205 protein-coding genes, 1 tRNA gene and 25 pseudogenes (1 of these 231 cut by a window edge) are annotated in these 230686 nt (G+C 58.5%); 96 read left to right on the top strand and 135 right to left on the bottom strand.

Going from position 1 to position 230686, the window contains the following annotated elements; genetic code table 11:
* Together CCGE525_RS27075 and CCGE525_RS27070 are read left to right on the top strand one after the other, a co-directional pair.
* Window positions 1–221 carry the end of an NUDIX hydrolase gene (locus tag CCGE525_RS27075; RefSeq protein ID WP_162950256.1) on the top strand. Its footprint begins 301 nt before the window's first position, so 221 of the gene's 522 nt are visible here — the last part of the coding sequence; its start codon lies beyond the left edge, outside the window; its stop codon occupies window positions 219–221.
* 157 nt (window positions 222–378) lie between these two features.
* Complete coding sequence (locus tag CCGE525_RS27070; protein WP_120707357.1) at window positions 379–1491, top strand: Fic family protein; 1113 nt, start codon at window positions 379–381, stop codon at window positions 1489–1491.
* Window positions 1492–1662: 171 nt separating this feature from the next.
* Here the strand turns inward: CCGE525_RS27070 and CCGE525_RS27065 are convergent, their stop codons facing one another.
* Window positions 1663–1911, bottom strand: a complete 249-nt coding sequence (locus tag CCGE525_RS27065; RefSeq protein WP_120707356.1) for a hypothetical protein — start codon at window positions 1909–1911, stop codon at window positions 1663–1665.
* Between the two features lie 9 nt (window positions 1912–1920).
* Entirely contained in the window at window positions 1921–2538 is a 618-nt protein-coding gene (locus tag CCGE525_RS27060) for a hemagglutinin repeat-containing protein (RefSeq protein WP_120707355.1), read from the bottom strand.
* A 41-nt stretch (window positions 2539–2579) separates the two neighbouring features.
* On the opposite strand from CCGE525_RS27060, the pseudogene CCGE525_RS27055 reads away from it, so the two are divergent.
* Window positions 2580–3320, top strand: a pseudogene (locus CCGE525_RS27055) (IS3 family transposase); the annotation flags it as partial.
* A gap of 12 nt (window positions 3321–3332) precedes the next feature.
* Window positions 3333–3533 (top strand): annotated as a pseudogene (locus tag CCGE525_RS27050) (tyrosine-type recombinase/integrase); the annotation flags it as partial.
* Between the two features lie 229 nt (window positions 3534–3762).
* Here the strand turns inward: CCGE525_RS27050 and CCGE525_RS27045 are convergent.
* From CCGE525_RS27045 to CCGE525_RS27020, 6 genes are all read right to left on the bottom strand, one after another.
* Complete coding sequence (locus CCGE525_RS27045) at window positions 3763–4275, bottom strand: hypothetical protein (RefSeq protein ID WP_162950322.1); 513 nt, start codon at window positions 4273–4275, stop codon at window positions 3763–3765.
* Window positions 4272–17177, bottom strand: a complete 12906-nt coding sequence (locus CCGE525_RS27040; protein ID WP_120707353.1) for a hemagglutinin repeat-containing protein — start codon at window positions 17175–17177, stop codon at window positions 4272–4274. The genes CCGE525_RS27045 and CCGE525_RS27040 overlap by 4 nt, the downstream gene beginning before the upstream one ends.
* A gap of 706 nt (window positions 17178–17883) precedes the next feature.
* Entirely contained in the window at window positions 17884–18441 is a 558-nt protein-coding gene (locus tag CCGE525_RS27035; RefSeq protein ID WP_120708648.1) for a hypothetical protein, read from the bottom strand.
* 59 nt (window positions 18442–18500) lie between these two features.
* Entirely contained in the window at window positions 18501–18965 is a 465-nt protein-coding gene (locus CCGE525_RS27030; protein WP_120707352.1) for a hypothetical protein, read from the bottom strand.
* A 20-nt stretch (window positions 18966–18985) separates the two neighbouring features.
* A complete protein-coding gene (locus CCGE525_RS27025) occupies window positions 18986–20761 on the bottom strand; it encodes a ShlB/FhaC/HecB family hemolysin secretion/activation protein (RefSeq protein WP_120707351.1) in 1776 nt (591 codons plus the stop codon).
* A 19-nt stretch (window positions 20762–20780) separates the two neighbouring features.
* On the bottom strand, window positions 20781–21467 hold the full coding sequence (locus CCGE525_RS27020; RefSeq protein ID WP_120707350.1) for an invasion associated locus B family protein: 687 nt from the start codon (window positions 21465–21467) through the stop codon (window positions 20781–20783).
* A gap of 177 nt (window positions 21468–21644) precedes the next feature.
* Between CCGE525_RS27020 and CCGE525_RS27015 the strand changes: the two genes are divergently transcribed.
* Together CCGE525_RS27015 and CCGE525_RS27010 are read left to right on the top strand one after the other, a co-directional pair.
* A complete protein-coding gene (locus CCGE525_RS27015; protein WP_120707349.1) occupies window positions 21645–21836 on the top strand; it encodes a hypothetical protein in 192 nt (63 codons plus the stop codon).
* Window positions 21837–22197: 361 nt separating this feature from the next.
* Window positions 22198–22485 (top strand): hypothetical protein, encoded by a 288-nt coding sequence (locus tag CCGE525_RS27010; protein ID WP_120707348.1) that lies wholly within the window; start codon window positions 22198–22200, stop codon window positions 22483–22485.
* 293 nt (window positions 22486–22778) lie between these two features.
* On the opposite strand, the gene CCGE525_RS27005 is transcribed toward CCGE525_RS27010, so the two are convergent.
* Window positions 22779–22854, bottom strand: a tRNA-Val gene (locus CCGE525_RS27005).
* 317 nt (window positions 22855–23171) lie between these two features.
* Window positions 23172–25301 (bottom strand): site-specific integrase, encoded by a 2130-nt coding sequence (locus CCGE525_RS27000; RefSeq protein ID WP_120707347.1) that lies wholly within the window; start codon window positions 25299–25301, stop codon window positions 23172–23174.
* Window positions 25302–25757: 456 nt separating this feature from the next.
* Between CCGE525_RS27000 and CCGE525_RS26995 the strand changes: the two genes are divergently transcribed.
* Window positions 25758–26657, top strand: a complete 900-nt coding sequence (locus CCGE525_RS26995; RefSeq protein ID WP_120707346.1) for a nucleotidyltransferase and HEPN domain-containing protein — start codon at window positions 25758–25760, stop codon at window positions 26655–26657.
* Between the two features lie 201 nt (window positions 26658–26858).
* Here the strand turns inward: CCGE525_RS26995 and CCGE525_RS38505 are convergent, their stop codons facing one another.
* The gene (locus tag CCGE525_RS38505; RefSeq protein ID WP_162950321.1) at window positions 26859–27014 is read right to left on the bottom strand and encodes a hypothetical protein; all 156 of its coding nucleotides are present in this window, start codon (window positions 27012–27014) and stop codon (window positions 26859–26861) included.
* Window positions 27015–27317: 303 nt separating this feature from the next.
* Between CCGE525_RS38505 and CCGE525_RS26985 the strand changes: the two genes are divergently transcribed.
* A complete protein-coding gene (locus tag CCGE525_RS26985; RefSeq protein ID WP_120707344.1) occupies window positions 27318–28124 on the top strand; it encodes an ABC transporter permease in 807 nt (268 codons plus the stop codon).
* Window positions 28125–28157: 33 nt separating this feature from the next.
* Window positions 28158–28904, top strand: a complete 747-nt coding sequence (locus CCGE525_RS26980) for an ABC transporter ATP-binding protein (RefSeq protein ID WP_120707343.1) — start codon at window positions 28158–28160, stop codon at window positions 28902–28904.
* A gap of 153 nt (window positions 28905–29057) precedes the next feature.
* On the opposite strand, the gene CCGE525_RS26975 is transcribed toward CCGE525_RS26980, so the two are convergent.
* The 5 genes from CCGE525_RS26975 to CCGE525_RS26955 all read right to left on the bottom strand — a co-directional run bounded on the left by CCGE525_RS26975 (window position 29058) and on the right by CCGE525_RS26955 (window position 35871).
* Complete coding sequence (locus CCGE525_RS26975; protein WP_120707342.1) at window positions 29058–30302, bottom strand: class I SAM-dependent methyltransferase; 1245 nt, start codon at window positions 30300–30302, stop codon at window positions 29058–29060.
* A gap of 70 nt (window positions 30303–30372) precedes the next feature.
* A complete protein-coding gene (locus CCGE525_RS26970; RefSeq protein WP_245472313.1) occupies window positions 30373–31071 on the bottom strand; it encodes an FkbM family methyltransferase in 699 nt (232 codons plus the stop codon).
* A gap of 71 nt (window positions 31072–31142) precedes the next feature.
* Window positions 31143–32135, bottom strand: a complete 993-nt coding sequence (locus CCGE525_RS26965) for an FkbM family methyltransferase (protein WP_120707340.1) — start codon at window positions 32133–32135, stop codon at window positions 31143–31145.
* Complete coding sequence (locus tag CCGE525_RS26960) at window positions 32132–33400, bottom strand: class I SAM-dependent methyltransferase (protein ID WP_120707339.1); 1269 nt, start codon at window positions 33398–33400, stop codon at window positions 32132–32134. Before CCGE525_RS26960 ends, CCGE525_RS26965 begins: the two co-directional genes overlap by 4 nt.
* A 2-nt stretch (window positions 33401–33402) precedes the next feature.
* On the bottom strand, window positions 33403–35871 hold the full coding sequence (locus CCGE525_RS26955) for a glycosyltransferase (protein WP_120707338.1): 2469 nt from the start codon (window positions 35869–35871) through the stop codon (window positions 33403–33405).
* Between the two features lie 391 nt (window positions 35872–36262).
* Here CCGE525_RS26955 and CCGE525_RS26950 point away from each other — a divergent pair, with 391 nt between their 5' ends.
* The 6 genes from CCGE525_RS26950 (at window position 36263) to CCGE525_RS26925 (ending at window position 45805) form a co-directional block, all read left to right on the top strand.
* Window positions 36263–37462, top strand: coding sequence for an IS256 family transposase (locus CCGE525_RS26950; protein WP_120707337.1), 1200 nt, complete (start codon window positions 36263–36265; stop codon window positions 37460–37462).
* A gap of 859 nt (window positions 37463–38321) precedes the next feature.
* The gene (gene gmd / locus CCGE525_RS26945) at window positions 38322–39296 is read left to right on the top strand and encodes a GDP-mannose 4,6-dehydratase (RefSeq protein WP_120707336.1); all 975 of its coding nucleotides are present in this window, start codon (window positions 38322–38324) and stop codon (window positions 39294–39296) included.
* Between the two features lie 29 nt (window positions 39297–39325).
* Window positions 39326–40294, top strand: a complete 969-nt coding sequence (locus CCGE525_RS26940) for a GDP-mannose 4,6-dehydratase (protein ID WP_120707335.1) — start codon at window positions 39326–39328, stop codon at window positions 40292–40294.
* Between the two features lie 198 nt (window positions 40295–40492).
* On the top strand, window positions 40493–41707 hold the full coding sequence (locus CCGE525_RS26935; RefSeq protein ID WP_120707334.1) for an FkbM family methyltransferase: 1215 nt from the start codon (window positions 40493–40495) through the stop codon (window positions 41705–41707).
* Window positions 41708–41713: 6 nt separating this feature from the next.
* A complete protein-coding gene (locus CCGE525_RS26930; protein WP_120707333.1) occupies window positions 41714–44632 on the top strand; it encodes a glycosyltransferase family 4 protein in 2919 nt (972 codons plus the stop codon).
* A gap of 42 nt (window positions 44633–44674) precedes the next feature.
* Window positions 44675–45805, top strand: a complete 1131-nt coding sequence (locus CCGE525_RS26925) for a glycosyltransferase family 4 protein (RefSeq protein ID WP_120708647.1) — start codon at window positions 44675–44677, stop codon at window positions 45803–45805.
* A gap of 311 nt (window positions 45806–46116) precedes the next feature.
* On the opposite strand, the gene CCGE525_RS26920 is transcribed toward CCGE525_RS26925, so the two are convergent.
* Window positions 46117–47211: an acyltransferase family protein gene (locus CCGE525_RS26920; RefSeq protein ID WP_120707332.1), complete on the bottom strand. Its 1095-nt coding sequence runs from the start codon at window positions 47209–47211 to the stop codon at window positions 46117–46119.
* A gap of 147 nt (window positions 47212–47358) precedes the next feature.
* Window positions 47359–48801, bottom strand: a complete 1443-nt coding sequence (locus CCGE525_RS26915) for a hypothetical protein (RefSeq protein WP_162950320.1) — start codon at window positions 48799–48801, stop codon at window positions 47359–47361.
* A gap of 1434 nt (window positions 48802–50235) precedes the next feature.
* On the opposite strand from CCGE525_RS26915, the gene CCGE525_RS26910 reads away from it, so the two are divergent.
* From CCGE525_RS26910 to CCGE525_RS26845, 12 genes and pseudogenes are all read left to right on the top strand, one after another.
* Window positions 50236–51183 carry a glycosyltransferase family 2 protein gene (locus tag CCGE525_RS26910; protein ID WP_120707330.1) on the top strand — a complete coding sequence of 316 codons (948 nt, stop codon included), beginning with the start codon at window positions 50236–50238 and terminating at the stop codon, window positions 51181–51183.
* Between the two features lie 292 nt (window positions 51184–51475).
* Window positions 51476–51877, top strand: coding sequence for a GtrA family protein (locus CCGE525_RS39920; protein WP_120707328.1), 402 nt, complete (start codon window positions 51476–51478; stop codon window positions 51875–51877).
* Between the two features lie 2 nt (window positions 51878–51879).
* Window positions 51880–52842, top strand: a complete 963-nt coding sequence (locus CCGE525_RS26895; RefSeq protein WP_120707327.1) for an NAD-dependent epimerase/dehydratase family protein — start codon at window positions 51880–51882, stop codon at window positions 52840–52842.
* A 1-nt stretch (window position 52843) separates the two neighbouring features.
* A complete protein-coding gene (locus CCGE525_RS26890) occupies window positions 52844–54151 on the top strand; it encodes a nucleotide sugar dehydrogenase (RefSeq protein WP_120707326.1) in 1308 nt (435 codons plus the stop codon).
* Window positions 54151–55029 carry an SDR family NAD(P)-dependent oxidoreductase gene (locus CCGE525_RS26885; RefSeq protein ID WP_120707325.1) on the top strand — a complete coding sequence of 293 codons (879 nt, stop codon included), beginning with the start codon at window positions 54151–54153 and terminating at the stop codon, window positions 55027–55029. Before CCGE525_RS26890 ends, CCGE525_RS26885 begins: the two co-directional genes overlap by 1 nt.
* A 214-nt stretch (window positions 55030–55243) precedes the next feature.
* Complete coding sequence (locus CCGE525_RS26875) at window positions 55244–56248, top strand: Gfo/Idh/MocA family protein (RefSeq protein WP_120707323.1); 1005 nt, start codon at window positions 55244–55246, stop codon at window positions 56246–56248.
* Window positions 56232–57215: a GHMP family kinase ATP-binding protein gene (locus CCGE525_RS26870; RefSeq protein ID WP_120707322.1), complete on the top strand. Its 984-nt coding sequence runs from the start codon at window positions 56232–56234 to the stop codon at window positions 57213–57215. The genes CCGE525_RS26875 and CCGE525_RS26870 overlap by 17 nt, the downstream gene beginning before the upstream one ends.
* A complete protein-coding gene (locus CCGE525_RS26865) occupies window positions 57215–57919 on the top strand; it encodes a nucleotidyltransferase family protein (protein WP_120707321.1) in 705 nt (234 codons plus the stop codon). The genes CCGE525_RS26870 and CCGE525_RS26865 overlap by 1 nt, the downstream gene beginning before the upstream one ends.
* Window positions 57916–58515: an SIS domain-containing protein gene (locus tag CCGE525_RS26860; protein ID WP_120707320.1), complete on the top strand. Its 600-nt coding sequence runs from the start codon at window positions 57916–57918 to the stop codon at window positions 58513–58515. The genes CCGE525_RS26865 and CCGE525_RS26860 overlap by 4 nt, the downstream gene beginning before the upstream one ends.
* Entirely contained in the window at window positions 58516–59046 is a 531-nt protein-coding gene (locus CCGE525_RS26855; RefSeq protein ID WP_120707319.1) for a D-glycero-alpha-D-manno-heptose-1,7-bisphosphate 7-phosphatase, read from the top strand.
* Window positions 59043–59759, top strand: coding sequence for a transaldolase (locus tag CCGE525_RS26850; protein ID WP_120707318.1), 717 nt, complete (start codon window positions 59043–59045; stop codon window positions 59757–59759). Before CCGE525_RS26855 ends, CCGE525_RS26850 begins: the two co-directional genes overlap by 4 nt.
* Window positions 59760–60137: 378 nt before the next feature.
* Window positions 60138–60550: pseudogene (locus CCGE525_RS26845) on the top strand (transposase); the annotation flags it as partial.
* Between the two features lie 98 nt (window positions 60551–60648).
* Here CCGE525_RS26845 and tnpC (CCGE525_RS26840) read toward each other — a convergent pair.
* The 3 genes from tnpC (CCGE525_RS26840) to tnpA (CCGE525_RS26830) form a co-directional block, all read right to left on the bottom strand.
* On the bottom strand, window positions 60649–62301 hold the full coding sequence (gene tnpC / locus CCGE525_RS26840) for an IS66 family transposase (RefSeq protein WP_120702553.1): 1653 nt from the start codon (window positions 62299–62301) through the stop codon (window positions 60649–60651).
* 62 nt (window positions 62302–62363) lie between these two features.
* Window positions 62364–62717: an IS66 family insertion sequence element accessory protein TnpB gene (gene tnpB / locus CCGE525_RS26835; RefSeq protein WP_028005268.1), complete on the bottom strand. Its 354-nt coding sequence runs from the start codon at window positions 62715–62717 to the stop codon at window positions 62364–62366.
* Window positions 62714–63157, bottom strand: a complete 444-nt coding sequence (gene tnpA, locus CCGE525_RS26830) for an IS66-like element accessory protein TnpA (protein WP_120702554.1) — start codon at window positions 63155–63157, stop codon at window positions 62714–62716. Before tnpA (CCGE525_RS26830) ends, tnpB (CCGE525_RS26835) begins: the two co-directional genes overlap by 4 nt.
* Before the next feature lie 84 nt (window positions 63158–63241).
* Between tnpA (CCGE525_RS26830) and CCGE525_RS38800 the strand changes: the two are divergent.
* Window positions 63242–63412, top strand: a pseudogene (locus CCGE525_RS38800) (IS3 family transposase); the annotation flags it as partial.
* A 126-nt stretch (window positions 63413–63538) separates the two neighbouring features.
* Here the strand turns inward: CCGE525_RS38800 and istB are convergent.
* Both istB and istA read right to left on the bottom strand, forming a co-directional pair.
* Window positions 63539–64276, bottom strand: coding sequence for an IS21-like element helper ATPase IstB (gene istB / locus CCGE525_RS26820; protein ID WP_120702904.1), 738 nt, complete (start codon window positions 64274–64276; stop codon window positions 63539–63541).
* A gap of 12 nt (window positions 64277–64288) precedes the next feature.
* The gene (istA, locus tag CCGE525_RS26815; protein ID WP_120703235.1) at window positions 64289–65818 is read right to left on the bottom strand and encodes an IS21 family transposase; all 1530 of its coding nucleotides are present in this window, start codon (window positions 65816–65818) and stop codon (window positions 64289–64291) included.
* A gap of 190 nt (window positions 65819–66008) precedes the next feature.
* On the opposite strand from istA, the pseudogene CCGE525_RS26810 reads away from it, so the two are divergent.
* Window positions 66009–66356, top strand: a pseudogene (locus CCGE525_RS26810) (DDE-type integrase/transposase/recombinase); the annotation flags it as partial.
* 29 nt (window positions 66357–66385) lie between these two features.
* On the opposite strand, the gene CCGE525_RS26805 reads toward CCGE525_RS26810, so the two are convergent.
* From CCGE525_RS26805 to tnpA (CCGE525_RS26790), 4 genes are read right to left on the bottom strand one after another with little or no spacing between them, the layout of a single operon-like run.
* Entirely contained in the window at window positions 66386–66949 is a 564-nt protein-coding gene (locus CCGE525_RS26805) for a UPF0149 family protein (RefSeq protein ID WP_120702909.1), read from the bottom strand.
* Window positions 66946–68520: an IS66 family transposase gene (gene tnpC / locus CCGE525_RS26800; RefSeq protein ID WP_120702910.1), complete on the bottom strand. Its 1575-nt coding sequence runs from the start codon at window positions 68518–68520 to the stop codon at window positions 66946–66948. Before tnpC (CCGE525_RS26800) ends, CCGE525_RS26805 begins: the two co-directional genes overlap by 4 nt.
* 48 nt (window positions 68521–68568) lie before the next feature.
* Window positions 68569–68925, bottom strand: coding sequence for an IS66 family insertion sequence element accessory protein TnpB (gene tnpB, locus CCGE525_RS26795; protein ID WP_120702911.1), 357 nt, complete (start codon window positions 68923–68925; stop codon window positions 68569–68571).
* Window positions 68922–69392: an IS66-like element accessory protein TnpA gene (gene tnpA, locus CCGE525_RS26790; RefSeq protein ID WP_120702912.1), complete on the bottom strand. Its 471-nt coding sequence runs from the start codon at window positions 69390–69392 to the stop codon at window positions 68922–68924. Before tnpA (CCGE525_RS26790) ends, tnpB (CCGE525_RS26795) begins: the two co-directional genes overlap by 4 nt.
* Before the next feature lie 82 nt (window positions 69393–69474).
* On the opposite strand from tnpA (CCGE525_RS26790), the pseudogene CCGE525_RS26785 reads away from it, so the two are divergent.
* A pseudogene (locus CCGE525_RS26785) lies at window positions 69475–69792 on the top strand (integrase core domain-containing protein); the annotation flags it as partial.
* Window positions 69793–69811: 19 nt separating this feature from the next.
* Here CCGE525_RS26785 and CCGE525_RS26780 read toward each other — a convergent pair.
* From CCGE525_RS26780 to CCGE525_RS26745, 9 genes and pseudogenes are all read right to left on the bottom strand, one after another.
* A pseudogene (locus CCGE525_RS26780) lies at window positions 69812–70114 on the bottom strand (HipA domain-containing protein); the annotation flags it as partial.
* Between the two features lie 110 nt (window positions 70115–70224).
* Window positions 70225–71700, bottom strand: coding sequence for a group II intron reverse transcriptase/maturase (gene ltrA, locus CCGE525_RS26775; RefSeq protein WP_120705659.1), 1476 nt, complete (start codon window positions 71698–71700; stop codon window positions 70225–70227).
* Between the two features lie 6 nt (window positions 71701–71706).
* On the bottom strand, window positions 71707–72042 hold the full coding sequence (locus CCGE525_RS38495) for a hypothetical protein (RefSeq protein ID WP_245472043.1): 336 nt from the start codon (window positions 72040–72042) through the stop codon (window positions 71707–71709).
* Between the two features lie 101 nt (window positions 72043–72143).
* Window positions 72144–72626 carry a MarR family winged helix-turn-helix transcriptional regulator gene (locus tag CCGE525_RS26770; protein WP_120707315.1) on the bottom strand — a complete coding sequence of 161 codons (483 nt, stop codon included), beginning with the start codon at window positions 72624–72626 and terminating at the stop codon, window positions 72144–72146.
* A gap of 138 nt (window positions 72627–72764) precedes the next feature.
* Window positions 72765–73795 (bottom strand): annotated as a pseudogene (locus tag CCGE525_RS26765) (2,5-dihydroxypyridine 5,6-dioxygenase NicX family protein).
* Window positions 73796–73837: 42 nt separating this feature from the next.
* Window positions 73838–74479 (bottom strand): N-carbamoylsarcosine amidohydrolase, encoded by a 642-nt coding sequence (locus CCGE525_RS26760; protein ID WP_120707314.1) that lies wholly within the window; start codon window positions 74477–74479, stop codon window positions 73838–73840.
* 11 nt (window positions 74480–74490) lie between these two features.
* Entirely contained in the window at window positions 74491–75243 is a 753-nt protein-coding gene (locus CCGE525_RS26755) for a maleate cis-trans isomerase family protein (protein ID WP_120708646.1), read from the bottom strand.
* Between the two features lie 71 nt (window positions 75244–75314).
* A complete protein-coding gene (locus tag CCGE525_RS26750) occupies window positions 75315–76115 on the bottom strand; it encodes an alpha/beta fold hydrolase (RefSeq protein WP_120707313.1) in 801 nt (266 codons plus the stop codon).
* The gene (locus CCGE525_RS26745) at window positions 76112–77248 is read right to left on the bottom strand and encodes an FAD-dependent monooxygenase (RefSeq protein WP_120707312.1); all 1137 of its coding nucleotides are present in this window, start codon (window positions 77246–77248) and stop codon (window positions 76112–76114) included. Before CCGE525_RS26745 ends, CCGE525_RS26750 begins: the two co-directional genes overlap by 4 nt.
* 356 nt (window positions 77249–77604) lie before the next feature.
* Here CCGE525_RS26745 and CCGE525_RS26740 point away from each other — a divergent pair, with 356 nt between their 5' ends.
* The 11 genes from CCGE525_RS26740 to CCGE525_RS26690 all read left to right on the top strand — a co-directional run bounded on the left by CCGE525_RS26740 (window position 77605) and on the right by CCGE525_RS26690 (window position 94342).
* Complete coding sequence (locus CCGE525_RS26740) at window positions 77605–78129, top strand: (2Fe-2S)-binding protein (protein ID WP_120707311.1); 525 nt, start codon at window positions 77605–77607, stop codon at window positions 78127–78129.
* On the top strand, window positions 78126–81674 hold the full coding sequence (locus CCGE525_RS26735) for a molybdopterin cofactor-binding domain-containing protein (protein ID WP_120707310.1): 3549 nt from the start codon (window positions 78126–78128) through the stop codon (window positions 81672–81674). Before CCGE525_RS26740 ends, CCGE525_RS26735 begins: the two co-directional genes overlap by 4 nt.
* Before the next feature lie 10 nt (window positions 81675–81684).
* Window positions 81685–84375 (top strand): carbohydrate-binding protein, encoded by a 2691-nt coding sequence (locus CCGE525_RS26730; protein ID WP_414131389.1) that lies wholly within the window; start codon window positions 81685–81687, stop codon window positions 84373–84375.
* A gap of 5 nt (window positions 84376–84380) precedes the next feature.
* A complete protein-coding gene (locus tag CCGE525_RS26725; RefSeq protein ID WP_120707308.1) occupies window positions 84381–86609 on the top strand; it encodes an MGH1-like glycoside hydrolase domain-containing protein in 2229 nt (742 codons plus the stop codon).
* Window positions 86610–86985: 376 nt separating this feature from the next.
* The gene (locus CCGE525_RS26720) at window positions 86986–88062 is read left to right on the top strand and encodes an ABC transporter substrate-binding protein (RefSeq protein WP_120707307.1); all 1077 of its coding nucleotides are present in this window, start codon (window positions 86986–86988) and stop codon (window positions 88060–88062) included.
* Window positions 88052–88966 (top strand): ABC transporter permease, encoded by a 915-nt coding sequence (locus tag CCGE525_RS26715; protein WP_120707306.1) that lies wholly within the window; start codon window positions 88052–88054, stop codon window positions 88964–88966. Before CCGE525_RS26720 ends, CCGE525_RS26715 begins: the two co-directional genes overlap by 11 nt.
* A 15-nt stretch (window positions 88967–88981) precedes the next feature.
* Complete coding sequence (locus tag CCGE525_RS26710) at window positions 88982–89761, top strand: ABC transporter permease (RefSeq protein ID WP_120707305.1); 780 nt, start codon at window positions 88982–88984, stop codon at window positions 89759–89761.
* Window positions 89748–90797 (top strand): ABC transporter ATP-binding protein, encoded by a 1050-nt coding sequence (locus tag CCGE525_RS26705; RefSeq protein WP_120707304.1) that lies wholly within the window; start codon window positions 89748–89750, stop codon window positions 90795–90797. The genes CCGE525_RS26710 and CCGE525_RS26705 overlap by 14 nt, the downstream gene beginning before the upstream one ends.
* Window positions 90797–91396 carry a cysteine hydrolase family protein gene (locus CCGE525_RS26700; RefSeq protein ID WP_120707303.1) on the top strand — a complete coding sequence of 200 codons (600 nt, stop codon included), beginning with the start codon at window positions 90797–90799 and terminating at the stop codon, window positions 91394–91396. The genes CCGE525_RS26705 and CCGE525_RS26700 overlap by 1 nt, the downstream gene beginning before the upstream one ends.
* Before the next feature lie 54 nt (window positions 91397–91450).
* Window positions 91451–91930, top strand: coding sequence for a MarR family winged helix-turn-helix transcriptional regulator (locus CCGE525_RS26695; protein ID WP_120707302.1), 480 nt, complete (start codon window positions 91451–91453; stop codon window positions 91928–91930).
* A 51-nt stretch (window positions 91931–91981) separates the two neighbouring features.
* Window positions 91982–94342 (top strand): beta-glucosidase family protein, encoded by a 2361-nt coding sequence (locus CCGE525_RS26690; protein WP_120707301.1) that lies wholly within the window; start codon window positions 91982–91984, stop codon window positions 94340–94342.
* A 402-nt stretch (window positions 94343–94744) separates the two neighbouring features.
* On the opposite strand, the gene CCGE525_RS26685 is transcribed toward CCGE525_RS26690, so the two are convergent.
* The 4 genes and pseudogenes from CCGE525_RS26685 to CCGE525_RS26670 all read right to left on the bottom strand — a co-directional run.
* Window positions 94745–95917, bottom strand: coding sequence for a Fic family protein (locus CCGE525_RS26685; RefSeq protein WP_120707300.1), 1173 nt, complete (start codon window positions 95915–95917; stop codon window positions 94745–94747).
* 233 nt (window positions 95918–96150) lie between these two features.
* A pseudogene (locus CCGE525_RS26680) lies at window positions 96151–96342 on the bottom strand (IS110 family transposase); the annotation flags it as partial.
* 137 nt (window positions 96343–96479) lie between these two features.
* Complete coding sequence (locus tag CCGE525_RS26675) at window positions 96480–96830, bottom strand: DUF3088 domain-containing protein (RefSeq protein WP_120707299.1); 351 nt, start codon at window positions 96828–96830, stop codon at window positions 96480–96482.
* A 1-nt stretch (window position 96831) separates the two neighbouring features.
* A pseudogene (locus CCGE525_RS26670) lies at window positions 96832–97011 on the bottom strand (recombinase family protein); the annotation flags it as partial.
* 37 nt (window positions 97012–97048) lie between these two features.
* Between CCGE525_RS26670 and CCGE525_RS39915 the strand changes: the two are divergent.
* The gene (locus CCGE525_RS39915) at window positions 97049–97294 is read left to right on the top strand and encodes a hypothetical protein (protein WP_162950255.1); all 246 of its coding nucleotides are present in this window, start codon (window positions 97049–97051) and stop codon (window positions 97292–97294) included.
* Window positions 97295–97371: 77 nt separating this feature from the next.
* On the opposite strand, the gene CCGE525_RS26660 is transcribed toward CCGE525_RS39915, so the two are convergent.
* The 15 genes and pseudogenes from CCGE525_RS26660 to CCGE525_RS26580 form a co-directional block, all read right to left on the bottom strand.
* Window positions 97372–97701 (bottom strand): type II toxin-antitoxin system RelE/ParE family toxin, encoded by a 330-nt coding sequence (locus CCGE525_RS26660; RefSeq protein ID WP_120707298.1) that lies wholly within the window; start codon window positions 97699–97701, stop codon window positions 97372–97374.
* Complete coding sequence (locus CCGE525_RS26655) at window positions 97698–97937, bottom strand: ribbon-helix-helix domain-containing protein (protein ID WP_162950395.1); 240 nt, start codon at window positions 97935–97937, stop codon at window positions 97698–97700. Before CCGE525_RS26655 ends, CCGE525_RS26660 begins: the two co-directional genes overlap by 4 nt.
* Window positions 97938–98369: 432 nt before the next feature.
* Window positions 98370–98921, bottom strand: a pseudogene (locus CCGE525_RS26650) (HipA domain-containing protein); the annotation flags it as partial.
* Between the two features lie 424 nt (window positions 98922–99345).
* The gene (gene virB11, locus CCGE525_RS26640; RefSeq protein WP_120707296.1) at window positions 99346–100380 is read right to left on the bottom strand and encodes a P-type DNA transfer ATPase VirB11; all 1035 of its coding nucleotides are present in this window, start codon (window positions 100378–100380) and stop codon (window positions 99346–99348) included.
* Window positions 100381–100395: 15 nt separating this feature from the next.
* Complete coding sequence (gene virB10 / locus CCGE525_RS26635) at window positions 100396–101565, bottom strand: type IV secretion system protein VirB10 (RefSeq protein ID WP_120707295.1); 1170 nt, start codon at window positions 101563–101565, stop codon at window positions 100396–100398.
* Window positions 101566–101574: 9 nt separating this feature from the next.
* Window positions 101575–102420, bottom strand: coding sequence for a P-type conjugative transfer protein VirB9 (gene virB9, locus CCGE525_RS26630; RefSeq protein ID WP_120707294.1), 846 nt, complete (start codon window positions 102418–102420; stop codon window positions 101575–101577).
* A gap of 14 nt (window positions 102421–102434) precedes the next feature.
* Window positions 102435–103106: a VirB8 family type IV secretion system protein gene (locus CCGE525_RS26625; protein WP_120707293.1), complete on the bottom strand. Its 672-nt coding sequence runs from the start codon at window positions 103104–103106 to the stop codon at window positions 102435–102437.
* 326 nt (window positions 103107–103432) lie between these two features.
* On the bottom strand, window positions 103433–104362 hold the full coding sequence (locus CCGE525_RS26615; protein WP_120707291.1) for a TrbL/VirB6 family protein: 930 nt from the start codon (window positions 104360–104362) through the stop codon (window positions 103433–103435).
* 3 nt (window positions 104363–104365) lie between these two features.
* The gene (locus CCGE525_RS26610; RefSeq protein WP_120707290.1) at window positions 104366–104599 is read right to left on the bottom strand and encodes an EexN family lipoprotein; all 234 of its coding nucleotides are present in this window, start codon (window positions 104597–104599) and stop codon (window positions 104366–104368) included.
* Window positions 104596–105276, bottom strand: coding sequence for a P-type DNA transfer protein VirB5 (gene virB5 / locus CCGE525_RS26605; protein WP_205587518.1), 681 nt, complete (start codon window positions 105274–105276; stop codon window positions 104596–104598). Before virB5 ends, CCGE525_RS26610 begins: the two co-directional genes overlap by 4 nt.
* Window positions 105277–105290: 14 nt before the next feature.
* Complete coding sequence (locus CCGE525_RS26600; protein ID WP_120707288.1) at window positions 105291–107657, bottom strand: VirB4 family type IV secretion/conjugal transfer ATPase; 2367 nt, start codon at window positions 107655–107657, stop codon at window positions 105291–105293.
* On the bottom strand, window positions 107650–107988 hold the full coding sequence (locus tag CCGE525_RS26595; protein WP_120707287.1) for a VirB3 family type IV secretion system protein: 339 nt from the start codon (window positions 107986–107988) through the stop codon (window positions 107650–107652). The genes CCGE525_RS26600 and CCGE525_RS26595 overlap by 8 nt, the downstream gene beginning before the upstream one ends.
* Window positions 107989–107993: 5 nt before the next feature.
* Complete coding sequence (locus CCGE525_RS26590) at window positions 107994–108296, bottom strand: TrbC/VirB2 family protein (RefSeq protein ID WP_120707286.1); 303 nt, start codon at window positions 108294–108296, stop codon at window positions 107994–107996.
* Window positions 108293–108964 (bottom strand): lysozyme family protein, encoded by a 672-nt coding sequence (locus tag CCGE525_RS26585; RefSeq protein ID WP_120707285.1) that lies wholly within the window; start codon window positions 108962–108964, stop codon window positions 108293–108295. The genes CCGE525_RS26590 and CCGE525_RS26585 overlap by 4 nt, the downstream gene beginning before the upstream one ends.
* Window positions 108965–108967: 3 nt before the next feature.
* Window positions 108968–109507 carry a hypothetical protein gene (locus CCGE525_RS26580; protein ID WP_120707284.1) on the bottom strand — a complete coding sequence of 180 codons (540 nt, stop codon included), beginning with the start codon at window positions 109505–109507 and terminating at the stop codon, window positions 108968–108970.
* 99 nt (window positions 109508–109606) lie between these two features.
* Between CCGE525_RS26580 and CCGE525_RS26575 the strand changes: the two genes are divergently transcribed.
* From CCGE525_RS26575 to CCGE525_RS26560, 4 genes and pseudogenes are all read left to right on the top strand, one after another.
* Window positions 109607–109960 carry a MarR family transcriptional regulator gene (locus tag CCGE525_RS26575; RefSeq protein WP_120708644.1) on the top strand — a complete coding sequence of 118 codons (354 nt, stop codon included), beginning with the start codon at window positions 109607–109609 and terminating at the stop codon, window positions 109958–109960.
* A gap of 377 nt (window positions 109961–110337) precedes the next feature.
* Window positions 110338–110439: pseudogene (locus CCGE525_RS26570) on the top strand (IS6 family transposase); the annotation flags it as partial.
* A 181-nt stretch (window positions 110440–110620) separates the two neighbouring features.
* Window positions 110621–110923: a BrnT family toxin gene (locus tag CCGE525_RS26565; RefSeq protein WP_120707283.1), complete on the top strand. Its 303-nt coding sequence runs from the start codon at window positions 110621–110623 to the stop codon at window positions 110921–110923.
* Window positions 110907–111185 carry a BrnA antitoxin family protein gene (locus tag CCGE525_RS26560; protein ID WP_120707282.1) on the top strand — a complete coding sequence of 93 codons (279 nt, stop codon included), beginning with the start codon at window positions 110907–110909 and terminating at the stop codon, window positions 111183–111185. Before CCGE525_RS26565 ends, CCGE525_RS26560 begins: the two co-directional genes overlap by 17 nt.
* 144 nt (window positions 111186–111329) lie before the next feature.
* Here CCGE525_RS26560 and CCGE525_RS26550 read toward each other — a convergent pair whose 3' ends face one another.
* The 5 genes from CCGE525_RS26550 to CCGE525_RS26530 form a co-directional block, all read right to left on the bottom strand.
* A complete protein-coding gene (locus CCGE525_RS26550) occupies window positions 111330–112073 on the bottom strand; it encodes a winged helix-turn-helix transcriptional regulator (RefSeq protein WP_120707281.1) in 744 nt (247 codons plus the stop codon).
* A gap of 45 nt (window positions 112074–112118) precedes the next feature.
* A complete protein-coding gene (locus CCGE525_RS26545) occupies window positions 112119–112892 on the bottom strand; it encodes an SDR family oxidoreductase (protein ID WP_414131375.1) in 774 nt (257 codons plus the stop codon).
* Complete coding sequence (locus tag CCGE525_RS26540; RefSeq protein WP_120707280.1) at window positions 112889–114601, bottom strand: acetolactate synthase catalytic subunit; 1713 nt, start codon at window positions 114599–114601, stop codon at window positions 112889–112891. Before CCGE525_RS26540 ends, CCGE525_RS26545 begins: the two co-directional genes overlap by 4 nt.
* Window positions 114598–115959: an aspartate aminotransferase family protein gene (locus CCGE525_RS26535; protein WP_120707279.1), complete on the bottom strand. Its 1362-nt coding sequence runs from the start codon at window positions 115957–115959 to the stop codon at window positions 114598–114600. Before CCGE525_RS26535 ends, CCGE525_RS26540 begins: the two co-directional genes overlap by 4 nt.
* A 98-nt stretch (window positions 115960–116057) precedes the next feature.
* Window positions 116058–116702 carry a GntR family transcriptional regulator gene (locus tag CCGE525_RS26530; RefSeq protein ID WP_120708642.1) on the bottom strand — a complete coding sequence of 215 codons (645 nt, stop codon included), beginning with the start codon at window positions 116700–116702 and terminating at the stop codon, window positions 116058–116060.
* Between the two features lie 294 nt (window positions 116703–116996).
* On the opposite strand from CCGE525_RS26530, the gene CCGE525_RS26525 reads away from it, so the two are divergent.
* The 4 genes from CCGE525_RS26525 (at window position 116997) to CCGE525_RS26510 (ending at window position 120979) form a co-directional block, all read left to right on the top strand.
* On the top strand, window positions 116997–118103 hold the full coding sequence (locus CCGE525_RS26525; RefSeq protein ID WP_245472309.1) for an ABC transporter ATP-binding protein: 1107 nt from the start codon (window positions 116997–116999) through the stop codon (window positions 118101–118103).
* A gap of 2 nt (window positions 118104–118105) precedes the next feature.
* Window positions 118106–119005 (top strand): ABC transporter permease, encoded by a 900-nt coding sequence (locus CCGE525_RS26520; RefSeq protein WP_120707277.1) that lies wholly within the window; start codon window positions 118106–118108, stop codon window positions 119003–119005.
* Window positions 119006–119078: 73 nt separating this feature from the next.
* Window positions 119079–119855 (top strand): ABC transporter permease, encoded by a 777-nt coding sequence (locus tag CCGE525_RS26515; protein WP_120708641.1) that lies wholly within the window; start codon window positions 119079–119081, stop codon window positions 119853–119855.
* An 89-nt stretch (window positions 119856–119944) separates the two neighbouring features.
* Window positions 119945–120979, top strand: coding sequence for an extracellular solute-binding protein (locus CCGE525_RS26510; protein WP_245472369.1), 1035 nt, complete (start codon window positions 119945–119947; stop codon window positions 120977–120979).
* 448 nt (window positions 120980–121427) lie between these two features.
* Here CCGE525_RS26510 and CCGE525_RS26505 read toward each other — a convergent pair whose 3' ends face one another.
* A complete protein-coding gene (locus CCGE525_RS26505; RefSeq protein ID WP_120707275.1) occupies window positions 121428–122174 on the bottom strand; it encodes an SDR family oxidoreductase in 747 nt (248 codons plus the stop codon).
* A 112-nt stretch (window positions 122175–122286) separates the two neighbouring features.
* Here CCGE525_RS26505 and CCGE525_RS26500 point away from each other — a divergent pair, with 112 nt between their 5' ends.
* From CCGE525_RS26500 to CCGE525_RS26490, 3 genes are all read left to right on the top strand, one after another.
* Entirely contained in the window at window positions 122287–123219 is a 933-nt protein-coding gene (locus tag CCGE525_RS26500; RefSeq protein WP_120707274.1) for a LysR family transcriptional regulator, read from the top strand.
* Window positions 123220–123362: 143 nt separating this feature from the next.
* Entirely contained in the window at window positions 123363–123635 is a 273-nt protein-coding gene (locus CCGE525_RS26495; protein ID WP_120707273.1) for an antitoxin, read from the top strand.
* Window positions 123632–124036, top strand: a complete 405-nt coding sequence (locus CCGE525_RS26490; RefSeq protein ID WP_120707272.1) for a type II toxin-antitoxin system VapC family toxin — start codon at window positions 123632–123634, stop codon at window positions 124034–124036. Before CCGE525_RS26495 ends, CCGE525_RS26490 begins: the two co-directional genes overlap by 4 nt.
* Window positions 124037–124108: 72 nt before the next feature.
* Here CCGE525_RS26490 and CCGE525_RS26485 read toward each other — a convergent pair whose 3' ends face one another.
* Window positions 124109–124324 carry a type II toxin-antitoxin system ParD family antitoxin gene (locus CCGE525_RS26485; RefSeq protein ID WP_120707271.1) on the bottom strand — a complete coding sequence of 72 codons (216 nt, stop codon included), beginning with the start codon at window positions 124322–124324 and terminating at the stop codon, window positions 124109–124111.
* Window positions 124325–124757: 433 nt separating this feature from the next.
* Between CCGE525_RS26485 and CCGE525_RS26480 the strand changes: the two genes are divergently transcribed.
* From CCGE525_RS26480 to CCGE525_RS26455, 6 genes and pseudogenes are all read left to right on the top strand, one after another.
* Entirely contained in the window at window positions 124758–124967 is a 210-nt protein-coding gene (locus tag CCGE525_RS26480; protein ID WP_075852595.1) for a cold-shock protein, read from the top strand.
* Window positions 124968–125081: 114 nt separating this feature from the next.
* Complete coding sequence (locus tag CCGE525_RS26475) at window positions 125082–125363, top strand: cold-shock protein (protein ID WP_120707270.1); 282 nt, start codon at window positions 125082–125084, stop codon at window positions 125361–125363.
* A 28-nt stretch (window positions 125364–125391) separates the two neighbouring features.
* Entirely contained in the window at window positions 125392–125634 is a 243-nt protein-coding gene (gene rpsU / locus CCGE525_RS26470; protein ID WP_120707269.1) for a 30S ribosomal protein S21, read from the top strand.
* A gap of 39 nt (window positions 125635–125673) precedes the next feature.
* Complete coding sequence (locus tag CCGE525_RS26465; RefSeq protein ID WP_120707268.1) at window positions 125674–125877, top strand: hypothetical protein; 204 nt, start codon at window positions 125674–125676, stop codon at window positions 125875–125877.
* 25 nt (window positions 125878–125902) lie between these two features.
* Window positions 125903–126160, top strand: a pseudogene (locus tag CCGE525_RS26460) (IS66 family transposase); the annotation flags it as partial.
* 197 nt (window positions 126161–126357) lie between these two features.
* Window positions 126358–127905 carry a Fic family protein gene (locus CCGE525_RS26455; RefSeq protein WP_120707267.1) on the top strand — a complete coding sequence of 516 codons (1548 nt, stop codon included), beginning with the start codon at window positions 126358–126360 and terminating at the stop codon, window positions 127903–127905.
* A gap of 153 nt (window positions 127906–128058) precedes the next feature.
* Here the strand turns inward: CCGE525_RS26455 and CCGE525_RS39740 are convergent, their stop codons facing one another.
* The 5 genes from CCGE525_RS39740 to CCGE525_RS26425 all read right to left on the bottom strand — a co-directional run bounded on the left by CCGE525_RS39740 (window position 128059) and on the right by CCGE525_RS26425 (window position 132231).
* Window positions 128059–128745, bottom strand: a complete 687-nt coding sequence (locus CCGE525_RS39740) for a DUF302 domain-containing protein (RefSeq protein ID WP_342637456.1) — start codon at window positions 128743–128745, stop codon at window positions 128059–128061.
* A 13-nt stretch (window positions 128746–128758) separates the two neighbouring features.
* On the bottom strand, window positions 128759–129388 hold the full coding sequence (locus CCGE525_RS26445; protein WP_120707266.1) for a cytochrome c: 630 nt from the start codon (window positions 129386–129388) through the stop codon (window positions 128759–128761).
* 224 nt (window positions 129389–129612) lie between these two features.
* Window positions 129613–130653 (bottom strand): aldo/keto reductase, encoded by a 1041-nt coding sequence (locus CCGE525_RS26440; protein WP_120707265.1) that lies wholly within the window; start codon window positions 130651–130653, stop codon window positions 129613–129615.
* Window positions 130654–131036: 383 nt separating this feature from the next.
* The gene (locus CCGE525_RS26435) at window positions 131037–131303 is read right to left on the bottom strand and encodes a DUF2277 domain-containing protein (protein ID WP_120707264.1); all 267 of its coding nucleotides are present in this window, start codon (window positions 131301–131303) and stop codon (window positions 131037–131039) included.
* A gap of 445 nt (window positions 131304–131748) precedes the next feature.
* Window positions 131749–132231, bottom strand: coding sequence for an Lrp/AsnC family transcriptional regulator (locus tag CCGE525_RS26425; RefSeq protein ID WP_120707262.1), 483 nt, complete (start codon window positions 132229–132231; stop codon window positions 131749–131751).
* Window positions 132232–132327: 96 nt separating this feature from the next.
* On the opposite strand from CCGE525_RS26425, the gene CCGE525_RS26420 reads away from it, so the two are divergent.
* The 3 genes from CCGE525_RS26420 (at window position 132328) to CCGE525_RS26410 (ending at window position 135258) form a co-directional block, all read left to right on the top strand.
* A complete protein-coding gene (locus CCGE525_RS26420) occupies window positions 132328–133827 on the top strand; it encodes an aminotransferase class V-fold PLP-dependent enzyme (RefSeq protein ID WP_120707261.1) in 1500 nt (499 codons plus the stop codon).
* 754 nt (window positions 133828–134581) lie between these two features.
* The gene (locus CCGE525_RS26415; RefSeq protein ID WP_120707260.1) at window positions 134582–134839 is read left to right on the top strand and encodes a FitA-like ribbon-helix-helix domain-containing protein; all 258 of its coding nucleotides are present in this window, start codon (window positions 134582–134584) and stop codon (window positions 134837–134839) included.
* Window positions 134836–135258: a type II toxin-antitoxin system VapC family toxin gene (locus CCGE525_RS26410; protein ID WP_120707259.1), complete on the top strand. Its 423-nt coding sequence runs from the start codon at window positions 134836–134838 to the stop codon at window positions 135256–135258. Before CCGE525_RS26415 ends, CCGE525_RS26410 begins: the two co-directional genes overlap by 4 nt.
* Window positions 135259–135637: 379 nt before the next feature.
* Here the strand turns inward: CCGE525_RS26410 and CCGE525_RS26405 are convergent, their stop codons facing one another.
* The 4 genes from CCGE525_RS26405 to CCGE525_RS26390 form a co-directional block, all read right to left on the bottom strand.
* Entirely contained in the window at window positions 135638–136414 is a 777-nt protein-coding gene (locus CCGE525_RS26405; RefSeq protein ID WP_120707258.1) for an amino acid ABC transporter ATP-binding protein, read from the bottom strand.
* Window position 136415: 1 nt separating this feature from the next.
* A complete protein-coding gene (locus CCGE525_RS26400; protein WP_120707257.1) occupies window positions 136416–137078 on the bottom strand; it encodes an amino acid ABC transporter permease in 663 nt (220 codons plus the stop codon).
* On the bottom strand, window positions 137078–137725 hold the full coding sequence (locus CCGE525_RS26395) for an amino acid ABC transporter permease (protein ID WP_120707256.1): 648 nt from the start codon (window positions 137723–137725) through the stop codon (window positions 137078–137080). The genes CCGE525_RS26400 and CCGE525_RS26395 overlap by 1 nt, the downstream gene beginning before the upstream one ends.
* 115 nt (window positions 137726–137840) lie before the next feature.
* On the bottom strand, window positions 137841–138659 hold the full coding sequence (locus tag CCGE525_RS26390) for a transporter substrate-binding domain-containing protein (protein WP_120707255.1): 819 nt from the start codon (window positions 138657–138659) through the stop codon (window positions 137841–137843).
* Between the two features lie 212 nt (window positions 138660–138871).
* Between CCGE525_RS26390 and CCGE525_RS39170 the strand changes: the two are divergent.
* From CCGE525_RS39170 to CCGE525_RS26375, 3 pseudogenes are all read left to right on the top strand, one after another.
* Window positions 138872–139000: pseudogene (locus CCGE525_RS39170) on the top strand (integrase); the annotation flags it as partial.
* Window positions 139001–139036: 36 nt separating this feature from the next.
* Window positions 139037–139281 (top strand): annotated as a pseudogene (locus CCGE525_RS39165) (recombinase family protein); the annotation flags it as partial.
* A 408-nt stretch (window positions 139282–139689) separates the two neighbouring features.
* A pseudogene (locus CCGE525_RS26375) lies at window positions 139690–140030 on the top strand (Tn3 family transposase); the annotation flags it as partial.
* Window positions 140031–140129: 99 nt separating this feature from the next.
* Here CCGE525_RS26375 and CCGE525_RS26370 read toward each other — a convergent pair.
* The 7 genes from CCGE525_RS26370 to CCGE525_RS26340 all read right to left on the bottom strand — a co-directional run bounded on the left by CCGE525_RS26370 (window position 140130) and on the right by CCGE525_RS26340 (window position 148779).
* On the bottom strand, window positions 140130–140654 hold the full coding sequence (locus CCGE525_RS26370) for an invasion associated locus B family protein (protein ID WP_425375930.1): 525 nt from the start codon (window positions 140652–140654) through the stop codon (window positions 140130–140132).
* A gap of 182 nt (window positions 140655–140836) precedes the next feature.
* Window positions 140837–141310 (bottom strand): DUF4189 domain-containing protein, encoded by a 474-nt coding sequence (locus CCGE525_RS26365; protein ID WP_120707252.1) that lies wholly within the window; start codon window positions 141308–141310, stop codon window positions 140837–140839.
* Entirely contained in the window at window positions 141307–142002 is a 696-nt protein-coding gene (locus tag CCGE525_RS26360; protein WP_120708639.1) for a hypothetical protein, read from the bottom strand. The genes CCGE525_RS26365 and CCGE525_RS26360 overlap by 4 nt, the downstream gene beginning before the upstream one ends.
* 14 nt (window positions 142003–142016) lie before the next feature.
* On the bottom strand, window positions 142017–142592 hold the full coding sequence (locus CCGE525_RS26355) for an invasion associated locus B family protein (protein WP_120707251.1): 576 nt from the start codon (window positions 142590–142592) through the stop codon (window positions 142017–142019).
* A gap of 8 nt (window positions 142593–142600) precedes the next feature.
* The gene (locus CCGE525_RS26350; protein ID WP_425375918.1) at window positions 142601–147169 is read right to left on the bottom strand and encodes a YadA-like family protein; all 4569 of its coding nucleotides are present in this window, start codon (window positions 147167–147169) and stop codon (window positions 142601–142603) included.
* Between the two features lie 59 nt (window positions 147170–147228).
* The gene (locus CCGE525_RS26345) at window positions 147229–147648 is read right to left on the bottom strand and encodes a hypothetical protein (protein ID WP_120708638.1); all 420 of its coding nucleotides are present in this window, start codon (window positions 147646–147648) and stop codon (window positions 147229–147231) included.
* A 246-nt stretch (window positions 147649–147894) separates the two neighbouring features.
* Window positions 147895–148779 (bottom strand): helix-turn-helix domain-containing protein, encoded by an 885-nt coding sequence (locus tag CCGE525_RS26340; RefSeq protein ID WP_120707249.1) that lies wholly within the window; start codon window positions 148777–148779, stop codon window positions 147895–147897.
* 1230 nt (window positions 148780–150009) lie between these two features.
* Here CCGE525_RS26340 and CCGE525_RS26330 point away from each other — a divergent pair.
* Window positions 150010–150243 carry a DUF6429 family protein gene (locus tag CCGE525_RS26330; RefSeq protein ID WP_120707247.1) on the top strand — a complete coding sequence of 78 codons (234 nt, stop codon included), beginning with the start codon at window positions 150010–150012 and terminating at the stop codon, window positions 150241–150243.
* Here CCGE525_RS26330 and CCGE525_RS26325 read toward each other — a convergent pair.
* Window positions 150224–150397, bottom strand: a pseudogene (locus tag CCGE525_RS26325) (transposase domain-containing protein); the annotation flags it as partial. The gene CCGE525_RS26330 and the pseudogene CCGE525_RS26325 overlap by 20 nt on opposite strands.
* 30 nt (window positions 150398–150427) lie before the next feature.
* On the opposite strand from CCGE525_RS26325, the pseudogene CCGE525_RS26320 reads away from it, so the two are divergent.
* Window positions 150428–150613: pseudogene (locus CCGE525_RS26320) on the top strand (nucleotidyl transferase AbiEii/AbiGii toxin family protein); the annotation flags it as partial.
* Between the two features lie 88 nt (window positions 150614–150701).
* On the opposite strand, the gene CCGE525_RS26315 reads toward CCGE525_RS26320, so the two are convergent.
* Both CCGE525_RS26315 and CCGE525_RS26310 read right to left on the bottom strand, forming a co-directional pair.
* A complete protein-coding gene (locus CCGE525_RS26315; protein ID WP_205587517.1) occupies window positions 150702–151052 on the bottom strand; it encodes a type II toxin-antitoxin system RelE/ParE family toxin in 351 nt (116 codons plus the stop codon).
* On the bottom strand, window positions 151033–151308 hold the full coding sequence (locus tag CCGE525_RS26310; RefSeq protein ID WP_120707244.1) for a type II toxin-antitoxin system ParD family antitoxin: 276 nt from the start codon (window positions 151306–151308) through the stop codon (window positions 151033–151035). Before CCGE525_RS26310 ends, CCGE525_RS26315 begins: the two co-directional genes overlap by 20 nt.
* 129 nt (window positions 151309–151437) lie before the next feature.
* On the opposite strand from CCGE525_RS26310, the pseudogene CCGE525_RS26305 reads away from it, so the two are divergent.
* Both CCGE525_RS26305 and CCGE525_RS26300 read left to right on the top strand, forming a co-directional pair.
* A pseudogene (locus CCGE525_RS26305) lies at window positions 151438–151806 on the top strand (IS66 family transposase); the annotation flags it as partial.
* Window positions 151769–152200: pseudogene (locus CCGE525_RS26300) on the top strand (substrate-binding domain-containing protein); the annotation flags it as partial. The pseudogenes CCGE525_RS26305 and CCGE525_RS26300, both read left to right, overlap by 38 nt.
* A 162-nt stretch (window positions 152201–152362) precedes the next feature.
* Here the strand turns inward: CCGE525_RS26300 and CCGE525_RS26295 are convergent.
* On the bottom strand, window positions 152363–153172 hold the full coding sequence (locus CCGE525_RS26295) for an oxidoreductase (protein ID WP_120707243.1): 810 nt from the start codon (window positions 153170–153172) through the stop codon (window positions 152363–152365).
* 395 nt (window positions 153173–153567) lie between these two features.
* On the opposite strand from CCGE525_RS26295, the gene CCGE525_RS26290 reads away from it, so the two are divergent.
* Window positions 153568–154014 carry a PaaI family thioesterase gene (locus tag CCGE525_RS26290; RefSeq protein ID WP_245472307.1) on the top strand — a complete coding sequence of 149 codons (447 nt, stop codon included), beginning with the start codon at window positions 153568–153570 and terminating at the stop codon, window positions 154012–154014.
* Window positions 154015–154129: 115 nt separating this feature from the next.
* Here the strand turns inward: CCGE525_RS26290 and CCGE525_RS26285 are convergent, their stop codons facing one another.
* From CCGE525_RS26285 to CCGE525_RS26275, 3 genes are read right to left on the bottom strand one after another with little or no spacing between them, the layout of a single operon-like run.
* Window positions 154130–154888 (bottom strand): TetR/AcrR family transcriptional regulator, encoded by a 759-nt coding sequence (locus CCGE525_RS26285; RefSeq protein WP_245472306.1) that lies wholly within the window; start codon window positions 154886–154888, stop codon window positions 154130–154132.
* Window positions 154889–154913: 25 nt separating this feature from the next.
* Complete coding sequence (locus CCGE525_RS26280) at window positions 154914–158024, bottom strand: efflux RND transporter permease subunit (RefSeq protein WP_120707240.1); 3111 nt, start codon at window positions 158022–158024, stop codon at window positions 154914–154916.
* Complete coding sequence (locus CCGE525_RS26275; RefSeq protein WP_120707239.1) at window positions 158021–159142, bottom strand: efflux RND transporter periplasmic adaptor subunit; 1122 nt, start codon at window positions 159140–159142, stop codon at window positions 158021–158023. Before CCGE525_RS26275 ends, CCGE525_RS26280 begins: the two co-directional genes overlap by 4 nt.
* 99 nt (window positions 159143–159241) lie before the next feature.
* Between CCGE525_RS26275 and CCGE525_RS26270 the strand changes: the two genes are divergently transcribed.
* The 3 genes from CCGE525_RS26270 (at window position 159242) to ftsZ (ending at window position 162381) form a co-directional block, all read left to right on the top strand.
* Window positions 159242–159829: a TetR/AcrR family transcriptional regulator gene (locus CCGE525_RS26270; protein WP_120708637.1), complete on the top strand. Its 588-nt coding sequence runs from the start codon at window positions 159242–159244 to the stop codon at window positions 159827–159829.
* Window positions 159830–160015: 186 nt separating this feature from the next.
* Window positions 160016–161314, top strand: a complete 1299-nt coding sequence (fabF, locus tag CCGE525_RS26265) for a beta-ketoacyl-ACP synthase II (RefSeq protein ID WP_120707238.1) — start codon at window positions 160016–160018, stop codon at window positions 161312–161314.
* A 62-nt stretch (window positions 161315–161376) separates the two neighbouring features.
* On the top strand, window positions 161377–162381 hold the full coding sequence (gene ftsZ, locus CCGE525_RS26260; RefSeq protein WP_120707237.1) for a cell division protein FtsZ: 1005 nt from the start codon (window positions 161377–161379) through the stop codon (window positions 162379–162381).
* Window positions 162382–162744: 363 nt separating this feature from the next.
* Here ftsZ and CCGE525_RS26255 read toward each other — a convergent pair.
* Window positions 162745–163242, bottom strand: a pseudogene (locus tag CCGE525_RS26255) (NAD(P)-dependent oxidoreductase).
* A gap of 162 nt (window positions 163243–163404) precedes the next feature.
* Between CCGE525_RS26255 and CCGE525_RS26250 the strand changes: the two are divergent.
* On the top strand, window positions 163405–163956 hold the full coding sequence (locus tag CCGE525_RS26250) for an SAM-dependent methyltransferase (RefSeq protein WP_120707236.1): 552 nt from the start codon (window positions 163405–163407) through the stop codon (window positions 163954–163956).
* 88 nt (window positions 163957–164044) lie between these two features.
* Here CCGE525_RS26250 and CCGE525_RS26245 read toward each other — a convergent pair whose 3' ends face one another.
* The 8 genes and pseudogenes from CCGE525_RS26245 to CCGE525_RS39910 form a co-directional block, all read right to left on the bottom strand.
* Window positions 164045–164896: an SDR family NAD(P)-dependent oxidoreductase gene (locus CCGE525_RS26245; protein ID WP_120707235.1), complete on the bottom strand. Its 852-nt coding sequence runs from the start codon at window positions 164894–164896 to the stop codon at window positions 164045–164047.
* A gap of 189 nt (window positions 164897–165085) precedes the next feature.
* Entirely contained in the window at window positions 165086–166120 is a 1035-nt protein-coding gene (locus CCGE525_RS26240; RefSeq protein WP_120707234.1) for an AraC family transcriptional regulator, read from the bottom strand.
* Between the two features lie 56 nt (window positions 166121–166176).
* On the bottom strand, window positions 166177–167007 hold the full coding sequence (locus CCGE525_RS26235) for an oxidoreductase (protein ID WP_120707233.1): 831 nt from the start codon (window positions 167005–167007) through the stop codon (window positions 166177–166179).
* Window positions 167008–167343: 336 nt separating this feature from the next.
* The gene (locus CCGE525_RS26230; RefSeq protein ID WP_120707232.1) at window positions 167344–167817 is read right to left on the bottom strand and encodes a DUF2147 domain-containing protein; all 474 of its coding nucleotides are present in this window, start codon (window positions 167815–167817) and stop codon (window positions 167344–167346) included.
* A gap of 227 nt (window positions 167818–168044) precedes the next feature.
* Window positions 168045–168617 carry a class I SAM-dependent methyltransferase gene (locus tag CCGE525_RS26225; protein WP_120707231.1) on the bottom strand — a complete coding sequence of 191 codons (573 nt, stop codon included), beginning with the start codon at window positions 168615–168617 and terminating at the stop codon, window positions 168045–168047.
* A gap of 678 nt (window positions 168618–169295) precedes the next feature.
* Window positions 169296–170435, bottom strand: coding sequence for an alginate lyase family protein (locus tag CCGE525_RS26220; protein ID WP_120707230.1), 1140 nt, complete (start codon window positions 170433–170435; stop codon window positions 169296–169298).
* Window positions 170436–170606: 171 nt separating this feature from the next.
* Window positions 170607–172093: pseudogene (locus CCGE525_RS26215) on the bottom strand (ISKra4 family transposase).
* A gap of 13 nt (window positions 172094–172106) precedes the next feature.
* Complete coding sequence (locus tag CCGE525_RS39910) at window positions 172107–172280, bottom strand: transcriptional regulator domain-containing protein (RefSeq protein ID WP_425375917.1); 174 nt, start codon at window positions 172278–172280, stop codon at window positions 172107–172109.
* A 148-nt stretch (window positions 172281–172428) separates the two neighbouring features.
* Here CCGE525_RS39910 and CCGE525_RS38485 point away from each other — a divergent pair, with 148 nt between their 5' ends.
* Both CCGE525_RS38485 and CCGE525_RS26210 read left to right on the top strand, forming a co-directional pair.
* Entirely contained in the window at window positions 172429–172695 is a 267-nt protein-coding gene (locus CCGE525_RS38485) for a hypothetical protein (RefSeq protein WP_162950318.1), read from the top strand.
* Window positions 172696–172893: 198 nt separating this feature from the next.
* Window positions 172894–174657 (top strand): adenylate/guanylate cyclase domain-containing protein, encoded by a 1764-nt coding sequence (locus CCGE525_RS26210; protein ID WP_120707229.1) that lies wholly within the window; start codon window positions 172894–172896, stop codon window positions 174655–174657.
* A 234-nt stretch (window positions 174658–174891) separates the two neighbouring features.
* Here CCGE525_RS26210 and CCGE525_RS26205 read toward each other — a convergent pair whose 3' ends face one another.
* The 11 genes from CCGE525_RS26205 to CCGE525_RS26155 all read right to left on the bottom strand — a co-directional run bounded on the left by CCGE525_RS26205 (window position 174892) and on the right by CCGE525_RS26155 (window position 185867).
* A complete protein-coding gene (locus CCGE525_RS26205) occupies window positions 174892–176118 on the bottom strand; it encodes a dihydrolipoamide acetyltransferase family protein (protein WP_120707228.1) in 1227 nt (408 codons plus the stop codon).
* 3 nt (window positions 176119–176121) lie between these two features.
* Window positions 176122–177135 (bottom strand): alpha-ketoacid dehydrogenase subunit beta, encoded by a 1014-nt coding sequence (locus CCGE525_RS26200; RefSeq protein WP_120707227.1) that lies wholly within the window; start codon window positions 177133–177135, stop codon window positions 176122–176124.
* A gap of 2 nt (window positions 177136–177137) precedes the next feature.
* Entirely contained in the window at window positions 177138–178370 is a 1233-nt protein-coding gene (locus CCGE525_RS26195) for a thiamine pyrophosphate-dependent enzyme (protein ID WP_120707226.1), read from the bottom strand.
* A gap of 64 nt (window positions 178371–178434) precedes the next feature.
* Window positions 178435–179562 carry an acyl-CoA dehydrogenase family protein gene (locus CCGE525_RS26190; protein WP_120707225.1) on the bottom strand — a complete coding sequence of 376 codons (1128 nt, stop codon included), beginning with the start codon at window positions 179560–179562 and terminating at the stop codon, window positions 178435–178437.
* Between the two features lie 274 nt (window positions 179563–179836).
* A complete protein-coding gene (locus CCGE525_RS26185; protein WP_120707224.1) occupies window positions 179837–180202 on the bottom strand; it encodes a type II toxin-antitoxin system VapC family toxin in 366 nt (121 codons plus the stop codon).
* Window positions 180196–180411 carry a ribbon-helix-helix domain-containing protein gene (locus tag CCGE525_RS26180; protein WP_120708636.1) on the bottom strand — a complete coding sequence of 72 codons (216 nt, stop codon included), beginning with the start codon at window positions 180409–180411 and terminating at the stop codon, window positions 180196–180198. Before CCGE525_RS26180 ends, CCGE525_RS26185 begins: the two co-directional genes overlap by 7 nt.
* Before the next feature lie 289 nt (window positions 180412–180700).
* Window positions 180701–181924, bottom strand: coding sequence for an ATP-binding protein (locus tag CCGE525_RS26175; RefSeq protein WP_120708635.1), 1224 nt, complete (start codon window positions 181922–181924; stop codon window positions 180701–180703).
* A gap of 562 nt (window positions 181925–182486) precedes the next feature.
* Entirely contained in the window at window positions 182487–183632 is a 1146-nt protein-coding gene (locus CCGE525_RS26170) for an aldo/keto reductase (protein WP_120707223.1), read from the bottom strand.
* Window positions 183633–183674: 42 nt separating this feature from the next.
* On the bottom strand, window positions 183675–184361 hold the full coding sequence (locus tag CCGE525_RS26165; RefSeq protein WP_120707222.1) for a DUF4405 domain-containing protein: 687 nt from the start codon (window positions 184359–184361) through the stop codon (window positions 183675–183677).
* Between the two features lie 9 nt (window positions 184362–184370).
* Window positions 184371–184838 (bottom strand): cytochrome P460 family protein, encoded by a 468-nt coding sequence (locus tag CCGE525_RS26160; protein WP_120708634.1) that lies wholly within the window; start codon window positions 184836–184838, stop codon window positions 184371–184373.
* Between the two features lie 135 nt (window positions 184839–184973).
* A complete protein-coding gene (locus tag CCGE525_RS26155) occupies window positions 184974–185867 on the bottom strand; it encodes a LysR family transcriptional regulator (protein ID WP_120707221.1) in 894 nt (297 codons plus the stop codon).
* A gap of 224 nt (window positions 185868–186091) precedes the next feature.
* Between CCGE525_RS26155 and CCGE525_RS26150 the strand changes: the two genes are divergently transcribed.
* A complete protein-coding gene (locus tag CCGE525_RS26150) occupies window positions 186092–187081 on the top strand; it encodes an aldo/keto reductase (protein WP_120707220.1) in 990 nt (329 codons plus the stop codon).
* A gap of 1 nt (window position 187082) precedes the next feature.
* Window positions 187083–187697, top strand: coding sequence for a flavodoxin (locus CCGE525_RS26145; RefSeq protein WP_245472305.1), 615 nt, complete (start codon window positions 187083–187085; stop codon window positions 187695–187697).
* 51 nt (window positions 187698–187748) lie between these two features.
* Here the strand turns inward: CCGE525_RS26145 and CCGE525_RS26140 are convergent, their stop codons facing one another.
* A complete protein-coding gene (locus tag CCGE525_RS26140; protein ID WP_120707219.1) occupies window positions 187749–188648 on the bottom strand; it encodes a LysR family transcriptional regulator in 900 nt (299 codons plus the stop codon).
* A gap of 126 nt (window positions 188649–188774) precedes the next feature.
* Here CCGE525_RS26140 and CCGE525_RS26135 point away from each other — a divergent pair, with 126 nt between their 5' ends.
* The 5 genes from CCGE525_RS26135 (at window position 188775) to CCGE525_RS26115 (ending at window position 192401) form a co-directional block, all read left to right on the top strand.
* Window positions 188775–189170 (top strand): (R)-mandelonitrile lyase, encoded by a 396-nt coding sequence (locus tag CCGE525_RS26135; protein WP_120707218.1) that lies wholly within the window; start codon window positions 188775–188777, stop codon window positions 189168–189170.
* Between the two features lie 32 nt (window positions 189171–189202).
* Complete coding sequence (locus tag CCGE525_RS26130) at window positions 189203–189946, top strand: SDR family oxidoreductase (protein WP_120707217.1); 744 nt, start codon at window positions 189203–189205, stop codon at window positions 189944–189946.
* Window positions 189947–189958: 12 nt separating this feature from the next.
* Window positions 189959–190195, top strand: coding sequence for a tautomerase family protein (locus tag CCGE525_RS26125; RefSeq protein ID WP_120707216.1), 237 nt, complete (start codon window positions 189959–189961; stop codon window positions 190193–190195).
* Window positions 190196–190198: 3 nt separating this feature from the next.
* Window positions 190199–191368 carry an arabinose transporter gene (locus CCGE525_RS26120; protein WP_120707215.1) on the top strand — a complete coding sequence of 390 codons (1170 nt, stop codon included), beginning with the start codon at window positions 190199–190201 and terminating at the stop codon, window positions 191366–191368.
* Window positions 191369–191684: 316 nt separating this feature from the next.
* Window positions 191685–192401, top strand: a complete 717-nt coding sequence (locus tag CCGE525_RS26115) for an IS6 family transposase (RefSeq protein WP_120707214.1) — start codon at window positions 191685–191687, stop codon at window positions 192399–192401.
* Between the two features lie 105 nt (window positions 192402–192506).
* On the opposite strand, the gene CCGE525_RS26110 is transcribed toward CCGE525_RS26115, so the two are convergent.
* From CCGE525_RS26110 to CCGE525_RS26100, 3 genes are all read right to left on the bottom strand, one after another.
* A complete protein-coding gene (locus CCGE525_RS26110; RefSeq protein ID WP_120707213.1) occupies window positions 192507–193016 on the bottom strand; it encodes a GNAT family N-acetyltransferase in 510 nt (169 codons plus the stop codon).
* A 3-nt stretch (window positions 193017–193019) separates the two neighbouring features.
* Complete coding sequence (locus tag CCGE525_RS26105) at window positions 193020–193319, bottom strand: type II toxin-antitoxin system TacA family antitoxin (RefSeq protein WP_120707212.1); 300 nt, start codon at window positions 193317–193319, stop codon at window positions 193020–193022.
* A gap of 148 nt (window positions 193320–193467) precedes the next feature.
* Entirely contained in the window at window positions 193468–193962 is a 495-nt protein-coding gene (locus CCGE525_RS26100; protein ID WP_120707211.1) for a DUF3788 domain-containing protein, read from the bottom strand.
* A gap of 187 nt (window positions 193963–194149) precedes the next feature.
* Between CCGE525_RS26100 and CCGE525_RS38480 the strand changes: the two genes are divergently transcribed.
* From CCGE525_RS38480 to CCGE525_RS39730, 4 genes are all read left to right on the top strand, one after another.
* Window positions 194150–194440, top strand: a complete 291-nt coding sequence (locus CCGE525_RS38480; RefSeq protein ID WP_162950317.1) for a hypothetical protein — start codon at window positions 194150–194152, stop codon at window positions 194438–194440.
* 361 nt (window positions 194441–194801) lie between these two features.
* Window positions 194802–195215: a cupin domain-containing protein gene (locus CCGE525_RS26090; protein ID WP_120707209.1), complete on the top strand. Its 414-nt coding sequence runs from the start codon at window positions 194802–194804 to the stop codon at window positions 195213–195215.
* Between the two features lie 639 nt (window positions 195216–195854).
* A complete protein-coding gene (locus CCGE525_RS39735; RefSeq protein ID WP_342637455.1) occupies window positions 195855–196094 on the top strand; it encodes an antibiotic biosynthesis monooxygenase family protein in 240 nt (79 codons plus the stop codon).
* A 177-nt stretch (window positions 196095–196271) separates the two neighbouring features.
* The gene (locus CCGE525_RS39730; protein ID WP_342637454.1) at window positions 196272–196472 is read left to right on the top strand and encodes a hypothetical protein; all 201 of its coding nucleotides are present in this window, start codon (window positions 196272–196274) and stop codon (window positions 196470–196472) included.
* 360 nt (window positions 196473–196832) lie between these two features.
* Here the strand turns inward: CCGE525_RS39730 and osmF are convergent, their stop codons facing one another.
* From osmF to CCGE525_RS26010, 14 genes and pseudogenes are all read right to left on the bottom strand, one after another.
* A complete protein-coding gene (gene osmF, locus CCGE525_RS26080) occupies window positions 196833–197744 on the bottom strand; it encodes a glycine betaine ABC transporter substrate-binding protein OsmF (RefSeq protein WP_205587513.1) in 912 nt (303 codons plus the stop codon).
* A gap of 788 nt (window positions 197745–198532) precedes the next feature.
* Window positions 198533–198684, bottom strand: a pseudogene (locus CCGE525_RS39725) (peptide-methionine (S)-S-oxide reductase MsrA); the annotation flags it as partial.
* A gap of 93 nt (window positions 198685–198777) precedes the next feature.
* Window positions 198778–200238, bottom strand: a complete 1461-nt coding sequence (locus CCGE525_RS26070) for an MFS transporter (protein ID WP_245472304.1) — start codon at window positions 200236–200238, stop codon at window positions 198778–198780.
* Between the two features lie 178 nt (window positions 200239–200416).
* On the bottom strand, window positions 200417–201196 hold the full coding sequence (locus CCGE525_RS26060) for an SDR family NAD(P)-dependent oxidoreductase (protein ID WP_120707205.1): 780 nt from the start codon (window positions 201194–201196) through the stop codon (window positions 200417–200419).
* A gap of 163 nt (window positions 201197–201359) precedes the next feature.
* Complete coding sequence (locus CCGE525_RS26055; protein ID WP_120707204.1) at window positions 201360–202970, bottom strand: GMC family oxidoreductase; 1611 nt, start codon at window positions 202968–202970, stop codon at window positions 201360–201362.
* Between the two features lie 284 nt (window positions 202971–203254).
* Window positions 203255–204172: pseudogene (locus CCGE525_RS26050) on the bottom strand (NADP-dependent oxidoreductase).
* 487 nt (window positions 204173–204659) lie between these two features.
* On the bottom strand, window positions 204660–205205 hold the full coding sequence (locus tag CCGE525_RS26045) for a carboxymuconolactone decarboxylase family protein (protein WP_120707200.1): 546 nt from the start codon (window positions 205203–205205) through the stop codon (window positions 204660–204662).
* A gap of 34 nt (window positions 205206–205239) precedes the next feature.
* Entirely contained in the window at window positions 205240–205875 is a 636-nt protein-coding gene (locus tag CCGE525_RS26040) for a nitroreductase family protein (RefSeq protein ID WP_245472303.1), read from the bottom strand.
* A gap of 184 nt (window positions 205876–206059) precedes the next feature.
* Window positions 206060–207015 (bottom strand): annotated as a pseudogene (locus tag CCGE525_RS26035) (AraC family transcriptional regulator).
* Window positions 207016–207284: 269 nt separating this feature from the next.
* The gene (locus CCGE525_RS26030) at window positions 207285–207734 is read right to left on the bottom strand and encodes a GNAT family N-acetyltransferase (RefSeq protein WP_120707203.1); all 450 of its coding nucleotides are present in this window, start codon (window positions 207732–207734) and stop codon (window positions 207285–207287) included.
* 223 nt (window positions 207735–207957) lie between these two features.
* A complete protein-coding gene (locus CCGE525_RS26025; protein ID WP_120707202.1) occupies window positions 207958–208653 on the bottom strand; it encodes a glutathione S-transferase N-terminal domain-containing protein in 696 nt (231 codons plus the stop codon).
* Between the two features lie 28 nt (window positions 208654–208681).
* Complete coding sequence (locus CCGE525_RS26020) at window positions 208682–209392, bottom strand: SDR family NAD(P)-dependent oxidoreductase (protein ID WP_120707201.1); 711 nt, start codon at window positions 209390–209392, stop codon at window positions 208682–208684.
* Window positions 209393–209556: 164 nt separating this feature from the next.
* Entirely contained in the window at window positions 209557–210102 is a 546-nt protein-coding gene (locus CCGE525_RS26015; RefSeq protein ID WP_120707200.1) for a carboxymuconolactone decarboxylase family protein, read from the bottom strand.
* Between the two features lie 34 nt (window positions 210103–210136).
* Window positions 210137–210772: a nitroreductase family protein gene (locus tag CCGE525_RS26010; protein ID WP_245472303.1), complete on the bottom strand. Its 636-nt coding sequence runs from the start codon at window positions 210770–210772 to the stop codon at window positions 210137–210139.
* 306 nt (window positions 210773–211078) lie between these two features.
* Between CCGE525_RS26010 and CCGE525_RS38475 the strand changes: the two genes are divergently transcribed.
* The gene (locus tag CCGE525_RS38475; protein WP_162950316.1) at window positions 211079–211249 is read left to right on the top strand and encodes a hypothetical protein; all 171 of its coding nucleotides are present in this window, start codon (window positions 211079–211081) and stop codon (window positions 211247–211249) included.
* Window positions 211250–211533: 284 nt separating this feature from the next.
* Here the strand turns inward: CCGE525_RS38475 and CCGE525_RS26005 are convergent, their stop codons facing one another.
* From CCGE525_RS26005 to CCGE525_RS25965, 9 genes are all read right to left on the bottom strand, one after another.
* The gene (locus tag CCGE525_RS26005) at window positions 211534–212226 is read right to left on the bottom strand and encodes an SDR family NAD(P)-dependent oxidoreductase (RefSeq protein ID WP_120707199.1); all 693 of its coding nucleotides are present in this window, start codon (window positions 212224–212226) and stop codon (window positions 211534–211536) included.
* A 46-nt stretch (window positions 212227–212272) separates the two neighbouring features.
* Window positions 212273–212962 (bottom strand): peroxiredoxin-like family protein, encoded by a 690-nt coding sequence (locus CCGE525_RS26000; protein ID WP_245472302.1) that lies wholly within the window; start codon window positions 212960–212962, stop codon window positions 212273–212275.
* Between the two features lie 39 nt (window positions 212963–213001).
* A complete protein-coding gene (locus CCGE525_RS25995) occupies window positions 213002–213961 on the bottom strand; it encodes a LysR family transcriptional regulator (protein WP_120707197.1) in 960 nt (319 codons plus the stop codon).
* 186 nt (window positions 213962–214147) lie between these two features.
* Window positions 214148–214810, bottom strand: coding sequence for a peroxiredoxin-like family protein (locus tag CCGE525_RS25990; RefSeq protein WP_120707196.1), 663 nt, complete (start codon window positions 214808–214810; stop codon window positions 214148–214150).
* A gap of 159 nt (window positions 214811–214969) precedes the next feature.
* Window positions 214970–215890: a LysR family transcriptional regulator gene (locus CCGE525_RS25985; protein ID WP_120707195.1), complete on the bottom strand. Its 921-nt coding sequence runs from the start codon at window positions 215888–215890 to the stop codon at window positions 214970–214972.
* Window positions 215891–216099: 209 nt separating this feature from the next.
* Window positions 216100–216609 carry an OsmC family protein gene (locus tag CCGE525_RS25980; RefSeq protein WP_120707194.1) on the bottom strand — a complete coding sequence of 170 codons (510 nt, stop codon included), beginning with the start codon at window positions 216607–216609 and terminating at the stop codon, window positions 216100–216102.
* Between the two features lie 53 nt (window positions 216610–216662).
* Window positions 216663–217409 carry a ferredoxin reductase gene (locus CCGE525_RS25975; RefSeq protein WP_120707193.1) on the bottom strand — a complete coding sequence of 249 codons (747 nt, stop codon included), beginning with the start codon at window positions 217407–217409 and terminating at the stop codon, window positions 216663–216665.
* A complete protein-coding gene (locus CCGE525_RS25970) occupies window positions 217402–218007 on the bottom strand; it encodes a sulfite oxidase-like oxidoreductase (RefSeq protein ID WP_120707192.1) in 606 nt (201 codons plus the stop codon). The genes CCGE525_RS25975 and CCGE525_RS25970 overlap by 8 nt, the downstream gene beginning before the upstream one ends.
* A 235-nt stretch (window positions 218008–218242) precedes the next feature.
* Entirely contained in the window at window positions 218243–219124 is an 882-nt protein-coding gene (locus CCGE525_RS25965) for a LysR family transcriptional regulator (protein WP_120707191.1), read from the bottom strand.
* Window positions 219125–219678: 554 nt separating this feature from the next.
* Here CCGE525_RS25965 and CCGE525_RS25960 point away from each other — a divergent pair.
* From CCGE525_RS25960 to CCGE525_RS25945, 4 genes are all read left to right on the top strand, one after another.
* Window positions 219679–220464: an AraC family transcriptional regulator gene (locus CCGE525_RS25960; RefSeq protein WP_120707190.1), complete on the top strand. Its 786-nt coding sequence runs from the start codon at window positions 219679–219681 to the stop codon at window positions 220462–220464.
* Window positions 220465–220764: 300 nt separating this feature from the next.
* Window positions 220765–221280, top strand: a complete 516-nt coding sequence (locus CCGE525_RS25955) for a Dps family protein (protein WP_120707189.1) — start codon at window positions 220765–220767, stop codon at window positions 221278–221280.
* Window positions 221281–221625: 345 nt separating this feature from the next.
* On the top strand, window positions 221626–222237 hold the full coding sequence (locus CCGE525_RS25950; protein ID WP_120707188.1) for a peroxiredoxin-like family protein: 612 nt from the start codon (window positions 221626–221628) through the stop codon (window positions 222235–222237).
* Between the two features lie 202 nt (window positions 222238–222439).
* Window positions 222440–223702, top strand: coding sequence for a DUF3095 domain-containing protein (locus CCGE525_RS25945; protein ID WP_120707187.1), 1263 nt, complete (start codon window positions 222440–222442; stop codon window positions 223700–223702).
* Window positions 223703–224283: 581 nt separating this feature from the next.
* On the opposite strand, the gene CCGE525_RS25940 is transcribed toward CCGE525_RS25945, so the two are convergent.
* Both CCGE525_RS25940 and CCGE525_RS39150 read right to left on the bottom strand, forming a co-directional pair.
* Window positions 224284–225726 (bottom strand): MFS transporter, encoded by a 1443-nt coding sequence (locus CCGE525_RS25940; protein ID WP_245472301.1) that lies wholly within the window; start codon window positions 225724–225726, stop codon window positions 224284–224286.
* 50 nt (window positions 225727–225776) lie between these two features.
* Window positions 225777–225965 (bottom strand): hypothetical protein, encoded by a 189-nt coding sequence (locus tag CCGE525_RS39150; RefSeq protein ID WP_245472300.1) that lies wholly within the window; start codon window positions 225963–225965, stop codon window positions 225777–225779.
* A 110-nt stretch (window positions 225966–226075) separates the two neighbouring features.
* On the opposite strand from CCGE525_RS39150, the gene CCGE525_RS25935 reads away from it, so the two are divergent.
* Window positions 226076–226987, top strand: coding sequence for a LysR family transcriptional regulator (locus CCGE525_RS25935; protein ID WP_120707185.1), 912 nt, complete (start codon window positions 226076–226078; stop codon window positions 226985–226987).
* 49 nt (window positions 226988–227036) lie between these two features.
* Here CCGE525_RS25935 and CCGE525_RS25930 read toward each other — a convergent pair whose 3' ends face one another.
* The gene (locus CCGE525_RS25930) at window positions 227037–227960 is read right to left on the bottom strand and encodes a LysR family transcriptional regulator (RefSeq protein WP_162950315.1); all 924 of its coding nucleotides are present in this window, start codon (window positions 227958–227960) and stop codon (window positions 227037–227039) included.
* A 160-nt stretch (window positions 227961–228120) separates the two neighbouring features.
* On the opposite strand from CCGE525_RS25930, the gene CCGE525_RS25925 reads away from it, so the two are divergent.
* The 3 genes from CCGE525_RS25925 (at window position 228121) to CCGE525_RS25915 (ending at window position 230630) form a co-directional block, all read left to right on the top strand.
* Window positions 228121–229638, top strand: coding sequence for an MFS transporter (locus CCGE525_RS25925; RefSeq protein WP_120708630.1), 1518 nt, complete (start codon window positions 228121–228123; stop codon window positions 229636–229638).
* A gap of 97 nt (window positions 229639–229735) precedes the next feature.
* Window positions 229736–230191, top strand: a complete 456-nt coding sequence (locus CCGE525_RS39905; protein ID WP_120707183.1) for a LysR family transcriptional regulator — start codon at window positions 229736–229738, stop codon at window positions 230189–230191.
* Window positions 230181–230630, top strand: coding sequence for a hypothetical protein (locus CCGE525_RS25915; RefSeq protein WP_120707182.1), 450 nt, complete (start codon window positions 230181–230183; stop codon window positions 230628–230630). Before CCGE525_RS39905 ends, CCGE525_RS25915 begins: the two co-directional genes overlap by 11 nt.
* Window positions 230631–230686 lie beyond the last annotated feature (56 nt).

Raw genomic sequence — 230686 nt, 5'->3', positions numbered from 1 at the left:
CTGAGGTTTATGACGATCAGGAGCGGGTTGTCGGTGTCCGCCCGCTGGATGGAAGCGTGGAGTTCGGAGAGCGCTCCGACGCGGCTTTGCAACGTGAGTTCAAGGAGGAGCTTGACGTTGAGGTAAAGGTCCTGGCGGGGCCGCTGGTCATCGAGAACCTATACCTTCACGAAGGCGAAAGCGGGCATGTAGTGGTCTTCGTTTTCTCCTCACACAGATAGCCTGATTGATCCCTGGCCTTTTCGGCCTATTGTGCTTTGCGGCCTATCGTGGTGAAACGCCACAAGATAGGTCCCGTAGGTGCCATGAGCGATAGAATATGTTGCTATCACTCACGAATGCCGGCAAAATGAGTTATAGAAGAGGTGCCTATAGCTCATGAAATGGAATTGGACGCAGGAAGGCTGGCCGCAATTCACCTATAACGCGGCTGCGCTTGAGCAGCTAGAACGCCGATTTCTTCTATCATCAGGGGAAGTGATCGGCGCTGTCCGTCATGTCAGCGACGAGGAGCGCAATCTGTTGCGTGTCGAGCTTTTGAGTGACGAGGCGGTGAAAACATCGGAGATCGAGGGCGAAATGCTTGATCGACTGAGCGTGCAATCCTCGTTGCGCCGGCAGTTCGGTCTCGATACGGACAATCGGCCGATAAAGCCGCAAGAAAGCGGAATCGCGGAAATGATGGTCGATCTCTATGAGTCCTGGTCGGCCCCTCTCCATAACGAAACTCTGTTTCGCTGGCACGGCATGCTGATGACCGGAAACCGCCGTCTCGAAATGATCGGAGGATATCGAACCCATGACGATGCCATGCAGATCGTGTCCGGTCGTCTCGATAATCCAACCGTCCACTATGAAGCCCCGCCCTCAAGGCAGGTGCCAGCGGAAATGGCTGCCTATATGGTATGGTTCAACAGATCTGCGCCGAACGGAGAGATTCCCCTGCCCGCTCTGACGCGAGCCGGTTTAGGACATCTGTATTTCGAAAGCATCCATCCATTTGAAGATGGCAATGGCAGGATTGGCCGAGCGCTTGCGGAAAAATCGCTTGCACAGAATGTCGGGCAACCGAGCCTGATAGCGCTTGCCTACACAATCGAGCAGAACCGAAAAGCCTACTACGACCAGCTCGAACGCCACCAACGCACGCTCGATATTACCGATTGGCTGGTTTATTTTGCCGAAACCGTTCTTGAGGCGCAACAAACGACCTTGAAACGTGTGGCTTTCTATATCGGCAAAGCGCAATTCTACGACCGGTTTCGTGGCCAATTCAACGAACGCCAAGAGAAGGTCATCGCTCGTATGTTCCGTGAAGGCCCAGCGGGTTTTAAGGGTGGGCTGAGCGCTGAGAATTATATTTCAATTACTCGAACGTCGCGAGCGACGGCCACACGCGATCTTCACGAGTTGGTCGAAAGAGGTGCGCTTACGCGCGCCGGTGAGCGACGGCACACGCGTTATGCACTAAACCTGTCGGGGAATAAATAGCCACGGCATCGTCAACTTGACGCGTTGTCGAGGATGACTGCGTACGACGGGGACGGAACTGAAGCGACTATATGCTTACAAAATGTGCAACCACCGCGTTCTCATTTATAGTGAGACTGCCTGCAAATAAACAGCATCCTTCTCCAGCTTAAAGCCTATTGCCGCCGGCGATCAGCGACGAGCCTTGCTGCGTCTGGCTGGTGGTCGTGGTGATGGTGGACTGTTCTGATTGGGATTCGCCTTCAGAACCTGTTGGAGGATGCCGTTAGCAAGTTCCTCCACGGCGGCTGCGGCAGCAGCCTGGCCCGGATTGCCGCCGGCGAGTTGGGCGACGATAGCGGCGGCAGCCGCATGCAGGGCAACTTTCTCCGGGCTGCCTTCTTCCCAATGCATCTGACTGGCAAGCGCACCGATTGCCATGTTGGCGAGTTACGACAAGGCTGCCGCACTTTGTTGCTGAGCCCGCAGTTTGTCGATGTTGAACGGATCGACCTGAGCGTTAGCCTTGGATGCATCGGTGTTAAGTCCAGACAGATCCTGCTGCTGGTTCGTCAAGTTCCAGTTGCCGGGCGTGATCGTCGCCAGAGTTGTGCCGCTGTCACTTTGCTTGGCCGGTTGGGCCACGACTGGAATGGGAATCCCGGGGCCAATCAGGCTGACGCCGTAGCTCGTCGAGGATGCCGACATCGAATTGTCGATGTTGGAATAGAGAATTTGGCTGGCTGTCAGATCGTTGTTGGCGGGATCGGCGGTGGACCCGATGAAACCGCCGACAAGCTCGATGGTACCATCGGTGGTAACCTGATAGCCGCCGGAGCCGGCGAAGATGCCGCTCTGTTGGCTGACATTGGCATAATCGCCGGTGATTGTGCCCTGATTGTAGCCACCGGAGACGACGCTGCCTTTCGCACCCGGACCGACGCTCAGCGAAGCGCTCTGCGTCTTCTCGTCGTAACTTGCGATGTCCTGGCGGCTCTCGATGACGATGCCCTTGGCGGCATCGACTTTCACCGTACCACCGGAAAGGACGGCGCCGGCGAGCGTCAACGTGTCGCCGCTGACGACAGTGACATTGTTGGTGCCGCTGACACCGACGGCTGTTCGTCCTGCTCAGGCGGGATGGAGAGCCATCCGGCGTCAACCGCATCTATCGGCTGTATCGCGAAGAAGGGCTTTCGGTTCGCAAGCGGAAGGCTCGACGAAGGGCCGTCGGCACACGTGCGCCGATCCTGGTCGAGGCAAAGGCAAATGCCCGTTGGTCTCTCGATTTCGTGCACGACCAGTTTGCATGCGGGAGACGGTTCCGGGTCCTCAATATCGTCGATGATGTGACACGCGAATGCTTGGCGGCGATCCCGGACACCTCAATCTCCGGCCGTCGTGTTGCTCGCGAGCTGACGACGCTGATCGAACGGCGCGGCAAGCCCGGAATGATTGTCTCCGACAACGGCACCGAACTTACCTCGAATGCCATCCTTGCCTGGTCGAAGGATCACAAGGTCGAGTGGCACTACATCGCGCCGGGAAGACCCATGCAGAACGGTTATGTCGAGTCCTTCAATGGTCGGATGCGCGACGAGCTGCTCAACGAGAGCCTGTTCTTCGGTCTCGACCACGCCCGAAGCGCCATCGCCGAATGGGCGGACGATTATAACCATTTCCGGCCGCACTCATCGCTCGGATATCAGACCCCGGCAGGCTACGCCGGGATCATCGCCGCAACCGGCTCCAACGCTGCGCAAGATCAAAGCTTCGCGTTTCCGCCGGTTGCTCACACCGCGCCACTTGGCGTATTCAAAACCGCCGAGGCTCTAATCGCCGCCGGATGAAAATTCAGTGGCAGGTCAGTGGCAGCCGGGATCAGCACCGCGGTGTGCAATCACACGTTCCGGGCGACCGGTATCACCGCCTACCTGAAGAACGGCGGTACTCTGGAGAAGGCGGCCAATATCGCCAACCATTCTTCGACGCGGACGACGCAGCTCTACGATCGCCGCAGCGATGATGTGAACCTGGACGAAATCGAGCGGATTTTAGTCTGAGGAATGGGCTCTGGAGTGAACTATGGACGAAAATGTAAACGCTATGGGGCGGGCGCGCGATCAGATTGGAACGCTGCGCGCAATCAATTTGGAATGCCTGCGCGCCATCGTTGGAATCCGCAGTCGCTACGTCTGAATTCGGGGGGATGGGTCCGAGTGCCCGTCCATTGGCCAGTTTGCGCGACTAGGCCGCCGGCCATGATTTCGCTCTCTGCGGCGTTCAGCGCATCTAAAAAATTCTAATGGAAGTAATTATTTGAGAAGGATTGGTTATCAAATCGCATGCATTTGATCCTCCCAATTCCAATCCTTTAAGACCATTTGAATAGAAAAGCTCTTCGGCATCATCATATTCGAGGGGAGCAAATTCCAGCATTTCCGACACTTGTGATCCAAGGCCAACCTTCCCAAATATTTTGCCTTGATACCTGTACGCCTCGTCACCTTTGCTAAATCGCACGATCATAAGCTTTAGTATCCCATGATCGAAGATCAAACGCACGAGGATATTTTGCCAATCGTAGACGACGTTATCCATGTCGGCAGCACGAAGAAGTATGCTCCCTTCTTTGTCAGAATCGACGATCAATCGAGGCGAGTTCAAAAACCTGGTTGCCCGACGCTCTGATGTACTATCGAATTCGAAAAGGGCCTGTACGTTCGCAAACGTCATGCCAAGCTGCAAACCTAGCATTGAGCTTCCAGGTTCAATCGGGGCGGACCAATCAAGGTTATAAGTCAATGCGCGCTCCAAGTTTTGCTGGCAGCATCATAAGATATTTTATTTCCAGCTTGGTTATAAAACGTTGTGTTGGTTTCCGGCCACCCAGTCACCTGATATGTAGCTGGGTCAATAACCTTAACGGTTGCTCCGTCAGAATAGCTAAACTTATAGTATTGTCCGGTATGCTCGGATTCCGAGCTTGCTGGGCTGTATTGAACCTGCTTGACCACTGGACCGCCGCCTTGCGGCGCATCTACGGTGAAAATTTGTGAGTTCCCCGATGAACTTGCCCGCGGCGCCTTATCCGTGACAGTCCAACCGTCCATTTCGTAGGACGCTTTTAGATCATCCAGGCTACTGCCCCAAACGGTTTCTATGGAACGCGGTATGCCGGCTTGGCGGGCCAGATCTTCGCGCAAAAGCGCTCCCGTAGCAGCATTTGCCCTCCCGCCTGAAGTAAGAGGTCCTGTCTCTGCCGCCTTTACGAGCGCCTGATCGACAGCTTCCTTATCGAGCGCGCTGATGCCAGCGAGGCCGACGCCAGTGCCGCCGAGTTCAGGAATAGAGGCGACGATCTCTTGGAAAATCACGTTAGCCTGTGCCGCACAGGCTTGCGCTCCCAGGCTGCACATGGCGGCAAGCTCTTGCGCCGCCGGCAGCGCCGCGCCGCCCCCGACCGCGATCATATATTCGACCTGGATGAGCTTACCCGCCGATTGCGCGAAGGCCGCATTCGCCATCAGGCCATCGACGAGTGCGGCGTTTTGAATTGCAAACTGCCGGAGCGCGGACCCGTTGGTGCCCGCCGTCGTCGAGATGGCGTTGGTGAGGCTTTGGAGAAGTTGGAGATAGGTCTGTTCCGAGCCCGTCAGCGCATTTTCGAGACCGGTCGCGTTCCCTTGGCCCTGGTCGACCACACCGATGGCGTCTTTGATCCCGTTCAGAACCGCTGATGCCTGGGTTGGCGTGGCGTTCTTGAGATCGGCGGTGTCGTTTGCCGCTGAGACCAGCGCTGCGACATAGGCTGTGTAGTATCTACTTTCACCTGGTTTGCCAAAGGTGTCGTAGAGATCTTTGTTTTGCGACAGGTACTCGACGTTCAAGACATGGTTGGTGAACTGCTCCGGCGTAGCCGAGAACAGGCTTTGTCCGGCCGGTGCACTGTTTTCCCGTGCAAGCTCATCCAGGAACGCTCCAGCCGTTTGCGACGCGTTGATGTCAGCAAATGCGCTGTCGACCCGGCGCAGGGCCTCCATTGTCAGCTCGCCCTGTGCTCTTGCGATAGCATCGGCGGAGCAACTGTCCGCGCTCTGACAATAGCCTCGCTGGACCGCGTAGCGCGCGGCATTCGCGTTGATGAGGTCGCCTTCCTTGACATGAAGCTGACGGTTGAACTTTTCCGCATCGAGCGCGGTTGCCGCGCCTTGCATTCCGCCGGCCATTGCGCCGACCAAGGTCGCGGCCCATTGGCCAAGGGCGTTGCGCTGCTCCTGGGTAAGGTTCGGATTATCCATCAGCGCCTTGTCAACGATGGCGCCGATCAATTCCTGTGCTGCGCCGGAAAGTGCGCCAGCTGAGACATTGCCGCCGGCGACCAGTGCCGTCAGCGCACCCGCCGCCGCGTGCAGAGCGGTCTTCTCAATACCACCGTCGGGAAGATTGAACCGCGTGGCGATGTCGCCGATTGCGATGTTGGCAAGCTGAGAGAGTGCGGCCGCACTCTGTTGCTGAGCCTTGAGCTTGTCGATGTCGAACGGCTTGACTGTGTCGTTAGCCTTGGAAAGATCGGTGTTGAGGCTGGCGAGATCCTGGGTCTGATCGGAGAGCGTGAGCTTGCCCGGCGTCAGCGTGGCGAGGGCTGCGCCCGTGTCGCTCTGCCTGGCGGGCTGGCCAACGTTCGGAACGGGGATGCCGCCAGGCGTCAGGCTGAAGCCATAGCTGGAGGTCGAGGCCTTCGAGGTGTTTTCGAGGTTGGAGAAGGTGAGCGAATTGGCCGTCAGCTCGTTGTTGACCGGCGCGGCGGTCGAGGCGATGACGCCGCCAATGAGACCGACATTGCCACCTGCCGTAACGTGATAGCCGCCGTCACCTGCGACGATGCCCGACTGTTCGGCGACATTGGCGTAAGTGCCCTTTGTCTTGCCGACCTGCACGCCGCCCGAGAAACCGGTGAGATTGGAGAAACCAAGGCTGGCACCGAGCGTCTTCTCGTCATAGGTGGCCGTATCCTGACGGCTGACGATGTCGAGGTCGCCGCCCGCGATCGTCGAAACGCTGTTGCCGGAGACGACGGCGCCCGCAAGCGTGGTGTCGCCACCGGACACGGTGGTGACGTTGCCGGTCCCAAGCACATGGCCGTTGACCTGAGTGACGCCAGTGGCCTTCTCGCCGCCCTTGGCATAGCTGCCGCCGGCGGTCAGGCCGCCGGCATCGATGCCGACAAAGGCACCGGCCGACTGGCTGCTGGCCGAGGTGTTTGAGAAGGCCTGCGCACTCTCGAGATCGATGTTGCGACCGGCCCACAGCAGCACATTGCCGCCGGTAACGTCACCGGCCGAACCTGCGGTGATTTGAGCGCCGCGACCGGTGATATCGCCCCCTTGGGCCACGATGGTGGCATTCCGGCCGGCATCGATCGTCGTCACCACCGGCGTGCCAACTGTCGTCGATTGCTCGGTTTTTGACGACGTGAAGCCGACCGTCAGCGAGGTGGATGCGAGCGGCTGCGACGCAGCGCCGCCCAGGAGCCCCATTTTGTCCAGCGTATTATATGTCTGGTATCCAGCAAGGGCCGTTGGAGCCAACGCATATTGGCTGTTCGGGCCGCCAAGATTGCCGGCGGCCGAGGCGATGCTCTGACCGGCGCTGATCAGCCCGGACGAGACGTTGAGGCTGATGCCGGCAAAAAGCCGCTGGTGCATCTCGGCATAGTTGGTCTGATCCTCGGCCGAGAGCAGATTGACGTCGTTCGCAGCAAAGAGGTTGGCATCGCGGCCGCCGTCGACCTTTGCTGCCTGGAGATTGACGTCGTTGCCGGCGTTGATGTTGACATCGCGGCCGGCGGCAAGCGTCGAGGCGGCATTCGTCGCCGATGCCTTTGATGTCTTGTCAGTGGACGAGCCATAGCCGAGGCCGATCGAGGCGGAGCCCTGACCAAGGGATAACTGGATGCCGAAGCCTGAGCGCTTGTCCTGCTCGGATTTCGAGATACTTTCCGCGCCCGGCGTGACGTTGACGTCACGGGCGGCCGAGAGGTTGATGTCCTGGCCGGCACTAACCGACGAGCCGATGATGTTGAGATCGCCCTTGGTGGCATTGAGCGTGATATTGCCGTTGGCCGCCGAAAGCGCAGAGCCGACATTGTCGGTAGAGCTCTCTGTGATCGACTTGCTGTGGCTGCCGTAGATCGAGATGAAGCCACCGCCAGAGCCAACGCCGATACCGGATTTCTTGACCTGCTTGTCGCTCTCGTGCTGTTCCTCAGCGCCCATAACAGTGACGGTCGAGCCGGAGAGGGAGAGATTGTTGCCGGCAGCGATGCTGGAGCCGGAAACGACGGTCTCACCGTCGGCAGCTACGTTAACGTTGCCTGAGGCGGAAACGGAGGAACCAACGGTATCTTCGTCGTAGGTATGCGTGTGGGTTTTCGATGACGAGAGGAAGCCGCTCTTCTTGCTGTCGGAGGTGGTCTCGTCGGTGTCCTTGCCGGAGGCGATGACGACGTTGCCGGTCGCCTGAATATTGGCGTTCGCCGTATGGGTCGCATCGCCGGCGGTGACGCCGGAAGCCGAGATGGTGACGTTGCCGCCGGTGGAGGCGATATTGACGCCGGTGTGACCGGAGATCGACGAGCCCTGGGCCGTCGTCGTCGCCCCGCTCGCCTTCTTCGAGCCGGACTGGCTGGAGGAGGAGGCGCTATCGGTTGCTTCACCAATGGTGACGTCGCCCTTGGCGACGAGGTTGGCAGTACCGCCCTTAGCATCAACATCGGAGCCAAGGACGCTGATGTTGCCGTTGTCGGCCTCGACGGTGACGCTGCCGTTGCCAGAGGTGATCGAAGAGCCGTTGCTGGTGAGCGAGGTCGAAGACGAGCTGCCGCCCTGGTAGCCGGTGGCAGCACCGGCGATCGTCTTCGACTGGCTGGTTGTCTGATCCTCAGAGGCGGTGATCGCGATGTTGCCGTTCGTCGAAGCGATGTTGAGATTGCCCGTGGCATCGAGCGACGAGCCAGCGATCAAAACACCCTGGTTGCCCGACACCAGCATAGTGCCACCGGCGATCAGCGACGAGCCCTGCTGCGTCTGGCTGGTGGTCGTGGTGATGGTGCCGCCCTGGGCAAGGCTGAGCCGGTCCTGGTTGAGGACGGTGTTCTCGACGCCGGCGGAGATGATGTTGACCGAACCGTTCGAGGAGAGGACGGAGAGGTCGCCGCCGACCTTAGCGGAACTTGCGATGATGTTGACGCCGCTGGTGCCAGCGATGCTGAGATTGCCGCCGGTCGTCACCGTGGTGCCAATGAGGGCCTGGGTGCCGCCATTGTCCTGTTTGACGGCGCCGACCGTCACGGTCTGGCCGGAAAGCTGCGCCGAGCCGCCGACCGCCACCTTGGTGCCGGACAGCGTCAGGCTGCCGGCGCCAGCATCGACCTTCAGATTGCCGCCCGCGGTGATGCCGCCATTGGATGCGACGACGGTCTGGCCGCCGATGTTCATCGTCTGGGCGGCGAGCGTGATGCCGTTGGTGGCATTGAGGTTCATATTGCCGCCGGCGAGGAAGACGCCACCATTGGCCTTGATGTCGGTGGCATTGATGGTCATGCCGTCGGCCGCGGCGATGGCGCCGGAATTATCGACGGAGCCGGCATCGATGCTGACGGTGTTGCCGGCGATGACGGCGGCCGAACTGTTGACCTTGGCGCGGTCGGCGGCCGAGAGATAGACGACCGGCACCAGCACCTGCGCGCCGTCGACGACCTCGGCCTGGTAGATCACGATCGACTGGGTGAGTGAGGCCGCCTGCTGTGGCGTCAGCCCCTGGCCGAGGGCAAGGCCGTTCGCCTCGGCATAGGCCACACCATTGTCGAGCAGCGTCTTCATCTGGTCGGTGGCGTTGTTGCCGGGAATGAAGGAGCCGGCGCCGAGACCATCGCCGACCAGTTGCCGCATCTGCTCGTCGACGAGCTGATTGTCGAAATAGGCATCGCCAAGGAAGGGGACCTTCGTCTCGGGCGTATAGCCGATCCGGTTTATGAAATAACCCGAACCGTAGAAGGTCGAGACGTCGAGGAAAGCTGCCCGCGTCTCGAACAGGAAGACCTGACCCGGAACCGTGCCTCCGACGCCGCCGGACTGCGGCTTGGCAACCGAGGCGAGCTGAGCGCCGTTCACCTGCAGGATCTGGGCCAGATTGCCGCTATTGCCGATGGCAGCGGTGAGCTTGCCCATCAGACTGTTCGGACTGATCGCAGCGCCGCCGGTCGTCAGGCTGTTGCCGTTGATTGAGGCGCTGCCGGTGGCCATCACGCCATTGCCGCTGATTGAGGCGCTGCCTGCCGTCAGATTGTTGCCGCCGATTGCCGGACCGCCGCCGACCGTCGTGCCGGTGCTTGCCAGCGACGGTCCGCTGCCGACATTCGCGCCTCCATTGGTGGCGACGCTTGCCAGAGCGGCGTTGACGTTAAACAGCGCGCCCCCGGCGGTCATGCTGTTCAAGGCGCCCAGCGGATTGCTCGCAGTCGCCGGAGCATCGATGGCAACGCCGCCGTTGATCGAGCCATTGGCGGCGACGTTGTTGACCGCGCCGCCGCCGTTGATGACCAGTGCACCCCGCGACTGGATGACGCCCGAGATGGCGCCGATCGCCTGCACGCTCACCGTGGTGCCGGCCGCAAGATCCTTCGAGGCGTCGCGATTGCCGTTGGGGTTGCTCGAATAGGTCAGCGAGGGATCGTTGCTGCCAATGCAAGGACGATTGGGGCCACTGCAGTCGGGACCGCCAGCGGTGGTGTCGGAGGAGACCACATCCGGGTAATATTGGCAGGGTGTGGAGCTGTCGCAGACTGTTTGTGTCGTACGGTTCAGCGTGGCACCGTCATTGGTCAGCGTGCCAGCGACGGTGAGCAGCATGTTGCCGTCGGACTTGATCGAGCTGTAGGCGTTGATCAGATTGATCGCATTGATGGTCAGGTCGCTGCCCGCGCGGATCTTGGCCGAAGCGCCGGCACCACTGATCAGTTGATCCTCAGTGACGATCTGGTTGACCAGATGATCGACGGTCTGCGTCCAGCCGTAAGTCTCTTCGTGGTCGCCTGAACCAGAGCTGCAACGTGTTTCACAGCCGTAGGTCCTGGTGATGAGATCGTAGGCGCTGAGGACGGCGTTGGAGATCTGCACATCGCGCTGGATCGTCGGTCCCGAGGTCGTGGTGTTGGTCAACCCGTTGGTCAGGATCGACATGCCGCCGCCGGACTGAATGAGGCCGGCGGAGTTGACGACGGCACCATTGCGCCCGCCACCGCCCGGACCTGCGATGGCAAGACCGTTGCCGGAAAGGATGGCGCCTTGGTCGTTGGTCAGTACGCCACCGATGAAGAGGTTGGCGTTGTTGCCGGTAAAGACGAGGCCGGAGGGGCTGTTGTAGAAGTCGCCGGCGATGTTGAAGGTGAGATTGTTGCCTGCGGCAAGCTGACCGGTGTTAGCAAGCGACGGCAGGCTGAGTGTCAGGTTATGTGCGGCAAGCAGCGAGGTGCCGGCCGTTGTCGTAAGGCCGGCGGCGGAGATGGCGATATCGCCGGAGCCGCCGGCATTGGTAACGGTGCTTACGTCGGCGTTGGAGAGGTCGGCGTTGCCGGAGATGTTGAGCGCCAGGCCGCCGAAGACGAGATTGCTGCCGGAAAGATTGGCGGAAGAGGCGTTGACGACCAGCGTACCGCCGCCGGCGATCTGGCTGCCCCTGCCGCCGGAGAGATCGAGAACCCCGGTGGTGAGCGTGAGATTGCCGCCGACGCGGGTAGTGCTGGTGTAGGCGATGGAACCTGGTGCGGTGAGCGTCGCATTGCCGAGGCTCTGCAGGCTGGCGTAGCCGATGTTCTGCGTTGCCGAGGCGGCCAGATTGCCGCCAGAGAGCAGGACGTTGGCGTTGATGCTGCCGCTGGAGGCGGCAAGCGTCATCGTGCCGGTGCGCTGCAGCATCAGGCTGCCGCCAGCCGCGGCATGGGTGGCGGCAAAATCGACGCCCGAGACCAGCGAATCTGCTGTGATCGACCGGGCGGACAGAGTGACGTTGCGCGCTGCAAGCGACTGGCCGGTGAGTGTGATCGCATTGCCGGCGGTCATTGTCAGGTCGCCATGGGCAACGGCATTGGCACTGACATTGTTTGCCGCATTGGCGGTGATGCTGCCGGCGGCCATCAGGCTGTTGACGGCTATATTGCCGGAGGTGGCCTTCAGCGTCAGATCACCCGCATTGCCGAGGACGATATTGCCGCTTGCCGACTGGCCGGTCGTGGCAAAATCGACGCCTGCGACGATGACGTTGCCGCTGATGCTGGAGCCGGTGATCGAGACATCGCTTCCGCCAAGAAGCTGGCCGTTGATCGCAACCGCGGCGGGACTGCTGGACGAACCTATCGAGACGGTGCCGTGGCTGGTGATGTTGCCACCGGTAAAGGCACTTGCCGCCACATCGAGGGTACCTGCGACGATCAGCGTGCCGGCTGTCGCACTTCCTGCGGTGATGTCGAGATCGCCACTGGATCCGAGAGCGATGGCGCCGTTGGATGATTGCGCGGTGGTGGCAAAATCGACGCCGGTGACAGCCTGGCCCACCTGAACGGTCTGGCCGGAAAGCGAGGCGGCGTCGGCCGCCAGGAGCTGGCCGGTGACATTGACGCTGTTGTTGCCGGCAAGGGTGGCGTCGCCATGCGCGGTGACGGCACCGGCAGTGATGGTCGCGGCCGTGGCGTCGATATCACCAGCCGAGAGCATGGTCGACGTCGCAATATCGGCTGCGGCGGTAAGCTGCATGTCACCGGACGATCCCAGCACGATGCCGCCGCCGGCGGCGTTGGTTCCGGCAAAGTCGATGCCGGAGATCAGGGTGGGCGCCCTGATGTGACCGCCATTGAGGGTCAGATTGCCCGCGGCAATGATCTGGTTCGCCACGTCGACGTTGCCGATGACATCGACATTGCCGTGGCTGGTGATGCTGTCGGCTGTAAGATCGGCGGCGTGTGCGGCAAAGTCGCCGGCCGACATGATGGTTTGCGAGACGATATCGCCTGTTGCGGAGAGGTTCATGGCGCCGGACTGCGCCAGCACGATATTGCCGCCGGCCGCCGTGGTGGCGGTAAAATCGATGCCGGAGATCAGCACAGGCGCGCTGATGCTGCCGCCATTCAGCGTCAGATCACCGGCGGCGAGAATTTGGCTGGTGACATCGACGTTGCCGTTGATCCCGACCTTGCCATGGCCGGTGATGCTGCCGGCCTGCAGATCGGCCGCTGTCGCCGTCAAACCGCCGGCGGACAGGATTGTGCTGGCTACGGCATTGCCGGAGACGGCGAGGTCCGTCGAGCCGGCCCCTCCAAGGACGATATTGCCGCCGGCGGCCGAGGTCGCCGTAAAATCGACGCCAGAGACGAGAAGACCGGCATTGAGGCTGGCGCCATCGATCGAAAGATTGCCGGCCGACAGCACCTGGCCGCTGACATCGACGCGGCCGGTTCCGGTCGTCGTGCCGCTGGCCTTCAAATCGACATCGCCATGGCTGGTGATGCTGCTTGCCGTCAGGTCAATCGCCTGCGCGGTGAGATCGCCCGCCGATAGAAGCGTGCCGATAGTGAGATTGCCCGTCGAGGCAAGCTGCACGTTGCCACTTGCCGTCTGGACGATATTGCCGTTGGCAGCCGCCGTCGCGGCGAAGTCGACGCCTGAAATGATGGCGCCGGCGGCGATGCTGGAGCCGGAGATGCCGATGTCGCCACCACCAAGGATCTGGCCGCTGACATCGCTCGCACCGGAAAGGGTGATGTCCTTGTGGCCGGTGACGGCGTCAGCAGTAATGGTAGCGCCGCCAATGTCGATCGCGCCCGCAGCCTGCATCGTTGATGCCGCCGCCGCACCGCTGACCGAGACCGTGAGATCGCCGTTCTGGCCAAGAACGATATTGCCGCCAGCGGCATTGGTAGCGTCGAAGTCGATGCCGGAGACTATGGTCTGGGCGGACAGGCTTTGGCCGGTGATCGATACATTGCCGGAACCGAGGATCTGGCCGCTGACGGTGATCGCGCCACCGAGCATCACATCGCCATGCGCCGTGACCGTATTGGCAGCGACGGTGACGCCGCTGGCACCGAGATCGCCGGCCGACAGCAGCGTACCGCCATTGATGTTGCCGGTCGAGGCTAGCGTCAGATCGCCGCCGCTGGCGAGCACAATACCGCCACCAGAGGCAGCCGTCGCGGCGAAGTCGACGCCAGAAACGATGGTACCTGCCTTGATGCTGGAACCGGAGATGTTGATGTCGCTTCCACCAAGGATCTGCCCGTTGACGGTGGTGGCTCCGGAAAGGCTGATATCCTGATGTCCGGCGATCGCATCGGCGGTAATGCTCGCAGCACTTACGTCCATCGCTCCAGCGGCCTGGGTTGTCGATGCCGCTGCCGCGCCGCTGACCGAGACCAACAGGTCGCCGCTTTGGCCAAGGACGATATTGCCGCCGGCGGTGTTGGTGGCGTCGAAATCGATACCGGAGACAAGGGTTTGCGCGGACAGGCTTTGGCCGGTGATCGATACGTTGCCGGAACCGAGGATCTGATCCGTAACGCTGATCGCGCCGCCGAGCATTATGTCGCCATGGGCGGTGACGTTGTCCGCCGTGACGACCGAACCGGCAGCACTGAGATCGCCGGCCGATAGCAGCGTGCCGGCATCGATATCGCCGGTCGAGGCAAGCGTCAGATCGCCACTGCTGGTGAGCGCGATATTGCCGCCACCGGCGGCCGTCGCGGCGAAGTCGACGCCGGAAACCACGGTGCCGGCCGTGATGCTGGAGCCGGAGATGTTGACGTCATTGCCGCCGAGAACCTGGCCGCTAACATCAGTCGCACCAGAAAGCGTGATGTCCTTGTGACCGGTGATCGCGTCAGCGGTAATGCTCGCCGCATCGACTCCTATCGCACCGGCGGCCTGTATGGTCGACGCTGTGGAGGCGCCGTTGGTTGAGACCGATAGATCACCCGCCTGGCCAAGCACGATATTGCCGCCGGCGGCATTGGTGGCGTCGAAGTTGATGCCGGCAACGAGAGTCTGCGCACTCAAGTTTTGACCAGTGATCGATATGTTACCAGCACCAAGGATCTGGTTGGTAACGCTGATCGCACCGCCGAGCGTCATGTCGCCATGGGCGGAGATATCATCGGCCGTGATGGTCGCGGCGCTGGCATTGAGATCGCCTGACGACAACAGCGTTCCGGCGCTGAGCGCGCCTGAGGCCGTCAATGTCAGATTGCCGGTCCCGGCTGCCGCCCTGCCAAGCGCGATCCTGCCGCCGGCCGCATCGGTGGCGGCGATATCGACCCCGGAGACGATGGCGCCGGCCGCGATGCTCGAGCCGGTGATGTCTACATTGCCGGCCCCGAGGACCTGGTCGGTGATGTCAACACGACCGCTGCCGGTCGTGCTGCTGGCGCCGGCCAGCGTAATGTCCTTGTGGCCAGTGATGGTATCGGCGGTGATCGTCTGGCCGACGGCATCGATCGCGCCGGCCGCCAGGATCGTCCCCGCCTGGATGGTGCCGGCGCCCTCATTGATTGTCAGATCGCCGGCCTGTGTCAGCACGATATTACCGCCGGCCGCCTTGGTCGCGGCAAAGTCGACGCCGGAGGCGAGAAGATCGGCGCTGACGCCATTGGCGTTGCCGTTGATGGTAATAGTGCCGGCCCCGAGCAGTTGGCTGGCGACATCGACGCCGCCATCAATGCCGACACTGCCATGGCTGGTGAGATTGCTGGACTGCAGCAGCGCGGCCTGGGCCGTGAGATCGCCGGCTGACAGCAGCGTGCCGACAGCGATGGTACCGGCGCCAGCTGTCAGATCGAGCGTGCCGGACGAACCAAGAGCAATATTGCCGCCCGCCGCATCGGTGGCGGCGAAGTCGACGCCGGAGGCGATCGTCGTTGCCTGAATGCCCTGGCCATTGATCGAGACAGCGCCGGAGGCAAGGAGTTGGCCCGAAACGTCCACGCGACCGCTTGCGGTCGTCGTGCCAGCGGCATTGATGCCGACGGCACCATGCGCCGTGATAGTCTGGGCTGCCAGCGAGGTCGCATCGACCGCGATATTGCCGGAGGAAAGCAGGCTTGCGGCACTGACCGAACCGCTTGTTGCCGTCAGTTGCAGGTCGGCAGCGCTCGCCAGCACCGTGTTGCCGTTTGCCTGGGTGGCAGCAATGTCGAGGCCGGAGACGGTGGCGCCGGTCGATATCGACCGGCCTGTTACGGCAATGCTGCCCTGAGCAAACACCGTGCCGGAAATGGCAATATCCAGACCGGCATTGAGGCCGATATTGTTGTAGCTCAGAAGCGAGGCGGCCGAGATCGAACCGGAGGTCGCGGTGATCGACAGCGCACCCGTGCTGTTGGCCGCCCCCGTTAGGCCGATATTGCCGGCAGAGGTCGACAGCGTTGCCGTTCCACCCGCGGTCACGTTGGCAGCAGAGATGCCAGCCGCCGACGTCATCACAAGATTGGCGGCGCTGTTGCTGTCACCCGTCACGCTCAATAAGCCGCTGCCGCTCGACAGGGCGATATCGTCGTCGGCAGCGACCGATTGCAGAGTAATGCCCTGATCGGCCTGAATGGCGACCTTCGCCTTCGAGCTCAGTTTTGCAGCCGTCACCCTGTTCTTCGAGGTGATGCTGACGCCCTGGCTGCCCGAGGCATTGCCGATCGAGATCTTGCCGTCTGCCGACAGTGACAGTTCGCCGGCATTAGCGGCCATGTCGCCGCTCATATTGACGCCGGCACCTTTCTCGGTGACGACGATCTTGATGCGGTCGGCCTGCATGGCGCCAAGCGCTGTGCCGTCGATGGCGTATTCCGGCGTACCGGAGGTGGCAGTCAGCGCCGTCGCCTCACCCGTCGCATAGTCGTACTTATTGGCCCCGGCCGTCAGCCGTAGCGTCTTGCCGTAAACCGGCGCATTCACATGGATCGTGCGAGACACCACGTCGAACAGGTCGACGGAACCAGGAGCAGCGGCAAAATTGCCGCCGGCCCCCTCGAAGGTCACGTCGCCGCCATTGACGGTAAAACCCGTCAGGCTTCCGTCGGCGCCGATCGTGGGCACGCCGGTCGTCAGCGTCGCATGTGGCGTGTTGATGAAGCCGCAGCCGGCGCATGTGATTCCGTTAGGATTGGCTATGATGACGTCGGCGCGACCACCAAAGACTTCCGTCGGGCCATTGAGCGCCGAGCGGTTGCCGCTGGTCACCTCGTTCAGGATGACGGAGGCCGGGTTCGAGGCATTGAGGTTCGGATTGCCCGGCGTCACACCGCCGAGGTTCGACGTGCCTTGCTCGCCCTTGAAGTTGTTGAGGATTAGACCCTGGGTACCGACATTGAAATTGTCGTATTTGTTGTGTGAAAGGCCGGCGGCGTTCGGCGTGACAATATCGACGAGCGGCACACCGTTCGGGGCAGCACCGACGCTCGGCTGGTTGGCGACAGGCGCCGTGGTGCTGGCCGATACTGACTGCGCATTGGCAATCGCCGGCTGCAGAAATAGAAGCGCGCTGAGGGTGACCGCGAGCGATTGGCGTCCGAGGCGCGCGAGCCGGTGAATGGCATTGCTCGCCCTCGACCGCAAGACGGTCCGCTCATTGAACGATTTGCTGGAATCCAGCCCTGGATGCTTGCCCACGATACGCCTTCGCCCTTCTGAGGCTAGGCCACGTCGGCAGATCTCGCCGGAAAATGTCGCCTATGTCTTGCCTCGCCCGGACCGCGTCATGCGGCACCACAGTGATGATTTTTCTTGATGGACTTGGAGGCGAACGTCAATTCAATACACGGATATGGAGAGCAAACTTTAGAGAGTTCGCGCAAATTTGGTAAAGCCAGTGTGAATTTTACACCAACGACTACAGGCAATAGCGAGGATTACACACGTTACGGCTGTTTTTTTCGTTGGTGCTTCAGGTTTCGCGACGCGGCGATCCGGAAGCTGTCGGCAAACACTAATATTGTGCATTTGAATTACACTCTTATTCTGCCTTGGACCCAAACCATGTTCTCGCTCGGCAAAGACTTGTCCAGCCAGGCCGGACGATCTCATCGCTATTGCTGACCACCGATGCGAGATAGATCGATCCTGGTAGTGTTGCACTTTAAATTGGGAAGACGTGGTTGCGTCGGCAGCAGGCCTATCGGATACCGTCAGGGCCTACCAGCACTTGGTTATTGCGGCGGCTGAATATTGCCGCGGTTGTGGTGGCATGCGGAGCCAGACCATCGATACGGGATGGGAGCCGAAGTCGGCATGTGGCTGAGGTGAAAGAATTTAAAACAAAAGACGTGCCATTTGCTGCTTAGGCGCCCCGCCTGCCGGCGGGGCAACCTGGTTCGGCTCACTTCTTCGTCTGCAGCCACAGCTTGACTTGGTGGGTGAAAGCATTTGAGAGGCGTTGCGCCAGGATATCTTCAGGTCCGGCTGCCTCCGCCGCGTTGACGGCCATGGCCACGAATATTCCGAGCCCCTCGCCCCTCATTGCAGGATTTCGGCCGTACACATTCGGGTTTTCGGCAATCAGCTGGCCGGTCTTGGCGTCTTCCAGCCTGACCGTTCCAACGATGTCGCTATTGCTTTCGATGAGGATGCGTCCAGCCTTGGTGCTCAAATTGACGACATGCAAGGTGACGACCAGTCGCCCGCGATTGGGACCGCCCGGGAGGCCAATCAACTCCTTCTCCATCGTGTTCTTTAACGTGCGAACGACGACGGAGAGCTGCGGATCGGGTTTGCCTTCCGTGAAAAGACCCGTCATCTTCACATCAGGTGCCGTCTCCACGCGGATCTCACGGACTGATGTTCTCTGAAGGGCCGCGATCAGCCGGGGATCAGCGGTAACGCACGAGGCAAGCATGGTCACGAAAAGCAAGGCCATTGCGCAGGACGCGCGCCGCATCAACCGCGCTCTGAAGTCGCTCATATCGGATATCAAATGCATGTACATCTCACGCCACCTCAACCGTCTCTCTTGGCCGGCGCCGTCTTCACATCGCCGTCGAGCTTCTTGTAGACGTCACCCAATTGCGACTTGGGCACCGGGCACTTTCGCGAACGGGCGAGGTCGGTCAGCACCTGGTTGCGATTGCGCAACGCGTCGATTTCGACCTTCTCTGGTGATTTGGGATCCATGAAGAATAATGCCGGCCAGAAGAGAAGAACGCCGGTGGCGCCTAGAATGACGTTCTTGCCTTGAGCTTGCGAGCGCTCTTTAACGGTTGCGAGGATCTGACGTTCGTTGGCTGCGAATTCGCGCGAGATCCCGCTGCAATCCATCCCGCTGTCGCCGACGTTAGTCGGTGCGATCGGATGGGCTTCTCGGCCGCCGCAGCTCGAAAGCGCGATGGCACAACAAAGAAGCGCAGCCACAGGAGGCGATGCCGAGGAGGCCGTATTGTTGTCTTTTCGAATGAATAAACCCATGATTTTCCTCTAAATTTTTGTTACCACCGCACAGAGGAGCTGACGAAAAGCAGCCCCCCATCCTTTTTATCGACAGTGCCGGCCAGCACGTCGGAATAGCCGATGTCGAGATTGAGATTGCCGCCCGCAAGCTTGGCACCAACCGTCCAGCCGAGCATGTCGCCACCCTCGATCTGATAGCGCGTCTGAGAAGCGATCCGGCCGTAGTCGAGCCCGACATAGGGACGGAACTCGCCGAACATTTTCGAAAGGGCTGCATTGTCGGCAAAGGGCTGGGTACGCCAGACCAGGTCGTTGCGCATGAAAAAGCCGTTGTTGCCGTAAAGCATGCTCTCGCGCGTGCCGCGCACAGTGGAATAGCTGCCGAGCGAGATCTGTTCGGCTCCAAACAGATTGTCCGGCGAATATTGTCCAGTCAGGATAGAATTGACCTCGAAGTGCTGTTCGCCGAGCTGAAACGGCCGTGTCATCGTGATCGTGCCGTTAAACTTCGAGAACCGCGGATCGGCGTTGCCCGCGCCGGCATCGCCGGGGTCGACGGCGTCGAACAGGTTGAGACCCTGGCCGTAGGAAAGATCGAAGACCCAGAGGCCTCCAAACATGCGCCGCGAGTGCGAGATGCCAAGGTCGCCCACCGTATATTTGCGGCTACCGACCTCGATCTTGCTGCCAAGCAGGAAATTATTGGTTTCCTTGTAGGTCAAACCGCTGTTGACCGTCGTGATTGAATCCTTGTCGCGGAAAATGACGCGGTCGGCACTGACGCCGAGCTGCTTGGAATTGCCCGACGTCTGCAAAGTCCCGAAATTGCCGGGAACCGAGCTGTCATAGCCGTACCAGGCACCGTTTGCCGAGAGCGTCCAGTAGCCATAGGGAACGCTGACATTGCCGGTATAGCTATCGCTCCTGCCCTGACCGTCGTCGTGCCAGGGATAGTTCGGCCCCGTATGCTCGTAGCCGAAGCTCCACTGGTCATTCACGCCGAAGAGATTGTCATAGCCGATCGAGGCCGAGCTCTTGGAATAACCCGTCTGTGCCTGACCGAGATTGCTGTTTCCGACCGAGAGGTGCCAGGGGTGACTGGGCTTGTTCTCGATATTGAGGATCGACGTGCCGCTGGTCTTACCGGGCAGCATTGCCGTCTTGGCATTGTTGGAATTCAGCCGGTTGATCTGGTCGAGGCCCTGCTCAATGTCGCGCAGATTGACGATATGGTCCTTCAGGCCGGGAAAGGCGGTGGCAAGGACGCCGGAGCCCGGGGCCGGCTTGCCGTTGACATAGATGTCGGACAAGGTCCCCTCGACGGCGACCAGACGCAATGTCTTCGTCTTGGCAATATCTTGAGCCGGCACGTAGAGGCGCGAGGTTACGAAGCCCTTGTCGAGATAGAGCTGGGTCAGGTCACGCAACAGCGTGTTGATGTCTCCGGCACCGACACAGCGGTTGCGGTAGGATGCGGTGACCCTGTCGATATCATCGGCTGCTAATCGCTTGCCCCCCTCCACCTCGACATTCGTGATTGGGAAACACGGCCCGCCTTTTTTAGCTCCCGCTTCCTGCCGTTGCTCAGCCGGCGCTTCCGACGGCTTCGGTGTGCTCTGGCGCAGCGCGTCGAGGCGCTGTTGTTCATTCTGCAGCGCGTGCCGGCGCGCAAAATCATCATTTGGCGATTGCTGTGCAGCAGCCATCGCCGCCGGCAATGCCGTCGCGAGCAATACAATGGCGCGCACGATGAAAGAGGACGCCGTGGAGGCAAGGTTGCGTCGGGCAACCTTCGGTCGCCGGGCCGATGTCATGGTCGTTCGCGTTGCGCAGTCAGTTGGAAGCGGGTTTCTGCAGCGCATCCAATGCCGCTGCCAATCCCTTCAACGAGAATTTGATGTTGACCTTTTGGCCATTCATCATCTGCACGTGACCGACGCCATCCGCCGCCTTGGAAAGTGCCGCGACCATCTTTGCATCCAGCTTCTGCTGCGACCAACAACCGGCCTGGTTGCAATTGCGGTAGGCAAGCTGGACAACAGGCTTGTCGCCCGCGTCGATGCTAAGCCCCGCCGGCAGATACATGTTGAGTGGCACAAGCGTTGTCAGCACGAGATCGCTCTGCGCCGCCTTGCTTCCCTTCTGCGGCGAAGCCGGAGTAGACGCCGGCGCTTTGGCGATCGCCAAGGTCAGGATGTTGACGTCCTGCTCACCCTGCTTCACCGTCGCGATCTCAGCCACTTCGCAACTTGTCGTCGCCGAACCATCGGCTGCCTTGCCATCGACGCAGCGATAATACCAGTCATCGAACTTCTGCACGCGGGCTTGCGGCGCCGGCTGTTGTTGATCGGCAGATGTACTAGCAGAATTCTGTTGAGCGCTTGCACTAGTCGGCGCGGCTGCACCTGCCGTCGGCTGCTCCTGAGCCATGCCCGACGACGCACACAGAACAGATGAGATCAGCATTAGAGATGCGAGTTTCTTGACGGAAAACATGTCATTCAAAACGGCAAACGTCATGTAAACTTTCCTAAGGTCAAAACTATCCGATTGAGCAAGACGGCACTTGCTCATCGACAAATCATCGTTTCAGGGGGGAACGGCACCTGGGAGGGGTGCGGCCAATCATCGGCTTGATCTGCTCCATAGCAGACCTCTTCGACACACGGATAGTTAGAATTATCGAAGCGATGATTCGTGCTCGCTTTTGGTGAACCGCGTGTATTTTTTGCAACAGAAGCGCTTGTTGATGACATTGAGCTAGGCGGTAAAGCGTGGCTCATCAAGCTGCCAAACACCCATCAATTGCGCCGCCTGACTTTCGGCAAGACCGCGCAAATATTTGATATTGTAAGATGCTGGGCCGCAATTGCTCAGTACAAGGAGTAGGTATTGAATATTCGTGCATAGGTGGCAGCAGGCGGCCGATCCCAATCCGGCTGGAGCGGCCGAAAAGCGGCCGCGCGCTGAACGAACGATTCTTAACCACGCCGATCCCGGCGAATATCTTTCCGGGAGGTCGCAGTTTAGTCGAACTTGGTGATGTCGGGCTTGTCGCCCAGGAGAAGGTTTAAGGCTTGACGCCGCTTCGTTCATTAGGAACGCGCTCGACGGTTGCCACGCCGGCGCCTGTGGCGGTCGCAATGTCAACGAAGCGGGCTTTTTTCATTCCGTGTCTCCCCTGATCAAAAGTGATCATAATCGAGCTGGAATGTGCAGCCGTATTTCGCGACCGACGAGCTTTGCACCTATGAGAACATTCACCTGGCAGACGGACCTTTCATGGACGTCATCATCGAATGTCGAAAGCACGATAGACGCTTCAGTTACAAACCGGCGCGGCTGGGGGCGCGCCGACTTCATCGATCTGAGAACCTTATCCGGTCAAGCTGGAAAGCGATCGTATCATGATCGGAATCGGAGCGCAGGCGACGACATTGGCGTCATCACCGTCTATGCGGGTGAATGCGGCCCACGCGCCATTCTGGGCCAGCAAGCGAGCGGCTACCCCATCACCTTCGTCGGCGGCGAGATCTGACTTCGCCTTTTCATCCTTTGATGCGATGTCGAGAGCGAGAGCGGTAGCGGCTCGATGAGTGGCATCGCTAACAACGACAAATGCGCCCTCTTCAGCCTTGGGCAGATTGCGTGTCGACTGACAAATTGGGTCCGCAGCGTAGCGACAAAGTTAAGAGAAAGATTATATTGCTGACACACAGCTTTTCTGAATCAATGCAGCGTCAATCGCCGTCTTCCTGATATAGCCGTGTCATTCCCATTGACGGAAACCGCTGAAAAATTTAATATTTTTGATACTGCAGCTGGGAAGAATGGTGGGCGATGAGAGACTCGAACTCCCGACATCCTCGGTGTAAACGAGGCGCTCTACCAACTGAGCTAATCGCCCTTCTCGCGGGCGGAGCGTGATCGCCCCTCGCGTTCGGTGAGTGTCATCTACCTGTGCCATTCTCAAAATACAAGAGCGATTTGCATTTTTTTTGCGACCCTATAGCTCTTGAACGCACCCGAGTTCCGACGCTCGTCGGAAGCGATTTCTTCAAGCGCGCCCCGAAATAGAACTGTTCTGTGCCAGCGACCACAAATGGACGAATCTTGCCAATCAACACTCGTATTCGACCAAGCTTCGAGCGCGCAAAAGGCTAAGGTCGGAGGGATGACAGCCAACGAATTGCGTGTTCGGCAGGTGAAATCATCGCCCCCTTCTCATATCTCGAAGGGCCTGATCTGATCCATTGCCGCCGCCAATCCGGGCAGCATGATATCTGAGCGTCCGTAGAGCTCTCTGCTCGCGCCGACGCTACGTCCGAGGATATAGGCCCGCGCATCCTCGTTCATCAGATCGCGACGGCACAAGTCCTCAAACAGATGCCGCCATCCATGGTTCGGCAGAAGATTCGGGCGGTGCAAATAGGGAATCAGTAATCGAACCCACGAAGCCAGCGAGGGCCGGATCCTATACGCATTGCTGCGTCTCTTGTAGAATAATGGCCCCTTCTTGACCGAGAAAACAAAATCCATAAATCCTTCTGCGGTCAGCGCTGGATGAACGGGTATACGCCGCTCACTGGATGCGGTCTTAAGCGAACGGCCCCTCAGGTTTGAAATCTGCCAATACCATCGATCGAGGTGCTGAAAAAAATCCTCCCTTTCGAGGAAAGCGGCCTCCCCGATCCTCATGCCGGAGTAGGCGCACAAGAACGGTATCCACCGAAAAATGGGTTCGCTTTCAAGGCGCGCCGCACGCAAGATTATCTTCGCCTCGTCAAGTGTGTAGGTTTTGAGATAGGAAGGCTGGCGAATTGACCGCGGGGGCCTGACCCCCGCCAACGGATTGCCGTGCGGGAAAACGACACCGGGCTCATGATAGCGAGCCCAATTAAGTATCGTCTTGATATTCTGGATCTTCTGCTTCACCGTTGAATTGGCTAGCGACTTTGTCGATAATAACTGATGACGCCACAGAATCGCTTCCTTGGCAGTTACGGTGAGGGCATTCTCCGAGTTGCGGAATATTGCGAATTCCTGTGCATGAAAGCGATATTTGTCCACCGTATAGGTAGCCAGGGGACGAGGATCGCGCCCCATGCGGCTATATTTGATTTCGGCGTCTATAATCTGGTCAAAGGTCAAGGTTCTCGTCGGTGCCCTTCCTGTTCTGAGGACCCTGGCAATACCTTTCTTCAAGAGGGGATGATCCGGTTTTCCGTCGAAATTATTCCGATTGCGCTCGTCCTGCCGCGCCATGACCTCATAACTCGAAATACAAAGGCCTCGCGCGAGATTTCGCCATTCGAGCGAACCAAATTCGCAGACATGCCAACCTTGACGCCTGGCAATTTCGATCCGATTGCCAACTAGGCGCTGTAGTACCTCATCGTTTAGATGGCCCACATAGCCGCGCAACCAAAGTTCTTTGTCGAGAGCGGCAGCGCCATCCGACTGCAGGATTGCACCACCCCGCAATTCAAGATCCGCTTTGATCTGCACCAAATAGTCGGCAGCGACGATGGAAGCCAAAGACTTGGGGTGGCGAGCGCCGCCTGGTCCCAACGCCCCGTCTCCACCGTGCCGAACCAGATCAATCTTTCCGCGCAGCTCTTCGAGGACTGATGGCAGAAGCCTAATTGCGCGTTTTCGGTCGCCGCCCAGAGGCAGTCTGAGCTCGCATGCCCCACCAAAATGATCGTCCCGCAAATACAACGGTATCTTGATCCTTGCGTAAAAGCGTCCCTTCTGCTGGAGCAAATTAGGGATCTTTTCAGTGCCGTCGTCAAAAGCCGCATCGTCCCATTCCGACAGTGTATGGGTGCGCGATTCCTCATCCGCCTGGAGATGGGCCAGATAGTCGCGTGCGATAATCTGGGCAATGGGTTTCGGATTGTGAACGCCCGGAGGTGGCGGACATTCGGCGAGGCGCTGCCGCGCCAGTTTGATTTCTATTCGCCATTCATCGAGAACAGCGGGAAGGCGCCTTATCGCCTCGTCCCTGTCCGCACCCAGAGCTCGCCGCAGTTCGGTTGCTCCAGCAAAATGTTGATAGCGCAAAGACTTCGGTATCTTCACCCTTGCAAAGAAGCGCCCCTCTCGATTGAGCAAGTAGGGAACTTTTCCCAGTCCGTCTTCTGTGGCGTCACTCTGCCGCGCCAATCGGATTTTTTCGCGCATTTCGTCGAGAACGGCGGGCAAACGTTTTATCGCCTCATCTCGATCACCGCCCAAAGCCCGCTTCAACTCGGCAGCGCCGGCAAAGTGGCGGTAGCGCAATCGCCTCGGTATCTTCACCCTTGCAAAGAAACGCCCGTTTCGACTGGTCAAATACGGAACTTTTTCCATTTTGCTTTCCAAAGCGGCGATGTTTTCGGTATTGCGAGGTGTTGTACCTAAACAACGGTCCAAGCCCTTCGACCGACATCAGCGTAATCCGACACGTAACCGAGCGGGCGCACGGTGCGGATGAATTCGGAGCCGAATATCTTCGACGCGCAGCGAATATTTGCGGTCTTTCCCTTCGCTGCGGCATCTCATGCAAGAACCTGCACGAGCCCGAGCGTACCATAAGTCCGGCACATCATCAGGCTTAGCGACCCACCCGAAAATGACTCATGATGGATCATCAAACAGCGATTAAAACGCGACAATCGCGAGCGGACAAATCTTCATCCTCAACGCCAGCAAAATGTCGCCGAAGCATCTGCGTTTAGACGAAAATTGATAGTCTTGTTGCGCGGGACTGGCTTTTTGCAACCGTTTCGTGTCTAAACAGGTGCTTCAGAAAGGTTTCAGCTTTCCATGAAATCCAGCCTCGACCATCTGCCGGAACGCAAGCAACGCGAACTGTCGCGTATCGTCGAAATCGTGCATGAGGAGTTCGAGGATGCGCTGAAGGAAGGCACGGCCGACTTCAAGAAGAAGGGGCGCATCCTCAAGATCATCCTGTTCGGCTCCTATGCCCGTGGCGACTGGGTCGAGGACCTGACCGGCAAGGGCTATCGCTCCGATTACGATCTGCTGATCATTGTCAACAATCGCAAGCTTACCGACTTTGCGCTTTACTGGCACAAGGCGGCGACGCGTTTTCCCCATGACCGCACTATCAAGACGCCGGTCAGCCTGATCGTGCATTCGCGCCGCGAGGTCAACACGGCACTGAAGGAGGGCAATTATTTCTTCCGGGACATCCGACGTGATGGCATCGTGCTCTACGAACTCGACGACGAAGAGCTGGTCGAACCCAAACCGCTTTCAGCCATGGATGAATACCGCGTTGCCTACGAACATTTTGAAAGATTTCAGAGAACTCAAAAATTTCTAAAAGGCGCTCAATTTTACACAAAAGAAGGCGATCCGGACGAGGCAGCCTTCTTGCTTCATCAGGCCATTGAGCAAGCCTATTCGACGCTGCTGCTGACCCTGACCAGCTACAGCCCTGCCTCACACAACCTCAATCATCTGAGGACGTTGGCAGAAGGCCGCGACCAGCGGCTCGTGGAAATCTGGCCAAAGGAGCGACAACGGTACATCGCCTGGTTCAACACCATCAACGAAGCCTATGTGAAAGCCCGCTATTCTCCGCATTTCGAGATCAGCGACGAAGCGCTGCTCTGGCTCGGCAAGCGCACCTCCGAGCTGCAGCAACTGGTGAAGACCATTTGCGAAGAATATCTCGATAACCTTCGAAAGAGACTTTAAGCCTTTGGCAAAGCGAGAAGTCTCCGTCCGGCAGACTTCTGAGCAAGGCCAGTACTTCATTCACCGACGGATTGTTGATGAGCATTGAGATACCTATTTCGATGCATAACGAATTCTCCAGATAACCAACCAAGTGACCACCGACAGAACGGTTGATGGCACTCGTCATTGGGAAAGAGCCGACGACTTCCATGCGTCGCTTTATCGTAAGCGGTTACCCTTGATCCATGAGCGGTGGACTTCGGCACCTTTGACGTTGCGCCATAGCTGGCTCGCGCCTTGCGGCATGTCCTGGGCAAAGGCCGTGGCGACGAAGGCGAGGACAACACGCCAACCGGTCCTGCCCGCATGCTCCATCACGTTCCTCACGAAGTGAACAACAGCGGCTTTAAGGCCTTCGCGAGCTTCGCAAATAATGAACTTAATAACTCCAGGGCATCGGCGTGCCCGGCGCAAAAACTCCAACCACATCGGTTCGGCTTCAGTGGCGCCAACCTTGACGCTCGCGCCGACCGTCGGTGTTGATGCGGCTTCGGCCGAGACGATGCCGCCGCCGCAACGATCGATCCAATGCGCTGTGCGTTGAACCCGGGAGAGAATGAGTCTATAGCCACAGGCAATTCAGATCATGATAAGTCCACACGAAAGATAAAATTACAAATGGCCTCATCGAATGCGCAGCGAATAACCGCTTGGAAGGATGTTATCCGATCAGTCATCAACTTCCGATTGGCCGCGCTCCTAGGTTGGCAAGATGTAGCACAACGCTACCGGCGTTCGAATATTGGTGCATTCTGGTTGACCATCAACATGGGCGTTTTGATCGGCGCCCTCGGATTGATCTTCGGAACGATTTTTCGAACTCCCATGTCGGAATTCCTGCCATTTATATGCGTGGGGATTGTAGTGTGGGGATACTATTCTTCGCTTATAAACGAGGGCTGCACCAGTTTTATCTCCAACTCCGAAACAATGCTGCAGCTCCCGCTGCCTTTCTTCACATATATATTACGCACCTGGTGGAGAAATTCTATAATATTATTCCATAATATGGTCATTTTTCCTATCGTGTTACTAACCTTTGGAAAATTTGTTAACTTCGAGGCGCTTCTCGTTATTCCGGCTTTTGTTTTGGTTTCGGTCAATCTGCTGTGGATGATGATCATCCTTTCTGTAATCTGCACGCGATATCGTGATTTGACGCAAATTATTCAAAACATCATGCAAGTAGGACTATATGTAACACCTATAATGTGGCAACCACATCAATTGCCGTCCGATAGGTCGGCTTTGATGCTGGATTTCAATCCGTTCTATCACTTGATAAGTGTGATACGAGAGCCCCTCCTCGGGGGTACCGGAACGCTTCTCAACTGGGGTGTCGTAATAGGCATGGCAATCGTTGGTTGGGCGGCAGCATTGTTGTTTCTCGACCGCTATCGTTCCCGCGTCACCTACTGGCTCTAGTTTCGATTTTTGAATACGTTCTCGAAGGTTAACATGTCGTCACTGATACTCGAAAATGTCACCGTAGATTTCCCGATTTACAATGCGAAAAGTAGATCGCTGAAGAGCCAAGTCATGTCCTTGGCAACTGGCGGGACGATAGGTTCGAACTCTGATGGCGTTGTCGTTATTCGGGGCTTGGATAATATTAACGTCAACCTCAACGAAGGCGAGCGTCTTGGCCTTTTGGGTCATAACGGCTCCGGCAAGACCACGCTTTTAAGAGTTATGAGTGGCGTTTACCATCCCACGGTCGGTCGCATAGCGATTAACGGCAAATGCACGTCGCTAATCAACATTTCGCTTGGAATAGATCCCGAAGCTACTGGGCGAGAAAACATTCGCATTCGCGGAGCACTGTTGGGGTTTTCAGCAAAAGAGATGGCCGCGAAACAAGCCGAGATTGAGGAGTTCTCCGAATTGGGCAATTTCCTAAGCATGCCTGTAAGAACCTATTCTACTGGCATGCAGCTTCGACTAGCGTTTTCTATCTCGACGGTAATTGAACCCGAAATACTGATTATGGATGAATGGTTGGCGGCTGGGGACGAGGGTTTCCAAACTAAGGCAAACGAACGCCTTCATCAACTTGTCAACCAAACCAAGATACTGATTATTGCGAGCCATTCGAAAGAGTTACTGGTTAAGAACTGCTCTCGCATACTCTGGCTTGAACACGGAAAAGTCAAAATGGACGGTGACGCCGAAACTGTCGCCAACGCTTATTTCGGGCATTTATGAATTTCGGAGACGGCTCGGTCAGTCGGTGGTTGAAGTCGTCAAGCATTACCGACAAGCTACTATACAAAGGGTTTCACCGTTCTGCCGCGCCCGCTGGGTCACTGAATGGTGGCAAGGGACGTCGCTCCTCGTGACCGACGTCCCGGCCCCAAATCAGATTATTTCGATCTCTGGGAAGGGGAATATGAACTTGCCGCCGCCTGCTAAGTATTCTCTTTCGCGACGGATAATCCCATCCTTAAAATGCCAGGGGAGTACTAAAAAGTAATCTGGGCGCATTGCTCGGGCTTCGGCCTCCGAAATTATCGGAATATGTGTGCCGGGTGTGAATCGGCCGAATTTGTCCACGTTTACTTCGGCAATCGCAGGTATCTCGGCGGTCGACAGACCACAAAATTGAAGGAGAACATTTCCTTTGGTTGAGGCGCCATATCCTAGCACTTTTTTGCCGTCGGCGACGAGGCGCTGAAGCAGATTTGACAAATCTGTTTTGTGTCTGAATACACGCTCTTCGAAATCTCGAAACGGCTTAGGCGTTCCAAGCCCCATAGAATCTTCCTGAGCTAAAAGCCAATCGATAACAGGCGAATTGATGTTCAGACTATTGTTGCTCTTGTGAGTCGCAGTAACCGCAAAACTTCCGCCGTTAATATTATTCATGATGACGTCTACTAGCTTGAGACCGGCAGCATCGAGGATTTTCTTCATTACCCCAAGGGAATAATATTCGATGTGCTCATGACATATTGTGTCGTAGGAATTTGTCCGAAGCATTGATGGCATGTAGCTCTGCTCAAAATGCCAAATACCTTCGGGCGCGAGAACCTCTGCAACTTGACGCGCAAATTCAATCGGATCTTCTAGATCGTAGAACATGGCAATCGAAGTTACTATTTTAGCAGACTTACGACTTACCGACCTAAATGCATCAGCAGAGAAAAAGTCGGGAACAAGCTTAATGTCCGCAGGGTAGTAGCTAGAGAATTTCGTTCCCGTGGGATCGATGCCGATTCTAGCCAATCCCGGCGTGCCATAGGCTTTCAATGTTGTGCAATCGTTGCTACCGATATCGAGAACAACATCTCCACTCTTGGGTGCGACCATTCTTTCAAGATAACGAACCTTGTTTGTTAAGTGATCGACCATTGATTGGTTGAGGCCCGACCTATATCCATAGTTATCTCCGTACATTTCTGTCGGATCATAAGAATGCTTCAGCTGCAACAAACCACTCGAAGGTGACCAAACGAGCTCTAAAGGCCCCATCGTCACTTCTTCGTCCGGAGATCCTGGAAATACACCTGTTAGTGCTTGGACGCCCAGATTCAGAACTGAAACGAGATCCTCTTTGCCGCCAACTCTGCATTTACTAATCGCGTTGTAACGTGCCTGGACCAAAATTGGCTTCCTTTCTTGACAGTGTAGAGATGTGCGTTGTCAGCCTAACCAGCTTTTCAAAGCCATCCAACTACGCTTGGTTATTTGATTCGACGATATCCGATCGCACATAAATCTCGTTTGGCTCTATTGTCTTCCATAAGACGTAGCCACGTGATGCGATATTTGTTTGGTAGCGATCTTCGCCAAACAGATTTTCGATGATCAATATCCGCGGTCCGATCTTCTGATCACTCAATCCAGAAAGGACTTCGAGTTCCCATCCTTCCACATCGATGCAAAGGATATCAACCGCGCTTTGATCGATGCCGCGTTCTGCAAAGATCGTGTCTAGGCGACGCACTTGCACTTTAATTTCAGTCGTTGTTGCAGATACGGTACCCATAAGATCTGCAAAACGCCCTCTGATACCTAGCGAGGAGAAACTTTCATTGGTCACGTTCTCGCCAAGATAGGTGCTAGAGGACTCGACTACAAAAAACGGAACGTCATCTTGGTCCGTTTCCCCACAAGCAAGCTCAAGGACCTCTGAGCCCTGTTGTCGATGGAGTTCACAGAATTTTGGATTTGGTTCAATCGCCAAGCTTTGCCAGCCTGCGCGCCGAAAGCTTGCGCTTATCGAGAGATAATCTGGCTTTGCGCCTCCAACCTCGACCACAATCCCTCGATAGTCGGGATCAGCGAAAAAACTATCGCGGACGACTAAATCGACGTCACCCTCAACCGGTAAGCGAACGCTCGGTGCGTTATGCTCTGAGACGTCACTCAATCGCTTCCCGAAGAACCGCTTGTATACTCTTCGCAACATAGTGCCGCCTCCCATGATAGGACCAAGTAGACCTACTGATATTTGGACCGCCACCAGCGTAAAGGCGCGGTGACCTTCCAGGAGTTGCTGTCGAGTATCGCTGCCAACCGCTGCTCCGCGACCATGGCCCGAGCTCCTTCGGCGAGCATTTCTGCTCTTAGGCTCTCGCACGTCTGAGAGACATGCTCAAGTTGGGCTTCTGCGGCGAGCATTTCCGCTCTCAGCTTTTCGTGTAATTGTTCAGAGTCGTATAGCCGCCTTTGAGCGGCCTCCCACATCTGAGACACACGCCCAAGCTGCGCCTCCGCTGCATCGGCTCTGCCCGCTTGCGCCAAATAGTTAGACATCACAAAATTATCGAAGAAGTTTGGTGGCAGGAGAAATGAGTCTTTCAGAGCTTGATCATGTTCTACGGCGATGTACCACTCATTTAGCCCGTCAAACCAGCGAAGCTTGTAACCGCTGTCTATCACCAATTTCTGAAAGTGGCTGGAGTTTCGTTCTCCAGAGAAGGGAAGCGTTGCCTCTACGATAACTATCCACGGGCGGTGCACCTTTAGATTAGCTCCCAAAACCACTTCTCGTTCGGCGCCCTCAACATCAATTTTCAAAAAGTGAACGGTATCTAAGTCGTGCTGGCGCCATATGGCGTCGATTGTCGTGACATCTATCTCTACTGCCTCCGACTTCGGATAGCCGGCTCCCTGATGTTTTGACGCTGTTTCTTCATAGAAAGTGGATAGGCCTGTACCAGCAATTCGGTGAAAGATTGCTTTCCCTTCGCGCTCTCCAACCGCTACTTCCAGATTGATGTCCCGCGGGCGACTTGCTCTTAGCGAACTTGCGTAATCTGGTTCAGGTTCAATATTTATGCCGTGCCAACCGCGATCATAAAAGGCCTTGGTCACAGAACCTTCGTCGGGATCGGCCGCGCCAACATCGATATAAAAACCAGTATCTACGTGCTTTAAAGCGCGCCAAAGCATAATGTCTTCAAAGTTCTGCGCAAATGAGATAAACGTCATGAAGTACCACCTGAGCGGTATTTGTCACCCGAAACCAGACCTCTAATCGCTCTGTAACCCCTTAAACCCAATCGGGCTGTTGCCACGACGATCGGGACGCGACGGGCAATTGTGGTCGCGTATCTTAGCGGTTTCGTAAAGCGGAAAGAGCGAGAGCCGCGAATAGCAGCCAATTCAATCTCGTATCGGTTCGCCTGCGCGGCCAATTCAATCTTGTATCGGTTCGCATGTTCGGCCAAGGCGGCATGTGCGCTATGCTCGTTGATAGCCAGGCTGCTACTACTGCTATCTCGTTTCGAGTAGGCTTGCGTCCACTCGGAGATTTGCCTCGTCAAAATGGCACCGGCTCGCGCTGCTTCTTCGTTCACTAGGTTCTCGAACACTACTGAGCGTGTGTTCTGGCGCGAGACTGCACTGATGGGCTTCCTAAGTGCCAGATGAACCGAGCAAAAAAGATAGCCGTCGTGATAAAGCACCAGATTCGGATATGCATTTTTTTTGTCTGACAGTGACGTCATCGATTTGGCTTTTTGAAGAAATTCAATAAGAACAACGCGACTGTCATACGTGTCTTGAGAAGTCGTGTATACGGGGGTGCCGATCACCTCCAAGCCGGACGATTCAATGATGTGCTCTTGGAGGAGGGCGGGAGTAAACAAGATACAGTCATCGCTAAACCATTGTTTGTCAACGGGACCGTCCAGTCTAAACTCCGTGCTTAGAACCGCGATGCCTCCAGGCTTTAGTATTCTACCTATTTCTTCCGCCGCGGCAGCCACCGCTTCAATCGAGCCGAAATGTTCAATCGAACCGGCTGAATAAACTCCATCGAAAAAATTCGACGGAAGAGACAGCACTCGCGCGTCGGAATGCACTGGGATAATAGAACCGCGCGGACAATCAAATTGCGAAAACTGATTGGGCCTGACCATCATGCCAGCGGGCGCCACATCCGACCAAGGTGTAGTTTCAAGATAGCGGTCAGTTGGGAAGACCACACAACCTTTCGCGGCAATAGCAAAGGTCGTTTCTTCTGTTCCTGCACCGACTCCAGCAAGCACCGCGCCTGGCCGTAGCACACCATGATCACTCAGTGTGCGCAGCATCATGGCGCATTCCCACTGCTTTGAGTCGGGAACAATCTCGGGCTTGTCCAGCCCAAAACGAAGCATTTCCCCTCGCGCAATATCCTCCAAATGCGGCAACAGAAGTGGATTGCTAAAATCCGCGATGTCTATGATTTTCGTGTACGGTAAGTGGACCATTTTTAACTTTCGCGAAGGATTTTCTTTAGACTTGCGTCACCGCGATGATGTGATTCATAGTGCTGTCTGGCGGACTTACGCATGTCGGCCAATTGCCCTGGATCGGCTAGGCGATCCAATGCAGCAAAAATACCATTTGTAACATCATCTTCTCGAATGGTGGTGCGTGGATCATAACCGTAACCGCTGCGTTCGTTAACAAGTACGGGGGTGCCCAACGATAACGCTCGCACAAACACATGCGAAAGCTGACCACGGGTCTGCGTTCTAAAACATGCAACGGCGTCACACGCGGCGATCTCGGCGTCGAAGTCGTCTTCATACGCGGGATTGCTATGAATTAGCCTACCTCCGAGGCCTACGCCTGCAAATGCTAGTTGAATCCGTTCAAACAGTTCTGTGTCGATGACCTTCCCGACAAGGAAGAAGAAAATTCGTCGGTTGTCCGCGGCCAACTTTTCTCGTTGTGATGCAGCCGCGACTATCGCGCTTGCCACATCCCAGAGCCGCTTAAGGTCATTCAATATTAGGCCGTGGTGGCCAACGACGATATCGTCCATCTGCACACCGCGTTGCACACGCAGTAGCCGAGATGCCCTGTCAACTGCCGGATTTCGACGATCATCAATTCCGAGCGGGACAAACTCAAACGTTTCTTCGATTGCTTGCAAGTCGTTGATGACTGACCCTGGCATGACAGTTTCTTGCAAACGCATTTGTTCTACTACAGCAGGGGAAAGGTGTGAAACCGCCCGGATAGGCAGTTCGCTCAGCCAACCAGAAGATATTGGGGCCCCCAGCTTTGCAATTTGATTTCGGCTATTGAACTCTGGGCGGAAAACGCAATCGATCGCCAGTTTTGTGCGATTCTCATCGGGCTCGTTGCCGGTGATATCTAGAAGCAAGCTCTCTACTTGGCCCGTTGCAAGCTGCATCGCGCGCAACCCATCAAAATAACGGCGCTCGTGAATTAGCAAAACATCCCCAGATTGTGAAGAGGTTCGCATTAATTCAATGCCAGGATTTAGCGCGGATGAAAATGCGAAGTTGAATAAACCTTTTAGCTTTGCGTGTTTTGATCGAGTGAAACGCTTGAAATCGAGGTAAGTAAAAACGCGAACATTCCTAAGGTGCGAGATATTCTGTTGCTGACCTTCAGAATAGAAAAACGCTATGTTTCCGGTGGCACTTCTAGTGTACGCGACGGAGTAGTCTGCAACGCCGCACGACGAGCCGGGAATAGAAGAAAATATCTTGGCTTGGGCTTTTTCCCACCAGGTTTTAAAGGCTACTGCAGCCTTGCCTAATGCATCTGCCGCTATGTCCGATGATGCAGCCCAGTGAGTAATGAATGCATTTCGTATTGATTCATGAAATTGCGGATCGACTGGCATCTCCAGGAACTGCAAGAAAGCCTGTATATTCAGCACTTGATTGCGAGGAGGGAGCCAGAATACAGCGCTGTCTCGTCCCTCAGTACCCGCTTTCAGCAACTCCCGATTAATAGGCGTGTCTAAAGCGAGAATCTTTTTTCCAAGGAATGCAGCCTCCAATAGGGGAATTCCGAAACCTTCCTCCAGTGACAAATGCCCGATTACTTTGGCCCCAGATTGCTGCTCAAATTTCTCTTCGTCGGTCACGGAGACGGTAAACTGTGCGCCGGCGGGAACTTTTTGATTTTGGAACAGTGCGTCAAATTGATCCTGCTTTGGCGCATTCAATCGAACGTCGATAACGCGAGAACGCAAAAGCTGCCCATATATTTCCACGGAACCTTTGGGGTTTTTGGATTTGTGCGACCCAAGAATTGCGAAGAGATACCCTTGGCCAACGGATGGAGCGTATGCGGCGATCGGCGAAAAGTAACGCTCTTCTAACGAGGGACACACAACGCTGATGCTTTCGCTGTGGATCCCAAGATAGCGAATCGCTTCGTCGCGAACCGTTTCAGAGATGCAAACTATATGGTCAGCTTTCGATAATCGAGCCAAGCCATTGTAGTACTCAGTTTTCACTAACTCATGGTTCAAATAAGAGTCAGGATACCTCAATGGAATAAAATCATAGCAAACTGCTGTGACAGGGCATGAGAAAATATCGAGTCGAGCCGGTCCGAGAAACGGAGTTGCATCTACGTAAGAGTCGAACCCCTCTGCCTCAAGAAGCGCCGACAGATACGCGGTAAACTCATGCATTCGCTTGGACCGGTTTGCCAAGTCCTGGTTTGAATCTTCTGGCGAGTAATTGGCAAAGCGAACGCCGTAGCGCGAAAAAAGTGGGGAGTCAGGCGTTAGATAACAATCTCGGTAGAGAAGAATAGTGACCTGGTAGCCTGCTTTCTCAATTTGCTCAATGAGGTGAGTGACATACCGTCCCATTCCACGGTCGAAGGCACCTGATGAATAAACTCGACCGTCGACAAGAACGCGTTTGGATGCAGACTGATTGGGACTAGATGCCATGGATACCATGAACTCGACTTTTCAGAGGATCAATCGGACCTAACAGAGACCTTCTCGGCGTAAAACTCGCAATTGCATAGACAACGCGCCGACAGAAGTCCAGAGTTAGGGCCCGTTAATTTCAGCCAGAAAATGACGAAGGTTGCGATGCAGATTGGCGAGAAGAAGGTGTGGGAGCATCCCATCTGACGAGCTTATCCGCAACCTACCCTTCCCCTTTGATGCAAGGTGCTTGGATGCCCATCACGTTGTTGGCACTGCAGGAGATGAGTAGCTCGAAGTAATATCGTTTACCGGCCTCGATGACGTCCCGCGAGGTGGTGTAGCAGGATAGCGGTGGTCATCGGCTTTTTCCGGTAGGGTTGGGTTGTTCAAGCACAACCTGATGGAAAGACCACCGATGACCAATGACATGATGGACCTCCGCTCGCTTGTTGAGAAGAGCGCTGATGCGGATTTGCTGCGCGAGATGATTGGCTTTGCCGCCGAGAAGTTGATGGAGTTGGAGGTTGGCGCGAAGACCGGTGCGGCCTACGGCGAGAAGAATGACTTTCGACTTGCTCAGCGTAACGGCTATCGCGATCGTGACTGGGAGACCCGAGCTGGCACCGTCGAACTGCGGATTCCAAAGCTTCGCACCGGCAGTTACTTTCCGAGCTTTCTGGAGCCGCGCCGCATGGCCGAGAAGGCTCTGACCGCCGTGATCCAGGAGGCTTACATCCAGGGCGTCTCGACCCGCTCGGTGGACGATCTGGTCAAGGCGATGGGCATGAGTGGCATCTCCAAGAGCCAGGTCTCGCGGCTTTGTGAGGAGATCGATGATAAGGTCAAAGCCTTCCTTGAGCGTCCGATTGAAGGCGACTGGCCCTATCTTTGGATCGATGCGACCTACCTCAAAGTCCGACGTGGCGGACGCATCGTCTCGGTCGCTGTCATCATCGCCGTCGGTGTCAACACCGATGGTCGTCGCGAGGTACTTGGTATGGAAATCGGCACCTCTGAGGCCGAGCCAATCTGGACGGAGTTCCTGCGCAAGCTCACTCGGCGCGGTCTGCGCGGCGTCAAGCTCGCCGTCTCCGATGCGCATGAAGGCATCAAGGCGGCCGTCTCCAAAGTCCTTTCCGCCACCTGGCAAAGATGTCGAGTTCACTTCATGCGCAATGCCCTGGCTCATGCCGGCAAGAGTGGCCGACGCGTGGTCTCAGCCTTCATTGCGACGGCCTTTGCCCAAGACACCCCGGAAGCGGCCAGCCAACAGTGGCGCAACGTCGCCGACCAGATCAGGCCGAAAGTGCCGAAACTTGCTGGTCTCATGGACAGTACCGAGGAAGATGTCCTCGCCTACATGACCTTTCCCAAGCAGCACTGGACCAAGCTTCACAGCACGAACCCGATTGAGCGATTGAATGGAGAAATCAAGCGAAGGACCGAGGTCGTCGGCATCTTTCCAAACGACGATGCCATCGTCAAGCTCGTGGGCGCTTTGCTTCTGGAGCAGAACGACGAGTGGGCTGTGCAGCGTTCGCGCTACGTGACACTTGAGACCATCGCGACAATGAGCGATGATCCGCTCATCAACTTGCCTGCTGCGGCAAGCTGACCCGTTCCCGGCCCTGTCCGGAAGGCACGGCGATCGCCCGAGCTACACCACTCCCTGGGACATCATCCCGGCCTCTCGCAGGACAATACGTGAACCTCTCGATTCACACCGCTCGGAGTCTATGAAACCGAGGTCTATTGGCCGTCAAAATTCAATGGCGAGATCCCGAAACTATTCGCGACCTCGGTCTCGCCGTTGTAGTAAATGCGAGCAACGCTGAAACCGCCACTTCGAACTCATAGGTTGCCCGAAGAATTGTTCGCGCCCTTTGCTGCCAACGCCGGTTTGGAATCCTGTAAACGTCAATGTCCTGCATGGATCGGATGCGAAGCAACGCCAGGTCCGAAACGATCTTCTTCCATCGCGTGCACGTCCCGCTGCTTCAGGTTCTCTGGCGCGGGCATGCCAACGTACTTTTTCTTCCAATTAAAGTATCCCAATACACCGCCCGGCTGATCCCTACCTTCTGGCAGCTACAAGATTGCAGCAAACATTCGCAAATGGCTCGACGACAATTGGCTGGGATCTTGGCGGCGTAAAAATGCAGTGAAGCCTGGTCGTCATCAACGACAACCAAAGGTCGACCACCGACGCGAGCCGACGTAGTGTCAGTTACCGGGTTTGCGGCTTGCGACCTGCCAAAACTTCTCGTGATGCCTAGGCACCTCTTCTCAATTGCACACTTCTCCACCTCGGAGGATGCCTGATCTTGAAGAAATTACTGCTAGTCGTTGTCATCAGAATTCAAACGGGCTAAATGGCGCTTGAAAATTGGCAGCCGACCGCAGCGACGCCGGGCAGCATTGTGCTTGTTTGACTCAATGCAGGTTGTAGCCGTGGCAACAACGGAGACAGTAAAGTGGCGAAGAGAGCGTTGATAACGGGTGTAACAGGTCAAGATGGCGCCTACCTCGCGGAGTTGTTGTTGAAAAATGGCTACGAGGTTCACGGCCTCGCTCGCCGGTCCAGCACTTCCGACGTCAATCTTAGCCGCCTGCAATGGCTGGGTATCGAACGTGACGTTCAAATTGTCGACGGAGATCTCCAGGATCTTTCCGGCCTCATTCGAACCATGCGGGACGTCAAGCCGGACGAGGTCTACAACCTTGCTGCCCAGTCATTTGTGAGATCCTCCTGGCAGCAGCCTTTTTTGACGGGACAAGTTACTGGTCTCGGTGTGACGAATGTCCTTGAAGCCGTTCGTTTGGAAAGCCCCAGCGCCCGTTTCTATCAGGCGTCTTCTTCCGAAATGTATGGTCTTATTCAGGAGCCAATGCAATCGGAGACGACTCCTTTCTACCCGCGCTCGCCCTATGCAGTTGCGAAACTCTATGGCCATTGGCTAACGGTCAACTATCGTGAAAGTTTTGGCCTGCATGCCTCGAGCGGTATTTTGTTCAATCACGAATCTCCATTGCGTGGCATTGAGTTCGTGACCAGAAAGGTCACCGACGGCGTCGCTCGGATCAAGCTCGGCCTCGCGACGGAACTGCGCCTCGGAAATATCGATGCGAAGCGGGATTGGGGCCATTCCAAGGATTATGTCCGCGCCATGTGGCTGATGCTGCAGCAGGATGTCGCCGACGATTACGTCATTGCGACGGGACGGACAACGACAGTACGCGATATGTGTGCGATTGCCTTCAAACATGCTGGCCTCGATATGGATAAGCATCTCATCATCGACCCCACGCTCTTCCGCCCCGCGGAAGTAGACATCCTCCTCGGCGACTCAACCAAGGCTCGGCAGAAATTTGGCTGGGAGGCCAAGATCCCGCTCGAAGAGATGATTGTCGAGATGGTTGAAGCCGATCTGAAGCGGCTCAAGAAATAGTACTTAGTTCCAGCTCTTAGGTCGTACCCATGCCTCGCGAACATCGCATTCTCATAACTGGCGCCAGCGGCTTCGTTGGTGCTTGGTTGGTGCGCGAGCTTGAGAGTCGCCGACTTCTGGGCGATATCGATCTGACGGTGTTGACCGCAGGTCACGGCGAGGCGTCGGCTTTGACTGCAGATATCTCCGATAAGGGCCAGACTATGGCGCTTATCGGAGCCTCGCGCCCCTCGGCGGTCATTCATCTTGCAGCAATTGCCGCCCCCGCTGATGCTCGCAATGCTCCCGATCGTGCATGGGACGTAAACTTTCGTGGAACGATGAATCTCGCCTACGCGACAATGGAACTCGCACCGAATGCGCGTTTCATTTTTGCGGGTAGCTCCGAGTCATACGGTGCCTCTTTCATTGAAAGGGCCGGGGTGCCGGTCGACGAGGATACTGCGCTCAAGCCTATGGGCGTTTATGGAGCAACGAAAGCCGCTGCAGACATCCTGCTCGGCCAGCTCGCCTATGAAGGACTGAAAACAATCCGCTTTCGGCCCTTCAATCATACCGGTCCGGGCCAAACCGACGCCTATGTCGTACCCGCATTTGCGAAGCAGATTGCTGAGATTGTAGCAGGCCTTCGCGCTCCCACTCTTAGCGTCGGGAATCTTTCGGGATTTCGAGATTTTCTTGATGTGCGCGATGTCGTGCGGGTTTATGCCGACGCCGCGCTCAGCAGTCTCAGGCCAAACGTCGTTGGCAAAGCATTCAATCTGTCGTCAGGCCGACCGACACAAATTCGCGAGATACTCGATATCCTCATAGAGCTGTCAAAATTACAGGTCGATATTGAAATCGACCCCCAACGCTTGAGGAGCTCTGAAGTTCCGATTGCATCGGGTCGGAACGAGGCTGCACTGGAGGCTTTTGGATGGAAGCCGCAAATCGAGTTGCGCGACACACTCAATGACGTCTTGGCAGAGTGGCATCTGCGGGTGAAGTCTCGATAATGCCGGGATGCGCCACGCATCATGTTGCCTAAGGGCCGGAGATAGAGATTTGCTGAAATGCATCTGGAATTGCCGACATTTCATCATCGCCTCAATCGAGGGAGAGTTGCGGGGACACTTTGCACGATTCCGCCTTGGGGCACTGTGGTCTATCCTAGACCAGCAGTCGAGACGAGTAGGAGAGTTTCCAGAACCATAATGTTTATCTCCCAAGCACAAAATTTCGAAGACGTCATTCTCTGGCGAGCACTGAAGAATATCGAAAATGGCTTCTACATAGATATTGGTGCTCAGGACCCCGTCATCGATTCGGTCAGCCGCTGCTTCTATGAAAACGGCTGGCGCGGTATTCACGCCGAGGCAACGATGCATTATGCCGAAAAGATGCGGCAGGACCGACCGGACGAGATTGTTATCCAAGCCGCAATTGGAATCGGCAATGGCTCCATCCGTTTTTTTGAGGTTCCAGAAACCGGCCTAAGCACCAGCGATCGCGATAGCGCGATGAAGCATAAAGCTGCCGGCCGCAGCGTGGTCGAAACCGATGTTCCGCTCATGCCTCTATCAGCCGTTTTCGCGCAGGGTGGAGACCGGGAAATCCATTGGCTTAAGGTCGACGTGGAAGGCATGGAAGCATCGGTCATTGACAGCTGGGCACCATCTCCTGCACGACCTTGGATCGTCGTCATGGAAAGTACGCTGCCGAATTCGCAGGAAACGAACTACGAAAAATGGGAACCAAAATTGCTCGGCATGGGTTACCAATTTGTCTATTTCGACGGTCTGAGCCGCTTCTACGTGAGCGATCAACATCAGGAACTTCTGCGTTTCTTCGGCCCCGGTCCGAATGTCTTCGATGATTTTGTGCTCGCGGAGCATACAACCTACGCGGCTGTGTTGCAGTCGCGGTTGGCTGAGCGCGATCAGATGCGCGCGGAGCAGGCCCGAATCGTTCTGCAAGTTAAGGGAGACATCCTAGAAGGCGATCGACGGATCCACATATTTGAAGAAGAACTTTCCGCATCGCGTGGCCGCGAGGCGATCATAGGCGCGCAGCTGTATGAGGCCCACCACAGCCTTTCATGGCGACTGACGCGCCCTCTGCGCAAAATCAACGCTCTGAATGCCCGGTTGCTCGGACTGCCCCGGCGAGGTGTAAGGATCCTGCTTGAACAGATCATTCGCTGGCTTTCCCGCCATCCCGAATGGAAGGACAGATGCCTTCGGCTGCTTTATCGCTTTCCAAAATTTAGGGGCCTGCTGGAAGCATTTGCGAGATCGCGCGGATATGGTGTAACGCCGCACGGTTTGGATGTCGGTCGCGAGGCAGAATGGTATATCGACGCGCCCAAAGGCACTTCAGGCCAGTGGAAGCAACTGCTCGAAGATATTCCAACAAAAAGTGAAAGATAACAGCCTATGCGGCTATGGATTGATGGTCAGTGTTTCCAAACGGCAAGCAGATTGCGAGGGATCGGGCGGTACGTACAGGAGCTGCTACTTGGAATTGTAGACAATCATCCCGACGTTGAACTTCTTGTTTCGCTCAATGCTGCTATGCCGTTGGAAGCCCTGGCAGCGCGCGATCATCTGCAGAAATGGATCAAGCCCGGCAACATCCACATGTGGCATGGCGTTGCGGAAGGAGGCGAAGCGGTCAACGGCTATACGGAAAAACGGCGGTTAAGCGAGGTTGCACTTGCCTATCATGTCGCCTGTTTGAAGCCCGATATAGCGCTCTCCTCAAGCCCCTTCGAAGGTGTCGGAGAAAAGGCTGTCCCTCTTGTTCCGAATGACATCTCGGGAATACCAATTGCTTCCATCTTCTACGACGCAATCCCCTATCGCTATCCGCAGCAATATCTCACCTCTTCTGCGATGCGAGCATATTACGATCGACGCCTCGCGCTCTATTCGCGATATGACCTGAACCTTTGTATCTCGGAATATTCTCGCAACGAATGTGTTGAAATCTCAAAGAACGATCGCTCCATTAACATACTCGCCGGCGTCTCGAAGGATTTCATCGACGCGATCGAACATCACGATGCTAAGATGCCGAAGTCGATCGAGAAGCCTTTCATCCTCTACGTAGGCGCGCTGGACTGGCGGAAGAATGTCAAGTCCGCCATCCAAGCCTTCGCGCAGCTCCCATCAGATGTGCGCGACCGCTATAGTTTCGTCCTGGCCGGAGATCATCCCCGAGCGCTCCTAAAGGACGAGGAGGACCGTTGGAAGAAGCTTGGCCTTCCAGAAAAGGACCTTGTAGCTCTCGGCCATGTCACCGACAGCCAGCTCGTTTCACTTTATAAGGCGACAGGTCTGGCAATTCAGCCGTCCTTGCTTGAAGGTTTCGGTCTGACTGCCCTGGAAGCTATGACCTGTGGCGCCGCCATCATCGCTTCGAACACCGGCGCTTTACCGGAGGTCATCGGCGACGCAGAACTCCTGTTCGATCCAGCCGATGTGAATGACATCGCTCGGGTCATGGAACATGCCCTTACCCATCCGGAGGCGACAAAGGCGGTCGCCGAAAGGCAGCGTTGCCATGCTCAAGAATTCAGTTGGGCAAAATCTGCAGCCATTGCGGTCGAGGCTTTGAGAAAAGCTGCAGTTGCCGGCACCGTGAGACCTGCCAGCGCCGAAGCCTCTCCGTCGGCGATCCAAAAGGCTGTGCTCAGAAACCTCGAACGTACAGCCGTTCCGGCCGATGCAATCGCCGAAACCCTGGCTCGCTCCGAAAAAGCAATCTCCACCGGCACACGCCTCATCGTCGATGCGACAGCCACGTATCGCATCGACCACAAAACTGGCATCCAACGTGTGGTCAAAAACATCTGCGCCAATCTCGGAGCTCAGGACGAAAGTAAGAGCGATGGGATCGAAAAGGTAATTGCATATAGCGATTCATCCGATGGCTGGTTCAGCATTCCCAGTACTCTGGAGAAGTCAGCCCGCCCGCGCGCCTTCACGGAAGATAATCGGCTGGACTTCTCCTCCGACGACCTGATTTTGATGCTAGATAGTTCCTGGGAGTTTTACAGACACCACTATATGACGTTGCGCTCTGCCCGCTTGCGAGGAGCCCACGTAATCTCGTGCCTCTACGATACTATTCCGCTTCGGTTTCCGGCATTTTGCAACCCGACGATGCCGCCAATTTTTTCCACTTGGTTCCAGACAGCCTTGTCCTATTCGACGGCCTTCATCTGCATCTCGAAGGCCGTCGCCGACGAGCTCACTGCCTTTCTCGAAGCAATCCAGTTTCCGAGAGAAATGAAGATAGGTTATTGGCATCTGGGAGCAGATTTCGCCGAAAAAGGCGGTGCCACCGAGATTGATCCCGTGCGGCAAGACGAACGTCCGAGCTTTCTCATGGTCGGGACGCTCGAGCCGCGCAAGGGGTATGCGCTTGCTTTGGATGCTTTCGACCTGCTGTGGAGCGAAGAACTGGATGTCAAGCTGACGATTGTCGGAAAGCCCGGTTGGGGGGTAGAACATCTCCTTCGCCGCGTTGAAAGTCATCCCGAGTATGGAAAGCGCTTATTCTGGTTTAATGGCGTTTCCGATGAGAAACTGCAGAAAGCGTATGCCGATAGCGATGCCCTCATCGCAGCCTCATACGCCGAAGGTTTTGGGCTTCCCATCGTTGAGGCCGGTCACTTCGGCAAATCGGTTATCGCTAGCGATATCCCCGTTTTTCGCGAGGTTGCCGCGCGCGGCCAGAATTGCCGTTTCTTCACAGTGGGTTCACCAGCCGCTCTCGCAGAGACTATCCGAGAGTTCTTGACATCACACCGTGATCCGCCCAACGCGGGAGCAGACGACAACTGGTTGAGCTGGAAGGAGAGTGCCGACGAATTGCAGCGGATTGTACTTGGCGATGACTGGTATCGGACATACAGGCCCGCCTCAAACAGAACCTACGTGCCGATAAGTGACATCGGCAACACCAGAATGCAAGAGGTACTGCGCTCGGGCGACACCCAGCACAAACTCGAACTGATAGAAGGACCGATTGCCAGCGGCGACCGCCGCCTGCTGAAATATACGGTCCGGATCAGCAATCTATCGGCAAAGCTATGGACGAGCGCCGGCGCTGAGAATGGCTCGTTTGCAGTGACGGCGAGGTATCGCGTTTTCGCAAAGGACGGAAGCATGATCTCCGCCGATAGTTCCCGAACTTCGATTCCTTTCGTACTTGTGCCAGGTGACAGCCTGTATGTTTGCGTCGAGATTCCCCAGGATCTCAAAATGAAGGGCGGCGCTTTTGCCGAAATAGGTCTTGTTCAGGAGGCCGCGCATTGGTGGAGCGATCCATTGCGAGTGGTACTGTGACCTGGTCATGATGCATAACAGAGCATGGGTGGTATTAGGCGGATGAAAATTGGCATCGACGCACGCAATTTTGTAACCAGCATGACCGGCATCGGGCGGTATCTCCTGGAAATGAGCCGTCATCTTGCGCTGCTCGGTCACGACTTGCATTTTTACTTGCCCGAAGCTCCGCACTCCAATCTGAAGGTGCTACCAACGGGGAAGCTGTGCGTATCGCACTTTCCCGGAGGAATCAGGCGCATGATCTGGGCACAAACCGAACTCCCTCGCCTTGCCGCGAAGGATAAGATCGACGTTTTTTGGGGGCCGGCACATCGTCTGCCTTTCGTTCTCAACCGCCGGATTGCGCGCGTGATTACAATTCACGATCTCGTTTGGCGGGACATGGCCAAAACCATGCAATGGCAGACCTGGATGGCCGATCGCTGGCTGATGAGACCGGGGGTCACCGTTGCCGATGAGATTGTTGCCGTTTCCGCCGCGACGGCAGATGTGTTGAAAGATCAGTTTCCCGGATGTGACAAAAGACTGAACATCATTTATCCCGGATTAACCGCGATTGGCGGCGAGAAAGAGCCGACAGACCTCTCGCGGTTTGGTATTGATCGCCCTTACATTCTTTTTGTAGGCACGCTTGAGCCCCGCAAAAACCTCCATAGGCTGCTGCAAGCCTACGCTTCACTTCCTGAATCCACAAAAGATGGATTTCTTATTGTGCTTGCTGGTGGCCAAGGCTGGCGGCTAGGTGATCTAAAACAGCTTATTGCAGAACTGGGAATTGAAGCGCTTGTCCGACTTACGGGTTATGTGTCAGACGCCGATCTGACGGAACTTTATGGCCATGCGAGGTTTCTTGCGATGCCATCCCTATATGAGGGTTTTGGATTTCCTATAATAGAGGCCAACTCGTGGGGAGTTCCCGTGTTGACCTCAAACACGTCGTCGATGCCAGAAGTCGCGGGCGACGCGGCGATCCTGGTGGATCCCGACAACGTTCAATCGATACGGGACGGCCTGCAGAGACTCGCGACTGACGATCTCCTGCATGCTAGGTTAGCTGAAAATTCCCGACCGAATGCAACTCGATTCAATTGGCGAACGAGTGCGCTCCAGCTTGAAGCGATATTCAAAAAGGCTATAGTCGAGCGAGAAGCTCGGCTGCGGCAATATTAGTTAAAGTGCGCCTTACACCTGAAACTCCGGCATAATATTGGATCGAAAAAGTCTTTTACTAAGTCTAGAGCACATCCCCTTTTACTCCGGGTCAAACTGCGGCTGCGAAGTAAATGCCTTGAGTTTCGAGAATGCGTTTCGATGGGTAAGACCGTATATCCTTCTTCAGCAGTGTAGGGCGAGCCACCTCACTCCTGAAGAAGGATATACGGTCATACGGTGGAGCGCACCGAGGCAAAAATTTGCTTGATCCATGGTTTTTCCTTAAAACGAAAAGGCGCCTTGTGGATGATCTGATTTGCCTTTATCGGCTAGGTCTCGATGCGCTGGGCTATTCTGCGCCCCACCTTGCGCAAAGGCCGCTCCAGCAGCCTGTAGTTAAACTCTGCGGCGCATCCTGCCAGGGCGGAGGCAATGACGAGCGGCAACAGCGAAAGCGCGTCGTAGGGCTCTGCGCCGGCTAATGGATTCGTCATGATCCAATGTGTCAGGCCGATCGCCGGGAGATGCACGAGATAGAGGCCGAATGATCGAGCCCCTAGCCATTGAACGATCGGAGACAGCCGCCCAGCTTCGAAATAATTCCGGTTCCTGCTGCCAATGTAGACGAGCCCAGCAGCAAAAACCGCAACAAGGGCGGTCGACATTCCTAGACCAGTAGAGGGAACAACCGTCATCGCGGCAATAAGTATGGCTCCCGCGATGACATACATTATTCTCTGCTTTGGTAGCTGAAAGTTGGCTTCATTCGCTGCGATCGCGATCAGAACGCCCCACGCCAATGCATCCGCTCTGAAATACCAGAGCGCGTTGGGCGGATCATGCGGTCTGCCGACAAAAAACTGAAGAGCGATTACCCCAAACAGGATGCCAACCAGCGTGTTGCGCCCCGAGAACCACACCACAAAGGGCAAGACAAGATAGAATTGCTCCTCAAGCCCGAGGGACCAGTAGGCCGTGTAAAACACTGAACCGCCTCCGCAGGTCGGCGTGCACATGGCATAATGGACATTCCCTATCTGGAGCATCATCCACCCGTACTCAGGCAAGGTGCCGGCCAAATATCCGGCCCCGTCAAAAACGTAGGGTGCCATCGTTGCGGCAAGTGCAAAGGTGGCCCAAAACCATGCTGACGGCAGTATGCGGAAGACACGTTTTATCCAGAATGCCGAAAAGAATGCTGCCTTTCGCTCATTCCGGCTCTTCATTTCCAATAGTTCCCGACCGATAACGAAGCCGGAAATGGCGAAGAAGAGATCGACTCCCACCCATGGGTTGAAATTTTTATTCAACTGGCTGTACCAGGCTATTTTGAGCCACGAAAGGTGAGAAAAAATAGCCAGCGTTATCGCTATGGCGCGGAGAACCTGGATGTCACGTATCACTTTTGGCATGGCCGCATTCATACCGACTTTCTAACCCACATCAACCAGCACCTTCGCCTGCCTGGCGCCCTCCGCATTGTGGGCGGGTAATTTGTCCACAATTACCTCATCGCTTGGGGACCATAAGCGGATACCAACATCCAACAAAATCGAGAAGAGGTACTTGGTTCACAGCCGGTGCGGCAAATTTATTTCAAAGATCTTCAGACTACCAGTCCCGCCATAATATCCTCTAAACTCGATGTTGTCGGCTGAAGCTTTCAAATCGAACGTCAGCGTCAATGTACGGCGATTGCCATCACAGCGCAAATCACCGGCACGGATGTCCTCACGGGCAAACTGCGCTTTACCCTGATTGGCAACGACGTCAAAAATATTCTCCGAGGTATTGCCAGCGCACGAATATTCAATCGATGTCTCATAGTGCCCCTTGTCCAGGTGAATGTAAGGGCCGAAGAATAGGAAACCAGCGCGATCACGTGGTGCCACGGCATCAAGAATACCGCCATCTAAGCTGCCAATTTGGTGACTTACCACCGACAACTCGTATTTGACTTGGTCAGGCCTAAAAGACCTCGGAAAATGCTTCATAGCTTGCTGAGCAACTGCGTTCAGATAAAGATAATTGGATATCTTGCTGCGCAGCTCATCTGGATCCGAATAAACTAGGATTTGGAATTCGTCACAGTTCGCCTTGTATGTGGGCTCCCCAAGGTATCGGACAATATCTGTCTGCTCGAAGCCATTGCCAATAACGAAATTTGTGACTGATGGCTGCGCCGATTTCATGTCATAGTAGTACCACTGGAGATTACTTCCCCAAAAGAATGGTCGCGGCACCGCAGGTTCCAATTGGTTTATTTGAATATCCCAGTTGGTCATGCTGGACAGTTTTCGAGCTAACCAATACTGCGCCAGTCCAGATTTAAGGTGCAGATTTTCTCGGCACGCGGCCAGCGTGTCTGCCGTCTTGGCGCGTTGCAAAAATGGCTTGTCAAGATTCACTGGGTTGCTTTGTGAAAGTGAAACCATGCAAAGAGTCGTGAGGCAGGCAAGTACTCCGAGTGAAAGACTGCCTTTGGAGCGAAGCCATTGGGCCAATATCATGGCAGCCAATATTAGCCCGCCTATCTGCATGCCGACTAGATAACGTGCGTAACCAACTTGGTCTTCCCGCCAGAGCAATATGCCGGCGCCAAGGCCGCAAATGGTGAGAAGAGATAAGAAAATCCATGCGCGCGCAATAGCTTCCGGCATTGCGACGCTGTGGTTTATTTTCCATCTCAGCCAGCGAACCACGAAGAGTCCCGCTGGTATTGAAGCAGCAAAGAGAAGAATTGCTAGTCCGGGTGATCTGGACGCAACCGTTAGAATCGAGGCTACACGAGCCACTGGCCGAAATGCCACAGGATCCATAACCTGTTCGATGAGCATTCGCTCTGCCAGAAAAACGAGCGCAAACGCTGCGCAGGTTTCTAAAATAAACAAAACAAACCTACGGACTCCGGTGGCGCTGGGGTTCACCACCAAAAGCGACACCGCATATGGCACGCTGAAGAATACGACAAAAAACTTATCCGACAATATTCCTAGCAAAAACACAACAATCATCAGGCCTCTCCGCCATATCCTCCCGCGGGCCAGGACTTGTTCGTAAGCGCGGAATGCAATGAGCCCCCAGATGACTGACGTACCATGCGCTATAGGCAAAAATGGATGCGCTACTAGCGTTTCGACATGCTCGAACGCCACGGCGGAAATCGTCAGAAGGCACAAGATCAAAAACAAGATCCAAGCAAAGTCCGATGTCGACCTCTCTACGATGGCCTGGCGAATAATCAAACGAGCAGAAAATGCCAGAAGCGACAGATGCCAAATCCCCATCGCAAATATTGATAAGTATATATCTCGCAGTAAGATCCTTAAAACAAAATATATCAACGTATCAGGAAAAAAATATGGTGCCCTTGAGACCATCCACGTAAACATAGAGAAATTTTGATTATAGATCATATCCTCTATGAAACTTGGTATAGTTAATTGATCTGAGTTTAATACATAATTTTGGATTATTTCATTCGAAAAAAGCGCGACAAAACATGCGACGATTATCAGGACAGCGCATACGTTAGTAGCCGATCTTAAGTAATATATCTTTTTCATAAGTGCCGTATGACGCGTTGCTGTTGAAAGAAGGCCGGTGGAAGCCCCCGGTCTACGAGTTTGGAGTGTGCGAAGGAAACAGGATTAAGGTTTTTTATTGGATATTATTTGATCTCTTAAAGTTCCTCGCAAGAACTCGGACTGGTTCTTTGAGATCTCAATTGCGGCTACTCTCCAAGGCGCAACATCCCATCGCTCCCTGGGGTTTCCGCCTCCTACTATCGGATTTGTCTCTCCTTCTCAATACGGAGAGTAGGCGCTTCGAGGTCCCTTTTGACGTCTTGAAAGCTGTGCCATCAATGCAGCTATTCACCGACCTCCAAGTCGGGTAGTCGGCAAAACGGACCAGGACGTCCAAAAAGACATTCTTCAGAATCTTGGCCACTCGACCTTAATATTTTGACGACCCAGGAGATGGCCTTGGTTTACTCGCCTGCTGTGTCCGGCCATGCGAACCGCCTAGCATCTCCCTCTAGGGGTCACTGGATTGCGCCTTTGAGCAGTTAGTGTTCAAGCTCGGGATTGCGGTCGTCGATAAACCGGCAGAGAGCGCTCCGAAAAAATCGCACGATGAATCGCGTCGGCCGTATGGACCAAACGCAGCAGTTTCGCCAGCGCCGCGGGAAGTAGCCTGTTGATGCCGGCACAATACCCCCGATGATGGCGATCGAATCCTGCTCCAGGTTGAGGCGCCGGTCTTCCGGGGTGCGGCATGTGGAGTGGTGATGCCGTCATCACAGATTCTATATTCTATATTCAATCTCGAGATGTCTCTACAACTTCATGAGCACTTGGTCTTTACCAAACGGCGTCCACTGTATATCAGCTACGGCCTTCAGATCATCGGCTTCACAGAAGTTCAATACCAAACGAAAGATTGTCATGGTACCGCAAATTTCCCTCGTCGTACCGGTCTATAAAGAAGAGGCGAACATCCGTCCTTTTCTTGCCCGAGCCGAAGCGGTGTTCGAAAAAATGGGAAAATCATACGAGATTATTTTTTCTTTGGATCCGTCACCGGATCGTACCGAAGAGGTTATTCTCGAGGAGATCAATCGTAACTCCAATATCAAGCTATTGTTGTTCTCGCGCCGGTTCGGACAACCCGCGGCCACCATGGCAGGCATACTGGCTTGCACTGGTGAAACGTGCGTTGTGATAGATGTCGACCTCCAGGATCAGCCGGAACTGATTGAACAGCTTTATGGCAAGCTCTCCGAGGGCTTCGAGGTCGTATATGCTACGCGTCGCAGCCGACGCGGCGAGACTTGGTTCAAGCGTACAATTTCGCATTTCGGATATACCGTAATCAACAAGCTGAGCGACGTCAAAATCCCGCGCAATACTGGCGATTTCAGGATCATGACGCGCCGCGTTATCGAACAGCTGCGGCAACTTAATGAGACGCACGGATTTCTGAGAGGTTTGGTCGCGTACGTTGGTTTTAAGCAAGGCTTCATCGAGTATGACCGCGATGAACGATTTGCTGGAAGAGGAAATTATAACCGGTTGACCGGATCGTTTAAGATTGGTCTCAACGGGCTCGTCAGCTTCTCCTCGCGTCCGCTATTCATGATGTCGATTGCTGGCTTCATCCTTGCCGCCTTCAGCTTTTTGCTTGGTGCGTGGTATGTCCTCCAGAAGCTCATCGGCATAAATTTGTCCGCCGGCCTGTCGACGACAGTTCTGATTGTCACCTTCTTCTCGGGTGTCCAGCTACTTGGGCTCGGGCTTATCGGCGAATACGTCGGTAGAATCTATGACGAGGTTAAGCGTCGGCCCATGTACATTGTCGATCGGCAGGTTAATTTTGCGGAGCAGAAGTCGTGATCCCATTTAAGCTTCCCTCTCCCCAAGGGTATACCGAAGAGCCTGTGTGGAATGGCCGCGAGTTCGTGAGTCAGGCCGCCTCGACCAGAAGCAGCGCACTCATGGAACTGTTGGTGAAGATTGAGGTCAATTTGCTATCAGGGATGTCGCTTCTTTTTGGCGTCCGAGTGACGATGACGGTCATAAAATAGCACCACGCTCTGATGCGCGTTATTGGTGGCCACCGCGATGGGGATGGAAGCCTCACTCACGAGTATAAGCCCCTGCCCACAGCAACGGGACGAAGTAAACAATGAATCTTCTTCAAGACCCAAGGTTTCAGGTCGTAAAATACCTTCTGGTCGGAGCGTTGACTGCGGCATTGTATTTCTCGATTCTCTTCTTCACGGTAAGTATCCTGCAAATTCATCACGCCTTATCCGTAAGTATATCATATTTTTGCGGAACAATTTTCCATTTTTCCGCAAACAAAATTTTTACATTCGGAAGCAAGAGTCAAAAAATACTTACGGAATATCTGCGTTACATCTGCCTGGTAATTTTAAACTATATAATCACTTTGATCGTCGTCTACCTCGTGGTTGATGTCTCAGGTCAGTCCACATACATCGGCGTTGGCGTCGCGATTGCTGTTACAGTTGGACTGGGGTATGGGGTCACGAAACTCTGGGTTTTTCAGCATAGCAGGGGGTAGTTTTGGCTAGTACATTTGTGGTGACGGGTTGCGCGGGCTTCATCGGAAGCAATCTGGTCGATCGTTTGCTCGGTGACGGACACGCAGTCATCGGCGTCGATAATTTTTCGACCGGCCAACGTCGCTTCCTAGAGGGCGCGCTAGCAAATAGGAATTTCCGGCTGATCGAGATGGATATTCTTGATCTTGACCTCTTGAAGACCGCTTTTCAAGGCGCTGATGCAGTGTTTCATCTGGCGGCCAATGCTGATGTTCGTTTCGGCACGGAGCATCCGCGCAAAGATCTCGAGCAGAATACGATCGCGACCTATAACGTGCTGGAGGCAATGCGCGCTAACGGCATTCGCAAGATCGCGTTCTCGTCGACCGGCTCGGTCTATGGGGAGGCGCCAGTCATTCCTACACCCGAAGACGGTCCCTTCCCTATACAAACTTCCCTGTACGGCGCCTCGAAAGCTGCTGGCGAGGGATTGATCTCGGCTTATTGCGAGGGCTTCGGATTCCAGGCCTGCATCTTCCGCTTCGTATCCATTCTCGGCGAGCGCTACACGCATGGCCATGTTTTCGACTTCTATGAGAAGCTGAACAAAGATCCAACGCGTCTTCCGGTGCTCGGCAACGGCAAGCAACGCAAATCCTACCTTTACGTTCAGGATTGCATCGATGCGATCCTGCTGGCGATGGAAAAGGCTGAAGCGAAGGTCAACATCTTCAATTTGGGTGTGGACGGCTATTGCGAAGTCAACGATTCGATCGGCTGGATATGTGAGACATTGGGACTGTCCCCAAATCTGGAATATAGCGGCGGAGATCGCGGCTGGATTGGCGATAACCCATTCATTTTTCTCGATACCAAGCGCATCCAATCGTTGGGCTGGAAGCCGAAGTATTCAATCCGCGACGGTGTTTTGAGGACGGTTGAATACCTTCGGACAAACGAATGGGTCTTTAACGCAAGGACATAAGATGAAGGTTTGCGTACAGGGGCTTTGGCACCTTGGCTCCGTAACTGCCGCGTGCCTCGCCAGCGTTGGCCACGATGTGATCGGCCTCGATGACAATTCAGAGGTCATCGCCGGCCTGAAAAAAGGTGCGGCTCCGCTCCTGGAACCCGGACTTGACGATCTTCTGTCAGCAGGTTTGGCCAGCAGTCAGCTTGGTTTCACAACCGATCCGGCTGAAGCGTTGGCCGAAGTCGATGTTCTTTGGATCGCCTACGACACGCCCGTGGACGATGATGATCGCGCAGATGTGCGATACGTTTCATCGAGGATCGAGGCGAGCTTGCCTTATCTTAAGTCTGGCGCCGTCGTGCTGATCTCGTCGCAAATGCCCGTTGGTTCCATTGCGGCGTTGGAGACATATTCCCGGTCGATCGGGCGCAATGATCTGCACTTTGCATGCAGCCCCGAGAATTTGCGTCTCGGCGGCGCACTAAAGGTCTTCCTTAGCCCGGACAGAATCGTCATAGGCGTGCGGGATGCGATCACGAAAGAACGCCTTGCGGTGCTCTTGTCACCGGTGACCGACAAGCTTGAGTGGATGTCGGTTGAATCGGCCGAAATGACAAAACATGCGATCAACGCATTTCTCGCAACATCGGTGACCTTCGCAAATGAGATCGCGGCCATCTGCGAGTTGGTCGGCGCCGACGCAAAGGAAGTCGAGCGCGGTTTGAAGACCGAGGCACGCATCGGTCCTAAGGCATATTTGTCGCCGGGCGGACCATTTGCCGGAGGAACGCTGGCGCGTGACATCGAATTCCTTCGCGATGCAAGCGGTGGCAAAGGTGGCCTTGCGACACCGCTCCTTTCTTCTGTCAAAGTCAGCAACGACGAGCACAAGACATGGACACGCCGAAAAATTGGCGGTCTGCTGAATGCCTTGTCAGAGGTCAAGGTGGCTGTATGGGGTCTCACTTATAAGCCTGGCACAAGCACCTTGCGGCGATCGCAATCGGTCGAGCTATGCGACTGGCTTATTGCGCAGGGGGCAGCAGTCCAGGTGCATGATCCGGCAGCCACTGAATTGCCGGAGCGGTGGGCGGGATCGGTTCACCGCCATCAAGATGCGGTTGAGGCAGCGCGCGGCGCCCGCATTCTGGTAATCGGAACCGAGTGGCCCGAGTATCGAAACCGTATCGAGGCACTGCCTATGCCCGAATGCAAAGAACTGGCAGTCATCGACGCAAATCGCTTTGTGCAAGCGCAGGCAAAGGCATTGGGTTTAACCTACATCGCCGTCGGTAGCCCGCAGACCGAAGGAATGTCCTAGTGCAAGAAAAGCCGCTTAAGGGCCGCGTCGCAATCATTACCGGCGCCAATCAAGGTCTGGGACTTGAGATTGCCCGTAGATACGTCACAGCTGGCGCTGACCTCATGATATGCGCGAGAAACAGCGAACTACTGGATGCTGCCAAGACGGAGCTCCGGGCCCTGGCAACGCCTGAGCAGAGGCTGTCATGTTTATCCGCAGACGTATCAAAACAAGCTGATGTCGAAGCGGTGGTAAAAGCCACTCTGTCGCAGTTTGGAAGCTGCCAGGTTTTGGTAAACAACGCTGGCGTCTACGGTCCAAAGGGCGAGATCGAAACCGTCGATTGGTCCGAGTGGGTTCGGGCCATGGAGATCAATATTTTCGGCTCAGTCTTAATTTGCCGTGAGCTCCTTGGACATTTCAAGCAGCAGGGTTACGGCAAGATCATACAGCTATCAGGCGGGGGAGCGACCAATCCCCTGCCCCGAATAAGCGCCTATGCCGCATCAAAGGCGGCAATCGTGCGCTTTGCCGAAACGCTCGCGGAAGAAGTTCGCGGGCTAGGAATTGACGTCAACTGCATCGCGCCTGGCGCGCTTAATACGCGGATGCTTGACGAGGTGCTTGATGCCGGACCCGAGAAGGTGGGGCAGGCGTTTTATGAGCGCGCCTTGAAGCAAAAGGAAAGCGGCGGTGCCCCGATTGGGAGAGGCGCCGAACTCGCCCTTTTCCTTGCTTCCGCAGCGAGTGACGGAATTACCGGCAAGTTGATAAGTGCTGTATGGGACAACTGGGAGCATTGGCCGGAACATAAGGATGAACTCGCGAAGTCTGATGCCTACACATTACGTCGGATTACGGGTCGAGATCGCGGCTTCACCTGGGGCGACAAGTAATGCCGCGGCTAGGTGCAAAAGACCCGGTCGACGTTTTGCACCTCGGCAGTTCAATTGAAGCCACGTTGGCTTTCATTCACCGGAAATATAAGCGTCACAATCGGCAGTTTTTGCTGGAAAAGAAACCAAAATTTGAATCACAACTTGCCGATGCCTCAACCAAGAGGCTATCGGTTGCACCTCAACTTCGGCAGGACAAGGTTGTTTCGTTCTGATGACAGATGACGTATTCGGCGTGGCCATCATCGGTTGCGGATTGATCGGCCAAAAGCGAGCAGCGGCACTCAGCGCCAGGGCAAAGTTGGTGGCGTGTGCAGACAAGGATTGGCCCAGAGCCGAGAAGCTCGCTACCAGCCGTGGCGCACGTGCGTTCAGCGATTGGCAAGACGTCCTGGACTTGCCAGATGTGGACATTGTCATAATCGCCACACTTCATGACTCATTGGCAGAGCTGACACTAGCTGCAGCGCAAGCCGGAAAGCATGTGCTCGTGGAGAAGCCGGCGGCTCGTTTTGCTGCCGAGCTTGTGCCCGTGATGGCGGCTGCTGAAGCAACCGGTGTAAAGGTGCACGTGGGCTTCAACCATCGCTACCATCGCGCGTTGCGCAAAGCGAAGGAGATCGTTCACGACGGCGCTCTCGGCGAGCTGATGTTCATCCGCGCACGTTACGGCCACGGAGGTCGTATCGGCTACGATAAAGAGTGGCGATCAAATCCCGCCTTGTCCGGCGGCGGCGAGCTCATCGACCAGGGACCTCATCTCATAGATCTGTCGCGCTGGTTCCTCGGCGAATTCGCGGACGTATCAGGGTTCGCCAATACCTACTACTGGGACATGCCGGTCGACGATAATGGGTTCATGCTTCTCAAGACCGACAGGAAGCAAGCGGCTTTCCTCCATGTCTCGTGCACGGAATGGAAAAACATGTTTTCCATGGAGATCTACGGAAAGATAGGCAAGCTCGAGATTTCAGGGCTCGGCGGCAGCTACGGTGTAGAGCGACTGACCCACTATCACATGCTCCCCGAAATGGGTCCGCCTGAAACGACATCATGGGAATATCCAATGGCTGACAATTCGTGGTCGGTCGAATTGGAAGAGTTTTATGACGACATCAAGCTCGATCGCCCAAGCGCAGCAGGGCTCGCTGACGCCTATGAGTCGTTGAAGATTATCGAAAAGATCTATCAGGAGTCTGGCTATGATCATCGCGCGTAGTCCGTTGCGCATCACCTTGGGCGGCGGCGGAACCGATCTGCCTTCCTACTATCGGGATCACGGAGGCTTTCTCGTCTCTGCTGCGATCGACAAGTACGTATATGTCACAGTGATGCGCCCTTTCACGGAAGGCATCTATCTAAAATATTCCCAACTGGAACACGTTGATAAGATATCGGACGTTAAGCATCCGATTATCCGTGAATCTCTCCAGATGCTTGGGTTCAATACGCCGCAGGTGGAAATTACGACCCTTGCCGATATCCCAGCAGGCACAGGCTTGGGTTCCTCGGGAAGCTTCACCACCGCACTTCTGAAGGCTCTCTACACACATCGCCGGCGTCATCTCCACCAAGAAGAACTTGCCGAGCTAGCATGCCACATCGAAATCGATCGTCTCGGCGAGCCGATCGGCAAACAGGACCAATATATCGCTGCTATCGGCGGCGTGACCTGTTTCACCTTCCATAAGGACGACAAAGTATCGGCCGAGCCGCTTCGTGTCTCGATGGATACGATGTTCGATCTGGAAGACAATCTTCTGCTATTTTTCACCGGATTTTCTCGTAGCGCCAGCGGTATTCTCAAGGATCAGCAGGTCAAATCTCAGCAACATGACGCTGAAATGCTCAGAAACCTGCACTATGTGAAGGAGCTCGGCTACCGGAGCCGCGACGCTTTGGTCGATGGCAATACGATCCTTTTTGGTGAGCTCATGCATGAGCATTGGGAACACAAGAAGCGCCGCTCCGGGGGAATGAGCAATCCTAAGATCGACGAATGGTATGAACTCGGGATGAGGAATGGCGCCGTGGGCGGAAAGCTCGTAGGTGCCGGTGGCGGTGGCTTCCTCATGTTCCTTGCCAGGGATCGCAACAAGCTTCGCCATGCGATGGCCGCCGCCGGGCTAGAAGAAGTCAGGTTCCGGTTTGACTTCGAGGGCGCCAAAGTGGTGCTGGCCTCGTAATGTTAAGCGTCTGCATATTGGCGGGTGGCCTAGCGACACGATTACGTCCGATCACCGAAAAGATCCCAAAGTCGCTCGTAGAAGTTGCAGGCGAGCCATTCATCTTCCACCAGCTCCGTTATCTGAGCGAACAAGGCGTGACCGACGTCGTGCTCTGCGTTGGTTACCTCGGCGAGATGATTGAGGATCTTGTGAGCGACGGCGCATCATTCGGGCTTAATGTGAAATATTCTCCGGATGGCCCGCGCCTGCTCGGTACTGGTGGGGCGATAAGGCAGGCGTTGCCCATGTTGGCAGACAGCTTCTTTGTCCTCTACGGTGACTCTTATCTGCCGATTGACTTCTCAAAAGTGGAAGCCAGCTTCCGTTCTGCGAATAAACTGGGCCTGATGACGGTCCTTGAGAATGGCGATCGGTGGGACAAAAGCAATGTTCTGTTTCGCGACGGACAACTGATCGAATACAACAAGCGCGCGCCAAGTCCTGATATGAAATATATCGACTATGGCTTGGGGATACTGCAAGCGAGCGCACTCGAGACATATGAACCGGGAGAGGTCTTCGATATCGCCGACCTCTATCATAGCCTATCGCTGCGCGGCCAATTGGGTGGTTATGAAGTCACCGAACGCTTTTATGAAATCGGATCCCATAGCGGTCTACAAGAAGCAGAAACCTATTTTAGCGAGAACCTGAGACAATGAGCTACGCTGAACAACACCTAAAAGAAGCAGCAGAAATCATCCAGAAGCTTGACACCGGCGCGATTGAACGGATGGCTGAATTGCTGGCGACCGTAAAGGCAGAAGGTGGTCGAATCTTCTTCCTGGGCGTTGGCGGCAGTGCTGGGAACGCGTCCCATGCCGTCAACGATTTTCGTAAAATCGTCGGCATCGAGAGCTATGCTCCGACCGACAACGTATCGGAACTGACCGCCCGCACCAACGATGAGGGTTGGTCCACAATCTTTGCCGAGTGGCTGAAGATCAGCAAGTTGAATTCGAAGGATGTTCTATTCATCCTCTCGGTCGGCGGCGGCAATCTTGAAAAGAACATCAGCCCCAATCTGGTCGAAGCGCTCAAACTGGCAAAGGACGTTGGCGCAAAGATCACCGGCGTTGTCGGACGCGACGGCGGCTATACGGCCAAGGTCGCCGATGTGTGCGTCGTCGTGCCCACAGTCAATACCGAAACGATCACACCTCACTCGGAAGCGTTCCAGGCGGTTGTCTGGCATCTGCTGGTATCTCATCCGAAGCTGAAAGCCAATGATACCAAGTGGGAATCTGCGGTACGCTGAATGGCCAAGGCAGTCTTCCTAGATCGGGACGGTGTGATAAACCGCGCCATCGTGCGCGAGGGCAAGCCCTATCCGCCGGCAACCGTCGAGGAGACCGAAATCCTGCCAGATGTCGCTGAGGCGCTGAAGAGGCTTAAGGCGCACGGTTATCTGCTAATCGTGGTCACTAACCAGCCGGACGTTGCACGAGGCACGACGAGCAGGGAGACAGTAGAGGCGATCAACGCCTATCTAAGCGCCTCCCTGCCGATTGACGAGTTCCGGACCTGCTATCACGACAGCGGCGATGGCTGTGATTGTCGCAAGCCGCGTCCCGGATCACTTCTCGCCGCTGCAGCACTTCACGACATCGACATGAGCCGTAGCTTCATGGTCGGCGATCGCTGGCGCGATGTCGAAGCCGGACAAAATGCCGGCTGCAAAACGATCTTTATCGATTACGGCTACTGTGAAAAACAACCTGAGGCAGCGGACTGTCGCGTTTCGTCGCTCGGCAAAGCTGCGAACTATATTCTGGAGGAAGTGCAATGACTAAAGTAGAAGCGCTGAACGTCAAGATCTTTGCTGATGGCGCGGATAAGGCCGGCATGCTGGAAATGTATGCCAAGCCATTCATCAAGGGTTTGACGACCAACCCGACGCTGATGAAGAAGGCAGGCATCACCGATTATCGCGCATTCTGCAAGGACATCCTGACATCCATCGCTGATAAGCCGCTTTCGTTCGAAGTGTTTTCAGACGATTTCGCCGAGATGGAAGCGCAGGCTTTGGAAATTGCCAGCTGGGGCGACAACGTCTACGTCAAAATACCCGTGACCAACACCAAGCAAGAAACAGCCTATGCGTTGATCAAGAAGCTGGCGGCCAAAAAGGTAAAGCTGAACGTAACAGCGATCATGACGCTCAGCCAGGTCCGCGATGTCGTTGCCGCGCTCGATCCAAATGTGCCAAGCTATGTATCCGTCTTTGCCGGACGCATCGCCGACACGGGCCGCGACCCTGTGCCATTGATGGCCGCTGCAGTCGAAATGCTGAAGGTCGCTCCGGCCGCTGAGTTGATCTGGGCGAGCCCTCGCGAACTTCTCAACATCTTCCAGGCTGATGGGATCGGATGTCATGTGATCACCGTGACCAACGACATCCTGAAGAAATTGTCGCTGGTCGGTTACGACCTTGATGAATATTCGCTCGACACGGTGAAGATGTTCTACAACGATGCCACGTCGGCAGGCTTTAAGTTGTAGTCGGCCTGAAGCAGTTGAAGCGGCGCCTCAATTCGAGGAATTTGGACAAAAGAGAACTCGATCTTTCCGGCGACCGGTACGAACGAGCTCGTCGAGGTGTTTCACGGAGCCGAACCGACGACAGATAACATCTGCACGTGGGGTTACGATCGGCGGATGGAGAGGCAAGTAATCGGATGGATTGGCTCAACCGAATGCTTCGACACGCGCGAGAACAATCTCACATATAGCGTCGTGCGCGATCTTTGCCGCTCCATCTTCCATTCCTTCGGGCAACGCAACGGCAGGTACTGCGTCGCCCAAACGTGCAGCCAGTGACCTGCCACTGAGAATTTCCTCCAGGATGGATTAGAGTCCGGCCTATTAAAGGACGGACGAATGAAGAAGCAGAGATTTACGGAAGAGCAGATTATTGCGGTGCTGAAGGAGCAGGAGGCAGGCGTGAAGGTTGCCGACCTCTGCCGCAAGTATGGGATTTCGGACGCGACATTTTATAACTGGAAAGCCAAATACGGCGGCATGGAGGTGTCCGAGGCGAAGCGCCTGAAGGCGCTCGAAGAGGAGAACGCCAAGCTTAAGAAGCTGCTGGCCGAGCAGATGCTCGATGCCGCCGCACTCCGCGAGCTTCTATCAAAAAAATGGTAGGGCCTGCCGCCAAGCGTGAAGCTGTCATGCATCTGAAGGCCGTCATGGGTCTGTCGGAGCGGCGGGCCTGCCAGATCATATCCGCTGACCGGAAGATGGTGCGCTATCGGTCACGCCGACCGTCAGAGGCCGAACTACGGGAGAAGCGTATGCGGCGTCCACGCCCCATCGAATTTTCAGTTGCAGCGGTCTGAGGTTGATCTACGGGCCGTCAAATGAGCTCACCGAAGAGTACCTGACGAGCTCATTGTGAGGCTCTGATCCGTTGCGCATAAGCCCATGGCATCAGGGCGTCGATGTCTTTGGCGAGGTGGCCGTTTGCGAGGCGGGTGAAGAGGTCGCACAGATAGGCGTAGGGCTCAACGCCGTTCATTTTACAAGTGCCGATCAGGCTGGCAAACCGGGCCCAATTGCGGCCCCCTTCATCGTGCCCCGCAAAGAGCGCATTGCGGCGGTTCATGGCGGGTCGGCGGATCGCGTTTTCCACCAGGTTGGAGTCGATATCGACGTGGCCGTCGTCCAGGAACAGCCGGAAGCCGTCCTGCCGCGTTAGCATATAAGCCAGGGCTTTTCCGAGGTCAGACTTGCGTGAGATGCGCTTGGCTTGCGCTGCCAGCCAGGTGAAGAACTCGTCCACCAGCGGGAGGGACAGGTCCTGTCGAACTGCCCGGCGATGTTTGGGATCTGAGCCCCGGATACTGTCTTCGATCTTGTAGAGCGCGGCGATCCGCACCAGCGCCTCGTCGACGATGGGCGATCCACTCTTTGGCGTGGCCTTGATCAGCTTCCTGCGTCCGTGCGCCCAACAGAAAGCCAGCTTCAAGGGGTCGCCACCCATCCGGTCCGACGTGGCGAGGTGAGAGTAACCACCGTAGGCATCCACCTGGATTGTCCCGTTGAAGCCGTCGAGGATTTCAGCGGCATATTCGCCTTTACGCCCAGGTCGATAATGGAACACCACGCCCGACGGCGCGGAGCCATTCCAGCCGCGATCGTCACGCAACACGGCCCATAGATAACCGGTCTTCGTCTTGCCGCGCCCCGGATCCAACACCGGAGCCGTGGTCTCGTCGACATAGAGCCGCGCGCTTTCCGACAGCAGCCGTTCGGCCATGTGGTCGACCACCGGTGCGATTTCGCTGCCCGTGCGCCCAAGCCAATCGGCCAGGACCGTGCGGTCTATCGGCACCCCGTGTCGCGCCATGACTTCGGCCTGCCGGTTGAGCGGCATATGTTCGGAATGCTTGGAGACGGCAATCTCAGCCAGAAGGGCTTCCGTCGGCCAGCTCCCTTCCAAGAGATGCGCCGGCGCTCTGGCTTGGACGACGCCCGTTCGACCCTTGGGGCATGCGTATTTCGGGCGGATCGTGACGATCACCTCGTAGCGTGCCGGAATCCGGTCGAGCCGTTCCGTCCGATCTTCGCCGATCCGGACCATGTTGCCGCAACCACAGGGGCAGACAATACTGTCGGGCTCAATCACCTTCTCGACCCGCGGCAGGTGTTCGGGCAGTGCACGGGCCTTACGCTCCTTGCGAGGAGCGGCCTTTTCCGGATCGGATGCGCTGGCTTCGATCTTTTTCTCGACGGCGGCGATCCGCGCCTGTGTTTCGGCAATCGCCGTTTCAAGGTCTTCCAGCGCCAGTTCCATCTGCGCCGGATCGAGCTTTTCCGATTTCGGCCCGAACTTGGTGCGCCGATAGTCGTGAACCTGCCCCTCAAGCTTCTCGATCAGTTCCTTCAGCTCGGCGATGAAGGCGTCCTTTTCGGCCACCACAGCCTGCTCATGCTGACGCGCAGCACGCTCGACCGACAGCTCGAACTGCATCGCCGCAAAGGCTTTGATAACCTCTGGCGGAAGGTCCGGAAACAGGCTGAGATCAAGGCGCGACGACATGCGGCCTTATAGCAAGGCAGCACAAAAAAGCCAAATAAAACAATGCAAAGACGGCCGGATATTTACCCTGCCGCCGACGGCGCGGTCACCCGCTGTGCCATGACCCGTCGCCAGTCAAGACCTTCGAACAAAGCCTCATATTGACCCCTGGAAAGACGCATCGTCCCATCCTGAACCTTGGGCCAGGCAAAGTTTCCATGTTCAAGAATTTTGTAGGTTAGCACCATTCCGGTGCCATCCCACACCAGGATCTTCAGGCGATCCCCGCGCTTCGACCGGAAGATCACCGTCACCCCGGAATGCGGGTCGAGCTTCAACTCGGTCTGCACCATCAAGGCCAGCGCCTGATGCCCACAGCGGAAGTCCACCGGACGCGTTGCAATCAGGATCGGCAGTCGTTGGCCCGCGACGATCATGCCGTCCCTCGCATGGCTCGTACCAGAGCCGCCACACGTTCAACCGGCACATCGCCGGGAACCCGCATCACAACATCCGGGCCGATCTCCAACGTCAAGACCGGCCAACCCGCCTCCGGCAGCGGCGGCGCCAAAACATTCACCGCCTCGCTCGGCTCTGCCGCAACCGCCAAAGGCACAAATGCAGGCGCGGCATCGCCGCTCTCCGACAGGCCCGACATAGCCTCAAAAGGCAGGGCCAGAATGCCCTCGCGCACTTGCCGGCGCCACAAGGAAAGCTGGTGCGGCACAACGTCATGACGGCGCGCGACATCAACAACACGAACACCAGGCTCAAGGCTTTCCGCCACGATCCGCGCCTTCACATCATCCGGCCAGCGCCGGTTTCCGCGGCGCGGCTCGACAATTTCGTAGCGGCCAACAAATCCATCATCTGCCATGCCAATCTCCAGATAGTCCTGGAAACCTTCTCGCACACGCAGCAAGCCTCAAAATACAGCCAATCCAATGGGGCGGAGACGGCGCTTACGGAGAAGCTGCGCGATCTCGCCAACGAGCGACGGCGCTTCGGCTACCGACGGCTGTTCGTCCTGCTCAGGCGGGATGGAGAGCCATCCGGCGTCAACCGCATCTATCGGCTGTATCGCGAAGAAGGGCTTTCGGTTCGCAAGCGGAAGGCTCGACGAAGGGCCGTCTGCCGATTCCGATGAAGCCGCCCCTTTGTTCCGAGATGATTGCGCCCCTTGATTCCGGGATGATCTCGCCCCCTGTTTAGTGGGGTCTGCAGGCGATGATTGTTGTCAGTCCATTTAGGCGGGGTGTCAAGCTTTTCGGGGCAGGTTTCGGCGTAGGCTATCGCCGCTCAATTCGATGCGATGGGCGTTGTGAACGAGGCGATCCAGGATGGCATCAGCATAAGTCGGGTTTCCTATGACGTCGTGCCATGCCGACACCGGAAGTTGGCTGGTAATGATGGTTGATCTGCGGCCGTAGCGATCTTCCAGGATTTCGAGGAGGTCGTGCCGGGCCTGTTCGTTGAGCGGTTCGAGACCCCAGTCGTCGAGGATCAGGACTTGAACATGGCCCAGGGTACGTTGCAGCCGAGCATACCTGCCGTCGCCGCGAGCAAGTGCGAGCTGAGCAAACAGTCGTGGGACACGCTGATAGAGAACGGAACGATCGTCACGGCAAGCCTTGTGGCCGAGAGCGCAGGCTAACCAGCTTTTTCCGACACCCGAGGGTCCGCAAATGGCCAGATTGTCATGAGCGTTGATCCAGTCGCCGCCGAGCAGCTTCATGAAGAGCGCGCGATCAAGGCCGCGCTCGCTGCGGTAGTCGACATCTTCCGGGGTGGCCTGGTGGCGAAGCTTGGCAAACCTGAGGCGTGCGGCAAGCTTACGATCGTAGCGGGAACTCCACTCCCGTTCGAGCAGCAGTCCTAGCCACTCGGCATGCGAGAGATGTTCGGCTTCGCCGTTGGTGACGAGCTCCCCGAAGGCCTTTGCCATGCCGGCCAGGCCCATGGAATTGAGTTTGTCGAGTGTTGGATGGGCAAGCATTCTTTGTTCTCCTTAGTGGTAATAGCGAGGTCCACGGATGTTTTCGTGTTGGATAGGCTCATGCGAAGGTGGTCCATTGGTGGAGGCGGCTCGATCGAGATGATTGTCGAGGATGGAGCGCACCGAACCGTAGGTCCGGGCCCCGATCTCAAGCGCACGGCTGCAAGCAGCGTTCACTCTGTCGCGGCCAAAGCTTTTGTTCAGGCGGATAATTCCCATGCAGGCTCGAAAGCCCTGCTCCGGGTGCGGCCTGTCGGCGAGGATCTTCTCACACAGCAATGCAACCTCCGGCCCGATGGAAGAGGCCTCGCGTTGAATGCGTTCGATCGTCCAGTCGGCAAAGCGGCGGTGGGCCGAGGGCATGTGATCGGGGATTGTGGTGTGCTTGCCGTTACCGCTGGAGCGGCGATGAGCGGCTATTCGCTCGCCTTTGTGGAATATCTCGATCGTATTGGCGGTGATGCGCGCCTCGACTTGCTCGCGAGCAAAGCGATAGGGAACGGAGTAATAATGCCGCTCGATCTCGACGTGGTAATCCAATCCAGCACGCCGGATACGCCATTCCGCAAAGACATAGCGTTCAACGGGCAATGGCCTTAAAGCGGGCCGGTCGAGCTCTTCGAACAATTGGCGGCGCGTGACGCCAACCCGGCGAAGGACACGCCTGTCGTTCAAATCATATAGCAAGTCGGCAATCGCCGCATTGACTTCGGCCAGACTGTAGAAGGTGCGATGGCGGAGGCGGCCCAGCAGCCAACGCTCGACGATACGAACCGCAGCCTCGACTTTCGCCTTGTCGCGGGGGCGTCTCGGCCTCGTCGGCAGGACGGCGCTGCCATAATGCGCTGCCATCGCGCAATACGTCCGGTTGACCTGGGGATCGAAGTGGCACGCCTTGATGATCGCCACCTTGGCATTGTCGGGAACCAGCAACGCCGGCGCACCGCCGAAGAACTCCAGCGCCTGAACATGGCATTCGACCCAGTCCGGAAGCGTCTCGGTCCAGCGCGCCTGCGCGAACGAAAGACTGGATGCCCCCAGGACAGCGACAAATAAATGGGCCTGCCGTGTTTTGCCCGACAGCCGATCAACGACAACAGTGACCGTGTCGCCGGCGTAGTCGACGAACAATTTGTCGCCCGCCATATGATCCTGCCGCATCGTCACCGGCAGCTTCAACGCCCAGCCGCGATAGAGGTCACAATATCGGCTGTAGCGGTAACCATCGGGATAACGGCTTATGTATTCGTCCCAGAGAATTTGCAGCGTCACGTGCTTGCGCTTGAGCTCGCGATGGACTTGCACCCAGTCAGGCTCCGGTGCGCGACGATGACCCGTCTTCGTCCCAGCCGCACGGTAGAGCGCCGCCTCCAGGACGGCATCACTCACGTCATCATCCAACGGCCACGAAAGCCCCGCAGCCGCCGCCCGTCGCAGCGTCTCGCGCACCGTCGAGGCTGCTGCTCCGACCCGAACCGCAATCGATTTGTGGCCCAGCCCTTGCTCGGACCGATATCTCAGTATCTCGCGGACACGCCGCATCTCCAGTCTCTCCGCAGGCATCCCGTTCCTTCCTTGTCATCATTGACGGAAGGAACTTCACACCGGCAGAACACCCTTGCCACATCCCTCCGTAGGGGGCGGCATCATCTCGGAACAAGGGGGCGACTAATTCTCGGAATTGGGGGGCGACATCATTTCGGAATCAGGGGGCGGATTGCCTCGGAATTTGCAGGCCGTCGGCACACGTGCGCCGATCCTGGTCGAGGCAAAGGCAAATGCCCGTTGGTCTCTCGATTTCGTGCACGACCAGTTTGCATGCGGGAGACGGTTCCGGGTCCTCAATATCGTCGATGATGTGACACGCGAATGCTTGGCGGCGATCCCGGACACCTCAATCTCCGGCCGTCGTGTTGCTCGCGAGCTGACGACGCTGATCGAACGGCGCGGCAAGCCCGGAATGATTGTCTCCGACAACGGCACCGAACTTACCTCGAATGCCATCCTTGCCTGGTCGAAGGATCACAAGGTCGAGTGGCACTACATCGGTGAGCGCAATGAATGGCCCACGGCTTTTGTGATTGACTAAAATAGGTTTCTGGCTCTCGGTCAGAACTTCTGCTTTGCCCGCTTCGGCATAAAATAGGTTCGGATATTGACGAGTGCTTCGGCGACGGCAGCAGCATCCTGGTGGGTCGCTTTCCGTTTTATCTCGCCGAGCTTGCGGAGTGGCGCGATGATATCCCCAGTGACGGCATGACCTCGAAGGACAGGCCGCCACAGCTTCGGCGCATACCCTGTTCCCAGCAAAAAGCAGAGGTCCCAATCAAATGGATCAAGGGTCTGATCATCGATCTGGGTGAACCTTGGCCGGTGGTCTTTCGGTCTCTCGGAAAGGCTTGCAGATATCCGATTATACTCTGCAACGATCGTCTGCACGGCCCGATGTTCGGTTGTTTCCATCGGCAGGTTTAGGGCATCCGGGCCGGTCAGTTCCGGGATCCATTGCCGTGGGTCGATGAACTTCGGGCCGATGATGAGGGCCGTAAGATAACCATCGAGACTGCTCATTGACCAGATAGGCGATGGCGGACGACGTCTCCTGATAAAGGCTTCGAACGCTTCGTCATCGAGCTTCGGTCGCGGCGTCATCTCCTGGCTGTTCTGTGTCATGCCGCTTGTCGCTCCTGCTGTGTCATCGCTTCGCGCTCCGCCTTCCAGGCCCAAGGCAAAAGGCTCTCCATCTCGTTGGCTTTCACTTTGCCGGAGATGATGCGCTCCAGCACATCGGCAAGCCAGACGTCGGGGTCCACGCCGTTAAGCTTTGCCGTGTTCACGAGCGATGCCAGGACCGCGAAGGTCTTGCCACCCCGCTCGTTGCCCACGAATAATGAGTTCTTTCTCGTCAAGGCCACGGATTTCATTGAACGCTCGACGACATTGGAGTCCACCTCGATCCGGCCATCCTCCAGGAAGGCTGTCAGTCCGCTCCAGTGGTTGAGCATGTAAGTGACTGCCTTGCCAAGTGCCGATTTCGACGACACCTCGTCGCTCAGTTCGGTGAGATGGACCTTCAGTTCTCTCATGATGGGAGCTGCCTCACGACGCCTGCCGCTAAGCCGGGTATCTTCATCTTCCCCTCGTAGTTTTGCTTCGATGCGATAGATTTCGGCAATCCTGGCAAGGATCGACAAGGCCTCCGAAGAGCCGGTCAGTTTGACGACATCAACGAACTTTCGCCGTGCATGGGCGAGGCAGAAGGCCAGCCGCATGGGGGCAACGTTGCTCTTGCCGCGTCGTTTGACCATGGTTTTATAGGCTTGGTATCCATCAACCTGAAGCACGCCGGCAAACGACGACAGTTGCCCCTCAACCTCGCGAGCGCTGCGGCTTTCGGCAAAAGTATAGGCCACCGCCGGTGGCGCCGGACCATTCCAGGGGCGGTCGTCAACTGCTTGCGCCCATAACTGGCAAAGCTTGGTTCGTTTGCGCCCCGGATCGAGGCGCGGAAGTGGCGTCTCGTCACAGAACACCCTTGGCTGCGAGCGGATGAAGGCGGTGAGTGCATCATAGAGAAGTTCGAGCCACCAGGCGACCCGCGTCACCCAGGCACCGAGTGTGCCGCGATCGATGATGACGCCGCAGGAGGCCAGCATCTGGGCCTGGCGATTGAGCGGGAGATGCCAGGCAAACTTCGAAACAGCGACATGCGCGGCAAACGCCGTGGTCACCATGCCACCGTCCATCACGCGCGCTGGTGCCGGCGCCTGCACAACAACGTTTTCGCAAGCCCGGCATGCATAGCGCGGCCGGATCGTCCGTTTCACCCTGACAACCGCAGGCACGATGTCGAGCGCCTCGCTGACATCAGCGCCGATGCAATGAAGTTCGAACGAACAGCAGGGACAAGTCTTGCTCTCCGGCTCGATGACCTCGTCATAACGCGGAAGGTGTTTGGGCAAGCGGCCGATATTGCGGGCTGGCGATCTCCGTGCCTGCGTTTTGTCGTCATCGACTGGCGCGACATCGTCATTGGCAGCAACGGGAATGTCGCTTAGATCGCCAAGATCGAGCATTGCCTGCGTCGGATCGAGCACCGTCATCTTCTCCGATTTCGTCCCGAAGAGTTGGCGCTCAAGGAAGGCCACGCGCGCCTTGAGGTCGGCATTCTCTTCGTTGAGCGAGAGAATGATCCGGGTCAATTGCGCAGCATCCTGGGGCAAGGGATCGGGTCGAAGCGGCATGACAGACCCTACCATATGAGCCTGAATCTTCAAGCAAAACCAATAGGATCAGCCTGCTTTTGAGGGCCTTCTCACCGCGTTTCGTTTGACCCGCGTCCAGTCAATGCCGGCCAGCAAAAGCGAGAACTCCTGGGCACTCATCTGCATCGCGCCATCGCAGATCGGCGGCCAAACGAACTTTCCGCTTTCCAACCACTTTGTTGCCAGGATCATGCCTGATCCGTCCCAGTAAATGCAGCGAAGGCGATCGAGGCGCTTGGCGCGGAATACAAACACGTCGCCACAATACGGATCGGCCGCAAGCGCTGACGCCACCAAGGCCACAAGCCCATTCATCCCGCGCCGGAAGTCGACAGGTTGCGTCGCAACCATGATCTTCGCGCCATTTGGCGAAACTCCGATCACCGGCGCCCTCGCAACGCCGCTACCATCGCCTGCGCCAGTTCAGGCGCCACCGAGCCGATGACCGTCATGCGTGCGCCCGCAATCTCGATCTCAATTCGGCCAGCGAGAACCTCCGGGGCATTCGATGGCGAGCCTTCGTGTCGTGCGCCATCCCCAACCACTGTCACCGGCACGAACACGGCAGGTGGCAAACTGGTCTTTGCCGACCGTTGAGAGGTTAGTCCGGCTTCCCGTCGCCACACATTCAGCAAGCCGCGATTGACGCCCCAGCGCCTCGCAACAGCCGAAATGTTCACTTCAGGTTCTGCGCTCTCCGCGAGAATCCGCGCCTTCTCCTCGTCAGTCCAATTCCGCCGCTGCCGCCGACCGGTGATCATCTCGATCCGCCGATACTTTCCCTCATGCCTGGCTTCATGCATGCCTTCATCCATGACTTCAAGCATGGCATCAGCGCGATCTCCAACCATCCCGGTCCACTCCTATCAATGATAGAGCTTATCTCGCGGCCTCATTCACAAAAGAAAAGGTGGGCTGTTCGTCGCGCTCACCTACATCGCGCCGGGAAGACCCATGCAGAACGGTTATGTCGAGTCCTTCAATGGTCGGATGCGCGACGAGCTGCTCAACGAGAGCCTGTTCTTCGGTCTCGACCACGCCCGAAGCGCCATCGCCGAATGGGCGGACGATTATAACCATTTCCGGCCGCACTCATCGCTCGGATATCAGACCCCGGCAGGCTACGCCGGGATCATCGCCGCAACCGGCTCCAACGCTGCGCAAGATCAAAGCTTCGCGTTTCCGCCGGTTGCTCACACCGCGCCACTTGGCGTATTCAAAACCGCCGAGGCTCTAATCGCCGCCGGATGAAAATTCAGTGGCAGGTCACCAGCTCCGACATCGACGCTTCGGCTCGCGCGGCCGGCAGATCGATGGTCCGAGCAAGCGTCAGAAAATCCTGACGTGTCAGGCGATCGTCCTTGCCATTGAGTTTTAGTGCCATGCGATCGCCGGCAAGGCCGGGGAATACACGGGTCGTGACCGCATCATAAAGCGGTGCAAACCGCACAGTCGCAAACTGACGCGGTCCGGGTTCCGCGATCTTCAGAAGCGCCAGGTTCTTAAGATGCATATCACCATCCGCGATGAACCAGGCGAACAATGCACGTCAAAATAGGGTTTCGAGATCAGCCACGCAAGCCAATCGCGAACGTCTTCGTAGTTGCACTTTCGCGGTAGGGACGCCCATTACTGGGCGCCCCCCGCTCAGATCCGAGCGAGCCCGATTCGAGCACTCGGCTCCTACCTTGGGTGGCTGACGGCGAAGCGCTCATTGGGCCACGGGTGAAGGATACGCGGTTTGGGGAGCCAGTCGTCGGTCAGTTTCGTCATGCGGGCCCAGGTGAAACCGTCTCGTTGGCTGCGCCGCCGAAGCGTTCGCCGCCAGAGATCGGTCACATGGTGCCGGAACGCCGAAAGCGCCCGGCCATTCGTCGGCACCGCATAATAGCCGAAATAACCTGTCACGACCTGCCTCAGCCACTTCCCCTGTTCGGGGATCGGCCGATGCATCCGACGCCGCAGCTCCGCCTTGATGTCCTTGAGCTTCGCCCGCATGCGGTCGCTTCGGGTCTTCCGCCTAAGCTGGAAGCGCCCTTTGCGCGATTTTCCGCAGATGAAGGTAAATCCCAGGAATGCGAAAGTCTCCGGTTTGCCGAGCCCGCGCTTCTTGCGATCGACCGCCGCAAAGCGACCAAACTCAATCAGGCGGGTCTTGTCCGGATGGAGCGACAGTGCGAACTCCTCAAGCCTTGCGCGCATCGCATCGAGGAAGTGACGAGCATCCTCCTCGCGCTCGAAACCAACGACCACATCATCGGCATAGCGCACGATGATCATACCGCCGGTAGCCTCACGCTGTCGCCAGCGCTGGGCCCACAGGTCGAAGACGTAGTGCAGGTAGATATTGGCCAGAAGCGGCGAAATCACCGATCCTTGACCCGTTCCCCTGTCCTCCACAGTCACGATCCCGTCTTCGAGGATGCCCGCCTTGAGCCATTTGCGGATCAGGCGGATGATGCGCTTGTCGCCGATCCTGTGTTCGACGAAGCGAACCAGCCATTCCTGACTGACCGCCCCGAAGAAATTCTGGATGTCGGCGTCGACGATCCAGTTCACCTTCCGTCGGTCGATTGCGACGTACAAGGCATCCAATGCATCGTGCGGCCCTCTTCCGGGTCGGAACCCGTAGGAGAACCCACAGAAGTCGCCTTCATAGATGGCATTGAGCACCATGACCGTTGTACCCTGAACGATCTTATCTTCCAGAGCTGCAATCGCTAGCGGCCGCTGTTTCCCGTCCGCCTTCGGTATATATGTCCGGCGAGACGGTTGTGGTCGGTACGTTCCCCGATGGACCCGTTCGTGCAGGTCCCTGAGCCGAGGCTCAAGGTCCGCCTCGTAGTCCTGCCATGTCATGCCATCCACCCCGGGAGCGGCCTTGCGCTTAAGCGTGTAGAACGCCGTCCGAAGTGTGTCGACATTGATATGGTGGAAGAGCGCGGTGAACCGTTCCTTCTTCCTCAGCCTTGCGGCTTGCCGTACGCGGTCCAGCGCCTGGGACATGCGAGCCCGGCTCTGTGTCCGGTGCATGTGTTGCTGTTCCGCATTCCCCTTGGTCCCCGGCCTTGGCTCCACCAACTCCGCCACCGGTCGCCCGGCTTTGTTCGTCGGCTTCCCAGCTACTATGCCGGAGTCAGACTTCTCTGGATCGTGCATCAACGGCTACGGCTCCTCGCCTTCCCGTTGCGGACCATCCACACCGTAGTCTTGGGGTGTTTGGCCAATCCAGAGATCTCCCGGTTCCCGTACAAGGAGCTTCCGCACATGCCAGGGTCTCAGACCACGCCAGATCGGAACAGGCGCTCGCGAAAAATCGCGCTTGTCCGTTTCGCCTTCCGCTAAATTAACGGCGTCGGCATCCGGGACGATATCCCTTTCGTGGCTCAATGGCTGGCCTATGCGCTCCCCTGCCGACGCTTCGCCGGCATCCTCGCGGATGCCTGCGCACGGCTCGGGGCCGATGTGGGTCGCTACTCCTTCGTCGTAGTGGACTTTCACCACCTACTCCTTGCCGGTCTCCCGGCGCACTAATTGAGATCCTCTTCGTCAGGAATCTCAAATTATCTGCCAAACAAATTCGAAACAAACGACATCCTCGGCTATTCTTCAGACATATCATCATCCGCGATCTTGCGCAGCAGGAAGAGCAGCGCCACCCGCTCGGCCGGGTTCAGGCGTGCCATCGTCTTTTCGCTAATCTGGCGCGCTTGCGGGTACATGGCCTGGAGGAGCGCTTCGCCTTTTGGGAGGATGCTGATGATGACCTTGCGGCCGTCAGCTTCATCTTTCGAAAGCTCGATCAGGCCCCTCGCCTTCAAGCGGTCAACGATACCGCGGATCGTTGCCTGATCCACTGATGTCGCCTTGACGAGTTCGACCTGCGAACTGGGCCCAAGATCATGAAGGGCGCATAGGGTAACAAACTGCACGGAGGTCAGATCGGGATCGATCGTGCCTTCTTGAAAGATCGAGAGGTGTCGTTGGTAGGCCTTGCGCAGGAGATGTCCGACCTGCTCGGTCACATTATATCCGCTCTGGGACAATATTACATCTTCCGACTGCTCGTTGCTCTTTTTGCTCATTCACCGGCAGGCCTCTGTTTTCACGGCAGTCTTACACGATCCATCTGAAGCCGAATATACCGAAGCCGTGCCGCCTAATCGGACGTGCGGCGTGACCCGCCATCCCTCACGATCGGGGAGAAGGCGGGTCACCAGTTCTTACTTGCGGATATACTGCATTTCCTTCACGGCGATGTCGCCGTTGAGTACCATCGGCTCGTCGTCCAGGAACAGCGAGCAACCGCGCATCGGGATATCCAGGTGGCAGGCGGTGTCGTTCGGGCCGCCGAGCTCGTTGTTCGGGCCGGTTGAGAACATCACGTTGCCATAGAAAGAGCGGGCTTCCATGCCCATGCCGCCCGGGAACTCTCCCGGCACCATACGATGCCACTTGGCGTTCTGGTTGAGGCCCCAGCCGACATGGCTCATGCCCATGCCGCGCGGATCGTTGAAGCCGTCCATGTAGGACTTGACCAGATCGGCGTCGAGCCCGCCCCTGATGTCGGTGATCCAGCCCTTTTCGATGGTGTAGGTGATCGGGTCGCGAACGTAGATGTTCTGCGGCAGCAGGATATCGCCCGGTGCAACGACGATCGTGCCGTCGACGCCATCATCGTCACCGCGGTGAAGACGAAGCCGGACGGCCAGTGGTCCCAGCGGCCGGGCTCGTCGGTGCATGCATATTCGGTGATGGCGGGATAGGTGTTGAGCTTATAGGTGACGTCAGTGCCGTGCGGCGAGGTGATCCTCATGACCTTTGCCTTGGAGAGCAGGTCACCAGCGAACTCGACGCGCTCACGCAGTTCCTTCGTCGGCAGCATGCGGGCGAGAACTTCCGGCGGTTCGACAGCGGTCAGGATGCGCGTCCCGGCTGCCTGGATCGCCATCTGCTCCGGGCTGAAGAGCAAGAAGATGCAGTCGATCAGCATGTCGGCGGCCTTGAGGGCCTCAACTGCTTCCGGCATGGAGGCAAGGCCGGTCTGGCCGACAGCCCATGCACCCGCCGGCGGCACCGGCGGCAGACGCATGTGATACATTTTGGCGCCGAGACGCATGCCCGCCGCCATGAAGGCGTCAGCATAGTCCAGACGCTCGTTACCCTGTGTCAGGACGATAAGTTTTTCGCCCTCGTGGACACCTGACATCTTCAGCTGATGCAGGCAGATTTCCGTGAAGCTGAATTGATCCATGCTCGTTCCCCTTGTTGGTTGAAGGCCCAGGTGCTTTTTCGATTACGGACGGTCGGACTTGACCTTGGCGATTTCGGTAATCGCCTCCTCCCTCGAAACGACGTCGCCATACTTGCTATCGATGTCGAAGAGGTTGGCATTGTGCGGGTCCGGATGGCGGTCGCCGACGCAATCACGCACGACAATGGCCCGAAACCCGTGCTGCACGGCATCGACCGCGCTGGCGCGGATGCATCCGCTCGTCGAGCAGCCTGCCATGATGACGGTATCTATACCCTGCGCATGCAGATGGGAGGCAAGGCTGGTGCCGAAGAAGGCGCTGGCATACTGCTTGACGATGACAAGCTCGCCCGCTGTCGGCTCGACGCCCTCGCAGAACTCGGCCAGCACATTGCCTTCAACCATGGCCTTCATGACCGGCGACTTCCTGACCCACATGCCGCCATCGGCGCAGTTTTCCGCAAGATAGAGAATACGTGTGTGGATCACGGGGATGCCTGAAGCCCGGGCGGAGGCGATCAGCGCCGGTGTTTGCGCCACCGCTTCGACGACGCCGGGTGCATAGAGCGGCGCTCCTTCGATCGTGTAAGCCTTGAGAAAATCGATAACGACGAGCGCTGGCCGCTGGCCGAAGCCGATGCGGTTGCCCCAGACACCCTGATAATTGGCTTCAGCGGTTTGCATTGTCGTCTCCCTTAGTAGGCGCCGGACAAGAGCGCGCCGGCACCCGGCACAACGGCTTCCAGCCCGAGCGATTTCAGCATGCAATAGGTCGTGGCAACAGCGGCCGTCAGTACCGGCTTGCCGGTCATGGCTTCGACCTTCGCGATAACAGGCAGCGAAGGCATCTGGACGCATGCCGAAAGGACGATCACATCGACATCCGTCAGATCTAGCGTCTGGACAATGGCCGGAAGATTTTCCGGGTCATGCCGGGCGACATCGAGATTGTCGGGGATTTCCAGCGCACGCCAGTCCATGACCTCGAAGCCCTCTTCGCGGATATAATCGACTACGAGTTCGGTGAGCGGCTTCATGTAGGGCGCAACGACGGCAATCTTCCTTGCATTCATCACCGTTAGGCCCTCGATCAGGGCACCAGCGCTGGTTACGACTGGAATGTTCGCGCCGTTTTCCTGCGTGCGCCCCGTCAGGCGCTTTTCCGACTGGCGGTGATAACCGAGACCCATCGCCATGATGGCAACAAGGCAGGCATAACCCAGCACATCGACGCGGGCATCCGAAAGCTCGACGGCGCAGCGGTCCGATTCCGCATCCATCGCCGCCAGCTCTTCCTTGACGACCTTCTTCATCCGCATGCGGCTTGAATGGAACGTGAAGCGCTCAGGCCGGATGGACTGGCGGGTGGTCAGCATGGCCGGAATTTCGGTTTCCATCGTGGTGTTGGAACTCGGAACGATCTGGCCGATACGGTAATATTTCTGCACGGATGAAATCCTCTGCTGCATGGAAGTCGAAAAACAGGCAAGTGGCGAAGCAAAACGCTTCACCACCAAAATCAACGGGACAGGAAGTCGCCGAGCGCGAGGAAGAAGCCGTCGAAGTCATCCCACGGGATCATGTGGCCGGCATTTGGCACGCGGGTGATCTCGATCGCGCCGTTCAGCCCGGAAATCTCCTGCTCGTCCACGGCCTCGATGACGCCGCCGCGTCCTGCCACCATCAGCATGCAGGGCTGCTTTAGGTTGGCGAAATCGCCGAAGATGTCGTCATTGTGGAAGTCTTCGAATGCCTTGACGATGGCCGGCAGGTAGCAGGTGTGCAGCCATTCGGCCCGCAGCCGCAGCTGCTCGAGGGTCCATGTCGGGCAGAACGCCTTCATGCCTTCGGCATCGATGCCCTTCTCTGCAAGCGTGATGGAATCGACATACCACGGCAGCTTGCTCGGATAGGGCCGGCGGCCGGGACCGGAAACCGGCGGATCGACCAGGACCAGACGGGAGAAAGCGCCTTCCGCGGAGACCGCGGCGCGCATTGCAATGCGAGCGCCCATTGAATGGCCAACAATCGCCGGCTTGTTGAAACCAAGAGCGTTCGAAAACGAGATCACGTCCTGCGCCATGGCGTCCAGGCCATAATCCAGGTCCGGGCCGGTGGATGAAAGACCACGGCCGCGGACATCAGTGACATAGACATCGTACTGCTCGGCCAGGCGCTCAGCCGCGAAGCCCCAGGTGATGGCGGGGCTGGTGATGCCGGGTATCAAGATGACGACCGGACCCTTGCCGCCGTAGCGGAGGTAATGCTGACGGATGCCGTTGGCGAAAACATTTGCACCGTAAAGAGGACCCTTGCTCATGCTGCTTTCTCACTCTTCAACGGCTCGGCATAGAGATCGTAGCCGTAGACCCACGATGGATCTTCCTGATCGAGCAGGAAGGTATTGGCATTCGAGACCGTCTGAACGCGGGTTGCGCGGTCACGACGGTTGGCTTCGTAGAGACCGAAGGCGGTGGCGAAGTTGTTGACGCCGGTCTCCTGGAGGCAGCGCGTCAGCATGGCCGCATCCTCGATGGCCATGGCTGCACCCTGTGCCATATGCGGCTTCATCGGATGGCAGGCATCGCCCAGCAGCACCAATCGGCCACGGCTCCAGAGCGGCAGCGGGTTCCGGTTGAACAGCGGCCACTTGGTGACTTCGTCCGTGCTTTCGATCAGCGCCTGAATGACAGGGTGATAACCCTCAAATTCCGAGAACATTTCCTCGCGGCTGCTGGGCACGAATGCAGTGTCGAATTCCCAGGCCGGATGCGGCACGCCCGTGACATAATAATATTCATCGCGCCGGGCCGTCGTGTAGTAGACCATCATGTGGCGGTCCGGACCCCACCACTTGACGCAGTCTTCGAAGGTCAGATCGTACTTGCGCAGCTTGTCGGAAGAAATAAGCGCACGATGGCCCACCCAGCCGCTGTAATTCGGCTTCTCCGCACCCAGCAGTGTTTCGCGGACGCGTGAATTGATGCCGTCGGCGCCGACCACGATATCCGCCCTGACCGAGGTCCCGTCTTCGAATTCGATCAGAACATCCGTGCCGTTGTCGTCGATGCGGGTCAGCTTCTTTCCGAAATGCAACGTTCCCGGCTGCAGGGCATCACACTGGATGCCCTGGAGGTCGCCGCGATGTACGGTGCAGTAGGTCGCACCATAGCCTTCGAGCGGAATACGCGACCGATAGTCACCGCTGATGCCGTCACGGCTGAACCAGTGGCTGGGCGTGCTGCTGATGCTGACAACCTTTTCCGCAACGCCGATGCGCTCGAAGATCTTGATGACATTCGGCCCCATATGGATGCCGGCGCCCAGACGCGAAAAGCTCGGCGCCTGTTCATAGACGTTCACGTCGAAGCCGGCATGCTGGAGCAGCGCTCCAGCCACAGCGCCGCCGAGGCCGGCGCCAATAATCGCGATTCTTTCCTTACCGTTGGACATGGCCGACCCTTCTCGCCGTCACCTGGACGCGTAAACTGGAATTGGAAGCATGACAAATTTTGTAGCGCATACGCTATAAATAGCAAGTGCGGCATCTGCACTTTTGCAAAAATTCCTGCTGGCTTTTCTGAAAAATATCATTATCGTCGCTGTTGCCGGCACATGCACGCGCATGGAGAAACGGTCATATAAAGTGCATACGCTTTATAAATGAGCAAGGAACAGCAGATGCGTGACGTGATTTGCAATCGCGTCATTATGGATTGCAGGCATCAGGAAGAGGCCTTCAGCATAATGGCGTATTTGAGTATCGGCGGCCTCACTTTGGCCGGTGACCGCGCAGTGGAGCGGGACTTTTGAAAGAGGCCGCCTCATTCAGCTTGAACGTCAACGGCACTGTCAGTGACATCGTAGCCGGCGGCACAACGCCACTCCTTTATATCCTCAGAAACGATCTCTGCCTCAACGGACCGAAGTACGGGTGCGGCCTCGGCGAATGCGGTGCCTGCGCGGTCCTCGTCGATGGCCGGCCCGTGCGCTCGTGCGCTGTGCCGCTAAAGGCAATCGGCGACCGCAAGGTCACGACGCTTGAAGGCCTCGGAAAGCCCGGCCATCTGCATGTCGTCCAGCGCGCCTTCATCGAAGAGGCCGCGGCGCAGTGCGGCTATTGCCTGAATGGCATGATCATTGCCATCGCCGGCCTATTGGAAGCGACGGCGGAGCCTGACGAGAGCGACATTCGGGCGGCGCTCCGGCATCATCTCTGCCGCTGTGGCACGCATATGGAAATACTTGCGGCAGCACGCCGCGCCGTCGCCTACGCGAAGGCCGAAAAGTCCGCCCGTTCGGGAACGGAAGACAGGATCGAGGTTTCGCCATGAGCGTCCACCGCGAAGCGCCGAAGGCTACCTACCTCGCAACCGCCAACATCCTGCTCATCCTCTCCGATGCATCCCTGGGCGATGCAGCCGAGCTCTACATCGCCATCGATGGTGACGGTCGCGTCAAGGCATTCAACGGGCATGTCGATCTGGGAACCGGCATCCGTACATCGCTGGCGCAGATCGTAGCTGAGGAACTGCACGTTCCCTTCGAGCATGTGGAAATGGTACTGGGCGCGACTTCCGCAGCCCCCAACCAGGGCGCCACCATCGCCAGCGAGACAATCCAAATAACCGCCGTGCCGCTCCGGCAGGCCGCGGCAACGGCGCGTCATCACCTGATGGCGAAGGCTGCTGCCCTGAAGGGCACCGCGGTCGAGCACCTTGTCCTTGAAGACGGCGTCATCCGCGCCGGCAATGGAGCGAACTGGAGCTTCACCTTCGGCGAACTCGTCGCGGGAGAGCATGTGCGCCTCTCGATCGACGCCAGTGCCGAGCTGAAGCCCGCGTCTGCCTACTGCATCGTCGGCTCCTCGCGACCGCGCGTGGACATCCCGGCGAAGGCGACTGGCCAATGGATCTACGTGCATGATGTGCGTGTGCCCGGCATGCTGCATGGCCGGGTCATCAGACCGCTCTATGCCGGTTTCGACCACGGCGAGCATGTCGGCAACAGTCTCATTTCCATCGATGAAAGCTCGATCGCGCATATCGATGGCGTCGTTGGCGTCGTCGCCATTGGTGATTTCGTCGGCGTGGTCGCGACGCGCGAGGAAATCGCCATCGAGGCCGCGAAGACGCTGAAGGTTATCTGGCGGGAGCCGCCGGAATGGCCGGATCTGAATGCGCCGGAGATAGCGCTGCGCGCCAATCCCGCCACGCCGCGCAAGCTGATCGATCGCGGCAATGTCGAGATGGCTTTGGCCGGCAGCGCCGAGCCGATGAACCGCACCTATATCTGGCCCTACCAGATGCACGGCTCGATCGGGCCGTCCTGCGCCGTGGCCGATTACAGCGAGGCCGGCCTGACCGTGTGGTCGGGCACGCAGAACCCCTTCCCCATGCGTCGCGATCTGGCACTCCTCCTCGACATGCCCGAGGACATGATCCTCGTGGAGCGCCTGGAAGCCGCCGGCTGCTATGGCCGCAACTGCGCCGACGATGTGACAGCCGATGCCGCGCTTCTGTCGCGCGCCGTACGCGCGCCAGTGCGCGTGCAGCTCACGCGGGAGCAGGAGCATGCCTGGGAGCCCAAGGGCGCTGCCCAGATCATCGACGTGCGCGGCGGCCTCGATCTTGAGGGCGGTCCTTCGGCCTATGACTTCGAGACGCGCTATCCGTCCAATCTCGCACCGACATTATCGCTGATCCTGACCGGCAAGGTACCGCCGGTGTCCGACGTGGTGCAGATGGGTGACCGCACGGCGATCCCGCCCTATGCCTATGGCAATCTCCGGGTCACCGTCCACGACATGCCGCCGATTGCCCGGGCCTCGTGGTTCCGCGGCGTCTCCGCGATGCCGAACACCTTCGCGCATGAATGCTATATTGACGAGCTGGCGGCCGCGGCCGGCGTCGATCCGATCGAATACCGGCTGCGATACCTTCACGATCCCCGCGCCGTCGACCTTGTGCACGCCCTGGCGGAGCGGGCGAATTGGGTGCCCCACACGAAATGGGGCACACATGGCGGCGAAGGCGATCTGCTTTACGGCCGCGGCTTTGCCTATGCTGTCTATATCCACGGTCCGTTCCCTGGCAAGGCCGCCGCCTGGGCCGCCTGGGTGGCCGATGTCGCCGTCAACACCAAGACCGGCGAGATCGCGGTGACAAAGGTGATCTGCGCGCAGGATTCCGGGATGATGATCAACCCCGACGGGGTGCGGCACCAGATTCACGGTAACGTCATCCAGTCCACCAGCCGGGTATTGAAGGAACGCGTCGAGTTTTCCTCCACCGCCGTCACCTCGAAGGAATGGGGCGGCTATCCGCTCATCACCTTCCCCGAATTGCCCGATATCGACGTGCTGATGGTTCCGAGGCAGGACGAGCCGCCGCTTGGCGTCGGCGAATCCGCCTCGGTCCCGAGTGCCTCGGCCATCGCCAATGCGGTCTATGATGCAACCGGCATACGCTTCCGCGAACTGCCGCTGACGCCGGAACTGGTGCTGGCAGCGCTGAAGGGCGATACGCCCACCTCGCCTCCCGCACCGCCCGCGAAAAGGAAGCGGTGGTGGAATATCGGCATCTCGGCTGCCGGAGCCGCGGCCGCAATTTCAGGGCTAGTGGCGATCGCATCCCCATGGCGGCCGGCGATCGCCACGATCGAGCGGCCGGACGTGAATGTCTACAGCGCAGCGACGATCGAGCGCGGCCGCCTGGCCGCTGCGGCGGGCGCCTGCAATGTCTGCCATGTCGGCAATGACGGCACGCCCTTTGCCGGCGGTCGACGCTTCGACACGGCATTCGGCACGGTCTATGCCACCAACATCACACCTGACGTGAAAAACGGTATCGGTGCCTGGTCCTACACCGCCTTCGAGCGGGCCATGCGTGAAGGCATCAGCCGCGATGGCCACCATCTCTATCCGGCGCATCCCTACACATCGTTCGCTGGCGCTGAAGATGCAGACCTGCAGGCGCTCTACGCCTACATGATGACGCAGACCGCGGTGGCGGAAAAGGTGCCGGAGACAAAGCTCAAGTTTCCCTACAGCATCCGCATGATGATGGCAGGGTGGAATGCGCTGTTCCTGAAGTCGGCGCCCATGACCTACGACCAGACGCGCAATGCCACCTGGAACAGGGGCGCCTATCTTGTCGAGACGCTCGGTCATTGTTCCGCCTGCCACACCGAACGCAATGCGCTGGGTGCTGAAAAGACCGGAAGCGCCCATCTCTCGGGCGGCTTTGCCGATGGATGGGAGGCACCTGCCCTTAACGCCATGGCCAAGGCTCCGGTCAGCTGGACAGAAGATGCCTTCTACGACTACCTGCGCACGGGTCATTCCCGCGACCACGGCAGTGCCGCCGGCCCGATGGCGCACGTGGTTGAGGTCATGCAGCCATTGCCGGACTCCGACATCCGGGCCATGGCAAATTATCTGGCCAGCCTAAACAGGGACAGCGAGCCTTCGAAGGCCGTGGCCCAGAGCCAGGCGGCGATTGCAGCCAGCGAGGCGGCAAAGGTCAGTGCGGCGCTGGTTTCGCCCAAGGGCGAGCGCATATTCAATGCCGCCTGTGCCACCTGCCATACCGGCAACACGGTCCTCTCATCGCTGGCGCTGAACAGCAATCTGCATGCCGACACGCCCAACAATCTCATCCAGACAATCCTCGGCGGTGTCGAAGCCCCGGCTATCCTTGCGGAAACCACCGGCCGCGAAGCGCCAGAAGTCATGTCCATGCCAGCATTCCGCGATACGTTAAACGAGACACAGGTGAAGGATCTCACCAACTACCTGCGCGCCCGTTTCGCGCCGGACAAGCCGGCCTGGAGCGACACATCGGCGGCATTGCAGCGCGTTGCCGCCACCGCACATTGAGGAACACACATTGCCTGAAACAGCGGCCATTGCAGATATGGAAAGTAGGGCCCTCTTTGAGCGCCCGCCTGCCGCATTTCGTCCTTCAGCCTACTGGTTCTGGCATAGCATTCCCGATGAGGCGACCTGCCGGACACAGCTTGCCGATTTCCAGGCGAAGGGCATAGGCACCATCCTAATCCAGGCGCGCCTCGCCCTGCCGCGCGAGCAGTACCTGTCACCGGACTATCTGTCAGCCTACAGGCTGGCCGCCGACATCGCGGCTCAACTCGGGCTCAAGCTTGGCATTTATGACGACTATAACTGGATCAGCGGACATGCTGGTGGCAGGACCGTGGAAGGGCGCGACGAGCTGCGCGAGCGCCACCTTTTCTGGGTGTCTTCGGCAGATGTACAGGGCAAGATCAACGGCATCCATCCGTCATTCACGCTGAAGATGGGTGCGGATATCATCGCATGGCAATATGAAGGCGGGCGCATCGAGTGGTGCGAATGGACTGTCGAGGCAGCATTGCTGCATCCCTCCGGCGCAATCGATAGGCGCGACCAGATCGTCGACGTGACATCGCAGGTCAGCCTTGCAGGTTCCGATCCTGCGTCCTGCGGCTATTCTTACGATGGCGCAATCGCATCTGGCTGGACGCTGACGGTCTTCGTAACCGCGCGCTCCGCGACATCAAGGATCATCAACTATCTGCTGCCGGAAGCAGCCGACCGCTTTATCGAGGTCGGCCTGGAGCCGCTTGTCACAGCACTTGGCGAGGAGCGAGTGCCGGATCCCGTTGGATCGGTTTTCTACGATCAACCCGCGCCGGGCTTCTATCGCTGGGACCAGATCGCGGGCAATCCCGGCAACAGCCTGCTGTTTGCGCCTGCCCTGCGAGACCATGTTGCTTCAAAGACGAAAGTGTCATTCGCCATCGCCCTGCTCGCGGTGGTGCACGACGTTGGGCCGGAGACCCTGCGGCTGCGCGCGCTTTTTCACGCGGCTTATTCCACACTGATGAACGAAGCGTTCTTCGTCACGCTCAGGAACTGGGCAGAAGAAAAGCGGATCGTTCTCACCGGACATGAGATGCTCGCTCATGTCAGCTCCTGGGCGCTCAATGGCGGCTTCACCAGCATCGATCCACGCGTCGCGCCGGCAGCGGATTTCTTCGGCATCGATGCTCTCAGGCACGAGACGGCCGTGGACGCGAACAATCTCTTGCCACAGCTCGCCCCGAAAATGGGTGATTCTGTCGCCCGCTCGAACGGACGCAGCCGCTGCGTCGTTGAGACTTATTTCAGCGCCGAGCGCACCGAGGTGCGCGCGGCAGGCCAATGGGAGGTGACGCTGGAGGCAGCGCGTGCCCAGGCGATCCGCCTTGCCTGCCTTGGCACCCGGCAGTTCCTCTGGCACGGCGTCTACCAAACCGATGGACGTGACAACGATCCGACCCCGTTCATCAATCCGCGTTTCGACTTCGCACCCGGCATCAATTTCGAGCCTTGGTGGCCCTATCACGACCTTTTCGCCGAGGAAACCGCGCGTGTTTCCGCCTTCATCGAGCCCGCAAAGCCGCGGGCGCCTGTGGCAATTCTCTATCCTCTCTACACCGCCTTTGCGGAAGGACCTCGCCACAGCCATGCCACCCATATCGGCGCCTGGTGCGAGCAGCTGCTGGCTCAGGATTGCGATTTCATGTTCGTGAGCGAGGCGGATCTTGTAGACGCGGCTATAGAAGATGGACGCCTGCTTGCATCCGGTCTCGCATTCGACGCGGTGGTGCTGCCTTCGGTGACGGTGCTGGAAACGGCTGTTACGATTCAAACGCTCGATGCCTTCACGAAGGCCGGCGGTCGGATCTGGTCTTCGGGCGAAACCGTCTCCACGGTTTGCACGGGCGAGAAAGCCTACGGCCCAGTTGGCGTCACGTCGCACACCACAGCGATGCCCAATGCCGAAATGGTGTCCGCCCTCCTGTCGACCCTGACGCTCGACGGTCCGCAAATTTCGGGCCAGAGGCCGTGGCAATGGATCGGGCGTGATGTTGACGGCTGGTGGCGGATGGTCGTTTTCAACGATGGCGCAGAGGATATCGGCTTTGACATCCTGCTCGGAGATGGCTTCGATTATGCGATATGGGACGCGGAACACGGGTCTGTCGAAGCCATCGCCGCCGTTCAGAAACTGACCGTAGAGTTGGAACCGCACGAAGTTCGCTGCATCCGTCTCCATCAGAACGGACGGGCGGCAGTCGCAACAAGCCTACTATCGAGCCGACCGGCGCTTGACCGAAGCCAGCTCATCGCCTTGGCGGAAGGCTGGATATTCGCGGCCGGTGAAGGTCGGGCCTTCGCGCCCATCTCCGTTGACGGCGGCTGGGAAGAGCAAGGCTTTCCGGCCTTCAGCGGCACGGGCATCTACCGGCTTTCCTTCACAACGGAAACCGACGCCGACTGGATGCTGGAACTGCCGACCGTTAATACGGCGGCCACTTCTTATATCGATGGAACCAAAGTGGGACGCCGTGGCTGGCGGCCCTATCGCTTCGCTCTCGGCCACCTTGCCGCCGGCACCCATGAACTCGAGCTTCACGTCGCCAACACGGCGGCAAACCGCTATTACGACAATACACCCTATCTCGGCAGCGGCCCGGACAAGAGCGGGCTGACAGCCAGACCCCTGCTCATACCGCTGCAAAACAGACCGGAATAAGAACCATGCTGAAACATTCTACCGTACCCTTGATGCGCGCCTGGAACAGCTGGTCCGATCGACCGGCGGAAATGGTATTCTTGCCGCTCGGCGTTCGCGTCACTCCCGTTCTCTATTCCACGCGCAGCCGCACGACATCGGCCATCGAGCCGCGACGCGACACGGTGCGGCTTGGCCGCCATGCCATCGACGGATCGTTGATCGAACTGGAAACGGAGCATAGCGGAACTACGGTCGCCTTCAGAACCGAGAAATCCGATCCTTTCGCGGTTCGCGGAAGCTGGGAGGGCAAGGCCGGTGGCGAATGGGGCCTGCGCTTCTGGCTGACCGTGGCGATTTCGGCAGACAGCGGAGAAGTGGTCACGCATGAAGCTGGTCGCAACGTGACACTCGTCAAGATCGGCACGCGCTTCGTGGCGGTTGCAACGGCGGAGGCGCCGGTGCATGTGACTGGCCATGACACGATCGACGACCTGCGCGCCGATTTCGAGGCAAATGGATATTTCTACACTGCGAGCCGGAAAAACGAGGCGCCAGTGATCGCCCTGCGCTTCAACCTGGAAATGATGCGCCTGGGAGCCTACGCCGCCGCCGTGGCCGACAGCGCCGAGCTTGCGATTGTCAAGGCACAGACCTGCCTTGCGGCCGGCCACCCGAGCACCGCTCCCACCGCCCATAATGGCACCTACGAAGGATCCCTGGACGCGATCCGCGACGTCGTCGCCTGGAACACGATCTGGGATCAGACCAACTCCCGGCCCTACACGGCTGTTACGCGAATCTGGAATCTCGGCAAATTTGCCGTCTGGTACAATGACCAGCTGTTTGCTGCCTTGCTGGCCGGCGTCTTCGACGCAGATTTGGCCCGGGAGAACATGGCAACGGCGATGGCAAGCGCCACCCCCCAGGGGAACATCGCCTGCATCGTCACCTCGAACGATGCCTGGGTGGACCGCAGCCAGCATCCGAACGGCGCGCTCGTTGCCTGGCAGCTCTATCAGCGTACAGGCGAGCGTTCGTTGCTGGCAGCAAGCTACGATGCGCTGGCCCGCAATCAACGCTGGTGGCGCGGGCACCGCGATCCCGACGCTTTCGGCCTGCTGTCCTGCGGCACATCGGATGTAGGCGAAGGCCTCTACAAGGGCACACACTTTGCCGCGCGCAACGAAACAGGCATGGACAATTCGGCCACCCATGACGAGGCCGTTTATGATCCCATCGCGCGTACTCTGTCGACATTCGATCTCGGGCTGAATTGCGCGGCGGTGCTTGATGCCGAGATGCTGTCGAAGATAGCTGAGGTTCTCGGCAAGGATGATGATGCCCGCGAATTCGCGGCCATCGCCGAACGCTGCCGCAAGCTGATCTCGGAAAACCTGTGGGATGAAAGCCGCAACATCTTCGCCAACCGGCAGCGTCAGGGCGGCTTTGTGCGGTCGCTTTCGCCGACCAGCTTCTATCCCCTGCTATGTGGCGCAGCTACGCCCGAGCAGGCTGAGAAGTTGCTCCAGCACCTCAGCAACGAAACCACCTTCGGCGGGGACTACGTCCTGCCGAACGCGACGCGTGACGATCCCGCTTTTGCCGACAATGTCTACTGGCGTGGCCGCATCTGGCCAAACGTCAACTACATGGTCTGGCTCGGCCTGCGCCGCTATGGCTTTGCGGCAGGGGCAAGTAAGCTCGCGCGGCAGAGTTACGAGCTCTTCATGAAGTCCTGGAGCACGGACCGGATCGCGGCGGAGAACTACAACGCCACGACAGGCGAGGCAATGGACCAGGGCGATACGGATCCGTTCTACATCTGGGCCGCCATGCTTCCACTGATGGCGGTCGGCGAGATCATCGACTTCGACCCGTGGACCGGCTGGACCCTTCACAATGCCGGCACTGACCTTTCCGTGGGGCCGATGCTGTCGCCTTCAGGAATGCTTTCGGTCTCGATCGCCAATGGCCTGCTGGAAATGAACCTGGACGGCCGCGCGTCGCTGAAGACCAACCTGCAAACATCGTTCACGCAGATCGCTGTCAGCGATGCACGCTTCTCCTGCACTATCGCTCCGACGAGCAGCGACGGGTTTCTCGCCCTTCCGAACGTTGAGCCCGACCGCATCGTGGCGGCACGTCTCGATGGCCAGGAGGTTCGTTTCGAGGCGGGTTCCGATGGCGCGCGTCTCGATATCATGAAAGCCGCACATAAGCGGAAACTCGATGTCTATTTTTTGACAGTGTGAATGGCATTGGCGCCTGATGGAACTTGACAGGCGCCAATGAGCCATATTACTTTGCATACAAATAAAAAAACTGCCGGAAGAGCATGAGGGTTGAACGGAATTGCATATCGGGAGCGACCGGCTCGCGATGGCAACTTTATAACGACAGCGCCTGACAGGATAGCTTGGATTTTGACGCGGTGCCGAAAGGCTCTGGGAGAACCCTTGCGTTCGAATTGGGCGTGACCAAGTTGTTAGCCTCTCATCGATTTAGTTTGCATACAAATCATATGGCGCGCTTTTTGATAGGCGGGCTGCCGGTGATTTTCGTGAAGCCTGAGGTCGCCGGCTGCCGCCGCGGCCGTTGACAAGAGTGGATTTTCAAGAGGGGTTCCAAATGACTGAAATCACAAGACGCAACACGCTGAAGCTGATGTCCGGAGCGGTGATTGCCGGCGCTGCCTTCTCGGCCATGCCGCGCATGGCCGTTTCCGCCGGTAAGATCACGGTTCTAAACTGGCAGGGTTACGGTACTGACGAAGCCTGGTCGATCAAGGCCTTTGCCGAGAAGACCGGCATCGAGGTCGTCCACGACTACTACAGCTCCGAGTCGGAAATGCTGACCAAGCTGCGCACCAACCCGGGCGCCTATGATCTCGTCGTTCTCAACGCCGCGCGCTGCGCGCAGGCAACCGCGGAAGACCTCCTGCAGCCGATTGATTTCAGCAAGGTTCCGAACGCTACCACGATCGACGCCAATTTGCGCTCAAACGCCAACTTCCTGAAGGATGGCAAGGGCTATGCGGTTCCGTGGGTCTGGGGCATGACCTCGCTCGCCATCCGCGACGGCATGCCCGTTCCGGACAGCTACAAGGTTCTAGCGGATCCTGCCTACAAAGGCCGCGTTGCCATGGACGACGACGCGATCATCTGCGTAGCCGCCGGCGCCCTGATGACCGGTCAGGACATGAACAATCCGAAGGATCTCGATGCCGTCCGTGATGCGCTGAAGTCCATCAAGCCGAACGTCAAGCTGCTGTGGTCGACGGAAGACCAGTGGAACAAGTCCTTTGCAGCCAAGGAATTCGACCTTTCGCTCTTCTGGTCGGGCGGCTCGGTCCGCTCCAAGCGCAATTCGAAGCTGCCTGTCGACTTCGTCGTTCCCAAGGAAGGCGGCATCGGCTGGGTCGATGGTCTCGGCATTCCGGCATCGGCTCCCAATGCCGAGGGCGCACTGGCCTTCGCAAACTGGCTGATCGACCCGAGCTTCTATTTCGAATGGGCCACCAAGGTCGGCGCACCGGCATCGTCCAACTCCGCGGCACTTGCAGCCCTGCCGGCCGACGACCTGAGCCGCCAGGTTCACAAGCCGGAATACCTGAAGACCATGGGCATCATGTCGGCTCTGCCGGATGACCGTCGTGAAGCCTTCAACAACCTGTGGCAGGAAGTGAAAGCCTTCTATGCAGAGTGACAATCTGACATCGGCGTCAGAGCGCGGATCTTCGGGTCCGCGCGTGCGGCGTCCCCTTCCGTCTTGGGTGTCGACGACGGCGCTGCTGATGCCGACCTATGGCTGGCTGACGCTTGCCGTCTTTCTCCCGCTGCTGACCATGCTGGTCTTCAGCTTCATGGCGGCAACCCCGATGGGCAAGGCGCCGATCGTCCTCACCCTGAAGCAGTATCGTGCCTTCATCGACCAGCCCTATCTGCTTGGCATTGCCTTCACGTCCCTGCTGATCGGCTTCTGGACGACGTTTGCCTGCGCCGTGTTCGGCTTTCTGGCAGCCGTCGCGCTTGCTCGCTCCACTTTCGGCAAGACGCGTGAGATGCTGCTCATCCTCATCCTTCTGCCATTCTGGACAAACGGCCTCGTCCGTATCTTTTCGTGGACGATGGTGCTGCGCGAGAACGGTTTCCTTGACACCATCTTCCACATGGTTCTCCCGGATGCCGGATCGATCGGCTTCCTTTACACGCGCTATGCGGTCGTCGTCGGCCTGGTACATGGTTATCTGCCTTACATGATCCTCACCTGCTATATCGCGCTGGTTACGATCGATGACGCGATCATCGAAGCGGCCGCCAGCCTTGGTGCGCGGTGGTGGACAATTCTCTTCAAGATTCTCGTGCCAATGGCTGCTCCCGGCCTCATCTCAGGTGCCGTATTGACCTTCATCCCGGTCATCGGGTCCTTCATGGAACCCCGAATTCTGGGCGGCCGCGTCGGCGTCACCATGGGCACCGTCATCGAGGACCAGTTCACGCAAGCCTTCAACTGGCCGCTCGGCGCCTCGCTGTCCTTCACGCTGCTCGCCGTCGTACTTGCAATCTTCGGCACGTTCTCCGGCGTCCTGCGCCGCGGCACGGCAGCTTAAAGGAGGAAACACCGAATGACATCGCTTGGTCGTTTCTATCTGATCGCCGTCCTGGTCTTCCTCTACACGCCGATCCTCGTGATGATGGCAATGGGCTTCAACGCCTCGCCGCTCTACGAACTGCCGTTCAGCTTCTCGACCCGCTGGTATGAGGCGCTCTGGAACAACAACATCCTGCTCACCGCGGGCATGAACAGCATCATCATCGCCGTCATTACGGCTGCTGTGGCGACTGCGCTCGGCACGATGGCATCCGTTGCCCTGTCGCGCAGCACGTTCCGTGGCAAGAGCTTCCTGCAGATCATGCTGCTGCCGCCGATCGCCATTCCGTGGCTGATCACCGGCACGGCGATGCTGATCTTCTTCTACTGGACGGGTATCGGTCGCGGCATGCACGCGATCATCATCGGCCATGTCGCGCTTGCCATCCCTTATGTGGTGCTGGTGGTTGGAACCGGCTTCCGGACAATCCGGGCTGATCTCGAAGAGGCAGCCATGAGCCTGGGGTCCACCCCCGTCCATGCGTTCTTCTCCGTCACCTTGCCGCTGCTCTACCCTAGCATCCTGGGTGCTGCCCTGTTTGCTTTCGCGGTCTCGCTCGACCAGTTCGTGATTTCCTATTTCCTCGCAACGCCCGGCTTCACCACGCTGCCGGTTCAGATCTACTCCTCGATCCGCAAGGGCTTCACCCCCGAAATCAATGCGATCTCGACCGTACTTCTGCTCGGCTCGATGACCGTGATCCTGATTTTCGCGCGCTTCGCCAAGCCCGGAGAAACCCGTGACAAACGTTAACGTCAATTCCGTCGCCAAGACCTACGGCACCACGCCGGTTCTGGCCGATATCACTACCGAATTCCTAGAGGGCTCGTTCACCAGCCTTCTCGGCCCCTCGGGCTCCGGCAAGACGACGCTCCTGCGCATCATCGCCGGCTTCATCAAGCCCAACCAGGGTGTGGTGACCATCGGCAGTAGGGATGTCACGAACGTACCTGTATGGGGTCGCAACATCGGCATGATGTTCCAGTCCTACGCGCTGTTCCCGCACATGACGATTGCTCAGAACGTGGCCTTCGGTCTCGAGCGGCGCGGCATCAAGAGTGCAGCAGCCCGCAAGGAAGTTGATCGCGCCCTGGAAATGGTGCGCCTGCCGGGCTTTGGCAACCGCATGCCAAAGCAGCTTTCGGGCGGCCAGCAACAGCGGGTTGCACTGGCACGCGCCATTGTCATCAAGCCGAGCGTGCTGCTGCTTGACGAGCCGCTGTCCGCGCTCGACCGCAGGCTGCGGCAGGAGATGCAGGTCGAATTGCTGCGGATCCAGCGGGAGAGCGGCCTGACGACGATATTCGTCACCCACGACCAGGAAGAAGCGCTGACGCTTTCCGACAAGGTGGCCATTCTCGACAAGGGTCGCATCGTTCAGATCGGCGCGCCCGAGACGGTCTATGAAAAGCCACTGACGCGCTTTGCAGCGGAATTCCTTGGCGACTCCAACTTCCTCATGGGAACCGTCGAGAACGGTGCGGTGCGGCTTTCCGACGGCACGACGGTGCGCAGCGCAGGCCCTCTGCCTGCCAACGGCGCGAAGGTGACGCTCGCAGTGCGGCCAGAGAAGATGTCGATCTCGGCCGGCACTGGTGAAGGCAACAGCCTCTCGGCCCGCATCACCACGGTCATCTATGCCGGTCCTGTCCTCTCCTACCTCCTGGAGACCAAAGACGGCCTGCCGTTCAAACTCTTCGTTCAGAACCGCGACGGCACCGTCCTCAAGGAAGGTGACAGCGTCACGCTGAACTGGTCGCCGGAACACACCGTCTGCGTTCTGGATTGATGATGACAAGGGCGCCGTTGTCCGGGAACACGTTGCATGTCGCCATCGACATGCAACGGCTTTTCGCCGAAGAAACGGCCTGGTTCACGCCGGCCCTCGCAGGCATCGTGCCGAATGTCCAGCGGCTTGCGAAAGCTCGTCCTGAAAGCACGGTCTTTGCCCGCTTCATTCCCGCTCAGCGACCCAAGGACGCCAAGGGCCGGTGGCAAGCCTATTACGAGCGCTGGAAGAAGGTGACCCTGGACGAACTCGATCCGGCGATGCTGGATCTCGTCGCGCCGCTGGCTGCGTTGGTGCAGCCGGGGTCAATCGTCGACAAGGAAACCTATTCCATTTTCGGCGCTCCCGGCTTTGGCGATCGTGTTGATGCCACGGGCGTCGATACGATCGTATTCACCGGCGTAGAAACGGATGTCTGCGTCTATGCCAGCGCACTGGATGCGGTCGATCTCGGCTACAGGGTGATCCTAGTCAGCGACGCTCTGGCCAGTGGTGAAATGGTGGCGCACGAAACGGTGCTGACGCGTCTCGCGCCGAGATTCTCGGAGCAGATTGAAATTTTAACAACTGAAGACATTCTGGATTCATGGCCCGCATGACGGGCCGATCCGGATTGCCCGGTTCGGCAGCCACAACCTCGGTTGAGAGACAAGATGGACATTCCACTCAAGGACACGGCCCGAGAATCAAGGGGTGCAGGCATGGCAGCAAAACCGGATCAGACACAATATGCGCTGGGGGAACAGATCGGCTTCTTCCTGCGCCAAGCCAACCAGCGCCACGTGTCGATCTTCGCCAGCCTGATCTCCGAGAAGCTGACGACGACCCAATGGGCGGCGCTCGTCAAGCTGAGGGATCTGCAACCCTGTTCGCAAGGCAATCTCGGTCGCGAAACAGCGATGGACATGGCGACTATCAAGGGGGTCGTTGACCGCCTCGTCAAGCGCGGCCTAGTGCACACGGCACCTGACCCAGCAGATGCACGACGGCTGGTCCTTACATTGACCGACGAAGGTGAAGCCACGGTGGACCGCAATCTCTCCATCGCGCTGGAGATTTCGCAAGAGACTCTAGGACCGTTGACAGCTGCGGAGCGCATGATGCTGATGGAACTGCTCCAGAAGATTTGTTGACGGCATCACATGCGGTTCGCGCCCATTCACTCAGACAGAGGAAGACACACCATGCCCGGGGCGGACGACGGGGAGATCCGATCGCTGGTCACCTCCATGACCACGAATGAGAAAGTCGCTCTCGTCAGTGGCCAAGGCCTCTGGAGAACAGCCGCAATCGAAAGGCTGGGGATCGACTCGATTCTGATGACGGATGGCACCTACGGCGTGCGCTACTCGACAACCCAGATAGATGCCGGCACCGGTGATGAGGAAAGCCTCGCCGCATTCCTCGACCTGATCAACCAACAAGCCGACGATAAAGGCGGCATGTTCGGCACGACGCGACCAGCCACATGCTTTCCGAACGGCAATCTCGTCGGCTGTTCCTGGGATGTGGACCTGCTGTATCGCATGGGCGTAGCGCTTGCTCTCGAATGCCGCAGCCTGGGGATCCATCTCCTGCTCGGACCGGGTATCAACACACGGCGAACGCCGCTCGCCGGCCGCGCCTATGAATATTACTCGGAGGATCCGGTCATCAACGGCGACCTTGCCGCCGCTCTGATTTCCGGTCTGCAGGACAACGGCATAGGTGCCTCGCTGAAGCATTTTGCCTGCAACAACTCGGAAATCGAGCGAACGACGACCAGTTCCGATGTAGATGAGCGGGCTCTGCGGGAGATCTATCTCGCCGGCTTCGAGCGGGCGATCCTAAAGAGCCCGCCCTGGACCGTAATGAGCGCGTATAATCCGGTGAACGGCGTTCAAGCGTCGGAAAACCAATGGTTGCTGAAACACATCCTGAGGGATGAATGGGGATATGACGGGCTTGTCCTGTCTGACTGGCACGCCATCAAGGATCGGCCCGCATCGCTTGAAGCAGGTACGGACCTCGACATGCCGGAAAGCAAACCCCGCAAGGCACGGCTTCTGTTGGCTATCGAAGATGGCAAGGTGGCCGACGACATACTCGATCGGGCCTGTGAGCGGGTTATCGAACTCGCCCGCCGCTGTCACGCCAACAAGATGCCTGCAGCCCCTGTCGATCTGGACCACCACCACGCCCTCGCCCAACAGATTGCAGCAGAATCCATCGTGCTGCTGCGCAACGAACAGCAGACGCTGCCGCTCGATGCGGCTGCGATCAGCGAGATACTCGTTGTTGGCGATGGCGCCCTGGTCCCGACGATCCAAGGATCCGGGTCGGCGACGACCAATCCCTATCGCGTTGACAGCCCCTTCACGCGGATCGCAGCACGTGCAGGAGAACATCTGAAGGTTCGTCATGTGCCTTTCCCGACCGCGGGGCGTGCTCCGACGGAGAATGAAACGCGAGCCGTTGTCGATGCCGCAACGACGGCGGACGCAATCATCGTCTTCACCGAGAACGAGAAGTCACGCAACGGCGAAGGCAATGATCGCGACACCCTGAAACTGGCCGCCGGCCACGACCGACTGATCCGCTCGCTCGCTGGGGCCGGCCGGAAGGTCATCGTCGTTCTCACCATGCCGGATGCGGTCGAAATGTCATGGCTGGATGCCACACAGGCCGTGCTGGCCTGCTTTTATCCCGGCCAGGGCGGCGGCGAGGCCATTGCCCGGGTTCTGTTCGGCGAACAGAACCCTTGCGGAAAACTGACCACGACGATGCCCGTCCGCATCGAAGAGATTCCCGGCTGGCACACTTATCCCGGCGAGAATGGGCGACATGTCTACAGCGAAGGAATATTCGTCGGCTACCGCTTCTACGACCTCAAGGCTGTCACGCCGTTGTTCGCGTTCGGCCATGGCCTTAGCTACACGACTTTCTCCTATGAGAGTATGGTTCTCGACAGACAGGAGATCGGCCCTTCAATGGGCTGCGCCGCCAGCGTCACCATCCGCAACATCGGCACGGTGGCCGGCAAGGAAATCGTCCAGCTTTACGTTCGCCCAGTCAAGCCAGGCCTCCGGCGGCCAATCAGGGAACTCAAGGTTTTTGCCAAGGTCGAGCTTCAACCAGGCGAAGCCAAGGTTGTGACCCTGACGCTTTCCGCGCGAGATTTCCAATATTTCGATACCGCGCGCGGCACATGGGTGCTCGATGCGGAAGCTTTCATTATCGAAGCGGCGGCTTCCTCGCGGGATATCCGCCTCGAAAGCCGACTCGCTTGCCGTTCCGAGCGCTTCCCTCCGGCAGCCCTCTCCGCGCTTTCGCCGCCAGCGCTGGTTTTCGCGAATGAATTGGCGATACCTGCGTTGACAGAATTACTGGCGAGGAAGCTCCGCATCTCCGGCGAGGAAGCGATAGCCATCCTCGAAAAGCTCAACGGCTCTTTCCTGGGCTTCTACGATACCCTGAGCTGGTATGTCGGTGACGCGATCAACGAAGCTGATATCACCGCGCTTTTCGACACGCTGAATCGGAGGACAGAAAGGATTTCCGCTTGATGCAATCCTTCGCCTCCAATGCTGCCATTGAACCTCCACGACCGGCTTTCCTCACGGATGATTCTGAGGAGACATTGCGCTTCGCGGCAGATGCATTTGACGAAGGAACGGAGCGTCGCTTGTCACCCTTGTCGAAACTCGTGGTGGGGCAGCCCGAAGTGTGGTGCTCATCGTCCGTTTCCATTATCTATGGGCGCGCCAAGCACGAGTCGGTGAGGAATCTCGCCGCAAAGGCCGGCCGTCTGTATCGTGGTGCGCAACCCCGGCACCCGATACAACTACTGAGAGATAGTAAGCATCAAGATCGCCACTTTAAAGGTCACAGGAGGCCAAAAGTAAAAATTTCTTTTGAAGGTGCCTCCTCCGATCGATCCTGAAGCAAGAATTTTATGGCTAAGACTACTAACGAACGGCGGGGTACAGACGCGGAAGCCAACGTTCGATTATGTCGATCGGGAAACCAAGACGGACTTTTCCTTTCGGGCTGGGCGATGTGAGGACACCGCAGTCTAGCAAGCTGGATAAGACCGTTCGGCCCTGCCGCTCCTGATACCCTGTAAGAGCTTGTACTTGTGAGCGCGCAAATTCACCCGCAAGAATGGCTTCACGCAATAGCGGCCAGCTTCCCCTTGGAAGCCGTTGCATTTGAACTTCCTCGTTGCACCATACCTCTACGCGGTTCAGCAGCTCCTCTGGCTTGAGAAGTTCCTCCATAAATGTGACCTGATCCAAGCAGCACGACAGGAAGAAGACGGTAAATTCGGTTAAGCCGGCTTGCGTGAGATTCCCGCGCCCGTCCAGATCCCCACGCCTGGGTTGATCGGCTTGTGCGAGCAGGCGTTTGTAATCGGCAACGTTTCTAGCGAGGCCTCGTGACACCGACCACAGTTCTGAGCCAATCTCAAGCTCTCTTAAAAGAGCATGCGAAAATAACCGCGAGACACGCCCATTCCCGTCAAAAAACGGATGGATCCATGCGAGACGATGGTGGGATGCGCCAACCCCGATAATCTTCTGCAGCTTGGAAAGCATCTTGAAAGAATAAGCTTCAACGAACCTCGCAATGAGGGGTTCGATCATTTCAGGCTCAGGGGCAATATGGTCACCCACCTTCACATGCCCCGTTCTGAGCTGCCCGGGAACCATTTTGATCTCTTCGCCAGTATCTGGATTGCGGACGATCAACAACTCATCCGGAAGCCGCCGGCAGAACTCTCCATGCATCCAGCAGATGCCTTCGAGCGACAGGACGGAAAAGGGCATCTCACTTCTATCGATCAGCTGCTGCACTTCAATATGCGCGCGTGCTTCAAGTTGAAGGTTCCGCTTCTCTGGCTCTCCCGCATACTCGCCTGCCATTGCGCGATCGATGTCTATAGGAAGTGTATTGTGTCCTTCGATGAGATTTGAATAATAGCAATTCATCGAGCGCACGAGGTCACCCACCGACGCCCGCATAATGGGATGCAGCCGTGCTGCGAAGCGGTTGGCCGCCGAGGTCAGCTCGATTGCGAGATCTTCCAAGTCTCTATTGCTTTCGGGAAGCAGTGGTTCAATGCTCGCCAGAGTGACCATATTTTGCCGCTTTTAATGCCGTTATATTCCTCTTTGAGAACATAATGATAGGTATCCCCTCACGCAAGAGTTTTGCCGGTATTATTGCCGGTCGTGATAGTGCCACATCTCCATTATGAAGGTTACAAGCGTGCGACAGCTACCAGCTATTTTCGGAGAGGGATAAAAGGCGATGGCAACAGGGTCCCTTCCGGCAGATCTGCAACATCCTTGGTGACCCGTTTGAGGCGATCGATGGCGCGCGCCCAATAATGGGCTCCACCGCAAGCCTCCATTGCAACTACGCAACGCGGCTGGCTGGCGAAGAAACTCAACACCTTGTCACGCCGCAATTGTTTTCGGAAAACAACGTATCCCGAAGCATCGGCGCCATGCGCCTGAAACACATTTTTCGCCAGATCCAACCCAATCGTGCTAACGTCCATTTCGGGCACTCCTCTGTTGTGGAGGTTAAACACCTGCCACCTTGGCACATCGATGCCGTCGAGGGGTGTCCACCCCATCGCGAAAGTGGTGAGTCTGTCCGATTTTTGAGAACGAAGTAAGAACGGCTTTTCGCAGGTCATGGATGTGGGTGCGGAAAGCCGTGCCGTTCCGATAGCGCGGCAAGGATCTTGTATTTTTCAGCGATGAACACACGCCCCTCGTGAACGCCTGTTTGATGCGGTGAGTTGTCTCCCTCCGCTAAAACCAGCAAGGGCAAGGACTGGTTTTGCTCTCCGACAAGGGCGATCACGCCTTGTCTGGGTCTCGGCCATTCGATGCGCTCGACATCAAGCTTATTCGCCAAATCCGGAAAGGAAGCCAACACCCCCTCCAGAAGGGCGCAGTGCCAGCAATAAAACTGCTGACCTGGATAAGCAGGATCATCGAAGCCCGGACGCAGCGGGAACAGTCGGTCGCGGTATGCCATTTCATTTCCCTTCCGATTTCAAGGCATTGTAGAGCGCGGTCTTGCCAATCTTTACGCGCGCGGCAGCTTCCCGCACGTTGAGGCCGACCGCCAGATGTTGGCGGGCCTTGGCAAGCTTCTCCGGTGTCACGACGGCCTGGCGACCGCCGCGCCGACCCCGTTGCTCGGCGGCCTGTACCCCAGGTGTCGGCGACCGCCGCGCGCGCAACAATGCCGGAATGGAAGAAGCGGTTGACCATGCCCGACAGCATGAGTTCCTCACCGCCATGCAAGTGGTCAGCGCCGGTCGTGTCGATCACCAGTCCATCCGGCGGATCGGCGGCAACGATCGGCGCGTAGCGTCGCAGCGCCCAGAGTGCCAGGCGTTCAAGCGCCTCCGCGTCGGCTGCAGGATCCGCGTCCATTATGACGAGGTCGGTAACCAGCGCCTGGGCCTTGGTCGCCTTGATGGGAGCAGAACCTGAGGCCTCGTTCGAGATCTGGTTTGCATATGGGATTCGAACCGTCTGGAAAATCTGCAGCTGCAAATCTGTCCTAATAATCAATGATTCTCAGGGTCGTGCATCGACTGTGGAATGTCCCGTTTCCCATGAAGCACACGCCACACATCAACATGATCTTTTTGATCACGATAAAAGACGATATAGGGGTATCGTTTCAGTGAAATGCTGCGCAGGTCAGGCAAGCCCAACTCGTATCCATATCGCAGCGATCCCGATTCCGGATGCCTTGCGATCAGGTCATAAGCTGCCTCTAAAGCGTCAATAAAGCCAAGCGCGACCTCGGTTCCAGCCTCGAGTACATAGCAGTCAACCGCCGCTTCGACATCACTGCGAGCCAATTCCCGAGGGACGATGGATTTGTTTGTCACTTGCTGTGCCGACGACGCACACGATCACGCAATTCGGTGAAATAGCGCCCATCGGCGGGATCAGATTGTACAGACGATGCTCCGTCAATCAACAGCCCGCGCAAAATAAGACGGTCCTGATCTCGCCGAATCAATTCGCGGATATATTCGCTGCTCGTCCCATAACCACGCCCCGCGACCTGCTCATCAACGAAGCTCTTAAGATGGTCCGGGAGAGAAATGTTCATTGTGGTCATATGAATACCCATAGCTATAATGGCAAAATTTGGCAAGATAGACATTTTTGCCTTAAGACGGGTTGAGACACGAGCATTGAGCTGAATCGAATCTTTGGCCGCGGTCATTTGCTCCGTCGGGGGTCGGGCAGCGCGCCCCGAAGGGACCAGCGTTCGACTTTGGCTATCTGATTTTAGCCATCCTCCGATTTTCATAGCTTCGATCCGGGTGTCCGGGCGTCAATGGCGACTCGCGCGAGAGCGTATCAAGCCACCGGCCGGTGGCAGAGCCGTGATCTCCCGACGCACGACGGCCGATATTGCCGAGCGTCCAGATCCGGTCAGCGTGCTCTCTCGTCCTTCGTCCTCGGACAAAGGACACACCATATGGACTATTGGTCTGTCAACGTCGCGCCGCAGAAACGGGCAAATCCTTGGATCCCTCATTCCTTCCGGCAACGCAACGCCAGGTACTGCGTCGCCCAAACGTACAGCCAGCTCCGACATCAACGCTTCGGCTCGCGTGGCCGGCAGATCGATAGTCCGTGCAAGTGTCAGGCGATCGTCCTTGCCCTTGAGTTTTAGCGCCATGCGATCGCCGGCGAGACCGGGAAATACTCGGCTTGTGATCGCATTATAAACTGCACAGAAGTAAACCGGTGCGATCGAGGTTCCGCGATCTTCAGAAGCGCCAGATTCTTAAGATGCATGTCACCATCCGCGATGAACCAGGCGAACAATGCACGTCGGAATAGGGTTTCGAGATCAGCCATTGGATTGGTCGACAACGGCCGCAGCCCCGGCGCCATGCGTTCGATCGTGCGTCATATTTGGCAGAGGTCGGCAGATTGAGAATCGAGCAGAAAAACACTCAACAATGGGTAGCGGCTTAAAGCCAGCCGTGCCCGCCGGTTTGAAGATTTGCGTAAACGGTTGGTCGACCGCTGGCACTACCCCTTCGGTTTTCACGCACATAGGTGCTTTAATTTGGACTCCCGACAGGCGCGCTTGGCGTCAATAGTCTGTTCGACGGGGTGCAGCGCGGAATTATCTGGCATTTCAGATGCGCGAAAATCCCTTGATCGGTCCCGCCGCGGATCGCAGCCTGCTGCTTGCAGGTGCCCTCGGCTTTCTCAGCGCAGGCAGCGTCTTAGGACAGTTGCCGATCAAGAGGCCACAGGTTCGCCTCGAAAAGACCATCGCCCGGTTTAGACAGCAATACTCAATGACGTCGCTTCCCTCCAGTGCTACCAAGTATGGTCGGCCTTGCAGGCACCGTGCCAGCGGTGAACTGGTCACGCAGTAGGAGAGAGGCGAGACGGAATCTACGGCCCCCCGGTAACGAGGTTCGGATCCCGCCGGCCGATTCAACCTAAGTGATGCCGACCGAGGTTTGACGGCGCAATCTTCAATCTCGGTGGCAGGAACGTTACCGCGGCTCAGCGCCTTCAATCCTTCCCTCGGATTGGTTCGCAGAAGGCTCGAAATAGATTTCGCTCACTCGAAACTGCCCGTTGATCCGCTTGCATTGAATGATGATATCTATGGCGATTTTCAGAAGCTCGCGAATATCGTCACGCTCAAGATCATGTCCGCCTTCGGATTCCTTGACCAGCAGTGTCAACTGTTCAAGTGCCAACTGCGCAGAATCCGCATGCACCGTCGTGATTGATCCCGGGTGCCCAGAATTGACGTTCCGAATATAGTAAAAGGCAGAACCATCGCGCAATTCCTGCAGAAGGATGCGATCGGGCCGCATCCGCAGGCAAGATTCGAGTAGGTCCTTCACGCCGACTTTCGCCAGCCCCTGACCTCCCTTCGAATAAAGCAGCCGAACATGATTGCGCTGGGGGATGACCAGTTCCGGCGTATCCTCGATCGAGATGACCCGCTCATGCTCCGGAATGTGCTGGATCAATGCTTTCGACAAGGTGGTCTTGCCCGATCCGGTTGCACCCGAGATGATGATGTTCTTGCGCGCCAGTACGGCCTCACGCAGAAACTCCGCGTATTTGCCAGCTTCACGGAGTTCATCCAGCCTCCTGTCGGAGGATTCAACACGGTTATTCGTCGACGCGACTTCGGAAAACAGCCCATCACGATCGAGGTCCGCCAGTGTCAATGTCACCGATGACGGCTTTCTAACTGTGATGCTCACCGTTCCGCTTAGCGTTGCCGGCGGGATTACGATCTGTATCCGCTCCTCCTCGGGAAGTGTGGCCGAGAGAATCGGACGCTCCTCGTCGATTGCCTGATTGGAATAGCTTGCCACGGCGCGCGCAAGGCGCATGAGCTTTTCGAAGGTGAGGCTTGGCACCTCGTAGCTTTGCCACCCGCCCGCTCCTTCCGTCAGCACCTCCCCTGGCCTATTGATCACGATCTCGTAGAGCGAGGGGTCCTGCAGGAACTGCGACAAGGGCGAAAGCAACTCACGGACAACACCGACATGGGAAGCTTCCGCCATACCCGTTTGCTTCTCCTACTTTGTCGCCAATGTGGATCGAGGGGTAAAATCCGCCAATGTCGCTCGATCAAGGATCTGGGCACGCGGTTCGGTGATGCGCAGGCTATAAACGCCGGAGAAATCGAGATCGCGGGCAACAAAGATCGACACAAGCTCGCCCTGATTTTTCATGAGCGTTGGCGGGATATTGATCGACTGCTCCACCGCGATGGCCGCGGCCTGCTGGCCGGCTGTCGTGGTATTCTGCGTCTGCACATCGCTATCCTGAAGCCGATTGCTGGCATAAGTCGTGGCATCGCCGACAATGGACAGCAGGATGGCGCTGCCGAAGCGCTCCCACCAATGTGTGTCGACATAGCCATCCATGCCGGCACGCCCGAGTGCATCGGTCGCAGGTGAAGCAAGTGTAATAATAACGCCTTTCGGCGTTTTCGCGCGGTTCCAGAGTACGAAGAGGCGCTTCTGGCCACGATTAAGGCCGCCGCGATATTCGCCGACGACTTGGGTGCCCTTTTCCATGAGCACCACACGACCATTGTCTGAGAGCACATCGCGGTTGATAACGCAGCTGGCAAAGCCTGGCTGATCGGAGGCAAGTGCGGTCTCAAGCACGCAAGGGATCGAAGTGCCCATCGCCACGACGAAGTCGCGGTTGCCGAGCGTGCCGGCCCGCGATCCCTCCAGATGCGTCGGCGTCAACATCCTGTTGAAACGCTGATCCTCATTTTCCACTTGCCCGTTGAGGCCACCAGGGTTTGCCGAAAAAGGAAGATAGTTGGAACCCGCGTCCACGGGGGAACCTCTGTCACGCTGCCGTGTGGAAGTCTGTGGTGCGTTGTAAGCCATCACGGGCGCGCGGCGGGCAGAGTCGAGCAAGGGATCCTCGGCGGAGATTGCCGGGTCCTTCGCCACAGGTGTCGGCAGTTGCACTTCCGGAAGAGGTGCTGCCGCTTTCGGTTCCTCCTTAGCAGGTTCGAAATCCGAGGTCTGGCGGATAACGACACGATCGGGCTGACTAACATCGGCCCTTTGCCGGCCGTGCATCGACCACAGCGAAAACCCCACAAAAGCTACCATCGCCACGACAATGGCGCCGCGCTTAAGGAGCGGATTGCGGTCACCCGCACGGCTTGCTTCTGTCTCGGCACGTTCTCCCGGAATCCGGTCTACGATCTCGTCGGTCATCGTGACCTCCTATTGCTGGGCATTTGCTGCCTGGTCTTTCAAGACACGTTCGACCGAAGGCGATGTGGTGTTCGTGTCCGGATTGATGCCGACCGGGTCGTAGGCTTCGTTGAAGACGCAGAGCACGTCTCCTCCCCGCCGAAGGATGAACTTGCGACTGATCGCATGGACGAGCACCAGATCTCCGTCCACGGACTTCGGCACCAGGCTTTCGGTCCCATCGGAGTTTTCCATGTAGATTGCCGGCATTTCCTGATTGCCGCGGAAGGTGAAGGTTGTGATCTTGCCATTGTCGTAGATCGCCTGTGGCTCGAGAGCTGCCGCACCTTGAGCGGAGTAACGCCAGTTGCGCGGTCCGTATTGCTCATGCAGCGCCAATACCTTGTCGGCCGCGCTCGCCAGCGCCGATTGTGTTTGTGCTGCGGCCTGCTCCCGCCGGCGTTCCGCCTCGTCGGCAGGATAGCGGTATTTGACGTAGAAATAGGTGTCCTGGCCGGAAGCAAGCGGTCCATCCCGAACTGTCAGCTCCATTTGATAGCTGCGCGTCGAACCGTCCCGCCGCGTGGTTACCACCGAGATGTTTGTCAGTGGTTGGTTTTCCCGCGGTTTTAAGAAGAGAATATTGCCCGCGGGCGCCACCTCCCACGCCACAGTATTTCCAAGCGCCACATGGGCGATTTCTTCGTCTGCGGCAAACTCGACTTGAACGGACGAGCGTAGCGAGCCCACGACCTTGGTGATGTTATAGGGCTGATAGTCAACAAAGCGGATGCGATTGTCCTGCGGAGCGCCGCGTGGCGTCTCAAGCCCGAGGACGGGCGATGACCACGAACTGGCGGCAATAATCAGAACCATTGCGCAGTGATGTTTCAATTGATGGCCTCCGGATCGGATCGATACTCGCTGACAACGAAGCCGAGAGGATTTACCAATCGATCAGTCGAGGACATTGGAGCGTTGACGTACGAGAAAGTGAGTGTCGCCACCCAATGGGTGGTATGGACCTCATCACCACGAGTGATGGCGCGCATATAGCGAACTGAAGCCACGTTGCTATTGATCAGCGAAATAGAAACAATGTTTATGCGCGACGTGGCACCGTGGCCAAAGACGTTTTGCGGAGAATCTGGGTTGCTGCCACGATAAAGGGCGGTGAACCTGGTCTGTTCCGAGGCGGTCGACAGCAGCGAAACCGCGCGGAAATTCTCTTCTGCCTCGCTCCAGACATAACCCTCGCGGGCTCGGACATAACGGGCGGCAAAATATTTGGTGACCGCTTCATCATAGGTCCCGGCCGTCGAAGTGAGCCCGGAGACGACATCGACAATGCCGGTCGAATTGTCGACCCTCACAACGAAAGGTTCGACCGTCTTTAGCGGCGTCAGCCCGGCGACGGCAAAGATCGACGCTGCGGCCAGAACGCTCGCGGCAATGGCCACGAACCAGGCGACACGGGCAGAGCGCTCCAACTGGATCATGCGGTCCTGGTCGAAGCGCCGAGCCTTATCGAAATAGCTTTTGAGGCTGTCCGTGGTGACCATCAGTTCTGCCCCGCACAAGGACGATATGAATCCGTTTGGTCGAAATGCGCGAAAGCGGCTGGGGCAATATCCACCTCCTCTTCGACAAAAGACGCCGGCGTGCTTGCAGGCCCAGCCGCGGGACTGAATTTCTGCTGCGAGAATCTCTTATCCCCGTCCCATTGCCACATCGCGCGATTGAGTGGCCGGCGCGCATAGCCATCGCATTTGGGCAAGGAATGAGAACGAGAGGCGCAAGTACTCAAAACCGATGCGATGCATAGAAGTACAAGTATTCGGAGCATACTAAACCAGCCATTTCTTCGCTGTTTGAAACTCTGTATCGGTCAGCCTCTGTCTGAGCGGAGGCCACGGCCGACGGTGCGCACGCTTCGATCGGCTACACGTGCGACATGGGTCGCGCTCCTTGCAAGGGTGCCTTCGTGCGCGTCGCGCGCAGCCCCATAGCCATAGGTGAGCGAGGCTCCGCCCGCCGCGAGTGCGGAAGCAATGCCGGGAAGCTGATAGAAGACGTAGAGAGCGGCAAGGCAGATGGCGCCGAGCGCAACCGGCCGCATCAGCACGTCGCTATAACCTTCAATGACAGCAAAAGTAGAGTCGATGCAGGTTATGAGCAGCGAGCCGATCGCAACGACCAGCACCTGCAGGATCACGAAATTGGCAAGCTGTCCGATCCAAGCCTCGGTGAAACGCCGCGTTGCCTGGAACATGGAAAGCGCGATAAAGATCGGTCCAATGGCAAGCACGATCGCGAGAGCCAGTCGCGCATAGAGCGAGACGATATAACCGATCGCAGCCACCACGAAGCTCGCGACTATGACCAGCATTCCTTCAATGCCAGTGACAATGTCGACAGGCCAGACGGCGTGCTTCCAGATCTCCTCTGCACATTTCTGACCCTTATCGAGCAGGCTATCGAAGGTGGACGCGCTCGGTATCGTGCCAGAGTTCAGTGCCTGTGAGATTTCCTTGGGCAGCGTGTCGAAGAATATGTTGGTCACATAGGTTTGGTACTCGCTGGCGTTCTTAACCAGCATAAGGATGATAGCGAGCTTCATCGCCCGAAACGCAAAATCCATGATTGGTTCGTGGATTGATCCACGCAGAATGAGGAAGCCATAGAGAATAATATAAAGCGTCAACGCCGCCGTAAGCGGACCGGTGACCCAACTGGCGATATTCGATGTCCCGGAGGATATGAAGCTCTCAAGCGGCGCCTTGAACTGTCCATCGACGAAGGCAAAGACCTGATACATGCGTTAGCCTCCGAGGGCCTTGCCCATACGCTCGAGGCGGCTTTTCCAATCTGCCGCCTCGGCATTCATGCAGTTCGGCGTGCTTCGAAGTTCGCCCGGATTGTTACGGCATTTTGCGATCAGATTTGTCAGCAGTTGTTGATCAGCCGACAGCTCCTCGACTGAATAGACGCGCTCCGCCTTTTTCCCACAGCTGGCCAAGGCTATGAGGAATGTGAAAAGAACGAGAAATTTCATTGCAGGGCCGCTCCCATCGCATCCATGCGCTTGCGCCAATCCTCAGCCTTGCGCTGTTCATCGACCTGGACCTGCGCTTGCTGAACCATGCGCAGGCCTTGCATCCTGAGCACGTCGGTCTGGAGAAAGGCCGTCTCGGCCTGCAGCCGCGCCTGCAAATCGGCAATGTCTTTGGCGTCGCTCGCCGAGGAAATTTGCTGGCGCAACTGATCGATGCCATCGATCCGCTTGGTGGCGGCATCATAGATCTGCTGGCCGAGGCTCATCTGCCCGGCATTCCGGTTTTGAAGTCGCGATAGCTCCTGCGCATAAAAATCGTTGGCGGTTGTCTTGTAGGTCGAATTGTCACTCAAGAATTTCGAAGCAGCGTCGCCGAACACACCCGAGCCGGACCCTTTGAACAAGCTTTCGATGGCGGAGAAATCCTGGGGCAGTGCTTTTCGGATCGAAGAATCGTTCAAGACGCCGGCAACATCAGCCATATTGGTCAGCTTGTTCAGCGAACCGTAAAGCTGTTGCGCTTGCTGAAGCTGCTGGTTCAATGCATCGAGCTGCGATTTGAGCTGGGTGATGCTTTCGATCTGCTTGGCGATCGCGGTTTGGTCGATCACCGGGATGCCCTGCGCACCTGCAGCGTGGGCCGAGAGGAACAGCGCTACCACCGTCCTGGAGAGCATTTTGCACTGAACCATCAGCCTATACTCCTTCTCTGCTGGAATATCCGCAGCCAGTCGTCCTGGCCGGCTCCGAGTTCGTCGCGGATTGCGTCGGCAAGTTCGACATTCGCTGTCCGCCCGGAAAGGATCGCGAGTTCGTCGTCAAAACCGTTGAGTTTGAGCTCTGCGACGACACTGTTGTGGCCCTGCTTGACGATGAACCGCCGGCTTTCGACCGACAACTCGCGTGAGATCAGCTCGAATTCGCGTTCCGTCAGCTTGAACCCGTCGACGTAATCGGCATGGTTACCCCGCGGGTTTGGAAGGAAAATCTGTGTCGGGCACTGTTCGATGATCGTATGCGCAATCGGGGAGTTGATGGCGTCACGCGGGCTTTGTGTGGCAAACAACATCAATCCGTTTTGCTTGCGGATCGTCTTGAGTTTGTTTTGGGCAAGATCAAGGAAGCTTTCATCCTGCAGCGCGCGCCAGAACTCGTCGATGACGATGATGATGCGGCGGCCATCGATCAATTGCTCGACACGGTGGAAGAGATAGGCCATCAGCGGGGTACGAATCTCCTCATTGTCGAGAAAATCCGTCATGTCGTAGCCGAGGAACTTGGCACCAATGCCAATATCGTCGGTCTCGTTGTCGAAGACCCAGCCAAGCGGCCCTCCCCGCTCCCAATGGCGCAATCGAGCTGCGATCCCTTCCGGATCGGTATTGTTGAGGAATGTGCGCAGAGCTCCGATCGAGCGCTGTTCTCGCGGAAGGTCCGAAAGGCCTTCGATTGCCAAGGCGATGTCGCCGACTTCGCTGACCGAAAATTGCCGCGCCGCCGATCCGACAAGCTTGCCAATCCAACGCGCCAGGAACACCTTGTTTTGCGGCGTCAGTTCCAGCGCCTTCAGCGGTGCGCAACTCGTCGGTACTCCGTTCCTGAGCGGCAGATAGGTGCCGCCGGCTGCACGCACGAAAAGGTCTGAACCGCGGTCTTTGTCGAAGAAGACCATGTGCGGATCATGCTTTTCGAGCTGTGACAGCATGAAATTGACGAGCACCGTCTTGCCGGCGCCGGATGGGCCGCAGACGAAAGTGTTGCCGAGGTCGCCATAATGGAAGTTGAAATAGAACGGCGAGCCTGACGCGGTCTTCAACATGGCGACGGCCGGTCCCCATTCATTGCCGTCCTTGCGGCCAAGCGGATAGGAATGATACGGTGAGAGGGCGGCGAAATTCCGCGATGTGATTGCGCCCGAACGCGCGCGATAGCGAAAATTGCCTGGCAATTGCGCCCACCACGCAGCTTCCAGGCCGAGATCCTCGCGTGCCACGACAGCCCCACCATTGGTCAGATGTGAGCGCGCCTTGGCGAGATTGTCAGTCAGTTCCTTTACCGAGGATGCGAATACGCAAAGCGTCAGATGGTGCTCACCGAGCACGAAATGGTTTGATTCCAACTCGTCCATGGCGGCATCGAGCTCCTCGATCTGGGAGACCGCCTTATCACCGGAACTGACCATCTGGTTCTGCTTGCGGCCCATGACTGTGCGCGCATCGGTTTTGGACATAAACGCGAAGGACTGCGTCAGGATCAGCTCGAATGGCGCCGTCAGAATGCCATCCAGCATGCCGCCGCGCGTCCTCGCTGGATATTCCTTGAAACCGAACATGCCGGCATAACGGTTTGAACCCTCATGGCGGATCTCGACCGTCTCGCGCCCGACGATGACCCGATCGGAATAGATCGCCGAGGAGATCCTGCCTTCCGTCAACGGCACGGGTTCGCGACGGCCGCCGACCAACTGATGCAACACCTCACTCGGTTCGGAAAAGAGGATGCCGTCGCGATCGTAGAGGGACAGCACCCGTGGGGCGAAGCGTTGCAGTCCCGCGGTGACACCGGCCACCTTGTCGTGCAGATGCTTCAGGCTGTCTTCATCGAGCTCGGCCGCTGTCCGTCTGGCCTTGCGCAGCCGCGACAGGAGATTTGCGAGCTGTTCGGCCGGATCGCGGCCCGGATGCCAGAGCAGGGTAAGATATAGATCGTTGCGGAACAGGTCCTCGCCCACCATGCGCTGGCGATATTTGTCATTCACCGTTGCCGAAAAGGGATTGGCGAACTCGCCATCGGGATAAGCGTTGTCGCGCCGGCGGATGATATGGGTCCAGATTGCCAGACGTTCGTCGGCAATATTGCGGTAGAGCGTATTGAGATTGCGCTGCAGGCTGTTCAGGTCGAAAGCATCGGCCGTCTCGAAAGACACGCCCTCCAGAGCGATCATCACTATTAATGCCCGGGAATCGAGTGCAATCACCGTCTCGTCCACGTGTCGGACATAAGGGATGAACGTTTCCGGCTCGAGTTCACGGGATTTGAGGCGGGACATGTTAGACATGGGCGAGGTCCCTTTCATCGTAGCGCCGCATGAGCCTTAATGGCGTCGGCGAAGTGCCGCCCCACAAGGCTCCGTTGCGCGAGCGGCCGCGCGTCTCGACCCAGGCAATCAGGATGCGAAACACGTTGTGGTCGTGTTTGACGAGTGCGCGGAAGATGAAGTGGAAGACCACGCCGACTAACGCATAGGCGATCGAGCCGGCGAGTATATAAAAGATGGTCGTCACGATGACATTGATGCCCATCGCTTCTATGGTAACACCTGCGATCATTGCCGGGCGTGTGCAGGCGAGGAACAGCATATCTTCTTCAAACGCAGCCACCTGGGTCATCGCCGTCAGCCGCCCGCAAGAGTGCTGACAAGTTGCGGAGCGCCGTAGGCGACACCGATACCGAGAATGCAATAGGCTGCCTTTCGCAAATCCAGGTAGCCGAACATCCAGGCAATCCCGACGATGGCGATTGCAATCGTCGCAAGTAGCTTCATCACATTGCCCGTAAGCATGTTCACGATATTCTGCAGCACCGTCTCGATGCCGCCGGGGTTCTGGGCGAAGGCCGGCTCTATCATAGCTGCCGAAAAGACGGTGGCCATCAAGGCACTTGCTGCGAATGCGCGGATGTCGATCTTCGTTATCATTCAGGCTGCTCCGGTTGATCGCTTTGGAAAACGAGCGCGGACGAGCGACGCGCCGCATTGAACACATCCCAGGACGGCGTCTTTGCCATGCGCGGCTGCGACCCCTCGGAATCATGGACGGAAGTGGTCGCAAGCGACCTGGCGTCGGGCGCGTCCTGCTTATCAGGCGCCTGCGCTATTGCCAGCGAGGCCAATCTTGCCGAAAGCCGTTTCGCCTCGCGCCGCACCTGCTCATCATATTGCGCCATCTCGCCAACCAACGGATGGGAACGTCCGTAGTAGGACTGCAGCATTACGTGTTCGGCTTGCCCTGGCGCAGCACCTGCCCGGACGGCGAGACGGTAATAGCCGTCGAGCAGCGTCGCGGTCGCCTTGAGATTTAGGCACGGATCGAAGGCATCGGAAATTGTGAGATCAAGCTTGCGCAGCTCCTCAATCCTGATGCCGCCAAGCCCTAGCTGGAGATCCCGATGCTGCTCGGCCATCAGTGTTGTCGTCGCTTCGATAGCCTCCGCCTTGCTCTTCGGCTGCTGGCCAAACGGCAGATCGGCATTGATGCGGATATCGAAAGGCTGGAAATTGCTCTCCAAACTGACGACGGCCGCTAGGGTTTCTACAGCAACCGCCGGCGCACAAGTTTCAGCAAGATCGGTGAAGGCAACCGCCATGGGTCAATACCACACACGTTGGCTGCCGACGCCATCGATGGTCACGTCGACATAATGCGGTTGCGATCGCCTGTTTGGTTGCAATGTCGGATATGCTACGCATTCGAGATGCCGACCATCACGCCGCCATCGGGCCGAAATCACCAACCCGCTATTGTCCGGAGCACTGTCCTTATCGGAGCTGCAGAAGCGATCGTTGACCTTTTGAAGCGTCGTGGAGACGCAGGTCGCCTCCTGCCCGCGGTCGCCATATCGCGTAGTCAGATTATAGCCGTCATTGCAATAATAGGGATCGTATCCCGGTTGGGAGGCACGGAAGCCGACACCGCTGCAGGCTGGAAAGGAATGTCCCTCCGCCAGCTCTTCCCAAAGCCTGTCGATGGGTGGACGGCACTCGGAATATTGCGTCGCACCACCTGGATTGGAAAGGCATAAGATAACCTGGCATCCCCAGTCATCGGCTCGCGCATGACTCTCTGAAATGCTGTATATAAAGCTGCCGCCAGCAGTGGCGAAGACCATTCCAATCAGAAGGCTTTTCATGAGCAGAACCTCTCGATGTGACGGCATAACGCGATCTTGGCGACTAAGCACCACGGCTCCGTCGTCGCTTATACTAACGTATACAATGCAGTTAAAACGATGACAAGCACTCTTAACACGCAATTGCACAGTCTTTCGTTCGCAGCCTTCATCCTGCATGAGATCATGGACAACCCGAAGGAAGACGAGACACCGCAATCCCGACTGAAGCAGGTCGGCATGATGAGTATCCTCTACATCATGCATCAGGGGCATCAGGCTTTAACTATCTCAAATATAGTGGAAATTACGAAGCTGACGCGCATGGGCGTCTCCGAAGTCATCGAGCCGCTGCTCGCGCGCGGCATGCTCACGGAGACATTCGTCAAAAATTCGATGGGGCGGGGCAAGGCACGCCAATTTGAGATTTCCCCGCAGATTTTAGAGAGGTTGCGGAGCTTTCAGCCAAAATAGAAGAGCTTGGAAAGCCTCGCAAAAGCCAACAAAAGCGTATCAAAGAAATCAGTTTGATTTTCCCACCGTTACAAGCAGTAGGTAACTCCGTTTCCGATCGAGTGTCTCTGGTCTGGGGATGCATAGGCCGACTCCCCCTGCTCGCATCACCATTTAACTGCGGAATTTGCGGAGGTATGCTGCCGCCGGAGTGTCAGCTCACAATCATATTTGTGCCAAAGGGCGGCGGATCGAATGTGTAGCTCGACGTATGCACCGTCCTGATGACAGCCTCGCATGCGGACATCCTCTTCCGTGCCTTGAGGATGACCTTTCGGTTTTCCTCGCCGCCGGGCGCTGGGGCGACGTTGCCGAAGACAGCGCCGATCTCCTGAGTGGTCGATCAGGATGGCTGTGTGCTCGACGAGATCGTCCAGACGCCCCGCAACACCAAGGCAGCCAAGCGTTTGCTGACGCGTCTTCTGAAGAGGCAGGGCCTACCAAGCGGGGCATCAGCCCTGCGAAGGACGACGGGCCGGGATCGCGCGTCAGACCGCGGTTAAGCGTCAGCGCTGCCGGATCGGCCAGTCTGGGAGTGGATTTTTCTTTCTTTTTCTCCAACGCTTTCCCCTTTCGCCGTCTCGCCCTTGAAATCGTTGTATATTATGGAAATATACAACAATGATTGATTGGGAACGGATCACCGGCTTCGACTGGGACGCGGAAAATGCCCGCAAGAGTGTCGAGAAGCATGACGTCAGCCAGGCCGAAGCGGAGCAGGTGTTTTTCAACGAACCACTGCTAATGGTTCCCGACGCAAGGCACAGCGCTGAGGAGCGACGCATCCACCCTCTCGGGCGCACCGACGATGGGAGGCTGCTGCATATCACTTTCACGCTTCGGCAAAACGAGACGAAGATACGGGTGATCTCGGCCCGGGACATGAGCCGCAAGGAGCGGAGCTATTATGAGCAAGACGCTTAAGCCAGTACCGGAGTTCAAGACGGAAGCGGAAGAACGCGCCTTCTGGGAGAGCCCGGATTCCGACGATCATATCGACTGGAGCAAGGCGGAGCGTGTGCGTCTTCCGAACCTGAAACCATCCTCCACATCGATCTCGCTGCGGCTGCCGAACGCGCTGCTTGAGCGGATCAAGGTCGCGGCGGGCAAGCGCGACGTGCCCTATCAGTCGCTCATCAAGATCTGGCTCTCGGAAAAGATCGACGCTTCGGGTCCACAACGATGACGCCCGCGGGATCGACGCCGGCGCTGGACCGTGACAGGCGCCCGTTCGTCGTGACCTATCAGGGCAGGAGCATGACCGTCGACCTCGACGGCTACTATCCTGACGATTGTGATGACGGAATTCATGTCGGTGACGACATGCCCGTCAAAGACGCGGTGCCTTTCGCAAGCCCCTTGGTTCTAATACATAGCCAGCGGCATGGACGGTGCGGATGGCGTCACCGTATCCAAGCCGCTCCGCCAGCGCCCTGCGCAAGCGGCCAATGTGAACATCCACAGTCCGCGGCGTGACTTCGGCGGTAGGCGGCCAGGCCGATGCGATCAATTCGGAGCGGCTGCAAAGTTGCCCCGCTCTCCCGACCAAGTGGGATAGGATCTTGATCTCGATGGGCGATAGAACGACATTCTGACCGTTGCACTGAACACGACGACCCTCGGTATCGATCTCGAATCCAAAGCTTGCTGGTATTGTGGTCATTTCCACATCTGACATTTTGACTTTCCCCGGTTTTGCCTGTCTGAGCGACGTCAGCAATTTCTCTGGTGAAAGCGGTCTGACGAGGCAGTCATCGACACCGGCTCGTAGCAAGGCGAGGTGAATCAGCTGCCCTCCGTCTCGGAGCAGAGCAATCAAACGCACTTCGTTACCGCGAGCAGATCGTCTTACCTCGCGACAGAGGAAAACAGCATCTTGGGTTTCATCGGCGCAATCCAGGAGAATGGCATGGGTCACACCGTTCGCACATGATTCCAGCACGTCGTTGGCGCTACAGGCGAGTAACGGCATAAAACCCTCCATCTTCAGAATATAGCTGAAGGGCAGGAACAGCTCTGCATCCGCAGTCCAAATGAGGACCCTGTTGCACTCAGCCAAATTCATGTCGCTCATCCCTTCGGAGTTCTTGCGGCTGAACGCGCCGGACGCGCAGTCGCCCTAGGCAGGCGCGTATTCACCACCATTGACATCGATGATTGCCCCGTTAACGAAACCGGCATCCATTGACGCCAAAAATGCGATGACGGCAGCGACCTCCTCCGGCGTTCCAAGCCGGGCGGCCGGGATGCGCCCGACGGCTTCTCGATTTGTCGGGGTATGAGGATCTCCGATCAAAGGTGTCGAAATTCTGCCGGGCGCCACCAGATTGACGGTGATCCCAAAAGGACTAAATGGTCCCACAAGGGTACGCATCAGACCTGCCAGCCCCGCCTTGCTGGCAGTGTATGCTGGCCCAGCCACATGAGGACGCGTACGCCCCGCAAGCGATCCGACCAGAACGATGCGTCCGAAACCTGTTTGTCGCATACCACCGACCACCGCCTGGCAGCACAACATCGCGCCGGTCAAGTTCACCGCCAGCACTTCGTTCCACTCATCCAACCCCACATCTTCGAACCGTCGCGAGCCATTTGGCCCTTTCGGCGATATTCCGGCGTTGCAGACCAGAATATCCGCAATGCCCCAGATGGACCGGAGTTCATCGAAGAAATGAGTGATCGCGGCCGGCTTCGCCAGATCGACGACACGGGCCACAACCTGACTGGGGTCGAATTCGGCAGAAAGCGACGCGCTTGCCTCTGCGACCACGTCGGCGCGATGACTGAAGACAGCCACACGATGCCCCGCCGTCAGCAGTTTTCGCGCCGTCGCCAGTCCAATGCCGCTTGTTCCTCCCGTCACTACCGCGATGCGAGACGGCTCCGACATCATGCCGCCTCGTCCATACCGGCAAACAGAGATAAAGCCGGGTGGGCCTGTGGGTCTGTCATAACCTCGATGAGCAGTGGTACCTTCCCTGCCAATCCAACCTGCAAATGGGCTTTAAGCTCGCGCGGATCCTCGACGCGGACTGCTGGGCATCCGCAGGCTTGAGCGATTTGCACATGATCGACGGGCGCAAAATGGCAAGCCGATGTGAAACGGCCGAACTTTACGGTCTCCGCATCCCGCTGGAAGCCTAAGATGCCGTTATTGAGAAGGATGATGGTGATCGGCAGATTGCACCGCACCATTGTTTCAATTTCCGCCCAGCTATGCGCGAACCCACCGTCACCAACAAGGGCAACGACAGGCTGATCCGGCAGTGCAGCCTTTGCGCCCAGCGCAAGCGGCAGCCCCCATCCCAGTCCCGCAAGTCCACGTGGCGTAAGAAACCGCATTCCGGGGGCAAGCGAGCGCAACTGACCAACGACCCACATTGATGAATAGCTCGCGTCCGCAACAATGGTGGTTTGCGATGTCAATGACGCCTGTAATTCCGCCATGATGCGTTCGGGGCGAATTGATGATGACGTGGCGTGAACAAACTGATGTCGGTCCTCCTCAAACCGCCGCCAGCATTCGGCAATACGGGCAACGACAGCGGCTCGATGATTCCAGCGTTGAGACAGGTCGCATTCCTTCAACGCATGAATAAGCTCTCGCAGCGTCTCTCGGGCATCACCGACCAAACGCAGAGCTTGATAATTGCGGCCGATTTCCTGAGGGTCGACATCGATATGGATTACCTGCGTGCCAGCAGAAATTTGTCGCCAGCTATCTGTGCCGTTCTGGTTGGTACGCGTTCCGATCAGGATGACAAGATCGGCACCATTGACCAATGCGGCGGTATGGCGTCCGAGTGAGCGCGGACCAACAAGCGATCCCAAGACCCCCGCTGAAAGGGAATGGTGTTCGTCGACGGCGCCCTTGCCCATATTGGTGGTCAAGACAGGAAGCGCTGCCATCTCCTGCAAAACAGCCAGTTCATCGCAAGCATGACTACCGAGGACGCCACCGCCTGCGATCACTACCGGATTTCTGGCGTGCGAAATCATATTTGCGGCCGTTTGCAGCGTCGTGCGATCGGGGCACGAGCGATCAAGGGGCCAATGCCCAAGATTGAGAGACCGCGCTGGCGACCTGACGGCAAGCTCTGAACGCAACAAATCGGCGGGTAGCAGCAATGCCACGGGTCCGGGCCGACCGGAGGCGGCTGCGGTGAAGGCGGCATCGATATAGTCCTCGATCCGTTCCGGCACCATGATCCTGCGCACCCATTTCGTGCAGGATTGGAAGAGGGCGATATGGTCGAGTTCCTGAAAGGCGTTCCGGTCCATCTGATCGCGCTCGACCTCCTGCACGAGCGCGACAATCGGAACGCTTGCCTTCAGCGCCTCAGCCATCGGGGGCACCAGCAGAGTAGCCGCAGGTCCATTCTGAGCTGCCACCACACCGATTTTTCCGGAGCGCCGCGCATAACCGTCAGCCATCGCGCCGCCCATGTTTTCTTGACGATAGGCAATCTGACGAATGCCGGCGGATTCGGCGGCGAGAATGAGCGCTGACGGCAAGCTCTGCGCAAATATATGTGTGACGTCATGGCGCAGCAGCGAGCGAGCTAAGCACTCAGCGACGGTTTCCAAGGTCTCCGCAGTCATGCCTTTGCCCCATCAAAATCTGTTTCATAAGTGTCAAGGAAATCGCCGAAGGCTTCGACGATCAGGTCGAGATCGGAATTCGTCATTGCTGTGGAGAGGCAGGCGGCAGCCCCAAAGGGAAGGAGAATGTCAAGGGAGCGAAAATGGCGCGTCATATTGGTCATCCAACTGTTCTGCTCCGACGTCGGGAAGGCTTGCCGATAGTCGCGGGGCGCCTGGCGCTTGGGGTGGATGCGGAAAAGCGAAGCGGATCCGGTCACAGAAAAAGGCGCCTCACGGCCCTCGATTGCGGCACAAAGACCATTGCGCACGCGTGTACCCATCTCCTCCAGTCGCTCAAAGCTTGCCGGCGTCAGCGCTTCCATGGCGACGCGCCCAGCTACCATCGACACTGGATTGGCCGAGAAGGTGCCACCCTGCGGCAGAGCCGGCTTGGCGCCGATGCCTGCGAAGACCTCCATTACCTCCATGCGGCCGCCGACAGCGCCCACCGGAAAACCGCCGCCAATGATCTTTCCAGCAGCGACCAGATCGGGCTCAAGCCCAAACCGCGCCGACGCGCCGCGATACCCTTGCCGCAGGTTGAGAACCTCGTCAGCAACGACGAGAAAACCATATTGTCGCGAAAGGATGGAAATCGCCTCGACAAAGGCTGGATCCGGTGCGATCAACCCAGCCCTGCTCGGGATCGGATCGATCAGAATGCACGCAAGGTCCCTGCCTGATACAGCCAATCGCCGCTCCAGGCCTTCAATGTCGTTGAAGCGGATCACATCAACTTCTTCGGCAACGCTTTGTGGTGCGCCCCTGTAGGCGGTCGTCGCCGCCGGCGCCTCATCAGGTCCCCAGGAGGCCGGCGCAGCGCTTTGGCTTACCTCGGCCCAATCATAGGCGCCATGATAGGCACCTTCGACACGTGCGATGCGCGACCGGCCGGTGAAGGCACGCGCCGCCTTGATCGCAAACATGACGGCCTCTGTGCCACTATTGACGAAGCGAATATGCTCGATTGCCGGAATGCGTTGGACAAGCAGTTCCGCCAACCCGAGCTCATGCTCGGTCGGATTGGAAAAGCAGGTCCCTCGCTGCAAAAGATCCGCAACCGCGTCGGCGATCGGCAGATAGCCGTGACCATGGATCAGCGTGGTGAAGTTGTTGTTGAGATCAAGTAGGCGATTGCCATCAACGTCAATGAGATAGGCGCCCTCACCGCGGGCGATATAGGTTGGCGTGGGGTCGCGCTCGACGGTGACACGAGTGGTTCCATCGGGAAACACGAGTTGCCCGCGCTCGAAGAAATATTGCGAGCGCGAGCGGAGCGCCGCCCGTCGAAATGAAAGTAAATCCTGATGAAGCATGCCTTGCCCTCTCCAATCGAGAGATGCGTGTTCGCATCCCGTTCACATTTTTGTTGCAACAAAAAAACATGAAGGCATGGAAAGTGCAACATAAATTTTCAGCGCCGACAGAGATTCTGCCGATCGCGTTCCGTGCAGGCCTTTTTCATTTGCCGGAATCCGTCTCGAATATCATTTTCAATCGCGGCGCGGACAGCCGAGGCGTCTTTTTCTGTGAGCGCTTCGATAGCGGAACGATGATTGCGCGCGCCATAACGCGTCTCTGCAAATACAGGATAGAGACCGTTAAACGATGCCCCAACTCGCAGCCAAAGAGCCTCGATCGTCTGCAAAAGATAGGGCATGCCGGTCAGGCGATAGATCGTGAAATGAAACTCCTTGTTGTGCCAAAGCGCATCAAAATAACGGCGCTCATCCAAAGCCGCGTCAATTTTCGCTTGAATCATCTCTAATTCTGCGAGTGCGGCATCGCTGACCGCCTTGGCAGACAAAGACGCAGCCAATCCTTCCAGCGCCAAGCGCATCTGCGTGATCTCCTCGAGGTCCGACAGCCTTAAATGCGGCACGATGACAGTCTTCGGGCCAGAGTAAACCAGCGCTCCATCGACGACGAGACGATTGATGGCATCGCGGGCCGGCGTTGAACTGACATCCAGCATCTGCGAGACTGCGCGCACCGTGAGCTTGTCACCGGGCGAAAAAGCCCCGCGGATAAGGCGCTCTTTCATATTGCGATAGGCCATTTCGCCCAATCGGTTGGGTTGATGCTGGTAGCTTCCCTCGTCTTCCGGTGGTTTTTCCACGCAATTCCTCCAAATTCCTTTGACAACTTCGCAAATTTGTTGCAACAAAAACAAAAAGCGACGCCGTTGCGAACGTTATGTGACATCAAACGTCATACCATCTTTGTAAATTCGCGTCTTCGGAAAGTTCGGTTCGCGAAAATGGGCTGCGAACAGATCATCGCCGGCACAGGCCAGCCGGTAAAGCCGCATGTCCACGCGTGCCTGAAAACGAAAACAAAAAGGAGAGGAACTTTGATTGGCGAAGCGCTTACGCTGCAAGAACTAGAAAAGCGATACGACAAGGCGATTGCCGTGAACGGTGTCTCACTCACAATCCGGGCGGGGGAATTCTTGTCGATCCTCGGACCGTCGGGCTCAGGCAAGACCACGCTTCTGACAATGATCGCCGGCTTCGAAAGCCCCAGCAGCGGCCAGATCATGATCGGCCGTCGCGATGTCACTTACATGGCTCCGAACAAGCGCAATATCGGCATGGTGTTCCAGCGCTATGCGCTCTTTCCCCATCTGACGGCGGCGGCAAACATTGCTTTTCCGTTGCGCATGCGCCGCATTAACGAAACTCTCGTTCGCCGCAAGGTGGAAGCGGCGTTGGCACAGGTGCATCTCGACGGATACGGTGACCGATATCCGCACCAGCTATCCGGCGGCCAGCAACAACGCGTCGCCGTCGCCCGGGCCATCATCTTTGAACCACCGGTCCTGTTGATGGACGAACCGCTCGGCGCCCTCGACAAGAAGCTGCGCGAGACGCTGCAATTGGAAATCAAAGGCCTTCAGCAGCGGCTCGGAGCAACAGTCGTCTACGTCACGCATGACCAGGAGGAGGCGCTGACCATGTCCGATCGTGTGGCGGTGGTGGCGAACGGACGCCTAGCCCAGGTCGGATCACCGCTCGAACTTTATCGCTCACCCGTCTCCGCCTTCGTGGGAGACTTCATTGGCCGCATGAATTTTCTCGAAGCCGGCTACCTGGGACGAGAGAATGGAAATCACATGGTGCGGCTGCGAGGCGGCAATGTCGTTGCTACGGCGCCTGCCGAGGACGAGGTTAACCCCTTCCCGCTCGGGCAGACAGTCAGCGTTGCCGTGCGCCCGGAACGACTGTCACTTGCGCCGCACGGCCGTGACCGCGGCGCCATTTTGACCGGTACCGTAGACGCAGCCGTGTTTGCGGGTTCGTTTTTTCTCTTTTTTGTTCGAACCCAGAGCGGTGACGACAGCCTGCTCCAGATTCAGATGCCTGTTGGGCATGTAGCCGCAAGTTTCCGCCGGGGCGATCTGGTCGATGTCATTGCTGAATCGAACGCCTTGCGTCTGTTTGCGAATTTGGAGGCCTAGCCATGACCTCATCCCTCGCAAGACAATCTGCAGCGTCAACTTTTCGCGGGCTCCTGACCGGATCGAGCCGCCATTATTCTCCATTGCTGGCGATCCTGCTAATCCTGCCGCTGCTCATCCTGCTGGCGGCAGGTTTCGTCTATCCGGTTTTGCGACTCGTCGGCATCAGCCTTTCCGAAGCAGCCCCTTTCGAACCCTATCGTCGCGCCTTCGAGAATCCGCTCTATATGCAGGTTCTTCTCAGAACATTCCGGATCGCGACGGTCGTAACCTTCGCATGTTTTGCAATCGGATATCCCACCGCATATGCCATCGCGCACATGCGAGGCCGGCTTGCAAAGCTCGGCATGGCATGCCTGTTCATCCCGCTATGGACCTCCGTGCTTGTCCGTTCCTATGCGTGGATCGTCTTGCTGGGGCGCAATGGCATCATCAATAACCTGCTCCTTGACATGGGTCTTATTTCTGCGCCGCTGAAGATGCTCTACACCGAGGGCGCCGTCATCGTCGCCATGACACATGTGCTGATGCCCTTCATGATCTTGCCGATCCATTCGGCACTGCGCTCGATCCCCAGCGCCTATGAGCAGGCGGCGCGCAATCTCGGTGCCGGCCGGATGGTTGCCTTTCGGCGGGTGACCTTTCCGCTCAGCCTGCCGGGCGTCTTCGCCGGCTGCGTGATCTGCTTCATTCTTGCGATCGGTTTTTACATCACGCCTGCGCTGGTCGGAGGACCGGGCGCGCTGATGATGGCGACCCTGATCGGCCAACAGACAATCGTCCTGCTGGATTGGCCGTTCGCCGCCGCCTTGTCGGCGATCCTGCTGGTTGCGACATTGCTGCTGGTCATGGTCTTCCGACGCGCGCTCTCTTTCAGCAAAGGTTTGAACAGTGTCCATTGAATCCCAACCCCTGGCGCAACGATTGACATCGCATTCGTCTGGCGCCGGTCGTCGCAGCGCCGTCTGGCGGCAGATGGTGAGGCGCTCGGCCGACCTCGTGATCGCGACAGTGCTGTTCTTTCTCGTGCTGCCGACGCTGCTGGTCGTGCCACTGGCCCTCAACGACGCCTCCTATATCGCCTTCCCGCCGCAGGGGCTGACGCTGCGCTGGTTCGAAGCCTATCTATCCGACCCCGACTGGCGGATTGCGACCATCTTCAGCCTTGAGATCGCCGCCGCAACTACCGTCGTGGCAACGATCGTCGGCACGATGGCAGCGATCGCTCTCGTCCGCGGCAAGCTGCCGGGCAAAGCGTTGTTGCAAGTGCTCTGCCTCGGACCGATGATTGTGCCGCCGATCGTCTTCGGCGTAGCGCTCTACCTCGTCTTCTCTCCGCTACAACTGACCGGCAACCTGCCTGGCTTCGTCCTTGCGCATTCGGTATTGGCCGTCCCGTTCGTCGTGGTCATCGTCTCCGCGGCGCTCGAAAGAATCGACCCTCTTCTGGAATTGGCGGCCCTGAGTTGCGGAGCGAGCCGGCTAAGGGCGTTTTTTGGAGTGACGTTGCCCAACCTCGCCCCGGCCGTCGCGACCGCCGCCGTCTTTGCCTTCCTGACGTCCTTCGACGAAGCGACCGTATCGTTCTTCATCTCCGACACCGGCGGAAAGACGATCAGCCGGAAAATGTTCGAAGACATAGACTTCAACCTGACGCCTGTCATTGCCGCCGTTTCGGCCATTGTTGTCGCCGTTTCGCTGCTTTTGATGGGCGCAATCCATCTCCTGAACGGCCGCCAGGAGCAGCAATAGCGGCTGAACATCCGCCTCAAGCGGGATATTTCATAAAGAGGGAAACATTGATGATAATAAAGACAGCCATCCGGCTGAGCGGCATTGCTATGCTCGGCGCAGCCGCTTTCATTGGAGGCGGAATGCCTCGCCCAGCACTTGCCAGTGATCAGGTCGTGATTGCTACGACAGGTGGCGCCTATGATGCGGCACTGCGGAAATGGTGGTTCGATCCGTTCACGGCCAAGACCGGTATCCAGGTCGTCTCCGTCGCGGCGACCAACGCAGAGATGCGTGCCAAGGCGACAGCGATGGTCAAGACGGGCAACGTGACCTGGGACCTCTATCCAGACGGTGAAATCCAGGTCAGTTCGCAGGATCATCTCGCCATTTCCGAACCGCTCGACAATTTTTGCGCGCAGTACAAGGATCGCCAGGATCTGGTTCCTGACGCCTGTATCCCAGCCGGTGTCAGGCTTTTTTCGACGGCCACTCTGATGACCTACGATCCGCAGGCGTTCAAGGGCAGCCAACCGATGACCTGGGCTGACATGTGGGATACGACCAAATTCCCCGGTGGACGTTCATTCCCCAATTTCGATGATCCATGGCGGGTCATGGCCGCCGCGCTTCTGGCGGACGGGGTCAAGCGCGAGAATCTGTTCCCGCTTGACGTCGACCGCGCATTCAAGAAGCTCGATAAACTACGGCCATCGATCTCTCTCTGGTGGAAAACCGGTGACCAGAGCGTTCAGGGCTTTCGCGCGAAGGACTACAGCGTTGGGCAAATCTGGCTGACGAGAGCAAGCGCGCTCAAGTCCGAAGGGCGTTCGATTGCCTGGTCGAACAAAGCAGCGTTTCTGGTGGGCGATCGCCTCACCGTTATCAAAGGCGCTCCCAATCGGGAAAATGCGCTAAAGCTAATCGCCTTCTGGTTGGACTCCCCTGATAGTCAGGCCAAGGTCTGCGAAGCCTTGCTTTGCACGCCGCCGAGCAGCGCAGCAATCACCTTAATGCCCCAGGCAGTTCGCGATCAAATGCCGAGCGCCGAGGACATACGCGATAGCATCGTCGTTCCGGATGCCAAATGGATTAACGATCACGCCGCCGAACTGCTGGAACAGTGGAACAACTGGATTCGCTGATATCAGACGCCGTCGTCGGTCTCCATGCATCGGGACCGGCGGCACTTTCAAAGACTGCGGAATCCTCACCACGCCCCTCTATTGATGAAGTGCGCGTTGGGTCCATGCACAGCCGCAATTGGAAGGAAGATCTGTGGGCTGGCTCAGAAACCCCAGGCGTTATTGATCAGATCAAAGCTGTCGCGCGGATTGTCGATAGAACTCGAAACACCGAGCTCTCACTTCAATACGACCTCAAACGAGCCCTTGGTAGGACACTCGGATTAGGATCGTGAATGTGGCGCATAGGTATATTCACCGCGAGGAAAGAAGCCTCGCGCGGGAGATTGTGAAGCAGGAGATCCTTCAGACAAAAATTGAGAATGCTGAGCGGCTTTGCGGTCTGCATGACAAGTATGGAATGCCACAGGAGGACAGCCGCACCAAAGGCCAAGCAGCCTTGGCTCCATTATATCAAGCGGCCACCGCCATCCGCATGCAATACCTCTCCCGTAACAAAGCGGTTGGCCATCAGGAAGAGAATGGCCTGAGCGATATCTTCCGGCTGGCCGATGTTGCGGCTGGGCAGGGTCGAGGCGGTTTGTTCGAGTACTTGCCGCTTGGCCTCGCCCATCAGGCCATCGAGCAGCGGGGTATCCACCCATCCCGGCGAAACCGCGTTGATGCGCATCGGCGACAATTCAATGGCGAGGGCGCGAACCGTGCTCTCGACCGCGGCGACGGCCGCCGCCACGACCGCACCGATGGCAGCGGGGCGGGAGGCGAATTGTCCGGAAGTCATGGTGATCGAGCTTGCTGCATGCAGAAGGGGAAGCGCAGCCTTGATGGCGAGCAAGGGCCCGATCAGGCGCTCGCTGACAACCTTTGAGAGATCCGCCTCCGACTGATCCTTGAGCGACTGCAGGTGTACCGTTCCGGCCGTGATCAGCAGATGATCGATCCTTTCGATCCCCGCAAATATTGCCGGCTGTGGGGCGGCAATGTCTGCGACGATCTGGACCGCGCCGCCGATTGCTTCGGCAGCTTCCCGAAGACGTTGCGGATTGCGGGATACCAGAAAGAGATTTGCGCCGGCATCCTTGGCCTGCCTGGCGGTCGCGAGCCCGATCCCCGAGGAGCCGCCGATGATGACGATGTTCTGGCCCTGGAACGGCTGAGGCTGTGTGTTGCCTGCTTGAATGATGTTGGTCTGCAAGACTGGTTCTCCGATTGGATTGTTGACCAGCCCGAAGATCGTTGATCGGCATATGCTTTGGAAGGAAGCGAACGGCGATGTCATTTATCGTAAAAGACGATAGAATGCAGGCATGGATATGCTTTCTGCCATGCGCATCTTCACCCGCGTTGTCGAACGCGGCAGCCTCTCGGCCGCGGCGCGCGATCTCGGCCTCGGTCAGCCCACCGTCAGTGAACGCGTCGAAAAGCTGGAAAAACATTTGAGCGCGCGGCTTCTCTACCGCACGACCCGCTCGGTACAGGCGACCGACGCCGGGGCGCGGTTCTACGACTATGCCAAGCGCGCCATCGAAGCAGCCGAGGAGGCCGAGGCTTCCGTCGCTTCGGCTGAAACGTCGCTGACCGGAACGTTTCGGATCGCGGCACCGCACGGGCTTGGAGAGATGACATTGCCGAGGCTGCTCATCGAATTTCAGAGGCTGCATCCGGCTCTGGCCATCGATGTGACCCTGAACGACCGCTTCGTCGATCCGACGACTGAAGGTGTGGATCTCTCCATCCGCATCGGCGAGATCGGTAGCGGCAATTTCATCGCCCGCCGGTTGGGGACGATGCGGCGGCTCCTGCTGGCCGCTCCCGGCTATGTCAAGCGGCAAGGGCTGCCGTGTGAACCGGCAGATCTTGCGGCACACCCCTTCATCCGTTTCGCCGGTTTCGCAGCGGACGAGCGGCTGCATCTGAGCGGTCCCGACGGCGGGCCGGTGGAAGTGCCCATCCGTACCGCATGGCGGGTCAATCACTGGAGGCCGCTCATGGAGGCGGTGTTGGCGGAAAGGGGAATAGGCTCATTGTTCGCTGCCGTCTGTGGCCAGGAAATCGCCGAAGGAAGACTCGTTCCGGTGCTACCCTCCTATGAGTTCAGGCGAGTGGATGTCCATGCCATCTATCCGCCGGGGCCGCGCCCCACCGCAAGAACGAAAGCTTTCCTCACGCTGCTCGGTGAGCGAGCAGGCGCTCTCCTTGGTCATGACGCAGGGCCACTGTCACCCTCCAATCCGGAATAAGTTCCGTAAACGCTCTCAAAAAGTCGCACAGATTGACCACCTTCGTCGCGTGAGTCCTTACGCCGTGATAAACGATGAGCAGTCGGGCTTGAACCAGCGGCGTATGGCATATACATTGTGGCATATACAAACGAGGCTTTCGTATGCCTGTTTCATTACCCTCATCAAGACCGAAAGAAGTGAAGCTGTTCCGCAACAACCGTAGCCAGGCGGTGCGCATCCCTGCGGAATTCGAGTTACCAGGGGATCGCGTGCTAATCCACCGCGAAGGCGATAAGCTCATCATCGAGCCTGTCACCAGGCCGTCCAATATCGTGGAGCTCATTGCCGCGTGGAAAAAGGAAGCTCCACTCGAGCCTGAAGATCAGTTCCCGGATATTGAGGATACGCCTGCCAAGCCGGAGAACATTTTTTGAACGGGTACTTGCTTGATACGAACATCATCAGTGACATCATACGCAATCCCTTCGGACCGGTGGCACGCCGCATCGAAGATATAGATCCCAAAGAGATTTGCACCAGCATCATTGTCGCATCGGAGTTGCGATACGGCTGCGCAAAAAAAGGATCAGCCAAGCTACTGGCCAAGGTCGAAAGCATACTCGGAACGCTTCCGATACTGCCGCTGGATATCCCCTCCGATATCAAGTACGGCGACATTTGTGCGGAGTTGGAAGCTGCAGGGCAGACCATCGGCCTCAACGATCTGCTGATCGCCGCGCATGCCTGTGCGCTAGACCTAACCCTTGTGACGGACAATATGCGCGAGTTTCAACGCATTCGCGGCCTCAATCTCGAAAACTGGCTTGAGAGATAGCAGGGGTATCATGGGCACCGTTGCCACATTCCAAGACCTTCGCGTCCATTGCCCCGACCGGTGCGGAGAAGCTCACAGGGAATGCCTGATCAGCGCTGAGGGCGATATGTCGCCAGATTGTGCAGACGATGCTCCGTCAAGCAAAAGCCCGCGCAAAATAAGACGGCCTTGATCCCGCCTGATCAATTCGCGGATATACTCGCTGCTGGTCCCATATCCGCCTCCCGTCACCTGCTCATCAACAAAGCTCTTGAGATGATCCGGGAGAGAAATGTTCATCGTGCTCATACGAAAAGCTATAGGTCCAATGGCAAAATTTGGCAACCTAGGGCATTTCTGCCTTCCGGCGGGCTGGGACGATGAGAATTGCGATCGTTTATAGCTATTGCTGAAAGCGCTTATTTGGCCACGCAATCGGGGTATCCCCTCCCCTGAGCACACCGACACGCTTTTACTGAGCGCGTTCCGCAATCTGGTGGCCGGTCTGCTGGAACAGACCCAGCGGGCCGAAGTTCGTCTTGGAAGGCTAGAGGCCGAGAACCGTCATTCTGACCGCCTCTGTTGCCAAAATTTCGAATTGAATCTATGGTGAGCTTATCGACCATTGCTTGAGACGTCGCTCAAGAGCCGTTGCGCTCTCGTCAGATTTCCCTCCAAATAATCGATCTAACTCCGCAAGGTATCGCGGAATAAACAACGATTGCTTTGAAAGGAAATCGTTATGAACACTGGTACTGTAAAGTGGTTTAATTCCACCAAAGGCTTCGGCTTCATTCAGCCTGATGATGGCAGCACGGACGTCTTCGTCCATATCTCGGCTGTAGAGCGCGCCGGCATGCGTTCGCTCAACGACGGCCAGAAGATCACTTACGACATCGTGCAGGACCGTCGGTCTGGCAAGAGCTCGGCTGATAATCTTCGGGCCGCATAAGTTTGTCACGGCTTGGCGCGACCACGGATGTACTGGCGCGCTGAGACCATGACCGAGGAAGGTCGGGATACGTACGTCCCGGCCTTTTGTTTTTCATTTCGAACGGAGAACGACATGGCACGTGGTCGTTACCAGCAGGGCGACAGCATCGTCCTGAAGCCCGGAATTTTTGGAAACACCCAACCCGCCGGCAGCGTCGTGTCTGTCATGCCGGTCTCACAGGGCGTTGTTCACTACCGCGTCCGCTTCCGGAACGAGAATTTCGAGCGAAGCGTCCGTCAGGATGATATCGACGTTGAGGCGTCACCATCGTCGCTTTCGCCAGCGCAAGCTGAGATACCGCAAACATCGAAATCAAGCTGGATCAACTCGAATTCGATCCGTACCAAGAAATAAGCGTAGCGTGAGCTGAGAAGGAGACACTTTGCAGGTTCTGGTCAGAGACAACAACGTTGAACAGGCGCTCCGCGTCCTGAAGAAGAAGTTGCAGCGCGAAGGTGTGTTTCGGGAGATGAAGGCCCATAGCGCCTATGAAAAGCCGTCCGAAAAGCGCGCCCGTGAAAAGAGCGAGGCGGTCCGCCGGGCCCGAAAGCTTGCCCGTAAGCAGGCCCAACGTGAAGGCCTGTTGCCGGCACCTAAGAAGAAAGTCATAGCGCGAGCTCGCTGACACGTCTCTTGGAAGCGCGCCTACTGAAGTGGTGGAAGCATGACAAAGACAAAAGACAACCTTTTCAAGCCTGAAAAGCTGTCTGCACAGGCCAAGTCCGAGCAGACGACGTCGATTGCCAAGGATATCCTGGCCAATGAGGCGTCTGCTCGGCAGAAGAAGACGGACAGGCTTCGCGCGCTTCGTTTGGCGCAAGAGACGGAGCCAGCGACGAAAGCAAAAAAGAAGGGCGGGAAGGCATAGTGATCGCCCGAGCGCGGCTACGCAGGTGCTCGCTCATCCCGAGATTCCGCTGCACATCAATGCATCCGAAAATGATCTGCGGAGTTTTTTCACGAAGCGAAAGATCTCCGGCGGCACGATGAGTCGCGATGGCCGTGTTGCGCGCGACGTTATGCTTGGCCTTATGAAGACCTGCCAAAAGCTTGGGCTGTCCTTTTACCACTATCTCGGTGACCGGCTTGGTATCGGCAACGTTGGCCAACCGGTTCCGCCCCTGTCGGCGATCATTCTCGCTCGGGCTTGAACACCCGGGCCGCTTCGGCTCGGCTGCGCCATCACCGTTGCCCAATGAACCGGCGCCCCCACCAAATCTGCCCCACTTACCCGCTAGAATCAATATTCGTAAAAATGGCCTCCTTGTCATCGAAATTCATTGCCGCTGATCGAATTTCATGAGAGCTTTGCTTTAAAACTAATTTTCAGAAGCGGATATCAAGATTCATGGAGCAGGGACAAGAAAACCCGTTTTCAGGCGCGGTCAGCATTTTTCACGGCCGCTGGATGCCGGAAGCCGCCATCCCTGTCGGCTATGCGGTCCTGATCGATGCATTTGATTTACCCGTGCCTGTGCCAATCACCCTGTCAGCGATCGGTCCACGCCACAAAGTCTATCAGGCCGGGGGTTGGAACATTTACACCCCGCGCCACCAGCCGGACAATGACCTTGCCGGACACCTGACCTTCGCGCTGCGCTATGAAGGGCTCGACCTTGCCGTTCTGAAAGCCCTGTTCCGGCAAACAGGTCCTGAACCGATCACCAACATGGTGCGCGCGGCGCCTACTGGCGCCTATGCGCGACGGCTGTGGTTTCTCTACGAATGGCTGCTCGATACAAGGCTCGATCTGCCCGACGCGGCACAGGGCACCTATGCCCTTGTCGTCGATCCCGACCGGCAATTCGCGGTGGTTGGGACGAGTTCGACAAGACATCGGGTGAAAAACAATTTGCCGGGTACACCAGCCTTCTGTCCGATGATCTTCCGCACGCCCGCACTTGAAGCTTTCGTTGCACGCGGGCTTGGCGACGAAGCGCGGCAGTTGATCGCCGAAGTGCCGGCGGACCTGCTTGCACGCACCGCCGCATTCCTGCTGCTCAAGGATTCGCGCTCGAGCTTCCAGATCGAGGGAGAAGATCCGCCGCAAGATCGCATCCAGCGCTGGGGCCAGGTGATCGGTGAAGCCGGCCGCCGGTCGATAGATCGCGCCGAACTGGAACGGTTGCAACGCATCGTCATCGGCGACGCGCGCTTCGTCCATCTCGGCCTGCGCGCCGAGGGTGGCTTCATCGGCGAGCATGATCGCCTGACGGGCGCGCCGATCCCCGATCATGTTAGCGCCCGACATGAAGATCTGCCTGCGTTGATCGACGGCCTGACCTCTTTCGACCGCGGCGCAGCACAGCGCCTCGATCCTGTTCTCGCCGCCGCGGCTCTCGCCTTCGGCTTCGTCTACATCCACCCTTTCGAGGACGGAAACGGACGACTACACCGCTATCTGATCCATCATGTTCTCGCCGAGCGCGGGTTCAACCCTCCCGGGCTGGTCTTTCCGGTCTCGTCCGTCATCCTGGACCGCATCGATGCCTATCGAACCGTGTTGGAAAGCTACTCACGCCGCCTTTTGCCGCTTGTTCGTTGGCAATCAACGGATCGTGGCAATGTGACGGTGCTGAATGACACCTCAGACTTCTACCGCTACTTCGACGCGACGCCGCACGCGGAATTCCTGTTCGAGTGCGTAGCCCGTACCATTGATGTGGATCTCCCTACCGAGACGGCATTCCTACGCATCTATGACGCGTTCAAGATCGAAGTGCAGCAGATGATCGATATGCCCGATCGCTTGCTGGATCTCTTGTTCCGCTTCCTGCGCCAGAACGAAGGGCGACTGTCAAAGCGGGCTCGCGACAAGGAGTTTTCAGCGCTCAGCGACGCAGAGGCCGCTAGGGTCGAGACAATTTACGCTGCAATTCAGGAAGCAGCGGGGTGATGCACAATCAGCCTAACGCCTATCGAAGGGGACTCCACCTTTGAGATCCGCCCTCGCAGCGGTCGTTCTAGGACCACAGAACATGATCTGCGTAGGCTCGACCGATTGGCAATCAGCCTAACGCTCCATGAGCGGCGGCTGTGAGGCGTGCCGTCAGATTTCGTCGACTACCGTCTGCAGCATTGCGCGGATCTTTCCGGCCGGATCACGAAGCGCCGGGTTATCGACTGCCTGCATGGAAGCAACAGGATCAATGGCCGCGATCTCGATTTTGCCGTCACCAGCATCCTGGACGATTACATTGCAAGGCAGCATGGTGCCGATCTTGTCCTCGATCTCCAGCGCTTCGCGCGCCATCATTGGGTTGCAGGCACCGAGGATGTGATAGTTGCGGAAGTCGACGTTGAGCTTCTGCTTGAGCGTTTCCTTGACGTCGATTTCGGTGATGATGCCGAAGCCGGCCTTCTTGAGAGCCTCGGTCGTGCGCTTGATCGCCTCGTCGAAGCTACAGGCGATCGTCTTTGAAAAATAGTAGCCCATCGTCGTCTCCATCGGTTCAAGCCGGCTTGAGTTCCAGTCGCGCGGGCGCCGCCTCGTTGCGATCACAGCGTCCGCCTCAAAGGTAATGTAGATCGCAGGGATGACATGCACAGTGAAGGCGAGCCCCACGATGGGCGGGGACGACCACGCCGACGCACTTGCCGAGCCACTGTCACGGCAACGAAACGCCCCGACAGTCCGATCATCGACGAGATCGCCGGTGCAGGCGCAAAAAACGACCGGCCCCCCAATCGACGCCCGCTTCGACGTCAACGGGCGCAGAATCGAGTAGCCGGACACTGCGGTCGGCGTCTCATTGGCCCACCCTGAACCTCGCATGGCAGGTCGCGCAGGTCTGTAGCATCAGGTGAAAGACGTGCTCTGCGGTGATGGAAGATAATTCGGCCTTGTTTCGGACATAGGTTCCGAGTGGGCCGCCGCCCATCGCCTCGCCAGGCCTCATCCGCATGCGGTCGGTCATCGGTCCGGGATTGTCCGCGGCGTCCGCGCCGAGAGACCGCGCATAATCTCTGAGATCGCTCGCCAGACGGTCGAAGCGGTCGCGTTCCGCTCCGATCTCCGGCTTCGCCTTCGACCGCGGGTCGTCCAACCCACCGGCGAAATGACCGGCCAGCACATCGCCGGACTTGCCCTCGATGGTCTCGGCCGCCTTCGCGAACTCCGCCGACGAATAGCTGGCGGGATTCCGGAACATGTCAGCGATGACCTTCGCGGCCGCGGCCATGGCCTTCATGTCGGCCTGGCGCAGCACGACGAGATCGTCTGCTGCAATCGCCGATGCGGCAGGGACGGCCGTCGCCACGAAGATGCCGAGGATGAAAGCCGGTCGTGAAATGTGCAAAGGAACCACGCGTAGGATGGACAGCCGATCATGCCGGTTCGGCGATGCTGCGAAGACGTCGCCGAATCCGATCAACCTCATATCGTGTCGCTCTAAAGTCGAGCGAAAAGAGGGCGCATGTGTCCATGTGCGGCAGGACGTTTTCCAACTGAGGCAACGGGCGCCACTCCGTCAGAATGAGGTTCTCCTGGAAAAGGTCCAGGACCGTTTCGAATTTGGCATCAAAGCCTTGATGGTCCACGCATCTTTCACGACTGGGTTGCCGAAGGCGCGGTTCCCATCGCGACTGGCGGCCTTTCGCAGGGTCATGACGATCCGATCAATGTCTTGATTTCGGTCATCGTGGCCGGCGAGAGTGCGCCTTTTTCAAGCGCCCCGACGTTTTCCTCAACCTGCGTCACATTTCGGAAGCCTGGGATTGGAAGCGTCCGAGGCGAGGTGGCCCAGATCCATCCGAGGGCGCCCTGAACCAGCGTTCGCCCGTCGGAGCGCAGAAGTTCACGCACAGAATCGAGCTTACGGCGGAATTCGGGTTGCACGGCGCCGTCCTTGAAGTAACGCAGCCAGGCCGCGTTCGAGCTGCGAACGTCATCCTCTGGAAGCTTCACGTGGTCGAATTTGCCGGACAGCAGCCCCATCGCGAGCGGGCCGCGGTTGATCGAGACGAGGTTGAACCGCTCCACGACGGCGATCATATCCGGTGCCGGATCGAGAACGTTGAGATTATGCTGGACAGTAACGAAGCCTGGCCGATCGGCAAATGCCTCTGCTCTCGTCGGATCATCGGTACTCCAGCCATAGGCGGCGATTTTGCCCCCGTGGCGAAGCTCGTCGAGCGTGTCGAACACGGCGATCGCTTCGTCTATCGGGTGGCCGTTGATGTGAAACTGGAGAAGATCGATGGAATCGCGTTGCAGTCGACGCAAAGATTGCTCGGTGGAATCTCGAATGAAGGCCGGTGTGGCGCTTGAGCCGAGCGCTTGCTTGGTGGACGGATCGAACATGTTGCCGAATTTCGTCGCGATCACCACGTCGGAGCGGTTCTTCAAAGCTGTTCCGAGAATCTCTTCGGAATGCCCGGCACCGTAGCTTGATGCGGTATCGAAGAACCGGATGCCGAGATCCAGTGCGCGCTCGATCGCCTTCCGGGATTCCTGATCGTTCACCGTTCCCCAACTCAGGGCAGTGTTGCCGGAATGATAGGGGCCGCCGATGGCCCAGCATCCCATGCCGAGCCGCGGAATTGTCGTGCCGTTCCAAAGGCTGATCGTCTCGTTTGCCAATGTCCTGCTCCGTTGAGAGAAATGAATCGACGAGGACACGGTGACTTTTCTTCGAGCCGTCATCGTGCTCTCGCTGTTTGATCTTACATGATCTTATCCAAAAACCGCTTTTCACTTTTTGGGATCATGCTCTAACCGTCTGCGCTGGCCTGGTTTTCCTCGTCGTGCCCAAGTTCGATCGCATCAGCTTTTAAAATATCCGCGCCGCCGCATGAAAGTGCTGGCGCCGGCCTGCATGTCCGTGGTCGCCTGCTCCGCGTGGTACCGGCGCAGGCCGCATTGACCTGATCGTAGATGATGATCTTGAGCTGCTTCGCCTCCTTGACGGGCGGATACTCCCCCCCGCGATGGCCACTTTACGCAGCCGCAAGCCGCCATCAGGCAGTGCCTCCTTTGGGCCAACCTGAGGACTGACCGGGATTTCCTTTTGCGTGATGGGATCTCTCTTAAGCGAACCGAACCGCCGCTCGCGCGCGCGCCTTTGCTGCTACCTCCTCGCGATCGCGCGGTGGCTGAGAAGTTTCCAGCGAATCGAGCAGCTCATGGGCGCATGCCGCGATCGAATTGACCGCGCGCTCGAACGCGATCTCGTTGCGCTTCGATGGTTTGGTCGTTCCGCTTACCTTGCGCACGAACTGGAGCGCGGCATCATGAATCTCCTCGTCCGTCGCCGGTGGATCGAAATTGAACAGGGATTTTATATTTCGGCACATGACTTGCTCCCGGTCATTTTCTCTCTGCCATTGAGAGGGATGGCTAGCACAGAAAGTAGTCATGTGAGCGCTGATTGCAACCGGTCCAGGGCGGAACGCTCGGCACCGGGCGGCCACAATGCGCGCAGCTTCCGCCATGCCAGCCCTCGCGCCATGCGCATGGAGCGGCGGCGTGGAGGCCATCTCCGTCGATGGCGCGAGAGACAGTCCCAGCGCGAGCAGTTAAAGCAGAATTGACGCACCTTCACGCGGTGCCGCCTGGCGTCCTGGACGATCTGGGCCGGCGTAGCGGCCAGAGATCCGTGGTCGCGGCGTGTTCGGACCATGACGCCACGGATGTGAGAGTCAGCGAGATTGCCAACAATTGGCGCGAGGATCCGCGATGAGAGCGCGAGAAGTCTGGCGGATGAAGCAGGCCCTGCCGGAGGGAGCCGCTGCGGAACCGTCACCGCATGCGGACAAGGTCGACCGCGCGGTTGCTGATGATGGCCTCCATCGAAAAATAACCGGTCACGGTCGCCAGATCGAAGTTAGTGATGAGCTTCCGGTAGAAAGCGTCGTAACCCGACATACCCTTCGTGACGACCTTGATCAGATAGTCCCAGTCGCCGCCTATCCGGTAGAAGTCGACGACCTCGGGTAGCCGCTCGACGTGCCTGCGAAAGTCGTCGGACCATTCCTTCGAATGATGCCGGGTCCGGATCATGACGATCACGGTGAGGTCGAACCCCAGAACCTCGAAGTCGATCGAGGCTCGCGAACCCTTGACGACGCCGGCCGCATAAAGACGCTGAAGCCTGCGCCAGCAAGCATTCTGGGACAGCCCCACGCGCTCCGCAAGCTCACGTTGGGAGAGCGTGGAATCGCGCTGCATGCAAGTCAGAATTCTCAGATCAATTTCGTCAATCTTTACGTCTTTTCCGATCATATGACCCAATTTTCTATATCTTTACGCAAATATTGGTGAAGTTTCCGACCCTGATGCAGATTAGAATCATTGTCAAATCTTCCATGGAGACTGACAATGCGCGAACGGGACGCACGCCAACCTTCAACGGAACTTCTCACCGTCCTCGACAAGTTCAGAAGCAGCATCGGTCAGGGCGATCCCATCGCCGCATTCAGGAGCGGCTTGATCGGATCGAAGGCAAAGGTGGACGGTCCCTTCGGTCCCAAGGATCTCGTTTATGCCGACTACGTGGCCTCGGGACGCGCGCTCCGACAGATCGAGGAATTCATCCTGGAAGAAGTCCTGCCCTACTATGCGAACAGCCATACCGAGGCGTCCTACTGCGGCGGCATGATGACCCGCCTGCGCCGGGAAGCACGGTCGGTCATCAGGGACCTCTGCGGGGCGGACGCGCGACATGCAGTGATCTTCGCTGGGTCCGGCGCGACGGCGGGGATCAACCGCCTGGTGAAGCTGCTCGGCGTCACCGACGCCATCGCAGCCGGGAAGCGCGCGCGCGTCGTCATCGGCCCGTATGAACACCATTCGAACATACTGCCGTGGCGCGAGAGCGGAGCGGACGTCATCGAGATCACCGAGGGCGACAACGGTGGCCCGGACCCCGCGCGGCTACGGGAGGCTCTTGAGTCCGCCGGCGCGGATCTGATCATCTGCTCGTTCTCCGCGGCGTCGAACGTCACCGGGATCCGCACCGACGTCACAGCGCTCACGAAGATCGCAAAGGCTGCGGGCGCCAAAGTGGTATGGGACTATGCCGGCGCGGGACCATACATGCCCATCGCGATGACGCCGGACGAAGGCGCCGAGATCGACGCGATAGTCGTGTCTCCGCACAAGTTCCTCGGCGGGCCTGGAGCTTCCGGCGTGCTGGTGGTGCGGCACGACGCGGTCGTAACGACCAAGCCTTCCTGGCCTGGCGGTGGCACCGTCAAGTTCGTGTCGCCCATGGGCCACGACTACAGCGACAGCCTCGAGTCGAGGGAGGAGGCCGGAACGCCCAACGTCATCGGCGACATTCGCGCGGCCCTCGTATTCCTCATCAAGGACGCGATCGGCGTTGATGAAATCCAGCGGCTAAACGTCGGTTTCACGCGACGCGTCTTCGCTGCCTGGAAGGACGTTCCCGAGATCGAACTGCTCGGCTCCACATCGATGGCGAGACTGCCGATCTTTTCATTTCGCCTGCGCGACGGCGGGGGCGGCTACGTCCACCACCAACTAGTCACACGCATGCTGAGCGACCGTTTCGGCATCCAGGCCCGCGGCGGCTGCGCCTGCGCAGGCCCTTACGTGCACAGGCTACTTTCCATTGACGGCCCGACTTCCCAGCGCATACGGCAGGCGATCCTGGACGGCAGGGAGATCGAGAAGCCGGGGTTCACGCGTCTCAATCTGAGCGTTCTGGCTTCGAAGGAGAAGGTTTCCTTCATCCTGGATTCGGTCGTCCAGCTCGCGCGGGACGCATCGGCGTACGTGCCGCTCTACACGTTCGATCCGGCGCGGGCGACCTTCTCGCCGATCGCTTCGGCGCGACGGGGGGCGGCTTGTGCGTAGGCCCGACGTCGCCGCCTTCTTCGACCCACGTACCTTCTCGGCCCACCGCTGCAAATACGCCTTCGTTGTGTACCGCCAGTCGAACGTGTTCTCCGACCCGGCGAAGCGTCGATGCGGCTGCTTGCCGGTGGCAGTTATCGGTGTAGACAAATAGGGGCACATTCAAGCCGATGGTCGACAAGCGCGCCCATAGGTTTCCAGCACTTCGGTCACGTAGGCCTTCGCGATTGTTGGAACGCTGTCGTTGGGGCGCATTGACTTCGCGACTCGTCCGAGAAATTGGGTTGCTGTATTTGCGGCGGTAGTGGCGGGTTGCGGTGCGGAGCCACAGCACGACATTGCGCCGTTGAACTGCTTGATCTGCTCGATATCGGTTCCACTCGGGGCGGAGGACCTGCCCAATCGGATAGGAGTGCCACTCGCCGATGTCCCGCAGCTGATTACCATTTCGGGCGGCGGTAGCCTCGATGTCCATGCCTCGACACGCCAGGGGTTAAGGATGCTGGAGTGGCGACGCTGTTGCTTATCGGCATCTTCTACATTTGGAAATCGCATACTGAATGCGCTCTCGTGTTTCAGATAGCGGCCGGCACGCCAACTTGCGGACAAGACAATGCGGCTAAGTGCAGGCAATCCCGCTTATTCGGCGCGACAATCGGATCTTTTCGCCACCATCACCAACCATGCCGATTGATCAATTGATTGCATTAAGCTATCATGCATGCATCGCAATCAATCTGGAGGATGGAAAGCAATGCCGTCCATCACTATTCGCAACGTGCCAGACGAAGTCCATCGTGCCATTCGTGTCCGGGCCGCCCTGCACGGCCGCAGCGCCGAGGCAGAAATCCGCAGCATTCTCGAACAGGCTGCCAAACCAGAGGGACGTTTGAAGCTGGGCACACTATTGACCTCTATCGCCCGTGAGGCTGGAGGTCTGACGGACGCCGAAGCGGAACGCCTCAATCAGCTTCGTGACAAGACTCCGGCTGAACCTATGAGCTTTGAATGATCGTTCTCGATACCAATGTGATCTCCGAACTCTGGAAAGTCGAGCCGGATACGAACGTTTTGGCCTGGATTGACGCCCAACTGATCGAAACCCTCTACCTGTCTACGATCACCGTCGCTGAATTGCGCTATGGTGTGGCAACGATGCCGGAAGGCAAACGGCAAACGATCTACCAGGATCGTCTTGAACGGGAGGTTTTGCCAGCGTTCTCCGGCCGAGTTCTTTCTTTCGACCTGGATGCGTCGCAAGCCTACGCCGAGCTAATGGCGCGAGCGAAGGAAGCCGGTAGGGCTATTGGGAAGGCTGATGGCTACATCGCCGCAACGGCCGCGGCGCGCGGTCTGATGGTTGCCACACGTGACACAAGTCCCTTCCAGGCCGCAGGTCTGAACGTCATTAATCCCTGGAATTCCTCGTAGTAGGCAGCAGAAATGTCGACAATACAAACATTATCGACACATCACCGTTTATGTCGTGTGAGTTCATGCTGAACCGCGACTTGCGGGTCTGCCTAAACTAACCGGCATGCCTTATCTGGGCGAGCAATTTCTTGCGGAAGACTTCGGCGGCGGCCGGGCCGGTCCATTCATACTTGCTGACAACTGCGTACCACGTCTTCAGGGACACCTCAACCTGAGGGTGGCGTTCCCGAAACAGTCTCCCGCATTATGGAACTTGGCGCAGCCGACGGAGCTCCTTTCATGGATGAACGCCGGTCCGCATTTCGCAGCCGGCGGCCGAGCGCCCGATCCTCGTGTTCACCTTCTCTTGGCCGATAGAACCGATGACCAAAGGGAGTTAAAAGCTGTTGCGCTCGTGATAGGTGCGGAGGAACGATTGGATGCGCTGATCTTCGGGGTGGTGAAGAATGCGCGCCGGCGCGTCGACACTGACGAGTTCGCCCTTTTCCATGAAGGCGACCTGGTCCGCGACATGGGCAGCGAAACCCATCTCGTGCGTGACGACAACCATGGTCATGCCTTCTGCGGCGAGCGTCCGCATGACGCTGAGCACCTCGCCCACCAGTTCAGGGTCGAGCGCCGAGGTCGGCTCGTCGAACAGCATCAGGCGCGGCTCCATGGCGACAGCGCGAGCAATGGCGACGCGCTGCTGCTGACCGCCGGAAAGGCGTGAGGGATAGTTGGCCAACTTGTCGGCCAGTCCCACCTTCTTCAGCGCCTCGGCGGCACGAGCCAATGCTTCCACTTTGGGCAGGCCGCGAACGCGGATCAAGCCTTCCGCCACGTTCTGCAACGCCGTCATATGCGGCCATAGATTAAATTGCTGGAACACCATTCCGATGGAACGCCGCATCTGGCGAAGCTGTCGGCCCCGCATCTTGCGGCCACCGGGGCTGGCATAGCCGATCAACAGGCCGTCGATGGCGATCTCACCGGAATCGTATTCCTCCAGGAAATTGATGCAGCGCAACAGCGTAGACTTGCCCGAGCCCGAAGGGCCGATCAGGCAGGTGACCTTGCCTGGCAGGATCGACAGGTTTACATCCTTCAACGCCTGAAAGGGACCGTAGAACTTGTTGACCTTGCGGATCTCGACGGATGACGCTTCAACCATCCTATGCCCTTTCGATCAGATGTCTGGTGATGCGTGTCTCCAGCAGACGGCCGGCACGCGAGATGATTTCGACCAATGCCCAGAAAAACAGCGCCAGCACCAGGTTCGCCTCCAGATAGCGGAATGTTTCGGTGGACATGCGCTGCACCGAGTACATCACCTCCGGGACGGTGATGATGGACAGGATGACCGTCTCCTTGGTCAAGATGATAGAGAAATTGACCAGTGCCGGGAGTGCTGAGACCAGGCTGAGCGGCAAAAGGATGCGACCCACGATGGTCAATTCCGACATGCCGATGGCGCGCGCTGCCTCGAGTAGGCCAACCGGCACGGCGAGATAGCCTGCACGGAAAATCTCGGCAAAATACGGACTGCCATAGACGGTGAGCCCCAGAATACCGGCAGGCAGAGCCTCGAGGCGTAGTCCCAGTAGTGGCCCGCCGTAGTAGAGCACGAAGAGCTGCACCAGGAAGGGTGTGCCACGTATGACCTCTATATACGCCCGCAGCAGCCAGCCGAGCGGTCGCGGCCCGTAACGCTGCGCCAAAGAAATGATCAGGCCTAGTACCATGCTGAATATCGTGCCGAGTACCCAGCAGAAGACCGTCAACTCGAAGCCGCCCAGCAGGGTCGGCCAATATTGCACCAGGATGCTCAGGTCCATTACACGGCCACCTTGTGTTCAAGATAACGCCCGAGTGCCGCGAGGCATAAGTTGATGATCAGATAGATACACGCGGCCGCGATATAGACTTCCAGTGGGCGGAAGGTCATGGCGGCCTGGGCCTGGCTGGCGCGCGTCACTTCCAGAATCCCGACGACAGAAACCAGTGACGAGGCCTTGACCAGGAGGATCAACTCGTTGACCAGCGCCGGCAGCGATATCGCAAACGCCTGCGGCAGGATCACACGCAGCCAGATGTCACTCGGCCGCATGCCGATTGCGGTTGCCGCCTCCATCTGTCCTCTGGGCAATGCGGTGATGGCGCCGCGCCAAATCTCCGAGACATAGGCACTGGAGCAGACGCCGACGGTGACCACGGCCGCGACCATGGCCGGCACGTTGACGCCGATGACAGGCAGCAGGTAATAGCAAAGGAGCAGCTGGACCAGCAGCGGAACGCCGCGCAGAAAGCTGACCCAAATGGCCGCGACCCAGCGCAGCCAGGTTGCGCGCGAAAGTGCGGCGGCACAGATCAGCGCGCCGACCACGAGCCCGAGCGCGATGCCCAGAATGGAGATCAGCAGCGTGAAGCGCGCTGCCCAGAAGAGCGGCTCGAAACTGCCGAGAAAGGTAGAGATCGAAAACATCAGCACTCCAGGACCGGGGTCGCGCAGGGCCGTCACATGAGCAAGCGCGCAACAGATGGCTCCCGGCAAGCGGAACTATAGCGCGGGCGGGATCACTCCCACCCGCGTCGGATCCTCACTTGGTCGGAACTTCACGCGGCAGCTCGGCGGAGGCGCCCAGCCATTTTTCCTGGATGGCCTTGACGCGCCCGTCGTCAGTCATCTTAAGCATGGCGGCGTTGATGGCCTTGACGAAGCTTTCGCTGTCGGCGTCCTTGCGCACGACCCAGGCGAAATAGGTCGGCTGGCCAAACGTCGCCTTATCGAACATGGCAAATGTTTCAGGGCGGGTCTTGACCAAGTAGGTGAGGTTTGGCAGCGATCCGGCAACCGCGTCCAGACGGCCGGCGGCGAGATCCGCGTAGGCTTCGTCGGTGGTGCCATATTCCTTGATGTTTACGCCGCCAATCTTGTCGCCGAAGGCCTGAAGCTGCTTGAACTGTGCGGTGCCCTGCTGCACGCCGACGGTCTTGCCCTTGATGTCCTCCGGCTTCTTCAGGTCGGCATTGCTGGCGGCACGCAACAGCGCGACCGTGGCGTCGGCGATCGGCAATGTGAAGGCGTAACGCTGCAGGCGCTCCGGTGTAATTGTGACCGGCGCGATGATGATATCGAACTTCTTCACCTCGAGGCCAGGCAGTTCGGCCGTCCAAGGAATATCTTGGTAGACCGGCTCCGCGCCGATCTCCTTCGCCACGGCGTCGAAGAGATCCTTCGTCATGCCTTCGTAAGTGCCGTTATCGATCATGTCGAACGGCGCGTAGTGCATGTCGGTGGCCGTTTCAATCTTGCCCTTGGCCTTGATATCAGCAAGCTGGTCGGCCATGGCGGGCACAGTCACGCCCAGCATGGCAAGGCCGAACACAGCGGATTTCAAAAGGTTGGAAAAGGTCATTGTTGTTCCCCTTACTGGACGAGTGAGTTATCGAAATTCAGCGCGCCGCCACTCGCCTGCGGCGGCTGATAGGATCAGAGGATAGGCGCGTCCGTCAACCTGATCTTGGAGCTGATCGCGATACACGCGACACGACAAGTGTCGCGTGTATCGCGCACGCGGACCTTTCACGATCCGCCTCCTGTCAGGCCAGCATTGGCTGAGATGATATTGCGGTGATTCGCGGCATTCCTCTGCCCGAAGCCATGCAGCAGTCCCTGCACAAGTCCGTGACCCAGGCGGCAGGCTATTACAACCATGCAGAGCGAAAGATGGGCCGCGCGACGCGGCTGGTCATTTAGAAGCGATGCGCACCAACTCACGCCGCCCCGATTTGCCTTGTGCGCGAGAAGCTAGCAGAACCGGAGCTGCTGGCTCGCTCTCCAAAACGGACATCTGAGGATCATCTGATGAAGCTGGTCGCCCGATCGCGCTTGCTGATCCAGGGATGTCGTTACGCGACATCGCCGCGCAATTGGATCAAATGGGCGAGCGACCCACACGTGGCGGCTGCAAATGGCAGCCGTCTTCCGTAAGGGTTTTGCTGGATGAAGCTCGCCGATTTGGGCTCATCCGGGATTGAGTTACAACTGGGGCGCATTTTGGTGTTTGGGCAGGCTATCTGGATCAGAATTTTGGGCCGTGTCCCATAGCCCGGGTCAGCTCTCCGCCCAAATCAACAGGTTTCCCGCATTAGCGCACCTGTTTTCGCGCCGCCGCCAAACTCCCGCGGGCTACCATCGAAATAAAGGCGCCTCGTCGTGCCGCCTCTCAGGCGACATGCCAAACTGGTCCGGCCAGTTCCCGATGTCGTTTGACACTTTGATGAATGGCCCGACTGATCGTCTGGATGGGAGTCGAACTTGAGACATCCCGTATGGCGTCCGGTGCAGTTGAGTGGATACGAACTGTCGACCCCTTAATTATCGAGGGGTGGCTGCATCGATCATGTCACGACCGTTGCGCCCTAGACGATCCTCAAGAGATTGGCGCCTCTTCCAAGTCCAGCGACTTGGCCACAGCGCTGCGCGAGCTCGGTCGCATCAAGCGCACCCTGTTCATGATCGAATGGTACGCCATCCCGGCATTGCGCGCTACCAGGCTGGACTCAACAAAGGCGAAGCCATCCACAAGCTCAAGCGCGCCGTCTTCTTCCACGAACGCGGTGAAATCCGTGACCGGTCCCTCGACCGTCAGGCATTCGGTGCCTCCGGGCTTAATCTCTTCGTCAGCGCCATCGTCCACTGAAATACTGTCTATCTTAGCCGGGCGGCGGCTCACCTGCGACAGCGGGGCCGAAACATTCTCGACGAGCTGCTGAAACATGTCTCGTCTCAGACCCTTGCGGCTTCCGGGTGGAACCCTCCAACCGGCATGATGTTCGCAATCCGTTCGGGCTTAGCGTGTGGGGGGAGCAGTTCTTCCGCTCCCCTATCTGGCACTCAACGCGACAACACGATCCAGAGCAGCTGAGAAGCCGCGTAGCGACACCTGAAAGCTCAATTCCTTATCCGAATCGTTCGTAACCTTAAGGTTTAGCCGGGAGCTCATCCGTAGCTTTGTAAGTGTCGGTGAGTCGATAGGAAACAAGGCAATGCATCCCGCTGGCAAACAGGTGCGGAAACGCACTGGCTTCAGAGGCGGCTGATCATCGATAGTCGGCGTAACACCGGAGTCGAAGACGATGCCGAATGGAAGGAGGAGCGTTGCGGCCGCGTTGCCATCCGAGCGCATTTGTATCTCGACGGCGAGCAGCCTCTGACCATTCTGCTGCGTCTGATCCTGGGAAATCGTGCATACTGGCGCCTTGTCACGAGCATTACACGCGACCCGCCAGTCCTGGTAGGTCTCCTGTAGCGCCGATGCGCCGTTTGGCAGGGCTGACTGAGCAAAGGCAGCCGAAGTAAACGCAAGAATAATGCCTGCACAAAGAAGGATGAGCCTCCGACAAGACAGGAGGCCCCCTCGTTGATGGGGGGAAATCAATGTGGAAATTGGCAATTGATGACGTCTTTCTGCTTGGAAGAGGACATTTCCTCGGTCGGCCCCGTAAAGCTCACGGGGAAGAGACCAAGGTCAGCGGCGCCCGTCACGGGAATGAAAGTCCAAGCTTACGGCGGTCATGGTTGCGGATGGGGTCACGTACATACCCACTCGCGGATCTTGCATTGCGATCCTGAACGCTCGCATGCTTTGAGGGCGAGGTTTTCAGCTTCTCGACGCGTCGAGGCTGAATTTGCGCCCCATGGCGCGACCCGCTTGTTTTCGTCTTTGCCGATGGCGAGCGCACCGCAATGATTGTAGGGGAAGCCGGTATTGTCGTCATCATCCCAGTGCCGATGATTGCGAAATACGCTGACCACGATGCACTTGTTACCCTTATCCCGCTCGCAATGCTTGAGCGCGATATCCATGGCTTCCTGCCGTTTGTCGGCGCCCCAAAAGAAACCGTATCTTTCATCGGGTGCAGAATAGGCGATGGCCGCCCAAATGCCTCGCTCATCTGGCGGAGGAGCTGGCGCCTGCTCTGTCGTAAGGAGATCAGCGGCCCCCAACTGCCCGGTATAGACAAACAGCATGCCGATCGCCGCAATGGCGGATCTCAATTTCATTTTGAGCCCCCTGGTTTTCCTGCTGCCGAGGCTACGGAAATGACGACGCAGCCGTTTCCAGTCGGCAGAAGCATCGCATCGCCGCCGCCGTTACCGAGTTCGTAAACCCCAACCTGCCCGAGATTGTTGACGAGCTTGCTTCCATTCGGAAACTTGGTCGAGATTTCCGGACAAGAGCCTGTAAACGGCGCCACGCGAACCATCGCGCCTTCGCAGCCCGATGCGACCGGTGCGGCGAATACGATGCCGGCGGCCGGGCCGCTATAACCCTGTGTGGCATAGTTCATGCCGACAAGCGCTTGCACCGCGTGCTTGTCGGCCGCCTCGTTGTTCCAGATCGATTGGACATTATATTGCGTGCCGTTTGTCAGCAGCTGTCCGAGAACTGGGAAGACGGTCGAACAGGATTGCAGGCCAGCCTTTTTGGCGTGCTGCAGAAACGGCGTGTCTGGCAATGTTTGATTGGCATCGTTCGCCGCGGCGACCGCTGGCTGCGATAGAAGGTTGCCGATCACGTCGTATCGGGCGACGGCGTAGCCGGCAGCACCGGCGAATGCAATTGCAAGCAGCGAAAGAACGGTCGTCCTCGGCCATTTCCGCCGCGGCTTCGCCTGATCGCCGGCTAGGTTCTGAATTGCTGCGTCGTTCCTGCTTCGGGACATGATGCGCTCGTGGATTGATTGCTGGTTCATGGAAAATCCGTCCGTCACTTTATCGCCTTAACGGCGGTAGAAAGGCCTTTGAGGTTTGCGGTCACGCTGATCGTCCTTCCATCCGCCGTTGGATAGGAGATCGCGGGCGCGGTATTCTTCGAAATCTGCTCGCGCATCATCGGTCCGATTGGGAGCATGCCGACGCAAACCGTTTGGCTGCACCCATCGAGCTTGACTTGTATGGGCTCCTTGCGGTCCTCGAATTGCAGCGAGATACGACCATCGCTCTTTGCAACCGGGGCGGTTCGCATAATCATGTAGGGCTCGCCCTTTTTGGTGGCGGCGAGCGACCAGCTGAATGCAATCTGTCCTGCCTCGTTCTCGATAGTCTGAGTGACATTGCAAACCCGCTGGCGGACCTTCAGGTTTTCATCGCAGATGAGAGTCCAATTTTCGAACGGACGGATGGTTCTCTCATAATCGCCAAGCTTCACCTCCGGAGGAACAACGACGTCGGAAGGCTTTATGCGATAATTTGGGAGGGCACCCTCCTGTCCGGCCGCAAACGGACCAAACAGGAGGGTGCAAGCCACGAGAGCCGGGACGCCGAAAAGCGCTCCTTTCAGCATGACGGGGCTCAATTCAAGGTGAAGCTGAGGCCAGCGCCGACGCCCACTTGTCCGCCGGCCGCCGTGCCCGACAAGTTGCCGCGAATGCGGCCGTCTTCGCTGGTGTAGCCCGCGCCGAAGGCAAGCGCCCCTTCACCCCGCCAGACGCCGCCACCGACAGCCACGCTAAGCTTGCCGGGACGGTCATCATAGCGAAGCGATGCCGCGGCAAGCCCTATCGCGGCCGCCTGCCTCGCCTCGGACCTTACGTCACCGAGTTGCTGGTTCAGTTGCCCGAATTTCTGGTCCGTATAGTTGTTGGCGGCAGTCAATGTATTGGCGACAGCGGTGTCCGTGTACGATTTGACCTGCGTGATGCTATCGCCCAATTGGGCAACGTTCACAGCATCCGTAGACGCGACGCCCCTGCCGACGTTGGAGATGACCACCGGCGCGTTCACGTCACCGCCCTGCAGCGTGATGCTGTTCGTCTTGCTGCCATCGGGATTGAGGTCATAGGTGACGGCGTTCTTGGTAATAGTCCCGACACCCGTCTGCAGGCTGTCGATCGCCTCATTGGTCGCATAAAGCTGCGATCCGTTGATGGCATCGGTGCTGTCGGCAGAAATGCGGCCGGCAGCGACGTTCGTGATGGTTCTTTCAGCTCCTTGCGCACCAACGCTCACCGTTCCGACAGGTGCGGTGCCGGCAAAGTCGTAGTGCTGACCCTGAATGGTGGTGCCGGAGGTTCCGACAGCAGCCTGCGTTACGGAACCGGAACCCAAAGCGACGTCATTGGCATTGTTGGCTTGCGCCCCTTGGCCGAGGGCAACCGCGCCCTGCCCTGCGGCTGCGGCTCCATTGCCCGCGGCCAGGCTGTTCGTTCCACTGGCCACGCTCTGAGGACCGATCGCAACGCTATCGGTGCCGCTGGCAGCGGAATCAGCGAGTGTCGAGTTGGCGTGGAAATACTTGATGCCACCGCCATTGGTGATGTTGGTCAACGTGTTATCGACTGCGCCGAAGGCATCGTAGACCGTGCTATAATTGTTGCCCTGGATGTTATAGGTGGGGCCGGTGATCGAGCCATCCGGGTTCACTGTGGTATTGCCGCCGATCAAGTTGGTGACATTGGTGCCGAGACCCCTCAACTGGCTGACATTCACGGCGTCGGTGTCGGCCGAACCGGCTGCCAGATTGGTCAGCTTGCGCTCCGATCCGGCCGATCCGATCGACACTTCGCCGACAGAGCTTTGCGGGCTCGCAAGAGCAAAGGCGGTGTAGTTCGTCTGTGCGCCCACGCTGGTCACGGATTGTGCGCCGAGAGCAACGCTATTGATATTGTTGCTCTGTGCGCCGGCGCCCAATGCTACCGATTGGACTCCCGCAGCCACCGAGTTTGTACCGAGCGCCACGCCATCGGCCAGCATGACGTGGGCATTCTGGCCGATGGCCGTGCCGCCGGGCGCGATCTGGTCGACGACCGCGCCATTGCCTATACCGATGCCATTGTCTCCATTGACCACCGTCGTCGGGCCTACCGCCACCGACTCGGCGCCAACGGCAAGGGAGTCGCCGGCAGCCGAGTTCGCATGGAAGTACTTGCTAGGCGTCGTCGCGACCGAAGCGATGGCACCCTGGAGCTGGCGAACCGTCACGGCATCCTGCGCGCTGGTACCATCGGCGACATTGGTGATCTGTCGATAGGAGCTGCTCGAACCGACGGAGACCGCACCCAACAGAGTTTTGTCCGTCGTATTATATTGGATAAAGTTCGTTGGTCCCGCCGCGATCTGGCCGGCGGCGGGTGCCAGGGCGCGATCGGCAACCGATCCTGAACCAAGGGCTACGCCACCGACGATGGTGGCCTGGCTATTCATTCCAAGCGCTAGTGAATTGTCGGCGACCGAGGTGGCATTATAGCCGACGGCAGTTGAACCGACACCTTGCGCAGAGGAATCGCTGACGGCAAGGGTGCTGTCATTGGTGCGCACATAGCGAATGCCCTCACCGTTTGCATTGGTGTAGGTCGTCGATGTGTCACCGGCAATATTGTTGATCGTATTGCCGAGATTGGTCAGGTTGCCGCCGATTGTGGTGACCGTCGTATTAAGACTGTCGACCGCCTGATTGGTGGCAAAGAGCTGTGAGCCGTTGACCGCGTCGGTCGAGCCGCCGTTGAGCTGGCCAGCAGCAACATTCTGGATCTGGCGCTCTGCACCGGCGGAACCAACCGAGAAGGCGCCCGCCGGCGTCGTGCCTGCGAAGCTGTAAGTATTGCCTCCCACGGTAACACCCGAGACCGCCGTCGTCGCACCAGACTGAGAATTCAGGCCGATGGCCACATCACCGGCATTGTTGGCGATGGCATTCGGGCCGACGGCAACCGAATCCGTCCCGAGGGCTTGGGAATCCGGCAGGACAGAATTGGCATGGAAATACTTGATGCCGCCACCGGTGTTGATATTGGTGATCGTGTTGCTCAGGTTGGCAATATCGGTTGTGTTCAGGTCAACTTGCTGGTTGGTCGCAAAGAGCTGCGATCCATTGACGGCATCCGTCGAACCGTTGTTGAGCCTGCCCGCCGCGACATTGGTGATGGTGCGTTCGGCACCCGCCGCGCCGACACTCACTGTCGAGGTTGGTGTCCTACCGGCGAAATTATAGGTGTTGCCGCCGATCGTGGCGCTGGCGGTGCCGACCGCTGCGAGGGTCGACGAGCCCGAACCCAGGGCTACGTCGCCGGAACTCGCCGTCGCCGTTGCACCATTACCCAAGGCCACGTTCCCGACAAAACCGGAAGCGCCCGCGATGGAACCGTTACCAAGCGCAACCGAGCCCTGGCCGATCGCCTTGTTGTTGTTGCCGATCGCGACTGCGCCGGCAGCCTGATTAGCGGCGGTGGCGCTCGCCGTGCCGTCGCTATTGGCGATGTTGTTGGCGCCGCCGGTGAAGGCACCGGTGCCGCTGGCATAGCTCGGATCGCCGATCGCAACCGCGCCGTCGCCGTAAGCGGTGTTGCCGGAGCCGATCGACACCGCCTTGCCGCCGGTCGCCACAGCATTCGTGCCCATGGCGACTGCCTCGGCGGAATCAGCCTTGGCGCTGTTGCCTACAGCGATCGCCGATGTGGCGGAGGCCGTGGCGCTCTGGCCGATGGCCGTGGCGCTCGTACCGCTGGCCGCGGAGAGATAGCCTGCGGCGAGTGATTGGCTGGCGCTGGCGGCGGTGCCAATGCCGAGCGCGGTACTGCCGGCCCCGCCGGCATTGGCGCTGACGCCGGCAGCGAGTGAATTATCTCCCGCCGCATTCGTTCCAGATCCGTACGAGGAGGAGTTTGTGCCACTGGCGACGGCCTGGCGCCCGGTAGCAGTGGAATTGTCGCCGCCGGCACTGGCACCGGCGCCGGTTGCAACCGATAAAACACCACCGGCATTCGCATTGTTGCCGAGCGCGACGCCGGAGGTCGCGGTGCTTGCGACGATTGCGCCTGAACCTATCGCAACACCACCACCGGCAGCGAGCGCTTGCGCTTGGTTACCCAAAGCGATTCCGAAAGCCCCCGAAGCAACGGTGGTGGGGCCGATGGCGAGCGAGTTGGTCCCCGATGCGGCGGCTGACGTGCCGATGGCAATGGTATCGGTGTTCGAGGCCTTGGCAAGGTAACCCATGGCCGAGCCCCTTAGGGCGGAAGCAGTTGCCCCGTTTCCGATCGCCGTGGACTGGTCTGCCGTTGCACCGGCCGACGTGCCGAAGGCGCTGGCTCCGGTCCCTGTCGCAGATGAAGTTGGACCTACGGCGGTAGACCATGCCCCCGTGGCGTTCGTACCGGAACCCAGCGCAACGGCCTCGAACGTGAAGCCGGCCGGAGCGGTGCCGCTTGCATTGGCGTTCGTGCCAATGGCAACTGGAGAACCGCCGCCCGTTCCGGCGTTTGCCTTGGCGCTGACACCCAAGGCGACGGCGGAACCGTTGGAAGATGAGGCGTTGGAGGACAATCCAATCGCCACCGAGGCACCACCCGAGGCGCTGGCTGTTGAACCGAGGGCAACAGCGTTCGCCCCGTTTGCAGTGGTGTTGACACCAAAGGCTGAAGCTCCGTCCGCGAGTGCGTGGGCGTTGCCGCCCACGGCAAGAGCATTGACGCCCGTCGCGTTCGCAAAGACACCCATGCCTATGGCGTTGAGGCCACTGGCACTCATCGTATAACCGATGGCGATCGAAGCATCGCCCGTTGCGGTGATACCGGTGCCCAAAGCCACGCCGTTGTTGCCATTCACATGGGCGCCAGAGCCGATGGCGGTTGAGGCAGAACCGGGCGCGGTGCTGGCACAGCCGATAGCTATGCTTTGCCCCCCTGCAGAGGGGGTCGTGCAATTCGCGGTGTTGGTCAGAACCCCGTTACCAATAGCAAGCTGCGCGAACGCCGCCTGCGGGGTCATGCCGCCAATGACGACAAGCAGCGCTCCAGCAGTGCCGCCGATTGCCGGCGTACCCAACCCCAACCGAAGCCGTTTCATACCCAGCACGCGATGAGCTGTTCGGAGCGCTGCCATTAGCCTGCGACGCGCGGAACGACTATCGGTTTTCCCCAACATCCAACTTCCGACAGATCCGGTACGAGATTTGAACTGCAAATGCTCCCCAACGCATTCCGTCATGCTGCTTTGTCCTCGCTGTTGCCTGGACGACCGGGCGCGCTTGGATCCGCATCGGCGGCCGAGTCGTCATTGAAATGATGCGTTTCTTGAAGCATGCGCCCCATCTTGGCGCCCTGGCTTTCAATCAGCTCACGGGCGCTCTCGACCCATGGCTGAGTGGGCTCCGGAACGGCATGTAATGCAGCGTCCGTCCTATTGGAGGGAAGCTTCATCGCCACCAATGCGCGGCAGATATCGAAATGAAGAGCCGGTTTCCGCTCGGCATACGCTGGAGAAGTCAATCCAAAGACGAGACAGGCAAATAGGTGATCGAGTTCCGCGCCGGTTATCTGGCTGGCGTATTGACGTTGTAAGGTGGCCCAGGCCACCTCGATTTTCGGAGCAAAGATTTCAAATTCCGGGAATTGAGTGTCCATACCGCACCGAATGGTTACCATAGCAAGCATGGTCTTAATTCAGGGCTGCGGTATTTTAGAAAACTACGGACTGTTTTTAGGAAATTACGGTTTTTGCGAAACTGGCCCAGCGTGTAACCGCAGCGCCACACTTACCGCAGGCTGTTTTGCCCATTGCACGCAAATGAATGATTCGGGCGCGCGCCCCCATGCGCTGTTGGATAAGCCCTTGGGATGGAAATAAATTTTCGTCGGATGTGCCCGAGACTATCTCGCGAATCGCAATTCTGTTGGCGTTTTTCCTCGAAACCGCTTCATGGTGGTCGCCAAGTGGCTTTGATCCGAAAAACCTGCCAGGTAGGCAATTTCAGCAATCGGGACCTCACCTTCGACAAGCAGTTTTTCTGCAAAGTCCAGACGCAGGTTAATCAGGTATCGATGCGGCGGCATCCCAAACGTCTTGGCGAACCTGTGTATGAAATGGTTCGATGAAATGCCGGCGACCGCCGCGAGCTCGGCGACGTGTATCTTCTGGGTAAAATGTTCGTGGAGATACTCCTGCACGCGTCGAGCGCTTTTCGCAGAGAGTCCTCCCCTGAGCGACGGAGGCTGTTTCATGCGGCTTGCATAAGTACGAAGGAGGTGAACACTAAACAACGTAACCAATGAATCCAGAAAGAGTTCATTTGGAGTTGCCTTCCGAGTTAGCTCGACAGAAATCCGCTGAGCAATGTCGAGAGCCCGCATGTCCACAGTGCCAAAAGCAGGAGGCTCAAACTCTACATTGGCTAGATCGAATTCCTGAACGGCCAAATCAGACAGAACTTCTGGAGGTATGGCTACGACAAGATTTTTCCGGGTTTCCGACCAGGCAAGGCGACTATCCACACCTGCAGGGTTGACCACGATACAGCCAGCTGGCGCATCATACTCGGTGATCCTATCGCTCCCGAGCGACGCTCTCAATTTGCGTGCGGGCTCCAACACAATTCCCACGGCATGCTCCTTGGCCAGGAACGTCTGTGAACCTGGAGCGCGTACAGAATGGATCACGCTCCCCCGCATGGTGGTTTTTCTTGGACCTGCATTTTCAGGAATTATGTCGAATACATATCGATCGGCCCGTTCCCGGACCTCATCTGCACGTTTCATTCCGCCCGCCCGAACGAAATCCAGTAAATATCCACAAGCAGCTGAAAATCCACCCTATGATTGAATTTTATTTCCCAACATTGCTGGCTGATCGCTGCCGCATATCAACGGATAACGCGCAATTAGATAGTACAAACTCCCGGGTTTGGAAGGGCGGCTGTGCGCATGGTAAAAAAAGAATGAAACCGGGATGCCACCGGTCATTGGGCCGGTCGAACTGCCACACTGTCATCGACCTATTCTGGTACACTTAGGAAGCACGGAAGACTCTGTTTTGGTGGACCGCTGTTGCTACAGATCGCCTTGGCGCTTTTCGTAAAGATCCCACGCTACCTCTACGAGCCCGAGCAGCACATCCTTTTGATTCCATCCGGCCGCAACCGCAGAGCGAACAATTTCGTTAACGATAGGATGTAGCTGGCGTTGGCATTCGCTCGAAATGTCGTCAACGCCTTCTCCGTGAGGGGGCTCACCGAACCTGATTTCCACCATTAACACTCCAAGGCAATCAATATATATCTGCTACCATATTCCCAACATAAAATAAATCCGGGGCAACGCGTAGCAATCTTGCAGGATTAGGCGTAACTCACACTAGAGCTATGCTGCAATCGGTCTGCGCTGGATCACTATAGGCAACATGATATCCCTCTACGTTGAATGGACTATCCTTTTACAGATACAAGATGAGGTAGAATTTCTAACGCATAAGCGACGTCATATTGTTTGCGACCAGCGTCGACGCGCCTGCGCCGAACGCCTCCGATGTAACGCAGGTTGAACTGGTTACTCGCGCTGAGTGACCGCACCCTTTCTTGCGATATGGTCCTTCAGGTGAATTGGCACATTCGCGGCCTTTCGGCGATGCCGCCAATCCGCGATCTGTTTGGAACGATGTGGGAGATCGAGCAAGAAGGTGCGTCCGTTTCAAACGCCTGTTGTCCTCCTGTCGGGGGCGAAACGACCGTGACGCTAGACGAGACGTCCACATCTCCAGCTCTTTTCAGAACATGCGAACCGCACGCAACGCAATGGCCGAACCGCTCACAATGAGGATCCACAATGAATGGTTATTCCTCCTATTAGGTCTTACGGTGATACTTTTCGCGCTCCGAATGTTCAAAGCGGATTGGCGTTTCAAATAGTCCAGCCGAATGACGATGGTATCCATCCGAGCAGGACCGAGCAGGACCGCGGGATTTTGGGCGCCACGCGTGGTAATGTCGGTTCATGGAGATAGATGAGGACAAGATCGACGATGCAGTTTTGGCGCTGTTGTGGCTGACGCTGCATAACGAGCGTTGTGCCTGGAAGGGTTTTGATTGGGCAACGACGGATCGGCTTCACCAGAAGGGCATGATCGGCGACCCAGTCAACAAGTCGAAGTCATTGGTGTTGACCGATGAGGGCCTGGAGCGTTCGGAAGCGTTGTTCCGGGAGTTGTTTACGCGGTCGCCGCGATAGCCGTCACTTTGTGTGCCTTCCACTCCCATGGGAGCAGTTCGTGCAGGCGGGAGACAGGAAGATCGGCGATGCGGGCAAAGACATCGGCAAGCCACGCCTTTGGGTCGACATCGTTGAGGCGGCATGTGGTGATGACGGTCAACATGACGGCGGCAAAGTACAAAATAACCGTTCGGGAGGACATGTGGACACCGCCAGCCCCGACTACCGACAAGTCAGGCTCCTGATACGCATTCTGCCTATCATTGCGCAGGAACCGTGCTTCGCCCTGAAGGGCGGTACGGCCATCAATCTCTTCATTCGAGAGCTGCCGCGGCTCTTGGTCGATATCGACCTTGTTTACTTGCGGATGGACGATCGATGCTCGGCCACGCGAGTGCGGAAATGACCCGCAAATACCAGCGCCGGCGAGACCGCTTCCGGGTTAGTCTGACGAAGGCCTCGGGCTGTAGTGGAGCTTATCCCGCCAGCATGCGTGCGAGCATATTTCTAATGTGGTCCTGCGCGCCGTAAAAAATTGCCGCGACAATGATTGTGCGTCTATGTTCCACAGGTAGAAACCAAATAGCCGCTTTGTCCCGCCGAAGAAACCGGATCCCGGGATGAATGTCGGGCCGCAGAGTCCCGATATAAGGCGTATCGACGAGACGATCGATTTCGACACGCAATTTGTGGATCCGTTCAGCGGTACGCTCCACGGCCTCGTCAGGCGAGTCCCCGAATTCGACATAGGCGTCGAACAGGTGATCGAAGATCAACTCGAAATCGCGTTCGGCATGCTCAGAATATTCAAGAGTCCACACGAACAATCCGTCGCTTCCGCTCAATCATTGCCGCGACGCGGCTTTCCATTTCCGTCGCAGAAATCATCGGTCCGTTCAATCGCCGCTGGACCAATTCGCGAAGCGCTGCCGTTTCGACGGTCTCAGCTTCCGTCTTTTGGCGAAGCAACTCTAGGCCCTGCTGCAGAACCGAACTCATGCTGGAATACCGGCCGCTCTCCACCAGCGAACGGGCAAACGCATCCTGCTGGTCGGTCAGCGAGATCGACGATTTGACACTCATCGGTTTAACTCCCTTTAGTCTAGTTTGCTACTCAGTAGCACATTTGTCAATCTGAGGAGATGTCCATCAGGGCGACAAAGTAACAACGCGGTGCAAAAGCAGCGGGGGTCGGAACAAGATCTGCTCCCGTATGGCGCCAATCTCAAGCGGCTGTGCCTAGTGTTGCATGCACAAGGACAGGTAACGACCACGCGTCTGACGACATTGCTCAATGACATTGGTCTCGACATCTCAAAACGCCAGATCGTACGGCTTTTGACCCGGCAACTGGATGGCTTTGCCGCCGAGGACGCGGCGGTGTTGCATGCCGGTCTAGTGTCGTCGTCTTATGTCACCGTCGACGACACCGACGCCCGACATTCCCATAATCCGTCTTACGCCACACACATCGGCGGCCCGAATTTTACTGTCTTTCGCACCACAAGATCGAAGTCACGTCTGAATTTCCTGTCGCTACTGCGCGGCGGCACTGTCGACCGCGCTTCGCCGAAAGCAGCACTTTGCCGAGTTCTGGGCCGAAAAGGACGTCCAGGCTGTGGACTATCTTTCGGCTGAGAAATACAGCGCCGAAGCCGGCGCGATTTCCGTATGAAACTACCTTTCCGTAACCGCGGCTGCAGATCGTGCCGACGTTCTAATGTGCGAGAACGACATCCTAGCCTTCGGGGCGATGGATGAGATCAGAGGAAAATTCGGCCTCCGCATCCCCGAAGATATCGCGATCGTCGGCTTCGACAATTACGAGCTCGGCGGGTCGCACGCCTACAGCCTCACCACCTATGAACAGCCTCGACATGAAATGGTCCGGGCGATCATCACCATGATCCTCGGAACCATTGAAGCCGAGACCGTCACATTGCCTGGTAAATTGGTCATCCGAAATTCGACCTGAGCGCCCTTCATCAAACTATGGGTTATTGGCAGCGAGGAGTCGCGACACCTCGCAAATATATCAACATCAGCCATTTGCCGCCCGTCGCCGGCGAAGGTGCCAAGCGAAGCGATGCCAGCGGTGGTAAAATCTGGTTGCTTCAGCAAAAGCTTGGAGAGCCTTTCACCTGCCGAAGCCGAATGTCTTGCGCAAACTCTTATCGACTGCGTTCGCCGGCATGAATCTGCGCAATCGGCTGAGAAGTGTCGCTTGACCGCCCGCCGGTTGACGCATTTGGTACGGACCGTTGATGGCGGCCAGGATTTTTGCGGCTACCGCCTGCGGTGACGGCGCTGATTTGATCTGATCCTGAACCGTCTCAATAGTCGCATAGGCCTGCCTTTCGTAGACGCCCAAGGGGGCCTCGGTGTGTGCCGCGTTTACGTCGAGCTTCGTGTTGGTGAAAGTGGGTTCGAGCAGCACGACCCTCACGTTGAACTCGCGGATCTCGTGGTCGAGCGACTCAGACAGCCCTTCAAGCGCATGCTTGCTGCTGGCATATAGTCCCATGAACGGCGCAGGCAGGAAGCCCAAAACCGAGCTAACATTGATTATGAGCCCGCTCCGGGCGGCTCGCATGGATGGCAGAGCGGCACGTATCATGCGCAACGGGCCAAACACGTTGGTATCGAATACTCTTTGAGCTTCCGCGGTCGAGGTATTCTCGACAGGGCCGAGCAGCGAAACGCCGGCATTGTTGATCAGGACGTCGATCTTACCTGCTTCGGACAGAACCCATTCCACAAAGTTCGCAACCGACGTGTCGTCGTTGACGTCAACGGTTCCGAAGCGCACGCCGGGAATTGAACTGACGCGGTTCGGGTTGCGTACGCCCCCAAACACCTTGAAGCCATTTTGTGCGAGAAGGCGCGCCGCGGCCTCGCCTATTCCGGATGATGCGCCGGTGATAACGACGACTTTCTGATTGGACATGCATGCTCCTGAGCTTTGTGCGAACGAGTGCTAGGAAGCTTTCAGCGGGATCAGATTTCCTGTTCCTTTGTCAGGCGAAATTCCGCATTTTGCTTCTCACTACGTTCCGTTAGATTTCGATCACAATCTAACTCTATTTTGGATGTCGATCAACATATAAAATGAAAAGCTCTTACTGTTTCGGAGCATTTTCATTGAAGTGACGCGTTTGAACGTGCCGGGGTCCGGCTGCAACGGCCGCAGTTGGGTGTACAGAGCTACTGCGCAGTCAATTGGTGACCAGCGCAACATTGGCAACGTGCTTAGCGTCACCGCGTCGGTTTGTGTTCGAGGCCGCTACGTGGGCGGGACGCTATGATGAACGATGGACGATCGAGCAAACGAGGAGCGGTTCCTTGCCTGACACTACGCTGATGAATGGTTTGGAGTTTGTGACGGGACTTTCACAGGGGATCCTCCCTCGCCCATCGATGGCAGACCTGCTGCCTTTCACACTTTTTCCGCCGGACGAAGGTCACGTTGAGCTTCTCGCCAGGCCGGAAGCCCGTTTTCTCAATACGATGAATACGGTCCACGGCGGATGGATCATGACGATGCTCGACACTTCCATGTCGCTTGCTGCACAAACAACGTTGATGTCCGGCGAGGTCTGCCCTTCGCAAGAAACCTCGGTTAAATTTGTACGTCCAATTTCTGCCGACTGCGGCGAATTAAGGATTACCGGAAAGGTGATCTCTCGTGGCCGGACGGTCATTACTTTGGACGGCAGGATCGAAGGCTCGGAAGGCAAGCTTTATGCCCATGGCACGTCAACCTGCCTGATCGTTCGACCCGGAACGTGATGTTCGAGCAACTAGTTTCGAAACTGACTTGGGATTTGGCGGCGGCGTGCGGCAGGCTTCGGCCCGCCGTCATGAAGCCCTTCATATATTGCAGATAAGGATGCCGGGACGAAATCTAGGCGCTTATCATCACCTCCGATGCTTCGGCGCTCCGCCAGTCGGATTTGCCGAGAGCTCGCATGATGAAGCGGATTTGCACGTGCGCTGCTTCAGCTATGTCCTCCCCCTCTTGAACACGTTGCTCAAGCAAAACCGGATGGAAGAACGGCAGGAATGCGGTGATCACTCCCCTTGTGGCATGGTCGGCATCTTCCACCTGGAACTCACCCGTTTGCAGACCCTGGCGGATAATCGCCTCCAGGATCGCCCGAATACGCTGATTATGCGCATTCATCGTGGCCCAGTTTTCGTTCATGGCAGCGACGAACAGCTCGTGAATGGGTTTTGCTTCCATCAGCGTCATTCTGCTATGCCGGTGAAGGATGTTCAAAAGTTCAACAAGCTTTTTACTCGCTGCCGCGTCTGTCCGTGCGATAGAGAAAGCAATTTCGGTGACCTTTTCGACGATACGCGCACAGACAGAATTGTTGATTGCCGCCCTTGTGGGAAAGAAGCGGTACACATTCGCTCGACTTGTACCCAGGTCGGACGCAATGTCTGCAACGGTCGTCTTGCGATGACCGATATGGCGAATGTATTTTTCCGCAATATCGAGGATACGATCACGCCCTTCCTCTAAAATTGCTTCATCCGAAGCTAAGGAATAAGGCCCTCGTTCCTGAGATTCCGGTTCCTGTCGATTAAGGGCCCAATCAGCATCCCGGACGATCGATGCTGAACCGTTCGTTTTCGCCTTCGCGTCAGGGGCAGTCACGTCAGTACACATCCTAAACATGATGTCACTCCGCAGCCATCGCGCGTTGCAGTTCCGGAGCTTTTTGCTCCGTATGGTGAGTTGCTCCCTCAGTCGGCTTAATGCGGAACCAGGTGGCATAGAGAGCGGGGAGGAAGAGCAGGATCATTACGGTTCCGACGGCCGTGCCGCCGATCAGCGTGTAGGCCATCGACCCCCAGAATACCGAGTGAGTGAGAGGGATGAAGGCAAGGACGGCCGCGAGTGCTGTCAGCATGACCGGACGCGTCCGCTGCACCGTCGCCTCGATGACCGCGTGATAGTCATCGAGACCGGCCGCCTGGTTCTCCTTGATCTGCTCGGTCAGGATCAAGGTGTTGCGCATGAGAATCCCCGCGAGGCCGATCAGTCCGAGAATGGCATTGAAGCCGAACGGTTGATGGAAGAGGAGCAGGACGGGAACAACTCCAGCAAGACCAAGCGGTCCCGTCAGCATCACCATGGTCATCGTCGAAAGGCTACGGACCTGCAAGACGATGACGATCAGCATTGCGGCAATCATCGCCGGGAAGATCTGAACGAGGGCAACATTAGCCTTCAAGGATTCCTCAATGTTTCCGCCCATCTCGATACGATACCCGACCGGAAGCGAGGCGATCAGCGGCTGAAGCGCCTTCAGAATCTGTTGCGAGACTTCCGGAGGCTGTGTCGCCTCATTGATGTCCGAGCGGACTGTAATGACAGGCGTTCGATCACGCCTTTTCAGGATCGGTTCTTCAAACCGGATTTCCGAGTGGCCGATCTGATCAAGCGGAACCTGTCGACCATCCCGGCTCATCAGCGAGAAGTCAGCCAGCCTTGACGGATCAAGCCTGTTTTCGCCGGCACTGCGCGCGATGACGGGCACAGTGCGAATATTCTCGCGAACCTGCGTGATCGGAACGCCGCTCAACAGTAATTGCATCTGCTGGGCTGCCTCCGCCGGCGAAAGGCCGATCAGGCTCAGCCGATCCTGGTCAGGAACGAAGCGCAGCACCGGCATGCGGTTGCCCCAGTCACGATTGGCCTGACGGACATCCGGCACACCCTTCATGATGTCGAGGGCTTTCTCGGAGATCTCGTACAATTTCTTGGGATCAGGTCCCATGACGCGAAACTCGACCGGGAATGGTGTGTAGGGACCGAATACGAGCTGCGTGACGCGGACATAGGCTTCAGGAGCGAGCCCCTCCGAGACGGCGGCGCGGAGGCGCTGCTTCAGCGCTTCGCGCGTCTCGGCGTCCGGCGTCAGCACGACGATCTTAGCAAAGGACGGGTCCGGCAATTCCGGCGCCATCGCGAAGAAGAAGCGAGGAGCGCCCTGCCCTATATAGCTCGTGACGGTCTTTGCCTCGGGCTGCTTCTGCAGCCATCCTTCGAGCTTCTCGACTGTCGCCGTGGTCGTCTCGATACTGGTGCCCTCGGGTAAGCGGACCTCCACCAATACTTCGGGACGGTCCGATGTCGGGAAGAACTGTTGCTTGACCGCTCCCATGCCAACGACGGACACACCCATAGCGATGCCGACCACCGCGCAGGTGACGAACTTGTGTCGCACCGCAAATGCGATCATCCCACGAAGGCGGCGATAGTTCGGCGTGTCGTAGATGGCGTGATGGCCACCATCGATCGGCTTGATCGCCGGCAGCATCTTGACGCCGAGATAGGGTGTGAAGACCACGGCGACGATCCAGGAGACAATGAGGGCAAAGCCCACCACCCAGAAGATGTTGCCGGCATATTCGCCGGCGGTCGAACGGGCGAAGCCGACCGGCATCAGCCCGATGATCGTCACCAGCGTGCCGGACAGCATGGGAGCAGCCGTATGGCTCCACGCATAGGCGGCTGCCTTGATCCGGTCCATTCCCTCTTCCATTTTCACCACCATCACCTCGATGGCGATGATGGCATCGTCGACCAGAAGGCCAAGCGCCAGAATGAGCGCGCCGAGCGTGATACGGTCGAAAAACCTGCCGGTCTCCAGCATGATGAGGAAGACCACGGCAAGCGTGAGCGGAACGGCCAGGGCGACAACGATACCGACGCGCCAGCCGAGGCTGATGAGGCTTACGAACAACACAACGCCGAGCGCCATGGCGAATTTCAGCATGAATTCGCCGACGGCTTCCTGGATGTTGACGGCCTGGTCGCTAACCTTGGCGAGCGTCATGCCGAGCGGCAAGGTCTGTGCGATCGCACCGGATCTTTCTTCCAGCGCTTTGCCGAGTTCCAGGCCATTCCAGCCCTGCTGCATCACCACGCCAAGCATAATGGCCGGTTCGCCATTGTGACGGATGAGATAGGTGGCCGGATCTTCATACCCGCGGCGAATCTCTGCAAAATCCGAGAGCTTGAGCGTGCGTCCGCCCGCGACGATCGGCGTGTCGGCGATCGCCTGGATGCTGTCGTAAGCACCATTAAAACGGATGAACACCTGCGGGCCGCGCGTATCGATCGATCCCGCCGGCATCACGGTATTCTGCCGCTGCAAAGCGGCCGCGATATCCTGTGCCGAAATTCCGAGCGTGGCCAGTTTGGCAAAGGAGAATTCAACAAAGATCTGTTCGGGCCGTTCTCCGAGAATGTTGATCTTCTTTACGCCGGGCACATGCAGAAGGTCCTGCCGGATCACCTCTGCCTGACGCACGAGGTCGCGCATCGGCATGCCCTTGGCCTTTAGAGCATAGAGACCGAAGCTAACGTCGGAATATTCATCGTTGACAAAGGGACCAAGAACGCCCTGGGGCAGGTTTGGCGCCTCGTCTCCAAGCTTCTTTCGTGCCTGATAGAACTCCTCCTCCACCGCTGTGGGCGGTGTACTGTCCTTCAGCGTGACGGTCAGAAAAGCGTATCCCGGCCGCGTGGTCGTCTCGACGCGGTCATACCATGTGAGCTCCTGGAGGCGCTTCTCAAGAGGCTCGGCGACAAGATCCTGCATCTCGCGCGCTGTCGCGCCCGGCCACACGGCTGTCACGGTCAGTGTCTTGATGGTGAACGAGGGATCCTCCGCCCGTCCGAGCTTGGCGAAGGCATAGACGCCGGCGGCGGCAAGCAGGACGATGAAGAACAGCGTAACGGCTCTCTCGCGAACCGCGAGCGCGGATAGATTGAAGTTCATTGGTTGGCCGCCTCTGCTTGTTCTGTCGTGATCCGGACGCTGGCGCCGTCCTGCAGGAGATGCGCCCCAAGAGCGACAATGGGCTCGCCCGCCTTGAGGCTGGAAACCACCGCGACCTCCTCACCCATCTTCTCGACCTTCACCTGGCGGAAGTGGACGGTCGACGTTTTTTCGTCAAAGACCCACACTCCAGTTCGGCTGCCGTCGTCAAGGACAGCGCCGACTGGCACCACCGCATGCGCCTGGCCGGTATCGTTGGAGATTTTGATCGTGACCGTCGCGCCGAGTGGCGCCGAGGCTGCGGCGCCATCCAGAACCCAGCGTGCTTCATAGGTGCGGGTTTGAGGATCGGCGGCGTCCGAGATCTGCCGAAGTCGCGCCTTGTCCTGCCGGCTTTCGTTGCCGTAGATGCTGGCTTCGGCTACGTCTCCAATCTGAGGCCGAACGGATTCCGGAAGCCAGACCAACGCCTCACGAGGCCCCGCCTGGGCGAGCCGGACTACGGTCTGTCCAGCGGTCACCACTTGCCCCGGCTCTCCAAGCGTTTCGACGACGGTGCCATCGGTATCGGCGACTAGCAGTGAGTAAGTCGCAGCGTTTTCGGCGACGCTAGCGTCGGCCTGCGCTGCGGCAAGCTGGGCGGTTGCGGTGTCTAGTGCTGCTTTTGCCTGTTCATAGCGCTGCGGAGAAGCGGCTGCCAATCCGTTTTTCACCAAAGCGGCATAGCGTCTCTCGTCAGCTTGCGCCTGGGTCAGGACGGCCTGAGCCGCAGCGACCGCATTGCGTTTTGCGGCAAGCGCCAGACGCAGATCGGTCTCATCGATGCGCATCAAGGGCTGACCCGCCTTCACCTGCTCGCCGACATCTACGTAACGCTGCATGATCTTGCCGGGCACACGAAATCCCAAGTTACTTTGCACCCGAGCAGCGATCGTGCCGGTGAAGGTGCGTACCGTTGTGTCCGGCCTCTTCGCATCCACCAAACTGACGAGCGGCGGCGCGACGCGGGGATCTGCGGCTTGCGCTCTTCCGTCCGAGGACTCGGCAAGGAGAACGAATGCGGTGGCGCCAGCGGCGACCAGTATGCCCGCGGAGGCGAGGAGAATTTTGCGATTCATGTCATTTGACCCTCGTTGACGGGTGCAGCGGTTAATTTAGATTGCGATCTAACTCTAAATGTGTTATAGATGTCAAGTGAAATCTAAATGGAGATCGATATGAGAGTCAGTCGGACTCAGGCAGAGGCAAATCGCGAAGCGGTAATCAACGCGGCAAGTCGGCTCTTCCGGGAGCATGGATTCGATGGGATCGGGCTGAAGGACTTGATGAAGGGGGCCGGCCTCACCCAGGGCGCGTTCTACAAACAATTCGCGTCGAAGGACGACCTTGCCGCACTTGCATCAAGGCGCGCGTTGGAAAGCGCCACAAGAAGATGGTCGACCGCGGCCGCAGATGCCTCCGATCCCTTGGAAGCTGTCATGGCATTCTATCTTTCCAAGGATCACAGAGGTGAGAAGGCGGAAGGTTGCCCCCTGGCGGCGCTGGGAGCGGATGCTGCTCGGCAAAGCGATGAGGTCAGGCGTCCATTTGAGGATGGTATTCGCGCTCACTTCGAGGTGCTGGACGAACTGATGGGTGACGCCAGCAGCGCACGTCCCAGCGATAAAGCGATGGCGATACTGTCTTTGATGGTGGGTGCCGTCACGCTATCCCGCATCATCGAGGATGAGAAGTTGTCGCAAGGCGTGCTCGACGCAGCCACTGGTGAAGTCAGGCGTATTGCGCATCGCGACAATGATGCCTGATGGCTATGTCGGGCTCAGGGAACCCGCGCTGACATGGGCCGAGATCTAGCCGCCGCTGGCGTCGGGTGAGGCGTCTTAGCTCTTTGAGTAAGCTGCATGTTCTGAGCAGGCCCCGACCCGTTGTCCGTTGTCGGTCGGGACACTGATTGCAAACCAATTTTTAATGCGAAGACAGGTGGAAAATAGATGCGTCGCATCGTTGTCACAGGTATGGGAGCCGTCAGCCCCCTTGGAGCAAATGTCGATATTTCCTGGTCGCGCCTTCTCGCGGGCCAAAGCGGCATTCGGCGACTGGGTGACGATGTGGTCGGAGATCTGCCTTCGAAAGTCGGAGGCGTGGTCCCCTCTCTAGCAGAAGACCCCGAGGGAGGTTTCGATCCGGATACGATCATGCCGCCAAAGGATCAACGCAAGGTCGACCGGTTTATCATCTTCGCGCTGGCAGCCGCGGAAGAGGCCCTGACGCAGGCAAACTGGAAGCCGGCGTCGCATGAAGACAGGCTCAGAACCGCGACGATCATCGCGTCCGGCATCGGTGGCTTTCCGGCAATAACGGAGGCCGTCCGCACCGTCGATCAACGCGGTGTGCGCCGCCTTTCGCCCTTCACCATTCCGTCCTTCCTCGTCAATCTCGCAGCCGGGCAAGTCTCTATCCGCCACGGCTTCAAAGGTCCCCTCGGCGCGCCCGTGACGGCATGCGCTGCTGGCGTTCAGGCGATCGGCGATGCCGCCAGGCTTATTCGATCCAATGAAGCCGACATTGCCATTTGCGGCGGAACAGAAGCCTGCATGAACATCGTCAGTCTTGGCGGTTTCGCCGCAGCAAGATCGCTGTCGACCGGTTTCAACGAAACGCCGAGCAAGGCCTCGCGTCCCTTCGACACGTCGCGTGACGGCTTCGTCATGGGCGAAGGAGCGGGCATACTCGTGATCGAAGCACTGAGCCACGCTCTTGCTCGCGGTGCCACCCCGATTGCCGAACTCGTTGGATACGGCACGACAGCCGACGCCCACCACATCACCTCCGGTCCCGAAGACGGAAGCGGAGCGCGCAGAGCAATGGAGCTTGCCATCGCGCAAGCCGGCGTGGCCCCTCATGACGTGGGTCATCTGAACGCACATGCCACCTCAACACCGGTGGGAGATCTCGGAGAAATCAGAGCCATCAAGAGTCTATTTGGCGACGGAAAGTCTGTCGCCGTCAGTGGAACGAAGTCGGCAACCGGACACCTGCTTGGCGCGGCCGGGGGGCTTGAAGCCATCTTCACGATTTTGGCGCTCAAGAACCAGGTCGCGCCGCCGACCCTGAACTTGAATACACCGGATGCCGAAGCGAGCGGGATCGATTTTGTCGCAAACAAAGCGAGCCGTCTGGACGCTGAATACGCGATATCCAACGGCTTCGGTTTTGGCGGCGTCAATGCCAGCGCACTTTTTCGACGCTGGCCGACGGAAAGCAGTCGTCGGACATCCTCCATCGGGTGATGGTTCATCACCACCTTCGCAGCATCATGAAACCTTTATCTTTGCCCAGGAGCTGACCTTCCATGAAACCAACGGAGGTTACTATCCAGAACATAACGCACCTCAAGCCAAGGATTGCCGTCATTGGCGTCGGTGGCGGCGGAGGCAATGCTGTCAACAATATGATCACACAGAATCTGGCGGGGGTAGAATTCATCGTTGCAAACACCGATGCCCAGGCTCTGTCGACGTCGAAGGCACCGCGGCGTATCCAGCTTGGCCTGACGGTCACCGAAGGGCTTGGCGCCGGATCTCTGGCCGAGATCGGACAGGCGGCAGCGGAGGAAACGGTCGATGAGATTATGGACCACCTGGCCGGGACGCACATGTGTTTTGTCACCGCGGGCATGGGAGGCGGCACTGGAACAGGGGCAGCGCCCGTCATTGCTCGGGCTGCGCGAAAGGCGGGCATGCTGACAGTCGGTGTCGTCACCATGCCGTTCGCCTTCGAGGGTACACATCGAATGCGGACGGCACGGCAGGGGATTGAGCGTCTCAGCGAAAGCGCCGACACTGTGATCGTAATTCCCAATCAGAACCTTTTCCGAATAGCCGATGCTAAGACAACCTTCGCCGACGCCTTTGAAATGGCCGATCGCGTTCTTCACGCGGGCGTCAGCTCCGTTGTCGACCTGATCGTCAAGGAAGGGTTGATCAATCTGGATTTCGCTGACGTAAGGTCGGTGATGCGCGATATGGGTCGAGCGGTGATGGGCACAGGCGAAGCGGCAGGGGACGGCCGCGCCAGAGTCGCTGCGGAGGCAGCGATTGCCAATCCGCTTTTCGACGACACGTCGGTCAGGGGAGCGAGAGGACTGCTCGTCTCGATCTCCGGCGGTCCGGACATGACGCTTTTTGACGTTGACGAAGCAGCCACACGTGTCCGCGAGGAAGTCGACGCTGACGCAAACATCGTCGTCGGCGCGACTTTCAACGAAACACTTGAAGGACGACTGAGGGTTTCTGTCGTCGCAAGCGGGTTGCGACAACCGGCAGAAGTGATCTCCCTTATGGAACGGAGGGCATGACGCTCTTGATATCGCCGGGATGAAGCCGGGAGTCATGTAGCGTTCGATTTTATTGCATTCGGTTTTTCAAGCGGAAGCTAAATTGTCGGGTCCGATTTTCGATCACCGCTATTGCCGAAGCGCGAACTCATTCGGTCACTCCATTTCCTTCCGACGACTACCCTACCCATCCGGCGTCATCGATGCTCCGCCTTCTCCGCGCTTGTCGAGGTCTTCAGCTGTCTGCAGAAATAGAAATGACAATCGTCGGCATCACCGACGCCGCATTGCTGTCCATGATAGTGGGGTTTGGCAATGCCCTCCGCTCGGCTTCGCAATTTTTTGGTTGAAATTGGCGCGAGCCGCAGGTCAGCTCTCAGGGGATCAAATCTTGCGCGAACTGATACCGGGCGCCTGATGCACGAAATCACCCTGCGAGATTTGATCCAGCTTGAAGATTGCAAGATCCTCGCGATTGACCGTCCAGGAATGCTTCGTGTGGCCATACAAGCCGATGTTGATGCGCCTGAAAGCAGGATCGCTCTTTAAGATGGCTATACGAACCATGGTCCAATCCAGATTCGAGTTCCGTATCGCCTTCGCCAGCCCAATGATGTCATCGTGAGTACTGCGCGTTGCGTACCTGATCGCCAGGGTGGGAAGCCAGATCTCCTAATCGGAACCATCCCCCGGATCGACGGCGGTACCGGTGGAAACAGCGATCAGGCGCGTTATGTCCTCCTGCCTCATAGCGGCGATGATCGCTTCTATCGCACGGGTGATCGGGAGATCCTTGGGATGCGGAACGGAAGACGGTCCCAGAGCGGAGAGCACGGCATCAGAGCCACGAATGGCATCCCGCAGGAACGCGGTTTCGGACAAGTCCCCCGAACCACCCGCACTCTTTTGGCGCGACGGGCCATCATCGTGGCGGCTGAGGCCACTGCCGAGTGGCCAATTTCTTGCGATTTCCATCATATTTCCGATGGGCAGCCGTATCCGGCCGTTGACCGCTAATTAGAAAATGGAGCGAGGTTTGCGTAAATGACGCTAGATCTTTCGTCGCTAATTCCCGGAATAGCTGTATTATCGCTATGTCTTTCGATTCTGCTCTTTCATGGTCTGACGGGTGTTCCACCAGTACCCTCCAGCTCGAGTGAAATTGCCGACGTCATCGAACTGCTGCGGAATGCGAATTTGCCGATGGGCGCGATCATCTACGAGCTCGGGAGCGGTTGGGGCTCCATGGCCATCGCACTTGCCCACGCGTTTCCGGATGCAGAGATCCGCGGAATCGAGATTTCGCCCGTGCCATACTTGTTCTCCAAGCTGAGGATGCGCCGCTTCGAAAACGTGACCATCCGCTGGGGGAATTTCTTCGACCAGGATATAAGTGATGCGGACGCCGTGACGTGTTATCTCATGATCAAGCCGATGCAAAAGATCGGCAGCTTCCTCGACAAAATGCTCAAAGACGGAACGCCAGTGGTTTCGTTGACATTCTGGTTTCGCGACCGGCAGGTCGAAGCATCGCGGGAAGGACCAGGGCTGCGGGGCGGTGCAGCACTCTATTCCTGGCCCGCCCGCAAAGTTTAAGAACCTCCCGGCAGCGACCTATTTCAGGTCGCCGCCAGGATTGCGCCTTAGACGCGGACAAAGAAGGTATCCGAAAACTCCGCGGCATTCACGGAGAAGCGATTTCCCGCGTCTTAGGCTGACCCTGAGCTGCGTTCGAGACGCTTTCCCATGCTTCCCAGGTTGCGAGACGTGCCGAATAGGCAGATTGTACGACCGGAAGCCCTTCGGTGCCAAGGAACAGTCTAAGCGGCGGAGCCTCCATGTCGACGATCTTCAGAACGGCATCCACCGTTGCCTCGGGATCGCCAAAAGCGATGTTGGCCGCACGCGCGAAGATGCTGGCCCTGAGGTCCGTGTAAGCATCAAGACCTGCCGAGACTCTTAGAGACGTTTGGCTGGAGAAGCCGGTCGCATAGGCGCCGGGCTCCAGCATCGTCACCTTGATGCCAAAGCCGGCGACTTCTTGTGCAAGACTTTCGTGCATCGCCTCGAACGCCCATTTGGAGGCGTGATAGAACCCGATGATCGGGCTCGCGACCAGGCCAGCGACACTGGAAACGCCGATGATATGGCCGTTCCCCTGCTTACGCAGCAGCGGCAGAGCGGCCTGGATCACGCGAAGCGTGCCGAAGAAGTTGGTTTCGAATTCCGCCTTGATGTCGGCTTCGGCCGTTTCCTCGACTGCACCGACCAGCGCGTAGCCGGCGTTGTTCAGGATGACATCCAGTCTGCCGAAATGGCGATGTGCGCGTTCCACGACGCCACGAACTTGATTGGCATCGGTGACATCAAGGGCGAGCGGCAGAACCGTATTGCCATACCGAACGGCGAGATCGGCGACACTTTCGAGCGAGCGTGCCGTCGCTGCGACCTTGTCACCGCGGTTGAGGGCAGCTTCCGCCCAGATACGACCGAAGCCTCGTGAGGCGCCGGTGATGAACCAGACTTTGTCAGACATTCTAATCTCCTTAACTTGATTGCTTGCTTCGGATGCCCCGGCACCTTTTGGTACCAGCGAGGGCGTGCCGGCGCAGTCGCCGGCGGCGCCAATCGAATTGCGCAAGGCGCCAAGGATTTCGTCTGTTTGATACTGGAGATTGTTTCACGGTTCGGCGCTGGGAATGGAGCGCGTCCACTCCGATCGGCATCAATGCAAGGAGTGGGCTGCGGGAGTGTCACGCCCGTTCAATTCACGCCATTGCAATGGTGTCAGCCCCTCCCAGTCGTGAAACGCACGATAGAAGGAACTACGATCCTGATAGCCCAGCAGACACGCTACCTCGTCGATGTCAGTGGATGGATTGGAGAGGAGTTGCCGTCCCAGTTCCTGGCGCGCTTCCGACAGAAGCTCGCGGAACGTCTTGCCCTCGTCGGTGATGCGGCGCTGGAGCGTTCGTTCGCTCATATTGAGATCCCGGGCGATCTGCGACAGCTCCGGCCGCCCGCTTGCCAGACTTCGTTTCAGCACGACCTTGACCTGGTCACCGACGGAACTCCGCGCCTCCAGTTCACCCATGGCAGCGGCAAGCGCAGGCGTGAGGATATCCAGGAGCTCGGGGTTGTGCCCCGGAAAGGGCCGGTCAAGATCGGCGGACTTCAGGACAAGCTTGTTGCGTGGCGCCCTATATCGGATGGGGCATCCGAAGAAGAGCCGATAGAGATCGCTCTTTGGGCCGGCACGCATGAACTCGACCCGGATAGGAGTCAGGGGCTGGCCGGTGCCACGGCGGCCGAGTTCAACCAGGAACGCAAAGGCGACATCCGTGGCGATGCCCGGTTCCGTCTCGGTCGCGTGAATCCAGTTACTCGTGATTGAGACTTCACCATTCTCCTCGCTGAAACTCAACTGCTCGGGGGTGCAGAGACGCTTGAAGCGCGCGACACGGTAGAGACCATCGCGATAATCCCTGGCATGAAAAGCCGCCAAAGTGGACGGTGGATGGACGGCGGTATCGGCTTCGCGGACCAGCCGAAGCCCGAGGGCATGCTCCGGCGCCAGCTCTTCAAGCGCCCGGAATATCGCGAAATACTGCGCCGTCGTCACCATGCCGTTCTCGCCCAGATGCAGCGTGCCGGGAAGCCGGGCCTGACGTAGGACCGCAGACGGCGGTAAACCGATCCTCTCGACCGCACGCCAGAATGCCTGAGGAACCCTGCATTTATCCGCCGGTATTGCCGTCATCCGGGTTGGCCTTTTCGGAATGCGCATAAAGGGATGCCGAGTTGATTGCCTAAACTTTATCGCATTTGGCTCATGATAATGCGATCAAACATGCGGTCGCCAAACCACTTGCGAATCGCGATCATCGGCTTGGCGTATTTGCCGGCAACATAGCGCGTGCGTGGCCGTCTTGCGCTGACTGCCGTGGAGACGACATCCGCAATGACCTTCGGATCCGTGCCGCGGCCATGGCCATAGGTCGCCTTGGTGATCTTGGCGACGGCCTGCGAAGCCTTGGCGTAGGCGCCAGCACCCGAGCGCTTGACAAGGCCGTCGGCGACCACATCGCCGAATCCGGTCTCGATCAGGCCCGGTTCCACGATCACGACATTGATGCCGAAGGGCGCTAGTTCCAGCCGCAGGCTATCCGACCAGCCCTCGAGCGCATGCTTGGTGGCATGATACCATGCACCAAGCAATGTATAGATCTTGCCGCCCATCGACGTGATGTTGACGATGGTCCCCGATCCCCTCTGGCGCATCGCCGGCAAGAGTAGTTGGGTCAAGCGGGCCGGGCCGAACACGTTGACAGCGAACTGGTATCTCGCCTCGTCGAGCGGAATGTCCTCGACCGGCCCGTAGAGTCCAAAACCTGCATTGTTGACAAGGACATCGATGCCGCCGCTTTCCGTCAGGATTGTGTTAACGGCAGCCTGAATCTCATTGTCGTCGGAAATATCCATCTGCAGGCTGCGCGCACCGATCTTCTCCAGATCACGCATCTTATCGACGCTGCGAGCCGCCACGTAAACCCTGAAGCCGTCGGCGATGAGGCGCTTGGCGATTTCCTTGCCCATGCCGGAGGATGCACCGGTCACGAGTGCTGTTTTCTTGCGATTGTCGATCATGTTTGCCCCTCTGTTTGTGAGATTACAGATAAGGCCCTGCCAGCATGGGGTCATTGACGGAACATGCCATCACTGTGGCATATTGCGCCAATGAGGACCTCGATGGCGCCAAGAAAAATTGCTGTTCGAAGGAGCAGCGCCGTTTCGTAGTCGGGAGACAAGCCAGCAACGGTTCCGTCGCATCCCAGGAAAACAAGTCGGCTATCCTCAACTAATCGGGCGGATGCCGCCTCATGCGGCATCCGCCCGACGCCGAACCGGCGAGTTCCCAGCATGTGCGCGGGTGCTTTTTATGTTGGAAACTTGTCGGCTGAGCGCATGTCCGCAATCGCAGAGTTAGGCGCCAACGCGGTGGAAAGCTCGTGTCTGTCCGAGAGCGGAGATGCCGATATAGCCGCGGAGATTCATTTTGGTGCCCTGCATGGTGATCTGGCAATTATAGGTGCGGCCCGAGGAGCCATCGTAAAGAGAGCCGTCAGTCCAGCTCCCATCATTCCAATGCAGGCCGGAGATGAAGACGACATTCTTCATTGAGCGAGAGCGCAAGGCCGGATCAGGATTTTTGGCATCCTTCTTGAAGGTGGAGTTATCCGCCTCCATCAGTTCGTTGCCATGCAGCAGGCGTGCGCGGAACTCTGTTCCCGCCTTGAACATATCGAGCTTCACGCTTCCGTCGTCGGCCTGCCATGTGCCGACGATGGCGTCGGCCGGCGAAGCCTGCTGCGCTTGAGCCGCCGGCACAGCGGCCAGTCCGATCGTTGCCAATGCCAGGAAAAGGGCAGATCGCCTTGAGACCTTTGACACGTTCATAGATGAAAACCTCTTGAATAAATCGATGTTGGTGCATCCGCGCAAAAAGACGAGAAGCCTCGCTCCGGCTTGCCATCTCTCTCGCGAGTACATTACAGGCCGATTTGCACCGGCCTGGGGTATGTCCGATGCTGTGTGTTGTCGGCGGACGCTAGAAAGACTAATGGCCTCCAGGGCCTTCAGCAGTGACCGAACACGTCAATCCAGTTGCAACGCCCGCCAACGAGCTAACTGTGCCGACCGGCGGTGATCCGATAGACCGCGGCTGGTGGGAGATTCAGAAAGGTTCGGCCGATCAACGTTGCGGTCAGATCGAGATGATCAAGAACTGACTGGGGGACAGGACACTTGCTCATATAGGTGAACTGGTAGAATGCGCCGCCGTGCCGCAAGTGCCGCAAAGCTCCTTCGAGTATCTCCGTCACCTTGCTTGCCCGCATGGTCAGTAGCGGAAGGCCGCTAACGACGGCACCCACCGACGTCTCTGGTGGAAATTCCAGATCCCGCAGACGCGCAGCATCCATCGACAGCACGCGGGCGCCTGAAAAGCGGCTGAACAGCCGCCCGGCGAACTCCTGGCTGTATTCAACCAAAGTCATGTCTTCGGGCCTTACGCCGCGATCGATCATCTTGGTCGTGAACACGCCGGTGCCCGGCCCGAGTTCGATGACATGCCCCGTTTGCGGCGTGATCTCCCGCGTAATAATCTCGGCAAGCGCCCGTCCCGACGGCACGATGGCGGCTATCTGAAACGGTCGCGCGACCCAAGCCCGAAAGAAAACCAAGCTATCGCTCTGCATCTCGCCCCCTGCGAATGTGGCGGAAACGGAATGCGGTTTGAATGAGTATGCAGCTACTTACCAACCTGCTGCCGCTTCCAAATTTCTTCGACAAAGCCTTGATGACAATCAAGCAATCCAAGATAGATCAATCATCACCGTTGGTGCGAAGGGTAGTGATTGGCTGCAGGGTTTGCAGTGACGGGGTATGCCAATCAAGTGGCAGATTCTGCCAAGCAACGTCGCCTCGCGAGCAGTCGATCTGGCAATCATTAGTCTTCTACCAGCGCCGGCGTGACCACTTCTGCCTTAATCTCACAAGAGCCTCAGTGCGTTTGAGAGGCTCCTCTCCTGCCCTGGTTTGAAATCGTTAAGTCAAAATTACAGCAAGGATTTTCAGCTTGGCGCTCAATTGAAATTGGTAAGCAAAAGCGACAGCCGGAAAGGCCGATCTTTTCCGGTAGCGCCGGCTGGCACGGCGCGGCTGCTTTTGCCTCAAAACCTTTGTCCTCTTATTGACGATTCGGACGAGTGAACGCAAATCACCCTGCGTGACGGGTGAGCCGCTCGCATCGTCTTCCGGTCGCATCGCTCGATGCGGTGCGACCGGAATTGGGCCTGCTACACAGATGGGCAGATCCGCCTATTACACCATGCCTTCCCTTCGACCTTCCTACATCCCGAGTAGTCGATCTGAGTCTATTTCAATGTGTGGGTGAGAGTTCCATAGCCAAGTTGGTCAAAGCCGCCGCTGTTAGGGCCGTAGTTGCCGCCGCCGCCTTCCGGACGCGTTGCTTTGGCCGCCATTGTAAGAGAGGGCGCCTCGAGGCCTTTTAGAACGACATAGTGGTTGTAGAACAATTCCCAAACCGGTCGCTTGTCGCCGCGACCATTGCTTGAAATCACGTTCTGCGTGACATCGCTGTTGCTGTAAGGCGTGTAGGGAACGTTAGCTCCCTGGTTATATCTAGCGATGTATTCGACGCCCTTGAGCACCCGGTTGTCTTCGTAGCCGAAGAGATCGTCATGCTGGTTCCATGCCATCTGGCAAAACGCGCCCAACAGGGCGACGGCGAGCGTGTTGTGTCCCTGATCGCGACCGCTTTCCTGGGTCTGTCCCAATCCGCCCGGATATAGTTTCCAGACGACATGGTCGATGGCACCGTTGCCCTTGCCGCGTTTGAAATAATCGACCGCCTCGTTGTAAATGTCGCGGCGGTCGGTCAGAATGCCGATGGCGATCATCGAATCCATGTTCGCCAGATCCCAATTGGCCCAGTAGTGATCTATCTTCGCGCCGTTATGTCTGACCAGAAAGTCGTGGTTCATCGGATAAAAAACCTTCAGCATCATCGTCTTGAAACGATCGAGGTTCTGCGCCGGCCACCCCTGATAATCGCGCATGATTTCAGCCACGTCGGCAAGCTGATAGCCATAGAGGCCCGAAGCGAGAAACTTATCCGACGTTCCCTCAATTCGCGTCAATTTGGCGGACCACTCGTCGAGAATGGCGACGGTTTTATCTGCATAGGCGTTGTCGCCGCTAATCTTCCAGCGCAATGCAAGCGCGTAAGCGGCGGCTGCGTCGTTGAACAGCGCGGAATAGTTTTCCGGATGGGTTCCATCGGCTCCGCGATAGAGCGTCTCGACTGCACGGGGCGTCCAAGTCAACGATGAATGTGAATTCTTTATTAGAATGTCCCAGCCATTCGTCCAGGGCTGAGCATTCTCAGCAATCTTGGCCTTCATCCGTGCGAAATCGACTAGGGTATGCAGAGCGCCCGGATGGATGAAAGCGTTTGAAGCCGCGCTGACGGAACTCGCGCCTAGCAGGGTCATGCTGACTGTGCCGGCGAAAGCACCTACGCATCTGAATAAATAATCCAATTGGCTAATCCTTTGCGGGCACACGAGAAAATCCGAACGCGAAGGCCCGCCGAAGCGGGTGTCGTTTTGCATTTAACCGAAGACTCTGACGACAATAGTTTGAGACCGGTAATTTCCCTGGGGTCAGGCGGCATTGTGCAGAGGCGGCTTCGGCTTGAAAATTGGTGGCACGTTCGGTTCTGGCAGCCGGAAAGGAACCCGAAGTCGGTTGCGGAGCTCACCGTCCAGTTCGGCCGCCCGGACCTGCATGAGCATGTGGGCACCGTGAAGGGACCAGCGCATTTGCTGCTTTTTAACATCCGTTTTGCGACGAGCGAGTTCACCGCTGATTCGGCGAGGGTCGTGGCAACCCGAAGGCCGGCGCGGTGGCGCTTTCCGTAGTCGATGATCGAGCTACGGTTCGATCGGACATAGGTCAAGAGATGCGTGCCAAGGTTGCGAAGGCGTACGATCAAGAAGTCGCCTTTCCCCTCTGATTGCTTCAAACTGGAGAGAAGTCTCTCTAAGTCGTGAATCGTGCGATCGACCCGCCCGTGCCATAGGCGCCATTTCAGGGCTCTGATGTCCCTATCGATGGAGGGTAAAATTTCAGCGAGATCGGATTGGGATCGAGCGATGTGATCGGCGATCTGCTGCATGGGCTGGATCTTCATGGCGATGTGGAACCAGTCTATGATGTGGGCCGTCGGTTGCGGCATGGCGCGGGGAAGTCGCTTCAGGATGTCGGCGCCGTCCGAAATCACCGTTACAACGCCAAAGCCGCGATATCCGATTTCTTGGAGAGCATGAAGAGCGCGATCGCGGATTGCATGTTGCTCGGTGCTGCTGGTGACGAAATAGCGGCTGTCGGTTTCACCTCGGCCACCGCGGCCGCATCTGGCCACAACGAGCTCGAAATTTCGCGCTGAATTGGGCTCGGCGTTACGAACATGGGCCGTATCGATGCTGATGACAAACTCTTTGCGCAGATCGCCAGGAAGCTGCATTTCAAGCTGGTGTCGTTCTTCCGCTTGAGCCCTCGCGCGCCATATTTCCTGGACGGTCTGGTCGTCGAGGCGTTCTCCAATCTTGATGGTGCGCTTACGCACGGTCGCGTGCATCTCGGTAGGTTCGATGGGCAGAAAATCGGTTAGCACCTTCGGCGCCTGGCGATATGGCATCGTGCTCCCCAGCCGCGCCGTCAGTTCCATCAATTCAGGCGTCGCTCGATCGGGACAAATTTCCTTCAGCGGCGCGAAGGCAGCAATCATGCCCGGATAGCAATCTCGGCACAACGTCCAGCGAGGATTGCGCACCTCTACCGTGCCGAACACGGTCCGGAGCCGGCGCGTCGTGTAATCCTTGACTGGCCGGAACGCATGGCAATCGGGGCAGACTCGACGATAGAGACAAAAAGTCTCCGCCTCGTGGGCCACGGCCGCGCTCTGCAGCGCAGCGATGATCTTTTTGCCGTCATTGATCGAGAAGCCAATTTCTCCGTCGAACAGGCGCTCCCAGCTTTTGTCGACTCGAACTTCTTTCCGGCAGGTGTCGCCGAACTCATTCTTCCCCTCAATCGTAATCGTCCATTCCACCGCCACTGTCGCCTCCTTTAATGGAGCGATGGTCATGGACCGTTCGGACTTAACAACCTATATGCGACCCCAGAGAAGTTACCGGTCTCAATGGCCGGAATCTCACCGTTAAGTGCCAAGCGACATCGTCGTTGCGGCGCAGATACTCCCAAGCGAAGCCGAAGGCGGCAAGCTGCCATATGCAGCCGTAGGCCGCATGGTGCCACCACTCGATATGCAGCATAGCATCATTCCCTCCATGCCGCACCGTGATTGGATGAGCGGCGCGAGGGGGGCGGTACTCCCCATTGGTGATCAATCATCGGTGCTGAATGACGCCGTCCCATCGCTACCCCCTTCCCATCCTTCGGCGATAGCCTTGGCAAGGTCGATTGGAGAAGCGTCTGCGGCGGGCTCGTGGCGAGCGCAGTGCCGTCGCCGTCCGCCGGCGACGGCGCAAATGCCTTTTTGCAGTTGAAAGGACTGGAACCGACGACCCTGTTATTTCCGAACTCCCTCTGAAACTGAATTGTTCGGCAAGCCAAGTGGTTGGCCTGATTGCTATTACTGGTTTGGGGCCGGTTGCGGACTGGGAACTTCAGGCTGCGGATCTTCAAAGAGCGGACATTTGGGTGGGCGCGGGCATCGTCGCGATCTGACCCTGAGTGGGCTTTCGGAACGACCGCGTCGAACGGCCGGGAGCCTGATGGAGCGCTCATAGCCTGGGACTGCAAGTTCGGCAGCGTCCACACGAGCCATGGCCAACTCGATCTCAACCAAGATAGGTCTGAGCAGCGGCTCAAAGTTCTTTCTCGCCTTCTGTCTCCCTGCTATCGTGGAAGTGAGGAGACCGCGCCATGAGCGAGAACCGAAAGCTGGCTGCAATCCTGGCCGCGGACGTGGTTGGGTACAGTCGGCTTGCCGGCGCTGACGAGGAACGCACCCTGGCGAGGTTGCGGGCACTGCGCAGCGATCTCATCGATCCGACGATCGCCGTGCACAATGGCCGGATGGTGAAGCGCACCGGCGATGGTGCGCTGGTCGAGTTCCGCAGCGTGGTGGACGCCGTGCGCTGCGCCATTGAGGTGCAGAACGGTATGGTGGAGCGCAATGACGGCGTGCCGCAGGACCGTCGCATCGAATTCCGGATCGGTATCCATTTGGGAGACGTCGTCGAGGAAAGCGACGGCGATCTGATGGGCGACGGCGTGAACATCGCCTCGCGATTGGAGGGCGTCGCCGCGGCGGGCGCGATCTGCCTGTCCGAGGATGCCTATCGCCAAGTCAAGGCGAGGCTCGACCTCTCGGTCAGCGATCTCGGCAGCACGCAGCTCAAGAACATCGCCGAGCCGATCCGGGTCTATTCGCTGCAAGTGGGCAGCGCCGGGACCAAGGCAGCCGCGACGAGCCACCCGGCAACGGCAGCGTCGCCGAAGCTGTCGATCGCCGTCCTGCCCTTCGCCAACATGAGTGGTGACGCCGAGCAGGACTATTTTGCCGACGGCATCTCGGAAGACATCATCACGGCGCTATCGAAGCTGTCGCAGCTCTTCGTCATCGCCCGCAATTCGTCGTTCACTTTCAAGGGCAAGAACGTCCATGTGCAGGAGGTGGGCACGAAGCTCGGCGTGCGGCATGTACTTGAGGGCAGCGTACGCAAATCGGGGAACAGGGTACGCATCACCGCGCAGCTGATCGACGCGACCACCGGCGGGCATCTATGGGCGGAGCGGTTCGATCGCGACCTGACCGACATATTTGCGGTTCAGGACGATGTCACGCAGCAGATCGTCGACGCGCTGGCGGTCAGCCTGACAGAGGGCGATCGGCAGAGACTGGCGCCAGGGCGGACCCGGCACCCCGAGGCGTATGACTGCTTCTTGCGTGGCCGGGAGCTGTGGCACAGGCTGACGAAGCAAACCAACAGCGATGCCCGCGACCTTTTGCAACATGCTGTCGAACTGGACCCGAACTTCGCCTCGGCACACGCCTTCCTCGCCCTTACCCACGGGCTCGACTACCTGAACCGGTGGAGCGCGTCGCCGCAGCGCTCGATCGAGCAAGCCCAGGACGCCGCGACGTTGGCGGTGGCGCGGGATGATAGCGATCCCGTGGCGCACTGGGCGCTGGGTCTGGTCAACCTTTACTCGCGACAGCACGATGGAGCCATTAGCGAGGCCGAGCGTACGATAGTCCTCAATCCGAACTTCGCCGAAGGGCAGGTCAGCCTTGGCGAGGCACTTCTCTACTCAGGCAGATCCGAGGAGGCACTCGCCTATTTCGATCGTGCGAGGGTCCTGAACCCGTACTTTCCGGATATCGTTCTCCACTTTCAGGCCTGGGCCTTGTTTCAACTGGGAAGGTACGAAGAGGCCGTCGAACTGTTGCTGCAGCGCGTGAGCCGCAATCCCGTCACAGATGTCTCGCGCGCGCTTCTGGCTGCCTGTTACGGGCACCTCGGCCGTTTCGAAGAGGCTCGCGCGACGTGGCAAGAGGTGCTGCGCGTCAATCCCGGCTATTCCTTGGAATACCGTCGCAAAGTCTTGCCCTTCAAGAACCCCGCCGATTTCGAGCTCGTCATAGAGGGGCTGCGCAAGGCCGGTGTCGTACAAGACGGGTGACTAAAGTCCGATCTTGAACCTGTTGCCGCCATTTGCTCATAGGATGAGCAATAACCAGCGCCGGCGTAACCACGACCTCCAGCGTGATCGCCAACACGGTCTGCTTTCAGGAAGCTGCGAAGCCGCCCGAGAAGAGCGCGGCCCTCGGGCCGCGCTCAGCCTGCCGACAAGCCCGGCGCGACAGCGGAAACAACGGGTTTGCATACGGCAAGAGTTTCGAACCCTTTGATGGTATCAGCCTTCGATGAATATGAGCGCCGGCGTTTCGAGCAGTGTGCGGACGCGCTGCACGAAGGTCGCCGCATCCCAGCCGTCGACGATGCGATGATCGAAGCTGGATGAGAGATTCATGATCTTGCGCGGCACGAACTGCGCACCATCCCAGACCGGCCGTGTGGCGATCTTGTTGACGCCGATGATCGCCACTTCCGGATAATTGATAATAGGCGTGGAGACGATCCCGCCGAGCGCCCCGAGCGAGCTGATGGTGATCGTCGAGCCGGAAAGCTCTTCACGCGTAGCAGCGCCGGATCGCGCTGCCTCCGCCAGCCGGTTCATCTCAACGGCGCAATCCCAGATGCCGCGTGCCTCCGCATGCCGCACGACAGGCACGGTCAATCCGGCCGGCGTCTGTGTTGCGATACCCATATGGACCGCGCCATAGCGCGTGACGACGCCGGCTTCGTCATCAAAGGTGGCGTTGACGTTGGGCTGCTCGGAAATGGCCTTCACCACCGCCTGTACCAGGAAAGGCAGAACCGTCAGTTTCGGATGATCCGCCTTGCGGTCAGCGTTCATGATGGCGCGCAACTCCTCAAGCGAGGTCATGTCCACCTCCTCCACATAGGTAATGTGAGGAATGCGCGAGGCGGAAAGTGCCATTTTCTCGGCGATCCGGCGGCGCAGCCCGCTCAGTTTAATCTCTTCGTTCGCAAGCTTCGTGGTAAAGCCGCCCCTTGATATTGTGGGAGCGGCTCCGAGGTTCAAAAATTGCTCGATATCCTCCCGCAGGATACGGCCGGCTGGTCCAGTCCCTTGCACGTGTGCGAGGTCGACACCGCTTTCCTTGGCGAAGAGCCGCACCGGGGGAGCGGCAAGCGGCTTTTCGGCTTGCGGTGTCACAGGATCCGACGTTGTTGGAGCTGGCTTTGAGCTCTCCGCCTTCGTCACTTCGATAATCGCCGCCGGGATCTCCTCGGACCGAGCTCTGCCGGTATCTCCGGCCGTATCGATACGCACCAGCGCGGCCTTAACCGCGATACGCTCTCCGACTCCGCCGGCAAGCCAGGTGACGATACCGTTGACGGGAGACGGGATTTCTACGGTGGCTTTGTCTGTCATGACGGCGGCAACGACCATGTCCTCGCGAACAGGATCTCCTACCTTCACATACCACTCCACGAGCTCGGCCTCGGCAAGTCCCTCCCCCACATCAGGCATCTCGATGACAAATTCGCTCATGGCTCACGCCCCCATGACTTCGGCAAGCGCCTGTCCGAGACGGCCAGGGCTTGGGAAATAATCCCATTCCTGCGCGTGCGGATAAGGCGTGTCCCAACCGGCAACGCGCACGATTGGCGCCTCCAGATGGTAAAAGCAATTTTCCTGTACCAGCGCCACGACCTCGGCCCCAAAGCCCGAAGTCAGCGTTGCTTCATGCACGACGACACAGCGTCCGGTCTTCCGGACCGAATTGGTGATCGTGTCCAGATCAAGCGGCAGCAGACTCCTGAGATCGATCACCTCGGCATCGATGCCGGCATCCTCGGCCGCGGCGAGCGCCACATGTACCATCGTACCATAGGCGACGACGGTCACCGCCGAGCCCGCGCGCCGGATCTCGGCCTTGCCGATCGGGATCGTGTAATGGCCCTCAGGCACCTCTCCGAGATCATGTTTAGACCAAGGCGTCACCGGCCGCTCGTGATGGCCGTCGAAGGGGCCGTTATAGAGCCGCTTCGGCTCCAGGAACATCACCGGATCCGGATCTTCAATCGCAGCAATCAGCAGGCCTTTGGCGTCATAGGGATTGGATGGCACGATCACCTTTAGCCCACAGACATGGGTGAAAAGCGCCTCCGGGCTCTGGCTGTGCGTCTGGCCGCCAAAGATACCGCCGCCTGTCGGCATGCGCACAACGATCGGACAGGTAAAATCCCCGTTGGAACGGTAGCGGATGCGCGCCGCCTCCTGCGTTAGCTGGTCATAAGCCGGATACATGTAATCGGCAAACTGGATCTCGACACAGGGCTTCAGGCCATAGGCGGCCATGCCGATCGCCGTGCCGACGATGCCCGATTCGCTTATCGGCGTGTCGAAACAGCGCGTCTTGCCGTATTTTGCCTGAAGTCCCTGCGTGCATCGGAAAACGCCACCGAAATAACCCACATCCTCACCAAAAACGACGACATTGTCGTCCTGCGCCATCGAGACGTCCATGGCGCTACGCACCGCCTCGATCATCGTCATCCTGGCCATTCTCAGTACCCTGCCTTCTGCCGCTGGCGCCGGATGTGCGGCGGCATCTCGGCATACACGCCCTCGAAAATGTCCCGAACCGAAGGCTTGCCGCCAGCATGCAAGGTGCCATGCTGCTCTGCCTGGCGTTGGGCCTCGATCACCTCGTCCATGATTTCAGCTTCCGCCTGCACATGCCTCTCCTCAGACCATGTGCCCCTGACGATCAGATGTTTCTTCAACCGCAGCACGGGATCGCCAAGTGGCCAGGCCTCCGATTCCGTCTTCGGACGATAGGCATTCGGATCGTCCGAGGTCGAATGCGCCCCGACACGATACGTCACGTATTCGATCAGCGTCGGGCCGAGATTACGCCGCGCACGCTCAGCCGCCCAGCAGGCAACGGCATGGACGGCAAGATAGTCGTTTCCATCGACCCTCAGCGCGGGAATGCCGAAGCCAAGGCCGCGGGCTGCGAATGTGCCGGAGCCGCCGCGCGCGATGCCCTGAAAGGTGGAGATCGCCCACTGATTGTTGACGATATTGAGAATGACAGGCGCCTTATAAGTCGAGGCGAAGACGAGCGCTGAATGGAAATCCGATTCTGCCGTCGAGCCATCGCCGATCCAGCCCGCGGCAATGCGGCTGTCATTCTTGATTGCCGAGGCCATGGCCCACCCCACTGCCTGCACGTACTGAGTGGCGAGGTTGCCGGAGACGGTAAAGAATCCGTGCTCCTTGGAAGAATACATAATCGGCAGCTGCCGCCCGTGCAGGGGATCGCTCTCGTTCGAGTAGATCTGATTCATCATTTCGACCATCGGATAGTCGTCGGCGATCAGAAGACCTGCCTGACGATAGGTCGGAAAATTCATGTCTCCCTTCTTGAGCGCCTTGCGGAAGGCACAACTGACAGCTTCTTCGCCGAGATGCTGCATGTAGAAGGACGTCTTGCCTTGCCGCTGAGCCATCAGCATGCGGGCGTCGAAAATGCGCAGCTTCATCATGTTGCGAAGGCCGGTCAACAACTCCTCATCGGAAAGTGTGCCAGCCCAGGGACCGACCGCCTCGCCCTCGCGGTTCAGCACACGGATGATGGAATAGGCAAGATCACGGATATCCTCGGATGCGACCTCCACTTCCGGCCGCGGCACCGAACCGGCTTTGGCGATCTTGACGTTGGAAAAGTCTGGCTGGCCGCCCGGGCGGACGGCGGGTTCAGGGACATGTAGGGCCAAATGAGAAGAATCCACCATGTCTATTCTTTCCTCCTGCGCCGATCTTGCTCCTCTCCTCCAGAAGCGAGGCCGCATGTAGTTCTCACAGATTGCGGGCAATCACCATGCGCTGCACGTCGCTTGTTCCTTCATAGATCTGACAGATGCGTACATCGCGATAGATGCGCTCGACCTGGTAATCGGCCATGTAGCCATAACCGCCATGTATCTGGATGGCGTCGGAGCAGACACGCTCCGCCATTTCCGAGGCAAAGAGCTTCGCCATCGAGGCTTCCGACAGGCAGGGCAGCCCGGCCTCCCTTAAGGAGGCGGCGTGAAAAACGAGCTGCCGGGCCGCCTCAATCCGCACCGCCATGTCGGCAAGGCGGAATGCGACGGCCTGATGCTCGATGATCGCCTTGCCAAAGGCCGTGCGCTCGCGAGCGTAGTCGCGCGCCGCCTCGAAGGCCGCCCGCGCCATGCCGACGGCCTGCGCTGCAATGCCGATCCGGCCGCCTTCGAGATTGGCGAGTGCTATGCGATAGCCTTCGCCTTCCGCACCGAGCCTCAATTCGATCGGAATGCACATGCCGCTGAAGGCGATCTGGCAGGTGTCGGAGGAATGCAGCCCTAGCTTTTCCTCTACCCGGATCACCTCATAGCCTGCCGTATCCGTCGGGACGATGAAGGCAGTGATGCCCTTTTTGCCGGCGTCAGGGTCGGTGACGGCAAAGACGATGATGACATGGCCGTTCTTGCCCGAGGTGATGAATTGCTTGGCGCCATCAAGGACATAGTGGTCGCCATCGCGCCGCGCGCGAGTCTTCAGGTTCGAGGCATCAGAGCCAGCCTGTGGCTCGGTGAGCGCAAAGCCGCCAATCCATTCGCCGCTTGCAAGTTTCGGCAGGAAGCGCTGTCGTTGCTCCTCGGTACCGAACTTCAGGATCGGCACGCAGCCGACCGAGCTATGCACACTCATGATCGTGGAGCACGGGCCGTCACCTGCGGCAATCTCCTCAAGTGCCATGGCATAGGCGACGACACCCGCATCCGACCCGCCATAGGCTTCCGGCACCAGCATGCCGAGCAAACCCAGTTCGCCCATCTCTTTCAGTTCTTCGCGCGGGAAGAGATGCTCTCGATCGCGCCTGGCTGCGCCTGGCACCAGGCGCTCGCGGGCAAAGTCGCGGGCAAGATCGCGAATCTGCTGCTGGAGTTCGGAAAAGATCATCTGTTCCTTCCCTTTCCGCTCGCGCTGCTCGACAATGATCGCCTCTTGTAGCCGCCACGAGCCCTATCAAGGAGATAGGGCGCATTCGTTGTGCTTTCCATGCCGCCGCAACGGCAACCGAGGGGCTCCCAATCAAGTTATGAGCCATGATGGTTGCTTGGTTTCGCGAATATGGACCGACAGCGGAGACAATCCTGCTCTTGATGAGAATCTAACCGATGCTGCATGAGGGATGTTGCCTACTAACGCACTGACAACAGCGCAGACAATGCGGTCAGATTTCGTAAGGCACCCGAATGTCCGGCATTTCCCGCGGGAAATCCTTCGTGTTTCGGGTGATCAGCAACATCGAGTGGACATTGGCCGTTGCCCAGATAATAGCATCTGGAAGCTTGATACGATGCAGTTGTCGCAGAGATACCGCTCGTTCTGCTATCGCGTCGTCGACAGCGATGACTGCAAAGCCTGCCAGGAAAGCGCGCGTTCCGATTGCCACCTCAGCCTTGGCACCAACGAGAACCTCCATCCAGGTAATGATGCTTATCGCCTTTTCGCGATATTTTGTCAGCTCGTCTCGCGCTTGCGGTACGGCATTGAGATAGTCGATCAAGACATTGGTGTCGAAGAGAGACTTTACCATTCGCCGCGCATGTTTTCCTGATACGCCAAACCATCGATCTTTCGATCACCCCAGAGCCCGAATGCCTCTGCTTCACTATCGGCGTTGTTCCTGGCCAGAAAGTCATCAATCGCCTTGCGAATCAGTGCCGCCCGCGACATTTTTTCTCGCTGTGCCAGCCGGTCCAGCGCTTTGACTTCCGGGTCGCCGATATCCACCAACGTTCTCATGAGAAAGCTCCGATATATGATATCGGCAATATATATCATTGCTGATAGTTCACTTCAATGGCAAACCTCCCAGCTCAGCGATAGCACATACGAGAGCGCGAGCGCGGATGCTTTTTCTTGCTGGGGCAATCGGCTAGTAGTCAATCCTTGCCGAGGTGCTGGATGGAGTTTCACCTGCACTATCGCATATGGCAGTTGAAGGGAATCGAACTTGCGGCCCATTTTTTATCGAAACGGTCGAAGTTTCAAGAATGCTCGGGTCTGGAGACTGAAGCGAAATTCCCACGCGCTAACGCCACAATGCCGATATTGGAACAGCGGACAGACGTTCCCCGAAAGGGATCACCTTGTGATAGTCATACAAGACCATGCCCGAAACAAACCGTTCTCCGGATGCTTCGGCCAAAATTCGCAATCCCGAAAAATCGGAATTCGAGACGGATGCTGCCGCTTTTATCTCGATACCGACGATCCGCCCTCTTCTATCTTCGATGACGATATCGACTTCGTTCTGCTGCTTGTCACGAAAATGCGAAAACTCGAAGCGGGTTTGCCCGCCGCTGGCGAGTTTAAGGATCTCGCCAAGAACGAAAGTCTCCAGCAATGCCCCGAACTGCCCCCTGTCGTCGCGGAGGCGGTCGAGAGAGAGGTCACGAAGGGATGCGAGAAGACCAGAATCGAGGAAATGTATTTTCGGCGTCTTCGTAAGACGTTTCAGTTTGTTGGAAAACCAGGGTTGAACAGTTCGGGCCAGGAACAGGCTCTCGAATATGCCGACATATTTCTGCGTTGTGATGTGGTTCATCCCGATGGCGGCGCCAATTCCGGAATAGTTCACCAGTTGTCCCGAATGCTCTGCCAGAATGCGTAGCAGGCGCGGCATTTGAGCAATCTGCTCGATTTGCGCGACATCGCGAACGTCGCGTTGAACGATCGCCTGGATATAATTCGCATACCAGTCCTGTCTGCGGCTCAAGGTTTTGCGGCCCAATGCCTCGGGATATCCACCGGCCAGAACCGCAGCCATCAGGTCGTCTCCGACGAATGGCTCTCCGGCCTTGGCTTCGTTTTGAAAGGCGTCGCGCAGGAAGCTGCTGCCGGCGGTTCTGATCTCGCTTTGCGCAAGCGGCAGCAATCGAACGACCTCCATGCGCCCTGCGAGCGAATCCGCCACGCGTGGCAGCGTCATGAGATTGGCTGAACCGGTCAGGAGGAAACGCCCTGGGCGCTGGTCGGTATCCACGCTTTCCTTGATGGCCAACAACAGCTCGGGAGCGCGCTGAATTTCATCGATGATGGCGCGATCCATACCTCTTACAAAGCCAACTGGATCCTGTCGCGCTGCGTCCAGGGTCGTCGCATTATCCAGCGTGTAATACTCCATCACCTCGTTGGCCATCTTCTTGGCCAACGTCGTTTTTCCTGATTGTCGGGGACCCACGATCAGTACGACTCGCGTGTCTGACATGGCGTCGGCAACGCGTTGCTCAACGAGCCTTGGATACAGCGCCACAGCTTCATTCCTTTGATGACTGTTTGAAACTACGGTGATGACCGATTGAAAGTCAAGGCGCGGCCATTTGAAATCGAAATGGTGGCTGATTGAAACGAGAAACCAAAAGTAGGTGGCATGCCAGATTGCGGCATGAGGGAGGCGGGAGGCCATGCAGACGCTGCTGGACCTTCGCTGATTGGTCACCGGAACTGACCCAGCTGATCCTCAACGGAGGGGCATCTGATCAGGAGCGAAGCGAAAGCAAATTTGCGCATATTTCCATCACACCGCCAAGCCGACCAGCTTGTAACAAACGGAAGGAATGCAGCTCTTGAAGGGATGCGAGTTACTGACGACCGGCGGGCATCGTGTAACTACTTATAATAATGTCCTTATCATCGGACTAAATTTATTCGCGGGGCGATCCATATCAAACCTACAGGGTGCCCAAATACGTCGATGCCGCGGCTGAAGGAATTTTTCGCCCAGACCGTTTGAGTGCCGCATATTGCACACATGCAACACGCAGGCTGCCAGGGCGACAGCCTGCTTTTCTTCATTCAGATGAGGGTGCGCCGATTCATGATCGTAGCGGCGCTTCCACGTCGGAATAGGCCTGGACGGCATCGGGCAGCCTTGCCCCAGCCACCTTGATCGCCGCCACCGAGGCATTCAGCTCCGCGATTTCAGCAACCGAGAGGCGGATCGACGGCGCACCGGCATTCTCGAGCATGTGCGGCATTTGCGTGGTGCCAGGAATGGGTACAATCCACGGCTTTTGCGCCATCAGCCAGGCCAGAGCGATCTGGCCGGGTTGGGCCTGCTTCCGCTCCGCCCATGTCCTGACCAGCTGCACCAGGGCAAGGTTCGGGGAAATATTCTCCGGGGTGAAACGATCTTCGACACTACGAATATCGCCCGGGGCGAACCGCGTCCGGTCGTCAATCGCGCCGGTCAGGAAGCCGACGCCAAGCGGGCTCCAAGGCACGAAGCCGATACCGAGTTCCTCGCAGACCGGGATTGCGCCGGTCTCGGGACCACGCCATAACATCGAATACTCGCTCTGCACCGCCGTCAGCGGCAAGGCTTTGTGGGCGCGGCGCAGCGTCTGCAAACCCATTTCCGACAGGCCCCAGTGCAGCACTTTGCCTTCGGCCATCAGGTCCTTGACGGCGCCGGCGACGTCCTCGATCGGCACCTGCGGATCCACCCGGTGCTGGTAGAGCAGGTCGACACGGTCGGTTTTCAGGCGTTGAAGCATGCCTTCGACCGCCAGCTTGATGTGTTCGGGCCGGCTGTTGAGGCCGGGATGCCGTTCACCGGTCTTGAGATCGATGTTCCAGCCGAATTTCGAGGTGATCACGACATTATCGCGAAAGGAGGCGATGCCTTCGCCGAGGATCCGCTCGACCTCGTGCGGGCCGTACGCTTCGGCCGCGTCGAAGAAGGTGATGCCACGGTCAAAGGCGGCTTGAATGATGCGGTGCATCTCGGTTCGCGTGGGGATCGTGGTCTGGTAGGTCCGGCTCATGTTCTGCACGCCGATCCCGATGCTCGAGACCTCGAGCGAGCCGAGCTTGCGACGGCCGATTTCCCAGCCCGCCGTCGCAGCAGTGACCTGTTCGGTAGCCGCCTGGGCCTGGGCGCCGCTGACATTGGCGGCGGCAGCCAGCGTTCCGGCTGCCAGCAGCAGGTTACGGCGGTTCAGTTCCACTCCCTGGGTCATATCATCATCCTTTTGTTGCTAGATGGTGGGCGGGTCGGGCGCTTACGCCGCGGCCCGCCGGCGACATTGCAGGGCCTGGAGAATAATCAGCCCGTAGTGGCCGATCACGGCGGCGAGGCCGGCAATTGCGCCGAGGCGGAGGAAGAAGCCCGTGGCATCTTCATTGAAGTCCCAGAACACGATGGTCGGGACGAGCAACAGCCGTGAGGCAATATCCAGCCCGAGGAAGCTCAAGACCCCGAGCATGGCAACGCCAGCCGCGAGGATCCTCAGCACGACGCGTCGGGCCTGGCTCAGGCGCGTGATCCCGGCGAGCCGTGCGGCAACGCCCATGATGACCGGCCAATGCATGCCGAGGTGGATCGCGGCGATGATGACGCCCCAATAGGCGGCGAGGATATGGAGATCGCGCGCCGTCGGGCCGCCGATAAACAGGAACCCGAACAGGGACCGCGAGATCAGCAGGCTGGTGATCAGCAGGGCGACCATGGTGGCGGCGAGCGTGAAGTTGAGCACCAGTGTCGCCACCGGCATCGGCTGTCGCCGGGTCCGGGGAAGGCTCCCCCACCAGCGGCGATTGAAAATGTTGTGCAGCACGAGCAGCGCGAACATGGCCGTGCCGACCAGCTCATGGGTCCGGTTGTCCAGCCACCAGTAGGCCATCGCGACCATCAGCAGACCGACCGCGAGGAAATCCAGCACCAGGCGCAGCAGGAGGAACGGGCTCATGGGCGTGCCCTATTCCATGGCCGCGCCATCGAACGCGCCGAGCGCGTCGAAAGTATAGAGGTAGTTCCGTTCCGCCCGGGCCGTGTGGCAGGACTGGCAGCGGGCGGTGTTCTCGTCCATGTTGATCGACTCGTCCGCCCAGAACCATTGAAATTGCCAGTCGGCAGTGCGGCGAACCTCGTCGTAATCGTTGCCCCAGCCGGGACCCTTCTGCATCACGAAATAGCGGTAGACCTTGCCGTCGCGGTAATCGACGAGCACAAAATGCGTGCCATCGGGGATCGGCTGGCCGTTCTTGACGGCCGCAAGGGCTTCCGACGTAGTGAGGATATGCTCGGTGACTTCGCCGCGCCGGATCGTGGTGTAGTGCACGAGCTTGTCCAGGTCGGCCGGGAACTCGACGCGGTTGGATTCGGCGTGAGCCGCCCAGCCAGCGACGGAAAAGAGAAGTGCGAGAACGAAGCGGCGGAAGCTCATGTGCTCAAACCCTGTCAGAATAGCGGTGATGACAAGGTAGGCGACAACACAGCCGGGCATTAGACGCCGGAAACCGCATGAAGCTATTAGGTCTGCTTATTAATCATGGGTTGTTGATTAGCCGCAATGCGGCAATCATTCGCGGTAGCGCAGCGCCTCGATGACGACGGCGAACGCTGGCGACGCATGCCTGCGGTTTGGATAATAAAGGTGGTAGCCTGGGAACGGTTCGCACCAGTCTCCGAGCACCCGCTCCAAGCCCTTGCCGTCGAAATACGGTGACGCCTGGTCCTCCGGCAGGTAGGCAAGGCCGAGGCCCGCCAGCGCCGCATCGAGTCGCATGGCGATGTTGTTGAAGGTCAGCTGGCCGTCGACCCGGACCTTGAGTTCCCGGCCGCCATGCTCGAACTCCCAGGGGAAAATCCCGCCATGGGTCGGCAGGCGCATGTTGATGCAGTTGTGCCGGGTGAGATCCTGCGGCGTCTCGGGCCGCCCATAACGTTCAAGATAGTCCGGGGACCCCACGACGGCCATGCGCATGTCGCCGCTGACCTTGACCGCGATCATGTCCTTGGCGACCTGTTCACCCAGACGGATGCCGGCATCGTAGCGTTCGGCGACGATGTCGGTCAGCCCATAGTCGACAATGACTTCGACGTGGACGTCCGGATATCGCGGCGCCAGCCGGCGGATGGCCGGCGCCAGGATGGAAATCGCGGCGTGTTCTCCGGCTGTGATACGGACCGTGCCCGAAGGCTTGTCCCGCAACTCACTGATGGCGGCCAGTTCGGCGTTGATCTCTTCGAAATGCGGCCCGAGTGACATCCTAAGCCGCTCGCCTGCCTCGGTTGGAGAGACGCTGCGCGTGGTGCGCATCAGCAGACGGATGCCCAGCCGCTCCTCAAGGCCGCGCACGGTCTGGCTCAGAGCCGACTGGGACACGCCGAGCTTGGCCGCCGCTTTCGTGAAACTTTGTTCGCGCGCCACCGTCAGGAAGGCCACGAGATCGTTGAGATTTGCCTGCGTCACTCATTAGTCCGTCTAATAGGTCCATGCGGATTATAGCAGCTAATCGAAAGCGTCGGCAAACGCTACATTCAGAGCACCAGATCAGGAGCGGCCCAGCGAACCAGCCGGAAAGCACCCATGCCGCATACATCCCATTCCACCGCAGCACCCCGTAAGGACGCGATCCTTGCCATTATCCTGGTGAATTAGGTGATGATCGAGAACAAAAAATCAGGAGAAACGCAATGAAAACACGTAAACTTGGAACTTTGGAAGTGTCCGCCTTGGGGCTCGGCTGCATGAGCATGAGCTCAGCCTATGGGCCCGCGGCGGACACGACCGAAATGGTCAAGCTCATTCGTGCGGCCCATGACCGTGGGGTCACGTTCTTCGATACCGCCGAAGCCTATGGCCCGTTCGTCAACGAGGACCTGGTCGGCGAAGCCCTCGCCCCGATCCGCGACCAGGTGGTGATTGCCACCAAGTTCGGCTTCGATATCGACCTCGACACCGGCGCGCGCACCGGCGGCACCAATAGCCGCCCCGAGCACATCAAGGCGGTGGCCGAGGCCAGCCTCAAGCGCCTAAAGACCGATCGCATCGATATTCTCTACCAGCACCGCGTCGATCCGAACGTGCCGATCGAGGACGTCGCCGGCGCCATCAAGGACTTGGTCGCGGCAGGCAAGGTCAAGCATTACGGCCTGTCGGAAGCAGGCATCAGCACGATCCGCCGCGCCCACGCCGTTCACCCGCTTACCGCCGTGCAGAGCGAATATTCGCTGTTCTGGCGCGGCCCGGAAGCGGAGCTGCTGCCCACGCTCGAGGAACTCGACATCGGTTTCGTGCCGTTCAGCCCGCTCGGCGCCGGCTTCCTTACCGGCAAGATCGACGAGAACACCAAGTTTGACCCGACCGACTTCCGCAACCATGTGCCGCGGTTCTCGCATGAGGCGCGCAAGGCCAACATGGCGTTGGTCGACATTGCCAAGGCTGTGGCCGAACGCAAGGGTGCCACGCCGGCTCAAGTCGCGCTGGCCTGGCTACTTACGCAAAAGCCATGGATCGTCCCCATTCCGGGCACGACCAAGCTGCACCGCCTCGAAGAGAACCTCGGCGCGGTCGAGCTCGAGATCACCGCGGACGACCTCGCAGAGATTGCCGCCGGGCTGGCGAAGGTGGAGGTGCAGGGTGAACGTCTGCCGGAAGCCGTACTCAAAATGACAGGCCTTTAAGATGCCGGAGAGACTTATCCCAGACAACAAGCCAACCATCACGCGGCGGGAAGGGCTCAGGGGAGCGCTCCTCCTCGGCATGACCGCCGGTCTCGCCGCGGCCGGAGATCCGGCTAACGCCCAGGCCTCCGGCCAAAGCAAGGTGCTGGTCGCCTATCTCACGCGCTCCGGCAACACTCGTGTCATCGCGGGCCAGATCAGCCGGGCACTTGAGGCAGACCTGTTTGAGATCGAAACCGCCAAGCCTTACCCGGCCGACTATAGGCAAACGGTCGCCCAGGCGGAGAAAGAGCGGCAGGAGGACTTCGAGCCGCCGCTCAAGGCGACGGTTGCGAACCTTCAGGCCTATGACACTGTCTTTTTGGGCTTTCCGGTCTGGGGCGAAACCGCCCCATCGGTCATCCGCTCCTTCCTGAGCAAGCACGACTTATCCGGCAAGACGGTTCGACCCTTCATCACCTACGGCGGCTATGGTGTCGGGTCGAGCCTCGCCGTGCTTGCCGCCCATTCGCCGGGCGCACGCATCGAGCCGCCTTTCGTCATGGAAGCGGACCAGGAACGGCGAACGCTGGAAACAGTCACATCGTGGCTTGGAGGTCTTCCCACGATCAAATGACAGAGTTTGGACAGAACAACACTCGAGTTGACTGAGGCTGACAGTTGGCAACTATACCGTCGGCGCGCGATACCGCAGAGCCTCGACGAGCAGAGCAAACGCCGGGGAGGATTGCCGGCGGGTCGGATAATAGAGGTGATAACCTTCCCAGTACGGGCACCAGTCGTCGAGCGCGCGCCGCAGACGGCCCGTCTCGAGGTGTGGTGTAGCCATTGTCTCGGGTATAAAGGCCAGCCCAAACCCGTCGAGTGCAGCATTGAGTACCTGGAAAATCCCGTTGAACACCAGCTGGCCGTCGACGCGGACGCGCAGCTCCTGCCCGTCCTTTTCAAATTCCCAAGCATAGGTATTGCCATAGGTCGGCAGGCGGAGGTTGATGCAACGATGGCCGGTCAGGTCCTGCGGCACGACCGGCGCGGGATACCGCGCGAAATACGCCGGCGAGCCCACGACGGCGAACCGTGAATCACCGGTAAGCGGCACGGCGATCATGTCTTTTGCGACGACACCGCCGAGCCGTACCCCGGCGTCGTAGCCGGCGGCCGCGATGTCGGTCATGGCGTAGTCGATGGTGATTTCCACCTTGATATCCGGATATCTCTCCAGGAAGGGCGCTAGTTTCGGCCAGATGATGTAATCCACGGTGAAGTCGATCGCCGAGATGCGGAAGGTGCCCGCCGGTTTGTCGCGCAGCTCGCGCATCGCTTCCAGCTCGGCGCGGATGTCGTCCAGGCGCGGGCCGGCGGTCTGCAGCAGCCGTTCCCCGGCCTCAGTCGGCGACACGCTGCGCGTGGTCCGGATCAGCAGCCGGACGCCGAGCCGGTCTTCCAGGGCGCGGATGGTCTGGCTCAGCGTCGGCTGCGCTATTCCCAGTTTGGCGGCCGCCCGCGTGAAACTCCGCTCGCGCGCGACTGTTAGGAATTCCGTCAATCCGTCGAGTTCGTCGGCCATTTATTGGCTCTGCCTATAAGTTCATTTGGATTATAGCATCTAATCAAATGGCTCGGCAGAGGTTAAATTTCCCTCACGAGATCAAGCCCGGGCCTGGCGCCAGGGCATCAACAGAAAGAAACGACTATGAATATTACCCGTAACGGCTCCCAGCCTTCCGGCAAGGGACCTTCTGACTGGTTCACCGGCACCGTCCGCATCGATCCTCTCTTCCAAGCCAACGACGCGCGGCGTGGCGCATCGGCACTGGTCACCTTCGAACCCGGAGCCCGCACCGCCTGGCACACCCATCCGCTCGGCCAGACCCTGATCGTCACCGCCGGCCTTGGCCTGGTCCAGCGCGAAGGCGGCCCGGTCGAGGAAATTCGCCCCGGCGACGTGGTGTGGTTCGAACCCGGTGAAAAGCATTGGCACGGGGCCGCACCCAAGAACGCCATGAGCCATATCGCCATCCAGGAAAATCTCGACGGCAAGGTCGTCGACTGGATGGAACAGGTCACTGATGAACAATACGGCGCGTGATCGCCGCTCAAACTAGAACTCGGAGAATGACCATGATCAAGGATAAAGTAGTGATTATCACCGGTGCCTCGTCGGGCATCGGCGAGGCAACCGCCAAGCTGCTCGCCGAGAAAGGCGCCAAGGTCGTGCTTGGCGCTCGGCGCGAAGACAACCTCAAGGCTCTCACCAAGGCGATCGACCGGGACGGCGGACAGGCCGTCTACCAGGTGCTGAACGTGACGAACCCGTCCGAAAACGACGCCATCGTAAAGCTCGCCAGGGAAACCTTCGGCCGCGTCGATGCGATCTTCCTGAACGCCGGCCTGATGCCGAGTTCGCCCGTTTCTGCGTTGAAGACCGACGAATGGGACAAGATGGTGGACGTGAACATCAAGGGCGTGCTCCACGGCGTCGCGGCCGTCATGCCGACATTCGTCGCCCAGAAGTCCGGGCACATCATCGCCACCTCGTCGGTTGCGGGACTGAAGGCCTATCCGAACGGTGCGGTCTACGGCGGCACCAAATGGTTCGTGCGCAACTTCATGGAAGTCCTGCGCATGGAATCGGCCATGGAAGGGACGAACATCCGCACCGCGACGATCTACCCCGCCGCAATCAACACCGGATTGCTGGACACCATCACCGACAAGGGCGCGTCCGACGCGATGCGCGGGCTATATGCCAAGTTTGGCATTTCTCCGGACCGCATTGCCGACATCGTCGCCTTTGCGCTCGACCTGCCAGCGGACACCACGGTCAACGAGTTCACCGTCGGCCCGGCCAATCAACCTTGGTAAGAGACAGCTACCATGCCCCACATCATCGTCAAAATGTATGCAGGCCGGTCCGAGGCTGAGAAATCCGCCTTGGCCGAGGAGATCACCCGCGCCGTCACCAAAACGCTCGGCTATGGCCCGAATTCCGTATCGGTTGGCATCGAGGATGTCGCGCCGAAGGATTGGGCCGAGAACGTCTTCAAGCCAGACATCACCGGCAAGGCGGCGACCCTCTACAAGCAGCCCGGATACAAGCTGTCCGACCTATAAACCATGACAACTGCTCTTTCCGTCTCCTCCGCCAGGGAGTCAGTGACCGTCGCCCTGCTGCCGATCATGGCGGTGGTGCTGGTCGCCTTCCTGGTCATCGGGCTCGGCCTGCCGGTGCTGCCCCTGCATGTCCACACCACGCTTGGCTTCGGCACGCTGATCGTCGGCGTCGTTACCGGCAGCCAGTTTGTGGCATCGTTGCTGTCGCGCTTCTGGTCCGGCCGAACCTGCGACACCCACGGGCCGAAAGTGGCCGTCATCGCCGGTCTGGCCGCGGCTTCGGCATCCGGCCTCATCTATGGCCTGTCCCTCTATATCGCGAACCCCACCGTCTCGGTCATCGCGCTGATTGCCGGCCGCGCGCTGCTCGGGGCTGCGGAGAGCATCGTCATCACCGGCGCGACCGTCTGGGGGCTCAGTCGCGCAGGCGCGGCCAGCGCCGGCAAAGTGATCGCTTGGATGGGTACGGCTATGTTCGCGGCCTTTGCGATCAGCGCGCCGATCGGCGTCGTTGTTTACAGCCGCGCCGGCTTTGCCGGGATCGCGGCGATCACGACGCTTGCCCCAGTCCTGACCCTTTTGGTCGTATGGCCGCTTCGCGGCGTGATCCCCGACCGCAAAAACGCAGCCAGCATGTTCTCGGTCATCAGCAAGATCTGGGCTCCCGGCCTCGGCGCGGCACTCAGCAGCATCGGCTTTGGCGTCATTGTCTCGTTTGCCTCACTCCTGTTTGCCAGCCATGGATGGATGCCGGTCTGGCTGGCCTTCAGCTCCTATGCCGTGGCTCTGATCCTGGCGCGGCTGCTGTTCGGCCACCTGCCCGACAAAGTCGGCGGCGCACGGGTCGCGCTGGCATGCGCGATCGTCGAGGCTTCCGGTCTGGCCATCATGGGGTTGTCGTCTTCGGTCGTGCCGGCAGCGGTCGGTGCGGCGTTGACCGGGCTCGGTTATGCCCTCGTCTTTCCGGGCCTCGGCGTAGAAGCCGTGAAGCGGGCGCCGCCTGCAAGCCGCGGAATAGCCATGGGTGCCTATACCGCCTGCCTCGACCTGGCGCTGGGAGTGTCAGGACCGTTGCTCGGTCTGATCGCCGGTCATTCGGGTTTCAGCGCGGTGTTTCTCGTCGCCGCAATCTGCGTGCTGTGTGTTGTGCCAATAGCGCTACGGCTAAAGTAGAGGGGTTCACCCTCTCGCCTCCACTACTCAGCCTGGGCAGTGGAGCACGGCTGCAGCATGATCCGCGACAAGGAGGTGCCGTCGGTGTGACATCGCGACCCTAGAATGATCAAGCAGTTTAGCGCGGCCTGTTCAAAGTTTGGTTAGGCGCAGAAGTTCCGGACACTGGCCGTCGTGTTTGCAGTTGAAGGGATGTGAACCGACGACATCCTGGCCTTGTTTAGCTAAGCCGCTGTTTGTGTGAAGCTCTTTTGGCATAAGACGAAAGGCACCGTAACGTTAACTGAGCATCGACCGAAATGTGGGATCTGGTGGCATGACCAAGTTTGCCCGTGATCCTCTCTACCGCCGGCATCGATTTCCAACCGACGTGATTGCCCATGCGGTTTGGCTCTATTTTCGGTTCCCACTCAGCCTGCGTATGGTTGAAGATATGCTGGCAGTACGTGGGGTCATTGTTTCGCACCAGACGGTGAGGCTATGGGCGGAGAAGTTCGGTCGACATTTCGCCAATGATATTCGCAGGCGTTCGGCCGGCAGGCTCGGTGACAAATGGTACCTTGATGAGGTTGTGATCATGATCGCCGGCAAGAAACATTGGCTCTGGCGCGCCGTAGATCAGGAGGGTTTCGTCCTTGACGTCCTCGTCCAGAGCCGGCGCAATGCCAAGGCTGCAAAGCATTTGATGCGAAAGCTCATGAAAGGACAAGGCCGTTCGCCGCGTGTGATGATCACCGACAAGCTTCGATCCTATAATGCGGCGAAGCGGGAGATCATGCCCGGCGTCGAGCATCGCTCGCACAAAGGCCTGAACAATCGGGCTGAAGACTCACATCAGCCAACTCGAAGGCGAGAAAGGATCATGAAGCGCTTCAAGTCAGCGAGGCATGTTCAACGTTTCGTTTCCATCCACGATCCGATTGCCAACCTCTTTCATATCCCCCGAAACGACATCCCATCCATCGATCATCGACGGCTGCGAACAATCGCGATGGACACCTGGCATCAGATCGCACGCCTTCGCCCCGTCTAAATCAAAGCGCTAATCCCAGCTCCCGTCTTCGTAGCGTTAAGTTTACAGTGCCGCCATGGGTCGTCCAATTTCTCGCAGGTTAGGGACTGCATTCCAAAGACGCTTCTAGTCTTTGGCTGCGGCAAGCGAAGCAGCGATATCGGCAATGGAGCGAAACAGGATCAATGGGTCATCCTTGGAAAGTCCGAAACCTCGCCGACGCCAAAACTCAGCGGCCTCCTCGTCGACGGCATTGACCATCAAGGCCCGTCCCCCGACCAAGGCGGCGGCCTCGACACAGCGCTCCAGGGCATGCTTTACGAGACCTGCGCCAATGCCTCGCCCTGCCCAATTGCTATCCGTTGCGAGTTGACCGAGAAGTAGGCAAGGAACCGGATCCGGTGGTTGCCCGGTACGGATTGCGCGGGGCAGTATCGCAGGAACCACTGCGGTCGGCGCAAGACCATAATATCCAACTACCCGCCCTACCTCATGGACAACGAGAACCGCCGTGAAGCCTTTTTGCTGTTTGGAGAGCGCACGCGTTTTCAGCCAGTGATCGAGTGTGGGTTTACCGCAGGAGAAGTCGGAAATATCATGCGTGGCATTGAGGAGTCCGGGAGCCGATAGCGACACGTCTCACCGCTTCGCCACGTAGCCTGGCTCGCAAGGGGCGGGTCGCTGGGCCAACTTCACCATCTCAGGAACTGAAGTTGCCGGACGTGATAACACTTCCATAAAATCAGCAAATCCTTCGGAGCTCATGCGAACGAGCCCCTGCTCCATCACCACCTGCTCGGCCGCGCGTACGGCGGCGTCTCGAACGAAATCGGTGCGCGAGCGGCCCCGTAGGCTGGCCGCGCGATCAATCATTGCGACGTCTGCAGCGGGCAGACGCATAGCGATCGGGTATTCCTTGCGTTTGGGGGTGCCGGCCATGGCTAATCTCCTTGTACGGAAGAAAATATCTGGTATCGCTAAATGCAATACAAACCTTGCTACCGACAAAGGGACAATCAGGCACGCTGCCGGATTCCCGGAGCCCGACGCGCTGATTTCGCCGCAACGCTTAGGATTTCCCGGACATTCAACCCTGTGCCCGTGGAGGGCGCTTCATAGTCAAAAGCTCCGTCACATCATGCAGGTCATCTTCCGAGGAGATGGCAACTGTGAGCCATTTCCCGTCAATGTAGGTTTTCGCTTGATCGTAGAGCTTGACCAGATGCGGACGCCAGACATAACGCCGCTCTTCGAACTTCTCTCGTTCCGCTCTCCCCAAGACCACCACGGCCGAAAACATCCTATATTCCGGCAGCAAGGTGCAGAAAGCCTTGGTCTTCTTGTAGCGCAGGGACCAACCGCGTTTCTTGCCACCATAGAGCCAATCCGGCGCGAAAACACCGGGGTAGAATTCCTCGATCCAGTTCCGCAGTTCGGTCCAATGCTCGAACGCCTCCGGCCCGATCCAGTCGCAGACGGCGATGTCATCGGGCGGTGGTAATTTGTCGGTGATCCTGTCGCCGATCTGCGGGGTCGTCTCGCGATCAGCGACTGCTACTGTCGTACCACTAGATAAAGTCATCGAAATTCCTCCTGTCCACGGTCCGGCGGGACGCCGGCCGGTTATGACATTTGCGCGCCCAACGATTTGTGGCCCGCCTTTGGAAAGCTCCCGGCGCACAGCCCTTCAGAGCAGAGCTGTGGAGACAGAGACGCACCAGTGTGCCCGGCACCCAGCTTGCTCACTATGCCGATCACCCTCCCCGCGCGTGTCGGAGCCCGCGACGGTCAGGCACGGGATCCCACAGCTCGCCGTCGCCACCGACGAGAACCTGCACCCGCCTGGAGGCGATGAGGAATTTGCGATCATCGCGGACGCTCTGGATCCTCGCGCTGAATGGGCGCTGAACTCCAAGCGAGGCGTCGGCGCAGACCGCAAGCGCAACGACATTGTCTGGTGGAGAGCACTTGGCCGCGTGGGCGTACGAGACGTCGGGTGCTTCTTTGGTCTGCATGTCAGACCTCCTGACTTCGGATCGCTCGACGGAATGCTGATTTGAGCCCCCACAGGCGAGCGGGCGACAATACGTCGAAACTTGGATCTTTAAGGGACTAAAGGGAAATCACCTTTCGCCATGGAGTCGATAGCCGACCGTTATCGGAAAGAGGCTTGGGACGCGACGGAGCGACTGCGGCGCTTCCCAGACGAGGACTACCAGAGCCGAGCGGTCAGTGGCCGCGAAGACCTGTTCACGTGCCTACAACCATCATAACGCACGGCTATCGACTCCATGGCGTGACGTCACTTCCCACTCGCCGCGGACAGTCCCATGCTTATGGGCCCATGCTGATGGGCGTGAGCGGCAACCTTTCGCTGCCGCTGCGATACTCAAACAAAGGTTCACAATCAGGAGACTACAAATGTCAGTTCAGAAGCCGGTTCTAACCCCGCCTAACGGCGGCGCGACAGCGACCTCGAGCGGCGGTTCGAGCATCGAGATCAAAGTGGAGAGCAGCCAGTCCGGGGGCGAATATGGCGTTGTCCTGTGGACAGTGCGAGCCGGGGAGGAGCCGCCACTTCACACCCACTCGCTCGAGGACGAGCTAGTCTATGTGGTCCAGGGGCAGCTAATCGCACAGGTCGGCGATGCCCGCGTCGAAGTGGGGCCGGGTGCCTTCGCGGCTCTTCCCCGCGGTGTGCCGCATACGATCGAGGTGGTCGGCGACCAGGCGACCCTGCTGGCCAGCTTCGTGCCGGGTGGGCTGGAGCGCTTCTTGGTGCCCCAGAACGGCGAGCAGCCCGATCCAGCCGCTTTCGGCCTGACGTTCCCCTAGGACCGGGAACCGCGGAGCGCGGCGTTCGCGACCGCGCGCCCGCACGGGCCTGGTCGCCGGCCGCTCGCGACCACGCGAGATGATTGAGTCCAGGCGCCGGCCCGGTACGCCCAACAGCCTCAGCTTCGGACCAACTTGCGCATCGCTGCGGTAGCGCTGAAGTGCTTCAACGCGCCTCGTTGTCAGCAATAATCCGATCTCGTTGAACAGCGCATGCGGGGCACCGACAAGAGCAGCCGAGCCGTCGGCACCCTGCTCAATCGTCGCGAGGTCGCCAACCAGTGCCATCACCGTTTGGCACGTTGCGGTGGGAGTGCGTCGCTTCGCTAAGGACACTCACCGGGGCAGAACTATCAGCGACCGCGAAGACGTGTTTGTGTGCCTACGACCATCATAACGCGCAGCTATCGACTCCATGGCGCGACATTGTTTCCCATTCGCCGCACGGAATTCCATGCTTGAACGGTACCGTGCTCACCCAGCGCACAATCATGTCTTCTGCTGTGACGACGGCGCGTCTGGGTGGGGCACTTCGACATCGCGACAGATGGCGTCGCAACGAGATACGACCATGTTTTCAGTGATATTCGAGGTCCCCCTAATAAAGAGAACTGGGATGACTACTTCGAAAATGCCAGGATGCTGCGCCCCGAGTTGGAGCAGGTCGAGGGTTTCGTCGACAACATCCGCTACAAGAGCCTGACTCGTGAGGGCTGGATCGTTTCGCTTTCGAACTGGCGGGACGAGAAGTCGCTCGTCCGATGGCGCACCCGTGTGCGCCATCATGACGTCCAGCAGAAGGGCCGCGACGAAATCCTCGCGGACTACCACCTGCGCGTCGGCCAGGTCACCGCCGACAATCAGGTGCCTGCCGGATAAGTCCTCGCAGAGCAGCGGCTCGACGAGACCGAAGTCGGGGACGGAACGACGGTCACGCTGATCAATGCGACTCGCCCGGCGGAATGGAAGCAGACCGAGAACCCGTACGACTGCGGCGAATGGCTCGGCCTGAACCCGTGGGCCGCCGACAGCACGTCCTGGGACATCTTCGATGCCGTGCTCACGCCCGGCAACCTGATCCTGCTCATATCCTGGAAAGACGCCGCCGCGGCGCAGGCCTACGAGGACGCTTCCGGGCCGAATGACAAGGCGAGCGTCCGCAGAGTGCGGATCGTGCGCGATTACGGCAAATGCGACCGTCGTGAGGCGCCTCGGTACTACGCGGACGCGAAGGGCGGCGAGACCCTCCGCGCTTGACACGGCTCCGCAAACGGGCGAGCAGCGCGGGGAAGTCGCTAAACGCGTCCAGGCCCATTACGAACAATCCGCGTTATGGATTAGCAGCAAGATACTGTTATCCTAGGTTGGCTTGCGATGGCTCTAGCGCCTGGCAACGAGCGCCTCAGCCGCGGTTAGTGCTCGGGCAGAGGGCCTGTCGGCGACGGGTCTCGGCCACAGATCGTTGTCGCTTTTGCATTCAATTGGAGCGACTGGACTGCGTCCGTGGGGTCGGTGATGGCGTTCGAATCCATTGACGATGTCATCGATCATCTTCCTCACTTCATTGAAGAAACCTATAACAAGCAACGGCTCCATTCGGCGCAGTCCAGCGACGGGTTATTTCAGAAAGCCATTTTCCTTCAGATAGTCCGTGGCAACCGACTTTGCCGGCTCGCCGTCAACTTGGATCTTGGCGTTAAGCTTACGCAACTCGTCGGCGGTCAGGCCCTTGAAGATCGGTGCGAGGATCTCCTCGATCTTCGGGTAGGCCTTCAGCACAGCCTCGCGGATGATCGGCGTTGGCGCATAGACCTGCTGCACACTTTTGTCGTCCTCGAGGACCGTCAGCTCGGCTGCTTCAATCGCGCCGTCGGTGCCGTAAACCATCGCTGTGTTGACACCGTTGGTTTGGTCGGCTGCAGCCTTGATCGTGGCCGCGGTATCTCCTCCTGAAAGTACGATTTCCTGTTCAGGCTTCAGCATGAAGCGGTAAGTCGTTTGAAAGGCCGGAAGCGCGCCGGCGGAATTGACGAATTCTGCCGACGCCGCAAGCTTCACGGCTCCGCCCTGGCCAACCCACTTACCGAAATCCGACATCGTCTTCAGATTGTTGGGGCCTGCGACGTCGCGTCGTACAGCGAGCGCCCAGGTATTGTTGGCCGGCGACGGCGTCAACCAGACGATCTTGTTGGCGTCGTAGTCGAGCTTTTTTGCCATGGCATAGCCCTGGTTGATGTTTTTCCAGGCGGGGTCATCTGGCTTGTTGAAAAAAAAGCCGGCATTGCCAGTGTATTCCGGATAGATATCGATCTCACCGGCAGTGATTGCTTTGCGAACAACGGGCGTCGCACCAAGAGCGATGCGATCCTGTGTCTTGATGCCATTCGCCTCGAGCGCGAGTGCAATGACATTGCCGAGGAGGGTCCCTTCGGTATCGATCTTAGACGAGACGACGACATCTGCGGCATGCGCCGCGCCGGCGGCAAGGGCATATAGTGAGACTGCAACTGCAAACTTCTTCAGGGACAAAACAACCTCCGTAGGGACTTAGTCAAAGACAGACAATTATTCAACGGCGCTGAAACAGCCTCAACCATACGCGGTCGATGACCGGAGACAGTCGCATTGCGCGGCGTTCAAAATCGTAGACCAACGACTACGCGGAATGAGAACTGATGTTTTAGTTGGTACAGCCGTATCGCCAACAGATTGTCGCCTGCGACGGTAAATTGGAAATGCCGAGCCGCAATGAAGTCAATAACACAAAGTTATTGGGACGGGTCAAAGCATTGGCGGTTGAGAGGTTCGCAAATGTGTCTGGAACGCCAGGACGCACGCCTCGTAGGTTGTATGCGATCTCAGACTGGCCAATTTTGCTCAATTTACAGGGGCCCAATAAAAATCAGGAGGCAAACAGCGGACGCGCAAACGGACGCGACGCGAGAGCGATCTTGGAAGCGCAGTAACGGAGAAATGGAGTAACTGCAGACAAAGATCACCAGGCTCGCCAGAAGTCCATTTTCTCGCACGCCAAGTGCAATCGCAGAGACCACAACCAGCCCCGCGAGAACCCGAAGGAACCTCGAAGTCAGGGACACCTGACCTGTTTCGAATAATGTTATGAGTTGGGGCAAGCTTAGACTGGTTGCGGCGGATAGAAAAAAATATGGCACCCAATCCGGCCGCATACCTACCCGCCTCACGTTCGATCCGACAGAGCTTAAATAGTCTGTGCCAAGCCAGATTTTGCCAGTATTTCGATGGTTCGTCCCGCTCCTCGAAGGCATGGATTCCATTACCTGCAAGCATCTCAAGCCTCCGCGCGATACCATTTCGGTGACGACCTTGCTTTGCCACAATGCCGACGCATCGACATCTGCGCTCGTATCGAGCGCAACGCGATGGATCGCCAACCGATATCTCGTTCAGCGGTCATCCCCGAACGGCAACGCATCGTTGGATCGTGGATCGTGGGCCTCCGGCTTCGTTGCCGATCTGCTGAAATGTTATCAGGCCCAAGGGCGGTCATAACTCCGCGCCCCTATGTGTCCGATATTGCTTTCTAAGCGCCTCCCCTGTCGCCTGCTTTCGCCAAGTCCAGCGTCGGGGTTATTGCAGCTGTAAAGGCGCCACCGATCGAGATCACGGCGGCTAATAAGAGGCCGACTTCGTAGCCAGACTCGAAAGACGCGACACCAGCGGCCAGCGCCACGCCGGCGAGCTGTGCAATCCGGCTCGCAGCATTGTTGATTCCGGAGGCAAGCCCTTCGTCCATCTGGTCAACGCTCGACAGGACAGACGCGGTGAGCGGTGCCACGAGCACGGCGAAGGACAAGCCGAGCAGTGTCATTGGCCCGATCACGCCGAGCATCAAAGATTCCTCCTGACCGAGCGCCATCCAGACATAGGCTAGTGCCGCGCCAGCGGGCCCCGCGACGAGCATGACCCGCGCGCCAATCTTGTCCGCCACCCCGCCGAACACGCCCGACAGGAGTCCGACGCCGAGCGCGAAGGGCAGGAACGCCAATCCGGCATCGGTCGCCGGCAGGCCGCGGCGATCGACGAGATCGAATGGGAGTAGGAAGAACATGATCGAAACCGCCCCGTAGATCATCAGAGTGGCGACGTTCAGCCCGAGGAAAGCGCGGTTCTCCGCCAGGCGAGGTGGTGTCATCGGGTGTTTGCTTCTGCGTTCCCAGAACGCATAGACGGCGAGGCCGACAATGCCAAGCGCAGCGACGGTCGCAAGCACCGTACCCTTTTGGGCCGGTGTATCTGCCGCGACCTGAGCTTCAGCAGGGCCGATCTGGCTGAGCGCCCAGGCGAGCGCCCCGAGCGTTGAAGCCAGGACCGCCGCGCCAATCACGTCGAACCTGCGTTGGATGCGGCCATCTTTAGGCGCGAAGACCACCAGAACTCCCACTGTTACGACTGCGATCGGCGGATTGATCCAGAACACGGATGGCCAGCCAAAGGTCTCGGTCAGCCAACCGCCCAGGACGGGGCCACCGGCGGTGGTGAGAGCCGACGCCGCCGCCCAAATGCCGATTGCCCGGTTCCGCTCCGCGCGCGGATATGTGGCCCCGATCAGGGCGAGGCTGGCAGGGGTGACGATCGCGGCGGCCGCTCCTTGCACGACGCGTGCAGCGATCAGCCAGGCGGGCGAAGGCGCCAACGCGCAAGATGCGGATGCCAGACCGAACAGGACGCAGCCGAGCGCGAGCATCCGCGCCTTGCCGTAAACATCCGCAAGCGCGCCGCCGATCAATGTCAGCGAGGCGAGCGCCAGCATATACCCGTTGAGAACCCATTGAACCGAGGCGAGGTCCGCACCAAAATCGGCGCGCAGTCTCGGCAGCGCAACGGGCAGCGCGGTCGCATCTATGAACGCCATTGAGGACGCGAGCACACAGGCCGTGAGCACCATGCCCCGCTGGCACGGCGCTTCCCTCCCGAGCTCACGCGGGCAGGGCTCGGCATCGATAACGCCGCGGCCACACTGCTCTATAAACGACTGCGTCATTCATCGACCTCCCCGCCAATCTTCTGCTGTTCCTCCGTTATTCGCAGAACATTTGAATAAACCTGAGCAAAAGCGGTTGAACAGGACCAGACGGAACTCGCCGACCAAATGGCCAGGCAACGGATCTCGCCGCCGCCGGCGTGAGCAGAGGCAAGAGAGGGAAATACATTTTGCGGCATCACAATCGTACTCCTTGTTTGAACTGTCTGAGAACGCTCGTCGACCGCAGCTGGGGCTGTCGCGATTTTGCACGATCATCCGAGCCCGGTCTGGCCGCCAGGATCACCTGGAACGCCCTGGTTTCAATGCCCCTTGAAATGGCCTCGGCAATCGCGGAGGTCGATTCACGCACAAAGCCAAGTTTTGGCCCGGCGAGGTTCGAGTTCAGCATCGGCATCTCCATTCCTTCGGGGTAGACGGTCAGGACATGGATGCCCTTCCTTTTTAAGTCACGCCGCAGCGCCTCCCCGAAATGCCCTAGCCTGATCTTCGCCGCAGCGTAGGTCGCGTAGAACGGCGCGCCGATCCGCGCGATACCGGAGAAAACATCCACCACCATTGCGTCTCCGCTGTCGCGCAGCAGTGGCAACGCCGTCCGGGTCAGGAGGAGTGGGGCGGTCACGTCGGTCATCGCCTGCAGCTCGGCGTCATCCATGTTCTCCAGGCGACCACCGCCCGGCATCCCGCCGGCAGAATGCACAAGGACATCCAGGCCGCCGAGGGTGGCAAGAGCCTGCTCGAGCCTCGCGTCGCGGCCTCGGATGGTCACGGCATCAGACACTATGCCGTGGACCTCGGCGCTAACGCTTTGCAGGGATCCGACAACTTTGGCGACGACTTCCGGGCAGCGTCCGCTGATCGCCACTTTCGCTCCCTTCGCCAACAGTATCCGCGCCAGGGCAAGGCCGATTCCACTTGACCCGCCGGTGATGAGGACGCGCTTGCCGGTGATGTTCATGTCTACTCTCCCACGAGCTTGTGTTACGTCCTCGTACCGAAGTTTCTGACGTCGTACGGTTCGTGCAGCTCGCTGGAGGGGTCCCCGAACGGACGGTTCACCTTTCGACCACGTGCGACTTCCGGGCCCGACACCCGGCTGTGCGAAGCGGCTGACCGTTGGCTCACACGAGAACTGCTTGGGTCCGCTTCAGATCCTTGACCAGCATCGCCGTTGCGTGCCGCGCGAGCGCCTGTGTCGGGGCGTTGGTATTGCCGCTGGTGATGTTCGGCATGATTGAGGCGTCGATCACCCGGAGGCGCTCGATCCCGCGGACCCTGAGCCTCGCGTCAACTACCGCTCGCGCGTCCTGACCCATCCGGCACGTGCCGACCGGGTGCCACATTGTCGTCACGGCACGCTTTACCCATTCACCGATCTCGGCGTCCGACTGGATGTGCAGCCCGGGCTCGATTTCTTCCTCGATCACCGGCGCCAACGACTCCTGCGCCATAACCTTGCGGATCGCGCGTACCGCACCCACGACGGCCCTCAAGTCTTCCTCCTCGCCGATGAAGTTCGGGTGGATGAGGGGCATCGACGTCGGGTCGCTATCGGCCAACCGTACCCAGCCACGGCTCTTGGGCCGAAGCACTACGAGTTCGAAGGTAATGCCGGAGCGGTCCCCCGTCGGGCTGAGTTCCTGGTTCGCGATGATAGGAGCGTGATAGCATTGGATCGTGGGGTCGGCGGTGAAGTCGGACGGATTCCAGTGGGAGACCGTCTCGATACCATTGCCCGACGCAGGGCCATCCTTGGTCACCAAATAGCGGAGGCCCGCCTTCACGCTGCCAAGGCCATGCGCGGCTGCCTGATAGCCGAGATCACCCGTCACATAACCACGGACAGGTACCATCGGATGGTCCTGGAGATTTTCGCCCACCTCCGGGGAATCGACGATCACCGGGATGCCGTGCTGGCGAAGCTGCTCGGCTGGCCCGATGCCCGAATGCATGAGGATCGTCGGGCTATGGACGCTGCCGGCCGAGAGCACAACCTCGCCGGCCATGATCCTCTCGGGGTCCTTGCTCAAAAGCTCGACACCAACCGCCCGCTTGTTCTCGACGAGGATGCGAACGACGGTCTTGCCTGTGAGTAGGATCACTCGGCCCGACGCGAGGTGCGGACGCAGATAAGCATCGACCGCGCTGCACCGCCGTTGATTTCCGACCGTAGACTGCACCGGCGAGACGCCGATCTGGCTTTTGCCATTGTAGTCGGGATTATAAGGAATCCCATATTCCTGGAATGCCTTGAGACAATATTGGTTCAGCTTATTGATTCCCTTCGGCAACTGGACCGCCAGGCCACCATTGATGCCGTGATATTCGTCATGGAAGGTGTCGTTATCTTCCTGCGCCATGAAGGCGGGAAGCAGGTCTTCATACGACCATTTGCCGGTCTTGCCGACCGCGTCTTGCCACGCAGCGTAGTCGCCTTTTTGCCCGCGCACGTAGGCCATTGCATTGATCGAGGAGCCGCCGCCGAGGACCTTGCCCGAGCGATATGCTCGCTTGGTGCCGTGTTGGGGAACCGTCTCGTATTTCCAGACATGCCGGTCGTGGGCCAGCATTTTGGCGAAGCCGGCGGGAATGTGGATGAACGGATCGCGATCCGTATCGCCGGCTTCGATCAAGGCGATCGATGCATCGGTGTGCTCGGCGAGATAACTCGCGACGACACAGCCGGCCGCGCCCGCGCCAACAATGACAATGTCGTAGGTTTCCTGGGACATCCGTGTCTTTCTTCTCTTTCGCACCGCTATTGTGGTTCAATCAACGCCCGCCACGGCGCGCGCTATCGCGGCACCTGATTCCGAGGTTCATTGGATCATGCGTTGGAGGATGACTTTCCCATGCTCGTGAGGGAAATCACCTCTCGCCATAAAGTCGATAGAGGATCGTTATTGACGCTCGCCGCGCGGCACGATGCCGTAGTAGGAATGCCACGATCCAATTTACACCTGCGCAACCGACATTGTTATTTTGCCGAGACTTCTAATTCGCGTTCGGTTGGTCGTTACGGACGAACGCGGATGATCGTTTTCCCGCTGATCCGCTTGGTCGGATTTAAGGCGGCGATGGCTTCGTCGAGGGTCGCGATGTTGCCGATGTTCGTCCGCAGCCGCCCGTCACGCAACCGCTCTATGATCTCGCCCAGTTGGGCGCGGTCGGACACGAGAACAAAGTCGACCGCGAGGCCGTCGGCGGGGCGCGCCTCGGCTGGCCCAGCGATCGTCACCAGTGTTCCTCCGGCCCGGATCAGGTCTGCGGACCGCTTCTGGATGTCGCCGCCAATGACGTCGAAGACCAGATCGACTGCGCCGACGTCTTCGAGGACGTCGTTGTCGAGGTCGACGAATTCTTGAGCGCCGAAGTCGAGCGCCTTCTGACGGTCGGCGGCACGGCCGGTGCCGATGACATATGCACCGGCTTCACGCGCGAGTTGCGTCACCATCGTCCCGACTGCTCCGGCCGCGCCGTGTGCGAGGATGCTCTGACCCGCCTGAAGGCGGCCGTGCTGGAACAGCCCCTGCCACGCAGTCAGGCCCGGCATCGCCACGCTGGCGCCCGCCGTAAAGTCGACGTCGCCCGGCAGGGGCGCGAGGTTGCGTGCCTCGATCGCCACATACTCGGCGAGCGTGCCGCCGCGATACTAGTCCGAGAGACCGAACACCCGCTGTCCCACCGATAGACCCGTCGTGCCGTAGCCGAGAGCCGTGACCACTCCGGCCAGCTCTTGGCCGGGAATCGACGGTGTTCGGTCACGGTCGAGGCGATCGGTCCAGGTCGAGGGCCACGTCAATTCGCCCGAAGTGAATCCTGACGCATGAACCCGAACGACGACGTCGTTTATCGCTGCCTGCGGCTCGGGCCGCTCCATCAGCGTCATCCCGGCCATTCCCGCAGCCTGGTCCGTCACAACGATCGCCTTCACCGTCCGTCTCCTTGTCCGTGGTCATCTTCCGAGTTTGTTGCATGTAAGTGAAAATAGGACCGCAAAACTCGATGGTCCAATGACCTGCGGCTATGGAATCGATGCCGTCGACGAGGCGCCCGAAAATCAACGGCCCGAATAAACTTCTGCTTCTGACGTCTATCGGCCGGCCGCGATGGTGAAATTCGGCTGCTTGTCACCTGTGGATTGGGAAAAATCACCACGGAGGGTGATCCCATCCGTCGCCTCAACTCTGTTCGATTTCGCCGTTCGGTCCTCCCCTTGCATATGGTTTTGCATGCTCGGGTGCGGAGATAGTCATGGAACCCTGATTTGGTGCCAATTCATCCTGACGTTGTCGGCCCATATGAAGCGCCCGGACGCATTCCCAAGGCTCTATCCTGGGTGCATCCGGGCTTTGGCGTTACGTTCGCGTCACATGACGCCCCGAGGACCCTCGGAGATGGTCGACGCGACCGGATCGGGTTCAGATCGATCCAGCTGGCCTGACGGCGGGAAAGTCCTTCTCGGGATCGAACACGTTATTGAAAAAGTTCGTCAGGGAGTACATTGCGACCAGCGCGATGATCTCCATGATGTTCGCATCCGTGTAGCCGGCATCGCGGACGGCTTTCACATCGGCGTCACTGACCTGCCCGCGGGTCTCGATGACTTTGCGCGCGAACTGGACGGCGGCGTCCCGCTTCGGGTCGCTGGCATGGCCCTTCCGAGCGAGAATGATTTCATCGGCTGGCAGCTTGGCCATATGCTCGGCGGTGAAGCTGTGAACCGTCAGGCAGTAGTTGCAGCCGTTCACTTCTGAGACAGCAAGGCCGATGCTGTCGCGCGTCTTCACGTCGAGCGCCTTGCTCATGGAGCCGAGCAAGGTGGCCCATGCGTTGAATGCGATCGGGCTCAGCGCGAAGGTCGCCAGCATATTTGGGGTGAAGCCGATATTCTTGGTGAACATATCGAGGGTCGGCTTGGAATCGGCCGGCACCTGTTCCGGGCTCGGTGCTGCAGTTCTGGGCATGATAATCTCCGTAAGGTATTGGTTTTATTATTAATTATACGAAATCCAGTACGTCGGCCACCGGACGGCGCGGCTTCTGCCGCCAGTTTCCCGGACGCTCCGCCCCTATGGACAACAGCATGACCGGCACTTCATCCTCGGCCAGTCCGAACTCGCGGTGTACCGCTTCCGCATCGAAACCGATCATCGGCGTCGAACCGAGGCCCAGCGAGCGGGCCGCGTAGATCATCGCCGCCGCCCCAAAGGTGGCGGACCGTACCGCCTCGTCGCGCTGGCGCTGCGGGTATTCCATGTACAGATCGCGCGCAGGGATTTCCCACTCCGGGACCAACCTCTCCGCCATGATTCCCGCTTCCACCACCGGTGCCAGGCGATCCGGTATGACGCTGGAGTCGGCCAATTGGCCGATGACGATAAAGGTAACCGCCGCATCGGTGATCGCGGGCTGACTCCAGGCGATCGGACTCAGCCGAGCTTTGGCCTCACGCGAGCGCACCGCGATGAAGCGCCAGTTCTGCAAGTGGAAGGATGTCGGTGCGCTGGTGCCGATCCGCACGAGTTCACGAATTTGATCGTCGCTCAGAGTGGCGGCAGTGTCGTAGTATTTGGCGGCACTGCGGCTCAAAATCGTTTCGATCACGGGGTTGGTCATGGTGATTGCGTCTGTCATGGCTCGTCCTCATCAGGTGGTTACGAGCCTGAAATTAGACCTAGCCTATGGTATTTTCGAGACGTAAATAGCTCAATAAAATGCTCAAAAGGATCAATATGACGCGGCTCTCGCCAAACGGCGGCCACCGCGATAGGCTAATGTGTCTGGCGCTCATTCAGACCGCAACGAAAACAAAGCGCGTCTACTCGCCCTCGTGCGCCAGTCGGCGCCATTCCCCCGGCGTCATCCCCATCCTGTCGGCGAAGACACGCCGGAATGCCGATATGGATTGATACCCGACGGACTCGGCAACGGCCTCGGTGGTCATTGTCGGCTTCTTTAGCTCATTGGCGGCCAAGCTCATGCGGATATCGGTCAATAAGTCGGCTGCCGAGCGGCCCAACTTGTGCTGAAAATGGCGCATGAAGGTGGCCCGCGACATGCCGCACAAGTCGGCCAGATCGGTCAGCTTCCAGGGCTGCGTCGGATCGGCGAACAAAGCTGAAATGGCCGGGCCAGTCGGGGATTGCCGGCTAGCGCCATCAAGCCCGCCGGGGCTTGCTCGGATTCGCTTGCCGCGCGCAGTACCAGTGTGAACAGCGCCGAAGAAAGCGCGTTGAGAACGGCGCGTCCTCCCGCTTTGTCGCCGGCGGACTCCATCCGCATCAGTCCTACGAGACTGGCCAGATGGCTCGAAGCGGACCCGATAACCTCTTCACCATTGCTATCCATGGCGCGTACCACCAGATTCGTAGGCAGGTAATTCCGGATCAGCCGATCGTGGGGCGGCGCGATAAAAAATCGCCCACACAGCAGATCGAGATGCTCGCCCTGTCCATCATTCTCGCTTAGCGTCCATCCCGCGGAGCCCCGGCGTTCGTGGGTACGGCCCGGCGGGTGGCCGCTGCCATCGTGCAGGACGTGCGCCGACCCGTGAGGCAACAGCACGATATCTCCAGCCACCAGCTCCTTGGCTATCTTCGTCTCGGGATCCTCGATAATTGCTCGGCCGTTGAGGACGACGTGGTAAGGAACCTCGTGCGCCGCGGACCGGGGCCAGGCCACGCGCCACGGCGCACCGTAGGCGCAGCGAACCTCCAGTTGGCCGGTGATGGTGATGATTTGTGACAGATGGCTTAGCCAGTCGACTTGGGACATAGGACCTCGGGAACTTGAAACGTTCGAGCATCTTATCGTAGTTGCCCACCGGGCATACGCCCTACGTGGCACCGTGTGCGAACTGATCGAGGCATATTGAGCAAACTCCTTCGGGGAACTGATCGGGCCAGACTTCGTAAACCACCGTCGCGAGCTTGTTCACACGGGGTCTTGTTCACCAAGGCTGCGTGACGGTAATCGTCTATCGCTGCGGTGCCGGGATCGCGGAGGATAGCGATGCACCGAGAGGACGGACCCGTGGCGGCCTGTCATGCAAATCGTTTTCGGTACTGGATGAAACCCGAGCGATCAGCGATGCGATCGTAAAGCTGCATCGCGTTATGGTTGGATTCGTGCGTTAGCCAGTACACACGGCACGCCCCGCGACGTCTTGCATCCGCATAGACATGTTCGATCAGAGCGCGGCCGATGCCGCCGCCACGCGCATCGTCGGCAACAAACAGGTCCTGAAGATAGCAGTAGTCGTCCGTCGTCCAGGTGGATCGATGGTAGATCGAATGCACTAGCCCCGATGCTTGTTCGCCCATCATGGCAAGCGCCGCATGCATCGGCTCGACCGGGTCCAGGAAGCGTGCCCAAGTGTTAAGCGTCACGGACTCGGGGATATCCACTTCGTAAAATCGCTGATAGCCTTTCCACAGCGGAAGCCAAATATCGAAATCGTTGCTTTGAACGGGTTTGACCTCAACCGATTGCATGGAATGCTCCTGAACTGAAGGGTGGTAAGGATCTGAAAATCGGCCTGAAGTCGTGCACGGGCCGGCGTCCGAGGTGTTCATTAATCCTTACACAAGTATTGCGGCCGTCTTTGGTCCGTCGACATTGCAAATTCCATCCCCGAAAACGGCATGAGGCGGCTCCTGGTGGCGCGGAAGGGCCTTCCCCTGCCCTTCCCGCTTGCTCCCCTTCCACCGACCTCCTCTAGACTGCCGTCACTTCCAGCCCGCGCTGCACCGCCGGACGGGCGAGGCCGCGGTCGAGCCACGCTTGCACATGAAGAAAGCGATCGAAGCCGACGATCTCGCGCGCTTCGTAAAAGCCGATCAGGTTGCGTACCCAGCCGAGGAGCGAAATATCTGCGATGCTGTAGTCAGCACCCATCACCCAGTCGCGGCCCGCAAGCCGTTCGTCCAAAACACCGAGCAGCCGCGCCGATTCGGTTGCATAGCGGTCGCGCGGGCGCTTGTCCTCATAGGCCTTGCCTGCGAATTTATTGAAGAAGCCGACCTGGCCGAACATCGGCCCGACTCCGCCCATCTGCCACATCACCCACTGGATCGTCTCATAGCGGGTGTTGGGATCGGTCGAGATAAATTGTCCAGTCTTGTCGGCAAGATAGAGGAGGATCGCGCCCGATTCGAACAGCGCGAGCGGTGTGCCGCTCGGCCCGTCGGGGTCGTAGATTGCGGGGATCTTTCCGTTGGGGTTCAGCGCCAGAAAGGCCGGGTCGTGGTTTTCATTCGCCATGATGTCGATCCGGTGCGGCTCGTAGGCAAGAGCCGTCTCCTCGAGCATGATGCCCACCTTCACCCCATTGGGCGTCGGGAGCGAAAAGAGTTGCAGCCGATCGGGGTACCGCGCAGGCCAGCGCCCGAAAATTGGATGATTGTGTGTCATTTTCTTCCTCCTATGTGAGCGGCACGTCTTAGCGGCCGGCACTTAGCCCGCCGTCGACGTGCAGGATCTCTCCAGTGATGAACGGTGCCGCGTCGAGAAAGAGAATCGCGTTGGCAATATCGCTTGTTTCACCCATGCGTCCGATAGGGTGGAAAGCTCCCAGTGCTTCATGAGTTTCGGGTGCGTGCATAGGCGTCTTTATGATCCCCGGAGCGACGGCGTTCACGCGAATGCCCTTCTTCGCGTACTCGATCGCCAGTGACTTCGTGGCAGCGTCGAGGCCGCCCTTCGTCATAGCCGCCAAGACCGAGTAGATCCCACTGATCGCGGTGTGACTTATGCCGGCCGTGACGCTCACGACATGGCCACTCGAATGCTTTTCCATTTCGGCGATCGCGCGTTGCGTGATGTGATAGAAACCGGCCATGTTCACATTCATCACCGCGTCGTAATCTTGGGCAGTATGTTCGGTGAAGGGCTTTCCGATGTAGATGCCGGCGTTGTTCACCAGCGTATCGATCCGGCCAAATCGCGCGACGCCTTCGGAAATGACGCGTATGGCGGTTGCGGGATCACCGATATCACCCGCGATGCTCAGGATGTTCTCGTCGTCCGACCGCTTGATCGAACGCGAGGTCGCGACAATGCGATAGTCGAGCTCTCGGAATGCCGTGACGACTTTGGCGCCGATGCCTTGCGACGCGCCGGTGACGACGACAACCTTCTGTGGCTTGTTCATGCTTTTACCCCGGAAAATAAATTATCCTGACGTTGTCGGCCCATATGAAGCGCCCGGACGCATTCCCAAGGCTCTATCCTGGGTGCATCCGGGCTTTGGCGTTACGTTCGCGTCACATGACGCCCCGAGGACCCTCGGAGATGGTCGACGCGACCGGATCGGGTTCAGATCGATCCAGCTGGCCTGACGGCGGGAAAGTCCTTCTCGGGATCGAACACGTTATTGAAAAAGTTCGTCAGGGAGTACATTGCGACCAGCGCGATGATCTCCATGATGTTCGCATCCGTGTAGCCGGCATCGCGGACGGCTTTCACATCGGCGTCACTGACCTGCCCGCGGGTCTCGATGACTTTGCGCGCGAACTGGACGGCGGCGTCCCGCTTCGGGTCGCTGGCATGGCCCTTCCGAGCGAGAATGATTTCATCGGCTGGCAGCTTGGCCATATGCTCGGCGGTGAAGCTGTGAACCGTCAGGCAGTAGTTGCAGCCGTTCACTTCTGAGACAGCAAGGCCGATGCTGTCGCGCGTCTTCACGTCGAGCGCCTTGCTCATGGAGCCGAGCAAGGTGGCCCATGCGTTGAATGCGATCGGGCTCAGCGCGAAGGTCGCCAGCATATTTGGGGTGAAGCCGATATTCTTGGTGAACATATCGAGGGTCGGCTTGGAATCGGCCGGCACCTGTTCCGGGCTCGGTGCTGCAGTTCTGGGCATGATAATCTCCGTAAGGTATTGGTTTTATTATTAATTATACGAAATCCAGTACGTCGGCCACCGGACGGCGCGGCTTCTGCCGCCAGTTTCCCGGACGCTCCGCCCCTATGGACAACAGCATGACCGGCACTTCATCCTCGGCCAGTCCGAACTCGCGGTGTACCGCTTCCGCATCGAAACCGATCATCGGCGTCGAACCGAGGCCCAGCGAGCGGGCCGCGTAGATCATCGCCGCCGCCCCAAAGGTGGCGGACCGTACCGCCTCGTCGCGCTGGCGCTGCGGGTATTCCATGTACAGATCGCGCGCAGGGATTTCCCACTCCGGGACCAACCTCTCCGCCATGATTCCCGCTTCCACCACCGGTGCCAGGCGATCCGGTATGACGCTGGAGTCGGCCAATTGGCCGATGACGATAAAGGTAACCGCCGCATCGGTGATCGCGGGCTGACTCCAGGCGATCGGACTCAGCCGAGCTTTGGCCTCACGCGAGCGCACCGCGATGAAGCGCCAGTTCTGCAAGTGGAAGGATGTCGGTGCGCTGGTGCCGATCCGCACGAGTTCACGAATTTGATCGTCGCTCAGAGTGGCGGCAGTGTCGTAGTATTTGGCGGCACTGCGGCTCAAAATCGTTTCGATCACGGGGTTGGTCATGGTGATTGCGTCTGTCATGGTGATTCCTATCGGTGAAGGGAAGGGTTGCGTTGAAAGAGCGGTTTCCCTCTCTCGTTGCTGGATATGCTGCAGGTATGGAGCCAGTTCGACATCACACGCCCGGCGCCATGGGTAGGTTCGCGGATTGCCCTCGGCAGGGTTGACAGGAGGCGGCCAGCCGATTTGGACAGCGCCGGCCGGCTGTTCCCGCCGCCTGGTCCGTCACAAAGATCGCCGTTACCGTCCACCTGCTGTGGTAGCTCGTCATCTTCCGAATTCCTCTGCAGACGAGCGAAAATAGGACCGGCGAAACGCGATGGTCCAATGACCTTTGGCTATGGAGTTGATGCCATCGCCACGGTGCCCAAAAATCAATGGGTGGTACAGACATCTGCTTCTCACGTCGAAAGCAGCGTTGGCGGACGGGTGTGGGAACTGGAGAATGCCAACGGGCGTCATCGATCTGCGGCGGAGCAGATCATCGTCGGGGTCTGACGGCCGGCGCCATGCGGCAAACCCAGACGCCCGACAACCAATCCCCCCAACACGGGAGATGGCCAGTGAAGCAGCGGGAGTTTGAAAGTATTGACCGGCGCCTCTGCGGTAGAGTCGCAGGCCAGTACTCGGTCGTCGCCCGAAATCAAGTGGGCTGAGCCAGGTAAAATGACGAGACTGGCGAAGTCATTTTTTCGGACCGAGGACCGAAGCGCCATGTTCTTCAAGGATCGGGGCCGCGGGACCCTCAGCCGACTAGTTGCCGCCACGGCTGGCCGACCAGTTCAGACGACTGGAAAACGCTGGATTAGCGGCAGCGAACGATGCTGCTCGACAACGGGCGCTACAGCTTGCTCTTCTGGCTTTCCGTTCTGTTTTGCAAGTTCGTTCACGAATGTCTCGACGCCTTCAAACGAAGTCGGCACCGCCAACATAGAATTGACGGTTACGGCCGTGCCTTCGGTCAATTTTGCGATCGCCCGTGCGATCGCAAGCTGCGCGTTTTTGCTCGCAGCGTGTTGGATCATCTCCGTCGGAATGTTCAGCGTGGATTCCGACGAGACGAAAACGATACGGCCCCAATTACGCCGGAACATCCCCTTCAGGTAAGCGCGCGACAGACGCACACCCGACATCACATTGATATCGAAGAAGCGCGTCCAGTCTTCGTCGGTGGTGTCGAAGAAATCATTCGGCTCGAAAATACCGGAATTATTGATCAGGATGTCGGTGCTCGGCACCGCTTCAACCAGCTTCGCACAGCCCGTTGCTGTCGACACATCGGCGGCGACCCCGCGCACTTCAGCAAACGGCACAACCGTCGTGATCGACAACATTGCAGCATCCACTCCGGCTTCCGTTCGGCCATTGACGACAACGCTCGCGCCGGTTCCCGCAAGCCCCCTTGCGATGGCAAGACCGATGCCGTTAGTCGAGCCGGTCACGACTGCGGTTTTGCCCGACATATCGATTTTCATGGAGTACTCGTTAGCTAGTATTAGGGCCAGGGAGCTCTGGCCGATATCATTCGTCGGAGGCGGAAGCATCCTCTGCCTGAGATCCGGCAAGTTGACGCACTTTGTTGAGAATGTCGGTTGGCTCTTGGCGGATTGTAAAATCGGGCTCGACGAAGGCACCCCTGACGACGCCGTCTTGATCGATCACGAAAGTAGCCGGGATTGGCAGCATCCACTCGGTCGATCCATGACGGTGCCCGAAGTCGTAACCTTGCCCCGCATAGTGCGCCTTGGTTTCGTCAGGGACACGAAATAGGACGCCGTAGGATATTGCCGCGCCATGGTCGACGTCGGCGAGCATCGTCAGGTCGAGGTTCAACTGCCGTTTCAACTGCCTCGGCAGATCACGGGTCTCCGGAGACACGACAACAATGTTCGTCTTCAGACTATCAAATTCGGCCTTGACCGCCTGAAGAGCGCTAAGCTCGGCGTTGCAGAATGGGCACCATCCACCCCGGTAGAAGCTAACCACAAGCGGCGCTTCGCGACGAAGCTGTTCGGACGAATGAAGTCGTCCATGCGCATCGGGCAGAAGAAAATCTGGCGCCGTGTCGCCAACCTGCAATGCGCGTGACGCGACATCAATCTTGCGAAGCCAATCGACGAGCTGAATGTACGCTTCACGGTCAGCGCCACTGAGGCCCGCCAAAAGCTCGTGACGCATCTGACTGAGGGTCTTGGTTAAATGGTCGGACATCAATTCGACGTTCATCTGCACACCGGGCATCTCAAGAAATTAGCAATATGCGGGGTCATGCGGACAGACCGGTGGCTTCGAGGTGGCTGTTATGTGATGTTCTGTTTGGCGGGGCGCTTCTGTGTGGAGCGACCAGTCGCGCAACCGCACCACCTTTATGAAGGCATCAAGCGCCGGTGAGTAGCGGCGGCCCTGTACCGCAAGAAGCCGGACCTCTCGCCATACCGGATCCCCTTCGATCGGAAGCGCCTTCAGTGAGGGTAGCAGGGGCATATGCTCGGGAGCGAGGACTATTCCAAACCCGGCGGCTGCCAAATGCTGCAGGTGCAAGTCCCGGCAACTGCGATGATTGTGATGCGGCGGCGCGTCGGGAAAGTAGAGACGATGAAACTTTGGAGCCATGTCACAGTAGGAGCGATCCAGGATAGTGGCTTCGCGAAGCGCGTCCATTCCGATCTCTGGAAGGTCTGCAAGTTCATGCGACGGAGCGAGGACGGCGACACAGCGCTCTTCGAACAGCGCCCAATCGTCGATCCGTTCTGGCGTATCGTCAAGATCGCCGACCAGGGCGACATTGACTTCGCCCTCCAGCAGGAGTTCGACAAGGCGGCTTGGCGGCTCTTCTCGAAGCTCGACATAGAGGCCGGGGACGAATTTGCGAATTTCCGCAATCGGCTCGACAATGAGCGACGCGGAAATCGATGGGGCGAGACCGATCGTTAATGGAGCGACTTCCTTTTGCCGAAACTCACGCGCCCGGCGTCGAACGGCCTCGGTCGATGCAAGGGCGCGCTCGAGCATGGGCAGCACAGCTTTGCCCAAGTCGGTGAGATGGGTGAGCTGACGTTCCCGGTAGATGAGCTCGCCCCCAAGTTCCTGCTCGAGCTTTTGCACGCCCTTGGTCAGTGACGGTTGCGTAACGTTACACATCTCCGCGGCACGCGTGAAGTTCAGCGTGCTTGCGACAGCTAGAAAGTACCGAACCTGATGGAGTTCCATGGTGTTCACCGTCAACTATTTCCGTGACTACTGAGCCCGGGCGATGGCGACGCAGCGTCACACCAGCCGCAGGGCGCTAGATCCGAAAACTACGTTGCCACCGGTGCCGTCGAGATGAAACCCGCGTCGGGCATTCCTGGACGGGCGGACACGCTTTATGGAATCCGGCGCAGGCAGCGTCGAGGATTAGTGCATTTGGCATGAGCGAATATCGTTAAGGATGGGAATGAGCTCGGTTGGGTCGCAGCGTCGGGTGTAGTCGGCGCTGACGTCGGCGTACTCGACGATTCCTTCCGGATTTACGACGTACAGAGCTGGCATCGTGAGTGTCCAACTCGCCTCGGCATTCACGGTGGCAAGGTCGAGACCAGATTCCATTTCAGTGGCGCGCAGCTCTCGAGACAGCTTCCAACGCAGGCCGAACGCGTGTGCTACCTTCCCACCGCGGTCGACGAGGCTGGGGAACGACAAGCCATTCGTTCGCTCGGTGGAGCGGCTCTCGTGCGCGGATTGTTGAGAAACCGCGACGATCGATGCACCCAAAGAGCGGAGCTGCCATGCGACAGCCTCGACCGCGCGCAAATCGAGGTTGCAATAGGGGCACCATCCGCCCCTATAGAAGACGATGAGAACTGACCCGGTGCCTAGAAGGTCGCAGGATGAAATCAATTTGCCATCGGGATCGCGCAGGCGGAATCCTGGAGCTTGGTCTCCGGCGTGGACCGCTCTTTCGGCGATGCCCGAGGAAACCAGGTCATCAATAGCTTCCTGGCGGACACGCCAAATATGCGGAGGAGTGTTTTCACGACACTTGTCCCTAAGCGCGTCGAGTTCGTCCTGGAGTCGCATTGCGGTTATCCTCACCGTATTCGGCAGGCCCCTTATCGACATTGAGCGTCGCGTCGCTGTGGCGGTAGTGCTGAAACGCAAATTTGAGATATTCGCGCACGACATGAGCGAGACTCTATCGCTCGGCGCCAATCGTGGTCTCGCGCCACTCCTACGACCTCATCTCAACTTCGCGAGGTCGTCGTCCAAGGACTTGCGCAGATGCGAAACCGCAAAATCGATGAAGAGGCGAATTTTCAATGGCAAGAGCGCCTGTCGGGCGTGAATAATATGGACCGGCGTCGGTTCGGGCTCAAAATCTTCAAGGATGAGGGACAGCTTCCCCTCGGAGACTGGCTTGACGACTTGATATGAGAGGACGTTTGTAACGCCAATACCCGCGATGGCGGCGTCTATCGCCGCTTCGGCTGTATTGATCTTCAATCGGCACCGCGGACGGACTCCGCGGCTCGGCTTGCCGTCCCGAGGGTTGAAAATCCATGTCGACCCAGACGCGAGCGCTGTGTAGGTGACACACATATGCTTGGCCAAATCGTCCAACGTCTTTGGCGTTCCGTGCGCCGAAAAATAAGCGGGACTCCCGCACACGACCCGGCGAATTTCGCCAACCTTGGTCGCAACGAGCGTACTATCAGACAAAAGCCCCGTCCGAACCGCAAGGTCGACGTGCTCATCAACTAGGTCCAGTGTACGATCCGACAGCGTCAAAAAAATACTTATCTGCGGAAACTCCGCCAGGAACGCCGTCACCACCGGGACGACATAAAGCCGACCGAAGACGATCGGCGCCGTTATCGAAAGACCACCGCGTGGGATGTTGTGTTCTCCAGCGGCCTGAGATTCGGCTTCGTCGACGTCATCGAGGATGCGTTTGCAAGCGGCGAGATAGGAGACCCCCGCCTCCGTCAGCGCAAGCTTTCGGGTCGAGCGGATCAGGAGCTGGGTATTGAGGTGCGCCTCGAGATCCGCAACCTTGCGGCTGACCGTCGGAAGAGGAACGTTAAGCTGCCGCCCAGCCGCGGAGAAGCTCCCGGCTTCAACCGCGGCGACGAAATATTCCATTGCTTCCAAACGATCCATCTTCTCTCACTTTTCGAGAGGGCGTCCTCGCCTGATTAACCTATTATTGGGATGAGCAGTAGGCCTTCCTGGTTTCAGGACCGCGACTGGTGAGCCGTGACAGCGGAAAAAGCACCGGCTTGCGGGTCGATGGCAAGAGAGCGCAGGCATCGAGGCTCGTGCATTGTACGAAACCTGAGACCCCGCGAGTATCATAGTCTGCGTGACGCTCAATCCGGATTGATATTCGGGATCTCGAGTTCAGCCAGATCATCCGCATAAGTGGCCTGAGTGCTTGCGTCGTGGCCGGAGGTATCCACGCCCAAATCTGTGTGAATATCCGCACTGATGCCGAGAATTTCGCCAACGGGGCAGAGGTTTGCGGCCTCGAGCAAGAAGGCGCGCTGCCCGGCGTCGAGTTCTCCCTCCAGGAGGAGTGTGCGCTTGAACGAATCTCTTTCGCCCTTCGCGCCGTGGTGGAAGCTGACGCCCACTTCCACCCCCTCCAACGGTAGTTTCTGGCGCCGAGCCTGAAATCGGACGGTCATAGCGGTGCATGCGGCGAGAGATGCGCTCAGAAGGTCATAAGGATTGGGACCGGGAGATAGGTGACCGGCTCCATCCGGGCCGCCGATAGCAAACTGAGATGTGTCGACATGGCCAACCAATGCGCCATGATTGGCGGGGTCGCTTGCGACAACAACTTCGCGGAGCCTGGGTGCGCTATCCTGTGATGTCATGGAGCTTTCCTTCCATTGTATTGTGTATTGGGCGTGTCTCGCAAACGGCGTCGCTAGCCGCCATAGCGTTCGGTCTTGATCACCGCGGCGTCCAATCCTGCCATCAGCGCGCCATCGGCCGCGATTTCGACGAATGGGTTTGATCCACAGATAAAGACATGTGCTGGCATGTGACGGAGCCGGGCAATTAACTCGGCCACCATCGCGTTATCGATGCGCCGCCCAAAGTCGCAGGCGCGCACCGGGGCCTCACGAGTAATCGCCAGCGCCAGCTTGAAGGTCGGGTCAGCCGTCTCCAGCGAGAGCAACTCATCGGCGAACAACACGTCGCGTCGCGTCCGCGATGACAGGAGCAGCGCCGTCGGCGCAGTCTGCGCCAGGTCGCGGCGTTGCCGGATCATCGCCATCAGCGGCACGACGCCAGACCCCGCCCCAATCAACAGTACCGGTGCTGTTGAACGTTCAGGCCACAGGAAGTGGCCGCCGAGCGGGCCACGCAGTTCGATTTCGTCGCCCACGGCCGCGAAGTCATGGAAGAACGGAGAGACTTCGCCGTCCGGGAGGCGTTCGATCGCAAGCTCGATGACATTCGAGGCACTCGGCGAGGAGGCGATCGAATAGCTCCGCAGAGCCACGTAGCCGTCTGGCGCGGTCAGTCGCACATCGACGTGTTGACCGGCGACATGCACGAATGGCTCGTTGAGCCGCAGGAAGAAGCTTTTGATGCTTGGCGTTTGCTGAATGATCCGGGCGATGGTGCATGTCTGCCAGGACGCCGGTCGCGCGCCACCCTCAGTCATCGGTGTATCGCTGCTCACGCCACGGGTCGCCATAAATGTGATATCCGCGCAACTCCCAGAAGCCCGCCTCGTCGCGTTCGGTAAATTGGAGTGCATTTAGCCACTTCGCGGACTTCCAGAAGTAGAGGTGTGGGACGAGGAGTCGTGCCGGGCCGCCATGGTCGCGCGCAAGTGGCTGCCCCTCGTAATTCAGAGCAACCATGGCCTTTCCGGACGCAAGATCTGCAAGAGGAACATTTGTCGAGTAGCCATCGTAGGAGTGTGCGAGCACGAAATCGCTGGGACGCTCGATGCCGGCGTCAGCTAGGATGTCGTCCACGATCACGCCCTCCCAGGCGGTGTTGAGTTTCGACCACGATGTGACGCAATGAATGTCTCTCGTCATCTTGGTCTTGGGCAGCGCGTTGAACTCATTCCAATTCCAAACCTTAATAGTCCTCGGCCCGATCTTAAGGGTAAATTTCCAATCGGCTGTCTCGACGCGCGGGGTCGGCCCCGCCGTCAGCACGGGGAAGTGCTCGACAAGGTGCTGGCCCGGCGGAATTCGATCCAACTGGTCGCCTGCCGAATTTCGGCCGGTAAAGCCTCTAGTCACCATGTTGGGTTCCTTTGCAGCGTTGCGGGTGCCTTGTTCGCGATTAGATCCGATCGTTCGAACGATTGGTCCACCGGCTTGGACGAATGGGCAGGTCGCCAGCAGCCCAAAAATAGGGCTTGCTATTCGAGGGAGATCTCGGCGCCGCATCCGCCCGGCTCGTGCGTTCTTTAGTTAAATTCGACGACCATTCGGGTAAAGCTATCATATCCATAACCGGCAGGAATGGTCGGTGGCGTCAGTTTCGAAGCTCCGTGGCGAGGAAATCCGTGAAGGCGCGGGCTGCCGGCTTGATGGTCTTTCCGCTCACGAACACGGCGGTGACTTCCATCGAGCCGACGTCCCAGTCCGGCAGCACCCGTACGAGCTCCCCGGCCTCGAGCTCTGCCCGCGCGCTACTTTCGCTCGACGCGGCGATCCCCAACCCGACGACGGCGCTTGCAATGGCGCCTTCGTTGATGGTGATGGCGAGCTGACCGTCAACGCGCACGGACACGACACGCCCGTCCTTGCGGAACGAGAAAGTCGGCGAGGGATGCGCTGGACTGATGATCACGACGTGATGTGCGAGGTCCGACGGCATCGCGGGCGTGCCGCGCTCGCGCAGGTAGTCCGGGGAAGCGGTGAGTATCCTTGGCTGGCGGATGAGCTTGCGCGCCGTCGCGCTCGAATCGGGGAGCGCGCCGAACTGGATCGACACGTCGATGCCCTCAGTGACGAGGTCTGGGTAGCGGTCAGTCACCCGGAGCTCGATCTTCAACGCCGGGTGCTGCTTCATAAATGCGGGAAGCCGCGGGATGATTTCTCTCAGCGCGAAACTTATCGGCGTGCCCACGCGAACTACCCCTCGAAGCTCTCCGGTGCCGCGAGCCTCGTGGTCGGCCTCGTCAAGGGCGGCCAGGATCGCCTCCACACGCATCAGATAGGTTGCTCCAGCGTCCGTCAGCGTGACCGCACGGGTAGTCCGGCTGAAGAGCGCCGCGCCAACATCGGCTTCCAACGCGGCGATAAGGCGTGAGGCGGAGGGCTGAGAGAGACCGAGTTCGCGGCCGGCGCTCGAAAAGTTGCCCACGCGACCCGCGCGAGAAAACAGCTTCAGTGCTAAAAGTCGGTCGTTCATCGCTTCTCTAAATTTGTCCTATTTCCTCGCGGGGTCTAGGGGCTAAAATGCCACCTCTCGTCCACGAAGATAATACCCGCGACGTGAGACACTATCTCTCGTTTTTTGAGAGGATAAAGGCAGCAGGCGCGGCCGCGCCGTCGATGGCGGCACCTGCCCGTTCTCCGACCGATCTTCAGCGGGGGAGCTGTCCGCGTCCGCTGCCCCTTTTCTTGGCGGTCACCATCGTCGTTGAGCTAGCGAACGCTCCTTTGAGCTTCGACACCGTTAAGGGTTCGATACGGTCCATCTGGACCTGGCGCGAACTTTGGGCCGCCGAACTTCCGCCTACCCTCGGAAGCGGCTTCCGTAGATCGAAAGTTGGTGTTGCGGGAACAGTTGAGCCGGATTAGCCATCGTCGCACATCAGTGGCCAGCATTCTCTTCACCTTAGCGCTCTCGTTAGAACTCCTTGGGATGGACACGGACAAGAAGGTCTGGGCGACAGGCCGCTCGACCAACTCATCGCGCGATGATACCAGGGCGCCTCAACGATGTGAGGCCATTCGATATATATGACACGCCAGGCGCAGATACCCACGCCGTTCGGCATTCTTCGCAGGACGTTCCCCCGGGGTGAGGCCGTCGCATGGCACGCGCATGCAGAATCACAAGTGATCTTCGCTGCTTCAGGAACGGTGCAGGTCTACACCGAATCTGGACGGTGGTTCGTCCCGCCCCAGCTTGCACTCTGGATGCCAGCCCGCATAGCTCATCGGGTCGATATGCTTTCCGATACCGAATTGCGGATGATCTACTGGCACCCGTCGGCTTTACAGAAGTGGGCGCCGAAAAGGCCGCTCGATTACATATTCGCGCTTGCGGTTACACCGCTTCTACGGGAACTGATCCTCTGCGCCTGTAAGGACGATATACCGTTCGAAAAAGCCGAGCTTGCCGTCCGATTGATTCTTCACGAGCTGACCGAGACACCCGACATTCCGGTGTTCCTTCCAATGCCAATGGGCACGATCGGCAGACGCGTCGCTGATCTGGCTTTAGCGGATTCGCGGATGCACCTCGGCGTTAGTGACCTTGCCATTCGCGCGGCAACGTCGATCCGCACGATCAGCCGGATTTTCCCGGCAGAAACGGGACTGACCTTCAAGACCTGGCGGCAAAGAGCAAGAATAGCCCTTGCAATCGATCAACTGTCGGCGGGGCGTACAATCTCGCGCGTCGCGGAAGATACAGGCTTCGGCAGCACCGCCGCGTTCTCGTTTGCCTTCCGGCAAGTAACGAAAATGACCCCGACCGCCTTTCTTCATCAGCGCCTGATCCCGATTGCCCCATCGACATGAGCCGTCGCACGCCTCAGGTAGCTATACCGGAGACAGCGAGTGAACACGGCTTAGGCTTGGCTGCAGAGCAAGAACATCGGTTCCGAGATGCTAAGCCGCGTATGGCATATTCCTCGCCGTGGCATCGCGCCGTGCGGCGATCGGCGATAACGATCGTCTATCGACTCTATGGCGAGAGGTGATTTCCCTCGCCGGCATTGCAAGGTCATTCTGCAAAGCATTGTCGAACCGAACACTTTCAGTGCGGAGCCATTCCGCTGCCAACAGCACGGCTGCGTCAAACCTGAAGGAGGGATCAATATGAGCATAGAAGACGCGAGGAAGCGCCGCGAGGCGCCGCTCGATACACCGAGCACCCTCGGCTCCAATGCCGCTAAGGATATTTCGGCCGCCCTCACGGGGCTTCTGGCAGACGTGTTCGCGCTTTATGTCAAGTCCAAAAACTTCCATTGGCACATATCAGGCCCGCATTTCCGGGATTATCACCTCCTTCTGGACGAGCAGGCCGCCCAGATTTTCGCGATGACGGACGAATTGGCGGAAAGAGCACGCAAGATCGGCGGCACAACACTCCGCTCGATCGGCCATATCGCCAGGCTGAAGCATATCCAGGACAATGACGCGGATTTTGTCACGCCCGAAGACATGCTGGCCGAGCTGAAGGAAGACAACTTGGCACTTACCCAACGCATGCGGCAGACCCACGGTGTCTGCGACGAGCATGGCGATGTCTCCACGGCCAGCCTGATCGAAAACTGGATTGACGAGGCCGAACGTCGCATATGGTTCTTGTTCGAGGCGACCAGGGGAACTTAATCCCGAGCGCAAGCACGCGGGAAGCGCTGGTGATTGCATACGCGCCCGCAAGAACCCCTCTTGGGCTCTGACTTTTGCTCCTTCACTTCGATTGGCATTTCGTTGGCGATTACCGAACGTTCCGTTCTGTCCATTGATACGCGAGCGTCCAACAAGACGCGCAGCTCGCGCGATTTGGGCTGCCATGTTGCGGGCTCGGTGTCCGATCCGCCGGCTCAGGCGATCTGCGACCGGGTCATGACGGGGCCGAATAAGTCGAAGTTGCGGAAGGTCACTACTGAGAGAAGCCCCTATCGCCCGGCTCGGGATTGAAATGCGAGCTGTTCGGAATACAGGACGCCGGAAATGAACGCTGATATCACAACTGCCCTAGCGCAGGCCGCGGAATACCTGAAGGCCTCCGGTCAAACTGAGAAGGCATTAGCCGCCGGACGACGCGCGCCGGACTTCTGTCTACCCGACCAAGATGGTGTGAAGACCTCCTCGGCATCGATATTGCGCCGCGGTCCGCTCCTTTTGATCTTCTGCAGCGGCGGTTGGTGTCCCGGTTGCATTCTCGGCTTAAGGGCGCTCGAAGAGGTCCGCCCATTGATCGAGGCACGTGGAGCTTCGCTGGCCGCCATCTCGCAGCAGACTATTGGGGAGAACGCGAGAACCCGAAGGACCGCGCAGCTGTCGCTTCCAATCTTGAGCGACAAAGGCGGGAAGGTCGCGCAGCAGTTCGGTGTACGTTGGCGCATTCCCGAACTGCTTCAGACATTGCATCTGAAGAGCGGAATCGATCTGCCCAGCCTTCACGGGGAGGACAGTTGGACGCTTCCAATCCCCGCGCGGTTCGTTGTCGATCAACGCGGGATCATCGTCTACTCCGAAGTCGATCCGGATCAAACTCACCGCTCAAACCCGTCGGACCTCCTTCCGATACTGGACCGGGTCCGGAGTGCACGTGGTGTGTAATCATCGCGGTCACCCCTGCTAGCCGCGAATCCGATTTGCGCATCAGTCATCCGTCGCAATGGTATTGTGCCGAAGCAGGTGGTGATATGGGCGCGGTGGCCTAGCGCCGATGGGTAGGGCAACCTATGTGAACCTCGATGCGTCTGTGTCGCTGAGGTAGTAGCTCGGTGATGAACGCCGACGACGACCAAAGGGAGTGCAAATGATGACGGATGGACCATCGCCCGAAGTCGGTCATTTCCGGACAAAGGTTGACCAAGAGCCAGAGGACAACCGCTTCTATCAGGCGCTTTTGCCCTTCGACTCTTTTGAAGACGTAACGCGGCGCGATCGCTATCGCCCTTTACCTGATGACTGGATCATCGCCGTTACGGACGTTAGCCATTCGACCGAAGCCATTGAACAAGGACGGTACCGCGAGGTGAATACGGCTGGTGCGGCAGTTCTTGCTGCCGTCAGCAATGCACTTCCCGAACTACAGTTTCCGTTCACGTTCGGAGGAGATGGCGCGAGCTTCGCCACACCCGCTTCCTATTCGTCCATCATCAGGGATACATTGGCGAAAACTGCCGCTTGGGCTGAAGACGAATTGGGCCTCACGTTGCGCATAGCGGTCATTCCCATCGCGGACATTCGCGCTCAGTGCTTGGACGTCCTGGTAGCCCGCTTCGCCCCCTCTCTGAATGTCACCTACGCGATGTTTGCTGGCGGAGGACTCGCCTGGGCCGAGCGCAAACTCAAGCAAGGCGCCTACACCGTTCCACGCGCGCCCATGGGAGTAACAGCCGATCTCACAGGCCTGTCGTGCCAGTTCGCGCCGATCAGTACCAATCGCGGCGTCATATTGTCTCTGATCGTCGTTTCGCGCGATGATCAGACTTCGTTCGTCGAAGTCATACAGGAGCTCTTGCGGACTCTCCATTCAGACGATCCCGGCCTGAATCCATTGCCTGCGGAAGGCCCGCTCCCGGCATTGACTGGTGACCATCTTGATCATGCCATCAGGACGAGCAGCCGAAAGAGGCCCTTTGCGGCTTGGGCTGAGAAGCGCTTACGAACCATTCCGGCGCGGGTGACCACTCTTCTCGGAATTCCTGGCGGGGGCTTTCAAGAAGCTCGGTTCCGACGGGAGCGTGTGGAAAATACAGACTTCCGAAAATTCGATGACGGCCTACGCATGACGCTCGACTGCTCACCCGAGCTGGCCGACATCATAGAGGCATATTTGGAAGAGGCTCAACGACGAGGGGCATGTTTTTTTGGAACCCATCGACAGTTGGCAGCAAATCTTACGTGCTTTGTGCCGTCGCCCACGCAAGCCGATCACGTTCACTTCATTGATGGCGCTTCCGGGGGGTACGCTTCCGCTGCCGTCAACTTGAAGCGAAATATTGCGAACAGCCTCGGTACCCAAGGAGTTCATGCTTCAGATCCGTGGGGCCAACCCATCGGACGCTCCGTCTAGGGTGCTCACCCTTCCGGGCTGTGCCATCCTTGGCGATCTGCCGATCGTCGCCCGGAGCTCGTTCGCGTCTTTCACCCGGTACGAAAACTATTTGCTTGATACGCTGGCGGGATTCCGCCTTTTGCCTAGTGAACGAATCGGCGCAATGCACTCGGAGGACAGGGAGTTTTTCTTGCCTTGATCTACGATTCTTGCGGTACGCGACAGCAGCGTCGGAACGAGACAGCTTCGGGAAGGTGGCCGTCGCCTTTGGATTTGTCTGACTCGTCAATTGGCCAAGGCGTCCAGCGCGAACGAGAGGATTAAGCAAATCAACCTCGGCGGAGTTCCCATGCGGCTCGCCTAGTCCCTTCAATCAATGAAGCCCTGCGCATCGAGCGAAGCTGTTTGACGGTTTCTACGGTATTCATTTCCACCTCAGTCCAAAATCGTGTCTGTAATTTTTCACCGTGATGCCTCCCTCGCTTCACGTCGCACACTTTGTGGCGCGTGCGCGTCGAGTTCGGGCGTCGGCGCGACGTCGCGGCGCCAAGTCCCATCGACCAACAGTTTCATCACTGCCTCCATGGCCATGGACGATCTCAGGCGCCCGCGCGGCGCTCGCCGGGCAGCCACAGGGACAACAGCCCGCCGAGCAGGAGCAGCGCCACGTTGCAGCTGAGGGCGAGCACGAAGGTGTGGGCGTAGGCGGCCGGATCCCCCGCGTTACCAAGTGCGCTGTAGAAGACGCCGCCGATGATGGCGACACCGAGCGCGGCGCCGATCTGAAAGGTGGAGATCATGATGCCCGACGCGAGGCCGGCATGCTGCGGGTCGAGGCTGCCAATCACGGCCTTGATGACAGACGGCATGACGGTCCCGAACCCCAGGCCGGCGCAAAACAAACCGAGTTCCAGGCTCTCGGGAAGAATTTTGGCGACCGAAAGCATCACAACGCCGAAGCCCAGCACCTGAAGGGCAAAGCCCAGCGTCAGGGCGCGCACGCCGAGTCGCTGCATGACATAGGACGACACGAGCGAGGCGACGAAGAAGCCCGTTGCGAAGGGCAAGGTGGCAAGACCGGCCGCCAGCGGCGTCTCGTGCAGTCCGCTCTGCAGATAGACCGCGAACGTCAGATAGAATGAGGAGAGCATGTAGAACGCCAGCGCCATGACGAGCCCGATCACAAAAGGCGTATTGCGCAGGAGGGGCAGAGCAACCAGCGGATCGCCGCCCCGCGCGGAGAGGCGCGCCTCGTAGCGGACGAACGCCGTGAGAGCGAACGGACACCCCACGAGCATCGCGATGATCCATGTGGGGCAGCCGGACTCGCGGCCTTCGACCAGCGGATAGACCAGCAGGGCGAGGGTCAGCGACAGAAGGAAGACGCCGCCGACATCGAGCTTTTGCGCATGCTGCGCGTGCGAGTCGCGAAGGAAGAGCAGGCCCCCGATGAACGCCGTCAGGCCGATCGGCACATTGATGAGGAAGATCGCCTGCCAAGCCCAGCCAAAGGGATGAGACGAGACCAGTACGCCGCCGAGAACCTGGCCGCAGATGTTGGCCAAGCCGAAGGTGGCGCCATAGAAGCCGAGCGCGCGCCCCTGCTCGGCCGGCGGAAAGAGCACGCGGATCGAAGCGAGCACCTGCGGCGCCATCGCTGTCGCCGTCAAGCCTTGGAGGATGCGCGCCGCGACGAGGAAGGCTGGCGAAGGTGAGACTCCGCATAGCAGCGACGCGATCGTGAATCCGGCGACACCGAGCAGGAACAGGCGCCGCCGGCCGAACAGGTCGCCAAGCCGCCCGCCAGTAATCAAGAACACGGCGTAGGTCGCAGCGTAGGCGGAGATGACGAACTGCACCTCGCTCGAGGTGGCGCCGAGATTCTGCCGAATGGCCGGGAGCGCCAGGTTCACGACGTTGAAGTCGAGGATCGGAAGAAAGGCTCCCGTGAGGAGAACGGGCAGTGCGAGCCAGCGACGCGGATCGCCGACTTGCTCCTTTGCGTAACTGACCGGCTGGATTTCGATAGTCTCCGTCGACAATGCCAATCTCCGTTGAAAACCTGTTGCAGCTCCTGTTCGTGGCGGCAGCGTCAGGTCGTGAAATAAGGGGCGAAGGGCTGGTCCTTCGGCAGCAGACGGTCCAAGCCGCCCGACTTCACAGCCGATATCGCGAGCCACGCGAGCAAGGCCGCCGCGACCGCCAATGCGAGCCAGAGAAGCGGAAAGGATCGAGATGCACGCAGACCCGTAGCGCGGCGGGGCCCTCTCATCTGAACCATCAAGTCTCTCCGGACATCGGCAATGCCGTCGGCACCGATCATCTAGCATGTCCGCTGCCGAACAGGTATTCTGAGTTTCGGCAAACCGTGTTCGCAGAAATGGACAGCTGATGGAATGGGACGATCTCCGTGTTGTTCTCGCGGTCTCACGCGAAGGCACCCTTTCGGGCGCCGCACGACGGCTCGGCGTAACTCACTCGACCGTGTTCCGTAGGTTGGGTGCAGTCGAGGAACAGATCGGGGTTCGGCTGTTCGATCGTTTCCGTGACGGCTATGTGCCGACGCCTGCTGGCGAGACAGCGGCCGAGACAGCGGCCCGTCTTGAAGACGAGGTGCTCAGCCTAGAACGGAGGCTTTCCGGCCAGGACCTGAGGCCTTCGGGCGTCGTTCGGATCACCACGACGGATACACTTGGCACGATTCTAATGCGGCACCTGCCGGCGATGCGGGCGGTCCATCCGGAAATTCAAGTCGAAGTCGCCGTTTCGAATACGATGGCAAACCTCACGCGCCGGGAAGCGGAAATCGCAATCCGGCCCACCCCGGAGCCGCCCGAGATCTTGGTGGGGCGGCGCGTCGCGGACATCGCGCACGCGATTTATGGGTCGCGGGCCTATCTGTCCCGGAACGAAGAAAAAGACCTATTGGCTCACGAGTGGATCGGGCTCGACGATGCCCTGGCGAGCACAGTGATCGGCCGTTGGATTTACGAGAACCTGCGCGCGGCGCGCATCACCTGCCGCGTCGACGCGCTGCCCGCGTTGCGCGACGCGACGCTCGCCGGCCTGGGCCTCGCCTTGCTCCCCTGTTACCTAGGCGACCCCACGCCCGGGCTTCGGCGTCTCGCGCCGAAAGCGCTGACGGAGCCGCGGTCGACGCTCTGGCTGCTCACCCATAACGACCTACGGCGCACCGCCCGCATCCGCGCGACGCTCGACTTCCTGGCGAAGGCGTTCGCCTCGGACCGGGCACTGTTCGAGGGAAAGCAAATTAAGCCCTCGCTCCCACGCGCCCGGCGCTAGACGGGCAATGACATAGGCCCGTCACTCGACAGTGACGAGGTGATCGCCTTCACGAGACGCTGCTCAGCGGGCGGACGCCACGACGGCGCGCGGGCTCAGGTCTCGGAGCGGCGCCTGCGGCCACGGGCGGACGATGTTCGCGGAAGGCTGCTGCAAGTGTTCGGAGCGCCGCGCGAGACTTTGCGTCCGAAAGCGTCGAGAGCAGAACGATCTCCGATGAGGGAACCGCAGGCAATCCGAACCGCCGGCTGACTTCCACCGTACCAGGCGGCGCCAGCCGGCAGGAGAAAACCGAGGTGGCCAGGCCGGCGGAGACCGCTTCCGCAACAGCGAAGTTCCCGCAGCCGAGGAAGACTTCCGTCCAGGGAATTCCAGCCTCATCCAGCGCCCGGTTCGTGAGATTGCGAATGGCACAGGTCGCCGAGGAGGCCGCGAGCCGCAGCGGCTCGCCGGCGCGAAACTCGAAATCAGGAGTTGCGAACCAGCCGAAATGCTCCGGCGCGAGGACTTCGCCGTCCCGTCGGTCGTCTTCGCGACGGATGATCGCCGCATCGATCTCGCCACGGTCGAACGCGTTGAGCAAGTCGCGGGAGTCGTCGAGCCGGACTTCAATGGTGAGAGAAGGGTCGTGGGCGTGCAGGCGAGCCAGCAGCGTCGGGAGCTCCGGTCCGCCGACATGGCTTGCGATGCCGAGGCCGAACCGGCGCCGCGTTGACGTCAGCCCCGCCACGGCTCGGTCATGGGCTGCGAGGAAGTCACGGGCTGACTCGATGAAGACCGCGCCCTGCGCCGAGAGACGCACTTGGCGCGGCGTCCGCTCGACCAGCTTTTGCCCGAGCTGATCTTCCAGCCTCTTCAGCTTGACGCTGATCGCGCCTTGCGTCGTGCCCAGCGTTTCAGCAGCTCGCGTAAAGCTCCGCAAATCGGCGATCGCCACGAAGGCCTTGACGGCGTCGACGTCCAGCGTGGTCATGTGATCCATCCGGATTTGTTGTCACTGAAATATATAATCATCCAATTCCAAAATGAACAAGCGCCGCCTACGTTTGGCCCACGCACAATATGCGGCGGACCCGCGCTCCCCTCCCATTTCGGATCGTCGGCTGCCGACCAACACGTCGAAAGGCCGAACCATGCCCAATGCTTTTTCTCGCCGGGGCGCCGTCATTCTCTCCGCTGTCTGCCTCGCGTGCCTGATGTTTGGGCTAGAAATCTCCAGCATTCCGACGATCCTGCCGACCCAGGAAGAGGTCCTGCACGCAGACTTCAAGCAGCTCCAGTGGGTGATGAACGCCTACACGATCGCGGTCACGACCGTGCTCATGGCGGTCGGCGCGTTGGCGGATCGCTACGGCCGAAAGCGCATCTTTCTGATTGCGATCGCCGCCTTCTGCATCACATCGCTGATCTGCGGCCTGGCTCCGAATGTCCAGACGCTCATCGTCGCGCGGTTTCTTCAGGGCATGAGCGGCGGCGCACTGCTGATCTGCCAGATCGCGGTGCTGTCCTATGAATTTCAGGGCGGTCGGGAGCGAGCGATCGCCTGGGGTTGGTGGGGCGTCATCTTTGGCATCGGCCTGGGCTTCGGGCCGATCATCGGCGGCGGGATCGTCGCTGTATCGAGCTGGAGGTGGGTGTTCCTCATCCACGTCGCGCTGGCTGTCCTCGCCTTCCTGCTTTCGGTAACCGGCGTGCATGAGTCGAAGGACCCGCAAGCTAGCCGCCTCGACACCGCCGGCATCCTGACGCTTTCAGTGGCTGTCTTCTGTCTCGCCTTCTACATCACACAGGGCCCGGATCTCGGCTTTGGCAGCACGACGGGCCTTGCGATCCTTGGCATCTCCGTCGCGGGCTTCATCGGGTTTGTCATTGCCGAGAAGGTCAATCCGCGGCCCATGTTCGACTTCTCAGTGTTCGGCATCCGCCCTTTTTCGGGCGCGATCGTCGGTTCGTCGGCGATGAACACCAGCTTTTGGCCGTTCATGATCTATCTGCCGATCTGGATGCAGGTCGGCCTGGGTTACGACAGCGTTTCGGCGGGCTTTTCTCTGCTCGCCTATACGGTTCCGACTTTGATCATGCCGCCGTTCGCCGAGCGCCTGTCGCTTCGCTATCAGCCCAATCTGGTCATTCCCGCCGGACTGTTCACGATCGGCGTCGGCTTCTTCCTGATGAAGTTCGGCAGCGCTGCAGCGCACCCGAGCTGGCTGACGATGCTGCCCGGATGCTTGCTCGCCGGCATCGGTCTCGGGATCGCGAACACGCCCGTCACCAACACGACGACAGGCTCGGTATCGAGCGACCGCGCAGGCATGGCCTCCGGGATCGACATGAGCGCGCGCATGGTCTCGCTTGCCGTTAACATTGCGGTCATGGGCTTCATCCTTGCGACCGGTGTGGCGGCACATCTCAAGGAAGCGCTGCCTGACCTGAAAGCGACCCAACTTCGTCCGCTCGCCGAGAGGATCGCCGCGGGCGACAGCGTGTCCGTCCCAGGGCTGACCCCTCCGATCGTGCATCAGGCGCTGGCGAACGGCTTCGGCTGGGTGATGCTCTACGGCGCGATCGGCGTCTGGATCATGTCCGTCATCAGCTTCCTCATTTTCAACGCCGGAGCGGCTCGGCGTGCCCAAATTCAGCCGTCGGAGTGAGCGGTGCTGCACCAGCGGTCCGGCCCCTGAACAGGCTTGATGAGCAATTGGACACGGATCTGGAGCCTGCGGCGAGCTTCATCACTCAGGCTCCCCTATGGAGCTGCGGGCATTCCGCTATTTGAAGGCCGTTGTCGAGACGGGAAGCTTCGCCGCCGCGGCAGCTCGACCAGGGATGAACAGCTCCAACCTCACGCGCCAGATATCGTCTCTAGAGGACGAGCTCGGGCTGTCACTGCTCGAGCGCAGCCGCGCGGGCATCCGGCTTACATCAGCCGGCGCCGCTGTAATGGTCGAGGTTCGGCGGATGCTCAGCTTTCTTCGCGGCATATGGCGTCTATCCAGATCTTGCGATTGCGCCTCTGATCCGAGAACGGATCTTCGCGGCCCTGCCACAAGACCACCGTCTTGCCACGCAAGAGACCATCTGTTGGCTCGACAAACAGGCCCGAGAGAGCCAAAATCGAACCACCGCGCGGAAGACGTCCATACCGGTACAGCGGTGACGGGGACTAAATTCGAACTTCGATGGAGTCGCTTACATGGTCCCTAATGTTGGGGCAGGTTCACTAGAAAAGCTGATCAGTGACAGCTGGGAATATCATGACAAAGACGGCGAGCGCGTCGCACGCGATCTCGAAGCCGCGGCGGAAAAGACAATCGCACCCAGCGACCTCGGCCCATTCCTCCACCTGTCGACGCACACGATCGGAGAACATATCGGCGATTGGACGCGCGCTCTCGGTTTAGGCAAGCGCGTCCTCGACGGCCACATACCCACGTTTGAAACGGCGAAAGCTTGTGGACAACTGTACGTTGCAGCGGTGCTCGCGGGTGACCTCATCACTGCCGCGGAATCGGAGCTTTCCTACCTCAAAGCCGCAAGCGACGATTTCGGCGCCGCTCTCTTGGACATGCGATTCATGCTGGCTGGCGCTCTCGTCGGCTCGAAGCGCCCGAGCGAAGCATCGCGCCTGCCTGGACCTCGTTGAGAACATCCGCCAAACGGCGGCCCTGTCCTGCCGCTGATCCTTCTTGATTATCACTA

This window comes from Rhizobium jaguaris (assembly GCF_003627755.1).
GTDB lineage: Bacteria > Pseudomonadota > Alphaproteobacteria > Rhizobiales > Rhizobiaceae > Rhizobium > Rhizobium jaguaris.
This window is presented reverse-complemented; position numbering and strand designations above follow the sequence as displayed.

What these genes read in the sequence shown, in the direction of transcription:
- CCGE525_RS26875 (WP_120707323.1), top strand. Translation starts at nt 55,244, where the DNA reads ATGACAGATGACGTATTCGGCGTGGCCATCATCGGTTGCGGATTGATC.
- CCGE525_RS26030 (WP_120707203.1), bottom strand. Translation starts at nt 207,734, where the DNA reads ATGCAATCGGTTGAGGTCAAACCCGTTCAAAGCAACGATTTCGATATT.
- CCGE525_RS26060 (WP_120707205.1), bottom strand. Translation starts at nt 201,196, where the DNA reads ATGAACATCACCGGCAAGCGCGTCCTCATCACCGGCGGGTCAAGTGGA.
- CCGE525_RS26185 (WP_120707224.1), bottom strand. Translation starts at nt 180,202, where the DNA reads ATGGTAAAGTCTCTCTTCGACACCAATGTCTTGATCGACTATCTCAAT.
- CCGE525_RS26220 (WP_120707230.1), bottom strand. Translation starts at nt 170,435, where the DNA reads ATGACCCTGCTAGGCGCGAGTTCCGTCAGCGCGGCTTCAAACGCTTTC.
- virB5 (WP_205587518.1), bottom strand. Translation starts at nt 105,276, where the DNA reads ATGCTCTCCAGGACGGTGGTAGCGCTGTTCCTCTCGGCCCACGCTGCA.
- CCGE525_RS25990 (WP_120707196.1), bottom strand. Translation starts at nt 214,810, where the DNA reads ATGCGACTCCAGGACGAACTCGACGCGCTTAGGGACAAGTGTCGTGAA.
- CCGE525_RS26010 (WP_245472303.1), bottom strand. Translation starts at nt 210,772, where the DNA reads ATGACAGACGCAATCACCATGACCAACCCCGTGATCGAAACGATTTTG.
- CCGE525_RS39910 (WP_425375917.1), bottom strand. Translation starts at nt 172,280, where the DNA reads ATGCTGCATATCGAGTGGTGGCACCATGCGGCCTACGGCTGCATATGG.
- CCGE525_RS26865 (WP_120707321.1), top strand. Translation starts at nt 57,215, where the DNA reads ATGTTAAGCGTCTGCATATTGGCGGGTGGCCTAGCGACACGATTACGT.
- CCGE525_RS26915 (WP_162950320.1), bottom strand. Translation starts at nt 48,801, where the DNA reads ATGATTGTTGTGTTTTTGCTAGGAATATTGTCGGATAAGTTTTTTGTC.
- CCGE525_RS25925 (WP_120708630.1), top strand. Translation starts at nt 228,121, where the DNA reads ATGCCCAATGCTTTTTCTCGCCGGGGCGCCGTCATTCTCTCCGCTGTC.
- CCGE525_RS25980 (WP_120707194.1), bottom strand. Translation starts at nt 216,609, where the DNA reads ATGACATCACAGGATAGCGCACCCAGGCTCCGCGAAGTTGTTGTCGCA.
- istA (WP_120703235.1), bottom strand. Translation starts at nt 65,818, where the DNA reads ATGCGGCGTGTCCGCGAGATACTGAGATATCGGTCCGAGCAAGGGCTG.
- CCGE525_RS38505 (WP_162950321.1), bottom strand. Translation starts at nt 27,014, where the DNA reads ATGGAGCATGCGGGCAGGACCGGTTGGCGTGTTGTCCTCGCCTTCGTC.
- CCGE525_RS26180 (WP_120708636.1), bottom strand. Translation starts at nt 180,411, where the DNA reads ATGAGAACGTTGGTGGATATCGGCGACCCGGAAGTCAAAGCGCTGGAC.
- CCGE525_RS26160 (WP_120708634.1), bottom strand. Translation starts at nt 184,838, where the DNA reads ATGAGCTTCCGCCGCTTCGTTCTCGCACTTCTCTTTTCCGTCGCTGGC.
- CCGE525_RS26625 (WP_120707293.1), bottom strand. Translation starts at nt 103,106, where the DNA reads ATGGTCACCACGGACAGCCTCAAAAGCTATTTCGATAAGGCTCGGCGC.
- CCGE525_RS26295 (WP_120707243.1), bottom strand. Translation starts at nt 153,172, where the DNA reads ATGTCCAATCAGAAAGTCGTCGTTATCACCGGCGCATCATCCGGAATA.
- CCGE525_RS26410 (WP_120707259.1), top strand. Translation starts at nt 134,836, where the DNA reads ATGATCGTTCTCGATACCAATGTGATCTCCGAACTCTGGAAAGTCGAG.
- CCGE525_RS39905 (WP_120707183.1), top strand. Translation starts at nt 229,736, where the DNA reads ATGGAGCTGCGGGCATTCCGCTATTTGAAGGCCGTTGTCGAGACGGGA.
- ltrA (WP_120705659.1), bottom strand. Translation starts at nt 71,700, where the DNA reads ATGCACGATCCAGAGAAGTCTGACTCCGGCATAGTAGCTGGGAAGCCG.
- CCGE525_RS26890 (WP_120707326.1), top strand. Translation starts at nt 52,844, where the DNA reads ATGAAGGTTTGCGTACAGGGGCTTTGGCACCTTGGCTCCGTAACTGCC.
- CCGE525_RS25960 (WP_120707190.1), top strand. Translation starts at nt 219,679, where the DNA reads ATGACACGCCAGGCGCAGATACCCACGCCGTTCGGCATTCTTCGCAGG.
- CCGE525_RS26960 (WP_120707339.1), bottom strand. Translation starts at nt 33,400, where the DNA reads ATGGTCCACTTACCGTACACGAAAATCATAGACATCGCGGATTTTAGC.
- CCGE525_RS26560 (WP_120707282.1), top strand. Translation starts at nt 110,907, where the DNA reads ATGAGCAAGACGCTTAAGCCAGTACCGGAGTTCAAGACGGAAGCGGAA.
- CCGE525_RS26615 (WP_120707291.1), bottom strand. Translation starts at nt 104,362, where the DNA reads ATGTATCAGGTCTTTGCCTTCGTCGATGGACAGTTCAAGGCGCCGCTT.
- CCGE525_RS26360 (WP_120708639.1), bottom strand. Translation starts at nt 142,002, where the DNA reads ATGAACCAGCAATCAATCCACGAGCGCATCATGTCCCGAAGCAGGAAC.
- CCGE525_RS26485 (WP_120707271.1), bottom strand. Translation starts at nt 124,324, where the DNA reads ATGAGCACGATGAACATTTCTCTCCCGGATCATCTCAAGAGCTTTGTT.
- CCGE525_RS26535 (WP_120707279.1), bottom strand. Translation starts at nt 115,959, where the DNA reads ATGCTTCATCAGGATTTACTTTCATTTCGACGGGCGGCGCTCCGCTCG.
- CCGE525_RS26100 (WP_120707211.1), bottom strand. Translation starts at nt 193,962, where the DNA reads ATGACTTTATCTAGTGGTACGACAGTAGCAGTCGCTGATCGCGAGACG.
- CCGE525_RS39920 (WP_120707328.1), top strand. Translation starts at nt 51,476, where the DNA reads ATGAATCTTCTTCAAGACCCAAGGTTTCAGGTCGTAAAATACCTTCTG.
- CCGE525_RS25995 (WP_120707197.1), bottom strand. Translation starts at nt 213,961, where the DNA reads ATGGAACTCCATCAGGTTCGGTACTTTCTAGCTGTCGCAAGCACGCTG.
- CCGE525_RS26725 (WP_120707308.1), top strand. Translation starts at nt 84,381, where the DNA reads ATGCTGAAACATTCTACCGTACCCTTGATGCGCGCCTGGAACAGCTGG.
- CCGE525_RS26935 (WP_120707334.1), top strand. Translation starts at nt 40,493, where the DNA reads ATGTTTATCTCCCAAGCACAAAATTTCGAAGACGTCATTCTCTGGCGA.
- CCGE525_RS26850 (WP_120707318.1), top strand. Translation starts at nt 59,043, where the DNA reads ATGACTAAAGTAGAAGCGCTGAACGTCAAGATCTTTGCTGATGGCGCG.
- CCGE525_RS39735 (WP_342637455.1), top strand. Translation starts at nt 195,855, where the DNA reads ATGCTGCGCCCCGAGTTGGAGCAGGTCGAGGGTTTCGTCGACAACATC.
- CCGE525_RS26610 (WP_120707290.1), bottom strand. Translation starts at nt 104,599, where the DNA reads ATGAAATTTCTCGTTCTTTTCACATTCCTCATAGCCTTGGCCAGCTGT.
- CCGE525_RS26545 (WP_414131375.1), bottom strand. Translation starts at nt 112,892, where the DNA reads ATGATGTCGGAGCCGTCTCGCATCGCGGTAGTGACGGGAGGAACAAGC.
- CCGE525_RS26995 (WP_120707346.1), top strand. Translation starts at nt 25,758, where the DNA reads ATGAAATCCAGCCTCGACCATCTGCCGGAACGCAAGCAACGCGAACTG.
- CCGE525_RS26415 (WP_120707260.1), top strand. Translation starts at nt 134,582, where the DNA reads ATGCCGTCCATCACTATTCGCAACGTGCCAGACGAAGTCCATCGTGCC.
- CCGE525_RS26000 (WP_245472302.1), bottom strand. Translation starts at nt 212,962, where the DNA reads ATGTCCGACCATTTAACCAAGACCCTCAGTCAGATGCGTCACGAGCTT.
- CCGE525_RS26950 (WP_120707337.1), top strand. Translation starts at nt 36,263, where the DNA reads ATGACCAATGACATGATGGACCTCCGCTCGCTTGTTGAGAAGAGCGCT.
- CCGE525_RS26115 (WP_120707214.1), top strand. Translation starts at nt 191,685, where the DNA reads ATGACCAAGTTTGCCCGTGATCCTCTCTACCGCCGGCATCGATTTCCA.
- CCGE525_RS26440 (WP_120707265.1), bottom strand. Translation starts at nt 130,653, where the DNA reads ATGACGGCTCGAAGAAAAGTCACCGTGTCCTCGTCGATTCATTTCTCT.
- CCGE525_RS26530 (WP_120708642.1), bottom strand. Translation starts at nt 116,702, where the DNA reads ATGGCCTATCGCAATATGAAAGAGCGCCTTATCCGCGGGGCTTTTTCG.
- CCGE525_RS27025 (WP_120707351.1), bottom strand. Translation starts at nt 20,761, where the DNA reads ATGACATCGGCCCGGCGACCGAAGGTTGCCCGACGCAACCTTGCCTCC.
- CCGE525_RS25965 (WP_120707191.1), bottom strand. Translation starts at nt 219,124, where the DNA reads ATGAACGACCGACTTTTAGCACTGAAGCTGTTTTCTCGCGCGGGTCGC.
- CCGE525_RS25930 (WP_162950315.1), bottom strand. Translation starts at nt 227,960, where the DNA reads ATGACCACGCTGGACGTCGACGCCGTCAAGGCCTTCGTGGCGATCGCC.
- CCGE525_RS25985 (WP_120707195.1), bottom strand. Translation starts at nt 215,890, where the DNA reads ATGGATCGTTTGGAAGCAATGGAATATTTCGTCGCCGCGGTTGAAGCC.
- CCGE525_RS26855 (WP_120707319.1), top strand. Translation starts at nt 58,516, where the DNA reads ATGGCCAAGGCAGTCTTCCTAGATCGGGACGGTGTGATAAACCGCGCC.
- CCGE525_RS26770 (WP_120707315.1), bottom strand. Translation starts at nt 72,626, where the DNA reads ATGAGCAAAAAGAGCAACGAGCAGTCGGAAGATGTAATATTGTCCCAG.
- CCGE525_RS26405 (WP_120707258.1), bottom strand. Translation starts at nt 136,414, where the DNA reads ATGGTTGAAGCGTCATCCGTCGAGATCCGCAAGGTCAACAAGTTCTAC.
- CCGE525_RS26455 (WP_120707267.1), top strand. Translation starts at nt 126,358, where the DNA reads ATGGAGCAGGGACAAGAAAACCCGTTTTCAGGCGCGGTCAGCATTTTT.
- CCGE525_RS26275 (WP_120707239.1), bottom strand. Translation starts at nt 159,142, where the DNA reads ATGAATCGCAAAATTCTCCTCGCCTCCGCGGGCATACTGGTCGCCGCT.
- CCGE525_RS27000 (WP_120707347.1), bottom strand. Translation starts at nt 25,301, where the DNA reads ATGGAAAAAGTTCCGTATTTGACCAGTCGAAACGGGCGTTTCTTTGCA.
- CCGE525_RS26965 (WP_120707340.1), bottom strand. Translation starts at nt 32,135, where the DNA reads ATGACGTTTATCTCATTTGCGCAGAACTTTGAAGACATTATGCTTTGG.
- CCGE525_RS26575 (WP_120708644.1), top strand. Translation starts at nt 109,607, where the DNA reads ATGACAAGCACTCTTAACACGCAATTGCACAGTCTTTCGTTCGCAGCC.
- CCGE525_RS26225 (WP_120707231.1), bottom strand. Translation starts at nt 168,617, where the DNA reads ATGCAGAGCGATAGCTTGGTTTTCTTTCGGGCTTGGGTCGCGCGACCG.
- CCGE525_RS26130 (WP_120707217.1), top strand. Translation starts at nt 189,203, where the DNA reads ATGATCAAGGATAAAGTAGTGATTATCACCGGTGCCTCGTCGGGCATC.
- CCGE525_RS26940 (WP_120707335.1), top strand. Translation starts at nt 39,326, where the DNA reads ATGCCTCGCGAACATCGCATTCTCATAACTGGCGCCAGCGGCTTCGTT.
- CCGE525_RS26210 (WP_120707229.1), top strand. Translation starts at nt 172,894, where the DNA reads ATGAGCGAGAACCGAAAGCTGGCTGCAATCCTGGCCGCGGACGTGGTT.
- CCGE525_RS26150 (WP_120707220.1), top strand. Translation starts at nt 186,092, where the DNA reads ATGAAAACACGTAAACTTGGAACTTTGGAAGTGTCCGCCTTGGGGCTC.
- CCGE525_RS26355 (WP_120707251.1), bottom strand. Translation starts at nt 142,592, where the DNA reads ATGCTGAAAGGAGCGCTTTTCGGCGTCCCGGCTCTCGTGGCTTGCACC.
- CCGE525_RS26805 (WP_120702909.1), bottom strand. Translation starts at nt 66,949, where the DNA reads ATGACACAGAACAGCCAGGAGATGACGCCGCGACCGAAGCTCGATGAC.
- CCGE525_RS26860 (WP_120707320.1), top strand. Translation starts at nt 57,916, where the DNA reads ATGAGCTACGCTGAACAACACCTAAAAGAAGCAGCAGAAATCATCCAG.
- CCGE525_RS25915 (WP_120707182.1), top strand. Translation starts at nt 230,181, where the DNA reads ATGGTCCCTAATGTTGGGGCAGGTTCACTAGAAAAGCTGATCAGTGAC.
- CCGE525_RS25955 (WP_120707189.1), top strand. Translation starts at nt 220,765, where the DNA reads ATGAGCATAGAAGACGCGAGGAAGCGCCGCGAGGCGCCGCTCGATACA.
- CCGE525_RS26340 (WP_120707249.1), bottom strand. Translation starts at nt 148,779, where the DNA reads ATGAAACGTGCAGATGAGGTCCGGGAACGGGCCGATCGATATGTATTC.
- CCGE525_RS25950 (WP_120707188.1), top strand. Translation starts at nt 221,626, where the DNA reads ATGAACGCTGATATCACAACTGCCCTAGCGCAGGCCGCGGAATACCTG.
- CCGE525_RS27030 (WP_120707352.1), bottom strand. Translation starts at nt 18,965, where the DNA reads ATGGGTTTATTCATTCGAAAAGACAACAATACGGCCTCCTCGGCATCG.
- CCGE525_RS26395 (WP_120707256.1), bottom strand. Translation starts at nt 137,725, where the DNA reads ATGTTTTCGATCTCTACCTTTCTCGGCAGTTTCGAGCCGCTCTTCTGG.
- CCGE525_RS26240 (WP_120707234.1), bottom strand. Translation starts at nt 166,120, where the DNA reads ATGACGGCAATACCGGCGGATAAATGCAGGGTTCCTCAGGCATTCTGG.
- tnpB (WP_028005268.1), bottom strand. Translation starts at nt 62,717, where the DNA reads ATGATCGTCGCGGGCCAACGACTGCCGATCCTGATTGCAACGCGTCCG.
- ftsZ (WP_120707237.1), top strand. Translation starts at nt 161,377, where the DNA reads ATGAAACCAACGGAGGTTACTATCCAGAACATAACGCACCTCAAGCCA.
- CCGE525_RS26690 (WP_120707301.1), top strand. Translation starts at nt 91,982, where the DNA reads ATGCCCGGGGCGGACGACGGGGAGATCCGATCGCTGGTCACCTCCATG.
- CCGE525_RS26550 (WP_120707281.1), bottom strand. Translation starts at nt 112,073, where the DNA reads ATGAGCGACATGAATTTGGCTGAGTGCAACAGGGTCCTCATTTGGACT.
- CCGE525_RS26040 (WP_245472303.1), bottom strand. Translation starts at nt 205,875, where the DNA reads ATGACAGACGCAATCACCATGACCAACCCCGTGATCGAAACGATTTTG.
- CCGE525_RS26445 (WP_120707266.1), bottom strand. Translation starts at nt 129,388, where the DNA reads ATGAGGTTGATCGGATTCGGCGACGTCTTCGCAGCATCGCCGAACCGG.
- CCGE525_RS26420 (WP_120707261.1), top strand. Translation starts at nt 132,328, where the DNA reads ATGCGCGAACGGGACGCACGCCAACCTTCAACGGAACTTCTCACCGTC.
- virB10 (WP_120707295.1), bottom strand. Translation starts at nt 101,565, where the DNA reads ATGACCGACGAGATCGTAGACCGGATTCCGGGAGAACGTGCCGAGACA.
- CCGE525_RS26515 (WP_120708641.1), top strand. Translation starts at nt 119,079, where the DNA reads ATGGTGAGGCGCTCGGCCGACCTCGTGATCGCGACAGTGCTGTTCTTT.
- CCGE525_RS27070 (WP_120707357.1), top strand. Translation starts at nt 379, where the DNA reads ATGAAATGGAATTGGACGCAGGAAGGCTGGCCGCAATTCACCTATAAC.
- CCGE525_RS26695 (WP_120707302.1), top strand. Translation starts at nt 91,451, where the DNA reads ATGGACATTCCACTCAAGGACACGGCCCGAGAATCAAGGGGTGCAGGC.
- CCGE525_RS26090 (WP_120707209.1), top strand. Translation starts at nt 194,802, where the DNA reads ATGTCAGTTCAGAAGCCGGTTCTAACCCCGCCTAACGGCGGCGCGACA.
- CCGE525_RS26590 (WP_120707286.1), bottom strand. Translation starts at nt 108,296, where the DNA reads ATGATAACGAAGATCGACATCCGCGCATTCGCAGCAAGTGCCTTGATG.
- CCGE525_RS26105 (WP_120707212.1), bottom strand. Translation starts at nt 193,319, where the DNA reads ATGGCCGGCACCCCCAAACGCAAGGAATACCCGATCGCTATGCGTCTG.
- CCGE525_RS26925 (WP_120708647.1), top strand. Translation starts at nt 44,675, where the DNA reads ATGAAAATTGGCATCGACGCACGCAATTTTGTAACCAGCATGACCGGC.
- CCGE525_RS26480 (WP_075852595.1), top strand. Translation starts at nt 124,758, where the DNA reads ATGAACACTGGTACTGTAAAGTGGTTTAATTCCACCAAAGGCTTCGGC.
- CCGE525_RS26540 (WP_120707280.1), bottom strand. Translation starts at nt 114,601, where the DNA reads ATGACTGCGGAGACCTTGGAAACCGTCGCTGAGTGCTTAGCTCGCTCG.
- CCGE525_RS27020 (WP_120707350.1), bottom strand. Translation starts at nt 21,467, where the DNA reads ATGACGTTTGCCGTTTTGAATGACATGTTTTCCGTCAAGAAACTCGCA.
- CCGE525_RS26235 (WP_120707233.1), bottom strand. Translation starts at nt 167,007, where the DNA reads ATGATCGACAATCGCAAGAAAACAGCACTCGTGACCGGTGCATCCTCC.
- CCGE525_RS25975 (WP_120707193.1), bottom strand. Translation starts at nt 217,409, where the DNA reads ATGACTGAGGGTGGCGCGCGACCGGCGTCCTGGCAGACATGCACCATC.
- CCGE525_RS27010 (WP_120707348.1), top strand. Translation starts at nt 22,198, where the DNA reads ATGAGAACATTCACCTGGCAGACGGACCTTTCATGGACGTCATCATCG.
- CCGE525_RS26270 (WP_120708637.1), top strand. Translation starts at nt 159,242, where the DNA reads ATGAGAGTCAGTCGGACTCAGGCAGAGGCAAATCGCGAAGCGGTAATC.
- CCGE525_RS26715 (WP_120707306.1), top strand. Translation starts at nt 88,052, where the DNA reads ATGCAGAGTGACAATCTGACATCGGCGTCAGAGCGCGGATCTTCGGGT.
- CCGE525_RS26580 (WP_120707284.1), bottom strand. Translation starts at nt 109,507, where the DNA reads ATGAAAAGCCTTCTGATTGGAATGGTCTTCGCCACTGCTGGCGGCAGC.
- CCGE525_RS26475 (WP_120707270.1), top strand. Translation starts at nt 125,082, where the DNA reads ATGGCACGTGGTCGTTACCAGCAGGGCGACAGCATCGTCCTGAAGCCC.
- CCGE525_RS26070 (WP_245472304.1), bottom strand. Translation starts at nt 200,238, where the DNA reads ATGACGCAGTCGTTTATAGAGCAGTGTGGCCGCGGCGTTATCGATGCC.
- CCGE525_RS27035 (WP_120708648.1), bottom strand. Translation starts at nt 18,441, where the DNA reads ATGCGGCGCGCGTCCTGCGCAATGGCCTTGCTTTTCGTGACCATGCTT.
- CCGE525_RS26980 (WP_120707343.1), top strand. Translation starts at nt 28,158, where the DNA reads ATGTCGTCACTGATACTCGAAAATGTCACCGTAGATTTCCCGATTTAC.
- virB11 (WP_120707296.1), bottom strand. Translation starts at nt 100,380, where the DNA reads ATGGCGGAAGCTTCCCATGTCGGTGTTGTCCGTGAGTTGCTTTCGCCC.
- CCGE525_RS26985 (WP_120707344.1), top strand. Translation starts at nt 27,318, where the DNA reads ATGGCCTCATCGAATGCGCAGCGAATAACCGCTTGGAAGGATGTTATC.
- CCGE525_RS26425 (WP_120707262.1), bottom strand. Translation starts at nt 132,231, where the DNA reads ATGATCGGAAAAGACGTAAAGATTGACGAAATTGATCTGAGAATTCTG.
- CCGE525_RS38475 (WP_162950316.1), top strand. Translation starts at nt 211,079, where the DNA reads ATGACCTTTGGCTATGGAGTTGATGCCATCGCCACGGTGCCCAAAAAT.
- CCGE525_RS27065 (WP_120707356.1), bottom strand. Translation starts at nt 1,911, where the DNA reads ATGGCAATCGGTGCGCTTGCCAGTCAGATGCATTGGGAAGAAGGCAGC.
- CCGE525_RS26245 (WP_120707235.1), bottom strand. Translation starts at nt 164,896, where the DNA reads ATGTCTGACAAAGTCTGGTTCATCACCGGCGCCTCACGAGGCTTCGGT.
- CCGE525_RS26145 (WP_245472305.1), top strand. Translation starts at nt 187,083, where the DNA reads ATGCCGGAGAGACTTATCCCAGACAACAAGCCAACCATCACGCGGCGG.
- tnpA (WP_120702912.1), bottom strand. Translation starts at nt 69,392, where the DNA reads ATGGTTGGAGATCGCGCTGATGCCATGCTTGAAGTCATGGATGAAGGC.
- CCGE525_RS26165 (WP_120707222.1), bottom strand. Translation starts at nt 184,361, where the DNA reads ATGAGCCCGTTCCTCCTGCTGCGCCTGGTGCTGGATTTCCTCGCGGTC.
- CCGE525_RS26930 (WP_120707333.1), top strand. Translation starts at nt 41,714, where the DNA reads ATGCGGCTATGGATTGATGGTCAGTGTTTCCAAACGGCAAGCAGATTG.
- CCGE525_RS26230 (WP_120707232.1), bottom strand. Translation starts at nt 167,817, where the DNA reads ATGAACGTGTCAAAGGTCTCAAGGCGATCTGCCCTTTTCCTGGCATTG.
- CCGE525_RS26750 (WP_120707313.1), bottom strand. Translation starts at nt 76,115, where the DNA reads ATGAGCAAGGGTCCTCTTTACGGTGCAAATGTTTTCGCCAACGGCATC.
- CCGE525_RS26055 (WP_120707204.1), bottom strand. Translation starts at nt 202,970, where the DNA reads ATGTCCCAGGAAACCTACGACATTGTCATTGTTGGCGCGGGCGCGGCC.
- CCGE525_RS26685 (WP_120707300.1), bottom strand. Translation starts at nt 95,917, where the DNA reads ATGGTCACTCTGGCGAGCATTGAACCACTGCTTCCCGAAAGCAATAGA.
- CCGE525_RS26280 (WP_120707240.1), bottom strand. Translation starts at nt 158,024, where the DNA reads ATGAACTTCAATCTATCCGCGCTCGCGGTTCGCGAGAGAGCCGTTACG.
- CCGE525_RS26735 (WP_120707310.1), top strand. Translation starts at nt 78,126, where the DNA reads ATGAGCGTCCACCGCGAAGCGCCGAAGGCTACCTACCTCGCAACCGCC.
- CCGE525_RS26585 (WP_120707285.1), bottom strand. Translation starts at nt 108,964, where the DNA reads ATGGCGGTTGCCTTCACCGATCTTGCTGAAACTTGTGCGCCGGCGGTT.
- CCGE525_RS25970 (WP_120707192.1), bottom strand. Translation starts at nt 218,007, where the DNA reads ATGGTGACTAGAGGCTTTACCGGCCGAAATTCGGCAGGCGACCAGTTG.
- CCGE525_RS26390 (WP_120707255.1), bottom strand. Translation starts at nt 138,659, where the DNA reads ATGACCTTTTCCAACCTTTTGAAATCCGCTGTGTTCGGCCTTGCCATG.
- CCGE525_RS26205 (WP_120707228.1), bottom strand. Translation starts at nt 176,118, where the DNA reads ATGAGCGAATTTGTCATCGAGATGCCTGATGTGGGGGAGGGACTTGCC.
- CCGE525_RS26500 (WP_120707274.1), top strand. Translation starts at nt 122,287, where the DNA reads ATGGATATGCTTTCTGCCATGCGCATCTTCACCCGCGTTGTCGAACGC.
- CCGE525_RS26190 (WP_120707225.1), bottom strand. Translation starts at nt 179,562, where the DNA reads ATGATCTTTTCCGAACTCCAGCAGCAGATTCGCGATCTTGCCCGCGAC.
- CCGE525_RS26920 (WP_120707332.1), bottom strand. Translation starts at nt 47,211, where the DNA reads ATGAATGCGGCCATGCCAAAAGTGATACGTGACATCCAGGTTCTCCGC.
- CCGE525_RS25935 (WP_120707185.1), top strand. Translation starts at nt 226,076, where the DNA reads ATGGAATGGGACGATCTCCGTGTTGTTCTCGCGGTCTCACGCGAAGGC.
- fabF (WP_120707238.1), top strand. Translation starts at nt 160,016, where the DNA reads ATGCGTCGCATCGTTGTCACAGGTATGGGAGCCGTCAGCCCCCTTGGA.
- CCGE525_RS26495 (WP_120707273.1), top strand. Translation starts at nt 123,363, where the DNA reads ATGCCTGTTTCATTACCCTCATCAAGACCGAAAGAAGTGAAGCTGTTC.
- CCGE525_RS26005 (WP_120707199.1), bottom strand. Translation starts at nt 212,226, where the DNA reads ATGAAAATCGATATGTCGGGCAAAACCGCAGTCGTGACCGGCTCGACT.
- CCGE525_RS39915 (WP_162950255.1), top strand. Translation starts at nt 97,049, where the DNA reads ATGGAAGAAGCGGTTGACCATGCCCGACAGCATGAGTTCCTCACCGCC.
- CCGE525_RS26700 (WP_120707303.1), top strand. Translation starts at nt 90,797, where the DNA reads ATGATGACAAGGGCGCCGTTGTCCGGGAACACGTTGCATGTCGCCATC.
- CCGE525_RS25945 (WP_120707187.1), top strand. Translation starts at nt 222,440, where the DNA reads ATGATGACGGATGGACCATCGCCCGAAGTCGGTCATTTCCGGACAAAG.
- CCGE525_RS26195 (WP_120707226.1), bottom strand. Translation starts at nt 178,370, where the DNA reads ATGGTGGATTCTTCTCATTTGGCCCTACATGTCCCTGAACCCGCCGTC.
- CCGE525_RS26400 (WP_120707257.1), bottom strand. Translation starts at nt 137,078, where the DNA reads ATGGACCTGAGCATCCTGGTGCAATATTGGCCGACCCTGCTGGGCGGC.
- CCGE525_RS26520 (WP_120707277.1), top strand. Translation starts at nt 118,106, where the DNA reads ATGACCTCATCCCTCGCAAGACAATCTGCAGCGTCAACTTTTCGCGGG.
- CCGE525_RS26745 (WP_120707312.1), bottom strand. Translation starts at nt 77,248, where the DNA reads ATGTCCAACGGTAAGGAAAGAATCGCGATTATTGGCGCCGGCCTCGGC.
- CCGE525_RS26365 (WP_120707252.1), bottom strand. Translation starts at nt 141,310, where the DNA reads ATGAAATTGAGATCCGCCATTGCGGCGATCGGCATGCTGTTTGTCTAT.
- CCGE525_RS26595 (WP_120707287.1), bottom strand. Translation starts at nt 107,988, where the DNA reads ATGACCCAGGTGGCTGCGTTTGAAGAAGATATGCTGTTCCTCGCCTGC.
- CCGE525_RS26020 (WP_120707201.1), bottom strand. Translation starts at nt 209,392, where the DNA reads ATGAACAAGCCACAGAAGGTTGTCGTCGTCACCGGCGCGTCGCAAGGC.
- CCGE525_RS26125 (WP_120707216.1), top strand. Translation starts at nt 189,959, where the DNA reads ATGCCCCACATCATCGTCAAAATGTATGCAGGCCGGTCCGAGGCTGAG.
- CCGE525_RS26120 (WP_120707215.1), top strand. Translation starts at nt 190,199, where the DNA reads ATGACAACTGCTCTTTCCGTCTCCTCCGCCAGGGAGTCAGTGACCGTC.
- CCGE525_RS26345 (WP_120708638.1), bottom strand. Translation starts at nt 147,648, where the DNA reads ATGGACACTCAATTCCCGGAATTTGAAATCTTTGCTCCGAAAATCGAG.
- CCGE525_RS26045 (WP_120707200.1), bottom strand. Translation starts at nt 205,205, where the DNA reads ATGCCCAGAACTGCAGCACCGAGCCCGGAACAGGTGCCGGCCGATTCC.
- CCGE525_RS26200 (WP_120707227.1), bottom strand. Translation starts at nt 177,135, where the DNA reads ATGGCCAGGATGACGATGATCGAGGCGGTGCGTAGCGCCATGGACGTC.
- CCGE525_RS26250 (WP_120707236.1), top strand. Translation starts at nt 163,405, where the DNA reads ATGACGCTAGATCTTTCGTCGCTAATTCCCGGAATAGCTGTATTATCG.
- CCGE525_RS26015 (WP_120707200.1), bottom strand. Translation starts at nt 210,102, where the DNA reads ATGCCCAGAACTGCAGCACCGAGCCCGGAACAGGTGCCGGCCGATTCC.
- CCGE525_RS26565 (WP_120707283.1), top strand. Translation starts at nt 110,621, where the DNA reads ATGATTGATTGGGAACGGATCACCGGCTTCGACTGGGACGCGGAAAAT.
- tnpC (WP_120702910.1), bottom strand. Translation starts at nt 68,520, where the DNA reads ATGCCGCTTCGACCCGATCCCTTGCCCCAGGATGCTGCGCAATTGACC.
- CCGE525_RS26955 (WP_120707338.1), bottom strand. Translation starts at nt 35,871, where the DNA reads ATGGTATCCATGGCATCTAGTCCCAATCAGTCTGCATCCAAACGCGTT.
- virB9 (WP_120707294.1), bottom strand. Translation starts at nt 102,420, where the DNA reads ATGGTTCTGATTATTGCCGCCAGTTCGTGGTCATCGCCCGTCCTCGGG.
- CCGE525_RS26720 (WP_120707307.1), top strand. Translation starts at nt 86,986, where the DNA reads ATGACTGAAATCACAAGACGCAACACGCTGAAGCTGATGTCCGGAGCG.
- CCGE525_RS26760 (WP_120707314.1), bottom strand. Translation starts at nt 74,479, where the DNA reads ATGCAAACCGCTGAAGCCAATTATCAGGGTGTCTGGGGCAACCGCATC.
- CCGE525_RS26310 (WP_120707244.1), bottom strand. Translation starts at nt 151,308, where the DNA reads ATGAGTGTCAAATCGTCGATCTCGCTGACCGACCAGCAGGATGCGTTT.
- CCGE525_RS26350 (WP_425375918.1), bottom strand. Translation starts at nt 147,169, where the DNA reads ATGTTGGGGAAAACCGATAGTCGTTCCGCGCGTCGCAGGCTAATGGCA.
- tnpC (WP_120702553.1), bottom strand. Translation starts at nt 62,301, where the DNA reads ATGTCGTCGCGCCTTGATCTCAGCCTGTTTCCGGACCTTCCGCCAGAG.
- istB (WP_120702904.1), bottom strand. Translation starts at nt 64,276, where the DNA reads ATGCTTGCCCATCCAACACTCGACAAACTCAATTCCATGGGCCTGGCC.
- CCGE525_RS26170 (WP_120707223.1), bottom strand. Translation starts at nt 183,632, where the DNA reads ATGACCCAGGGAGTGGAACTGAACCGCCGTAACCTGCTGCTGGCAGCC.
- CCGE525_RS26655 (WP_162950395.1), bottom strand. Translation starts at nt 97,937, where the DNA reads ATGACCACAATGAACATTTCTCTCCCGGACCATCTTAAGAGCTTCGTT.
- CCGE525_RS39150 (WP_245472300.1), bottom strand. Translation starts at nt 225,965, where the DNA reads ATGGTTCAGATGAGAGGGCCCCGCCGCGCTACGGGTCTGCGTGCATCT.
- CCGE525_RS26140 (WP_120707219.1), bottom strand. Translation starts at nt 188,648, where the DNA reads ATGGCCGACGAACTCGACGGATTGACGGAATTCCTAACAGTCGCGCGC.
- CCGE525_RS26510 (WP_245472369.1), top strand. Translation starts at nt 119,945, where the DNA reads ATGCTCGGCGCAGCCGCTTTCATTGGAGGCGGAATGCCTCGCCCAGCA.
- CCGE525_RS26465 (WP_120707268.1), top strand. Translation starts at nt 125,674, where the DNA reads ATGACAAAGACAAAAGACAACCTTTTCAAGCCTGAAAAGCTGTCTGCA.
- CCGE525_RS26675 (WP_120707299.1), bottom strand. Translation starts at nt 96,830, where the DNA reads ATGGCATACCGCGACCGACTGTTCCCGCTGCGTCCGGGCTTCGATGAT.
- CCGE525_RS26600 (WP_120707288.1), bottom strand. Translation starts at nt 107,657, where the DNA reads ATGTCTAACATGTCCCGCCTCAAATCCCGTGAACTCGAGCCGGAAACG.
- CCGE525_RS26025 (WP_120707202.1), bottom strand. Translation starts at nt 208,653, where the DNA reads ATGACACACAATCATCCAATTTTCGGGCGCTGGCCTGCGCGGTACCCC.
- CCGE525_RS26870 (WP_120707322.1), top strand. Translation starts at nt 56,232, where the DNA reads ATGATCATCGCGCGTAGTCCGTTGCGCATCACCTTGGGCGGCGGCGGA.
- CCGE525_RS26910 (WP_120707330.1), top strand. Translation starts at nt 50,236, where the DNA reads ATGGTACCGCAAATTTCCCTCGTCGTACCGGTCTATAAAGAAGAGGCG.
- tnpA (WP_120702554.1), bottom strand. Translation starts at nt 63,157, where the DNA reads ATGGCAGATGATGGATTTGTTGGCCGCTACGAAATTGTCGAGCCGCGC.
- CCGE525_RS26435 (WP_120707264.1), bottom strand. Translation starts at nt 131,303, where the DNA reads ATGTGCCGAAATATAAAATCCCTGTTCAATTTCGATCCACCGGCGACG.
- CCGE525_RS26135 (WP_120707218.1), top strand. Translation starts at nt 188,775, where the DNA reads ATGAATATTACCCGTAACGGCTCCCAGCCTTCCGGCAAGGGACCTTCT.
- CCGE525_RS26710 (WP_120707305.1), top strand. Translation starts at nt 88,982, where the DNA reads ATGACATCGCTTGGTCGTTTCTATCTGATCGCCGTCCTGGTCTTCCTC.
- CCGE525_RS26330 (WP_120707247.1), top strand. Translation starts at nt 150,010, where the DNA reads ATGGAGATAGATGAGGACAAGATCGACGATGCAGTTTTGGCGCTGTTG.